The 230,686-nt window shown below is 36.0% G+C and carries 225 protein-coding genes, 2 tRNA genes, 12 pseudogenes and 4 other annotated features (2 of these 243 cut by a window edge); of the genes and pseudogenes, 51 read left to right on the forward strand and 188 right to left on the reverse strand.

Features of this window, described 5'->3' with window-relative positions; genetic code table 11:
• Positions 1-1,132: the 5' portion of an alkaline phosphatase gene (locus tag PSR14_RS22700; RefSeq protein ID WP_000714927.1), read on the reverse strand. It extends 254 nt beyond the left edge of the window; the window shows 1,132 of its 1,386 coding nt (coding positions 1-1,132); its start codon is at positions 1,130-1,132; the stop codon falls past the left edge of the window.
• A gap of 261 nt (positions 1,133-1,393) precedes the next feature.
• Here PSR14_RS22700 and PSR14_RS22705 point away from each other — a divergent pair, with 261 nt between their 5' ends.
• Entirely contained in the window at positions 1,394-2,227 is an 834-nt protein-coding gene (locus PSR14_RS22705; protein ID WP_061535608.1) for a GNAT family N-acetyltransferase, read from the forward strand.
• Positions 2,228-2,242: 15 nt separating this feature from the next.
• Positions 2,243-3,127 (forward strand): alpha/beta fold hydrolase, encoded by an 885-nt coding sequence (locus PSR14_RS22710; RefSeq protein WP_000819828.1) that lies wholly within the window; start codon positions 2,243-2,245, stop codon positions 3,125-3,127.
• Between the two features lie 36 nt (positions 3,128-3,163).
• Here PSR14_RS22710 and PSR14_RS22715 read toward each other — a convergent pair whose 3' ends face one another.
• From PSR14_RS22715 to PSR14_RS22725, 3 genes are all read right to left on the reverse strand, one after another.
• Positions 3,164-3,664: a DoxX family protein gene (locus PSR14_RS22715; RefSeq protein ID WP_098487088.1), complete on the reverse strand. Its 501-nt coding sequence runs from the start codon at positions 3,662-3,664 to the stop codon at positions 3,164-3,166.
• 264 nt (positions 3,665-3,928) lie between these two features.
• Positions 3,929-4,465 carry a hypothetical protein gene (locus PSR14_RS22720; protein ID WP_046197809.1) on the reverse strand — a complete coding sequence of 179 codons (537 nt, stop codon included), beginning with the start codon at positions 4,463-4,465 and terminating at the stop codon, positions 3,929-3,931.
• Positions 4,466-4,483: 18 nt separating this feature from the next.
• Positions 4,484-5,086, reverse strand: coding sequence for a histidine phosphatase family protein (locus PSR14_RS22725; RefSeq protein ID WP_000766621.1), 603 nt, complete (start codon positions 5,084-5,086; stop codon positions 4,484-4,486).
• 170 nt (positions 5,087-5,256) lie between these two features.
• On the opposite strand from PSR14_RS22725, the gene PSR14_RS22730 reads away from it, so the two are divergent.
• Positions 5,257-5,595 (forward strand): hypothetical protein, encoded by a 339-nt coding sequence (locus PSR14_RS22730; protein WP_000871756.1) that lies wholly within the window; start codon positions 5,257-5,259, stop codon positions 5,593-5,595.
• 75 nt (positions 5,596-5,670) lie between these two features.
• Positions 5,671-5,793 (forward strand): DUF4023 domain-containing protein, encoded by a 123-nt coding sequence (locus PSR14_RS22735; protein WP_000071861.1) that lies wholly within the window; start codon positions 5,671-5,673, stop codon positions 5,791-5,793.
• A gap of 47 nt (positions 5,794-5,840) precedes the next feature.
• Here the strand turns inward: PSR14_RS22735 and PSR14_RS22740 are convergent, their stop codons facing one another.
• Complete coding sequence (locus PSR14_RS22740; protein ID WP_000819451.1) at positions 5,841-7,073, reverse strand: eIF2A-related protein; 1,233 nt, start codon at positions 7,071-7,073, stop codon at positions 5,841-5,843.
• A 228-nt stretch (positions 7,074-7,301) separates the two neighbouring features.
• On the opposite strand from PSR14_RS22740, the gene PSR14_RS22745 reads away from it, so the two are divergent.
• The 3 genes from PSR14_RS22745 (at position 7,302) to PSR14_RS22755 (ending at position 12,295) form a co-directional block, all read left to right on the forward strand.
• Positions 7,302-10,055, forward strand: coding sequence for a S8 family serine peptidase (locus PSR14_RS22745; protein ID WP_406644064.1), 2,754 nt, complete (start codon positions 7,302-7,304; stop codon positions 10,053-10,055).
• 190 nt (positions 10,056-10,245) lie between these two features.
• Entirely contained in the window at positions 10,246-12,000 is a 1,755-nt protein-coding gene (locus PSR14_RS22750) for an aromatic amino acid hydroxylase (RefSeq protein ID WP_098487090.1), read from the forward strand.
• Positions 11,981-12,295, forward strand: coding sequence for a 4a-hydroxytetrahydrobiopterin dehydratase (locus PSR14_RS22755; protein WP_000979545.1), 315 nt, complete (start codon positions 11,981-11,983; stop codon positions 12,293-12,295). The genes PSR14_RS22750 and PSR14_RS22755 overlap by 20 nt, the downstream gene beginning before the upstream one ends.
• A 16-nt stretch (positions 12,296-12,311) precedes the next feature.
• Here PSR14_RS22755 and PSR14_RS22760 read toward each other — a convergent pair whose 3' ends face one another.
• Complete coding sequence (locus tag PSR14_RS22760) at positions 12,312-13,169, reverse strand: VOC family protein (protein ID WP_076856667.1); 858 nt, start codon at positions 13,167-13,169, stop codon at positions 12,312-12,314.
• A gap of 21 nt (positions 13,170-13,190) precedes the next feature.
• On the reverse strand, positions 13,191-13,595 hold the full coding sequence (locus PSR14_RS22765; protein ID WP_001071557.1) for a DoxX family protein: 405 nt from the start codon (positions 13,593-13,595) through the stop codon (positions 13,191-13,193).
• Between the two features lie 156 nt (positions 13,596-13,751).
• On the opposite strand from PSR14_RS22765, the gene PSR14_RS22770 reads away from it, so the two are divergent.
• On the forward strand, positions 13,752-14,297 hold the full coding sequence (locus tag PSR14_RS22770) for a helix-turn-helix domain-containing protein (RefSeq protein ID WP_001020702.1): 546 nt from the start codon (positions 13,752-13,754) through the stop codon (positions 14,295-14,297).
• A gap of 29 nt (positions 14,298-14,326) precedes the next feature.
• Here the strand turns inward: PSR14_RS22770 and PSR14_RS22775 are convergent, their stop codons facing one another.
• The 13 genes from PSR14_RS22775 to PSR14_RS22835 all read right to left on the reverse strand — a co-directional run bounded on the left by PSR14_RS22775 (position 14,327) and on the right by PSR14_RS22835 (position 26,159).
• Positions 14,327-14,704 (reverse strand): MaoC/PaaZ C-terminal domain-containing protein, encoded by a 378-nt coding sequence (locus PSR14_RS22775; RefSeq protein WP_000025011.1) that lies wholly within the window; start codon positions 14,702-14,704, stop codon positions 14,327-14,329.
• A 111-nt stretch (positions 14,705-14,815) separates the two neighbouring features.
• The gene (locus tag PSR14_RS22780) at positions 14,816-15,274 is read right to left on the reverse strand and encodes a GNAT family N-acetyltransferase (RefSeq protein WP_000276116.1); all 459 of its coding nucleotides are present in this window, start codon (positions 15,272-15,274) and stop codon (positions 14,816-14,818) included.
• Between the two features lie 56 nt (positions 15,275-15,330).
• A complete protein-coding gene (locus tag PSR14_RS22785; RefSeq protein WP_370647175.1) occupies positions 15,331-15,870 on the reverse strand; it encodes a GNAT family N-acetyltransferase in 540 nt (179 codons plus the stop codon).
• Positions 15,871-16,143: 273 nt separating this feature from the next.
• A complete protein-coding gene (locus PSR14_RS22790) occupies positions 16,144-16,542 on the reverse strand; it encodes an ankyrin repeat domain-containing protein (protein ID WP_001258470.1) in 399 nt (132 codons plus the stop codon).
• Complete coding sequence (locus PSR14_RS22795; protein WP_000626533.1) at positions 16,509-17,327, reverse strand: ABC transporter ATP-binding protein; 819 nt, start codon at positions 17,325-17,327, stop codon at positions 16,509-16,511. Before PSR14_RS22795 ends, PSR14_RS22790 begins: the two co-directional genes overlap by 34 nt.
• Complete coding sequence (locus PSR14_RS22800) at positions 17,314-18,342, reverse strand: iron ABC transporter permease (RefSeq protein WP_142328639.1); 1,029 nt, start codon at positions 18,340-18,342, stop codon at positions 17,314-17,316. The genes PSR14_RS22795 and PSR14_RS22800 overlap by 14 nt, the downstream gene beginning before the upstream one ends.
• A gap of 5 nt (positions 18,343-18,347) precedes the next feature.
• A complete protein-coding gene (locus tag PSR14_RS22805) occupies positions 18,348-19,295 on the reverse strand; it encodes an ABC transporter substrate-binding protein (protein ID WP_000748449.1) in 948 nt (315 codons plus the stop codon).
• A 157-nt stretch (positions 19,296-19,452) separates the two neighbouring features.
• A complete protein-coding gene (locus tag PSR14_RS22810) occupies positions 19,453-19,680 on the reverse strand; it encodes a YrhC family protein (RefSeq protein WP_000661441.1) in 228 nt (75 codons plus the stop codon).
• A 126-nt stretch (positions 19,681-19,806) separates the two neighbouring features.
• Positions 19,807-22,410: a bifunctional acetaldehyde-CoA/alcohol dehydrogenase gene (gene adhE / locus PSR14_RS22815; RefSeq protein ID WP_000260470.1), complete on the reverse strand. Its 2,604-nt coding sequence runs from the start codon at positions 22,408-22,410 to the stop codon at positions 19,807-19,809.
• Positions 22,411-22,667: 257 nt separating this feature from the next.
• A complete protein-coding gene (locus tag PSR14_RS22820) occupies positions 22,668-23,801 on the reverse strand; it encodes a bifunctional cystathionine gamma-lyase/homocysteine desulfhydrase (RefSeq protein WP_001201909.1) in 1,134 nt (377 codons plus the stop codon).
• Positions 23,802-23,804: 3 nt separating this feature from the next.
• Entirely contained in the window at positions 23,805-24,728 is a 924-nt protein-coding gene (locus PSR14_RS22825; RefSeq protein WP_001103856.1) for an O-acetylserine dependent cystathionine beta-synthase, read from the reverse strand.
• Between the two features lie 82 nt (positions 24,729-24,810).
• On the reverse strand, positions 24,811-25,506 hold the full coding sequence (mtnN, locus tag PSR14_RS22830; RefSeq protein WP_001217039.1) for a 5'-methylthioadenosine/S-adenosylhomocysteine nucleosidase: 696 nt from the start codon (positions 25,504-25,506) through the stop codon (positions 24,811-24,813).
• 14 nt (positions 25,507-25,520) lie between these two features.
• A complete protein-coding gene (locus PSR14_RS22835; protein ID WP_000536319.1) occupies positions 25,521-26,159 on the reverse strand; it encodes a class I SAM-dependent methyltransferase in 639 nt (212 codons plus the stop codon).
• A gap of 136 nt (positions 26,160-26,295) precedes the next feature.
• Here PSR14_RS22835 and PSR14_RS22840 point away from each other — a divergent pair, with 136 nt between their 5' ends.
• A complete protein-coding gene (locus tag PSR14_RS22840) occupies positions 26,296-26,511 on the forward strand; it encodes a YrzA family protein (RefSeq protein WP_098487092.1) in 216 nt (71 codons plus the stop codon).
• 35 nt (positions 26,512-26,546) lie between these two features.
• On the opposite strand, the gene PSR14_RS22845 is transcribed toward PSR14_RS22840, so the two are convergent.
• From PSR14_RS22845 to alaS, 12 genes are all read right to left on the reverse strand, one after another.
• On the reverse strand, positions 26,547-27,197 hold the full coding sequence (locus tag PSR14_RS22845) for a YrrS family protein (RefSeq protein WP_000897107.1): 651 nt from the start codon (positions 27,195-27,197) through the stop codon (positions 26,547-26,549).
• Between the two features lie 116 nt (positions 27,198-27,313).
• Complete coding sequence (locus PSR14_RS22850; protein ID WP_113732911.1) at positions 27,314-29,068, reverse strand: penicillin-binding protein 2; 1,755 nt, start codon at positions 29,066-29,068, stop codon at positions 27,314-27,316.
• Positions 29,069-29,160: 92 nt separating this feature from the next.
• Complete coding sequence (greA, locus tag PSR14_RS22855; RefSeq protein WP_000179963.1) at positions 29,161-29,637, reverse strand: transcription elongation factor GreA; 477 nt, start codon at positions 29,635-29,637, stop codon at positions 29,161-29,163.
• 278 nt (positions 29,638-29,915) lie between these two features.
• Positions 29,916-30,554 (reverse strand): uridine kinase, encoded by a 639-nt coding sequence (udk, locus tag PSR14_RS22860; protein WP_000537087.1) that lies wholly within the window; start codon positions 30,552-30,554, stop codon positions 29,916-29,918.
• Between the two features lie 17 nt (positions 30,555-30,571).
• On the reverse strand, positions 30,572-31,852 hold the full coding sequence (locus PSR14_RS22865; RefSeq protein WP_000217969.1) for a U32 family peptidase: 1,281 nt from the start codon (positions 31,850-31,852) through the stop codon (positions 30,572-30,574).
• Positions 31,853-31,870: 18 nt separating this feature from the next.
• Positions 31,871-32,800 carry a peptidase U32 family protein gene (locus PSR14_RS22870; RefSeq protein WP_000742781.1) on the reverse strand — a complete coding sequence of 310 codons (930 nt, stop codon included), beginning with the start codon at positions 32,798-32,800 and terminating at the stop codon, positions 31,871-31,873.
• A gap of 7 nt (positions 32,801-32,807) precedes the next feature.
• Positions 32,808-33,449 (reverse strand): O-methyltransferase, encoded by a 642-nt coding sequence (locus PSR14_RS22875; protein WP_000389089.1) that lies wholly within the window; start codon positions 33,447-33,449, stop codon positions 32,808-32,810.
• A 202-nt stretch (positions 33,450-33,651) separates the two neighbouring features.
• The gene (mltG, locus tag PSR14_RS22880; protein ID WP_061185422.1) at positions 33,652-34,722 is read right to left on the reverse strand and encodes an endolytic transglycosylase MltG; all 1,071 of its coding nucleotides are present in this window, start codon (positions 34,720-34,722) and stop codon (positions 33,652-33,654) included.
• A 216-nt stretch (positions 34,723-34,938) separates the two neighbouring features.
• The gene (locus tag PSR14_RS22885; RefSeq protein WP_000392247.1) at positions 34,939-35,217 is read right to left on the reverse strand and encodes a DUF1292 domain-containing protein; all 279 of its coding nucleotides are present in this window, start codon (positions 35,215-35,217) and stop codon (positions 34,939-34,941) included.
• 12 nt (positions 35,218-35,229) lie between these two features.
• On the reverse strand, positions 35,230-35,643 hold the full coding sequence (gene ruvX, locus PSR14_RS22890) for a Holliday junction resolvase RuvX (RefSeq protein WP_098487094.1): 414 nt from the start codon (positions 35,641-35,643) through the stop codon (positions 35,230-35,232).
• Positions 35,644-35,646: 3 nt separating this feature from the next.
• Positions 35,647-35,913, reverse strand: a complete 267-nt coding sequence (locus PSR14_RS22895) for an IreB family regulatory phosphoprotein (protein ID WP_000348590.1) — start codon at positions 35,911-35,913, stop codon at positions 35,647-35,649.
• A 76-nt stretch (positions 35,914-35,989) separates the two neighbouring features.
• Positions 35,990-38,632: an alanine--tRNA ligase gene (alaS, locus tag PSR14_RS22900; RefSeq protein ID WP_098487095.1), complete on the reverse strand. Its 2,643-nt coding sequence runs from the start codon at positions 38,630-38,632 to the stop codon at positions 35,990-35,992.
• A gap of 40 nt (positions 38,633-38,672) precedes the next feature.
• Positions 38,673-38,892: a binding site (T-box leader), on the reverse strand.
• A gap of 222 nt (positions 38,893-39,114) precedes the next feature.
• Here alaS and PSR14_RS22905 point away from each other — a divergent pair.
• Positions 39,115-39,459 carry a PH domain-containing protein gene (locus PSR14_RS22905; RefSeq protein ID WP_000209473.1) on the forward strand — a complete coding sequence of 115 codons (345 nt, stop codon included), beginning with the start codon at positions 39,115-39,117 and terminating at the stop codon, positions 39,457-39,459.
• Positions 39,460-39,497: 38 nt separating this feature from the next.
• Here PSR14_RS22905 and PSR14_RS22910 read toward each other — a convergent pair whose 3' ends face one another.
• Positions 39,498-40,565, reverse strand: coding sequence for an AI-2E family transporter (locus PSR14_RS22910; protein WP_000793118.1), 1,068 nt, complete (start codon positions 40,563-40,565; stop codon positions 39,498-39,500).
• Between the two features lie 176 nt (positions 40,566-40,741).
• Here PSR14_RS22910 and PSR14_RS22915 point away from each other — a divergent pair, with 176 nt between their 5' ends.
• Positions 40,742-40,954 carry a hypothetical protein gene (locus PSR14_RS22915; protein WP_000242543.1) on the forward strand — a complete coding sequence of 71 codons (213 nt, stop codon included), beginning with the start codon at positions 40,742-40,744 and terminating at the stop codon, positions 40,952-40,954.
• Between the two features lie 35 nt (positions 40,955-40,989).
• Here PSR14_RS22915 and PSR14_RS22920 read toward each other — a convergent pair whose 3' ends face one another.
• The 7 genes from PSR14_RS22920 to cymR form a co-directional block, all read right to left on the reverse strand.
• A complete protein-coding gene (locus PSR14_RS22920) occupies positions 40,990-41,118 on the reverse strand; it encodes a YrzQ family protein (RefSeq protein WP_001053553.1) in 129 nt (42 codons plus the stop codon).
• Between the two features lie 18 nt (positions 41,119-41,136).
• Positions 41,137-41,325: a hypothetical protein gene (locus PSR14_RS22925; RefSeq protein ID WP_000469281.1), complete on the reverse strand. Its 189-nt coding sequence runs from the start codon at positions 41,323-41,325 to the stop codon at positions 41,137-41,139.
• Positions 41,326-41,452: 127 nt separating this feature from the next.
• Positions 41,453-43,789, reverse strand: a complete 2,337-nt coding sequence (locus PSR14_RS22930; RefSeq protein ID WP_098487096.1) for an ATP-dependent RecD-like DNA helicase — start codon at positions 43,787-43,789, stop codon at positions 41,453-41,455.
• Positions 43,790-43,885: 96 nt separating this feature from the next.
• Positions 43,886-44,545, reverse strand: a complete 660-nt coding sequence (locus PSR14_RS22935) for a tetratricopeptide repeat protein (protein WP_000066390.1) — start codon at positions 44,543-44,545, stop codon at positions 43,886-43,888.
• 109 nt (positions 44,546-44,654) lie between these two features.
• Entirely contained in the window at positions 44,655-45,770 is a 1,116-nt protein-coding gene (gene mnmA / locus PSR14_RS22940; RefSeq protein WP_001038008.1) for a tRNA 2-thiouridine(34) synthase MnmA, read from the reverse strand.
• 16 nt (positions 45,771-45,786) lie between these two features.
• Entirely contained in the window at positions 45,787-46,932 is a 1,146-nt protein-coding gene (locus PSR14_RS22945; RefSeq protein WP_000439903.1) for a cysteine desulfurase family protein, read from the reverse strand.
• A 35-nt stretch (positions 46,933-46,967) separates the two neighbouring features.
• Positions 46,968-47,384: a cysteine metabolism transcriptional regulator CymR gene (cymR, locus tag PSR14_RS22950; RefSeq protein ID WP_000704116.1), complete on the reverse strand. Its 417-nt coding sequence runs from the start codon at positions 47,382-47,384 to the stop codon at positions 46,968-46,970.
• 292 nt (positions 47,385-47,676) lie between these two features.
• On the opposite strand from cymR, the gene PSR14_RS22955 reads away from it, so the two are divergent.
• Both PSR14_RS22955 and PSR14_RS22960 read left to right on the forward strand, forming a co-directional pair.
• Complete coding sequence (locus tag PSR14_RS22955) at positions 47,677-48,963, forward strand: replication-associated recombination protein A (protein ID WP_000812931.1); 1,287 nt, start codon at positions 47,677-47,679, stop codon at positions 48,961-48,963.
• A gap of 37 nt (positions 48,964-49,000) precedes the next feature.
• Positions 49,001-49,642, forward strand: a complete 642-nt coding sequence (locus tag PSR14_RS22960) for an RsfA family transcriptional regulator (protein ID WP_046197790.1) — start codon at positions 49,001-49,003, stop codon at positions 49,640-49,642.
• Positions 49,643-50,155: 513 nt separating this feature from the next.
• On the opposite strand, the gene PSR14_RS22965 is transcribed toward PSR14_RS22960, so the two are convergent.
• The 12 genes from PSR14_RS22965 to PSR14_RS23020 form a co-directional block, all read right to left on the reverse strand.
• Entirely contained in the window at positions 50,156-50,923 is a 768-nt protein-coding gene (locus PSR14_RS22965; RefSeq protein WP_000903177.1) for a ThiF family adenylyltransferase, read from the reverse strand.
• A 349-nt stretch (positions 50,924-51,272) separates the two neighbouring features.
• The gene (aspS, locus tag PSR14_RS22970) at positions 51,273-53,048 is read right to left on the reverse strand and encodes an aspartate--tRNA ligase (protein ID WP_406644065.1); all 1,776 of its coding nucleotides are present in this window, start codon (positions 53,046-53,048) and stop codon (positions 51,273-51,275) included.
• 12 nt (positions 53,049-53,060) lie between these two features.
• On the reverse strand, positions 53,061-54,332 hold the full coding sequence (hisS, locus tag PSR14_RS22975; protein ID WP_000027087.1) for a histidine--tRNA ligase: 1,272 nt from the start codon (positions 54,330-54,332) through the stop codon (positions 53,061-53,063).
• A gap of 69 nt (positions 54,333-54,401) precedes the next feature.
• Positions 54,402-54,632: a binding site (T-box leader), on the reverse strand.
• Positions 54,633-54,686: 54 nt separating this feature from the next.
• On the reverse strand, positions 54,687-54,863 hold the full coding sequence (locus PSR14_RS22980) for a hypothetical protein (protein ID WP_001242605.1): 177 nt from the start codon (positions 54,861-54,863) through the stop codon (positions 54,687-54,689).
• A 264-nt stretch (positions 54,864-55,127) separates the two neighbouring features.
• Positions 55,128-55,823, reverse strand: coding sequence for an alpha/beta fold hydrolase (locus tag PSR14_RS22985; protein WP_000447391.1), 696 nt, complete (start codon positions 55,821-55,823; stop codon positions 55,128-55,130).
• Positions 55,824-55,951: 128 nt separating this feature from the next.
• Complete coding sequence (locus PSR14_RS22990; RefSeq protein ID WP_001266956.1) at positions 55,952-56,392, reverse strand: D-tyrosyl-tRNA(Tyr) deacylase; 441 nt, start codon at positions 56,390-56,392, stop codon at positions 55,952-55,954.
• 17 nt (positions 56,393-56,409) lie between these two features.
• The gene (relA, locus tag PSR14_RS22995; protein ID WP_001262809.1) at positions 56,410-58,593 is read right to left on the reverse strand and encodes a GTP diphosphokinase; all 2,184 of its coding nucleotides are present in this window, start codon (positions 58,591-58,593) and stop codon (positions 56,410-56,412) included.
• Positions 58,594-58,803: 210 nt separating this feature from the next.
• On the reverse strand, positions 58,804-59,316 hold the full coding sequence (locus PSR14_RS23000) for an adenine phosphoribosyltransferase (RefSeq protein ID WP_000346214.1): 513 nt from the start codon (positions 59,314-59,316) through the stop codon (positions 58,804-58,806).
• Between the two features lie 47 nt (positions 59,317-59,363).
• Positions 59,364-61,703, reverse strand: a complete 2,340-nt coding sequence (gene recJ / locus PSR14_RS23005; RefSeq protein WP_048557572.1) for a single-stranded-DNA-specific exonuclease RecJ — start codon at positions 61,701-61,703, stop codon at positions 59,364-59,366.
• Between the two features lie 101 nt (positions 61,704-61,804).
• A complete protein-coding gene (locus PSR14_RS23010; RefSeq protein WP_033674155.1) occupies positions 61,805-62,698 on the reverse strand; it encodes a cation diffusion facilitator family transporter in 894 nt (297 codons plus the stop codon).
• A 153-nt stretch (positions 62,699-62,851) separates the two neighbouring features.
• A complete protein-coding gene (gene secDF, locus PSR14_RS23015; RefSeq protein ID WP_001119080.1) occupies positions 62,852-65,116 on the reverse strand; it encodes a protein translocase subunit SecDF in 2,265 nt (754 codons plus the stop codon).
• A 270-nt stretch (positions 65,117-65,386) separates the two neighbouring features.
• The gene (locus tag PSR14_RS23020) at positions 65,387-65,671 is read right to left on the reverse strand and encodes a post-transcriptional regulator (protein ID WP_000886980.1); all 285 of its coding nucleotides are present in this window, start codon (positions 65,669-65,671) and stop codon (positions 65,387-65,389) included.
• A 172-nt stretch (positions 65,672-65,843) separates the two neighbouring features.
• Between PSR14_RS23020 and spoVB the strand changes: the two genes are divergently transcribed.
• Complete coding sequence (spoVB, locus tag PSR14_RS23025) at positions 65,844-67,403, forward strand: stage V sporulation protein B (protein WP_000198283.1); 1,560 nt, start codon at positions 65,844-65,846, stop codon at positions 67,401-67,403.
• 29 nt (positions 67,404-67,432) lie between these two features.
• Here spoVB and PSR14_RS23030 read toward each other — a convergent pair whose 3' ends face one another.
• Complete coding sequence (locus PSR14_RS23030; RefSeq protein WP_000455393.1) at positions 67,433-68,080, reverse strand: DUF421 domain-containing protein; 648 nt, start codon at positions 68,078-68,080, stop codon at positions 67,433-67,435.
• A gap of 102 nt (positions 68,081-68,182) precedes the next feature.
• Here PSR14_RS23030 and PSR14_RS23035 point away from each other — a divergent pair, with 102 nt between their 5' ends.
• Positions 68,183-68,566: a TIGR04086 family membrane protein gene (locus PSR14_RS23035; RefSeq protein ID WP_000349147.1), complete on the forward strand. Its 384-nt coding sequence runs from the start codon at positions 68,183-68,185 to the stop codon at positions 68,564-68,566.
• A 37-nt stretch (positions 68,567-68,603) separates the two neighbouring features.
• Here PSR14_RS23035 and yajC read toward each other — a convergent pair whose 3' ends face one another.
• The 6 genes from yajC to ruvA are packed head-to-tail and all read right to left on the reverse strand — an operon-like array spanning position 68,604 to position 72,937.
• Positions 68,604-68,864: a preprotein translocase subunit YajC gene (yajC, locus tag PSR14_RS23040; protein WP_001068066.1), complete on the reverse strand. Its 261-nt coding sequence runs from the start codon at positions 68,862-68,864 to the stop codon at positions 68,604-68,606.
• Positions 68,865-68,891: 27 nt separating this feature from the next.
• Positions 68,892-70,031 (reverse strand): tRNA guanosine(34) transglycosylase Tgt, encoded by a 1,140-nt coding sequence (gene tgt, locus PSR14_RS23045; RefSeq protein WP_000125362.1) that lies wholly within the window; start codon positions 70,029-70,031, stop codon positions 68,892-68,894.
• Positions 70,032-70,043: 12 nt separating this feature from the next.
• Positions 70,044-71,096 carry a tRNA preQ1(34) S-adenosylmethionine ribosyltransferase-isomerase QueA gene (gene queA / locus PSR14_RS23050; RefSeq protein WP_000354032.1) on the reverse strand — a complete coding sequence of 351 codons (1,053 nt, stop codon included), beginning with the start codon at positions 71,094-71,096 and terminating at the stop codon, positions 70,044-70,046.
• 19 nt (positions 71,097-71,115) lie between these two features.
• On the reverse strand, positions 71,116-71,316 hold the full coding sequence (locus PSR14_RS23055) for a DUF2905 domain-containing protein (protein WP_000138162.1): 201 nt from the start codon (positions 71,314-71,316) through the stop codon (positions 71,116-71,118).
• Positions 71,313-72,314 (reverse strand): Holliday junction branch migration DNA helicase RuvB, encoded by a 1,002-nt coding sequence (ruvB, locus tag PSR14_RS23060; protein WP_000344452.1) that lies wholly within the window; start codon positions 72,312-72,314, stop codon positions 71,313-71,315. Before ruvB ends, PSR14_RS23055 begins: the two co-directional genes overlap by 4 nt.
• Before the next feature lie 5 nt (positions 72,315-72,319).
• Complete coding sequence (gene ruvA / locus PSR14_RS23065) at positions 72,320-72,937, reverse strand: Holliday junction DNA helicase RuvA (protein ID WP_000464511.1); 618 nt, start codon at positions 72,935-72,937, stop codon at positions 72,320-72,322.
• A 188-nt stretch (positions 72,938-73,125) separates the two neighbouring features.
• Here ruvA and PSR14_RS23070 point away from each other — a divergent pair, with 188 nt between their 5' ends.
• A complete protein-coding gene (locus tag PSR14_RS23070) occupies positions 73,126-74,070 on the forward strand; it encodes an iron-hydroxamate ABC transporter substrate-binding protein (RefSeq protein WP_000823601.1) in 945 nt (314 codons plus the stop codon).
• 13 nt (positions 74,071-74,083) lie between these two features.
• Here PSR14_RS23070 and PSR14_RS23075 read toward each other — a convergent pair whose 3' ends face one another.
• On the reverse strand, positions 74,084-74,614 hold the full coding sequence (locus PSR14_RS23075) for a BofC C-terminal domain-containing protein (protein ID WP_000871180.1): 531 nt from the start codon (positions 74,612-74,614) through the stop codon (positions 74,084-74,086).
• A 164-nt stretch (positions 74,615-74,778) separates the two neighbouring features.
• Here PSR14_RS23075 and PSR14_RS23080 point away from each other — a divergent pair, with 164 nt between their 5' ends.
• The gene (locus tag PSR14_RS23080; protein WP_098487850.1) at positions 74,779-76,212 is read left to right on the forward strand and encodes an IS4 family transposase; all 1,434 of its coding nucleotides are present in this window, start codon (positions 74,779-74,781) and stop codon (positions 76,210-76,212) included.
• A 23-nt stretch (positions 76,213-76,235) separates the two neighbouring features.
• Here the strand turns inward: PSR14_RS23080 and PSR14_RS23085 are convergent, their stop codons facing one another.
• Both PSR14_RS23085 and PSR14_RS23090 read right to left on the reverse strand, forming a co-directional pair.
• On the reverse strand, positions 76,236-76,445 hold the full coding sequence (locus PSR14_RS23085; protein WP_098487849.1) for a hypothetical protein: 210 nt from the start codon (positions 76,443-76,445) through the stop codon (positions 76,236-76,238).
• 75 nt (positions 76,446-76,520) lie between these two features.
• Positions 76,521-76,748, reverse strand: coding sequence for a helix-turn-helix domain-containing protein (locus tag PSR14_RS23090; RefSeq protein WP_078188141.1), 228 nt, complete (start codon positions 76,746-76,748; stop codon positions 76,521-76,523).
• A gap of 401 nt (positions 76,749-77,149) precedes the next feature.
• On the opposite strand from PSR14_RS23090, the gene PSR14_RS23095 reads away from it, so the two are divergent.
• The gene (locus PSR14_RS23095) at positions 77,150-77,479 is read left to right on the forward strand and encodes a hypothetical protein (RefSeq protein ID WP_065486456.1); all 330 of its coding nucleotides are present in this window, start codon (positions 77,150-77,152) and stop codon (positions 77,477-77,479) included.
• Positions 77,480-77,669: 190 nt separating this feature from the next.
• Here the strand turns inward: PSR14_RS23095 and PSR14_RS23100 are convergent, their stop codons facing one another.
• The 5 genes from PSR14_RS23100 to PSR14_RS23120 form a co-directional block, all read right to left on the reverse strand.
• Positions 77,670-78,212, reverse strand: a complete 543-nt coding sequence (locus tag PSR14_RS23100; protein WP_000136353.1) for a hypothetical protein — start codon at positions 78,210-78,212, stop codon at positions 77,670-77,672.
• 581 nt (positions 78,213-78,793) lie between these two features.
• The gene (locus tag PSR14_RS23105) at positions 78,794-79,831 is read right to left on the reverse strand and encodes a hypothetical protein (protein WP_134208077.1); all 1,038 of its coding nucleotides are present in this window, start codon (positions 79,829-79,831) and stop codon (positions 78,794-78,796) included.
• Positions 79,832-79,844: 13 nt separating this feature from the next.
• Positions 79,845-80,075, reverse strand: a complete 231-nt coding sequence (locus tag PSR14_RS23110) for a hypothetical protein (protein ID WP_065486461.1) — start codon at positions 80,073-80,075, stop codon at positions 79,845-79,847.
• A 229-nt stretch (positions 80,076-80,304) separates the two neighbouring features.
• Complete coding sequence (locus tag PSR14_RS23115; RefSeq protein ID WP_098487793.1) at positions 80,305-82,053, reverse strand: SulP family inorganic anion transporter; 1,749 nt, start codon at positions 82,051-82,053, stop codon at positions 80,305-80,307.
• 32 nt (positions 82,054-82,085) lie between these two features.
• Positions 82,086-82,667, reverse strand: a complete 582-nt coding sequence (locus PSR14_RS23120) for a carbonic anhydrase (protein ID WP_098487794.1) — start codon at positions 82,665-82,667, stop codon at positions 82,086-82,088.
• Between the two features lie 329 nt (positions 82,668-82,996).
• Between PSR14_RS23120 and PSR14_RS23125 the strand changes: the two genes are divergently transcribed.
• The gene (locus tag PSR14_RS23125; RefSeq protein ID WP_098487795.1) at positions 82,997-83,473 is read left to right on the forward strand and encodes a SpaA isopeptide-forming pilin-related protein; all 477 of its coding nucleotides are present in this window, start codon (positions 82,997-82,999) and stop codon (positions 83,471-83,473) included.
• A gap of 134 nt (positions 83,474-83,607) precedes the next feature.
• Positions 83,608-83,754: pseudogene (locus PSR14_RS23130) on the forward strand (IS6 family transposase); the annotation flags it as partial.
• 57 nt (positions 83,755-83,811) lie between these two features.
• Here the strand turns inward: PSR14_RS23130 and PSR14_RS23135 are convergent.
• From PSR14_RS23135 to PSR14_RS23145, 3 genes are all read right to left on the reverse strand, one after another.
• On the reverse strand, positions 83,812-84,084 hold the full coding sequence (locus PSR14_RS23135; protein WP_069356799.1) for a hypothetical protein: 273 nt from the start codon (positions 84,082-84,084) through the stop codon (positions 83,812-83,814).
• Between the two features lie 20 nt (positions 84,085-84,104).
• Positions 84,105-84,785, reverse strand: coding sequence for an autotransporter (locus PSR14_RS23140; RefSeq protein ID WP_098487796.1), 681 nt, complete (start codon positions 84,783-84,785; stop codon positions 84,105-84,107).
• A 133-nt stretch (positions 84,786-84,918) separates the two neighbouring features.
• Positions 84,919-86,730 (reverse strand): acyltransferase family protein, encoded by a 1,812-nt coding sequence (locus PSR14_RS23145; protein WP_098487797.1) that lies wholly within the window; start codon positions 86,728-86,730, stop codon positions 84,919-84,921.
• 624 nt (positions 86,731-87,354) lie between these two features.
• On the opposite strand from PSR14_RS23145, the gene PSR14_RS23150 reads away from it, so the two are divergent.
• Positions 87,355-87,540: a YqbF domain-containing protein gene (locus PSR14_RS23150; RefSeq protein ID WP_098487798.1), complete on the forward strand. Its 186-nt coding sequence runs from the start codon at positions 87,355-87,357 to the stop codon at positions 87,538-87,540.
• Between the two features lie 26 nt (positions 87,541-87,566).
• Here the strand turns inward: PSR14_RS23150 and PSR14_RS23155 are convergent.
• Both PSR14_RS23155 and PSR14_RS23160 read right to left on the reverse strand, forming a co-directional pair.
• Positions 87,567-88,017, reverse strand: a pseudogene (locus PSR14_RS23155) (DDE-type integrase/transposase/recombinase).
• A gap of 693 nt (positions 88,018-88,710) precedes the next feature.
• The gene (locus PSR14_RS23160; protein WP_069356796.1) at positions 88,711-89,526 is read right to left on the reverse strand and encodes a 5'-nucleotidase, lipoprotein e(P4) family; all 816 of its coding nucleotides are present in this window, start codon (positions 89,524-89,526) and stop codon (positions 88,711-88,713) included.
• A gap of 928 nt (positions 89,527-90,454) precedes the next feature.
• On the opposite strand from PSR14_RS23160, the gene PSR14_RS23165 reads away from it, so the two are divergent.
• On the forward strand, positions 90,455-91,531 hold the full coding sequence (locus PSR14_RS23165; RefSeq protein WP_098487799.1) for a Ger(x)C family spore germination protein: 1,077 nt from the start codon (positions 90,455-90,457) through the stop codon (positions 91,529-91,531).
• A gap of 686 nt (positions 91,532-92,217) precedes the next feature.
• On the opposite strand, the pseudogene PSR14_RS23170 reads toward PSR14_RS23165, so the two are convergent.
• Both PSR14_RS23170 and PSR14_RS23175 read right to left on the reverse strand, forming a co-directional pair.
• Positions 92,218-92,344, reverse strand: a pseudogene (locus PSR14_RS23170) (helix-turn-helix domain-containing protein); the annotation flags it as partial.
• Positions 92,345-92,754: 410 nt separating this feature from the next.
• Positions 92,755-93,237, reverse strand: a pseudogene (locus PSR14_RS23175) (recombinase family protein); the annotation flags it as partial.
• Between the two features lie 105 nt (positions 93,238-93,342).
• On the opposite strand from PSR14_RS23175, the gene PSR14_RS23180 reads away from it, so the two are divergent.
• Both PSR14_RS23180 and PSR14_RS23185 read left to right on the forward strand, forming a co-directional pair.
• A complete protein-coding gene (locus PSR14_RS23180) occupies positions 93,343-94,029 on the forward strand; it encodes an IS6 family transposase (RefSeq protein WP_098487801.1) in 687 nt (228 codons plus the stop codon).
• 202 nt (positions 94,030-94,231) lie between these two features.
• Complete coding sequence (locus tag PSR14_RS23185) at positions 94,232-94,579, forward strand: hypothetical protein (RefSeq protein ID WP_113732712.1); 348 nt, start codon at positions 94,232-94,234, stop codon at positions 94,577-94,579.
• A 510-nt stretch (positions 94,580-95,089) separates the two neighbouring features.
• Here the strand turns inward: PSR14_RS23185 and hfq are convergent.
• The 5 genes and pseudogenes from hfq to PSR14_RS23210 all read right to left on the reverse strand — a co-directional run bounded on the left by hfq (position 95,090) and on the right by PSR14_RS23210 (position 102,894).
• Positions 95,090-95,278 (reverse strand): RNA chaperone Hfq, encoded by a 189-nt coding sequence (hfq, locus tag PSR14_RS23190; RefSeq protein ID WP_078175272.1) that lies wholly within the window; start codon positions 95,276-95,278, stop codon positions 95,090-95,092.
• Positions 95,271-95,588 carry a transposase gene (locus PSR14_RS23195; RefSeq protein WP_098487803.1) on the reverse strand — a complete coding sequence of 106 codons (318 nt, stop codon included), beginning with the start codon at positions 95,586-95,588 and terminating at the stop codon, positions 95,271-95,273. Before PSR14_RS23195 ends, hfq begins: the two co-directional genes overlap by 8 nt.
• A 512-nt stretch (positions 95,589-96,100) precedes the next feature.
• Positions 96,101-99,037: pseudogene (locus PSR14_RS23200) on the reverse strand (Tn3 family transposase); the annotation flags it as partial.
• A gap of 94 nt (positions 99,038-99,131) precedes the next feature.
• Positions 99,132-102,176, reverse strand: coding sequence for a Tn3 family transposase (locus PSR14_RS23205; protein WP_098487804.1), 3,045 nt, complete (start codon positions 102,174-102,176; stop codon positions 99,132-99,134).
• Positions 102,177-102,333: 157 nt separating this feature from the next.
• On the reverse strand, positions 102,334-102,894 hold the full coding sequence (locus PSR14_RS23210) for a recombinase family protein (RefSeq protein WP_000668446.1): 561 nt from the start codon (positions 102,892-102,894) through the stop codon (positions 102,334-102,336).
• 533 nt (positions 102,895-103,427) lie between these two features.
• Here PSR14_RS23210 and PSR14_RS23215 point away from each other — a divergent pair.
• Positions 103,428-103,501: transfer RNA gene (locus tag PSR14_RS23215), tRNA-Ile, on the forward strand.
• Positions 103,502-103,981: 480 nt separating this feature from the next.
• On the opposite strand, the gene PSR14_RS23220 is transcribed toward PSR14_RS23215, so the two are convergent.
• Complete coding sequence (locus PSR14_RS23220; RefSeq protein WP_098487526.1) at positions 103,982-104,749, reverse strand: C39 family peptidase; 768 nt, start codon at positions 104,747-104,749, stop codon at positions 103,982-103,984.
• A gap of 309 nt (positions 104,750-105,058) precedes the next feature.
• Here PSR14_RS23220 and PSR14_RS23225 point away from each other — a divergent pair, with 309 nt between their 5' ends.
• The 8 genes from PSR14_RS23225 (at position 105,059) to PSR14_RS23260 (ending at position 111,432) form a co-directional block, all read left to right on the forward strand.
• A complete protein-coding gene (locus tag PSR14_RS23225) occupies positions 105,059-105,412 on the forward strand; it encodes a metalloregulator ArsR/SmtB family transcription factor (RefSeq protein ID WP_000526193.1) in 354 nt (117 codons plus the stop codon).
• A 1-nt stretch (position 105,413) separates the two neighbouring features.
• Positions 105,414-105,854, forward strand: coding sequence for a DNA mismatch repair protein (locus tag PSR14_RS23230; protein WP_098487527.1), 441 nt, complete (start codon positions 105,414-105,416; stop codon positions 105,852-105,854).
• Positions 105,855-105,954: 100 nt separating this feature from the next.
• Complete coding sequence (locus PSR14_RS23235; protein ID WP_262727235.1) at positions 105,955-107,718, forward strand: SulP family inorganic anion transporter; 1,764 nt, start codon at positions 105,955-105,957, stop codon at positions 107,716-107,718.
• 86 nt (positions 107,719-107,804) lie between these two features.
• Positions 107,805-108,329 carry a hypothetical protein gene (locus tag PSR14_RS23240; RefSeq protein WP_000426347.1) on the forward strand — a complete coding sequence of 175 codons (525 nt, stop codon included), beginning with the start codon at positions 107,805-107,807 and terminating at the stop codon, positions 108,327-108,329.
• Positions 108,330-108,370: 41 nt separating this feature from the next.
• The gene (dltC, locus tag PSR14_RS23245) at positions 108,371-108,610 is read left to right on the forward strand and encodes a D-alanine--poly(phosphoribitol) ligase subunit DltC (RefSeq protein WP_001288666.1); all 240 of its coding nucleotides are present in this window, start codon (positions 108,371-108,373) and stop codon (positions 108,608-108,610) included.
• A 137-nt stretch (positions 108,611-108,747) separates the two neighbouring features.
• Positions 108,748-109,089 (forward strand): zinc ribbon domain-containing protein YjdM, encoded by a 342-nt coding sequence (locus PSR14_RS23250; protein ID WP_000067662.1) that lies wholly within the window; start codon positions 108,748-108,750, stop codon positions 109,087-109,089.
• 304 nt (positions 109,090-109,393) lie between these two features.
• Positions 109,394-109,828: a hypothetical protein gene (locus PSR14_RS23255; protein ID WP_000169367.1), complete on the forward strand. Its 435-nt coding sequence runs from the start codon at positions 109,394-109,396 to the stop codon at positions 109,826-109,828.
• A 659-nt stretch (positions 109,829-110,487) separates the two neighbouring features.
• Complete coding sequence (locus PSR14_RS23260) at positions 110,488-111,432, forward strand: hypothetical protein (protein WP_098487736.1); 945 nt, start codon at positions 110,488-110,490, stop codon at positions 111,430-111,432.
• A gap of 188 nt (positions 111,433-111,620) precedes the next feature.
• On the opposite strand, the gene PSR14_RS23265 is transcribed toward PSR14_RS23260, so the two are convergent.
• Positions 111,621-111,986, reverse strand: coding sequence for a hypothetical protein (locus PSR14_RS23265; protein WP_098487737.1), 366 nt, complete (start codon positions 111,984-111,986; stop codon positions 111,621-111,623).
• Between the two features lie 105 nt (positions 111,987-112,091).
• Positions 112,092-113,072 (reverse strand): CPBP family intramembrane glutamic endopeptidase, encoded by a 981-nt coding sequence (locus tag PSR14_RS23270; RefSeq protein WP_098487738.1) that lies wholly within the window; start codon positions 113,070-113,072, stop codon positions 112,092-112,094.
• A 278-nt stretch (positions 113,073-113,350) separates the two neighbouring features.
• Here PSR14_RS23270 and PSR14_RS23275 point away from each other — a divergent pair, with 278 nt between their 5' ends.
• Complete coding sequence (locus tag PSR14_RS23275; RefSeq protein WP_169509536.1) at positions 113,351-113,524, forward strand: hypothetical protein; 174 nt, start codon at positions 113,351-113,353, stop codon at positions 113,522-113,524.
• Between the two features lie 296 nt (positions 113,525-113,820).
• Here PSR14_RS23275 and PSR14_RS23280 read toward each other — a convergent pair whose 3' ends face one another.
• Together PSR14_RS23280 and PSR14_RS23285 are read right to left on the reverse strand one after the other, a co-directional pair.
• Positions 113,821-114,705: an Rpn family recombination-promoting nuclease/putative transposase gene (locus PSR14_RS23280; protein WP_061658225.1), complete on the reverse strand. Its 885-nt coding sequence runs from the start codon at positions 114,703-114,705 to the stop codon at positions 113,821-113,823.
• Positions 114,706-115,271: 566 nt separating this feature from the next.
• Positions 115,272-116,708, reverse strand: a complete 1,437-nt coding sequence (locus tag PSR14_RS23285) for an IS4 family transposase (protein ID WP_098487661.1) — start codon at positions 116,706-116,708, stop codon at positions 115,272-115,274.
• Between the two features lie 189 nt (positions 116,709-116,897).
• On the opposite strand from PSR14_RS23285, the gene PSR14_RS23290 reads away from it, so the two are divergent.
• Positions 116,898-117,095, forward strand: a complete 198-nt coding sequence (locus PSR14_RS23290; RefSeq protein WP_098487660.1) for a helix-turn-helix transcriptional regulator — start codon at positions 116,898-116,900, stop codon at positions 117,093-117,095.
• Positions 117,096-117,099: 4 nt separating this feature from the next.
• Positions 117,100-117,438: a phosphoglycerate mutase gene (locus PSR14_RS23295; protein WP_098487659.1), complete on the forward strand. Its 339-nt coding sequence runs from the start codon at positions 117,100-117,102 to the stop codon at positions 117,436-117,438.
• 298 nt (positions 117,439-117,736) lie between these two features.
• Here the strand turns inward: PSR14_RS23295 and PSR14_RS23300 are convergent, their stop codons facing one another.
• Positions 117,737-118,666 carry a DMT family transporter gene (locus PSR14_RS23300; RefSeq protein WP_000723576.1) on the reverse strand — a complete coding sequence of 310 codons (930 nt, stop codon included), beginning with the start codon at positions 118,664-118,666 and terminating at the stop codon, positions 117,737-117,739.
• A gap of 67 nt (positions 118,667-118,733) precedes the next feature.
• Positions 118,734-119,054: a helix-turn-helix transcriptional regulator gene (locus PSR14_RS23305; RefSeq protein WP_000426918.1), complete on the reverse strand. Its 321-nt coding sequence runs from the start codon at positions 119,052-119,054 to the stop codon at positions 118,734-118,736.
• 444 nt (positions 119,055-119,498) lie between these two features.
• Here PSR14_RS23305 and PSR14_RS23310 point away from each other — a divergent pair, with 444 nt between their 5' ends.
• The gene (locus PSR14_RS23310; RefSeq protein ID WP_000721230.1) at positions 119,499-119,933 is read left to right on the forward strand and encodes a hypothetical protein; all 435 of its coding nucleotides are present in this window, start codon (positions 119,499-119,501) and stop codon (positions 119,931-119,933) included.
• A 32-nt stretch (positions 119,934-119,965) separates the two neighbouring features.
• On the opposite strand, the gene PSR14_RS23315 is transcribed toward PSR14_RS23310, so the two are convergent.
• From PSR14_RS23315 to nadB, 5 genes and pseudogenes are all read right to left on the reverse strand, one after another.
• On the reverse strand, positions 119,966-120,607 hold the full coding sequence (locus PSR14_RS23315; protein ID WP_001093544.1) for a YhcN/YlaJ family sporulation lipoprotein: 642 nt from the start codon (positions 120,605-120,607) through the stop codon (positions 119,966-119,968).
• 1,834 nt (positions 120,608-122,441) lie between these two features.
• A pseudogene (gene safA, locus PSR14_RS23320) lies at positions 122,442-122,598 on the reverse strand (SafA/ExsA family spore coat assembly protein); the annotation flags it as partial.
• 225 nt (positions 122,599-122,823) lie between these two features.
• Entirely contained in the window at positions 122,824-123,930 is a 1,107-nt protein-coding gene (gene nadA / locus PSR14_RS23325; RefSeq protein WP_000025314.1) for a quinolinate synthase NadA, read from the reverse strand.
• Positions 123,931-123,960: 30 nt separating this feature from the next.
• Complete coding sequence (gene nadC / locus PSR14_RS23330) at positions 123,961-124,794, reverse strand: carboxylating nicotinate-nucleotide diphosphorylase (protein ID WP_001092219.1); 834 nt, start codon at positions 124,792-124,794, stop codon at positions 123,961-123,963.
• A gap of 19 nt (positions 124,795-124,813) precedes the next feature.
• Complete coding sequence (gene nadB / locus PSR14_RS23335) at positions 124,814-126,343, reverse strand: L-aspartate oxidase (protein ID WP_001138560.1); 1,530 nt, start codon at positions 126,341-126,343, stop codon at positions 124,814-124,816.
• 153 nt (positions 126,344-126,496) lie between these two features.
• On the opposite strand from nadB, the gene PSR14_RS23340 reads away from it, so the two are divergent.
• The 3 genes from PSR14_RS23340 to PSR14_RS23350 all read left to right on the forward strand — a co-directional run bounded on the left by PSR14_RS23340 (position 126,497) and on the right by PSR14_RS23350 (position 128,908).
• Positions 126,497-127,639 (forward strand): IscS subfamily cysteine desulfurase, encoded by a 1,143-nt coding sequence (locus PSR14_RS23340; protein ID WP_000973747.1) that lies wholly within the window; start codon positions 126,497-126,499, stop codon positions 127,637-127,639.
• Positions 127,639-128,181, forward strand: a complete 543-nt coding sequence (locus PSR14_RS23345; protein WP_000812272.1) for a transcription repressor NadR — start codon at positions 127,639-127,641, stop codon at positions 128,179-128,181. Before PSR14_RS23340 ends, PSR14_RS23345 begins: the two co-directional genes overlap by 1 nt.
• Positions 128,182-128,260: 79 nt before the next feature.
• A complete protein-coding gene (locus tag PSR14_RS23350; RefSeq protein ID WP_061132110.1) occupies positions 128,261-128,908 on the forward strand; it encodes an MOSC domain-containing protein in 648 nt (215 codons plus the stop codon).
• A 63-nt stretch (positions 128,909-128,971) separates the two neighbouring features.
• Here PSR14_RS23350 and pheA read toward each other — a convergent pair whose 3' ends face one another.
• From pheA to radC (PSR14_RS23450), 20 genes and pseudogenes are all read right to left on the reverse strand, one after another.
• Entirely contained in the window at positions 128,972-129,823 is an 852-nt protein-coding gene (gene pheA, locus PSR14_RS23355; RefSeq protein WP_061132109.1) for a prephenate dehydratase, read from the reverse strand.
• A 96-nt stretch (positions 129,824-129,919) separates the two neighbouring features.
• A complete protein-coding gene (locus PSR14_RS23360) occupies positions 129,920-131,833 on the reverse strand; it encodes an ABC transporter permease (protein ID WP_095843161.1) in 1,914 nt (637 codons plus the stop codon).
• A gap of 49 nt (positions 131,834-131,882) precedes the next feature.
• Positions 131,883-133,805, reverse strand: coding sequence for an ABC transporter permease (locus PSR14_RS23365; RefSeq protein ID WP_001011383.1), 1,923 nt, complete (start codon positions 133,803-133,805; stop codon positions 131,883-131,885).
• Positions 133,780-134,556, reverse strand: coding sequence for an ABC transporter ATP-binding protein (locus PSR14_RS23370; RefSeq protein WP_000114533.1), 777 nt, complete (start codon positions 134,554-134,556; stop codon positions 133,780-133,782). The genes PSR14_RS23365 and PSR14_RS23370 overlap by 26 nt, the downstream gene beginning before the upstream one ends.
• Positions 134,557-134,649: 93 nt before the next feature.
• A complete protein-coding gene (locus PSR14_RS23375; protein ID WP_000864967.1) occupies positions 134,650-135,732 on the reverse strand; it encodes a HAMP domain-containing histidine kinase in 1,083 nt (360 codons plus the stop codon).
• Complete coding sequence (locus tag PSR14_RS23380) at positions 135,722-136,429, reverse strand: response regulator transcription factor (protein ID WP_000276718.1); 708 nt, start codon at positions 136,427-136,429, stop codon at positions 135,722-135,724. The genes PSR14_RS23375 and PSR14_RS23380 overlap by 11 nt, the downstream gene beginning before the upstream one ends.
• Before the next feature lie 139 nt (positions 136,430-136,568).
• Entirely contained in the window at positions 136,569-137,855 is a 1,287-nt protein-coding gene (gene obgE, locus PSR14_RS23385; RefSeq protein ID WP_098487351.1) for a GTPase ObgE, read from the reverse strand.
• Complete coding sequence (locus PSR14_RS23390; protein WP_001037006.1) at positions 137,855-138,403, reverse strand: sporulation initiation phosphotransferase B; 549 nt, start codon at positions 138,401-138,403, stop codon at positions 137,855-137,857. Before PSR14_RS23390 ends, obgE begins: the two co-directional genes overlap by 1 nt.
• 63 nt (positions 138,404-138,466) lie before the next feature.
• Positions 138,467-138,757: a 50S ribosomal protein L27 gene (rpmA, locus tag PSR14_RS23395; protein ID WP_000944958.1), complete on the reverse strand. Its 291-nt coding sequence runs from the start codon at positions 138,755-138,757 to the stop codon at positions 138,467-138,469.
• Positions 138,758-138,760: 3 nt separating this feature from the next.
• On the reverse strand, positions 138,761-139,105 hold the full coding sequence (locus tag PSR14_RS23400; RefSeq protein ID WP_001993153.1) for a ribosomal-processing cysteine protease Prp: 345 nt from the start codon (positions 139,103-139,105) through the stop codon (positions 138,761-138,763).
• 11 nt (positions 139,106-139,116) lie between these two features.
• On the reverse strand, positions 139,117-139,425 hold the full coding sequence (gene rplU / locus PSR14_RS23405; protein ID WP_000270908.1) for a 50S ribosomal protein L21: 309 nt from the start codon (positions 139,423-139,425) through the stop codon (positions 139,117-139,119).
• 14 nt (positions 139,426-139,439) lie between these two features.
• Positions 139,440-139,517 (reverse strand) — a sequence feature (ribosomal protein L21 leader region).
• A gap of 77 nt (positions 139,518-139,594) precedes the next feature.
• Positions 139,595-140,983, reverse strand: coding sequence for an Rne/Rng family ribonuclease (locus PSR14_RS23410; RefSeq protein ID WP_098487350.1), 1,389 nt, complete (start codon positions 140,981-140,983; stop codon positions 139,595-139,597).
• A 67-nt stretch (positions 140,984-141,050) separates the two neighbouring features.
• Positions 141,051-141,911 (reverse strand): stage IV sporulation intramembrane metalloprotease SpoIVFB, encoded by an 861-nt coding sequence (gene spoIVFB / locus PSR14_RS23415; protein ID WP_000599049.1) that lies wholly within the window; start codon positions 141,909-141,911, stop codon positions 141,051-141,053.
• Positions 141,904-142,650: a stage IV sporulation protein SpoIVFA gene (gene spoIVFA / locus PSR14_RS23420; RefSeq protein WP_098487349.1), complete on the reverse strand. Its 747-nt coding sequence runs from the start codon at positions 142,648-142,650 to the stop codon at positions 141,904-141,906. The genes spoIVFB and spoIVFA overlap by 8 nt, the downstream gene beginning before the upstream one ends.
• Positions 142,651-142,783: 133 nt before the next feature.
• The gene (gene minD / locus PSR14_RS23425) at positions 142,784-143,581 is read right to left on the reverse strand and encodes a septum site-determining protein MinD (RefSeq protein WP_000503311.1); all 798 of its coding nucleotides are present in this window, start codon (positions 143,579-143,581) and stop codon (positions 142,784-142,786) included.
• Positions 143,582-143,583: 2 nt separating this feature from the next.
• Complete coding sequence (gene minC, locus PSR14_RS23430) at positions 143,584-144,270, reverse strand: septum site-determining protein MinC (RefSeq protein ID WP_000391517.1); 687 nt, start codon at positions 144,268-144,270, stop codon at positions 143,584-143,586.
• 35 nt (positions 144,271-144,305) lie between these two features.
• Positions 144,306-144,851, reverse strand: coding sequence for a rod shape-determining protein MreD (gene mreD / locus PSR14_RS23435; RefSeq protein ID WP_098487348.1), 546 nt, complete (start codon positions 144,849-144,851; stop codon positions 144,306-144,308).
• Positions 144,852-144,865: 14 nt separating this feature from the next.
• A complete protein-coding gene (gene mreC / locus PSR14_RS23440) occupies positions 144,866-145,717 on the reverse strand; it encodes a rod shape-determining protein MreC (protein WP_001135483.1) in 852 nt (283 codons plus the stop codon).
• 41 nt (positions 145,718-145,758) lie between these two features.
• Positions 145,759-146,778 (reverse strand): cell shape-determining protein MreB, encoded by a 1,020-nt coding sequence (gene mreB, locus PSR14_RS23445; protein ID WP_000466737.1) that lies wholly within the window; start codon positions 146,776-146,778, stop codon positions 145,759-145,761.
• Between the two features lie 157 nt (positions 146,779-146,935).
• Positions 146,936-147,238, reverse strand: a pseudogene (radC, locus tag PSR14_RS23450) (DNA repair protein RadC); the annotation flags it as partial.
• A 208-nt stretch (positions 147,239-147,446) separates the two neighbouring features.
• Here radC (PSR14_RS23450) and PSR14_RS23455 point away from each other — a divergent pair.
• Together PSR14_RS23455 and PSR14_RS23460 are read left to right on the forward strand one after the other, a co-directional pair.
• On the forward strand, positions 147,447-148,280 hold the full coding sequence (locus PSR14_RS23455) for a cytosolic protein (RefSeq protein WP_098487347.1): 834 nt from the start codon (positions 147,447-147,449) through the stop codon (positions 148,278-148,280).
• Between the two features lie 466 nt (positions 148,281-148,746).
• Positions 148,747-148,905 (forward strand): hypothetical protein, encoded by a 159-nt coding sequence (locus PSR14_RS23460; protein WP_169509437.1) that lies wholly within the window; start codon positions 148,747-148,749, stop codon positions 148,903-148,905.
• A 414-nt stretch (positions 148,906-149,319) separates the two neighbouring features.
• Here the strand turns inward: PSR14_RS23460 and PSR14_RS23465 are convergent, their stop codons facing one another.
• Positions 149,320-150,924 carry an exosporium glycoprotein BclB-related protein gene (locus PSR14_RS23465; protein WP_406644066.1) on the reverse strand — a complete coding sequence of 535 codons (1,605 nt, stop codon included), beginning with the start codon at positions 150,922-150,924 and terminating at the stop codon, positions 149,320-149,322.
• A 227-nt stretch (positions 150,925-151,151) separates the two neighbouring features.
• Here PSR14_RS23465 and PSR14_RS23470 point away from each other — a divergent pair.
• Positions 151,152-151,981, forward strand: a pseudogene (locus PSR14_RS23470) (transposase).
• A 46-nt stretch (positions 151,982-152,027) separates the two neighbouring features.
• Here the strand turns inward: PSR14_RS23470 and PSR14_RS23475 are convergent.
• From PSR14_RS23475 to PSR14_RS23550, 16 genes and pseudogenes are all read right to left on the reverse strand, one after another.
• A complete protein-coding gene (locus PSR14_RS23475; protein WP_098214075.1) occupies positions 152,028-152,978 on the reverse strand; it encodes an N-acetylmuramoyl-L-alanine amidase in 951 nt (316 codons plus the stop codon).
• Positions 152,978-153,403, reverse strand: a complete 426-nt coding sequence (locus tag PSR14_RS23480) for a holin family protein (RefSeq protein ID WP_098214074.1) — start codon at positions 153,401-153,403, stop codon at positions 152,978-152,980. Before PSR14_RS23480 ends, PSR14_RS23475 begins: the two co-directional genes overlap by 1 nt.
• Positions 153,404-153,418: 15 nt before the next feature.
• Positions 153,419-154,378, reverse strand: coding sequence for a site-specific integrase (locus tag PSR14_RS23485; protein WP_142328653.1), 960 nt, complete (start codon positions 154,376-154,378; stop codon positions 153,419-153,421).
• A 101-nt stretch (positions 154,379-154,479) separates the two neighbouring features.
• The gene (locus PSR14_RS23490; RefSeq protein WP_086401646.1) at positions 154,480-154,851 is read right to left on the reverse strand and encodes a hypothetical protein; all 372 of its coding nucleotides are present in this window, start codon (positions 154,849-154,851) and stop codon (positions 154,480-154,482) included.
• Positions 154,852-154,866: 15 nt separating this feature from the next.
• The gene (locus PSR14_RS23495) at positions 154,867-159,846 is read right to left on the reverse strand and encodes a phage tail spike protein (protein ID WP_406644067.1); all 4,980 of its coding nucleotides are present in this window, start codon (positions 159,844-159,846) and stop codon (positions 154,867-154,869) included.
• Positions 159,843-161,306, reverse strand: a complete 1,464-nt coding sequence (locus PSR14_RS23500; RefSeq protein WP_098214500.1) for a distal tail protein Dit — start codon at positions 161,304-161,306, stop codon at positions 159,843-159,845. Before PSR14_RS23500 ends, PSR14_RS23495 begins: the two co-directional genes overlap by 4 nt.
• 41 nt (positions 161,307-161,347) lie before the next feature.
• Positions 161,348-163,759: pseudogene (locus PSR14_RS23505) on the reverse strand (DUF2207 domain-containing protein); the annotation flags it as partial.
• 260 nt (positions 163,760-164,019) lie between these two features.
• A pseudogene (locus PSR14_RS23510) lies at positions 164,020-165,228 on the reverse strand (DUF2207 domain-containing protein); the annotation flags it as partial.
• A 230-nt stretch (positions 165,229-165,458) separates the two neighbouring features.
• Positions 165,459-165,821: a hypothetical protein gene (locus tag PSR14_RS23515; protein ID WP_086401730.1), complete on the reverse strand. Its 363-nt coding sequence runs from the start codon at positions 165,819-165,821 to the stop codon at positions 165,459-165,461.
• 4 nt (positions 165,822-165,825) lie between these two features.
• Positions 165,826-166,413 carry a major tail protein gene (locus PSR14_RS23520; RefSeq protein ID WP_086401729.1) on the reverse strand — a complete coding sequence of 196 codons (588 nt, stop codon included), beginning with the start codon at positions 166,411-166,413 and terminating at the stop codon, positions 165,826-165,828.
• Positions 166,414-166,743, reverse strand: a complete 330-nt coding sequence (locus PSR14_RS23525) for a hypothetical protein (RefSeq protein WP_098487343.1) — start codon at positions 166,741-166,743, stop codon at positions 166,414-166,416.
• Positions 166,743-167,084 carry an HK97 gp10 family phage protein gene (locus PSR14_RS23530; RefSeq protein WP_061457258.1) on the reverse strand — a complete coding sequence of 114 codons (342 nt, stop codon included), beginning with the start codon at positions 167,082-167,084 and terminating at the stop codon, positions 166,743-166,745. Before PSR14_RS23530 ends, PSR14_RS23525 begins: the two co-directional genes overlap by 1 nt.
• Position 167,085: 1 nt before the next feature.
• A complete protein-coding gene (locus tag PSR14_RS23535) occupies positions 167,086-167,439 on the reverse strand; it encodes a phage head closure protein (RefSeq protein WP_061457257.1) in 354 nt (117 codons plus the stop codon).
• Between the two features lies 1 nt (position 167,440).
• Positions 167,441-167,734: a hypothetical protein gene (locus tag PSR14_RS23540; protein WP_086401727.1), complete on the reverse strand. Its 294-nt coding sequence runs from the start codon at positions 167,732-167,734 to the stop codon at positions 167,441-167,443.
• A 12-nt stretch (positions 167,735-167,746) separates the two neighbouring features.
• Entirely contained in the window at positions 167,747-168,910 is a 1,164-nt protein-coding gene (locus PSR14_RS23545; protein ID WP_086400966.1) for a phage major capsid protein, read from the reverse strand.
• Positions 168,911-168,929: 19 nt separating this feature from the next.
• Positions 168,930-169,706 carry a head maturation protease, ClpP-related gene (locus PSR14_RS23550; RefSeq protein ID WP_098487341.1) on the reverse strand — a complete coding sequence of 259 codons (777 nt, stop codon included), beginning with the start codon at positions 169,704-169,706 and terminating at the stop codon, positions 168,930-168,932.
• A 373-nt stretch (positions 169,707-170,079) separates the two neighbouring features.
• Between PSR14_RS23550 and PSR14_RS23555 the strand changes: the two genes are divergently transcribed.
• Positions 170,080-171,309 carry an IS110 family transposase gene (locus PSR14_RS23555; protein WP_098487274.1) on the forward strand — a complete coding sequence of 410 codons (1,230 nt, stop codon included), beginning with the start codon at positions 170,080-170,082 and terminating at the stop codon, positions 171,307-171,309.
• A 134-nt stretch (positions 171,310-171,443) separates the two neighbouring features.
• Here the strand turns inward: PSR14_RS23555 and PSR14_RS23560 are convergent, their stop codons facing one another.
• The 21 genes and pseudogenes from PSR14_RS23560 to PSR14_RS23660 all read right to left on the reverse strand — a co-directional run bounded on the left by PSR14_RS23560 (position 171,444) and on the right by PSR14_RS23660 (position 185,957).
• Positions 171,444-172,529, reverse strand: coding sequence for a phage portal protein (locus PSR14_RS23560; protein WP_098487657.1), 1,086 nt, complete (start codon positions 172,527-172,529; stop codon positions 171,444-171,446).
• Between the two features lie 65 nt (positions 172,530-172,594).
• Positions 172,595-174,253 carry a terminase TerL endonuclease subunit gene (locus PSR14_RS23565; RefSeq protein WP_000615714.1) on the reverse strand — a complete coding sequence of 553 codons (1,659 nt, stop codon included), beginning with the start codon at positions 174,251-174,253 and terminating at the stop codon, positions 172,595-172,597.
• Positions 174,250-174,585, reverse strand: coding sequence for a P27 family phage terminase small subunit (locus PSR14_RS23570; RefSeq protein ID WP_000124848.1), 336 nt, complete (start codon positions 174,583-174,585; stop codon positions 174,250-174,252). The genes PSR14_RS23565 and PSR14_RS23570 overlap by 4 nt, the downstream gene beginning before the upstream one ends.
• A gap of 151 nt (positions 174,586-174,736) precedes the next feature.
• Positions 174,737-175,072 (reverse strand): HNH endonuclease, encoded by a 336-nt coding sequence (locus PSR14_RS23575; protein WP_098213916.1) that lies wholly within the window; start codon positions 175,070-175,072, stop codon positions 174,737-174,739.
• 393 nt (positions 175,073-175,465) lie between these two features.
• On the reverse strand, positions 175,466-175,678 hold the full coding sequence (locus tag PSR14_RS23580) for a hypothetical protein (protein WP_098487656.1): 213 nt from the start codon (positions 175,676-175,678) through the stop codon (positions 175,466-175,468).
• A 50-nt stretch (positions 175,679-175,728) separates the two neighbouring features.
• A complete protein-coding gene (locus PSR14_RS23585) occupies positions 175,729-175,950 on the reverse strand; it encodes a hypothetical protein (protein WP_098213914.1) in 222 nt (73 codons plus the stop codon).
• A gap of 140 nt (positions 175,951-176,090) precedes the next feature.
• A complete protein-coding gene (locus PSR14_RS23590) occupies positions 176,091-176,447 on the reverse strand; it encodes a hypothetical protein (protein ID WP_098213913.1) in 357 nt (118 codons plus the stop codon).
• 969 nt (positions 176,448-177,416) lie between these two features.
• Positions 177,417-177,803 carry a hypothetical protein gene (locus PSR14_RS23595; protein ID WP_098213912.1) on the reverse strand — a complete coding sequence of 129 codons (387 nt, stop codon included), beginning with the start codon at positions 177,801-177,803 and terminating at the stop codon, positions 177,417-177,419.
• A 43-nt stretch (positions 177,804-177,846) separates the two neighbouring features.
• Positions 177,847-178,020, reverse strand: a complete 174-nt coding sequence (locus tag PSR14_RS23600) for a DUF6877 family protein (protein ID WP_169509428.1) — start codon at positions 178,018-178,020, stop codon at positions 177,847-177,849.
• A gap of 203 nt (positions 178,021-178,223) precedes the next feature.
• A pseudogene (locus tag PSR14_RS23605) lies at positions 178,224-178,562 on the reverse strand (hypothetical protein); the annotation flags it as partial.
• Positions 178,563-178,595: 33 nt separating this feature from the next.
• Positions 178,596-179,135 carry an ERCC4 domain-containing protein gene (locus PSR14_RS23610; protein WP_098213910.1) on the reverse strand — a complete coding sequence of 180 codons (540 nt, stop codon included), beginning with the start codon at positions 179,133-179,135 and terminating at the stop codon, positions 178,596-178,598.
• A 2-nt stretch (positions 179,136-179,137) separates the two neighbouring features.
• Positions 179,138-179,515, reverse strand: a complete 378-nt coding sequence (locus PSR14_RS23615; RefSeq protein WP_169509427.1) for a YopX family protein — start codon at positions 179,513-179,515, stop codon at positions 179,138-179,140.
• 2 nt (positions 179,516-179,517) lie between these two features.
• The gene (locus PSR14_RS23620; RefSeq protein ID WP_098213909.1) at positions 179,518-179,952 is read right to left on the reverse strand and encodes a hypothetical protein; all 435 of its coding nucleotides are present in this window, start codon (positions 179,950-179,952) and stop codon (positions 179,518-179,520) included.
• Between the two features lie 292 nt (positions 179,953-180,244).
• The gene (locus PSR14_RS23625; protein WP_098213908.1) at positions 180,245-182,632 is read right to left on the reverse strand and encodes a phage/plasmid primase, P4 family; all 2,388 of its coding nucleotides are present in this window, start codon (positions 182,630-182,632) and stop codon (positions 180,245-180,247) included.
• Positions 182,633-182,701: 69 nt separating this feature from the next.
• Positions 182,702-183,136 (reverse strand): DUF669 domain-containing protein, encoded by a 435-nt coding sequence (locus PSR14_RS23630; RefSeq protein ID WP_098213907.1) that lies wholly within the window; start codon positions 183,134-183,136, stop codon positions 182,702-182,704.
• Complete coding sequence (locus PSR14_RS23635; RefSeq protein WP_098213906.1) at positions 183,136-184,068, reverse strand: AAA family ATPase; 933 nt, start codon at positions 184,066-184,068, stop codon at positions 183,136-183,138. The genes PSR14_RS23630 and PSR14_RS23635 overlap by 1 nt, the downstream gene beginning before the upstream one ends.
• A gap of 22 nt (positions 184,069-184,090) precedes the next feature.
• On the reverse strand, positions 184,091-184,687 hold the full coding sequence (locus tag PSR14_RS23640) for a hypothetical protein (protein WP_098213905.1): 597 nt from the start codon (positions 184,685-184,687) through the stop codon (positions 184,091-184,093).
• Between the two features lie 5 nt (positions 184,688-184,692).
• A complete protein-coding gene (locus PSR14_RS23645) occupies positions 184,693-184,944 on the reverse strand; it encodes a hypothetical protein (protein ID WP_098213904.1) in 252 nt (83 codons plus the stop codon).
• A 2-nt stretch (positions 184,945-184,946) separates the two neighbouring features.
• Complete coding sequence (locus tag PSR14_RS23650) at positions 184,947-185,495, reverse strand: host-nuclease inhibitor Gam family protein (RefSeq protein ID WP_098213903.1); 549 nt, start codon at positions 185,493-185,495, stop codon at positions 184,947-184,949.
• Entirely contained in the window at positions 185,473-185,754 is a 282-nt protein-coding gene (locus tag PSR14_RS23655) for a hypothetical protein (RefSeq protein ID WP_098213902.1), read from the reverse strand. The genes PSR14_RS23650 and PSR14_RS23655 overlap by 23 nt, the downstream gene beginning before the upstream one ends.
• Positions 185,754-185,957: a hypothetical protein gene (locus PSR14_RS23660; RefSeq protein WP_016125194.1), complete on the reverse strand. Its 204-nt coding sequence runs from the start codon at positions 185,955-185,957 to the stop codon at positions 185,754-185,756. The genes PSR14_RS23655 and PSR14_RS23660 overlap by 1 nt, the downstream gene beginning before the upstream one ends.
• Before the next feature lie 634 nt (positions 185,958-186,591).
• Between PSR14_RS23660 and PSR14_RS23665 the strand changes: the two genes are divergently transcribed.
• Positions 186,592-187,821 (forward strand): IS110 family transposase, encoded by a 1,230-nt coding sequence (locus tag PSR14_RS23665; RefSeq protein WP_098487274.1) that lies wholly within the window; start codon positions 186,592-186,594, stop codon positions 187,819-187,821.
• A gap of 156 nt (positions 187,822-187,977) precedes the next feature.
• On the opposite strand, the gene PSR14_RS23670 is transcribed toward PSR14_RS23665, so the two are convergent.
• The 5 genes from PSR14_RS23670 to PSR14_RS23690 are packed head-to-tail and all read right to left on the reverse strand — an operon-like array spanning position 187,978 to position 189,347.
• Positions 187,978-188,577, reverse strand: a complete 600-nt coding sequence (locus PSR14_RS23670; protein WP_098213901.1) for an HNH endonuclease signature motif containing protein — start codon at positions 188,575-188,577, stop codon at positions 187,978-187,980.
• A 3-nt stretch (positions 188,578-188,580) separates the two neighbouring features.
• Positions 188,581-188,811, reverse strand: a complete 231-nt coding sequence (locus tag PSR14_RS23675; protein WP_098213900.1) for a hypothetical protein — start codon at positions 188,809-188,811, stop codon at positions 188,581-188,583.
• The gene (locus PSR14_RS23680; protein ID WP_179886020.1) at positions 188,812-188,979 is read right to left on the reverse strand and encodes a hypothetical protein; all 168 of its coding nucleotides are present in this window, start codon (positions 188,977-188,979) and stop codon (positions 188,812-188,814) included.
• Positions 188,954-189,100 carry a hypothetical protein gene (locus tag PSR14_RS23685; RefSeq protein ID WP_169509414.1) on the reverse strand — a complete coding sequence of 49 codons (147 nt, stop codon included), beginning with the start codon at positions 189,098-189,100 and terminating at the stop codon, positions 188,954-188,956. The genes PSR14_RS23680 and PSR14_RS23685 overlap by 26 nt, the downstream gene beginning before the upstream one ends.
• Positions 189,093-189,347: a helix-turn-helix transcriptional regulator gene (locus tag PSR14_RS23690; protein WP_061884635.1), complete on the reverse strand. Its 255-nt coding sequence runs from the start codon at positions 189,345-189,347 to the stop codon at positions 189,093-189,095. The genes PSR14_RS23685 and PSR14_RS23690 overlap by 8 nt, the downstream gene beginning before the upstream one ends.
• Before the next feature lie 170 nt (positions 189,348-189,517).
• On the opposite strand from PSR14_RS23690, the gene PSR14_RS23695 reads away from it, so the two are divergent.
• Both PSR14_RS23695 and PSR14_RS23700 read left to right on the forward strand, forming a co-directional pair.
• Positions 189,518-190,204, forward strand: coding sequence for an XRE family transcriptional regulator (locus tag PSR14_RS23695; protein WP_098213899.1), 687 nt, complete (start codon positions 189,518-189,520; stop codon positions 190,202-190,204).
• 84 nt (positions 190,205-190,288) lie between these two features.
• Complete coding sequence (locus PSR14_RS23700; RefSeq protein ID WP_098213898.1) at positions 190,289-191,680, forward strand: recombinase family protein; 1,392 nt, start codon at positions 190,289-190,291, stop codon at positions 191,678-191,680.
• Between the two features lie 15 nt (positions 191,681-191,695).
• Here PSR14_RS23700 and radC (PSR14_RS23705) read toward each other — a convergent pair.
• The 13 genes and pseudogenes from radC (PSR14_RS23705) to hemA all read right to left on the reverse strand — a co-directional run.
• A pseudogene (radC, locus tag PSR14_RS23705) lies at positions 191,696-192,082 on the reverse strand (DNA repair protein RadC); the annotation flags it as partial.
• A 46-nt stretch (positions 192,083-192,128) separates the two neighbouring features.
• Entirely contained in the window at positions 192,129-192,704 is a 576-nt protein-coding gene (locus PSR14_RS23710; RefSeq protein ID WP_000720489.1) for a nucleoside triphosphate pyrophosphatase, read from the reverse strand.
• 221 nt (positions 192,705-192,925) lie between these two features.
• On the reverse strand, positions 192,926-193,888 hold the full coding sequence (locus tag PSR14_RS23715; protein ID WP_086405201.1) for a stage II sporulation protein B: 963 nt from the start codon (positions 193,886-193,888) through the stop codon (positions 192,926-192,928).
• 165 nt (positions 193,889-194,053) lie between these two features.
• The gene (folC, locus tag PSR14_RS23720; RefSeq protein ID WP_000582084.1) at positions 194,054-195,355 is read right to left on the reverse strand and encodes a bifunctional tetrahydrofolate synthase/dihydrofolate synthase; all 1,302 of its coding nucleotides are present in this window, start codon (positions 195,353-195,355) and stop codon (positions 194,054-194,056) included.
• A 92-nt stretch (positions 195,356-195,447) separates the two neighbouring features.
• On the reverse strand, positions 195,448-198,093 hold the full coding sequence (locus PSR14_RS23725; RefSeq protein ID WP_000072229.1) for a valine--tRNA ligase: 2,646 nt from the start codon (positions 198,091-198,093) through the stop codon (positions 195,448-195,450).
• 38 nt (positions 198,094-198,131) lie between these two features.
• Positions 198,132-198,364: a binding site (T-box leader), on the reverse strand.
• A gap of 122 nt (positions 198,365-198,486) precedes the next feature.
• The gene (ysxE, locus tag PSR14_RS23730; protein WP_000367001.1) at positions 198,487-199,512 is read right to left on the reverse strand and encodes a spore coat protein YsxE; all 1,026 of its coding nucleotides are present in this window, start codon (positions 199,510-199,512) and stop codon (positions 198,487-198,489) included.
• A 62-nt stretch (positions 199,513-199,574) separates the two neighbouring features.
• Positions 199,575-200,558, reverse strand: coding sequence for a stage VI sporulation protein D (spoVID, locus tag PSR14_RS23735; protein WP_000179732.1), 984 nt, complete (start codon positions 200,556-200,558; stop codon positions 199,575-199,577).
• A 110-nt stretch (positions 200,559-200,668) separates the two neighbouring features.
• Entirely contained in the window at positions 200,669-201,958 is a 1,290-nt protein-coding gene (hemL, locus tag PSR14_RS23740; protein ID WP_048557562.1) for a glutamate-1-semialdehyde 2,1-aminomutase, read from the reverse strand.
• Positions 201,958-202,947: a porphobilinogen synthase gene (gene hemB, locus PSR14_RS23745; protein WP_098487260.1), complete on the reverse strand. Its 990-nt coding sequence runs from the start codon at positions 202,945-202,947 to the stop codon at positions 201,958-201,960. The genes hemL and hemB overlap by 1 nt, the downstream gene beginning before the upstream one ends.
• A 20-nt stretch (positions 202,948-202,967) precedes the next feature.
• Complete coding sequence (gene hemD, locus PSR14_RS23750; protein WP_098487261.1) at positions 202,968-203,720, reverse strand: uroporphyrinogen-III synthase; 753 nt, start codon at positions 203,718-203,720, stop codon at positions 202,968-202,970.
• Positions 203,721-203,722: 2 nt separating this feature from the next.
• Positions 203,723-204,652 carry a hydroxymethylbilane synthase gene (gene hemC, locus PSR14_RS23755; protein WP_074531883.1) on the reverse strand — a complete coding sequence of 310 codons (930 nt, stop codon included), beginning with the start codon at positions 204,650-204,652 and terminating at the stop codon, positions 203,723-203,725.
• Between the two features lie 15 nt (positions 204,653-204,667).
• Positions 204,668-205,501: an inner membrane protein YpjD gene (locus PSR14_RS23760; RefSeq protein WP_000008993.1), complete on the reverse strand. Its 834-nt coding sequence runs from the start codon at positions 205,499-205,501 to the stop codon at positions 204,668-204,670.
• Between the two features lie 17 nt (positions 205,502-205,518).
• The gene (gene hemA, locus PSR14_RS23765; protein WP_000547851.1) at positions 205,519-206,853 is read right to left on the reverse strand and encodes a glutamyl-tRNA reductase; all 1,335 of its coding nucleotides are present in this window, start codon (positions 206,851-206,853) and stop codon (positions 205,519-205,521) included.
• A 416-nt stretch (positions 206,854-207,269) separates the two neighbouring features.
• On the opposite strand from hemA, the gene PSR14_RS23770 reads away from it, so the two are divergent.
• Both PSR14_RS23770 and PSR14_RS23775 read left to right on the forward strand, forming a co-directional pair.
• Positions 207,270-207,722, forward strand: a complete 453-nt coding sequence (locus PSR14_RS23770; protein WP_000133920.1) for a MarR family winged helix-turn-helix transcriptional regulator — start codon at positions 207,270-207,272, stop codon at positions 207,720-207,722.
• A gap of 2 nt (positions 207,723-207,724) precedes the next feature.
• The gene (locus tag PSR14_RS23775) at positions 207,725-208,141 is read left to right on the forward strand and encodes an organic hydroperoxide resistance protein (protein WP_000359781.1); all 417 of its coding nucleotides are present in this window, start codon (positions 207,725-207,727) and stop codon (positions 208,139-208,141) included.
• Positions 208,142-208,173: 32 nt separating this feature from the next.
• On the opposite strand, the gene ysxC is transcribed toward PSR14_RS23775, so the two are convergent.
• The 8 genes from ysxC to PSR14_RS23815 form a co-directional block, all read right to left on the reverse strand.
• On the reverse strand, positions 208,174-208,770 hold the full coding sequence (gene ysxC / locus PSR14_RS23780) for a ribosome biogenesis GTP-binding protein YsxC (protein WP_000869113.1): 597 nt from the start codon (positions 208,768-208,770) through the stop codon (positions 208,174-208,176).
• Positions 208,767-211,097, reverse strand: a complete 2,331-nt coding sequence (gene lon / locus PSR14_RS23785; RefSeq protein ID WP_071741879.1) for an endopeptidase La — start codon at positions 211,095-211,097, stop codon at positions 208,767-208,769. Before lon ends, ysxC begins: the two co-directional genes overlap by 4 nt.
• A gap of 182 nt (positions 211,098-211,279) precedes the next feature.
• Positions 211,280-212,950, reverse strand: a complete 1,671-nt coding sequence (lonB, locus tag PSR14_RS23790) for an ATP-dependent protease LonB (protein ID WP_025991615.1) — start codon at positions 212,948-212,950, stop codon at positions 211,280-211,282.
• A gap of 106 nt (positions 212,951-213,056) precedes the next feature.
• Positions 213,057-214,316, reverse strand: coding sequence for an ATP-dependent protease ATP-binding subunit ClpX (gene clpX, locus PSR14_RS23795; protein ID WP_000472282.1), 1,260 nt, complete (start codon positions 214,314-214,316; stop codon positions 213,057-213,059).
• Between the two features lie 264 nt (positions 214,317-214,580).
• Positions 214,581-215,858: a trigger factor gene (gene tig, locus PSR14_RS23800; RefSeq protein ID WP_000729258.1), complete on the reverse strand. Its 1,278-nt coding sequence runs from the start codon at positions 215,856-215,858 to the stop codon at positions 214,581-214,583.
• 309 nt (positions 215,859-216,167) lie between these two features.
• The gene (locus PSR14_RS23805) at positions 216,168-217,166 is read right to left on the reverse strand and encodes a hypothetical protein (RefSeq protein ID WP_000358268.1); all 999 of its coding nucleotides are present in this window, start codon (positions 217,164-217,166) and stop codon (positions 216,168-216,170) included.
• A 197-nt stretch (positions 217,167-217,363) separates the two neighbouring features.
• Positions 217,364-217,612 (reverse strand): hypothetical protein, encoded by a 249-nt coding sequence (locus tag PSR14_RS23810; protein WP_001983650.1) that lies wholly within the window; start codon positions 217,610-217,612, stop codon positions 217,364-217,366.
• A 286-nt stretch (positions 217,613-217,898) separates the two neighbouring features.
• On the reverse strand, positions 217,899-218,312 hold the full coding sequence (locus tag PSR14_RS23815; RefSeq protein ID WP_000274735.1) for a group I intron-associated PD-(D/E)XK endonuclease: 414 nt from the start codon (positions 218,310-218,312) through the stop codon (positions 217,899-217,901).
• 155 nt (positions 218,313-218,467) lie between these two features.
• Here PSR14_RS23815 and PSR14_RS23820 point away from each other — a divergent pair, with 155 nt between their 5' ends.
• A complete protein-coding gene (locus PSR14_RS23820; RefSeq protein WP_000475206.1) occupies positions 218,468-219,082 on the forward strand; it encodes a PH domain-containing protein in 615 nt (204 codons plus the stop codon).
• Positions 219,083-219,167: 85 nt separating this feature from the next.
• On the opposite strand, the gene PSR14_RS23825 is transcribed toward PSR14_RS23820, so the two are convergent.
• The 8 genes from PSR14_RS23825 to PSR14_RS23860 all read right to left on the reverse strand — a co-directional run bounded on the left by PSR14_RS23825 (position 219,168) and on the right by PSR14_RS23860 (position 225,855).
• Positions 219,168-219,368, reverse strand: a complete 201-nt coding sequence (locus tag PSR14_RS23825) for a hypothetical protein (protein ID WP_000124456.1) — start codon at positions 219,366-219,368, stop codon at positions 219,168-219,170.
• 773 nt (positions 219,369-220,141) lie between these two features.
• Positions 220,142-220,215: transfer RNA gene (locus PSR14_RS23830), tRNA-Gly, on the reverse strand.
• 109 nt (positions 220,216-220,324) lie between these two features.
• The gene (locus PSR14_RS23835; protein WP_000645498.1) at positions 220,325-220,828 is read right to left on the reverse strand and encodes a metallophosphoesterase; all 504 of its coding nucleotides are present in this window, start codon (positions 220,826-220,828) and stop codon (positions 220,325-220,327) included.
• A 13-nt stretch (positions 220,829-220,841) separates the two neighbouring features.
• The gene (locus tag PSR14_RS23840) at positions 220,842-221,450 is read right to left on the reverse strand and encodes an XTP/dITP diphosphatase (RefSeq protein WP_076540494.1); all 609 of its coding nucleotides are present in this window, start codon (positions 221,448-221,450) and stop codon (positions 220,842-220,844) included.
• Positions 221,451-221,461: 11 nt separating this feature from the next.
• Positions 221,462-222,199 carry a ribonuclease PH gene (rph, locus tag PSR14_RS23845; protein WP_001261765.1) on the reverse strand — a complete coding sequence of 246 codons (738 nt, stop codon included), beginning with the start codon at positions 222,197-222,199 and terminating at the stop codon, positions 221,462-221,464.
• A 128-nt stretch (positions 222,200-222,327) separates the two neighbouring features.
• On the reverse strand, positions 222,328-223,377 hold the full coding sequence (gene gerM / locus PSR14_RS23850; protein WP_001126762.1) for a spore germination protein GerM: 1,050 nt from the start codon (positions 223,375-223,377) through the stop codon (positions 222,328-222,330).
• Positions 223,378-223,508: 131 nt separating this feature from the next.
• Positions 223,509-224,318, reverse strand: coding sequence for a glutamate racemase (racE, locus tag PSR14_RS23855; RefSeq protein ID WP_000773996.1), 810 nt, complete (start codon positions 224,316-224,318; stop codon positions 223,509-223,511).
• A 211-nt stretch (positions 224,319-224,529) separates the two neighbouring features.
• Positions 224,530-225,855: an MFS transporter gene (locus tag PSR14_RS23860; RefSeq protein WP_000503385.1), complete on the reverse strand. Its 1,326-nt coding sequence runs from the start codon at positions 225,853-225,855 to the stop codon at positions 224,530-224,532.
• A 361-nt stretch (positions 225,856-226,216) separates the two neighbouring features.
• Between PSR14_RS23860 and PSR14_RS23865 the strand changes: the two genes are divergently transcribed.
• Positions 226,217-226,906, forward strand: a complete 690-nt coding sequence (locus PSR14_RS23865; RefSeq protein WP_000728501.1) for a type 1 glutamine amidotransferase domain-containing protein — start codon at positions 226,217-226,219, stop codon at positions 226,904-226,906.
• A 43-nt stretch (positions 226,907-226,949) separates the two neighbouring features.
• Here the strand turns inward: PSR14_RS23865 and PSR14_RS23870 are convergent, their stop codons facing one another.
• From PSR14_RS23870 to PSR14_RS23890, 5 genes are all read right to left on the reverse strand, one after another.
• Positions 226,950-227,588: a TetR/AcrR family transcriptional regulator gene (locus PSR14_RS23870; protein ID WP_001233025.1), complete on the reverse strand. Its 639-nt coding sequence runs from the start codon at positions 227,586-227,588 to the stop codon at positions 226,950-226,952.
• Positions 227,589-227,744: 156 nt separating this feature from the next.
• The gene (locus PSR14_RS23875; RefSeq protein WP_000919613.1) at positions 227,745-228,407 is read right to left on the reverse strand and encodes a type 1 glutamine amidotransferase domain-containing protein; all 663 of its coding nucleotides are present in this window, start codon (positions 228,405-228,407) and stop codon (positions 227,745-227,747) included.
• A 101-nt stretch (positions 228,408-228,508) separates the two neighbouring features.
• On the reverse strand, positions 228,509-228,661 hold the full coding sequence (locus tag PSR14_RS23880) for a hypothetical protein (protein ID WP_406644068.1): 153 nt from the start codon (positions 228,659-228,661) through the stop codon (positions 228,509-228,511).
• Positions 228,662-228,670: 9 nt separating this feature from the next.
• Positions 228,671-230,125 (reverse strand): recombinase family protein, encoded by a 1,455-nt coding sequence (locus tag PSR14_RS23885; RefSeq protein ID WP_169509424.1) that lies wholly within the window; start codon positions 230,123-230,125, stop codon positions 228,671-228,673.
• A gap of 97 nt (positions 230,126-230,222) precedes the next feature.
• Positions 230,223-230,686, reverse strand: partial view of a helix-turn-helix domain-containing protein gene (locus tag PSR14_RS23890; protein WP_169509423.1) — the 3' portion only. 400 nt of this gene lie beyond the right edge of the window; 464 of the gene's 864 nt are visible here — the last part of the coding sequence; its start codon lies off the right edge, out of view; its stop codon occupies positions 230,223-230,225.

Here is a 230,686-nt window from a genome sequence, read left to right on the forward strand (position 1 = left end):
GTGTTAATTGTAAATCAATATATTTTTTCAATGTTTCTTCTACATTTGCACCGTTTGCAATCTCATTTGCCATAAAGTCTGGTGTGCGTTTTGCAGCTTTAATTGGATCTACTTTAAAGTTATACTCACCATTTGCACCTAAAGATAATCCACCAGTAGCGTGGTCTGCCGTTGCAATAACTAACGTATTTTTATCTTTTTTCGCAAACTCAATCGCAGCTTTAAATGCTTTTTCAAAGTCTTCCATTTCACTCATTGCACCAACGATATCATTATCGTGTCCTGCCCAGTCAATTTGACTTCCTTCAACCATTAAGAAGAAACCTTTTTTATTTTTGTTCAAACGCTCAATTGCTGCATTTGTCATTTCTTCTAATGAAGGTGTCTTCTCATTGCGGTCAATCATTTTATCTAAACCGCCTGGTGCAAATAAACCAAGAATTTGATCATTTTTATCATTTAACAATTGATCTCGATCTGTTACGTAACTATAACCAGATTTCTTAAATTCTTCTGTAAGATTGCGATCTTTTCTAACAAAGTTTTTTACGCCGCCGCCAAGCATAACATCTACTTTATGCTTCCCTTTAATTTTCTCATCAAAATAATCATTTGCAATTGCGTCCATATTTTTACGACTAATGTCATGCGCACCGAAAGCAGCTGGTGTTGCATGTGTAATTTCAGAAGTAGCAACTAGTCCTGTTGATTTCCCCTTTTCTTTCGCTTGTTCAAGAACAGTTTTCACTTCTGCTTTATCATTATCAACTGCAATTGCCGCATTATATGTTTTAATTCCTGCTGACATAGCTGTTGCTGCAGATGCAGAGTCTGTGATATTTTCATGTTCATCTTCTGGATATGTCTTTTGTGTTCCTACAAGATGTTTATCAAACTCTGTAGATTCCATCTCAAAAGTTTTTGGATTATCTTTCATATAACGGTGAGCTGTCATATATGAAGGGCCCATACCATCCCCAATTAATACAATGACATTTTTAATCTTTGCATTGCTTCCGTTCTCATCTGCACTCACTTCACTAGAACGTGTAAAATTCCATGTTGCTACCGAAGTAACTGCTAATGATGCCACAACTGCAAATGGCCATGCTTTTTTCACAAACTTTTTCACTGTCTTGTCCCCCTAATTAGGTTATTCATTTCCCACTATCAAATTTAATAGAAGACTATTAAGAGAAAATTAGTTATATGTAAATTTTTTGTTAACTTATGTAAATATCAGTTATAATTTGTATAAGTTTGTCTTTTCATATCAACCATCTTCACCTTTACAATCAAAATATAAACAATTTGGATTTCATTTAACGTAAATCTCTTATTTAACATTTTCCATCTACTTTTATGAAAATTAATAGAAATGTGGTGAGCATGTATGAAAATAATAAAGCTTGATGAATCTTTTATTTTTGATTTACTCGACCTTTGTAAAGCTATTGGATGGTTACAAAATAAAGCATTTATGAAAAAACAATTCGAAATGTACCTTTCTCTCGGTACACTTGTCGGTTATATGCATGAAAATAAACTGATTGCAGCTGGAGGCGTATTTCCTTTTAAAGATAGGTTTTCTACTATTGGCATGTTAATCGTCCATCCTCATTTTCAAAGACGAGGTATCGGGCGTATTTTGCTTAATCACTGCTTAGAACACACTCTTACAAAACAACCAATTGCACTTATTGCAACAAAAGCTGGCGAGCCTCTGTATACATCATGCGGATTTCAAACAGTAACGACGATTCATCGTTTTGAAAAACAAACTACTAAGACACATATCACTCATACAAAACAAATAAAAGAAAAAGATCTTATATCGCTTATTTCCCTCGATCAAATTACAACTGGTGCCGATCGTTCTTTACTTTATTCATTACTATTACCAAGAACGAGCCACTCTTTTAAAATTGAGAGACATAACTGTATAGAAGCTTTTTCCTTATGCATACAAAAAGATAGTATATTATGTATCAATCCACTTATCGCCAAAAGAGAAGAAGATGCTATTCAATTACTACAAAACATATGTGAATGTTGGAATGGCACAGTAAGAATTGATGTCCCACATTCACAATTTTCATTTCGCAAATTTCTTCAAATAGAAAATTTCCAAGAAACGCTCCTTTCACCTCTTATGATAAAAAATGGTAGCGAACTTCCTGGAAATCGTAATATGCTATTTGCTATGATAGATACAGCGTTATGTTAGAAAGGGGACACCTAATTGAAGCGATTTAGCTATTTTATGGTAGGTTGTCTTACTCTTACACTATTAGTAGGATGTAGTGCAGCAGAAAAGCCAGTAGAACAAGTAAAACAAGTTAAAAATACACTTACAGCAAAACTAGCTACCGAGGAAAAAATGGTAGAAATAGATGGTCAAACCATTTACTTCAAAAAGATTGGCAATGAAAAACCACCTTTACTTATGATCCATGGATTTGGAGGATCGTCAGATGGTTTTCAAAAGATTTACTCAGACTTAGCAAAAGATCATACAATTATTTCTGTAGATGCTTTAGGATTCGGGCGCTCATCTAAGCCGATGGATTTTTATTATTCTTTCCCAACCCATGCAAATTTGTATTATAAATTAATGAAAAAACTAGGTTACGATTCGTTTGCAATATTGGGCCACTCAATGGGCGGAGAAATTTCTCTTAATTTAACATATTTATATCCAGAATCCGTTACCCACCTTATTTTAACTGATGCTACGGGCGGTCCTCATACACTCGTTAATAAACAAGGATCACCAAGACCACAGTTGTCGACTGATTTAAATACCGTTTCTGCCATTGCAGATTATGATGAGAGCAAAGTGAAATTTAAACGTAATGATGAAGAGCATTACAATAAAATGAAATTATGGCCTAGACGTCTTCAAATCAACGCAAATGAAATAAAACAACCGACCTTAATTATATGGGGAAGAAATGATAGTAGCGTTTCTTGGAAAGAGGGCGAAACGTATCATCAATTTTTAAAAAATAGTACTTTCCATATTATCGAGAAAGGCTATCACGCACCATTTCGTCAGGAACCACAGGAGTTTGTAGGGTATGTGAAAGATTTCTTTGGCAAAAACCCTATAATAACTGAAAAATAAACGGGTATCTCATTTTGAGATACCCGTTTTCATATATTAAGCAGCTTGCTTTTGGCGTTTTTGAGTTTTTGAACCTAATACTTTCGGAATAACGAAACCATCTATTCCAAATTTACCAGCATTCATACCAGAAACTAGAACGAACATTGATAGAATAACCATTTCAGGATTCACACCAATTGACCCACTAAACATATAGGAAAAGTTCATTACAAGACCGAAAAAGACCGCTGTTTTTGTTAAACAGCCTACAATTAAACCAATTCCGACTAAAATTTCTCCCCACGTTACAAGTGTATTAAATAGATCAACGTTTGGAATTGCGAAATCTTGTAAAAATGATGCCCACCAAGATTGAACAGCCGGTTGTGCTCCTTTAGATTTTTCAATTGCATCTTGTAAATAACCCGTTGCATCGAATCCTTTTCCTTGTAGTTTACCAATTCCAGCCATTAACCATGTGTAACCAAGATACACTCGAATTACCGCTAACACAAAAGAAACTGCTTTGTTTTCTCTTAAAAATTGAATAACCATATATTCCTCCTAAATTTGTAATTAAGTTAGTTACAAGTTATAAAATAACATTAGTTACTTATTTTTAAAATGTTAATTATGAATAATTCATGACATGTGTATGAAACATTAAAAACTAACGTTTATATAGTAACTTTTATTACCTGTAAAAACTTGAACATATCATACCATAAGTGATAATGGTTTTCATTGAAGAAAATGTAAAAAAAATGTGAGTTAAATGTGAAACACGTTTATTCGAATATAGAATAAACGTGTTTCACACTACTTATATAATCGAAATGTATGTGTCTCTTTATCAATTAACCGTGCTTCTTCAAAAACCTCTCCTAACGTTTTTTCATGGTTAATAAGCCCGTAAAATAAGCGTATTGTAAACATAAGTGCTGCATTTCCATCTACATAATCTATCGATCCAATATACGATTTCGCACCACTACGTAAGAAAGATTCTGCTAGTTTTTGTTCCCCTAACGTACACCCACTATTTACAATATTTGCATTATGCAATTTTGCATATTTATAAATTTCTTCTGCACCAAAGTATCCTCTCGGTTCATCTTGTTCATATATATCTTCACCTAACTCTTCCATGACAAACTTTCCTTCCTCACCATGAAAGCAAAAGACGACATAATTAATATCGTTATATAAACTCTTTCCAGAAAGAATGTCGATGAATTCTTTCGGTCTACCAATCCAGTACGTTATAACTTTCGCCCCAAAGTATTCAAGTGATGCTCGGATTGATTGTGCCTCTAAATCAGAATTAAAGCCAACTACTAGTGCAACATTCCACATACACCCACCATCCTATAATTAGATCTCCTCTATCAAAATTTTAAGGGATACATCCATTTCATATATACCCGTTTCTTGCAAAAAATCAGCTCTAGTTAAAACGACTTTTTGTAAATATTGCCGATACGCAGTAATTGTCCCGTCGTGAGATACAATGCAAATTCTTTCAGCGCCTAGCTGACAACACCAAAGAAGAAATTCATCTACGATTTGCTGAAAACGATTCTCTGGAATAGTATTTATACCTTCCGTCCATAGCTGTTTATTTGTACTTTTCTCTATCAAAAAATGTGGAAATAAATTTGTTATTACCCCCTGATCTACTATGTGATCACATGGTAATGTTGTCGCTCCTTCTCGATAAGGAAAAATACGTGGGGATACATATGGGTGGACAATTTTTTGACAAGCTACTTTCGCACTCCATATTGTTGCCGTTTGTAAAGTTCTAATTGTAGGACTAGCAATTAATATATCCGTTTCTTGCAAGGGTACATTGCATTGAAGTAATTTAGCCTGATTCCTTCCCTCATCCGTTAACGGTGGATGAGGCACTTGTAAACTTGATGGCGAATCTTTTGTATGTTCTCCTTCACCGTGCCGAACAAAGATGAGTTTCATCCCCATCCTCCTCTCACTATAAAATCCTCTTACATATTTCTTCCCTATTCCATCCTTTATTCCTGCTATATGAAACATCGATATGTAAAAAATATTTGACACAACAAATTGGAAAACATTACAATTATATGTGTAAAATACTTTTTACAAGAGAGAGGAGAAACATGCATATGAAATGGCTAACCATCTTAATTGGCATGATTATATGGGGGTATATAAACGGATTTTTTAGCAGTGATAAAACTGCTAACCCTTGGATTACAGATGATGAACGCGAAACAAAAATTAAGCAAAAGGCAATCATTGCAAGCTGGTCCGGTGTTTTTATGTTTTGTACCATTAATCTCTTAAACAAATGGTTAGGTATAGAAACGAGTAATACATCACCATACTTACCAACTTCTGTCGCAACTATTTTAAAAGAAAATGTAGAGTTACAAATTTTATTTATGCTATTTATTACGTATGGCATATTTTACGTATACTATCGAAGAAAATTAAGCGCTTAACTTTTTATCTCATGATTATCCTCCTAAATGGTTATAGTAATTAGGACAAGATGAAAGGAAAGGAGCGATAGAAAAATGAGTAACTCGAATGACTTTTTAGATACACTGCATGAAAAACAAGCAAAAGATGAACAAAATAGAAAACGTCAAGGGAACGGAAACCCAGCGAAAAAAAAGCCAAATAAAACACATAAATAATAATAAAAAATCTGCTTAAAATTATCTTTTAGGCAGATTTTTTATTGTTATTTCACCGATATAACATTTCCCCAATTCCATTTCTCATAATACCACTCTGGTACATCTATATTTTCAATCCACTTCATTTCATGCTTTCCATCTCTATGAGCAAGCCATACATCTGCTTTCTTACGGTCTGAACGTATCCATATTAATTGATTGCTCTTCTTCATAAAGATTGGATGATAATCACCCTGCTTATGAGGTGGCTTTGTGATTCGATGCTGTACATTGCTTGTACTATCAACCTCATATAAAGATGGTAGTGGCCTTTTTTCTGGCAATGTTTCAAATCCTCCCTCTTTTGCTCGAGAGACGATAATTACGTTATCGTTCTTCCATGTAAAATCCCAATCGACATATCCTTTCGGTGTAAATGTGTTCTGCTGAAGTGCTGGCAATTCTTTTACTTTCAAATGTTTATTCTCTAATGCAACTCTCCCGCTTCCTTCAATATAGGCCAATATATTGTTGGCTGGCGCCCATTTGAACCATTGTGTGTTTAATAACATTTGATCTACCTTTTCAAAACGACTACCATCTGCACGAACTAAGCAAAGCGTATTGCTATCAGCTGACCATGAAGCTGTCGGTACTGCTAAAAATGAAATCCACTTTTGATCTGGCGACCACTGAAAGCCACTTGCAACTAACGCTAGGAAATCATCATGTTCATTTGGCAATGCATACAAATGCTTCATTTTGTGAGGATTCATATGTGCATCTTTTTGTACTTCATATAGCTGAGCTCCTGTCCATCCAGTTGGAAGTAAGTGTGCTTCAGAAGATACAAGAAACTTCTTTCCATTCGGGTACCATGCATAATCACCTACACCAGCCGATACATTTTCAAAATCTGCATTCTTTTTTTCTACCTCGAAGGTATGTAATGTACCTGTAAATATAAATGCAATTATATTTTCTGTTGGTGACCATTGATAATTTGATACTTCTGAGTGAAACGGCGTAACTTTCTTTCCATCTTTTAGCCGATATAACTCAAGATTACTTTGTTTCTTTCCTTTTACATATGCCAGCCACTCTCCATCATGAGACCACTTTGGCCCTGTTATATACTCTCCTTTTGTAAGTTGTTTTTCTTTTCCATCAACTTTAATCCAGAGGTCATGATGACGAATAAAAGCAATTTTAAATTCATTATTTTCTGCGCTACTATTAATGGTTGAACATAAAAATACGACTAACATTGTACCAACGCTTACTATGAACCGTTTCATAACACCCCTCCATTTCCCTCATAGCATTCCTCAATGTCCACCTACAATATGTAAAAAATACCTATTCGACATAATCAGAAAAAATTTCCCAAGAAATTTTAAATTCATAGAGGATTGGTATGAATTATGTCGAAAATATAGTTTAGCTAACATCCGATTATGTAATTCGAGATCAATTTGTAAGATGTTTTTTCGGAATACTAGCACTTTTTATTAGGGGGAGTTTCAATGAAAAAAACTACATCTACACTATTAAGTATGGCGCTCGTCTTTTCCAGTTTTGGAGCTTTAAGCGCACATGCTGAATCGCTACAAAAGGAGAAGCAATTTAGTCCACAGTTAAAAGCGAACATTGAACAATGGGGAGAAAACAAAATTGCGCAAAATGTTGAAACAAAAACATCAAAAGAAATTTCTGTCATTGTAGAATTGCAACATGCTCCACTCGCTTCACAAAGTAACATTCAGCATGCTCCAGATTTACAAAATAATCATGCACAGTCTTATCATACCGAGCTTAAAAAAGCACAAGAAGATACAACTAAGAAAATAAAAGAAAAAGCACCTGGTGCAAAAATTAAAGAAGTGTATAATACGTTATTTTCTGGATTCTCTATTTCAGTTCCTGGAGATCAAATTACCGCTCTTGCTTCTTTACCTGAAGTAAAAGCAGTCTATCCGAACTTAACATATAAATTACATGAAACATCAAAAAGTACTACTAGTGAAGAAGCACCAAATATCGGCGGACCAACAATTGGTGCAATTGAAGCATGGAATTTAAAAGACCCATCTGGCAAACCGCTTGATGGAAAAGGTATGAAAGTAGCGATTATCGACTCTGGTGTAGACTATACACATCCTGACTTAAAAGCAAATTATATCGGTGGATATGACACAGTTGATGAAGATAATGATCCAATGGATGGTAACGTACATGGTACTCATGTAGCTGGAATTATTGCTGGTAACGGAAAAATTAAAGGCGTTGCTCCGAATGCTTCTATTTTAGCTTATCGTGTCATGAATGACGGTGGTACTGGTACAACAGATGATATTATTCAAGGTATTGAACGAGCAATTCAAGATGGTGCTGATGTGTTAAATCTATCCCTTGGACAAGATTTAAATGTACCTGATCAGCCTGTAACTTTAACGTTAGAACGTGCAGCAAAGCTTGGGGTTACTGCAGTCGTTTCCAATGGAAATGATGGTCCAAAACCTTGGTCTGTTGATGCACCTGGAAATGCAAGTAGCGTGATATCAGTTGGAGCATCTACAGTTTCTATTCCGTTTCCAACATTCCAAGTAGCTGGTTCCAGCAAAACATACCAAGGATTACCGTTATCAAAATCAGATTTCCCAATAGGAAATGATTCTCCACTTGTATATGTTGGCTATGGTAATCCAAGCGATTATGCAAAACAAGATGTGAAAGGGAAATTTGCACTTGTTTTACAAGGTACTTCTAGTACGTTAGTAAAAGCAGAACAAGCGAAACAAGCTGGTGCAGTTGGTGTACTATTCATTTCTACAGAAAAAGAAATCAATATTATGCCAGAATATTTTATGCGTGAAAATCTTGCCCTTCCAGTTATGCAATTATCAAATGTAAACGGTGAAGAGTTGAAAAACTTAATTACAAAACGTAAGAAAAATATAAAAATTGGCCAGCCAAATCCAACCGAATTGATTGCTAACTTCAGTTCCAGAGGTCCGTCACAAGGTAGTTGGCTTATAAAACCAGATATAATTGCACCTGGCGTACAAATTACGAGCACAGTGCCGAGAGGCGGCTATGAATCTCATAATGGTACAAGTATGGCTGCTCCACAAGTAGCTGGAGCGGTTGCCCTCTTGCGTCAAATGCATCCTGATTGGACGACAGAGCAATTAAAAGCATCCCTTGCCAATACCGCAAAAACTTTAAAAGATGTGAATAAAAATACATATCCTATTATGACACAAGGGTCTGGTTTAATTAACATCCCGAAAGCAGCTCAAACAGATGTATTAGTCAAACCTAACAATGTGAGCTTCGGTCTTATTAAGCCAAACAGTGGTAAAGTAAAACTGACGCAAAATATTACATTACAAAATCTATCTAGTAAAAAGAAAAGTTTTTCAACTCGTGTGGAATTGCTAGATACAAACACAAAAACAAAAGTAAAAACTTCTGTACCTTCATCGATTAGCATACAGCCGAATAGTAGTACCGAAAAACCATTTACTATCACTGTCGATAGTTCGCTACCCCAAGGTGTCTATACTGGAAATGTGTATATAAAAGAACAAGGTAAGAAGGAAGAAACTCGCATTCCATTTACATTTAGTATCGATCCTAAAGATTACAAACGTATAGATGGACTCGAAATTATTAATTCTACATTTAGTCCAAATGGTGACCAAATATTAGACGATAATCTCATCAACTACTATTTAGTTGCACCTGTGGATGATGTAACATTGCACGCAAATTTAGTTACAAAAGAACGTGTAACGTACCAAGGGATTATCCATCAAGCTAAAAATGAAACAGCTGGATACAAACCTTTCAAATGGAATGGTACAAAAGCAGATGGTACTCCGTTAGCTGACGGTCTATACCAAATCGAAGCAGTTGCCTCTAATTCTGGTGGGGAAACAAAACAAACAGCTGCTGTATTTCTGGATCGAACTGCACCTAAGTTAACATACGAAATTGACCAAGAAAACCTTGTAATCACAGGAAAAGTGGATGATATCTTACTAGATTGGATGACAGAATCTGGTTGGGTAGCACCTGGAATTCCAGTGAGACTACAGTATGAAATCAACGGAAATGGTGTATGGGAAAGTGCATTCCTAAATCCTTGGGAGAAAAATTACGGCATTTATTTAGATCGTACTCAATTACAAGAAGGTAAAAATACAATTTACATTGTAGCAACAGATGCAGCTGGAAATACATCTAATTTAAATGTTGATTTAGATGTGAAATAAGGTAGTAACCCGATTCTTTCGCCCCTATCGGATTTTCCGATAGGGGCTTTTTCTATTTCTCACAGAAACAAATGTTAAATAATTCCGAATCTTATGATAAAATTTTATAAGCGCTTACAATTTTGAAAGGGGGTGATACAATCTATACGAAACCGATACTTAATTTTTTTTAAAAAAGGAGGATGTCTAAATGACAAAGAAAACAGAAATTCCATCGCATTTAAAACCATTCGTATCCACACAGCATTATGATCAATACACACCGGTGAACCACGCTGTATGGCGTTACATTATGAGACAAAATCATAGCTTCTTAAAAGACGTTGCTCATCCAGCCTATGTGAACGGACTACAATCATCTGGTATTAATATAGATGCAATTCCAAAGGTAGAAGAAATGAATGAATGTTTGGCGCCAAGCGGCTGGGGCGCTGTAACGATTGACGGACTTATTCCTGGCGTCGCATTTTTCGATTTTCAAGGGCATGGATTGCTACCAATCGCAACAGATATTCGCAAGGTAGAGAATATCGAGTATACACCAGCTCCAGATATTGTACACGAAGCTGCAGGACACGCACCTATTTTACTTGATCCTACATATGCAAAATATGTGAAACGATTTGGACAAATTGGTGCAAAAGCTTTCTCAACAAAAGAAGAACATGATGCATTCGAAGCTGTTCGTACATTAACAATTGTAAAAGAAAGCCCTACTTCTACTCCTGATGAAGTTACAGCTGCTGAAAATAATGTAATTGAAAAACAAAACTTAGTTTCTGGCTTATCAGAAGCGGAACAAATTTCACGTCTTTTCTGGTGGACAGTAGAATATGGATTAATTGGAAATATAGATGCTCCAAAAATATATGGTGCTGGTCTCCTTTCTTCTGTTGGCGAAAGCAAATATTGCTTAACAGACGCTGTAGAAAAGGTTCCATTCTCTATAGAGGCATGTACAAGTACAACTTATGACGTAACAAAAATGCAACCACAACTATTTGTTTGTGAATCATTTGAAGAATTAACAGAAGCACTTGAGAAATTCTCTGAAACGATGGCCTTTAAAACAGGTGGTAAAGAAGGATTAGAAAAAGCAATTCGCTCTGAAAATCATGCAACTGCTGAATTAAATAGCGGCTTACAAATTACAGGTACATTTACCGAGACAATTGAAAACGATGAAGGTGAATTGATTTACATGCGAACGAGCTCGCCAACAGCATTAGCAATTCACAATAAACAGCTAGCGAATCATTCTACATCTGTACACAGTGACGGGTTTGGAACACCAATTGGATTACTCACTGAAAATATTACATTAGAAAATTGTACAGATGAACAATTACAATCATTAGGAATTACAATTGGAAATGTTGCCGAGTTTACTTTTGCAAGTGGTATTCATGTAAAAGGAACAGTAACAGATATTGTAAAAAACGATAAAAAAATTGCGCTTATTTCCTTTATCAATTGCACAGTTACTTATAACGACCGCGTTTTATTTGATGCTTCATGGGGCTCATTTGATATGGCTGTTGGTTCAACAATTACTTCGGTATTCCCAGGTGCCGCAGATGCTGCAGCATTTTTCCCAATGGATGAAGAAATCCAAGAAATTCCTGCTCCACTTGTACTGAATGAACTTGAACGTATGTATCAAACAGTTCGCGATATCCGAAATGAAGGTATTTTACACGACGCGCATATCGAGCAATTAGTAACAATTCAAGAAGTATTAAATAAATTGTATCCGAAAGAATGGTTACTTCGCCTTGAAATATTAGAATTGCTTTTAGAGCATAACAAAGGGCATGAAACATCAGCAGCATTATTACGACAACTTTCTACTTTCACAACGGATGAAGCTGTAACACGTCTTATTAACAATGGTCTTACGCTACTTCCAGTAAAGGATGTGAAAAATGATGCTACGATTAACTGAAGAGGAAGTTCAAGAAGAATTATTGAGGTTAGATAAATGGGTAGTAAAAGATGAAAAATGGATTGAAAGAAAATATATGTTTTCCGACTACTTAAAAGGAGTCGAATTTGTCTCTGAAGCCGCCAAACTATCAGAAGAACATAATCACCACCCATTTATCCTTATCCAGTATAAAGCAGTCATTATTACTTTGTCATCTTGGAATGCAAAAGGTTTAACGAAACTCGATTTTGAGCTTGCGAAGCAATTTGATGAACTATTTGTCCAAAATGAAAAAGCCATTATAAGAAAGTAAAAAAGAGAAGCCTTTATTAGGCTTCTCCTTTTATTTTGAAATGGATACAATGTCCAAATGGATCCTCTACTTGTAATATTCCATCTTTGTACGTAGCAATCTTGCCAATATTTTTTAAGCTTTCACATACTTGCTCTTTTTGTTTTTCATCTGCTAGTACAATTGTGAAATATTTCAAGCCAACAGAATTTGGCATTTGCGGTAGTATTCCTTCACCTTGCCACGTATTTAAACCGATATGGTGATGGTAGCCGCCTGCCGATACAAAGAGCGCCCCATTACGGGCTGGGATCGTTACTTCAAAGCCAAGACCATCCACATAGAAACGTTTCGCTTCTTCCAAATCAGCTACATGGAAATGAATATGTCCCATCACAGTACCAGCTGGAAACCCACTCCATGTACTTCCTTGCTGTAATAATTCTTCACCAGCTAACGGGTTACTAACAAATGGTAGCTCTCCATTCTCATCACGCCAAACTTCTTTTTGGCGATCATGATAAATTTCAATCCCGTTTCCATCTGGATCAGCTAAATAAAGGGCCTCACTAAAGTAATGGTCAGCTCCACCGTGCAGTGGATAAACCATTTCTACAAGATGACGAAGGATATTCGCTAAATCCTGTCTGCTCGGTAATAAAATTGCGTAATGATATAAACCCGTTCTCCCTCTTTGCTTTGGTAAGGCTTCCTTCTTTTCTTCAATGATAAGGAGTGGTTCGTTATTTTCATTCCCAAATGTAACGACCATTTCATCTTCTTTTAGTACTTTCATACGTAGTACTTCTGTATAAAACTCTAGTGATTTCTTTATATTTGATACATATAAATGAACAACATCAAGCGTTGTATCGGGATGAAGTTGAAAACTCATCTTGTTAGCCTCCCATTTAAATTAGTTCTTCTTTGACATTTTCTCTTTTAAGAAATTATCTACAAAACCATCCGCTTTCGCAACAAATAAGTACGCACCCATTGCTAGTAATGCAAGCTCTAATTCGAAGCCAGGATTTTTTCCATCTCCTAATAAACCAGCTGACCATTTTACTTTTACAATTGCTCCAACCATAACTAGTGCAAATAATAATCCAATATATCTTACACCTAAACCTAGAATTAATAATAGACCGCCAACTAATTCAACTGTTGCTACACCGTATGCAAGTCCTCCTGGTAAACCAATGCTTGTGAACCACCCTGCAATATTGTCAATTCCCGATTGGAATTTTGTTAAACCGTGCATAAAGAACGTTACCCCTAACACGATACGAATAATTAAGTTACCAATATGTTGATTCATTTCCTTCTCTCCTTTATAGTTTTCTTATACAAAACTTTTATTTACATTACAAAACATACACTAATTTTTTTTATTCGTCAATTCATTTTCACTGGGAAAATATATATTTTTTTTGCTATGATACAAATAGTTGTTTATAAAAAGGAGCTTGATTTTATGAATATTGGTTCTGCAATACGTGAAATTCGTCAACGTAGAGGCATAACAATTGCACAAATTTGTGAGGGAACAGGTCTTTCTAAAGGGTTTATGAGTCAGGTTGAAAATAATAAAACATCACCATCTATCTCAACTTTAGAAACAATCTCCAATTTTTTAAACGTTCCTCTTCCCTATTTATTGTTAGAACAAAAAGATCGATTGAAAGTTGTCAAAAAGGTAGAGCGTAAATATAGTGTATACGGAAAAGATGAACAAAGAATTGAACATGTTGCAGAGCAAGGTGGCCTTCGCCTCAATCTCGTAGAAATTCCTGCTGGGTTTCCGAAAGAAAACACACCAAATGCCCATGAAGGAGAAGAATGTCACCTTGTATTACGCGGAAAACTAGAAGTTCAACATGGAGAAGATGTTGCAATTGTAGAAGAAGGAGATTCTTTCTCCTGGAATGCATGTGTTCCTCATATCGTTCGTAATATAGGAGAAGAAACTGCATTATTACTCATCTCTAGTCATGCAGAAAATCGAAAACGTGTTTATTAAAAAAAGAAGCCTGTAAATCAGGCTTCTTTTTATCCTCTTATAACTCCATAGCTTGTCCCAACTAGTACAGTCTTTTCGTGTTGATTACGATAAACTGACTCGATTGAAACCTTTTTGTATCCTTCCATCTGTTCAACATTCGTTAAAGTTAATTCACAAGTGATCGTATCTCCTGTAAAAACTGGTCTAATAAACTCACTTACTAATTCTCTTGCTATGTAATGTAATTCTTCGCCTACTTTCGTTCCAATACTAGCAGTCAATAAACCATGAACCATTAAACGTCCATTTTCATCATATTCCATATGATGCCTACCTTTATCCCCTGTAATATTTGCAAATTCAAAAACCTCTTCCTCAGTAAATCTTCTTTCGTATTTAAATACATCCCCAACTTTTATACTCATTTTTATCCCCCTAATAATAAACAGAATTTTCTTTCATTTTATCATAAAATGAATCTTAGTTCAGTTTATATTATTAAAATAGTAAGCCTTTTTCTGTTCTACTTTTTCTCCTTATCGGTGCCCCTCTTTTTTGGCTATTTGATATCCATAGTACGCACATGTTCCATTTCTCGATAACTCTCTCACCTCAAAACCACAACTTCTATAAAAATCAAAATTACTCGCAGAAGTATGCGCAAACCAGTCACCATGTGGCAATTTTTGCAAACAAAGAGCAACAAGTTTCTTACCTAATCCCTTCCCTCTATATTCACATTTCACAACTAAATTTACTATGTTGGCTACCATGATTCCATCAGAAATGACTCTAACCATCGCAATCATCTCTTCTTCATCCCAAATTGTGAATGCCCATGTTGAATTTTCAAATGCTATCGTGAATTTTTCAATTTGCCAAGAAGGGATATTATCATTGCTCCAACCGGCATCTTCGAATAAAGTTTTAATTGCATATGCAGGTACACCATTCGTTCCCTCACGAATAATAAGTCCATTATGATAAATGTACATGTAATCCCCCCTTTATTTTTATATACCATTCTTCAAAAGATGCAATTCACCTTTTTTCATCCAATGCGCCTAATGGAATAAACGAGAACATCCATCCCATGAAATGAAGTTGTTTTCTCATAACTAAGCCCCGTTTTTCTAGCAACAAAGATTGAGGCGGGGTGATCCGGATTAATAAGAGAGATTAATTTATTCATTCGTAACGCTTGGAAGCCATAATCTCGAAATGCTGCCGCTGCTTCTTTCGCATACCCTTTTCCCCAATACTGAGGTAATAACCAATAACCAATTTCAATTTCCTCTTTTCCATCTATTTGCTGCTTTACTAATCCTGCATGACCAATTCGTATTCCCGTTTCCTTTTCAATCAATACAAATAAACCGAGACCGTTTTTATAGCTAGGAATCACCCACTCCTCCAAACTTTTTTTACACTGCATATATGTTTTTAACGTCCCATTTCCAATATAGCGCATTACCTTCTCATTTCCCCATAGTGAAGCGTAGAACTGTAAATCATCCATTGTATATTTGCGAATTTGTAAACGATCTGTATGAAACATTTCTGCACTCCTTCCCACGAATTTGTACTTCATTACACGCTCACGTCTTGTATCCATACTAAATGTTACTATCTATTATAAATGAACTAACATTAAAATACAGAATATTCAATCTCAAAAGAATTTAAAAAAGGCAGTAGACAAATATTGTCTACTGCATCCATATCATAACTAGCATAAAGAAAACTACAATTGAGGGGGGTGTAGGATTTTCAAATACACTAGATACTTATCCCGTTCTAACGGGCGGTAAACTTTCCAATTATATAAAAGTGAAAAGTTTACCGCACATAAGAACTTTGGCGGTCAGTAAGAAAGCACCGTTAAGTAGTCAAATACACGCTGTGCTTTTTCTCCACCCATTCGTGCATGTTGAAGAAGAGAAATACCATGTGGACCAGATGCACGTAATGCTTCTGGTTGTGCTACTAAAATAGCTTGTACAACTTCTAATTCCCCCAGCATAGCGGCCGCGAAAATATCCATTCGAGCACCCTTTTCTAATAAGTAAAGAGCAATATCTTTACGCCCTACATGTGCCGCTGCTCCTAACGCACTTTCCCAATCTGATCCACCCCAATTGTAAGAAGCATGAAGTAAACTTGGCGATTCAGCCAACAGTTCTTGTACTTTTTCTAAATCTCCGTGAGCTGCCATAACAAATTCCCTTACTAACTCAGTGGTAACACGTTCTTCTGTTCGCATTTTGCTCCTCCTTTTTTAGAAATTCGTTTCGGTGTAAAAAATGGCTTATCGCTTCCTTGAAAAATATCTACCTCTATGCCAAATACATGTTGAAACATTTCATGACATAACACTTCTTCTGGTATACCATCATACTGAAGCTTCCCTCGCTTTAATACGAGTAAACGATCACTATATTGAGCCGCTTGGTTAATATCATGTAAAACCATTATAATTGTCATGCCAAATTCCTCGTTTAGTCGTTTCACAAGTTCCATTACTTCCAACTGATGAACGATATCTAAAAAAGTTGTTGGCTCATCCAATAATAAGACATTCGTACGTTGTGCTAGCGTCATTGCAATCCAAGCGCGTTGTCTTTCCCCTCCTGATAAAGATTGTAAAAGACGATATTCATACCCTTCAAGATTTGTAACAGACAATGCCCAATCAACAATTTCTTCATCTTCTTTATTTAAGCGACCTCTCCATAACTTATGAGGGCCTCTTCCAAATTCGATTAATTCTTTCACTGTTAAATCTAATTGATGATCATGCATTTGTGGTAACATCGCTAATTGCTTCGCTACATCGGCACTTTTCATCGTATGAATACTTTTTCCATCTAAAACGATATCCCCTTCGCTTTGTTTAAGTAGTCTTGCTATTAAACGAAGCAAAGTAGATTTCCCAGATCCATTCGGTCCAATCAAACTAACGACTTCTCCAGCTTTAATATGTACATTCATATTTTGCATTTGAAATCTTTCAGAATGTGCGTAAAACACTTTATTAACGGAAATCACGCTGTTTTCCCCCTCTATGAATTAAATATAAGAAGAACGGACCGCCTAAGAAGGATAATAAAATACCGACAGGCAATTCAATTGGATCAAACCAACTTCGAGCTATCGCATCCGCGAAAACAAGTAATATCCCTCCGCCAAGGCATGATAATGGCAGTAAATATTTATAGTCATTTCCAACTAATAAACGTAACATATGTGGTACGACAAGGCCGACAAATCCAATAAGACCAGAAACACTAACTGCTATTCCAGCTAATAATGTGCTTACTACTATTAAATAAAAACGACTTCTCTCCACGTTATGACCTAATAATTTCGCCATTTCATCTCCAAGCATTAATACTCGAATATGCTTGATACCGAAGAAGGCCAGTATAATAGCGAATATTGCATAATAAATAATCATGTTTAAATGTGCCCAACTTACACCGCCAATACCACCCGCTAACCACGGTAACACGGATTGTACTTTGTCACTATGTAATAACATTAATGCTGACGTCGCTGCACCTATTAATGCATTAATTGACACACCTACTAAGACAATTCTTGAAGGTGGCGCCCCTTTTTGCCATGATAAAGCATAAATGATCATCGCCGTTATGAAAGCTCCTAAAAACGCACCGAGTGGTAAAAACGCCATATGCTGAGGGAATAAAATCATAATTACAATTGCAACAAGGCCTGCTCCAGATGACACCCCGATAATACCAGGGTCTGCAAGAGGATTTCTCATCACCCCTTGCAGCATTGCGCCAGATGCAGCTAAACATGTTCCTACTATAAATCCAACGAGCACTCTTGGTATACGAAGGTCCCATACAATTCGATGAACTGTCGAACCTTCATCTTGTATCCCTGTTACAATATCTCGTAAAGAAAAGGATAGGCTTCCTGCGAAAAGACCGTAAAAAAGACATAAAACCGTTAATACAACTAAGGTAACTGCTATGATCCATCTTTTTTTCGCAAAAGGATGTTCCTTTTCCCTTACTACTTCAATACTTTCCATACTTATCATTTCCTTACATCTTGTATACTTTTATACATAAAGTCCATCGCTTCTGTAACTTTTGTTCCAGGATTTGATCCAAATAAGTCTGGTGGCAAAATAACTACGCGATTTTGTTTTACTGCATCTAAATTTTTCCACGCTTCATTTTTCATCATTTCACCTTCAAATGCTTTTTTAACGCTATTTGGATCTCCATGTGTAATTAAGTAAATCACATCAGGATTCGCCTCAATAATGCGTTCTACACTTAGCTGTGCATATTGCGGATATTCCTTCATTTCTGGAAAATCAGCGGCAATATTTTTCCCACCTGTTTTCTCTAAAATATCACCTGATAAAGAAGTTGGTAATGCTGCTAAATAAGTACCAGGTGCTCCATACACTAGCAATGCTTTCACATCACTCTTTTTCTCATATGTCTTCATTTGATTCGTAATTTTTTGGTTAAGTTCTTTTGCTTTATCTTCTTTTTTCATTATCGTTCCGTATAGTTCAATATTCTTTAGAATATCTTGTACAGAATTCGTAGAAGAAATCATTACTTTCGTTCCTTGCCCTTCAACCGTTGGAACATTCTTTTGGAACCCATTATTAGCAATAAGTACATCGGGCTTTAAGCTGGCAATTTGCTCAAAATTTGGCTGATGTGCATTCCCGATTACTTGTACTTTCTTTATATCTTCTGGAAGAGTTATTTTTGCATCCGGACGACCCACTATTTTTCCGCCTAAAGCATGAATAATATTCATGTCTCCCATACTTAATGTTGCAAAACTCTCTGGCACTTTATCGAATATTACCTTTCTTCCTGACAGGTCGGTAACTTCTATTTTCTCTTTTCCTTTTTCTGTTTTTGTTGCCGCTGCTTTTTCGTCTCCCTTTGCACTGCAACCTATTAATAAGAAAAAAATAGATAAAATCGCTGTAAATAGCGTAATAGATTTTTTCATTCTCCCACCTCTAATTGATAATGATAATCATTAACTACTATTCCACTTTAATTGATAAGGATTATCATTGTCAATATGAAACACATACATTTTCTAGAAAAAAACAAAAAGCGTTACAAAAAGATTCCTTCTTTTTGTAACGCACTATTTATCAATATTATTCACATTCGTTTCCCTCTAACTTGTCTCGCATCACTTTCACACGCTGAAAGAAAAAGAAAGATAAACTTAAAAATATAACGATGCTCCCCATCATAACAAAAAATTGTATCGTTTCTTTTGCTCCATTTGGAATCAATAAGCCAACCATTAACAATGTACTTACAGCGAGAAGAATTTGTCCGAACCGAGTATAATCTTCTATTTTCTCTTGTAATTCTTTCATTATATTCTCACTCCTCCATTTCACTGTATCATATTCTACTAAACTTAAAGACAAGTAAATACAGCCATTCTGGGAGATGTTTTCCAAAAGAAAAAGAGCCGCTTTATTGCGACTCTTTCATAACCATTACTCACCTTTATATGCTTTCATATAAATTTCTTTCAGCTCTGAAATGAGAGGTAATTTCGGATTAGCTGTTGTACATTGATCTTCAAAAGCTCTTTCTGCTAATAATCCAACAACCTCTTCAAATTGGTCTTTAGCAACTCCTTGTCCCGCAATACTCATATTTATATTTAAACTTTTTCCGAGATCAATAATTGCTTTGACGAGTGATTCTACACCTTCTGCCACCGAACTTGCTGGTAGCCCGAGCATTCTCGCAATATGTGCATAGCGTTCATCAGCTACAAAATGCTCATATTTTGGGAACAATGCGTGTTTTCTTGGCTTAATAGCATTATAGCGAACTACGTGCGGCATAAGAATTGCATTCGCACGCCCATGCGGAATATGAAATTCTGGTCCAATTTTATGTGCTAAACTGTGATTAATACCTAGGAAAGCATTTGCAAATGCCATCCCTGCAATTGCAGAAGCATTATGCATTTTTTCTCGTGCTTCTTCATCATGTCCATCTTTAAATGCTCTTGGTAAATATTTAAATACGAGATCAATAGCCTTTAATGCTAATCCATCTGTATAGTCATTTGCTAAAACAGACACATACGCCTCGATTGCATGCGTTAATACGTCCATCCCAGTGTCTGCTGTTACATGTGGTGGTACTGTCATTACAAATTGTGGATCAACAATTGCTACATCTGGCGTTAATTCATAATCGGCGAGTGGATACTTTATATTATTTTTCTTATCTGTAATAACCGCAAATGGTGTCACTTCTGATCCTGTTCCAGATGTTGTTGGAATAGCAACAAACTGCGCCTTACTTCCTAATTCCGGATATTTACATGTACGTTTTCTTATATCTAAAAACTTCTGTTTAATTCCATAGAATGTTGTTTCTGGGTGCTCATAGAAAAGCCACATCCCTTTCGCTGCATCCATCGCTGAACCACCACCAAGTGCGATAATGACATCAGGCTGAAAACTTCTCATCATTTCCGCACCTTTAAACACAGTTTCATCTGACGGATCTGGCTCGACCTCAAAGAAAACTTCAACTTTCACATCATTTGCATGTTTACGTAAATAATGCGTAACCGTATCTACATATCCGTGCTCAACCATTCCTGGATCCGTTACAATAAACGCACGTGAAATGTTAGGCATATTTGCTAAATATGATGTCGCATGTTTTTCAAAATAAATTTTTGGTGGTAATTTGAACCACTGCATATTCTTTTTTCTATTTGCCAACCTTTTTATATTTAATAAGTGCGTCGCTGTTACGTTTTGAGAAACCGAGTTTTTCCCGTAGGAACCGCAGCCAAGCGTAAGTGATGGAATAAATCCATTATATATGTCACCGATTCCACCTTGTGATGAAGGGGCATTTATAATAAGGCGGCAAGCTTTCATACGTAATCCAAATTGCTTTTGCACTTCTTTATTTACAGAATGGATAACTGCTGAATGTCCTAAACCACCGAGGTTTAACATTTCTTCACAATATGTAAACCCTTCTTCTAATGAATTTGCTTTTACACAAGCTAATACTGGACTTAACTTCTCACGAGATAGTGGATATGCAGCTCCGATGCCTTGTATTTCAGCTACAAGCATTTTTGTATTTTTAGGTACAGTAATTCCAACTAATTCGGCAATATACTGTGCGGATTTCCCTACAATATCACTATTTACTGCACATGTATTTTCATTAATAACAAGCTTTTCTAATTTACTTCTCTCTTCCTCGGTTACAAAATAACAATCATTTGCAATCATTTCTGTTTTCACATTATCATAAATTTCCTTGTCTACAATAATTGCTTGTTCTGATGCACAAATCATACCATTATCAAATGTTTTAGATAAAATCAAATCATTAACCGCTCGTTTTATATGCGCTGATTTCTCTATATAACATGGTACATTACCAGGACCTACACCTAGCGCTGGTTTTCCAGTAGAATAAGCTGATTTCACCATACCAGCCCCTCCAGTTGCCAAAACAAGAGCAACACCTTCATGGTTCATTAATTGTTTCGTTGCTTCGACAGAAGGTTTTTCAATCCACTGTATACAATGTTTTGGTGCCCCCGCCTTCACCGCTGCATCATATACTGTTTTTGCCGCTGCAATGGAACAGTTTTGTGCTGAAGGATGAAATGCGAAAATAATTGGATTTCTCGTTTTTATCGCGATTAATGCTTTAAACATTGTTGTCGATGTTGGATTCGTTACTGGTGTTACCCCAGCTACTACACCGACGGGCTCCGCAATTTCTATTATTTCTTCATGAGGATCTTCGTGAATAATCCCTACTGTTTTATCTTTCTTTATGCTATGCCAAATATATTCAGTAGCAAAAATATTTTTAATACATTTATCTTCGTATACACCACGACCTGTTTCTTCAACAGCCAACTTCGCAAGCGGCATATGTTGATCAACACCTGCTAATGCCATTTCATGAACAATGTTGTCAATTTGCTCTTGTGTAAAACTTTCTAATGCTTGTAAAGCTCTCTGACCGTTATTCACTAACGTATCAATCATCTCTTTTACTTCCTGCATTTCATTTACAACTTTCTCTTTGACTACCATGTAAATTCCTCCTATTCTGCTATCTTGGACTAAATAAGACCCTACAGGTCATAATTAGTCCTGATTAGCGCAAAAAAATAGAATTGCTTTCCTACATGAACCTCATTGTTTGTGAAATATTTCACAAGTTTGTTCGTGGGTAACACTTCATGAACTTAATATACATGAATTTATTTTATTTGTGTTTGTCTAATTTGTGAAATATTTCACAATTAATATAGTAAAAATGCACTGCCTATACTAGCAGTGCATTTTTACTATGCTAACGCTTGTGCTAAATCTTCAATTAAATCTTCTCCGTCTTCAATACCGACAGAAATTCGAATTAATGTATCTGTAATTCCTAATTCTTTACGACGATCTGCTGGAATTGATGCATGCGTCATTTGAGAGGGAATAGAAATTAAACTTTCTACTGCTCCTAAACTTTCAGCCAGCGTAAAGTATTGTAATCTCTCAAGTACTTTATTTAATGTTTCTTCGCTATCTACATCAAATGAGATAATAGCACCAAATCCATTTGCCTGTTCTGTTGCCAGTTCATGGTTTTGATGTGACTCAAGGCCTGGATAATATACTTTATTCACTTTTGGATGATTATTTAAAAACTCAGCAATTGCGCGTGAATTCGTTTCATGCTCTTCCATTCGAATTCCTAATGTTTTTAAACCACGAAGTAGTAAGAAACTATCTTGCGGGCCAAGAATGCCTCCTGTTGAGTTTTGTACAAAGTGAAGGTCTTCTGCTAATTGCGGACTATTTACAACTACTAAACCTGCAACTACGTCACTATGACCTCCTAAATATTTCGTTGCACTATGAAGTACAATGTCTGCTCCTAAAGAAATCGGCGACTGCCAATATGGCGTCATGAATGTGTTATCAATAATTGTTAATAAATCTTTCTCTTTAGCAAGAGTAGATATTTTTTTAATATCAGTAATTTTTAGTAACGGATTCGTTGGTGTTTCTACATAAATCGCTTTCGTATTTGGACGAATCGCTTCTTCAACTTCCTCTAAGTTTGTTGTATCTACAAATGTATGCTCAATACCGAAGCGGTTTAACACTTTCGTAATCACGCGGTACGTTCCGCCATACACATCATCTGTTAAAATAACGTGGTCACCTTTTGAAAACAACATAATTGTAGCTGTAATAGCCGCCATTCCTGAACCAAATGCGAAACCAGCATGGCCGTTTTCTAATACCGCAATCATTTCTTCTAAAGCTGCACGTGTTGGGTTTCCTGTACGTGAATATTCATATCCTTGATGCTTACCAACTGCTTCTTGTTTGTACGTACTCGTTTGATAAATCGGTACATTTACAGATCCAGTTGAAGGTTCTCCTATGCGAATACCATGAATTAACTTTGTCTTTGCTCTCATTTTTTATTCCCATCCTTTGTATATGTCTTTACTTAAATAGCGCTCACTACTATCAGGAAAAATCGTTACAATATTTGTACCTGGCGCCGCTTTCTCTGCTTCAAGTAAACTTGCATGAAATGCTGCTCCTGAAGAGCTCCCAACAAGAAGTCCTTCTTTTTGCGCTAATTCTTTCACTCGTAAAAATGCATTTTGATCAGAAATCGTATGAATTTCATCAAAATAAGATGTTTTCAAAAATGGCGGGATGAATTCAAGGCCAATCCCTTCTGTTTCATGTGAGCCAGCTTTACCACCATTTAAAATAGATCCTTCTGGTTCCACAATAACCGTTTTTATATCTACATTTTTTTCTTTTAAATAAGATGCAGTCCCCATAAACGTACCGCCAGTTCCTGCTCCAGCAACAAATATGTTAATCTCTCCATTAAGTGCCGACCAAAGTTCAGGTCCTAATGTTTTAAAATATGCACGAGGATTTGCCTCATTTGCGAACTGACTTGGAGAGTATGAATTCGGTATCTCATTTACTAACTCTTTTGCTTTTGCAATTGCACCGGTCATTCCTTGCTCAGTCGGCGTATGCACGACCGTTGCGCCTAGTGCTTTCATTAATTCTTGTTTTTCAATGCTAAATTTCTCTGGTACACAAACGATAACGTGTAAATCATGTTGTAACGCTGCGAGTGCCAGTCCAATACCAGTATTTCCAGCTGTCGGTTCAATAATTGTTCCGCCCTCTGTAACAAGCCCTTTTTCTAGCGCATCTTCGATTAATTCTCTTCCTAATCGGTCCTTAACGCTTCCGCCTGGGTTATAAAATTCAAGCTTTGCAAATAAACGGACCCCTTCTGGAAGTGAAAAACGAGTAATTTCCACAATTGGTGTATGACCAATTAACTCATGAACTCCACGATATACATTCATCGTGTTCTCCCCCTTATTTGCCAATAAAGAAAAGGCAACTGTATGTATTTTCTTTATATGAGACAGTTGCCTTTTTGTTACATTACTTTAACTCTTCTAATACTTTTACGATAAAGTTTGTAGAATGAAGAGCTGCTTGATCTAAAAATTGATCAAATGAAACATTTGATTCTTTACCAGCAATATCAGAAAGTGCACGAATGATAACAAACGGAACTTCATATTGGTGGCATACTTGTGCAACAGCTGCTGCTTCCATTTCTACTGCATAAAGGTTTTCAAATTTATCACGAATGGCTGCAACTCGGTTCGGATCACTCATAAATGAATCACCTGTTGCAATCATACCTTTTACAACTTGAATATTTTCTTCTGCCTGCATACATTTTTCAGCTAATGCAACTAATGCTTCATCAGCTTTAAATCCAGGCGGCATTCCTGGTACTTGACCATACTCATAGTTAAATGCTGTTACATCTACGTCATGGTGACGAACTTCTGTTGAAATAACGACATCCCCAACATTTAGAGAATGATGGAATCCACCAGCTGAACCAGTATTAATGACTTTTTCAGGCTTATATCTTTCTAATAAAATTGTCGTTGACATCGCTGCATTTACTTTACCAATACCAGACTTTAACAAGATTACTTCATGTCCTGCTAATTGCCCTTTCGTAAATTCACAACCCGCAACCGTTTCTGTTTCTGCTTGTTCTAATTTATCACGTAAAATACGTACTTCTTCTTCCATTGCTCCAATTACAGCAATTCTCAATCTAATCCCTCTTTCTATTGCTTAGTTGCCTCCATTACCCACACGAAATGATTTAATCTCGTAAACGTTACATGGAAGCCATTGTTTTCAAAAATAGTCTGCATAACTGGAATACGTGTATAGTATTCCGTTTGCAAATCGTTTGCTAACTGATGAAAACCTCTTTGTTTTGCTGCTTCAACAGTTTTATCATATGCATCTTGATCTGCAAATATCGTATCAGCAAACACTATTTTACCACCTTTGTTTAGCAATTGACTATACTTCGCAATCGCTACATTTTTTTCATCATCTGTTAAATGATGAAATGCATAGGTGCTTACTATGGTATCAATGGAATTCGGGACTTCAAACGAAAGAAAATCACCTTCTGTAATGGAAAACTCTTTTGGCAATTTCTCTTTTGCAATCATGCGCATTTCACGTGACGGTTCTATACCGTAAACTGTGCGGCCAGCAAGTAATAATTTATTTGTTAAATTACCTGTACCGACACCAAATTCTAATACGTTACCAAATGACTTGTTAACTACATCCTCTAGAATGTCCTCATAATGGGCGAAAACTTCTTTATATTGTATATCTTCGCCTTGTACAAATGAGTCGTACGTATGAGCCCACTCATCAAATAAACCATTAAATTCTGTACCCACAAAAATTCCCCTTTTTCTTATCGGTTTTATCAGTATGATATTCCCTCTTTCTAAAAATGTCAATTGAAATGTACATGGTATTTCCTTCTTTTCTTTGTTACACTATAGTTGATTACATAGGAGAGGGGCCGTCTTCATGTCATTTACCTTTGAAATGTTAGAAGATAAAGTAGAATTTTTTGAAGCGGGAGACTTAGCTTCTTTAGAACGTAAAATCAGTGAACAAATCGATAATAATAAAGCACTTATGCTTGAAGTTCATCACATCTCGCATCAAATAGTTATGGATCCTGAAAGTAAAAGACCATATTATAGCGCGGTTGTTCATTTTAAATTAAAGAAATTACGCTAACTAAAAAAGAGAAGCTCCTAAGGAGCTTCTCTTTTTTAGTTTAGAGTTTGAACAAGTACTGGTTTCCAGCCTTCATTGTCTACCCAATCAATATTTACATAATATCTTTTACCTGTTTGTTTATCTTGTACGTTACCGTAAGCTTTATTCTTACCGTTATTTCCGATTCGATGAATAATTAATTGCTCTACTGGAACGTCAATTGCAGCTGAAATCGCTTGATTCATCTCATTCCAATCTGCTGTACCTTTTTTAAACGTCATCGCAGGTGTTGCACCTTGCTCTGTGCCTACTGGCTTCCAAGAAGGTTTCGTATAAGCGTCAGTTGCCTTTGGCTGTGTTTTTTCAGCTGGTACTTTCTCGTTAGCTTTTGCTTCTTCTTCAGCTTTTTTCTGTTCTTCTTCAGCCTTTAGCTTCTCTTCTTCTTCTTTCTTCTTAGCCTCTGTTTTCTCTTGTTCATTCTTCTTCGTCTCTTCTTTGCCTTTAGCTTTCTCAGACTTATTCTCTTTCGTTGTTTGCTGAGCTACCTTTTTATCGCTAGAAGACGCTTGCTCTTTCGTGTCAGGAACAAACAATTGATATGCTACAATAGCTACTGCTACTAGTACAATAGCTATTGCAATATTTAAAACACCGTTTTGACGACGTTTTTGTTGTTTCTGTTGGAATCTAGATCCTCCTGCCATTCTTCAAACCTCCATGCAGTTTTTCATACTTGCTATTGTAACATTAAATCTAGAAAGGTTGAACATTTACAATAATATTTTCATGAAATGAAAACATTTTACTATGAATTGCAAGATTACTTTTCATTCTCTAATCGATAGATTGATTCTACAATAGATTTGAAAATAGGTGTAACTGCATTTACATCGCTATTCGTTTCTATATCCACGACAACTAAAGCATACCTTGGATTTTCATATGGAAAATAACCTGCAAACCATCGATTCTCTTTCCTTCCTTTTCCTGTTTGTGCTGTCCCAGATTTTCCAGCGACACTTAGTGGTAACGACTTGAATGCTGCTCCTGTGCCTTTCTCCGTTGTTACAACGCTCCTTAATAACTGTTGTAATGTTTTCACTGTTTCATATGAAAGCTGTTTCCCACCTAATGTATGGTCTTCAAATGTATAAAAATCCGTTCCATTTTTGTACATTATTTTTTCAACAGCTTTCACTTCCATCTTTTCTCCCCCTCTAGCAATCGTCGCCATCATATTTGCAATCGCTAGAGGTGACATACGTACATCTTTCTGTCCAATTGCTGTTTGCGCTACCGCTTTTTTACTATACTTATTTCCTTCACTCCCCCAAATCGTAACACTTTTCTCCTCTGGCATTTGCTCAAAATGAGTTGTATGAAATACAGAGCCTCTCCATCCAACCTTCTCAGCGCCTCCTAAAGCCTCTACATAAGTTTCTAACACCATCTTATCCTTTTGTATTAGCTCATTTCCTAACTCTGAAAATGTCCTGTTACAGCTTCTAGCAAAGCTCTCTTTAAAACTAAGTGTCCCCATCCTAACTTGTGGGTGATCTTCACCATATAAATCTTTATTACAATTAAATGCGCGATTAAAAACATTTTTATTTTGATCAATCACTGCCGCTGCAACTATTGTTTTAAAAACAGAACCGGGAAAATGTGGTGTTAACATTTGATTTTCAAGTGTAGTTTTATATAGACTCTCATCTTTCACCTGTACAGATGGTTTGCTAACCATTGCTAAAATTTCATTTTTCTTTACATCAAGTAGCACTACTCCTCCCTTCTTAATTTCACTTGCTTCAACTACTTCTTCTGCTTTTTTCTGTAACTCGTTATGTAAAGTAGTTTGAATCGTCACTGGATAAAACGGATTTCCAGGCGATGTATATTTCGCTTGTTTTCCAAAAATCGGTTCTCCTTGCCGGTCCACTTGATACAATACTTTTGCCTCTCCATCGGTCAAAAGAAATTCATCAAATGATTGCTGCAATCCTGAAATGCCAATCGGTGTTTGTTTTGAAATTTTTCTAACTTCTCCGTATCGTTTTTGAAATTCTCGTTCATTCTCACCCACATCACCAATTAAATGATTCACCACGCTAGTTTGCCGCAAACGAACTTCAGCTGCTACAATGCCTAATACATTTAATTGATTCACCTTCTCCATCTGCTCTCGTTCCAAGCGAAGTGGTTCATTTCCTCTTTGCAGGATAAATGCACTTTTCTTATGTTTCATTTGACTTTCAATCTCTTGTCTCGACATACCAATGATATGCGCAATTTTCTCCAACATGTTATTTTTTAATTGTAGAAATGGAAAAACAATTAAAACAGGATACTTTTTCTCACCTATCTCCTTACCATTACGATCTATAAAATGGCCGCGTCCATCATCTACCGTAATGGATTGCGTCCGTTGTGTAACACTTTTTTCAATTAAGTTAATCTTACGATCCGTAAATGATTCCGTATCGATAATTTGTATTTGAATTAAACGACAAAGTAACATAAACATGACACATATAAAACAAATTAAAACAATTGTAATTCTCCGTTTTATTTCCATAAAAAAACACCTCGTCTAGTATAGTTTGGACGGAGTGTTTCATCTTTTATACAAATAAAAAAATCACTCGCTTTTACACGAGTGATTTTTAATTATTTTACAGAGATAATCTCTACTTGCATTTCTCCACCTGGAGTTTGGATTGCTACCTTCTCGCCAATTTGCTTACCTAATAAGCTTTTTGCGATTGGAGAATCGTTAGAAATTCTTCCTTCAAATGGATCTGCTTCTGCGCTACCTACGATTGTGTAAGCTTCTTCATCTCCATCTGGTAGTTCTTTAAATGTTACTGTTTTACCTAATGTAACAACTGTAGATTCTTCACCGTTATCTGTGATGATAACTGCGTTACGAATCATGTTTTCTAATTGTGTAATACGTCCTTCTACGAACGCTTGCTCATCTTTCGCTGCATCATACTCAGAGTTCTCAGAAAGATCTCCGAAGCTACGTGCAATCTTAATGCGCTCTACAACTTCTTTACGTTTTACCGTTTTTAAATCCTCAAGTTCATTCTCTAGCTTTTGCTTACCCTCTTGCGTCATAGGGTATGTTTTTTCTGTTGCCATATTTTCCACTCCTTTTATATACCAATCCCCCGAAAAAAAGAGGAGTTCCATATGAAAACTCCCCCGCTTATATGTAAAGCGGAGGTTTCTAGCACGCCTGTACTAGCGGAGTTGTCACATACAACCCCGTATTCCCAATTCTTCTTTATATAAAGAAGATATGTATGGAAAGTTGATATAAATATGCCCTCACCTATATATAGATGAGGTTGCATGTTTCATTGTATTCGATAGGAAGGGAAAAAATCCCTTCCTACCGTATATCTTTTACTATGCTATTACAAATTTACTTTTTGTTCAAGAATTGTTGCAATTTTTGTAACCATAATATCAATTGCAACGTGGTTTTGTCCACCTTCAGGGATAATAATATCCGCAAATTTCTTAGAAGGCTCAATAAATTGATTGTGCATTGGACGTACAACATTTACATATTGATCAATAACTGAATCCATCGTACGACCACGTTCTTTAATATCACGCTGCATGCGGCGCAGGATACGAAGGTCAGCATCTGTATCAACGAATAACTTAATGTCCATTAACTCACAAAGACGTGGGTCTTCTAAAATAAGAATTCCTTCTAAAATGATTACATCTTTCGGCTCAACTGGAATAATTTCATCTGAACGCGTATGCAATGTATAGTCATATACAGGTTTCTCTACTTGTTTATATGCAAGCAACTGCTGCAAATGTTCAATTAACAAATCATTATCAAACGCTAATGGATGATCATAATTTGTTTTTAAACGTTCTTCCATTGGTAAATGGCTTTGATCTTTGTAATAATAATCTTGCTCTAAGATTAAAATGGAATGACCTTTAAAATGGTCAAAAATCGCTTTCGTTACACTTGTCTTACCTGACCCTGAACCACCAGCAATTCCAATTACAACAGGCTTATTCGTCCCCATTCGACTATCACTCTTTCTTATTGAAGTATGCTTTTGCGCATCATATTATTCACATACACTGGTTGATCCACTTTGAATTTCACGATCTGCAACGGATGTCTCGCTGCATCTAATTCGTTTCCATCCTCATCCCAAATTTTCTCCACCGTCTGCGTAAAGTTTTCTATTTCTGGTCCAAAGAACTCCACTTCATGTCCTGGTTTGAAATGATTACGTTGCTCAATCGTTACGATGCCCGTTTCTTCATTATAATCTAACACTAAACCAGCGAAATCATACGTTGTTTTCTTACTATGATTTCCAAACATTTGCTCTTGATGTCCTGGAACCCCTTCAAAGAATGCAGGAGCTGTATCACGATTTGCACATTTATCAAGCTCATCTAACCATTCTTGTTTAAACTCAAAGTTATCAGGATCCGCACAATATGCATCAATTACTTTACGATATACTGTCGCTACAGTAGCTACGTAATGGATTGATTTCATACGTCCTTCAACTTTTAAGCTATCAATTCCAATTTCAATCATTTTCGGAATTGATAAAATTAAATTTAAGTCTTTTGGACTCATTGCAAAGTGAGCATCTTCTTCTTGGAATAGAGGAAGCTCTTTTGCATCTTTATGTTGTGATACTGTTTGAACTAAATCATAGTCCCAGCGACAAGATTGACAACAACCACCACGGTTAGAGTCACGCGCTGTCATATGGTTACTTAGCGTACATCTTCCTGAATATGCGATACACATTGCACCATGGACGAATGCTTCAATTTCAATATCCACTTTTTCTTTAATCTCTTTCATTTCTTCATAGCTTGCTTCACGAGCTAATACAAGACGATGTAAACCTTCTTCTTTCCAATACTGTGCTGCTTTCCAGTTGGATAGTGATTGCTGTGTGCTTAAATGCACCTCAACAGAAGGCGCTACACGTTTACAAGTCTCAATGATAAGCGGATCAGCAACGATAATTCCCGTTACGCCAGCTTTTTCAATCCCTTTTAAATATTCCTCTAGCCCGTCCATATTTTCATTATGTGCAAAGATATTTGTTGTTACATATATTTTTGCTCCATATTTCTTTGCAAATTCCACACCTTCTGCCATTTCTTCCAGTGTAAAGTTACCTGCATTCGAACGAAGACCAAATTCTTGTCCACCTAAATATACAGCATCTGCCCCGTAATGGATAGCTACTTTTAATTTTTCTAAGTTACCCGCAGGGATTAACAGTTCAGGTTTCTTCACAATAACGCGTTTGCCATCGATCACTCGTGAAATTTCTTGTACAGTCATTTCCTACACCCTCCTCGTTTAGTAAACCGTCTCTTTAAAGAAGAATCCTGTATCTAACGGACGATTCACCGGTTGCATTTCTTCTATCTCTTTATATAAGTCGTCTTTCACGTCGTAATACGCATCACGATCTTCTACACATAAATCAATTGCTTTACGATATTTCTTCGTTACCTCAATAATGTATGCAGAGCTTTTTAGTACACCATCAACTTTTAAGCTATCAATTTCAGCATCAATTAGCTCTTCTAACTCATCGATGAAACAAATATCATTTGGACTCATAATGTGAGTACCATTTTCATCTTCATAAATTGGATATTTATTGTTACGCTCTGGGTCATATAAGAACATATTCTCTTCATATTTTTTCTTTTCAATGTCAAGATGACGTCCTTGATACTCAAAGTAGTTTCCTACTAACGAACGCTTCGACTGGAACATACAAGTCATACCGTGAATTTGCACTTCAAGTTCCACTTCAGCATTTTCTTTTAATTCAACAATTTCATCTAAGCTAAGCTCGCGAGCTAATACAGCACGTTTTGCTCCTCTTTGTCCCCAGTAGTTACAAGTAAACCAGTTTGTTGCTGTTGTTTCTGTATTCCAGTGCAATTGCATATTTGGCGCTACTTCGCGAACCGCCATTAATACTGCTGGATCTCCGAAAACAATTGCATCTACATGTACTTCGTTTAAAAATGCAACATAGTCTGTTAATTCTTCTACTTTATCGTTGTGGAACATAGCGTTCATTGCTACGTATACTTTTACACCATTTTCATGTGCAATCTTCACAGCTTGTTTCACATCTTCACGTGAAAATTCCCCTGCTAAACGTAAACCAAACTTTTGCTCACCGATCATTACCGCATCTGCTCCTGCTTTCGCAAGAGGTTCGATATCCGCCACTGCTTTTGGTGTTACTAACAATTCTGGTTTCTTCATACCTTGGTCACCCTTTCTTTTTACTAACAGCTACTCCATCACCAATTGGGAAAATCGTTGTATCATATCCTTCATGGTTCATAAGCCATTCATTGTACGTCTTAATACGACGGATTAAACCACGTGTACGTCTGTTTTCAATTTTCTCTTTCGTCGTTACAAGGCCATGGTACATAACATTATCTGAAATAATTACGCCACCAGGATTTAATAACGGTTCATATAAGTCAAAAAAGCGACGATATTGTCCTTTTGCTGCGTCAATAAAAATAACGTCAAATGTTCCATGTTCTTCTACTTGCTCGCCTGTTTCTAACGCATCACCGTAAATAACTGAAATACGTTCTTTAACTGGTGAACGTTCTATATATTCAAGTGCTTTTTCATATCGATCGCGATTGCGCTCAACTGTCACAATGCGAGAATTTGGAATAGCTTGCATCATACGAATACTAGAATAGCCAATTGCTGTACCTAGCTCTAAAATGCTCTTCGGTCCAATTAAACGTAAAAATTGCAACATAAATTCCATTCCAAGTCGATCCATAATTGGCACATGATTTTCTTTCGCATAGTCTTCCATTTCAAGAATTAATTTATCTTTCGGATCAATAAATGATAATAGGTACTCGTTAACTGCATCCTCCATAATGGTCCTCCTTATTTACATGGAGAAGTGCCTCTATGACGTCTTTTCACACATAGAATGCAATAAAAATACAAGCCAGCTTTATCCTTAGCTTGTACGTCCCGTTTTGATATTAAAAACGATTCTTCTGCCAGTTTTTAACCCGATATATTTTACCACAAAAAAGAGGGATGTGCGACCTTTTTCGCTATCCCTCCCCATTTCACTGCTTTTTCGTAATATATTTTTGCTTTAGTGCATTATGCTCTTCCAATGTTTTCGCATAGTACACTTCACCAGTTGGTGCAGCTAAGAAATAATAATAATCTGTTTGCGCAGGCTCTAGCGCTGCTTCCACTGAATGTTTACCAGAGTTTGCAATCGGGCCCACCGGCAATCCTTTCACAACGTACGTATTGTACGGTGAGTTTATCTTTAAATCTTCGTATAATACACGTTGTTTATGCTTTCCAAGTGCATATAATACCGTTGGATCCGTTTGAAGCGGCATACCTTTTGCTAAACGATTATAAAAGACACTAGAGATCTTTTGACGATCTGTAAAGCCTGTTGCCTCTTCTTCAATAAGTGAAGACAATGTTAAAAGCTGATGCACATCCCAGTTTTTCGCTTTCATTTTTGCTTCGTTTTGAACAATGATTGCATTCGTTTTCTCAAGCATTTGGATAACAATTTCTTCCAAAGTTATATCTTTTTTATAGAAAGAGTACGTCGCAGGATATAAATAACCTTCTAATGGATATTTAATATTGCTATCAAAGATTTTATCCGTTAACAGCTTGGGATACTTTTGCTGCATTTTTTGAATAAATGCTTTATCGTTTAATTGACGTACAACATCATCTTTATTCCACTTTAATTCGTTTGCAACCGTTTCTGCAATTTCAGTTACTTGTGCACCTTCTTTTACCGTCACTTTATAAAGAGTTGGACGATGTACATTACCAGATGACATTTGCTCAATAACATCTTTTGCACTCATTGAAGGATTTAATAAATATGTACCCGCTTGTAAATTTTTAGATTTAGCCTTTGTATAAAAACTAAAAACTGTACCGTTTTTCACAGCACCTTTTTCTTCTAAAATCTCACCAATTTTACTAGTAGATGATCCCTTTGGAATTTCTACTTCAATCTCTTTTTTATTCCCGCTATCAACCGGTCCTAATGCGGATGAAATATACGCATAGACTGAACCACAAACTAAAAGCAGTGCAATTATCGAGAATAAAAAAATGCGTCTACGCTTCTTTTTCACTTGATTCTCTACCAAAACTCTTCCTCCTTATTCAATTGTAGGCCATATGTACATCTTTCTATACAAAACGATGAAAAATCACAATAAACTTACCTATCATTTTGACAGATACTTTATTTTTCTACAATCCGTCTCATTATACTACAAAGGATTACGCAGTTTCGACAAAAAATCTTTCATTTTACATATAAAAAAAGGTGGACTATATATCGTCCACCTTTTCAGTACTTATTATTCAGCTTCTTGCTCATCAGCTAGAGTGTTGAACATTTCTTGTACCATTTCCCACTCTTCTTCAGATTCGATTGGAAGTAAAGTTCCGCCCTCTTCTTCATTTTGCTCATAAGCCATTGCATCGTAAATTTGGTCTCCATCTTCGTCTACTTCACCGATTGGAGAGAAGACTACGTATGATTTTTTGCCAAATTTTTCAGCGTCAAAAGTGAAAATAATTTCACATAAATGTTCGTTACCTTTTTCGTCTACAATTGTAATTTGATTTTCTTCCATTTTGGTCACCTCTTATTTACTATCTAAAAATCCTTGTAAGATTACGACTGCAGCCATCTTATCAATTACTTGCTTTCGCTTCTTACGGCTTACATCGGCTGAAATGAGTAGACGTTCCGCTGCCATCGTTGACAAACGCTCGTCCCACATTACAACGTCTAATTGTAACAGCTCTCGTAGGTTTTCTACAAATTGTTGGCACGCTTCACCACGCGGGCCAATTGTACCATTCATATTTTTAGGTAAACCTACTACTATCTTGTCCACATCATACTGCTTTACTAACTCAGAAATACGATCAAAACCAAAGTGACCTCGTTCTTCGTTAATCTTAATTGTTTCTAACCCTTGTGCTGTCCAGCCCATTTCGTCGCTAATTGCAACTCCGACTGTTTTTGTACCTACATCTAAACCTAATATCCGCATAAACTACTCCTCACGATGATGTTTCAAGTAAGACTTCACAAGCTCTTCAATTAATTCATCACGTTCAAGCTTACGAATGATGCTACGTGCATCTTTATGGCGAGGTATGTATGCTGGATCTCCACTTAATAAATAACCGACGATTTGGTTAATCGGATTATAGCCTTTTTCTTGAAGTGCATCATACACAGTTAAAAGTACATCATTTACATGGACACTCTGTTTTTCATCTTGAATGCTAAACTTCATTGTTTTATCAAAACCGTCCATTTCAAGCACCTCACTTATATAGTAAGTATAGGGAGAAGAACTTCTCCTCTCCCTACCATTGTACACTACTATCTCTTTATTTTGAAACAGATTTAACGTACTCTTGTACAAATGCTAAAGCTTCCTCAACTTGCGCTGGGTTTTTACCGCCCGCTTGTGCCATATCAGGACGGCCACCACCGCCACCGCCACAACGAGAAGCTACTTCTTTCACAAGTTTACCAGCATGGTAACCTTGGCTAATTAAATCTTTCGTTACGCCAGCTAAGATGTTTACTTTGTCATCATTTACAGACGCTAATACGACAACCGCAGATTCTAATTTATTTTTCAGATCATCCATCATCGTACGTAAGTTATTCATATCTGCAACATTTACTTTCGCTGCTAATACGTTCACGCCATCAACTGTCATTACAGAATCAGTTAAGTTTCCAGCTTCGATATTGCTTAATTTCGCAGCAAGAGATTCATTTTCTTTTTGCAATTGTTTCACTTCAGCAAATAGACCATCAACTCTTGTTAAAATGTCTTTTGGATTTGTTTTCATTTTTCCAGCTGCTTCTTTTAATAAACCTACTTGATCGTTCATTAATTCATAAGCAGACTTACCAGTTACTGCTTCAATACGACGAGTTCCTGCACCGATACCAGACTCAGCAACGATTTTGAAAATACCGATAGAAGCTGTGTTATCAACGTGACAACCACCGCAAAGCTCTAAGCTATAGTCGCCAACTTGTACAACGCGTACAACATCTCCGTATTTTTCACCGAATAATGCCATTGCGCCCATTTCTTTCGCTTCTTCGATTGCTTTTTGAGAAATCTCAACATCAATACTTTCCCAAATTTTCTCGTTTACCATACGCTCAATTTTTTCTAATTCGTCAGTTTGTACTTGACCGAAGTGAGAGAAGTCAAAGCGTAGACGTTCAGAAGTTACAAGAGAACCTGCTTGGTTAACATGTGTTCCAAGTACGTCTTTTAATGCTTGGTGTAGTAAGTGAGTTGCTGTATGGTTCTTCACAACGCTACTACGGTTTTTCGTATCGATAATAGCTTTTACAGCCGCATCTTTCGTTAATGTACCTTCTTCAACTACAACTTTGTGCAAGTTTTGGCCGTTTGGTGCTTTTTGTACGTCTTTTACAAGAACTTTCACGCCATCAGCAAGAAGATAACCACAGTCTGCAATTTGTCCACCGCTCTCAGCATAGAATGGTGTTACATCAAGCATTAATTGTCCTTCTTCACCAACTTGTAAGCTGTCTGTGTATTCACCGTTTTTCACAAGTGCAACAACATTACTTTCTGTTGCAACTGTACCGTAACCAACGAACTCGCTCGCTACTTTCACTTCTCCAAGGACACCGCCTTGAACTTGCATAGAATCAACATCTTGACGAGCAGCACGTGCGCGCTCACGTTGTTTTTCCATTTCATTTTCAAAACCTTCATGATCAACAGTCATACCAGCTTCTTCGGCATATTCTTCTGTTAATTCAATTGGGAAACCGTATGTGTCATATAGACGGAACGCATCTACTCCAGAAATAACCGTTGTTTTTTCTTCTTTAGCTTTTGCGATAACTTCAGCTAAAATTGCTTCACCATCATGAAGTGTTTCGTGGAAACGCTCTTCTTCATTTTTCACAACTTTTGCAATGAAATCTTTCTTTTCAAGTACTTCTGGATAGAAGTCTTTCATTACTTCTCCAACAACCGGTACTAATTCAAACATGAATGGACGGTTGATGTTTAATTTCTTCGAATAACGAACCGCACGACGTAATAAACGACGTAATACATAACCACGGCCTTCGTTAGATGGAAGAGCACCGTCACCAACAGCGAATGTTACTGTACGGATATGGTCAGCGATTACTTTAAACGCCATATCTTTTTCTAAGTCACCATTACGATATTTCTCACCAGAGATTGTTTCTGTTGCACCAATCATCGGCATGAATAAGTCTGTGTCAAAGTTTGTAGGCACATCTTGAACGATAGATGTCATACGCTCTAGACCCATCCCTGTATCGATGTTTTTCTTAGGAAGTGGTGTATATGAACCGTCTGGATTATGGTTAAATTGAGAGAATACAAGGTTCCATACTTCTAAGTAACGCTCATTTTCTCCACCTGGATATAATTCCGGGTCACTAAAGTCATTACCGTACGCTTCTCCGCGGTCATAGAAAATCTCTGTATTCGGTCCACTTGGTCCTTCACCGATATCCCAGAAGTTCTCTTCTAAGCGGATGATGCGCTCTTTTGGAACACCCATTTTCTCATTCCAAATTGTGAATGCTTCTTCATCTTCTGGATGAATTGTAACGGATAGTAATTCTTTATCGAATCCGATCCATTTGTCGCTCGTTAAAAATTCCCAAGCCCATGTAATTGCTTCTTCTTTGAAGTAATCACCGATTGAGAAGTTTCCTAACATTTCAAAGAATGTATGGTGACGAGCTGTTTTCCCTACGTTTTCAATATCGTTTGTACGAATTGATTTTTGAGCATTTGTAATACGTGGATTTTGCGGGATTACACGTCCATCAAAATATTTTTTTAATGTTGCTACACCACTGTTAATCCATAGAAGAGATGGATCTTCATGTGGAACTAGTGATGCACTAGGTTCTACTGCATGTCCTTTTTCTTGGAAAAAGTCTAAAAACATTTGACGAATTTGTGCGCCTGTTAGTTGTTTCATTGTATTTTCCTCCTTAAATATAAAAAACTCCCGCCCCTATAAAAGGGACGAGAGTTAACTCGCGATACCACCCTAATTATGAATTGATTGCTATACGAATCAATTCATCACCTCATGGTGCCGTAACGTGGCAAGACGGCAGTGATTAGCTGCTCTCAGGATTAGCTTTCTGTTACCCTTCATTTAAAGCTTCTTTCAGCCATATGGAAGCTTCTCTCTATAAATGGACTGTAACGTACTTGTTCCGTCATTGATTTAATGTATTATATGACTAAATATAATAGAATTCTCTTAAGTTTGTCAATGTAGATAATCATTTATATTATATCAATTACTTATTAATCATAGCTATTCTACTATTCATTCTTAACAGCCTTTTCATATATTATGCATGTATTAACAAATTGTACTACTCCCACGCACTTTTCTGAATATTTTATTTTTGTTATAATTAAATTATTAATAATAAAGGAGCGATTATAATGACAACCTTATTGAACAAAGCTAAAAATATGTTAACGACTGATGAAACAATATTGTTTTACGTAGCCTGTTCACTAGACATATTTATTTATCGTTCCGTCGCAAGGCCAGGATTGCTAATTTTAACAGACAAACGGCTCTTCTTTTATGGACCAGATGTAAGTAAGAACCCTTTATTTGAAGAGTACGCTTTCGCAAAAATTTCAAATTTAAAAGAACAAAAGCGGCTTTTCAGCAATCAAATTGTATTTATGTATGATAATGAATGGAAAAAAATAAAACATATTCAAACAAATGATGTAAGCTCTCTCGTTCAAAAAATAAACGAGCAACTCTCTAAATAATGATAGCCCTCTACTTTTATAAGTAGAGGGCCTTCCTATTACACATCTTCTTTTTTCCAAAGGGGCCTTACATGAACGATCACTGTGCGAATGACCGCTAAAACAGGAACTGATATTAATAACCCTACAATTCCTGCCACTTCTCCCCCAACTAGTAGTGCAAGCATAATAATGACAGGATGCATGCGAAGCGACTTACCAACGATGTAAGGGGATAAAATGTTACTTTCTACGAATTGCAAAATAGCAATCGTAATCCCCGCTTTAATGAGTAAACTTGTTGATACCGTTGCTGCAATCATCAACGCTGGAATCGCTCCTAAAATAGGGCCAAAGTATGGGATTATATCTGTTATCCCGATGATGATGCCAAGTAATAATGGATATTTCATACCGATAAACCAAAAAGAAAGAACCGATACTCCTCCTAATACTAAACAAACGAATAACTGTCCGCGAATATAACTTCCAAGTGACTTATCAATTTCTTTCGCCAACATTTGCCCCGTACTACGCCACTTACTCGGGACTAGTTTCCAAAAGATATGATAAAACTCGCCGTAATCTTTTAATATGTAAAATACAATGAACGGAATTAAGAAAATAATGAGTAACGAATCTAGTACACCACGAGCTGTGCTCATCACTTTATTTAAAAGTGCTTGTATCTTCGTCTCTACTCCGACAAAAATTTGTTTCACCTTTTCATGAATAAATGACGGGAAATTCGCTGTTTGTTCTGTAACACCATCCATCCAAGAATCATACATTTTTGTAAACTGCGGGAATTGTTCATTGATTTCTTGTAATTGCTTAATCACAACCGGCGTTCCTTTATAAATTCCATAACCAATCCCGCCAAAGAAAAGGATGTAAATAAGCAAAATAGCGAGTGTACGCGGCATCCCTTCCTTATGAATTTTTTCAATTAAAGGATGCAATAAATACGCAATGAAACATGCAATAAGAAACGGTGTAATGGCCACTTTACATACAAAAATAATCGGTGCCCATAGCGGCTTAATTTTTAAAAAGACGAGCAAACAAAGAAAAACAAGTAACAATAACCCTAAACGATATATCCAAATGATTTTAAGATTCTTCACACGAAAAACCTCCTCCACCTTTATTTTGAAAATAAATAGGGTAGGTTATGTGCAAAAGTTTTAAAATCTTTTCGTGCAGACCATACTGTTTTGTAACGACGTACATATACATAACATAACAAGGACAACCACCCCTGAGAATGCAGCGTAAAACAATTTAATCAGGAGGGCTCATAATGGTTTTATTTATGCTCATATTATCTGCACTTTTTATGATTCTTGAATGGATTTGTATCGGGTTTGGTATTTGGAAAGGCTTCTTTATTCGTTCCTCACGAAAGGAAAAAGCGAAGCAATTATTTCATTACGGAATGCTTGGCGTTGGATGTTACGGCCTATCTTATCTCTTCTCTGAAATTGGACTTTTATATTTGCATACAAGTGCATAAAAAAACTCCCTTATCATGAAGGGAGTTTTTTACGCTTATAAATAAGATTTAATCATCTTACGTGCTTTTTTCATATTACGTTTTGAAAATACATCTTGTTTGCGAGCATATTGATATGCTGCCGCTCCAACACCTAATGCGATTAATGAATTGCGTAGATTCAAAGTAAATCCCCCTTTTCGTTATCCGATCGTTCTTTCATTCTCATCAAATAAATCATCAAGAGAACTTAACGAACCATCTTCTTCTACTTGATGCGTATGGATTTTCCCCTTTGAAACCGATAATTCGATATAACAATTCCAGCAATAAAATTGGTTGACACCTATTTTTCCAATGTCTTTCCCTTTGCAATTTGGACAAATAAACATATGGCGTTCATCTCCTTACAGTCTCCCGGATTCTATTCGCCATTATGTCCAAACTGCATTCATTTATACATTGCTGGAGCCTTTCAACGTTATACGTTTGAAAGTTTCACTATATAATTTTACCTTTTTACATGAAATCATACGGTGAAATGTTTTCCACGTCCATTTCTTCGCCATTAACCGTTACCATCTGTACTTCTCCTTGTGATTCTTGCAATCGGCTAGCTAAAGTCGTTTGACGCATTGCATCATCAAGGCGATTTACACCAGACTGAAAAGCAGCTTCCTCCCCGCAAATAATAAGGAACTTCTTACTTCTTGTAATACCAGTATAAATTAAATTACGACGTAACATACGATTATAACTTTTTACTATCGGCATAATTACAATCGGAAACTCACTACCTTGCGATTTATGAATGGAACAACAATACGCATGTGTAATTTGATTTAAATCTGGTTTTGTATATGTTACCTCAATTCCATCAAATGAAACGATAATCATATCTTGTTGCTCAACGTTTTCTTTCGCATAAAACACCGAAACAATTTCTCCGATATCACCATTAAAAACTTGACTCTCCGGCTGATTAACGAGTTGCAAGACTTTATCGCCTCTTCGGTATACAACATCACCGTAAGCAATTTCTTTACTCTTTTCCCTTTTCGGATTAAACACTTCTTGCAACGCTTCGTTTAGTACATTAATACCCGCCGGTCCACGATACATCGGGGCCAATACTTGTACATCTCTTGCGCTAAACCCTTTTGTCTTCGCATTCTCACAAACCTTCTTAACAACCTCAACAATTTGAGCTCCTGTACAACCGATAAATGAACGATCTTTTTGGTTTTGCGCTAAATCTGGTGGGAGCATTCCATTTTTTATCGCATGGGCAAGTTGAATTACTGATGAACCTTCCGCTTGACGATAAATCTCAGTAAGCTTTACTGTTGGAACTGCACCTGCATTCAATAAATCTTTTAATACTTGTCCAGGTCCTACAGATGGTAATTGATCTTCATCGCCTACAACGATAACTTGAATGTTAGTCGGCAATGACTTAAACAGCTGATTTGCAAGCCAAATATCAACCATTGAAAATTCATCAATAATGAGTAATTTCCCTTGTACCGGATCTGTTTCATTCCGTTGGAAAGACCCTTCGGGCGTCCAGCCAAGTAAACGGTGAATTGTACAAGCTGGAAGCCCTGTTGATTCACTCATTCGCTTCGCTGCCCTTCCTGTTGGAGCCGTTAATAATATCGGAAATGGATTATCATCACTATATTCATTCGGATTTAACGATAGCCCGTGAAGTGACGCATACATTTCAACAATTCCTTTAATAACTGTTGTTTTCCCTGTTCCTGGTCCACCTGTCAATAACATCATCGGTTTATGAAGTGCCGTTTGAATTGCTTCTTGCTGAAACGGTGCATATTGTACGTTCAGTTGTTCTTCAATTTCACCTAATGTTTTTAACACTTCTGCCTCTGGAAATGAAGGTGTTTCTTCTTGATTCATAAGCCTGCGAATGGACTTTACAACACCTTTTTCAGAGTAGAATAACGTTGCTAAATACACTCGCTCTTCTTCTATGATGACTTTCCCTTCACTTTGCATCGTTTCAATACAGCCTACAATATCTTCCTCAGTCACTCTTCCTTCTTGATTGTTTAAAAGTGACATCGTTTCTCTTACAAGTTGGTCTTTCCTCATATAGACGTGACCAAGTTGTAATGAGACATTCTCTAACGTGTAAAAACATCCTGCGCGTACACGGTCGTCGTGATTACCCGATATCCCTAACGCACGCCCTATATCATCCGCTCTTCCAAAACCAATTCCGTCCACTTCTTCAATAAGTTGGTACGGGTTATTACGAATTACTTCTAATGTCATCTCTTTATATTGCTGATAAATCTTAATAGAAAGCTTCGTTCCAAAACCGTAGCCATTTAAAAAGCTCATTACTTTCTCTAGCCCTTGATGTTCAACAATTGTCTCATAAATTTCTTGTGCTTTTTGCTTGTTGACAACACCATTTAAAGCCTCAGGATCATCCATAATTTTAGAAATAGCATGTTCTCCGAGATGATCTACAATTTTTTCAGCTGTACGCTTTCCTATCCCTTTAAATAAATCACTCGCTAAATATTGCACCATACCGGCTTTCGTTTGCGGCAATTCTTTCTTAAACGTTTCAACTAAATATTGTTTCCCATACTTCGGATGGTCTTTAAAATGACCTGTCAACGTAAACACTTCATCTTCATGCATGCGGGGAAAATGACCGTTTATCATCACTTTTTTTTCGTCGTACGTTTCATTCGTTTCAATGACTTTCATACTGACAACGGAATAGAGGTTTTCTTCGTTGTGGAAAATGGTATGAAGAACTTGCGCTTTTATAAACTTTTTCTCTTCCTCAAACAAATCCATTGCATGTTGATTTCCCATCTTTCCTCTCCTTTCCGGTTTCGTTTCACTTTAATGAGCAGTACATCCCCCACCTATTTAGATGAGGGATAACTACTCATTAACTATATTTTCATCTTATTCAGCTTCTTGCTCTAATAAACGAACACCATTACCCGCTAAAAAGTGATCTGGCTGAATTTCAGTTGCTTTCTTAAATAAAGCAAGAGCTTTCTCGTTATTATCTTCAAATACGTATGCAACACCTAAATTATAATACGCATCTGCATGCTCTTCATCCATTTCTAATACCTTTTCAAAATAAGGTTTCGCCTCTTGAATATGTTCTAGTCGTGCAAAGCAAAGTCCGCACTGGAACAAAGCTTCTACATCGTTTTCATCTAATTCTGTTGCTCTTTGTAAAAACGGCAGTGCAAGACGATCATTTCCAAGTTGCACATGTGTAATACCTAACATAAACGTTACATCAGCTGATTGTAATCCAGCTTGCATCGCTTGTTCAAATACAGCTTTCGCCTCTGCAAATTGCTCTTGACCGTAATATACGTTTCCTAATCCATAATAAGCAGCCGCAGATTTATCATCTAACTCCAATGCACGTTTATAAAATAAAATTGCTCTCTCACTGTCACCTAGTACATCTAATAAGTTTGCAAAATTAATATATCCAAGCGCATCTTTCGGATTTTCTTCGATTGCTTCTGTGAAATTTTTAGCAGCTTCTTCCCAGTTTCCTTCTTGCATATATTGAATACCTGTTTCAAGTTTGTTTGACATGTCCTTCACCTCTACAACAAATTATAACAAAGAATGTATTTTCCAAGCGAACGAAAATTCGCCTTATGTAAAAGAAACCTCTAACCGCGAATCGGTAGAGGCTTCTCTTTTATCCTAAATAATCCAATTTCTTACCGCTACGGTACACTTCATCAATTGTAGCACCGCCTAAACACTCATCTCCATCATAGAAAACAACTGCTTGTCCTGGTGTAATTGCACGAATTGGCTCGTCACAAAGAATACGAACTGTATTTTCATCAACGATTTGAACCGTTACTTTATTGTCTTCTTGACGATAACGGAATTTCGCTGTGCACTTAAATTCTTTCTCTTTCGCTTTATTACTTACCCAGCCAACATTTGTAGCAATAACTTCGTCGCCATATAGAAGTTCGTTATGGAATCCTTGATCAACATATAAAATGTTTTCTTTCAAGTTTTTCCCAACAGCAAACCACGGATCACCGTTACCACCAATACCAAGGCCATGACGTTGTCCAATTGTGTAGTACATTAAACCGTCATGCTTTCCTTTCACTTCGCCAGATAACGTTTGCATCACACCTGGTTGTGCTGGTAAATAGTTACTTAAGAAATCTTTAAAGTTACGCTCACCAATGAAGCAAATACCAGTACTATCTTTCTTCGCCGCTGTCGCTAAACCAGCTTCTTTCGCCATTTCACGAATTTGTGGTTTCTTCAGTTCACCAAGCGGGAACATTGTTTTTGATAATTGCTCTTGGCTTAATTGATTTAAGAAATACGTTTGGTCTTTATTGTCATCAACGCCGCGAAGCATTTTATATTCGCCGTCCATATAAGCAACGCGTGCATAATGACCTGTCGCTACATAATCAGCACCGAGCGCAATGGCATGCTCTAAAAATGCTTTAAATTTAATTTCTTTATTACACATTACATCTGGGTTTGGTGTACGACCAGCTCGGTATTCATCTAAGAAGTACGTAAATACTTTATCCCAGTATTGTTTTTCAAAGTTTACTGCATAATACGGAATACCAATTTGGTTACACACTTCAATTACATCATTGTAATCTTCTGTTGCTGTGCAGACACCATTCTCATCTGTATCATCCCAGTTTTTCATAAAAATTCCGATTACATCATAACCTTGCTCTTTTAATAAAAGAGCCGCTACAGATGAATCGACGCCACCGGACATCCCGATGACAACGCGTGTTTCGTGAGGTAGTTTGTTCATCATGTCACCTCCCATGCTAATTTTGTGTTAATCGCTTCACGATTTTCACTGTTTCGTACGCCGCTTTCTCAACTTGCTCTTTCGTATTTCCAAGTCCGAAACTAAAACGTACGGATGAACGTATTTGATCGGAGTCTTTTCCGAACATCGCCACTAATACATGTGATGGATCAATCGAACCAGCTGTACAAGCCGAACCACTTGATACTGCAATGCCAGCTAAGTCTAAGTTCACAAGGAACGGTTCAATGTTCATTCCTGTAAAACTAATATTAAGCACATGTGGTAATCGATATTCTAAGTTTCCGTTTACCTCGAAAGTAATGTCTTCATTTTTGAAGACAGATACCATTATATCTTTAAACTCTTCATATTGGGCATTTTTTTGCTCACGAGTTTTTTCAGCTAGCAAAATTGCATGTTGCAACCCAACGATGCTCGGCACATTTTCCGTACCAGCACGGCGTTTTCTTTCTTGCTCCCCGCCTATTAATAACGGTTCAAATTTCACATTTGCACCAGCGTATAAGAACCCGACACCTTTTGGCCCGTTAATTTTATGAGCCGAAATTGATAATAAATCAATACAAAACTCTTTCACATCAATTTCTACTAAACCGTAAGCTTGTACCGCATCTGTATGGAAATAAGCTTGATGCTCTTTTAGCAGCTTACCTATTTCCGCAATTGGTTGCATCGTCCCAACTTCATTATTCCCAAACATAATAGATACAAGAATTGTCTCTTCTGTTAATGCCTTTTGTATGTCAGAAACTTGAACGCGTCCTGTTTCATCAACAGGTAAATATGTCACTTCAAATCCTTCACGCTCTAACAATTCACACGTATGCAAAATTGCATGATGTTCAATTTGTGTCGTTATAATATGGTTACCTTTATGACGGTTCGCACGCGCTACACCGATAAGCGCTAAATTATCAGCTTCCGTACCACCGCTCGTAAATATAATTTCATTCGGATTCGCATGAATGCTACGTGCACATGCGCGTCTCGCCTCATCTACTGCATGGCGCGTTTGACGTCCATAAAAGTGAATACTAGACGGGTTTCCGAATGTTTCTGTCATATATGGAATCATCTTTTCGACCACTTCTGGGTGAGTCGGAGATGTCGCAGCATGATCTAAGTAAATGCGTTCCATTAAATCTCCTTCTTTCCAAATCGTTTCACAAGGAATTAAATGTAAAACATATAGCCCCCGTGATTTTCTTCCTCATAACGTACTAAATCTTCTAATGTTGTACTATCTAACACTTCTTGCACCGCATCACGAACACGCATCCATAATTGGCGTTGTGCTGGTTCTTCTTCTTCTATCATTTCTACAACACTAATCGGACCCTCTAATACACGGATTACATCCCCAGCTGTAATATTAGCCGGCTGATCTGATAATACATATCCGCCATATGCCCCGCGTGTACTCTTTACTAGACGCGCGTTACGAAGTGGTGAAATTAATTGCTCTAAGTAATGCTCAGATAAGTCATGTGCCTGCGCAATTGATTTTAATGAAATCGGACCTTCACCAAACTTTTTTGCAAGATCGATCATAATTGTTAAGCCGTAGCGGCCTTTCGTTGAAATCTTCATCTATTTTGCACCTCTTTTCAAATTTTCACTTCTATTGGTTATATCTTATTTGTAAAAGAACACAATTTAAAATCCTATGAAATTATAGCATAATATAGTATTATAAGAAATTTCAACTTGTGTATCAAAATGATAACATAAAATCACATTGAAAAACTCGGAAATTATTACAATTGAAAGAAAAATGAAAATATTCATATTCATTTTTCCCACAAAACAGCATCCTATTTCAAATTCCACTAAAAAAAATGATACGATAGAAAGAGATTATACATTAAGGGAGACGGTAAAAATGAAACAACCACTCGCACATCGAATGCGCCCTACAAATATTCAAGAAATTATCGGACAACAACATTTAGTTGGTGAAGGAAAAATTTTATGGCGAATGGTCCAAGCAAATCATTTTCAATCTATGATTTTATATGGCCCTCCAGGCACTGGAAAAACATCCATCGCGAGCGCAATTGCAGGAAGTACCGGAACCCCTTTTCGCCTATTAAACGCTGTTACTCATAATAAAAAAGATATGGAAGTTGTCGTACAAGAGGCAAAGATGCATCGACACCTCGTTTTAATTTTAGATGAAGTACACCGTCTAGATAAAGCAAAACAGGATTTTTTATTACCCCATTTAGAAAGTGGACTCCTTACTTTAATTGGTGCAACGACGAGTAATCCGTTCCATGCTATTAATTCTGCTATTCGAAGTCGTTGTCAAATCTTTGAATTACACGCATTAACAGAAGATGATCTTTTAATTGGATTAAAACGAGCACTTGAAGATAAAGAAAAAGGTCTTGGAGAATATGATGTAACTGTTACACCTGAGGCATTACATCACTTTGCAAATGCATCAGGCGGAGATATGCGTTCCGCTTATAATGCACTGGAACTAGCTGTTTTATCTAGCTTTACAACTGATGACAAAGCTGCGGAAATTACGCTAGAAATCGCCGAAGAATGCTTACAAAAAAAGAGCTTCGTTCATGACAAAGGCGGAGATGCTCATTATGACGTATTATCGGCATTTCAAAAATCGGTGCGCGGAAGCGATGTAAATGCAGCACTTCATTATTTAGCACGTCTTATTGAAGCTGGCGACTTGCAAAGCATCGGCAGACGTCTTCTTATTATGGCATATGAGGATATTGGACTTGCTAGCCCGCAAGCTGGACCGCGTACGCTAGCAGCTATAGAATCAGCGGAACGAGTTGGATTCCCAGAAGCACGCATACCACTTGCAAATGCCGTTATTGAGCTTTGCCTATCACCAAAATCAAACTCAGCTTATAAAGCACTTGACGCTGCCTTACACGATTTACGGAACGGTCAAACAGGCGATATTCCAAGTCATTTAAAAGATAGTCATTACAAAGGCGCAGAGGCACTTGGAAGAGGCATTGGATACTTATATCCACACGACCATCCAAATGGTTGGGTACCGCAACAATACTTACCTGATAAAATAAAAAACAAACAATATTATAAACCGAAAACGACAGGGAAATTTGAGCAAGCACTTTCTACTGTATATGAAAGATTACAAAGTTCGAATAAAACGAAAAATAAAGGGTAACATAAGCGAAAACGTCACCATTATGGAGGCTTCGCTTATGAAAACACGTCAAGATGCATGGACAAAAGAAGACGATCTCCTTTTAGCAGAAACTGTTTTACGACATATTCGCAGCGGCAGTACACAAATAAAAGCATTCGATGAAGTCGGCGATGCTTTAAACCGCACTTCCGCAGCTTGCGGTTTTAGATGGAATGCTGAAGTAAGACCGAATTATGAAGATGCGGTGCAGCTTGCGAAAAAACAACGTAAAGAATTAAAGCGTTCTGAAGCTAAAATAGAAAAAAATCAGTTCACAAAAACGAAACAACTCGTAATCGACGCTGAGTTTTCAGAAGATATTGTACCAAGTAAACAAGAACTTACAATGCAAAATGTCATCTCGTTTTTGCAAAACTTGGAGCACAATAATCCTTCACTCGCAAAGTTACAAACTGAAAATGAAGTATTACAAACTCAGCTCACTTCCTTGCAAAAAACGAATGATGAGCTTGAAACTAAATTAGCCGCACTCACAAAAAAACAACAAGCAATCGAAGAAGATTACGCAATGCTCGTTAGAATTATGGATCGTGCTCGAAAACTCGTTTCAGTTGAAGAACAAGAAGAGCAGATCGCTCCCATTTTCAAGACAGATCAAAATGGAAATTTAGATATTATTTATTCTGCAGAGAATTAAAAAAGATGTCACCTAGCCCTATTTTCCGGCTAAGTGACATCCTTTTTTTGTCTCTTCGATGGATAGTATATTGGTAAATGAAATTATATCGGCGATTTTTCGAATATATCTATCGTAACTTACAATATATCAACGATTTTTTAATTATATCGACTATTCGACAAGGAATATCGATTTACCGACAAATATTTACAAAATAAGTAAACCTGCTATACAAAGGACCCCCTGAATCAACTGGATATTTTTTACTTAAATATTACTATAAACATATACGATTGAAAGGAGCTGATTGCCATTTCATTAGTAGCCTTCAAAATAACACTCGGTATTCTCGTTCTAACGTTAGGCCTTTTTACCATTCACAGTTTAAAAAAGACCTCAGGTTATAAATCAGACAAATATGATTATTACTTACTGGCCTTGCTTGCATTTGAACTAGTAGCAATGCAAATACCCCTATTTCTTTAGCACATCTAAAAAAGCATATATCCGAAATGGATATATGCTTTCATTTTATTCTTGCCCTACACGTTTCACTTCTACATTTTTAATGCGTTCACGTACAACGTGACTTGCCATAATTAAGCCTGCCACAGATGGTACGAATGCATTTGATGAAGGCGGTAATTTCGCTTTACGAATTTTTGCATTTTCGTCTGGTACGATTTCTTTACGTACTTCTTCACGAATTACGATTGGGTTTTCGTCAGAGAAGACAACTTTTACACCTTTTTTAATACCCTCTTTACGAAGCTTCGTACGAATGACTTTCGCAATTGGATCTGTATGTGTTTTAGAGATGTCCGCAATACGGAAACGAGTTGGGTCCATTTTATTTGCTGCACCCATACTTGAGATAATTTTAATTTTACGACGTAAACATTGTTTAATTAAATGAATTTTGAACGTAATTGTATCAGATGCATCCACTACGAAGTCTAAACCGTGCTTAAAGAACTCTTCATATGTTTCATCTGTATAAAACATCTCTAGTCCAATTACTTCACACTCTGGGTTAATGTCTGCAATACGCTCTTTCATTAATTCTACTTTTGAACGTCCTACAGTAGATACTAAAGCGTGAATTTGACGGTTTACGTTTGTAATATCTACAACATCTTTATCAACTAATACGAGACGCCCAACTCCAGAACGTGCTAATGCTTCAGCTGCAAAAGAACCTACGCCGCCAATCCCTAAAATACCGACTGTACTATTTTTTAATATTTCAAGTCCTTCTTTACCGAAGGCTAATTCATTACGTGAAAATTGATGTAACATTCAGCTCTACACTCCTATTACAAAAATGGTCTACCATGTATTCTAGCGTTTTTCCGACTATTTGTATAGAAAAAGTTATAGAATTCCTAAAAATACATATTTCAAAAATAAAAACATAGTGTAAACCGGACTTTTTAAACTTCCTTCCAATACACGTTTAAAAAGGAGGATTCAGATAACCGAGCAGATCGAGGCACGTATGCTAGGAGGAGCGCAGTGTAGCTTTACTACTCGAGCACCAGACTAGCATACGTAACGACGAGATGCGACAGTTATCTGAACCGGACTTTTTAAACAACCTCTCAAAAAAAGCCTAGATGGTATTAGTATAACCATCTAGACCCCATTCTTACTTCTCTTCTTTTAAGCTTAATTTTAAGTTTAACTCTTCAAGCTGTGCTTCTGCAACTGGGCTTGGAGCTTCTGTTAATAAGCAGCTTGCGCTTGCTGTTTTCGGGAATGCAATTGTATCACGAAGGTTCGTACGACCTGCAAGTAACATAACAAGACGGTCTAAACCTAATGCAATACCACCGTGTGGTGGAGTACCGTATTCGAATGCTTCTAATAAGAATCCGAATTGCTCTTGCGCTTCTTCTTGTGAGAATCCAAGTGCTTTGAACATTTTTTCTTGTACGTCACGCTCGTAAATACGAAGTGATCCACCACCAAGCTCATAACCGTTTAATACAAGGTCATATGCTTGCGCACGTGCTTTTTCTGGTTCTGTTTCTAATAGCTCAACATCTTCACGGAATGGCATTGTGAATGGGTGGTGAGCTGCGAAGTAACGATCTGCATCTTCATCGTACTCAAGAAGCGGCCAATCCGTTACCCATAGGAAGTTAAATTTACTTTCGTCAATTAACTCAAGCTCTTTACCTAGACGTAAACGAAGTGCACCTAAGCTATCTGCAACAACGCTCTTCTTATCTGCTACGAATAGTAATAAGTCACCAGCAGTAGCTTCTAATGTGCTCATTAACACATTTGCATCTTCTTCACCGAAGAATTTCGCAATCGGTCCTTTTAAGCCGTCTTCTTCCACTTTAAGCCAAGCTAAACCTTTTGCACCGTATACTTTTACGAATTCAGTTAATGCATCGATGTCTTTACGAGAGTATTTGCTCGCAGCACCTTTTGCATTAATTGCTTTTACTTGTCCGCCGCTTTCTACAGCACTTGTAAATACTTTAAATCCACAACCTGCTGCAAACTCAGATAAGTCTGTTAGTTCCATTTCAAAGCGTGTATCTGGCTTATCAGAACCGTAACGAGCCATTGTATCAGCGTAAGTCATACGAGGGAATGGTGCACTAATCTCTACACCTTTCGCATCCTTCATAACTTTCGTCATCATGCGCTCCATCATATCTAAAATTTCTTCTTGTGTTAAGAATGAAGCTTCAATATCGATTTGCGTAAATTCTGGTTGACGGTCTGCACGTAAATCTTCATCACGGAAACAGCGTGCTACTTGATAGTAACGCTCAAATCCGCCGACCATAAGAAGCTGTTTAAATAGCTGTGGAGATTGTGGTAATGCATAGAATTCACCATCATGTACACGACTTGGTACTAAATAATCACGAGCTCCTTCTGGCGTGCTCTTCGTTAAAATTGGTGTTTCCACTTCTAAGAACTCTTCTGTGTCTAAGAAGTTACGAATTGTTTTTGTTACGTCATGACGCATTTTGAATGTGTTGAACATTACAGGACGACGTAAGTCTAAATAACGATATTTTAAACGCACATCTTCTGATGCATCTGTATCATCAGCAATAATGATTGGCGTTGTTTTCGCTGCATTTAATACATTTACTTTCGTTGCTTGTACTTCAATACGACCAGTTGCCATATTGTCATTAATTGCGCCTTCACCACGCTCAACAACTGTACCTTCTACGTGTAGTACGTATTCGCTACGAATTGTTTCTGCTACTTCTAGCGCTTCTTTTGATGTTTCTGGGTTAAATACAACTTGTACGATACCTGTACGGTCACGTAAGTCGATAAAGATTAATCCACCTAAATCACGGCGTTTTTGTACCCAACCTTTTAATTGAACTGTTTGTCCAACTGCTTCTACTGTTACTTTTCCACATGCATGCGTTCTTTCAGCCACTGTAAGTTCCCCCTATATTAATTTCTCTGCTACGTATGAAGCAAATACATCTAATGCTACTTCTTCTTGTTCGCCTGTTGCCATATCTTTTAAGTTAATGATGCCTTTATCTAGCTCATCTTCCCCTAATACAGCTACAAATTTCGCTTTTAGACGATCTGCTGATTTAAATTGTGCCTTCATTTTGCGATCTAAATAATCTTTTTCAACTGATAATCCAGCTTTACGAAGATCAAATGCAACTTTTGCAGCATGGTCTTTTGCTTTTTCACCAAGCGCTACAACGTAACAATCAATGCTATGTTCGATTGGCAATTCAATGTTTTCAGCTTTTAGTGCCATAATTAAACGTTCAATACTCATCGCAAAACCGATACCTGGCATTTCTGGTCCACCGATTTCTTGTACAAGTCCGTTGTAACGTCCACCACCGCTTAATGTAGTAATAGCACCGAAACCTTCTGCCTCACTCATAATTTCAAATACAGTGTGTTGGTAGTAGTCTAAACCACGTACTAAGTTCGGATCTTTTTCAAATGGAACATCCATCATCGTTAATAGTTCTTGAACTTTTTCGTAGTATACTGCTGAATCTTCGTTTAAGTATTCTGTAATAGATGGTGCTGTTCCCATTAATTCATGGTTACGGTCCTTCTTACAATCTAAAATACGAAGAGGGTTCTTTTCTAAACGAGATTGACAGTCAGAACAGAATTCGCCGATACGTGGCTCGAAGTGTGCGATTAATGCATCACGGTGTGCTTGACGGCTTGCTGCATCACCTAAGCTGTTTAATACAACTTTAATATTTTTTAAGCCCATGCCGCGGTAAAACTCTACAGCAAGTGCAATTACTTCTGCATCAATTGCAGGATCGTTACTGCCGATTGCTTCAATACCAAATTGTACGAATTGACGATAGCGACCTGCTTGTGGTCTTTCGTAACGGAACATTTGACCGATATAATATAATTTCGTCGGTTGTGTTGCGTCACCGAACATTTTATTTTCAACGTAAGAACGTACAACAGGTGCAGTACCTTCTGGACGTAATGTTAAACTACGCTCTCCACGATCTTGGAATGAGTACATTTCTTTTTGTACGATATCTGTCGTATCACCAACACCACGTAAAAATAGCTCAGTGTGTTCAAAAATTGGTGTACGAATTTCTTTGTAATTGTAACGACGGCAAATTTCGCGTGCTTGCCCTTCGATATACTGCCATAACTCAACAGTACCTGGAAGAATATCTTGCGTTCCGCGTGGGATTTGAATAGACATATTCAGTTCCTCCTCAAATTGTTTTAATCTTAATAAAAATAAAAAAACTCCCGCCTCTACTGTTTGAACAGTAGGGACGAGAGTATTATACCCGTGGTGCCACCCTAATTGAAGCACGTATGCTTCCACTTTTTTAATAACGCTTAAATGTGCGTTCATCCCTACTAAGCGTATACGCCGTTCAAGTTGAAACCTCTAGAGTGTCATTCAATCAGTCATCATGTAGAAATGTTTTCAGCCTAAGACATTTCTTCTCTTTCCATGTGTGTCTCATTTACTCTTCTCTATCAAAGGTTATATTCATATGTAAATATAAAATTACTATACGTTTGTTCAGTAGGATTGTCAAGTGCTCTAAGAGCGTTCAATCTGCTTCTTTAGACGCTTTACATCTTGAAGAGAAATGCCAAACTCAGAAGCAAGCTCCATTGAAGTATTGTTTTGCTCTTTTGAAATAAAATCATGAAAATTCACGTTAAACAGTTGATTTGCACCATTTGTAACAGAATGCCCTTTTTCATTCATACGCATACGTATATCCCTCACATTCAATATGGATGTTTTACTTTTTATTGTTCCATATTGATTAGAGAGTTATACATAAACGAAAAAGCTATTGACTCAAAATAAACATTAGTATTGGATTTATAACAATGAGCTAGTCCACTTGCTAGCATATGATGCTTCAAATAATATAACGATACGATACAATACCTACCCCAATTACGAGAATTTCTAACATTACATGTAATACAAATTGCGCGGCCATTTCTTCTATAGGAAGTAAAGCATACATTAAATTACTTCTACACTCTGATTCAATATACGGACCAATGCCTCTGGATTAGTTTCCATTACCCAATGCCCACCAACTTCAATAGAAAAAACCTCCCATTTTCTATCTCTTGCTTTTTTTGCTGATTCTAAAAAGATAGACGTCATTGGCCAATGTTCTGGATTATCCTTTACTTCTACGTATATATGCGGTATACATTGTGCTTTAGAGTTTTTTATTTCAACCGATTGTGTAAAAGCCAACAATGGCATCGCTGATTTTCTCTCATCTATTGTATTTCTAGGAAGAACACGCCATCCCTCCCCGTATACTTTTACTTCTTCTATAAAATGCGCGGCCATTTCCGGTCCAGAAATATCCATAACAGAATCACCATCTTCCGGAAGCATTGCATCCACGTATACTAGCTCCTTAATGAACTCGGGAATTACTTCTGCCACCCCTGTAATTACCATACCAGAATAACTATGTCCTACCAAAATTACATCTTTTAGACCCTGATATTTAATAGTATTAACAATGTCTTGAATAAATGTCTTCAACCCTATATTAGGTTGCATAAGATGTGTTCGTTCCCCAAGTCCAGTTAATGTAGGAGTATATACACTATGACCCTCTTCCCTTAAAAGTTCAGCTAGTTTTTTCCAAACATAACCGCCATCCCATGCTCCATGAACGAGTACAAATGTTTCCATAAGTTTTACCTCCCATAATCCCCCGATTATATCGTTTATTTTCTTAACTATCATAACAATAATTAACAAAATATACCATTAAAAACCATAAAAGAAGAGAGGGGCTCATCCCCTCTCTTCTTGCAACACTATTTACTTTCCACAATTAAGGTAACCGGACCATCATTGATTAAAGAAACATCCATCATTGCTCCGAACTTCCCTGTTTCTACATGCAACCCTTGCTTACGTACTTCTTCATTAAAGAAATCATATAAACGCTCTGCATAGTCAGGTTTAGCTGCATCCATAAAGTTTGGACGTCTTCCCTTGCGGCAATCTCCGTATAATGTGAATTGCGAAATGGATAGAACTTGTCCTTCTACATCAAGTACAGAATGGTTCATCTTTCCGCTCTCATCTTCAAAAATACGTAAGTTCGCAATTTTTTCTGCAATGTAAGTTGCATCTTTTTCTGTATCTTCATGCGTAATGCCAACTAGTAATGTTAAACCGAACGGAATTTGTCCTACGATCTCACCGTCTACTGTGACAGACGCTTCTTTTGATCGTTGTAAAACAACTCTCATCTTTTCTACACTCCCTATTAATGCATCATGCGTCGTACTGCATAAATTTCTGGAACACGTTTAATGCGTTCTACTACTTTTTTCAAGTGCTGTAAGTTACGAATAGAGATTGACATATTAATTGTTGCCATCTTATTACGGTCACTTCTACCAGAAACTGCTGAAATGTACGTTTTCGTCTCTGTAACAGCTTGTAATACTTCGTTTAATAAACCACGGCGATCGTAACCTGAAATTTCAATATCAACGTTATACTCAATTTCTTTTTCAGGGCTACCTTCCCACTCTACTTCTAATAAACGTTCTATAGCTTCTTCTGTATGAACATTTACACAGTCACGGCGGTGAATCGATACGCCTCGGCCTTTCGTAATATACCCAACGATATCATCACCAGGTACTGGGTTACAGCATTTTGATAAACGAATTAATAAATTATCTGCACCACTTACTTTAACGCCAGAATCCCATTTTCGAATTTTCATCGGTTTACGAACTTCTTTAACTTCAACAATCTCTTCTTCTTCACGTTGCTTACGGAACTTGTCCGTTAGTCGCGTAACAATTTGCGATGCAGTGATACCATTATATCCAACTGCCGCAAACATATCTTCTTCATTTGCAAAGTTGAATTTTTCAGCAACTCGTTTTAAATTGTCAGGCGCTAACACTTCTTTCATCTCATACTCTAGGCTACGCACTTCTTTCTCAACAAGTTCACGGCCTTTTTCAATATTTTCATCTCTACGTTGTTTCTTAAAGAACTGACGTATTTTGTTTTTTGCATGAGATGTTTGAGCAAGTTTCACCCAATCTTGACTTGGTCCATACGAATGTTTCGATGTTAAAATCTCAATGATGTCACCTGTTTTTAATTTATAGTCAAGTGTCACCATTTTCCCGTTTACTTTTGCACCAATTGTTTTATTCCCAATCTCTGAATGCACACGATATGCAAAGTCAATTGGAACAGATCCAAGTGGTAATTCCATTACATCGCCTTTCGGTGTAAAGACGAATACCATGTCAGAGAATAAATCAATTTTTAACGACTCCATAAACTCTTCTGCATTAGAAGCTTCATTTTGCCATTCTAATATTTGACGGAACCATGTAAGTTTCTTCTCTAATGTACCTGTTGTTTCTGCTGTTTTTCCTTCTTTATACGCCCAGTGTGCCGCGATCCCGAATTCTGCAATCTCATGCATTTCTTTCGTACGAATTTGCACTTCAAGCGGATCACCTTTCGGTCCAATTACAGTCGTATGAAGAGATTGATATAGATTTGCTTTCGGCATTGCAATATAATCTTTAAAACGACCTGGCATCGGCTTCCAGCACGTATGAATAATTCCAAGTACTGCATAACAATCTTTAATACTATTTACAACGACACGTACAGCTAATAAATCGTAAATTTCATTGAATTGTTTATTTTGCAGTGCCATTTTACGATAAATACTGTAAATATGTTTTGGTCTTCCAGAAATTTCAGGTTGAATTGCAACTTCGTCTAATTTCTCACGAATACCAGTCATTACTTCGTCTAAATACTCTTCACGTTCTGCACGTTTACGCTTCATTAAATTTACAATACGATAATATTGCTGTGGATTTAAGTAGCGAAGTGACGTATCCTCTAGCTCCCATTTAATAGTACTAATTCCGAGTCTATGTGCTAAAGGCGCAAAGATTTCTAACGTTTCATTCGCAATGCGACGCTGCTTCTCTTGAGGCAAATGTTTCAATGTACGCATGTTATGAAGACGATCAGCTAGTTTAATTAAAATAACTCGAATATCTTGAGCCATTGCAATAAACATTTTGCGATGGTTTTCTGCTTGTTGTTGCTCATGAGATTTATATTTAATCTTTCCAAGCTTTGTCACACCATCAACAAGCATAGCAATTTCTTTATTAAATTCCCGTTCAATATCTTCTAATGTAATCTCTGTATCTTCTACTACATCATGTAAGAAACCTGCTGATACTGTAGCTGGATCCATGTGTAAATCAACTAAAATACCTGCAACTTGAATTGGATGAATAATGTATGGTTCACCCGATTTTCTGTATTGTTCGCTATGCGCATCGCGTGCATATTCATAGGCACGTGCTACTAGCTCAATATCTTCATCCACTAAATATTGACTTGCTTTCTCGAGTACCTGTTCAGCTGTTAGTACCTGCTCATTTGCCATCGAATCACCTTTTATTGAAAATTGACTTTATCTTTATTAAATAGAATAAATTATATTCTATCATTATAACCCAATGATTGTGAATTGTGAAAAGGAAAAGATTTTACTGACATTTCACCATAATTTTTTGTTCAATTATACAAAAGTACCCGCTCCTCTCCAAGAGATTCACGGGTACTTCTTATCACCGTAGTTTTACCTATATAGCGATTAGTATTTTTCTAATACTAATACATCGTAACCATCTAACATTTTACGACCATCTAAGTAAGTAAGTTCTACTAAGAATGCAATTCCTGCTACAACTCCGCCTAGCTCTTCAACTAGCTTAATTGTCGCTTCGATTGTTCCACCTGTAGCTAATAGATCATCTGTAATTAATACGCGTTGGCCTGGCTTAATTGCATCTTTATGGATTGTTAAAACATCTTTACCATATTCTTTACCGTAGTCAACTGTAATTACTTCACGTGGTAATTTTCCTAATTTACGAACTGGCGCAAATCCTACTTCTAATGCGTAAGAAACTGGGCAACCAATAATAAAGCCACGAGCTTCTGGACCTACTACAAGGTCGATGTCTCTCTCTTTTGCATACTCAACGATTGCATCTGTTGCTGCTTTGTATGCTTTACCGTCGTTCATTAACGGTGTAATGTCTTTAAACACAATACCTTCTTTTGGATAGTCCGGTACAATTGCGATATGTTGCTTGAAATCCATATTTCTGAATCCTCCTCAGATCTAAAAGGTTTGTAAATACAAATCCTTTACCCTAACTGTTCTACTTCTTTATGATTACGAATCGTTTCAAACCATGTATATAGTTGCTGATATGTGCTATAAACCAATTCTTTTTCTAATTGTAAGTGGTTCATTTTCTCACGATATGTGTTCGATTCAATTAAATCACGCTTTTGTTTTTTGTCTGCCATAAAAATGACGCCATCTTTTATTGTAACAAATTCTAACTCAAAAAACACCTGTGTCATGAAATTTACTGTATCTTTTGACCAACCTTTATGTTGACATAGTTGTTCTCCATATTGTCTTAAAGAAAATGGTGATTTTTGGCTCAAGAATGAATAGTACCATTTAAAGTGATCCCTCGTTGGAACAGTACTAAATAAATGATTATTCTCTTGATAAAATAGCGTATAAATTCGCGACGGGAACCCAACTTTAAATAGATCTCGTAATTCATCTGTTCCTTTTGGTAAATCAAGTAACACGATGTATTGCTCATCTAACTCGGTTACTTCTGATGCATGCATCATATGCTCTTTATAGTCTTCTAAAGAAAATTTATGCAATACCTCTTTAGAAAAATACACCATCGTTATTTTTTCTTTCGGAAGTTCTGCTAAATTTGCTTCTACGTTACGCATACTACGCCAATCAAATAATTGCCATGCCTCTACAGCAATATCTTGCACCATTAATTGCGGCTTCTTAAAATTATTCCATTCATTGATAGACGCTTCTCCTATTACAGATACTTTTGCAACTGGAGAAATTTCTTTCGCGTACGCACCAAAACCGAATCCAATTGTATCCAATGTTGCTTGTCCATCACGAAGAGACATCTTTAAATGAGAACCGTCTGATCCGATTGCACGAATACTTTCTAACTCCGCATCTTTCACTGCAATACGTGGCTTTGGATTTCCAACACCAAATGGCGCTAACTTTTGCATATCTTCAATTGCTGCAAGTGTTACGTCCTCCACTTTGCAAAAAGCATCGACAGCTGTAATTGGAATAAAATCTTCTTCCGTTAAAATTGTATCTGCCTGTTCATTTAAACGGCGGCGTAATTCATCTACATCATTCATATGTAGCGTCATTCCCGCTGCCATCGGATGTCCTCCGAAGTGTGGCAATAACTCTCTACAATCTGACAAATTTGCAAACAAATCAAATCCTGCAATACTACGCGCTGAACCTTTTGCAGTTTCTTTTACAGGATCAATGCATAATACAATCGTTGGACGATAAAAACGTTCAACTAATTTAGAAGCGACAATTCCAATTACACCTGGATTCCATCCTTCTTTTGCAAGCACTAATACTTTATTATCTTCAGGAGGGAAATTCGTTTCCACTTCAGCGATAGCTTCTTCTGTAATTTGCTTTACAATATCTTTTCGCAGTTTGTTCAGCTCATCAATTTCTTCAGCCAGCTCTTTCGCTTCTTCGGGATCCTCTGATAATAAAAGATGTACAGCCGGCGTAGCATCTTCTAAACGTCCAACTGCATTAATACGAGGTGCGATTGAGAAGCCAATACTCTCTTCTGTAATTTCACTTTGCGAAACGTTAGCAACTTTAAATAGCGCCTTTAGTCCAATATTTTTCGTCATGCGCATATGTTTTAAACCGCGCTTCACTAGCAATCTATTCTCACCGTGAAGTGATACTAAATCGGCTACCGTACCAATTACTGCAATTTCTAATAAATGTTCTGGTACACGGCCTAGTAGTGCATGTGCAACTTTAAACGCAACACCAACGCCCGCTAAATAGTGAAACGGATACACACCGCCATCTAATTTCGGATGAATAATCGCAAGTGCTTCTGGCAATTCTGGTGGTGGCTCATGGTGATCTGTAATAATTAGATCTATCCCAAGTTCCTTCGCCACTTTTGCTTCATGTACAGCTGCGATACCAGTATCGACAGTAATAATTAATGAGAATCCTGCGCTATGCGCCCAACGAAATGCTTCTTCGTTTGGTCCATAACCTTCTGTAAAACGGTTTGGGATATAAAATTCTACGTCTGCACCTAATTCTTGCAAGGCAAGATATAACACAGTCGTACTACTTACTCCGTCCGCATCGTAGTCACCAAATATTAATATTTGCTCTCCATTTTGAATCGCCTTATTTACACGTTCTACCGTTCTATCCATTCCTTCTAATAAAAATGGATCATGAAATTCTTGATTTTCTGTATTTAAAAAATCTAAAATCTTATCTTCTGTATCTAATCCTCTACCGAGGAATAACGAAACGACAAGTGGTGATAATTGTAATTTACTTGCTAATTCACTCACTCGCTCGCCATTATATTCTTTTTCTTTCCAACGCGTCTTCGGTTGTAACACGAAATCACCCCTTAACCTGTTCATTATACAAGACAGATTAAGGGGTGACAATATCATGCAAACTACGATGCAATATCTATATACTAAAATGTTAATAATGTTTAATTTGGAGAATACGGATTTATATGTACAAACACATTTTGTACGTTATCTTGTTTCATAAGCGTTTCTTTCACATGCTTTCCAATGCGATGCCCTTCTTCTACAGTAATGTATGGATCTACAGAAACTTTAATATCAACAATAACATAATGACCATGTTCCCTTGCGTATAAAGAACCAATTTTTTTTACACCATCTATTTGAAGTACTGCTTCTCTAAGCGGAATAACATCTTCCTCATGAAGAACATGATCAAGCGTTGCATGAATTGCTTCTGCCCCAATACTCCATGCCATTTTTGCAACGAGAAGTGAAACAAATAATCCTGCAATTGGATCGGCATACACAAGCCAATCTAACCCGAACTTACCACCAATAATCGCTGCACAAATACCGATTAAAGCTGCAATTGAAGAAAACACATCTGAACGATGCTCATATGCATTTGCAATAATTGCATCACTATTTACCCTTTTCCCTAATCGGAATTTATATTGAAACATTCCTTCTTTCACGATAATTGAAAGAACGACAGCAAAAATTGTAATCCCTTTCGGCGGTTCTAGTTCCTGTGAAAAAGCTTTTATGGACGAAATCGCTATCTCGATTCCCACAATAAATAATAATACTGCAACAATAATCGCTGAAATCGATTCCGCTTTACCATGACCATACGGATGATCTTCATCGGGCGGCTGCTTTGCTGCTCGTAACCCAAACAGTACAGCTAGCGAACCAATTACATCTGATGCAGAATGCACCGCATCTGCTAATAGCGCTTTACTGTTCCCAATATAACCAATTACCGCCTTTATAATCGCTAATATAATATTACCAACGATCCCGACAATAGCACCAAACTCGGCCTGTTTAAAACGTTCATCTTTTTCCATCATTAAAATCCCTTCTTTTCTTAACCTATCTTTTTATTGTAACAAAAACAGCGATAACATCACCACTTTCTTCCATTTCATCATTTCAAAGTAACTATCTTATTGTATCCACAAACGAAAAAAGAGATGCCTCATAAAGAGACATCATCTTTTTTATACTTGCGGTTCAGATTCTACTTTCTCAACCTTTTTCTTGTTTTTGCCCTTTTTCAAACGACGGTTTTCAAGCATTAACCAAATTTGAGAAGCAACGAAAACAGAAGAATACGTACCTACAACTAGTCCAACAAGTAACGCAAACGAGAAGTTACGTAGTGACTCACTACCGAAGATAAGCAGTGCAATTACTGGGAATAACACTGTTAATACGGTGTTAATCGAACGACCAAGCGTTTGGCGAATACTTGCATTTACGATTTCTTCTAAGTCTTTTATATCGCGAACTCGTTTTTTCTGTTTGTATAATTCACGGTTTCTATCAAACGTAACAATTGAGTCATTAATAGAATAACCGATGATTGTTAACACGGCAGCGATAAACGTTAAGTCTACCTCCAATTGGAAAATACTAAATATAACAATCATAACGAATGCATCATGTAATAATGCAAGCACTGCAGATAATGCGTACGTAAATCGGAATCGAATACTTACGTATAAAATGATAACTGCAGAAGCAATTAATACTGCGATAAATGCATTTCTTGCAATTTCTTTACCAATTGTCGGCGAAACTGTACTTACGTTTGGATCTGTACCATATTTATCGTGGAAGAATGTTTTTGTTTTCGCAATTTCATCTTTTGATAGAACACCTAATGTACGAACTGCGAATCCCTTATTGTCATCTCCAGTCGGTACAATGTTTTCTTCCTTCACGTCAATGTTCAATTCTTTAAAATCTTTATGAACATCAGACACAGTAACTGATTGTTTTGATTGCAGGTCGATACGTGTACCACTCGCAAAGTCAATACCAAGATTCATTTTGAAAATTGGTAAAATAATTGCACCTGCAATTACAACTACAATCGAGAAGATAAGGAATTTATGACCGACATTTACAAAGTTAATACGATCAAATTTCGTTGGTGGATGTACTACACCTTTTGTTAACGGAATAATATCCTTTTGTTTCACACCAAAGTATCCTGGTTTTTTATCGAAGTAACGGCTCTTTACAAGTAAACTTAGTAAGAAACGAGTACCGAATACGTTCGTAATAAAACCAACTAAAATACTTACAATTAAACTTGTTGCGAATCCTTTTACAGAGCTATTACCGTAAACGAATAATACACCAGCTGCTGCAAGTGTTGTAATGTTCGCATCTAAAATTGTTGCTAATGAACGATGGTTACCAGCACGGAATGCTGACATCATTGACTTACCAATTTTCAGTTCTTCTTTTAGTCTCTCGTACGTAATAATATTCGCATCAACTGCGATACCTACCCCGAGCACTAACGCCGCAATACCTGGCAACGTAAGAACTGCATGCATCCAGTTAAAGACAAGTAATGTAACGAAAATGTATAGACCTAACATAATAACCGCTACAAGTCCTGGTAAACGGTAGAATACAAGCATAAATAAGAAAATAAGAGCGATACCAATCGCACTAGCGAAAATTGTTTGCTCTAACGCTTGTTGACCAAATTTCGCTCCAACAGATGTTGAATACATTTCTTTTAAATCAACCGGAAGTGCACCTGCGTTTAATAAAGATGAAAGTTGTTTTGCACTTTCAACTGTGAAGTTTCCACCTACGATAGATACTTCAGCTTGGTTAAATACTTGACTTACTGTTGCTGCTGATAAGAATTTCGGATTCGGTTTTGCAGATTCTGCTTTATACGAATCTTTTCCTTCTTCAAAATCAAGCCAAATTACCATTAAATTCGTTGGTGGTGGCATTTTTGAAATTTTCTCAGTTACTTCACGGAATTTTTCAGCGCTTTTTAGTGTAAGACCTACACTCGCACGGCCTTGCTCATCAAATGTTTGCTTCGCTCCGCCACCTTTTAAATCCGTTCCATCCATAAGAAGATTGTCGTCTACATCACGAAATGTTAATTTCGCTTGTGTTGATAACATTTCACGTGCTTTTTGCTGATCTTGTACACCAGCAAGCTGTACACGAATTCGATCTTGCCCTTCGATTTGAATGTTCGGCTCACTTACACCGAGAACATTGACACGATTTTCAAGAGCACCTACTGTACTTACAAGTACATCTCGATCGATTTTATCACCTTTTTTGGCTGGTTTTACTTCATACAGAATTTCAAAACCACCGCGAAGGTCTAGTCCTAGACTAATTCCTTTTGCTATGTCTTTTCCTGCCGCACCAATTACTCCACCGATTAATAAAACGATGAGGAAAAAGGCGGCAATTCTTGTACCACGCTTTGCCATATGTACCCTCTTTCCGCTACTAACACTTCAAATAAATCTTTTACGATTCACTTTTACACGTGTGCATACGCCTAGTTAGTAGACTTCCTTTCTATAATTTTGCTAGTTCCTCACCAGCTGTGTCGGTAAGTTTTTCACATTACCTACACTTTCATTATTTGTTTTCTCTCTTCACTACCTCCTTTATATATGATCTTAGACATAATTATTTCCTCATTATCAATACCTATCATTATACTGCAAAAGGAAGAACAAACCAATTGCAGTCGGTTATTTATTTTCATATTCATCAAATGACCAAAGCGGGGCTTGATATGCTTCAACAGTTAAATACGTCATATATTCATTAGCTGTTACTGTTAATACGTCATTAACTAATTCATACAATCTAACGTCACTGTCTATCTTCTTCCACTTTTTCACTTTAAGAAACTTCCAAATGTCATCATCTGTTACTCGGTCGTAGCCGAACATTTGGAACTCTTCTACTTTACTTTCTAAAACGACTTGTAACTGTCCGCGGTATGATTCTACCAAAGCCTCTCTATCTAACATATATAACATCTCCTTCTTATTTCAGCACGAAAAGTCGCTTTTAATCCCGCTCTAATGGACAGCAATAACTACTTTCAAGAGTACTCTCTTAAATGCTTGTCATTCTTGTCTCGTACGTGCATATAAATTATTGTAAATCATTCCACTGATTTTGAGAAGGTAGGAGAAGACCATGACGAGACAAAGCTTTTTAAAAGGCGCATTTATTTTAATGATAGCCGGCTTTATTACCAAAATTCTAGGATTTATTAATCGTATTGTAATGGCACGTATTTTAGGAGAAGAAGGCGTTGGCCTTTATATGATGGCCGTCCCTACATTTATTCTAGCAATTACATTAACACAAATCGGTCTTCCTGTCGCAATCGCAAAATTTGTAGCAGAAGCAGAAGCTGTGAATGATAAACAAAAAGTTAAAAAAATATTAACAGTATCATTAGCTGTTACATCTGTTATTAGTATCATTTTAACAATTGGAATTATGCTCCTCACACCTATTTTAGCAAAAACATTATTAACTGATGAACGAACGTACTATCCATTAATGGCCATTTTGCCTGTCGTTCCTGTTATTGCTGTTTCTTCTGTTTTACGTGGCTATTTCCAAGGGAAACAAAATATGAAACCTAGCGCTTACGCCCAAGTGATAGAACAAATTGTCCGCATTACCATTATCGCTATATGTATTCAATTATTTTTACCTTACGGCGTAGAATATGCTGCAGCTGGCGCTATGTTATCAGCCGTTCTCGGTGAAGTGGCATCGTTATTATTTTTACTTACTTTATTCCAGCGCGAAAAACATTTATCTATACGCTCTGGATTTTTCACTACTGTAAAGGAGAGCAAAGGAACATTTTATTCTCTTATGGATATTGCACTTCCAACTACAGGAAGTCGTTTAATCGGTTCCGTTTCCTATTTTTTTGAACCTATCGTCGTTATGCAAAGCTTAGCGATTGCCGGCGTTGCTGCCTCCGTCGCAACTCAGCAATACGGTATATTAAACGGGTATGCATTCCCGCTTCTTTCACTACCAGCCTTTATTACATACGCTCTTTCGACAGCACTCGTTCCATCAATTAGCGAGGCAATGGCAAAAAGACAACATAAATTAGTAGAACACCGCTTACAACAAGCTCTTCGAATCTCACTCATTACTGGCGGGTGGTCAGTCGTTATATTATACGTATTTGCTTCTCCTGTTTTAACTCTTATGTATGGATCGGATAGTGCAACAGCGTTCATCCAGCTTCTTGCACCTTGCTTTTTATTTCATTATTTTCAAAGTCCACTTACCTCTGTCTTACAAGCTTTAAACTTAGCACGTGCGGCCATGATGAATACGTTTATTGGTGCAATCGTGAAATTAATTGTTATTTTCGTACTAGCCTCAAGGCCAGAGTTTCAAATGATGGGGGTTGCCCTTGCTATTGCAGCAAATATCGTAACAGTAACATTTCTTCATTATGCTACTGTTTTAAAGAAAATTACATTTACCATTTACGCAAAAGACTATATTTTTGGCGGACTTGCCATCGGTATCGCAGGCTCCTTCGGTTTTTACCTTCATAAGTATATGGTTTTCTCTCATTCACTTGGCATACAAACATTATGGGAAATCACTTTAACAACACTCGTTTATATTGTGCTCCTCTTCATTTTCAAGCTCATTCGAAAAGAAGAGTTAAGTCGTCTCCCTATCATTCGAAAACTTTCATTTTTGAAGTAAATAGGCTTACTATTCCATATAGTAAGCCTCTAGTTTTCTTTCAAATCAACAAAAAATTTCCCATTTTGAAAACTACAGTATAAAATTTGTGTTACATCGTTATAGCCTAAGTTTTTTAATTTTTCAACAAGCCACTCGTCTGTATGTTCAATCATTTGTAAATGATTCGATTGAATTTCGCCATCGATAATAAGAGGAAGAGTAAACTGCAATGCATCCTGCCCGCCTTTTTGTTTTTGAAAGACAGATAACTTCCCAGATGGTTCTAAAATAGCGTATTCTACATCCCTAATATCTCCGACTCCCTGCTCTCTTAATTGCATCATTAAATCATCTATATTATATCGCTGGTTTCTCATCTTTTTTCCATCAATTTTTCCAGCATTAATAATGATTGCTGGTTCTCCTTCTATTAAATGCCGAAATCGTTGAAACTTTAAAGAAATGACAGACAAAATGATCTGTATACACATAAGAAAGACCATCGGAACTAATTGATGCCAAAGTGATTTATCCGTATTTTCAATTGCGACTACAGCCATTTCACCAAGCATAATGAATACGACTAAATCTAATACACTTAATTCTCCTATCTCACGTTTACCCATAAGACGAAAAATAATTAAGATGATAATATACAACAGCATCGTCCGGCCAATTACTGATACCCATTCCATTTTTACATCTCCTTTTTACGTATAGACTCCCCTATAAAAAAGAAAATAGTCTAACTTAGGCAAAAGGAAAATATGCTTGTATTAAAAAGGGGGAATGTATAAATGGATGGAACGAAAAAATTATCAACTGCAATCGGCTTCGGTATCGTTATCCTATTAATTCTCGCAACAGTTACTAGCATGATTATGGCTCTTTTATTAAAATTTACAGATATGAATGAAGGAACATTAGCTGTTACTATTTTTATACTAGCACTTTTATCTATGCTTATATCTGGGTTTACTGCCGGCAAAAAAGCACAAGGGAAAGGTTGGCTAGTAGGCTTCTCAACAGGACTTACATTCACTATACTTGTTTTTCTAGTTAACTATTTAGGCTTCTCTCAAACTTTATCGAACTCGCAGTTACTTTACCAATTAGCATTAATGGGCGCGAGTACACTTGGTGGCATTTTCGGTGTAAATATGTCCAAACAAAATAACTAAAAAAAGGCCCTGCACATTTCATGCAGGGCCTTCCTCATTAGTTTTTCACAACTTCACGAATCGCATTACGATCGAAAGTTAAGTGTGAACCACCAGATTTAATAACGATTTTCGTCTCATCTACTGATTCAATTGTACCGTGTAAACCACCGATTGTTACGATAGCATCACCTTTTTTTAACTCACTTTGCATTTGAGCAACTGCTTTTTGACGTTTTTGTTGCGGGCGAATTAATAAGAAATAGAAAATCGCAAACATCGCAACGATCATAACGATATTCATCATACCTGGATTCATCTTTTGTTCCTCCTTTTAAATTATGTATTAGAAGTTTTTAGCATTCGGTTTATTAAAGCCATACTGTTCAAAGAATTCTTCGCGGAAATCGCCAAGACGGTCTTCACGAATAGCTTGTCTCACCTGCTCCATTAAGTTTAACAGAAAATGAAGGTTGTGATAAGACGTTAAACGAATTCCGAACGTTTCATCACATTTCATTAAGTGACGAATGTACGCACGAGAGTAATTTTTACATGTATAGCAATCACAGTTTGGATCAAGCGGACCGAAATCTCTTGCGAATTTCGCATTTTTGACAACAAGGCGGCCTTCACTTGTCATACATGTACCATTTCGAGCGATACGAGTTGGAAGTACGCAGTCAAACATATCAATACCACGAATTGCACCATCGATTAACGAGTCAGGGGAACCTACTCCCATTAAGTAACGTGGCTTATTATCTGGAAGAAGCGGCGTTGTAAACTCAAGTACACGGTTCATAATATCTTTCGGCTCACCTACAGATAAACCACCTACCGCGTAACCAGGGAAGTCCATTGAAACAAGGTCTTTTGCACTTTGGCGACGAAGTTCTTCGAACTCCCCTCCCTGTACAATACCGAATAAACCTTGATCTTGTGGACGTTCATGTGCTTTTAAGCAACGCTCTGCCCAGCGGCTTGTACGCTCTACAGATTTCTTCATATATTCAAAAGTAGCTGGGAATGGTGGACACTCATCAAATGCCATCATAATATCTGAACCTAATGCATTTTGAATTTCCATCGCTTTTTCTGGTGATAAGAATAATTTATCTCCATTTAAGTGGTTACGGAAATGAACGCCTTCCTCTTCAATGCGACGGAAGTCACTTAAACTGAATACTTGGAAACCACCAGAGTCCGTTAAGATTGCACGATCCCAGTTCATAAATTTATGCAAACCGCCTGCTTCACGAATGATTTCGTGACCTGGACGTAGCCATAAATGATACGTATTACTTAAAATAATGCCAGAATCCATTGCTTTTAATTCTTCTGGTGACATTGTCTTAACTGTTGCAAGCGTACCAACTGGCATAAATGTTGGTGTATCAAATGAACCGTGTGGCGTATGTACACGTCCTAAACGGGCACCTGTTTGTTTACAAGTTTTAATAAATTCATAACGAATTGCTGTCATAATTTACTCCTTTTATTTGTTTCCCATTTTAGCGTGAGAGGCAACGAACATTGCATCACCAAAGCTAAAGAAACGATATTTTTCTTTTACTGCTTCATTATAAGCATGAAGTACATTATCTCTGTTTGCAAATGCACTTACAAGCATAATTAATGTTGACTTCGGTAAATGGAAGTTTGTAATTAAACCATCAATTGCTTTAAATTCGTAACCTGGGTACATAAAAATGTCTGTCCAGCCAGAAGCAGCACAAAGCTTGCCGTCATGATCTGTCGCAATTGTTTCTAACGTACGAGTTGAAGTCGTACCTACCGTAATGATACGTCCACCATTCTCTTTTACACGGTTTAATAATGCCGCCGTCTCTTCAGACATATAGTAATATTCTGCGTGCATATGGTGTTCTTCAATCGTATCAGCAGAAACGGGTCTAAATGTTCCAAGCCCTACGTGAAGTGTAATAAATGCTAACTCAACGCCTTTTTGTTTTAACTTCTCCAGTAACTCTTCTGTAAAATGAAGTCCTGCAGTCGGCGCTGCTGCTGAACCGATTTCTTTCGCATATACTGTTTGATAGCGATCGCGATCTTCTAGCGTCTCTTTAATATATGGAGGAAGTGGCATTTCTCCAAGTTCATCTAAAATTTCATAGAAGATGCCGTCATATGAAAATTCAAGCTGACGTCCACCTTGATCTGCAGTTCCTGTGCAAGTTGCTTTTAATTTTCCTTCGCCAAAAGAGATAACAGTTCCTTCTTTTACACGTTTCGCTGGCTTAACAAGCGTCTCCCACTTATCGCCTTCTTCTTGTTTTAAAAGAAGTACTTCAATGTGTGCGCCTGTATCTTCTTTCACACCATGCAGACGAGCAGGCATTACTTTCGTTTCATTTAAAACTAAGCAATCCCCCTCATGTAAGTAAGAAAGAATGTCTGTAAAATGTTTATGCTCAATATCGCCTGTTTCACGGTCTAACACCATTAATCTTGATGTTTCACGCTCTTCTAATGGGACTTGTGCAATAAGTTCTTCTGGTAAATGAAAATCAAACAGATTAATATCCATAACTATATCCACCTATTTCTTATTTGAATCGATTTATTATATACATAATAAAAGATAATACAATACTTAACACAATACATGTAATGATAGGAAAATAAAAGGTAACGTTTCCTTTTTTCACAAAAATATCGCCTGGAAGTCTTCCAATGAACTTCCAAGCTAAGCCAACAACGATAAGTAAGATCCCTGCTGTAATAAGCAATTTTGGCATCTCCGTCATACTTTTGGCATCTCCATTCCGAAATGCTCATATGCAAGTGGCGTTACAATTCGCCCCCTTGGCGTTCGTTGTAAAAAGCCAATTTGTAATAAATACGGCTCATACACATCTTCAATCGTATGAGATTCTTCTCCAATCGTTGCCGAAACCGTTTCTAATCCAACTGGACCACCACGGAACTTCTCAATAATACCAAGCAATAATTTATGGTCAATATGATCTAGACCTAATTTATCTACTTGCAGTAGTTCTAACGCCATTTGTGTAATTTCCATCGTAACCGTTCCGTTACCCCGAACTTGTGCGAAATCTCGTACACGTCGTAATAAACGATTCGCAATACGAGGTGTACCACGAGCACGTCTTGCAATTTCTAGTGCGGCTAACGAGTCAATTTCAACTTCAAATACTTCTCCTGTACGTTCCACAATCGCAGAAAGCTGATCTACTGTGTAATACTCTAATCTTGAAAGTACACCGAAACGGTCACGTAATGGCGCTGATAATGCACCTGCACGCGTCGTTGCTCCAACTAATGTAAATGGCGGTAAATCTAAACGTACAGACCTTGCTGACGGTCCTTTTCCAATTACAATATCAAGGCAAAAATCTTCCATTGCAGGATATAGTACTTCTTCAATTGATCTATGCAAACGATGAATTTCATCAATAAATAATACATCCCCTGGCTGAAGTGCTGTTAAAACAGCCGCTAAATCACCTGGCCTTTCAATTGCCGGTCCTGAAGTTGTTCTAACATTTACGCCCATTTCATTGGCAATAATATTCGCAAGCGTCGTTTTACCAAGACCTGGTGGTCCATATAAAAGCACGTGATCTAGCGTCTCTTCACGCATTTTCGCCGCTTCAATAAACACCTCTAAATTATGTTTCGCTTTATCTTGGCCAATATACTGACGGAGCGTCTGTGGCCGTAATGAATATTCTAAATCCGCATCTTCATATGCTGATTCCCCTGAAAGGAGACGTTCGTCCATTATACTCACCTCTTACCATTTAGTAAAAGACTAAGTGCCTTTTTAATATACTGATCCGTCGTTAATGATTCTTTTAATAACTCTGGTACAACGCGAGAAACTTCTCGTTCCGCGTATCCAAGTGCGCGCAGAGCTTCCAACGCCTCATCAAGCTCAGCTGAAGAACCTTTCTTCTCATCAAAACGTTCTGTATCTGAGAATAAATCAACAAATGCATCTGGTACAACATCTGCTAGTTTTCCTTTTAAATCTAAAATCATTTGGCGCGCTGTTTTCTTCCCTACGCCCGGGAACTTCACTAAAAACTTCTCATCCTCATGTTCAATCGCTTGAACGACCTGTCCTGTTTGACCAGAAGCTAAAATTGCAAGAGCGCCTTTTGGTCCAATACCAGACACGCCTAACAACTTTGTAAATAATAAACGCTCTTCACGTGTTTTAAACCCGTAAAGCGCCATAATATCTTCTCTCACATAATGATATGTATAGACACGGATTTCTTGCTTACTTCTTTGAAATACATACGGATTCGGTGTGAAAATTTGATAACCAATTCCATTATGATCAATTACGACATATTCCGGTCCTACATACTCCACGTAACCTGTAACATATTCAAACAAAATACGATCTCTCCCTCTTAAATCATGTATTCCATTTTAACATATTTAATGATAGAAAAGCGAGACTACCCCAACAAATGTTCTCTATTTGAAACTTCTGTTATTTTCCATTGACAGAAAGCATGAAGCACATTAATATACAGAAGTCGATAATGATTATCAATACTAATTAAAGGGGTTACATCAGGATGAAACGTAAGCTATTTATTTTATTTACTATTATGCTAGTTGTTCTTTCTATCGTTGGCTGTTCTTCTCAAAAAGAAGAATCAAAAGCAAAAGAACAACCGAAAACAAAAGTTGTAAAACACGCTAAAGGGGAAGCTACAATTCCAGTAAATCCAAAGAGAATTGTTGATTTATCTGGTTCAACAGAAGAATTATTACTTCTTGGACACAAACCTGTTGGTACAGCAAATACATATAAAGATAAAATCCAAAAGCATTTGACAGAAAAGCTAGACGGAGTAAAAGCAGTAGGTTGGTATTGGGCACCTAAAGTTGATTTAGAAGCTGTTACTGCTTTAAAACCAGACTTAATTATTTTGAACAATCGTCAATTAAAAATTTATGATCAACTAGAAAAAGTAGCACCGACAGTTGTTCTAGAAACAAACTTAGAAGACTGGCGCGGTAAGTTTAAAGAAGTAGGTAAACTATTTGACGAAGAAAAGAAAGCCGACAAATGGATTGCAGACTACGATAAAAAAGCCGACTCTTTATCTAAAAAGATTAAGGAGAAAACAAAAGATGAGAGCTTTATGTTCATCGCAGTTACACCACAAAACTTCCGCGTATACGGTAGCTTCGGGTACGGTGACATCATCTTTAACGACTTAAAACTTCCAGCAACAAAAGGCACAGATTTAAAACAAACGATGGCGCAAGTATCGCTAGAAGGTCTTGTTGCATTCCAACCTGACCAAATGTTTATTGTAAACTTTGGCGGTGAAGCTGATAAAGTTTACGAAGACTACAAAAACAGTGCCGTTTGGAAAGACAATAGAGCTGTAAAAAACAATCACGTATATGAAGTATCAAACGAAATCTTCAATACGAAAGCTTTCAATCCAATCGGAAAAGATATGCTAATCGATGAAATCGCAAAACAAATTTTAGATAAAAATAAATAAGAAAAAAAGCAGCTCACCATGAGCTGCTTTTTTTCTTATTTTGCACTGCATATTGTTTCATTTTTTCAATCGTCTTCACAAAACCTTCTTTTGATTTAATACGAATACCACGTTTCAATTTCGCACGCTCATAACTCTCAAGCTTTTTCATATCAATTTGAAAGAAGGAATGAATCGCATTATCGCTTTTCGGTACACCTTTGAAAATTTGTAATATCCCTTCCTCTGACACTCCAAAATAACCGCTCGTTTTTAATAACGGAGAAATATCGTCAACTTTCTTTTGTAATACGATTTGTACATCATCACGATCAACGAGCTGCCATTCTTTATATTGCTGTAAAAACTTTTCTAAGTCTGCTACTTTTTCTGTAAAGATTTCCTCACTTACTTCTCCATCAACATACATTCGCTCTAATAAAATTGTAACTTGAGGGTCTTTCTCTGTTACTTCTGGTACTGGCCCTTCCGCCTTCGCATTCGTTCCATAAACGAAACAAAACATCATAACGAAAGCTTGCATCGCAATCAGTATCCATTTCATTTCCGTTCACCTCTTTTAGGCAAGATCATACTTTCATTAGTAGTTTTTCCGGAAATGGGGGTTTTATCCCATGCCCATCAACTTAAGGCTTTTTACTACCCCCAAGTACAAAAAAACGTTATTCTTTCTTACATAATATAAATGAGAAAGGGTGACGTTTTTTTATGAATCTCGCGATTCAAGATGAATTACAACCATTTGCGGAAGAATTACAGCGCTATATCACACCTGAATTTTTGGAAGAACTAGCAAGAGAGATGAAGTTTGTAAAGAGAAAACGCAAATTTTCGGGATCAGATTTAGCTACCATTTGTATTTGGATTAGTCAAAGGGTGGCCAGTGATCCTTTAGTACGATTATGTAGTAGACTTCACGCAGTTACAGGTACTGTACTTAGCCCGGAGGGCTTAAATAAACGATTTAATGAAAAATCAGTGTTATTTTTAAAACATATCTTTTCTTTGTTGTTACAACAAAAAATCTGTGAACAAACACACATTTCTAGCCAACTTTTTGCGCATTTTAAACGTATTCGCATCATGGATGCCACTATGTTTCAAGTACCCCATACTTTGGAACATATATATCCTGGTTCAGGTGGCTGTGCGCAAACCGCTGGGATCAAAATTCAATTAGAATATGATTTGCATAGTGGACAATTTCTTAATTTTCAAGTGGAACCTGGAAAAAATAATGATAAAACATTCGGAACAGAATGTTTAGATACGTTACGGCCAGGCGATTTATGTATTCGTGATTTAGGGTATTTTTCATTAGAGGATTTAGATCAAATGGATCAACGGGGTACGTATTATATTTCGCGGTTAAAGTTAAATACAAACGTATATGTAAAAAATCCAGATCCGGAGTATTTTAAAAATGGTTCCATTAAAAAACAATCAGAATACATACAAATCAATGTCATACAGATTTTGAATCAACTCCAACCAGGGGAAACGATAGAATATCAGCAAGCTTATATTGGAGATAAACAGCAGTTATTTTCACGTCTCGTTTTTCATCGTTTAACAGCGGCACAATTACAAAAACGCCTAGAGAAAATTACAGAAAAAGAAAAGTCAAAACACAGAACCTATTCAGAGAAAAGTAAATTAGTAGCGGGATTAAATGTATATGTGACAAATGCACCTTGGGAATGGGTTCCGATGGAACAAGTACATGAATTGTATACATTACGCTGGCAGATAGAAATTGTTTTTAAAACGTGGAAATCATTATTTGATATAGATCATTGTCGCACTGTCAAACAAGAAAGAATAGAGTGCCATTTATACGGAAAACTGATCGCTATTTTCTTATGTTCTTCTACCATGTTTAAAATGCGTCAACTTTTATTACAGAAGAAGCAAAAAGAATTAAGTGAATATAAAGCAATTGGAATGATTCAAGACCATCTATTTCTCCTCTATCAATCCATACAAAACACCCAAGAGATAACAAATCTTCTAACCCGCCTGTTCCACCTTCTACAACAAAACGGACGGAAATCTCATCGATATGAGAAGAAAACTGTCTTTGATATCATGGGTGTTATCTATGAGTATAGTGGATGCAGCAAGCAAAAGAAAGCTGCATAAGAAAAAATGAAACCCGTTAGGGTTTATTTTGCGTGCTTATTTTTAATAAATCCCTCCATTTGGGGAGATTTTAGTTCAAATGAACAAAATTTTGTTTTGTATCCATCCTTAAGTTGATGGGCATGTATGGTGACCCCAAGTAGCTTATTTTTTGGCGTCTGAGGTGTCTGTTGTGGTCTTTCAGAATGTGATACAATAGCTTCATCATTTTTAATTTGTAAAGCGTTTGACATATTTGTCATCCTTTCTGAATGGAAATGATATTGTGGAAAGTCCTCGCAGTCTTGGTGGGTGCTGAGGGCTTTCTATTACCTTCTTTTTTCTTTACCATAAAGACGTTCCATCGCTTCAACAGTGAATAAATATTCTCCACGTTTGTTTCCGGGTTTCAGGAAATACTTAATTAATCCTTGTGTTTTTAACTCGTCGATTATAGGACTATTTTTAATCCGCATTCGTAAGGTGGATTCGTTAATATTCCATCGATAGCTTGCTTCGTTAGTGGTCATAACATCTTGTAGTTTCATGTCATTCATATGCATCTCCTATATGTTGTAAAGGTCTAATGTCCTCTTTTTCCTATATTATAGGTCTATTGTAATGACTTATAAGTCAATTGTAAATTGATATTTTCAAAAAATTATATTTTTAATTGAACGAACTTGAATATCGAGATAAAATAATGCAATGTGACAAAATGTTCAGACAGAAATGGAGAGAGGCATCGCATGTATCCCAAATGGATTGACAAAATGGCATTTTCAAAAGCACATCAAGAGTTATTAATTCAGTTGTATAGAAAGCAAATCACACGAAGAGAATATGATTCTTTGGTGAATGAGCTATATGTTTTAGAAACAAAGGGGATCTCAAAATAAAACATAAAAAAATTATTTTGAGAGGTTTTTGATATGGAAATAGAATGGAGTGAACTGTAATGAGGGGCAATAAAAAAGAAGAGCAAATACAGAAATTCATACTTATGCAAGAAGAAATCCGGCTATGGATTCAATATGTATTTCAGCAATGGGAGAGCAAGAAACAAGAACAGCACAATTCATTTCCGAAATTAGCATATATAGAGACAGTAGCATTTGAAAGCTCAGAATCATATCAAGAAATAAAAAGACTTTCTGTAGGAATGGTGCGGGAGATGAAAACATATAAAAGAGAAAAATTATTGCTACAAATAACGGAATTGCATCAACATATGCAAAGCATTGTGTCAGCTGTCCTAGAAACGATACAAAAATATTCTGCATCCTAATTAATATATATGGTGATATCCCATTTGAAAAAGTATTGTAAGTGAACAGTAAGTAATAAAAAAAGAGTAGCTAATAATGGCTACTCAAAATGGAATACATATTATGGATGATTAACAGTTTTCTCATACAAGCTGTACTTTATACAAAAGGTTAAGAAAATTATAGGTGGTTTGTATCCTTTGTCTGTTTTTATTTTAAGCATGTTGTTTCAATTTGGATCGAGAACTGGTATTGCTCGTGTGATTCTTCTTCTAACAAAGTAGCGAGCGCTTGTAATTGGTGAATGACTTTCTGTTTTGATTTACGGCCTGTATAGTGGATATGAAAGGATTCTGGAATAGAAGGCTCTATCGGTGCTGACGGAATTGTTGTCGGTTTAGTTTCTGAAATCACGGGTACATCTTGCATTGGGATGGTTGATGGGAGTGTTTGCGTTTGAGCTGGTTCGGTGGAATGAGTATATTCTAGAGTGTTAGGTGTATCTTCTTTGGGAGTAGTTTTTTCTTTTCCTTTTCGTTTTGCCTGCATGTGCCCTTGGGTCGTAATTTCATGTTTTTTATACAAATCATAGAGTTTATTTTTATAGGTTCCTAATCCTTCTAAGATTTCTTTGATTGAAAAGTGCTCTTTCCAATATTGTAGTCGCATCTTTTGTTCTTCCACAGGTAGTGCTTCTAAAGAAGCCAAAGGCAAGAATGTGTTGAGTTCCTCAATTTTTACGATTTCTGTCAATGAAAATCACTCCTCTAAACAGGGTATGGTGTATAGATTCGATAAAAAGACGAAATTCCCTTTGAACAAAGAATGAGAGTGGTAGTGCGAAACTGTTTTTTGTGAAAGTAATGGAAGGAAAAATATAATTTCTGAAAAGTTAAAAAACTATTGCATCTATATCCATTAAACGTTATAATGAGAAAAATTCTTTATTAGGGAAGGGGATTTATACATATGGCCATCACAATCGCTGTGTTAACATTTTTAGGAGCCGTTATTCCAGCAGCTATAGAATTATTAAAAGTACTAGGTACATAGTCTAATCCCATCTTTTTTATCTTGTCATATATAAGTAGGATAGATTATTATCTTGTTCCGGAGTAATTAGCATATGAGTACCTGTTCCGTAAACATGTGCTTGCTCATCATCCTGATTGGTACGCCTTGGTTTTGATACCAAGGCGTAATTTTTGTTTGAAATCCTTGTAAAGGCCTTGAAAAAGATTACATGGTGTTCGTTTTTTCATTTGTTTTAGAAAAAGAATTATATAACATATAGCGATTAGATGTTGAATAGGTCTCGTATGGGTAGAACAGGTTTATAATATGTTTTCTGCCACTTCGATGCCAAGTAACGATCGTACATGTTCTATATGATTGGCGATTGTAACTGAGGTTGAACCAGCAAATAACAAGCCAATGGCAACACCATCATTTGTCGTGATTAAAGAGCCAGAGTCTCCGCCCGAAGAAAGGTTGGTTGTGACAATTTGATCTCGAAACCGTGCAACCCTACCACTTCCGTAATTTACATCGACGGTTGCGTTTACTGCAGTGATGACGCCATGTGTATGATTTGTGGTCCGTCCCGTTTTCATGACGCGTGTACCGACGGTAACATTTTGTTTTCGTCGCCAGCCTTGCACAGAACCAATCCAATGAATTGAACGATCTATCTGATGAAAAGGTGCTTCTGCAATCGCGGCATCAACGAGATTGTTTTGATTTTCAAGTGGTACTTGTGAAGAAAAGGTAATTGGGATAAATCTTGATAAGGTCGCAATCCGATCCGCTGGATCGCTCCCTCCATCAATCGGGCCAGGTTGTAAAATAGGATCACCTATGTTCGCGTTATTACTATTCGCTAAGACATGATTGTTACTTAGTATATAGTATCGATTTGGGATACCATATCCATGTGCTGGCGGATTGGTAGAACCATTCGGTAATATATCATATACGCAAGTCGCAATCGTACCTGCCGTCACATTTCGATGAGCAACGCTATACCCTCCTTTTGCTGGGCGAACTCGAGTGGAAAGGGCTTGTGTATCAACTTGTAATGTTTGTTGAGTCCCAGCAAATAGATATCCTGTTTGAATGACGTCGGTTTTGATTCCATTTACTTCTTTTGGAATGACTTGATTCGTTTCCAATGTTTCAACAGGTAGTTTTTGATCTACAAATACAAGTAAAGAGGGTGTGCCTGTCATAATCCCATTTACCTGTTGAATACCGGCTCCAATACCTGTTACATTCCGAAACTGTAAGAAATCATCCTCTACACTTTGCTGCACTTTTTGAATGTCTTGTTGTTCCTGAACAGTCAACACCTTTATATTTGAATGTTTCCCCATAACACTCTCCTCCTTATCCCGTGTAATGATTTGTAATGGTCCCCACTTCTATAATGTTCGTTGGGTATGTTTCTAATTGTGTAGGTATTTGTTCCGCTGCTTTTAATTGAGAACGTGGTACTTTTTTCGAAACAAATACTTGAATCACTTCTTTTTCTTGTACAAATCCCATTCCTACTCCTACAACATAAGGTAAACGTAATAAATCTGTTTCATATTTGCGCACAACTTGTTCTAATTCCATCGGACCGCTCCCTCCTCATTTAGATGATATATTCGGTTTGTCTTCGATGGTTTTAAAAAAATGGTGTATGGCACCACTATAAGTATTTAACTATACTCCTGCATTTTCCTTCTTGAAGCATACAGAAGAAAGAAAAAAGAGGACCTTTTATAGAAATGTCCTCTAAAACATAGGTCTTTTGTGAACAAACGAACATACAGCCGATATACTTATCACGTTACTTCATGATTTACATGTTGATTTCCAAGGGAGAACGTTTCTTATCTGATTCTGCAGATTGTCCAGAAAGTGTTGTACATTCTTGAAACGCAAATTGTTTACAGCCTTTACATTTAGATATCTCCAATTCTTGTAGTGCAAAATGCAATGCTACTCCTGTACGTGTGAAAAAGTGTGGTTCGCCAATTCTTTCGTATAACCCTGTTTGATAGAATATGTCTTTCGGTTGATGCTGGATACCGGAAACCAAAAGGGTTCCTTGTTTTTCTAGCATCTTTTTTCGAATGTGTTCTACTGCAGACTCTGCCGAAGTATCCATAAAAGAAACATCCCCCATACGTAGGAGAAGAATGTGAGCGTTAGACTGTAAGGCTGCTTCTATAGATGTTTCGAATTCTTTTATAGTGCCGAAGAATAAAGGGCCCTCTACGGTAAAGATACTGATTTGCGGACAATTTTTCCCACTTGTGACGATGTCTGACTTGACATAGGAATCTACTGGATCTGGCAATACTTTTTGAACGTGTAAAGATTTGCTCATTTTTCCAATAAACAGAAGAAACGCAAGGAGTAACCCCACGCTTACTCCGGTTGTAAGATCTGTGAAAATGGTTAAGAAAAAAGTCCAAACAAGTACCAGGGTGTCCCCTGTTCTTGTTTTCAGAATATGAATAAATTCATGCTTCTCACTCATATTCCAAGCAACGACCATTAAAATAGGTGCCATACTAGCTAGTGGAATATGAAAAGCAAGCGGAGACAGGAATAATAATACTAGTAATACTACTATTCCGTGTATCATACCTGATACGGGAGAAGTCGCCCCATTTTTAATATTCGTTGCGGTTCTAGCGATGGCACCCGTCGCAGGAATACCGCCAAATAACGGTGCCACCATATTTGCAATTCCTTGTCCCACCAGTTCTTTATTACTATTATGTTTGCTGTTTGCCATGTTATCTGCCACCATGGCAGACAACAATGATTCAATCCCACCTAATGCCGCAATGATACAGGCTGCTGGAAGTAATATAAGGACAGTATCCCATGTAAATTCAGGCATTTGGAAGTCCGGTAGTTGATGCGGGATATCGCCGTATGTAGTCCCAATCGTTTCGATTTGATTCGGAAATAACAGGGTTGCGATCACACTTGAAATGACCAATCCCAATAATGCGCCTGGAATTCGAGGTAACCATTTTGTAGCTGCAATCACAATTCCTAAGCATAGAAAAGCGGTAAGGATACTATACGGATTTAGTTCTGCGATATTTGTCCCTATTTCTTTCATGTTATAAAAAAAGGTTTCTTGCTTTTCCAGGTGATGAAGCCCTAAAAAATTTGCAATCTGTCCAGAAAAAATAATAACCGCAATCCCCGTTGTAAAACCAATCATGACAGGGCGCGGAATAAAGGTGATAAACCTTCCTAGTTTGCAGACGCCCATGATAACAAGTAAAATTCCTGCCATAAAACCTGCAATCAATAGGTTTTCATAGCCATATTGCATCACAACGCCGAGTAAGATTGGTACAAATGCGCCTGTTGGTCCTGCAATCTGATATTTTGATCCACCAAATACGGATACGAGAGTCCCTGCGATAATCGTCGTATAAATACCATATTCGGGTCGTACGCCACAAGCAATAGCAAATGCCATGGCAAGTGGAATCGCTACGATTCCTACAACCAATCCTGCTAACATATCTTTTTGTAAGTTCGCGAAGTTATATCCTGTGTATCTGCCTGAAAATCTCATCTTTATGCCTCCTCTTCCTGCAGTCATTTCATTTAAGGACTTGTTGTATGTGCGTAGGAATATCCCTCTACAACGACTTCTAAATTTCCTGTTTTGGGGTGAATGACAAGTCCATGCACAGGTACAGAAGACGGTAATAAAGGATGCTGGCGTATCATTTCTACACTATGTTGAACACTTTCCTGTACGTTTCGGAAACCGGTTAACCATGTAGATAGATCGATTCCTGCATGTTGTAAGGTACGAATGCAGGTGGAATCAATGCCTTGCTGTTTTACCTTTTCTAATAGCGGCTCAGCTTGCAAACCCGCCATGCCACAATCTTCATGACCAATTACACAAATTTCCTCCACTTGTAATTCATAAATGCCCAGTATGATACTTCGCATCATACTACCAAAAGGATGGGAAATCACAGCACCTGCGTTCTTTATGACTTTAGCATCTCCATTTTGTAAGCCCAATGCCTGTGGTAACAATGTTAGCAGTCTGGTATCCATACACGTTACAATCAATAACTTTTTATTTGGAAATTTGGTCGTAGAAAAAGGTTTGTACTCTTGTTTTTGTACAAACGTTTCATTATGCGTCAATATATTTTCTAGCAATGTCACTTGATAACGCCTCCCTTATTAAGTACGATCACATGAATAGGCTGAAATAAAAAAAACTTGCCAATTTTTAAGATTGGTAAGCTTTTGATACGAATTCGGACGTGATCTTATGTTTAGTCTAGAGAGGATAAAATTTGGTGTCAATAACCTAAAACATGAGAATTACCTATATATAATTGATTCATGGTGAAATAGAAAAGAATGAAAGCTGAATCTATCATCATGATAGCTGTTTTATGTAAAACTTGGAATTGTTACGAGGGAGACAAATTGAGAAAAATGGATGTTTATTAGGAACAATCCATTTCATATATGAAGGAGGAAATAGAATGAACAAAACTGTAAAATATGCAATTCGATTTCTAGCTGTACCCTTTGTAACAGGTGCAGTTCTGTTTAGTGCAGCGGCAACGCAAAATGTACAAGCAGCTAGTGAACCATCACTACAAACACAAAAAAGTGAAGTGGGAACATTAGAAATTACATTGACAGCTATGGAATGGAAATATGATCATAGTGAGCCCGGGGGATTTAAATATTATCCTGGAAACAACTTAGCAAATGTAGAGTTTACAATCTATAATAAAAAGGACAATACAGAGTATGCAAAGAAACGAACGGATAAAAATGGAAAAGTTTCGTTTCAACTCCCTTTGAATCTTTCTTTTTCCTGTAAACAAACATCCGCATATCCAGAAACAAATGGGGGAAGATATGTCCCTGAGACAAGAACGTTTTCTGGATCTTTTAAAACAAATGGAGAAATCTATCAGCATAATGTGTACAATATGTTCACATTATATTAAAAAACAAAACCCTTTGAAAAACGATTTCAGTTTTTCAAAGGGTTTTAACGTACTAGAGATTATGTAAATATTTTAGTATGAGTTCCAAATTTGCGGAACCCATTCAGGGTAATCAATAAGTGGATTTTGATTCCTTTCAAAATCTTCGCCATGCTTCACGTACATTAAAAGGAATCGAAACGATTCATGCTATATATAGGCAAAAGAGAAGTCACATTCTTGATTTCTCTTTTGCGGCGTGCAAGGAATTACAGGAGTTATTCAGGGTACTTAAAATCTAACCAGATTTTGTGAATTATCGTATACTTTTTCGAGCTTTGCAACAGAACCTAATAATGTTATAAATTTTGATAGTAGTTACAATAAAATGTATTAAGCTTTAAAACGGCTTGCAATACTTTTCTTGGATCATCTTTTTCAAGCATTTGTGTGATGGATAAATAATATAACCTGTCATTTAATTGATTTGATTTTATAGTCATTCTTAAACCTTTAAGTTCGTTTAACATTAAATGATATCTTTTAGCATCTTCAGGATTACTAGGAATATTTTGTTTTATAATACGCTCACAATCTAGAGCTAAACTTATAAATTCATGATGATTTGTCACGGTATCCTCCTAATCATTTTTTATTGTAACCAGTTGTTATCTACCTTATTAATCCAGTATTGCATAGCCCCACCTTCCCTATATTCTTGAACTATACTTGTACTTTCAAGGTATTGAGTTTGAGAAGCTGTAATTCCTTTAAGTATTCTGCTCCCTTCAGGTACCGTGATTTTATATTGTATATTGAGCGGATTCCCCCAAGCCTCTAATACGGCTAACTCATTTCTAGTTTCTTCAATATTTCTTTCTTTATCTCCCCACCAATAACCAAGACCACGTTTAGATTCTGGTTCACCAGCCTTGCTTCTTCTATATAATGTAAGTACCTGATCAATCTCTATAATTTCTATTTTTAATTCCTTAAATGCTAATACGTCTGCATTTGTTCCTTTAAAATCGAAATTAGAAAATCCTGAAGAACGTATGACCTCGCTTTTTAAACTTGCTCGTTCCATTATACTCAGATTTAAATTATCTAATTTATCTAGGACCTGATTCATTTCTTGAACTGGCCAATCATTCAAATCATTATTTCTAATATAGCTGATTTTTTCTCCTAGATTAGTATTATCGTTAAAAACGCTAATCATTTTCTCAATATTACTTAAATGGCTGTTGTTTTCCTGTGCATATGTAACGGATACAGGAAGATAAACCATGAATAAAATCAACATAGTCATACTAAAAAAATATTTTCTCATACTTAATTCTGTTCCCCTTATATGAATCTATTTTTAACTATTTCAATTTTAAAGCGTTTCACTTTTTGCACCAGAACCTGTTAGCTTAATAGCGATGTGGTGGAACCAAAAATTAATAAAACATATTTCATTATTACTTCACTGCTTTGGCTACAAGTGCTGCGTAAGCTTCTGCACCTACTTTGGTTAAATGCACACCGTCAGGTGCAAAGTAGTCTTTCTTTCCAGCACTTGCTGCATACCAATCAACTAGAGTTATATTCGGGTATTCAGATGCCGTAGCTTTCAGTCTCTCATTCACGATTGATTCCCATGGACGTGGTACTCTCGTATTAATAAATATGATTTTACGTTCGTTTCCAATTACTTTTATTAATGAGACAAGTTGCTCAGTAGTAAAGGCTCCATTTGTACCTAATCCAATAATGACATAGTTTCCTAAATTCCCTTCATATTTTAACTGTTCAACTACCGGAATCGCTTTTGACAGCTGGCGACCAATTTGCGCATCAATCCTAATATCAGGAAAAGTATTTTTTAAATACGGAGTAATATCAATCATAACGGAATCGCCTATCGCAGTAACTGTCAGTGAATTTTTAGGTTGCGCAGAATTTACTTCTCTTGATTCCCCTTGTTTTTGAGACGTCACTTGATTTGGATTTTCCCAAACTGCAACTGGATGTGGCGCCGGTTGTGTTTGTGCTGTTTCCACCTTATCTTGTTGAGAATTCTCCTTAGCCTTACTAGCTTTTGATAACCCTACGACTGCTATTGACGAAACGAATAATGTACAAATTAAAGCTAACTTAACACCTAAAGTGACATTTTGAATTCTTAAATTCTTAAACTGAATGTTCCGGAGCGCTCCTTGTCGGATTGGTTTTTCAATAAACTTCCATGAAATTTGTGCAATCAATATAATCAAAAGAAATTGAAGGATTGCTCTTATTAATGAAAAATCCTCAGCGTTTACCTTTGGAGTCGTCAATGTAAGAATTGGATAATGCCAGAGGTATATGCCATACGATCTTATCCCTATCCAGCGTAAAGGTCTAAATCGTAAAAATTGAGCAATACGACTAGCTGGATGAGCTAGATTTGCCACTAACAATGCTGTTGCAATTGATAAAAGAACCATTCCTCCCTTGTATAGAAATGGATCATATTGATTGGTCTTCCAAAACATAATCAAAATAATAATAAGGGCAATGCCCCCCACTACATCAAGAATGAAACGCGCCTTTGGGATAATTTTATTTGCTAGCCTATTGCTTGGCCAAACTAAGGCAAGTACCGCTCCGATAAGTAAGGAAAAGGCCCTCGTATCTGTACCATAATATATTCTGCTCGGATCAGCTCCAGGTTCATACAAAATTGCCATCGCTAAAGCGGAAGCAACGGCTCCCAGACAAATTAATAAAATCATACGGGATTGTTTTTTTATGTAGTAAAGCCCTAAACTAATGATAAACGGCCAAACAACGTAGAATTGTTCCTCAACTGCTAACGACCAAAAATGATTCAATGGTGAAAGCTGGTTAAAATTATCAAAGTACGATAATTTATGATAAATATACCACCAGTTACTAACATAAAATAATGCCGCTAATGAATCTCCGCGCATTTTTTCAAGTAAAGAGCTATGAAAAATCGTAATCCATGCCAACGTTATAACGAGCATAACAAGCATTCCCGGAAGTAATCTCCTTGCCCTACTAAGCCAGAATTTTTTTAAATCAATTCTCTTATTTCTCTTCCACTCTATCGCTAGAATATCTGTAATCAAATAACCTGAAAGTACAAAAAATACAGTAACTCCTAAAAAACCTCCAGGCATCCAATTAAAATTAATATGATACAAAATAACACCTAGTATAGCTAGGCCCCTTAGACTGTCCAACCCAACCATATAACGACTATTTTTTTTAAAAGGTTTAGCCACCCTACATTCACCTCTATTTCTTGGAAATTAGGTTAATAATAACAGCATAAAATGCTATTAATCTCCTAAAATCGTATCAGTTAAACTATTACCAATAGCATTTCGTAAGACTTTTTTAATTGCATGCACAGCAATTATTCAGGCTCCCTTAAACGTTAACTATATTTTGTAAATGAGTTTATGTTTTTTCAAACTTTGCAACAGAATCCTCCTGGACGTATGTTTTGTATGGTATGCGCTTACCTTACAGGAGTTATACCGAAAATACAATCCTCTTTTTATTAGAACAACCCATATGTTGAACAGTTTGTAGCTGCTTTGAGGAGAATTTTATTTTATTTTATTTGTTCTCTTAAGTTGATGGACATGTATGGTGAGGCCTAGTATTTCGTAGCCAAAAGGTTCTCTTATCCCAGAATCCCTTTTTTGTCTATCCTATAAAAAAGCAGTTAAAGGCATGTATAAAAACATTGTCTTGCGTTCTATACGAAATTGGTATAAAAAACCAAACGATCAGTTATCCTAATAGAAAGAGGGTAGGCTGTACAATCTATCTTTACAGTGGAAAGGAGACAATACATTTGTTTCCTTTTCGTATGCTTTTATGAAAAGGACTGTTGATCTATGTATTACGCAACTTTGGTAAAGGGTGCATCTTATTATGCATTTGGTCATCGTTTTCTATTACACAAAGAATGTAAGATTACAAAACGGGAATATCAATATTTACGAAAAAGCGATTGGTTTCAGGTACGTGAAGAAAACACCATTCCTCCTTTCGGTTCTATTGCAAAGTTTGAAAAAAACTAATCCCATTTATACACTATGGTTATTGTTTAAGAAATTTTGAATAATTGCTGTAATTCTTTGTACGTCGAAAAAGAGAAATCAGGAATGTGACTTCTCTTTTGCTTATATATAGCATGAATCGTTTTGATTCCTTTTAATGTACGTGAAGCATGGCGGAGATTTTGAAATCCTGCGGATTTAACAAAACGTCACTTGATATGTCTATGATCTTGTTCGATAAAATTATTGAAATGCTTAACAGTACAATGTTTCGTATGCACATAAAGTCCATTATATTTCAGTTTTGTGAGTGCACAAAGTAGAGCAGGAGCCTTATCTGTTGTGAGAACAACGCATGATAGTTTTCGGATGAACAGATATGCCGCGTTCTCTCAAAAGTTCAGATACATCGCGATAACTTAAAGAAAAACGGCAGTAGTAGCCGACCGCTACCAAAATAATATCTTTCTTGAATTGATTCCCTTTAAAATCTTCCATTTTCGATGCTCCTCACTCTATTTTGCAAAAGTTTCGCTTACTTTTAAAAACTTTGCAACAGAACCTTTATTTGTCACTTATCCTTAGGAGACAAGTAAAAAAATGCTGGTATGTTATTGTACATCCACACTCATATGATGTTTAGCAGTGTACTACATATAAGAATGAGATACAGAAACAATCCCATGAGAAGTATATATTTCATATAAGTTGTATCATAGAAATCACTAAAAAGAATGATACCTATAATTGTAATCAACATAATAGATAATAAAACGACGGGATGCAAATTGAGCGGGTTTTTGGTTACATAGATGACGTAACAAGAAAAAGAGATCATGAATAGTAAGAAAGCAACGAAATTAGATTTATACATACGAAGGTCCCTTTCTTAAAAAATATATAAAAACATTGACGAATTACAACGAATCCGTAGGAGGTTCGTACGAGGACACCGAATCAAACGTTTGTTTAAAACATAAAGATTGGGATAGAAGCCTTCTATAGTTGATACATTAACGATTTACCGTCAAGGCAATCCCCTTGATAGATATTGTGTATTCGTCATATGTTGCAATCTAATCATGGGATCGTAAAAAATAGGAAAAAAGATTGAGCGAATGCGCTCAACCTTCCAAATGACAGCTTACCACAGCTTATAAAATAAATAGTAAACATCCCTCTATTTGACCGCTATTTCACATCTTCAAATACACGCAATGCATCTTTACGGAGTTTATCTTTTTCAGCATCTGACTTTTTAAAATCATATTGATATAAAGCGGATTCCCAATCCCCATACATCGGATTCGGGAACACAATAAATTTTTCTCCAAATGCTTCGTGCATCGCTTCTACCGCTTGATTTCTATCTTGTACAGATTTTTCATCAAATCCAGTAAAATCAGATAAATTATCTCCAAAGAATAGAACAATATCGTTTTCTGTCGCCACTTTCTTTCTTCGCTCTTCTTTCCCTTTTTCCCCTGGTCCTTGCAATAAGACATGCTCTTTATCAGCTTGCGGAATATTCAACTTCTGTAAATTCTGTAAAGTGGCATCTAATTGATTTTGTTTGCGATTGGAAATGTAATAGATTGCTACACCTTTTTCATTTGCATATTGTAAAAAGGAAACTGCGCCAGGGAGAGCTTCTGCCTTCGCTTGTTGAATCCATTCCTCCCATTTATAAGGGAACCCTTTTTTCTCTTTTACTGTCATAGCTTGATACGGACTATTATCCACAACTGTTTCATCTAAGTCTAAAACGATGGCAGGCTTTTTCTCGTTACCTTTGGTAAGTGCCGCATCTAATTTCATTTTTCCGATATTATACCCTTGATGATAGAGCGCTTTGACTTCTCCAGCCGTTTGATACCAAGCATCTGCCATAACTTGTTGTTCGGTTAATGGAGATGGTTGTTTCGGCTGTGTTTGTGGTGACTGACATCCCATGAGAGAAAGAGAGAACAGCATTAAAGCTATACTGGTTTTTAAAATAGGTTTCATTGTGTATCACCCTCCTGGACGTATGTTTTGTATGGTATGCGCTTACCTTACAGGAGTTATACTAAAAATACAATCCTCTTTTATTAGAAATCCCCCTTTCTTTTATTTTTTTTAAGAACGAAAAGGTGTTTTTTTGCATTTTTATGATACGGAAATTACCTAAAAACATTTTAAGGGCGTTTATAGCATCGTGGCTTTATATTAAATCGCTAGGGTTATTTTTGTATTGAATATAAAATAAAGTCGATTGCAGGAGAATCTGAATGGTGTATTTAAGGTGGAAAGGGATGTATTTGGTGAAAAAAACCATCATTGTGTTCAATATTGGTTATATAAGCACAAAAAGACTACGATAGGCAAAAATGTATATTTAAATCCTGCTTATTGTTTGAATGAACAAGCGAAGACAGTCATATAAAAATTTTATTTCACAAGAAATACTACCTGTATTGTGAGATTAAACAAGAAGGATACACCTTTGATATTCAACTTTGTAAAACAAGGGCTCTCATCAAGCCATATTCCAAACATCTCTTGTTCGACGTACTAGGAATAACAGCAAGTATTCAGAATTTCTTAAACGATAACCATATTTTGTACAAGATATTCGTTTTTTAAAATTTTGCAACAAACCTCAAAATTAAAATATTTAAGTATACCAAAAGAAGAGTTTGAATATTTCTCCTTTGGTACATGATAAAAACACGGATGGATTTTTTCCTTATAAAAATAGATGTGTATGGATGTGGCAGTAAGATGAATATGTCATTTTTATTTTTTAGCATTGGTTCTGTAACCCAAATAAATTTGTATACAATTCTATTTTAGGTGTTACCATACTACCAACCCAAAAGGGGATATAAAAGTCTAGGTGTCTTTTGTATGTACAAAAAAGTAACGTTTTAAAATGATAGACAGGTGAAATCAAATGAAATTATTATATGTAAAAAGAATGTTAATTGGATGCATCGTATTCTTTTTAGGCAGTGGATGTCTCCCTAAAACAATCATTGATGATGTAAATCTTGTGCAAGCGGTCATATTTGAAGCATATAAAAAACAAATACGGATGACGTTTATTGCTCCTCAACGTACAAAAGGAAATAAAGTACAAATATTTCAAAGTACTGCGCATTCCATGAAAGGAGCAAAACAACTTGCAAATATACAAGCGGGACGTCCACTGGTGAGTGGCCAACTACGCGTTGCATTATTTTCTCAATCATTAGCGGAGCAAGGATTGTCTGCGTCTATTGATGTATTAACGAGGGAAGCTTCTATTGGACATGCTTTACAAATTGCCATTATAGAAGGAGATGTAAAAAAATTCGTCACCTACCCGTATCAAACAACGGAAAATGTTTCGCTTTATTTGTATCGATTGTTAAATCATAATATGGATCAAGGAGTATTGCCTCATATGAATTTACATGCCAGTAGCTTTAAATTTTATCAAGAAGGAAGTGACACATTTTTCCCCATTGTGAGGCATACAAATGGAAAAATACATATTACTGGAGTCGCTTTATTTAAAAGGGAAAAGATGGTTGGAGAGGTAAAAGCGAAGGACTTATTTATTTTCAAAGGTTTGTTAGAAAAGCACGCTTTTGATATGCATACCTTTTCTTACGGTTCGAATTCTATTGTCATACAAAATATTGTATCTCAACCAAAGTACACACTAAAAACATATAAAGGAACACCCGCTTTCTTCATTGATGTTCATATAAAAGGGCGTATACAAGAAATCACAGGTAATGAAAATTTGCAGCAACGGCATGTTGTCAAACGTATAGAACAAGCAATAGAACAAGATTTAAAACGAAAAAGTCAATATTTGATTCAGCAATTCCAAGTATTGCATACAGATCCGTTAGGATTAGGAAAGAAGTGGAAAGAAATAAATCGATCGTTTCAAGAAAAAGAATGGGAAGAACAGTATCCGAATTTCTCTATTCATACATCTTATCATGTCACACTTACAAATTCTGGTGTTATAGAATAAGAACAAGTAATACATCTTCCTTCATTTTATGTAAATCATTTTGCTATGATAAGTGAGGAAAGAGGACAAATATCTGTAATCAGGTATACGCTCGTCTTGCGCCTTTGTGTAAATACGTGATGCTTTCTTAACTCTTAAATATGTAATTATGCATATTTTTCATTTTGAGACTATTTTTTATTGAGAAAAAATCCAAGTATACTTATACTAAAAAATATCCTTTTAGAAGGAAAGGGGGCATATATATGACGCTTACACTTACTCTATTCACACTTTGGGGAATTGCTCTTCCTCTTTTAAAAGCCGTGATGTCATAAGTGATGTTGCAACATATCATTAACGTTTAAGGGATTCTGGATAATTGCTGTCATTCCTTGTACGTCACAAAAGAGAAGTTGGAATGTGACTTCTCTTTTGTTTGTATATAGCATAAATGTTTTCTCTTCCTTTTCTTGTACGAGAAGCCTAACAAAGAGTTTGATATGGACAATGGTCCCAAAAACTATCAAGGGAATCCCCTTAACACGTGTTGTGGATTCGTCAAATTTCGCAAGGATGATTCAAAATACAAGGTATGCACTAAAGCGCCTCGTGCAATCCTTATATAAATAGAAAGAAACTCGATTACCATCTTTCTACATGTCATCTTCATTTTTAGCTATATGTTTCGTTTTCTCTTGTGCTTCCTATGCTTTTATTATTTTATAAAAAGAAGAACGTTTTATATCGTATTTTCTCATTGCTCCGACAGCTGTAACTTTTCCGGATTGCTATTCTTGATATTGCCTCAATAAATTGATTTGTAATTTGTAGGTTGGTTTTATAGAGATATTCAAAACAGTAATATGCAAAAATGCATATTTCAAAACGTGTTGTTACGTATATGGTAAAGAGAAAAAAAAGAGGATTCAAATAAGGAGATAAATTAGGATGATAATTGCATTCACAGTAGTAAAGCTCATCGTATCGGAAAATTTTTTCTCTTTTTTATATAAAATAAACACCACAAGTGGGGCTTGCGGTGTTTAGGAGAAAGTTATAAAAAGTTAGTATAAGTGTTAGCACATTTATTTTACATGAAATTATATATATATTGGTATTGAGAAAGTTACTCTCTACATTCGAGATAACAAACTATACATGCAATGATTATCCCGACGAGGAGATAACCCAATAGAATATCTATGCCAAGTACAAACTGGATATTTCTTCTCACCTATCAATTATTTTGTTAGTTGAGCTTCATATTTTTGAACTAGGCGATAAAATGTAGTTTTTGGTACATTCGCTTTCTCTATTGCTTCCACTGCTGTAATTTCTCCAGTTTTCCATATATCATATGCAGTGATAAATGCAGGTGTAATTTCTGCTTTGGGTCTACCAAGGTGCTTTCCTTGTTTTTTAGCTAAATCAATTCCTTCTCTTTGACGTGTTTTGATTTTGATACGCTCTTCCTCTGCTAACCAAGAAAGAATTTGAAGGACAAGATCGGTAATCAGATTGCCCAAATTATCTTTATATTTGGTTGTGTCTAATAAAGGCATATCTGTAATGACAATATGTGCTTTTATATTTTTGGTGATATCTTTCCATTCATTTAAAATTGCTTCTTTATTCCTACCAAAACGATCAAGTGATTGTACATATAAAATATCTCCTTCTCGCAACATCATTTTAACAAGTTGATAGTTTCTACGAAAAAAATCGGTTCTGTTGCAAAGTTTGAAAAAGTTTAAACGGGTAGAGGGTTCTGTTGCAAAGTTTTTGAAAGTAAGCTAAACTTTTGCAAAACAGAGTGAGGAGCATCCAAAATGAGATATTTTAAAGGGAAACAGTTCAAGAAAGACATTATTTTAGTAGCCGTCGGCTATTACTGTCGTTTTTCTTTAAGCTATCGGGATGTATCTGAAATCTTGAAAGAACGTGGTGTATCAGTTCATCCTACAACCATCATGCGTTGGGTGCATGAATATGGAAATCTCATCTATCAAATGTGGAAGAAGAAAAACAAATCAGCACACCATGCTTGGCATTTGGATGAGACGTATATCAAAGTCAAAGGAGAATGGTGTTATTTATATCGCGCCATTGATAGTGAGGGACATACACTAGACTTTCAACTCCGAAAAACACGTAATCATCAAGCAGCTTATGCCTTCATGAAAAGACTAGTCAAACAGTTTGGAGAACCATCGGTTCTTACGACAGACAAGGCTCCTGCTTTACTTTGTGCATTAAAAAAATTACAGAAAGACGATTATTACACACATACCAGGCACTGTACGATTAAACATCGTAATAATCTCATTGAACAGGATCATCGTTATGTCAAACGACGTTTTGTTAAATCCGCAGGATTTCAAAATCTTCGTCATGCTTCTCGTACCATCAAAGGAATCGAAACGATTCAGGCTATCTATAAACAGAGGCGAAATTTTCAAACAAATTTCGCCTTTTCGGTATACAATGAATTACAAAAATTAGTAGCTACTGCATAAATATTTCCTCTCATTTCTCTACCCGTTTAAACTTTTTCAAACTTTGCAACAGAACCAGTTTGTATACGAAGAAAATGTCCCTTTAAAACGGACAAATATCTAATAGTTTTTAATATTAATATAAGGTAAATTTAATATTGGCGATAAGTAAGATTATCACGCTTCATAGTAACGATAATATTTTAGTAAAGGAGATTAATACATGCAAAAAATAATGAAGCAAATTAAAGAAAAAAGCATTCCAATGTTAATAGTAGGCGGTATGTTATTGTCTAATGGGGCAATTGCTTCCCACCAGGCTTTTGCAGATACCCTAAATGATTCGAAGATAAATTTATCAGATTATCAGGATGTTTCTAGTAAACCTATGCTAGATTTCCTGATTAAATTATCTAATAGTGGTGCTTTAGATGAGTTAGAATATGATAATAATGAAAAAATCATTGGTCTTAAACATGATTTTGCTACTATTCAATCTATGTACCATTTTACAGATGAGGAAATAGTATATTTTAAGAAGTTTTTCAAATTACTTACAACGTTTGACTGATGTTTTGCAGTCCTACTTCATTTTTCAGCCATATATGGAATACATATAATATTGAATTTGCTATTCATATAGGGGCACCATATCCATATTATTTTGGAGAAATTATATGCTAACGACTACAAACCATTATCATTACAGTATTTTTTAGGATGAATACGCCTTCAGAAAGATCAAAATCTAAGTTTAATTGATCATTGAATTGTTTACACACTTAGGGGTGCTGTGACAGAAGTTTGTAAACATACAGAATTCCCGAAATAATATGGTGCCCCCTGATAGGCCTCACCGTATCAAAAAAAGAAAATTGTACGTTTAGACATAATTTGGACGCAATTCAAGGTGTTTACTGTACGCTAAGCTTATTATCCTATTAAATATGGTCTATTCGGTGTTGGAAAGTCGATATTTACTAAAATGTTAAGTGATATTTTTCCTTCAGCAATAAGGACATTTGTTCACTCTCCTTTTTGGTGGGTTTTTGCCCATCCCCCCAAAAAGGAGGAAAAAGAATTACTTAATAATTGTGGAGATTGCTTGTTTGTAGACAAGTTGTTGCTTACCATGAACTATCATAAGCACAGTAAATTTATCTGTTGCAAGGATTTGCCCACGTATTGGAACCCCACTCTTTAAAAAGATAGTAATGTCCCCTTTTTTCTCTTTTAATTGTTCATACATATCTTCTTGTAAGTTATACATGGAATACACCTCCACTTTGTATTTCCCATTCACTTTCTATTTTTCTAAACCATTTTCCTATTTTGCTTACATAGTATTTTTTCACTTCATTATACGGAATCCAAATCTCACGTTCCTGTATTTGATTCATCACTTCATGAAGAATTTCATCATGCTCGTACTTTCTAGGTTTTCTGTGATGTGTTCTTACAAACTGTGTATATTCCCTATGTAACCAATTAGAAATATTTTCTTTTTGTTTTTGCCGGAGATGTGACCACTTTTTATTTGTTTGAAGGAGCTTTCCATTTACTTTTATATGGTTTTTCACCAAACTTCATCCCCTTTTTCCATCTGAATGCATATATAACTATCGTATCACATTTAACTTAAAATACTGCTCTAGTTACATATTTAGCAAAAAATCTATTCAAAATATAAAAAATGTCCATTTTACATGAAGTAGTATCCAAACTAAACAATACATGATCCATTTAGCAGATTAATTGGGCATGGAAATTAAATGTAGACTATTAATTTGGTACTTTGTTTTTTATTAAACATTTCGGTACGTGAAATTTTAATCTTATTTGTTAAAAAAGCCCCCACAGATCTTACACCTATGAGAGCTACCTAAGGGTGTTTCGACTCCATTTTATTGTAACAGGCTTTCACCATACATGAGAAACATAATGAACCAAAAACTAACGAACATAACAAGAAATTCTTTAAACCTTTGCTGTAAGGAATGATGTGCGTTTTCCATTTATATATCTCCCTTCTTTTCAAATTCGGGTGTTTTTGCCCATCCCCCCGAAAAGGGGGAATAAGGACAGCGATACTTTATTCTTCCAAGGAGTCTTCTCGTGTTAAGCTGGTTAGAATATCATCTTTATTGATACTCTCAAGAATTTCCTCTATATTTACTACCGTTGGGGATTTACTAAATTCATAACGACCATAAAAATTGATATGTTGCCATGCAATTGGTGAAATATACTGTAATATTTTCATCTCAATACCTGTATCTTTGGATTTTATTAATAAATTAGATAATACACTCGCATTGTAATAAACAATACAGTTGCTGAGCAACCTACTACATTCATTCCAAATGTGCTGATCTTGTTCAGTCTTGAAACGGAGTTTCCCAAAGTTTGCATATGATACTGATCGACGTAATTTATGATAGCTTTCTCCACGATTTAGTGATTTTTGAACATTTTGACGTAACGATAATGAATCAATATATTCTAAAAAATATAGGCTTTTAATGATGTTATCATACTCCCATAGTGCCCGCTTGGTTTGATTTTTCCGTGCATAAGAACTTAATTTTCGAACAATAACATTTTGAGTCGTCGTCTTTAAAGCAAGAGATACCATAATTCGTTTTATATTGTCCCATTCTTTTACAATGAGATCTGTATTAATTTTACGCACAGGTTTAATCAGTAATTCTTCATAATGGCTTGGGTGTTGAAAACCATATAAATTTCGAGATATCGTTGCTTGAATATCTTTATATCTAGGTGCAAATTGGTAACCAAACAAATCTAAAATAGCAAAATTAACTTCATTCGTTCCATGTGTATCTGTAGAATGGATAGTAGGCTTTATATTGGTTGTATTATTGTATAAAATATCAAATACATAATGGCTTTCATGCTCATTTGCACCAATAATTCTTGCTTGAATTGGAATGTGGTTAGCCACCATTGTATAAGAAGTGATTCCTTTATTCATTCCAAAATATTTAGAAGAGTGACGGGACTGTAGTGTATGAATCTGTGTTTCGTATTTTTGGCCATCGCTACTTGAATGGATGAAATCATCAATATTAAAATATGGAAAAATAGGAAGCTGACTTGTGGCATTATTGATACAATCATTTGCATCTTTTAATGTTTCTAATCGAATAAAATTAGCTGATGTAGTAGCTAATTTTGAAAAATCTATATCAGAGACTTCTCCCATTCTATATAACCCCATATTTGTTCCCCAAGCTATTAAACATGGAATGAGAGTATAATCCTTTGCTTTTTGATTGGCATAGCGTCCCAGAATATGTTCAAAGTTATCTAGAAAATTGCATTGCTGATTTACAAAATACAGGATACTTCTCATATCAACTTGTGGTAATACATCGAAAAAAGAATGATTAATAAGAGCTGAAGCTCGAGTATATGGAAGTGTCCAAGAATGCTGATTTTTATGTTTTTTCACTTGAACATGTTTGTTTTTTCCAGAAGTAATCCTTTTATGAATAGAGATGATACGAGCTTCCAATTTGTTTTCAAGTTCTTTTAAATGTTGTTCGATGGGTTGTTGTAGCTTATTTAAATTGAAATCTTGAATCATACTCTCTTTATGTACCCACGTATCTTCATCGACTAAATCATCTTCAAAACTTCTATACTGTATGCTATCTCTACAAAAGATATCTCCTGATTGTAAGCGATGCCATAAAGAATGATAAATTAAAAATTCATATCGATCTATTAGTAAGCGTTTTGAATGCGCATCATCTTTCGTGTAAAGGTAACGTTTGGTCCCATTTTGTATAAAGGTTTGTGGAATATCTTTGATATCATATTTAAGTAAAGTTTTTCGTTTCATAAGAACTTCTTTTAAAAAATGTATTGCATCCATAAGAGAATCTTCAATATCTGTTGTAACAAAATCAATCGTCATAAAAATAGGACGAATTTGTCTCTTGAATTGTAAAGCTAATGCATCGATACGTTCCCAACGGAACGCTTTTTCATCTATCTTCGAAGTATTCAGGATTTGATTTGCTAGCTCAGTTAATTTAGGGCGGTCTAGGATAGAAAATACACGTCTTTGTATGTCTTTAAATACTGTATGTTCTGAAATGTTTTCATCCATTATAACTTGTAAAACATTTCCGACTTTCTTGAAATCCTCCTGGTTTTCTGTGTAATAGTTATATACTTGGTCTTTCGCAAAGGATAAGATATCATCGTTGTATTTTCTCATTTTATAAATAAAACTATTGATCAAATTATCATTCATTCTTTGGTATCGATGAAAAATAAAGCACAATAAATAAAGATTTATAAGGGATTCATTAAACCTTTTTAATTTATATATGGAATAATATTCTACTAAAGAAGCGTAATATTTAATACTTTCATTAGAAATTTTTAGTTGTGGCAAAATTGAATTGGCCAATTGAAAAAGAGGATACATTTCTTTCCCATATTCAATTTCCTGTTTAATTTCATTCATACTAAAGTCTTTAGGTTCATGTTTGATTCGAGTAATCTTATATAAACCAGAAGGATTGTATAATAATCCTTTTAAATGCTGTTTATCCGCCTCGGATAGCTGTTTTTGTATAATCCTTATAAGGCGTTTTTGTTCATATGTAATAGCATTTCCTATAACCTCTTGTATAAAGCTATAACCAGGAATAATAATCCGTTTAGTAGTTAAATAATTTATAAGTTCGCGAAAAATAAAAATCGGTTTCCCACTTACAGCTGCAGCTCTACGAGCTTGTTCTTTTAAATCTAGTCGAGATTGTGGATCACAAAGACAATAATTAAATCGCTTGAGAATAAGTTGTTGTTGATTTAGCCTAGTTTTTTTATCAATAGATTCAAAATTTGAGAAGTCAGCATCATTGAAATGGACTTTAAGAATATATTGAATATCTTCTTTCACTTCACATAGGTTAAATTGAAAAAATAAATGCTTTGACTTAAAGTATCCAAGTTGAAGAATAAAATAAATCTTAGATTTTATTGAACGTAAAGGGGGTACGGCAACGATTCCTTCTTTTTGGAGCCACTCACAAATGTCAAGCAAGAGAGAAGATTATATAAATTGTACCTCTCTCTTGCTTAGATTAACCAGCTACTTCAATTGGAATCGGTGATACAGGTATATCAAATTCAATATCTGGAGGACGTCGATTAGAATCTAGTCGGTATTTTCCAAATCGGTTTACATGAAATGTTAAATACGGACTCAGATCAGATAATACTTCCGCATCAATTTTATTCCCCTCTTGTATATATTCATGAAGAATCCGTGTAAGCTGAAATACATTGTAAAAAATTAAGCAATTAGCGATTAGATGGTTGTATTTAATAATTTTTCTTTGACGCTCTCGATTATTTTCTGCAATAATTCCTTCTCCACCAAAGAATAACCATTTTGCAAATCCATTAAAAGATTCACTTTTATTTGTGGCTGCTTGAATTGTACTTCTCAATTTTTCATCAGATAGATACTTTAATAAAAATAAAGTGCGAATGGCACTACCTAACTCTCGAAAAGCTTGATATAACTTGTTCTTTTTACTATATGTATTTAACTTATTTAAAATCGTAGAAGGATGAATTCGTCCCATTTTAATCGACATTACTACACGTAACATATCTTTATAATGATTTTCGATTAAATTCCAATCAATTGAGTGTGAGAACAATCCATCAATATGTTGATAGGTAGACTCTTTACTTGGTCGCAAGAACTTTAAATCTTTCCAATTACGAATACGTGGCATAAGTTGAATACCTAGTAAATAAGCTAATCCAAAAACAGGTGCATTTTGCCCTTGGGTATCAGCATGAAGAGTATCAGGTTGAATATCAGATTTATTTTTCATGAGAAGATCTAAAATATAAACACCTTCCCAGACACCACAAGGTATGAAATGACTGAATAAAGCAATATAAGTGTCAGAGACATGATAATAACCAATTCCACCATATCCCCCATATCGAATATGATTTTCTGATAGTAAATTTTTTTCATATAGATCCCACATTGTACCATCAGCTGAAGCACTAGTTCCATTTCCCCAATACTTAGGTAGCTTAAATCGATTATAAGCATTAATAATCCATTCAATGGCTTTTTGAATGTTCTCTTCTGTAATATGTCTTTCGTTTATCCAAGATATATGTTTGCGATCTATACTTCCTAGAGAACGCGCTGTTTGAGTAGGGCCTAAATTACATCCATAGCAAAAAGCTGTTGTTAAATAGCGCTCAGATGGCTTTTCTAACTTTGCATCATGACCAGAAATCGGACCGAAAAAACGTGTCCAATTTAACCAATATTCTGTGTCTCCTAATAAATCTAATACATTAATTGGAACCATTTTTTCATCAATACGTTTTCGTACAGCTTTTAATAAAGGAGATACTTTTTTCTTTTTAGGTTTTGTGATAACTGGCTCACCATTACGTAGTGTAACAGCTTTATTTTTTGGAAAAAAGACATCTACACTCCTAGCCATTTTTTCTAGTTTGTTGTAAACTTGCACTTTAAAATCTTGAGCAGTTGTAGGAAGTCCTGCTTGATCGCAAAAAGTAGCGACATTTTCTTGATATTCATCCCAAGAAATTAATTGTTTTCGATAATCTGCATATTTATCGCTTCCTTCTATATATAAGTCTCCAGACTTTAATTCCAACCAAACCTGAGAAAAAACACATGCTTCAAAATGGCGCCGATGAATCTTTTCAGGAGGAGCGTTCCTTCTCTGATGTGGACGAATCCACCGCCACCATTTTTCAGGTATCCAGGAAAGATCAATCGCAGGCGTTACATGTAAATTACCTTCATTATCTCTTTGATTAGTTAAGTCAATAATGGGAATCCATTCGGATTTCTTCATTTTATTTTTTATTAAAAATAAAATGGATTGTTCTAATCCGTTATTTTGGTTTGTTGATTTAAATTCTAACGTTTCTAATATTTTCATTAACTCTGCTCTACTGCTTTTTAAATGCTTCCATACAAACGAGAAGTAATTATTTCCGGCATAAGCTAAATGATTTTCACAATCACCTAATACACATTGACCAGAGTTTCCACCAATTAAATTTTCTAATTCTTGTAACTTTTCCTCTGTCGATCCTTCGGATTGAAACGCAAGCACTGTATTATGTAGAATCGTAATTAAACTATCAGTTTGTTTTTCTTTCTTTTTTTTCAACTCCTGAAGGGAACCTTCAGACTTTTTGTGCGAACTAGCTATACGTTTTATATACATTTCTCCAATATCATCAATGGTACTTGCAAATTGAACAGATAGTAATGAGACAGTCAATGTGTATCTTTTATGTGCTTCCAATTCTTTCATTCGAGATGCATCTAATGTTTTAGCCTCAGCTGCTAATCTTTCAATTTTTGCAGGCGGAATATGGAGACGTTGAAAAAAATCAGATTCTACATACCGTTCGTTGAGCCAGTTTTTTCGATATATCCAGCGTCTTAATTGATATAAGGTGGGACGTCCAGGATCTTGTTTTACTACATTCCAATCAGAATAAGTAGAACCTTCCTTACTCTGAAACAATTGATCTATCTTTTGTTTTTCGTCAATCGTTAAAGCATCTGAAATGCGTTGATATAAAACACGATACGCTTCAGCATGTACGTGATCTACAGCTTTTGTAAGTGTACTAAAAGCAGGAAGCTCATAGCTGTGCTTGACTAGTTCATCAATCGCAATATTAATAATATCGCTTTTTTCGTCTTTTTCTAATACAGATAGCTTCATGATATTCAACATAATTTGACGAGCTTGGTCATTAAATATTTTAGCTTGACGATATTCACGAATCATAGCAATCTGACGAATTCCTGTACCAGAACGATGATAAGAACTCCATTCTTCTCGCTCTGGTAGATCAAGCTTTGCTTTTCTCCCAATATGTTCAATTATAATTGGTGGAGTATCTCTGATTGGAAGAAAATAATTTAGACATTGGAATGTTTTTAACATTGTTAATAAACCTAACTGCGAAAAAGAGTTACGTGCTTTCTGTTTTGCCCACGAAATTTCACTTGATGTGGGTGAGAAAAGTTTTTCTAATTCTGTAGAAGATGGACAACTTTTTAATCTGGGATAAGCTGTTTCTTGCATACTAACCATAACGTGTCTCCTTTTTGTTAACTAAATGAAATCTTACAGGCTTAGTAAGATGATTCCTGCTCTAGTCAGTTATGAAGTTTCCTATAAAAGTAAAAATGAAACAGTGGGAAAACTAGACCGTGAAGAATACGCAAGTAATTCTTTGCTCCGTTAATTTTTAGTTAACTTCATTATCTCTTTGCATCTTGCGATATAAGGTCATTCTAGAAATACCGGCTTTCTCGGCAGCATCCGTACGATTCATTCCTTGTTCTATAAGATATAAGGCATAATTTACTTTTTCTTCATCGGTTTTTGGTCTTCCAGGGTATTTCCCACGTTTTTTTGCTGCCAGAATTCCTTCTTTTGTTCGTTCTGAGGTTAAATCTCTTTCGAATTGAGCAATACCTGCAAAAACAGTAAAGAGCATTTTCCCGTGTGCTGTTGTTGTATCGAGCCAGGACTCTTTTAAGCTTTTCAAGTTCGCTCCTTTTTGAGAAATTAGTTCGGTAATCTCAATTAAATCCTTTGTAGAACGTGAAAGGCGAGTTAAGTCTGTTACTACAACCGTATCGTCGTTGCGTAGAAATTCTAACATACGATTTAACTCAGGTCGGTCTCGTTTGACTCCGGTTACTTTTTCAAAAAAGATTCGTTCACAACCAGCATCTTTTAGTTGCTGTTCTTGTCGATCTAAATTTTGATCAATTGTAGATACTCGCATATATCCAAATTTCATATAATTCCTCCTTTTTCAGTTTTATTGTATCAAAAACGTTATGAAATAGATATTGTTACAAAATAATTTTGTTACATATTTTTGTTACGTCAAGATTGCTAGTTTACGTGATGTCATGTCTTGATACTAATCCCTGTAACAAAAACGATCGTTTTTGTTACAGGGAAAACGGTGTGATGGTAATAGATTTGTAAATTCTAACTCGTTTTTCATTACTTTGTTCTCTTCAGAAAAAACAAAAACGAATCCACTATATTTGTGGATTCGTTTTGACAATTTAAAAAAGAATCTTTTTAATGGCGAAGAATTGCAATTTATTTTCATATGACCCCCTATTTTTCTTTTGGTTTCCATATCCCATGTAGTAAAATATAATTGGATGGGAGTCCAATACATTTTGTAAAAATTGAAGTGGGTATCAAGTCGGAGAAAGGCATTCGTTAGGGTGTCTTTTCTTTCTATTCAAAATAATATATACTTATCTCGGTATACTTCATTATCGCGATTAGCTTGGAAAACTAATCGCTTACCATGGACCTTTAGCTCAGCTGGTTAGAGCAGACGGCTCATAACCGTCCGGTCGTAGGTTCAAGTCCTACAAGGTCCACTTATTATCAATTCTTATTTTCTCAAAAACTAATAAATAGATATATGACATAATTAATTCGAAGCTGTTGTATTTGTCATGGTTAGCTTGGAAAACTAACAACTTATCGAATTTCATCAATAAAGAAAAGGTGCTCATTTGAGTACCTTTTCTTTATACCAGGGATCAGGAGCAAACCGTTTAGTTGGATAATTAACTTCATAGTAATACATTCATCCCCCCACTAGCAAAACAGGAAAAGCTTATTCTCCCCCCTAATAAAGGTAGAAAAAAATCTCCATCCACTTAAAATTTTATAGCGCCCTTAGAACGAAATTTTGTGCTAACTTGCAACAAAAAAGCACATTTTTTCGTTTTAGGGTTGATTTGTTTTCCTAACTTAATAAAAAAATCCACTTTTTCATGAGGGCAATCACTTAGCGTACAAAATTCATGTTCTTTACTTTGAACTCTTATAGATATTAAACGAATTTGAATTCGTTAACGATACGATAAGGCTTGTTTTCCCAATGCATCCCAAGATTGAATGAAAGGTTCTTGTTTTACCTTATGCGCTTTTTTTCCGCTTAAAGGATCATTAATATAAATGTACCCATCCTCAAAACCTATAAGTACAACAGCGTGTAAATCCAGAGGAGCTGTGATTTGTTTGTTCCCATGTTTCCAAGACTCCCATCTATCCGGAACTTTGTAATCTCCGGTCGTCCAAACCACTACAGGTTTATCCATTTTGATTTGAGCTAGCACATCATTGAAAGCTTTTCCTGTTAAGTTCACTGTGCGATTTGGAAGATAACGTTCCATCAATTCTTGTAACGGTTGGACGTAGACAGCATATCCCTTAGTTTTACCCGTTATATCTCCAACGAATCCTTCTTTAGGATCCCCCCATTGAATGATGTCTCTGTTTTTATTCATAGACAGCGGGGTAGTATCCTTTTTGATACTGTTAGCTAACTGCATTTTATTCACTTTAATACCAGCGTACTGTAATACCATCGCTAAGCTCGTAACTTCGCATCCGTATTTCAATTCAGGTTTTTGAGATATTAATGGCACGTCTAAAATGACCTTTTCTTGTACTGAAGGAGCTGGGGATTGAAGTGGTTCGTTTTGGGATGTAGGATTTTTTGTTAATTCAATATCTTCATGTCCAACGTTAGACTCATGCTTTTCAACTGGAGATTGTTTTGTAGAACAGCCCGCTAAAATTGAAAACAGGACATACAAAATTAGAAGTCTTTTCACGTCATTCACCTTCTTTATGTATTTCGATACATGTCATAATATCTCATTAAATATCATTTTTTATGAATTGTGTGCTTTAATTTCTCATAAAAATATTCAATACTAATGTAACTGATATTAGGGTATAACCGAAATACGTGTAAAAACGAGGCGTAGTATTACAATATGTACCTAATAATAATTGACCCATATGGGTTCAAATGTTTTTATTGAAAATTGTAAGTTCTAGAAGTATCATATACATATTCAAACATTTGAAGATGTATATGATACTTTTGGGTCTTTAATTAAAAATAAGTAGGTGTTTTAATGGGAAATGAAATGCAACAATTTAAAGCTGATTTTTTTAAAGCCTTATCACATCCTTTGCGAATAGGTATTCTAGAACTATTGTCAGAGGGTGAAAGAAGTGTAAATGAAATTCAAACCATCCTTAACAAGGAAGGTTCAGCTGTTTCTCAACAGTTAAGTGTACTACGTTCAAAAAACATTGTTGTTGGTACGAAAGATGGAAAACGAGTTTTATATTCTCTACGAGACCCTATGATTGTGGATTTACTGGTAGTTGCACGGAAAATTTTTAACAACCATTTAATCGATACGATTTCAATGTTAGAAGAACTAGATGAAACAGAACTTGAAACGATAGGTAAGGAGGATTAGGTTGAGCATTGAAGTTAAGAAAGAAGATATCATCCAACATGGGATTGAAATTTTCCACTCAATAGGAGCTCATCATGTTTGTAAAGTTTGTATTAAAAGTGGGAATTCTTGTTGTTTTTCATGCCAGCATTTACAAGATGGCGTTGGATGTCAAAAAAGAAATACAGCTTGTACAGCTTGGCTATGTGGGATTCAAGGTTTTTTATTCGATCAAATCGGATTATTAGATGAATGGAATCGTTTTTGGAGTGAAATCCCAGGACAGATGTTTCGTAGAGATATTACTCCAGATAAGGTAAGGATTACATCATTTATTGATACGAAGAAGCTAGATAGTCGAGCCGGAGAACTTCTAGCGGAAAGGTTGAAATCCTACGTACAACAAGGTGGAGATGTAGGTAAATTAGATCGTCATTTAAGAAAAACGTATAGTAAATATTAGGATAATGTTTTCTCTTGTGAAAATGAAAATCTCCTCTATAAAGGAACGAGAAATACATTTGTAATCCAGATTTATTATAAATAGAAAAGAAGGGTTTGTAATGAGAGGGTTATTTACAGGAAGGTTTGAAGGATATTCATTGGGACATTTTCAAAAGGATCTTCTGTCAGGAATGATTGTCGGAGTTGTTGCGATACCGCTTGCTATGTCTTTTGCAATAGCCTCTGGTGTTAAACCAGAGTATGGAATTTATACAACATGTATTGCCGGAATACTCATTTCGCTATTTGGTGGTTCAAAGTATCAAATTGGGGGACCTACAGGTGCTTTTGTTCCAATTCTTTTAGGCATTGTCATTACCTATGGATATGAAAGTTTACTACTTGCTGGTTTGTTAGCCGGAATTATCTTATGTCTTATGGGAATTTTTAAACTGGGATCTTTAATTAAATTTATCCCACGTCCTGTAACAATTGGTTTTACGTCAGGTATTGCCGTCATTATCTTTACGGGACAAATTGCTAGTTTTTTAGGGCTAACAGGTATAAAAAAGCATGAAGAATTTATAGCAAACCTGCAGGAAATCTTCACTCATATCGGTACTACCAATTTTTACAGTGTTATAACTGCTTTGATTTGCTTTTTTGTTATACTCATAACACCAAAAATTTCACCTAAAGTACCTGGTTCATTAGTAGGTGTTGTAATTTCAACTATCATTGCAACTGTATTTTTCTCAGGTCATGTGCCTACTATTGGTACAGCATATGGCACGATTCCAAATACACTTCCTCAGTTTGATATACCAGAAATCACATTAGAGCGTATCAAACAGTTGATTGGCCCTGCATTTGTTATTGCAATGTTGGGTGGTATTGAATCTCTTTTATCCGCTGTCGTGGCAGATGGTATGACAAATAGTAAGCACAACAGTAACAAAGAGCTGATTGGTCAGGGCATTGCCAATATTGTTACCCCGTTATTTGGAGGGATTCCAGCAACTGGAGCGATTGCCCGCACAGCAACCAATATTAAGAGTGGAGCTACATCTTCGATGTCAGGAATTATTCACGGGGTATTTGTGTTATTCACACTTCTACTATTAGCTCCATACGCTTCGCATATTCCACTTGCTAGTATGGCTCCCATTTTAATGGTGGTAGCTTGGAACATGAGTGAGCAAAAACATTTTATTCACATACTTAAAATGAAGACAGGGGATTCTCTTGTATTACTTGTAACATTTCTACTGACTGTATTTACAAGTTTGACAACAGCTGTGGAAATTGGACTTATTTTAGCTGTTATTTTATTTACAAAACGTATGAGCAACATGCTTGTCATATCTAAAGTGCTTCCTGATCATACAAGGAAGCATGAAAAATTGTTACCACATGTGGTAAATAAAGCTCATGATTGTCCACAAATAAGCATTTACACAATAGAAGGGCCATTATTCTTTGGGGCTGCTCAAACATTTGAACAAAACATTTTAGCGACCATTCATTATAAACCCAAAGTTTTAATTTTGCGTATGGGAAAAGTTCCTTTTATTGATACAACAGGAGAGTCTTACTTTCGGAATATTGTTCAGCATTTTAAAAACCAAGGTGGCGTACTTCTCATTTCAGGAATTCAATCAGAGCTAAAAGCAACACTAGATAAGAATAGATTGTACGCTGAGATTGGAGAAGAAAACTTTTTTGATCATACTGGAGAAGCCATCAACTATGCTTTAGGACATTTGAATACAAAAAAATGTATAGGGTGTAAGCATTTCGCTTTTCATGAATGTATCGAGCTTTCTCAGCAATCTCAGGAAGCAAATACAATAAAGAATAAAGTGAATGCATTAGATTTATAAAAAATTCACTTCACATACAAAGTTTGTTTGATTTGATCTACTCTTTTAATTATTTTATTGAAAAATAGAGAAGGAGAAAGTTTACTTTGGAGAATGCGGAGAAGATTTTTACAAGGTGTGAACAAGAAGGTTTTTCATACATCCAACAAATGATCATCAAACAGCAAGAAGAGAATATCTTCCTTACATTTCAATGTAAAACAGATTGTACGAGTAGTGTTCTTTCCAAAGATGATAAAGAGAATTATGAAGAAAGCGTGTCATTTTTTTCTTGTGTTTCTGGTGGTGTAATTGTATGGGGAATAGATTCAAGTAAAAACACAGATGGTGTGAACAGGGCTGAGAAAATACAACCTATCTCTAATGGAAAGACGTTTTTAACGAAATTAAATGGTTTGTTTTCGAAAGACATTCCAGCTATACAGCCAGATGTTAAAAATATTTACATTCCATTCCCTAAAGAAAAGAACAAAGGGTTTGTAATCACATATGTTCCAGGGAACGATTATTTGTTAAACCTGGATAACTATTACACAAAAACTAGGGGTAGCTTTGTAATGATGATGGGACAGATTCTTTTAAATGATGTGTTAAAAAATAGAAAACTATGAAAAAATTAATGATAAATCATGGATATAGAGGAGCATAAATAATGTCTGAATTTAAAAATCAAGTATTAACTGTTTTAGAAGAAGTATGTGAAAATGATATCGTAAAAGATAACCCAGATGTGCAATTATTTGAAGAAGGGATTCTAGATTCTTTTGCTACAGTATCTTTATTAGTAGAATTTCAAGAGCGTTTAAATATTGGAGTGTCTATTTCTGACTTTGACCGTGATGAATGGGCAACACCGAACATGATCATTAAGAAACTGAAAGATATGCGATAAAAATAGGTTCTTGAAACATAGATAAGGGTAGCTTCTTAAATTTCAACTTCAGAATTGCTATTCTTATGAAATTATAAAAGGAAAGTTTTAAAAAGCTATATATAGAATGAATGATAAAAAGTGGAGGAAATAAAAATATGTCTAATTTACCTAATTGCCCAAAATGTAATTCAGAGTACACTTACGAAGATGGAAATCTTTTTGTTTGCCCAGAATGTGCCCATGAGTGGACTTTAGAATCAGAAACTGAAAATAGTGAAGATACAAAGGTAATTAAAGATGCAAACGGAAATATCTTAAATGATGGTGATTCTGTAACAGTAATCAAAGATCTTAAAGTAAAAGGAACTTCATCGGTTGTGAAAATCGGTACAAAAGTAAAAAGTATCCGTTTAGTGGATGGAGACCATGATATTGATTGTAAAATTGATGGTTTTGGAGCTATGAAATTAAAATCTGAATTTGTTAAAAAGGTTTAAATGTGGGTTTAATGCAACAGAGTTAATTTGAAAGCCAGTGAATGTACAGCATTTTTAAGGTGGAAATTAAACAACGTTTTAATAGAAAGACCTCATTCATGATAAGTATTCTTGAATGAGGTCTTTCTATCTTTTTGAACTTATCTCAACCATACCCGTGTATTTTGGGGAAATATATGGTCTATATAGTAATAACATATACAGCGCTTTAGAGAAATGTTTGTGGCGATTATATTCCTGAATTTTCCGACTAAAAATAGTATGATGAAATTAATCTAACATAAAAAGGAGTATAAAGATAATTATGACAAAGACACCTGAACCAAATTGGCAACCAATTAGTGCCCTGTCGATGATTGCGAATATGATTGATAACCAACTAGAGGATACAAATGAACAATACACACAGTTATTAGAAGTGAATCAACAACCATGTGTATTAGATGACTACACAGTATGTCGTATTATTCAATTGCATACCGATCAACTCGAATTTATACCAATATATAAAAAGCAACTTGAAAAATGGCAAATAGAAGTACACCTTACACTTACTCAGCAAAATGAAATTACACGACTTCAAAAACAAGTAGAGCAATGGGAAAATGTTTCAACTGATATCTTACATTTAGCAAGTATACTAAAAGAGAAAACCATCGAAAAAATACTATCAAAAAGTGACTTAGAACTAGGTATACACAGTCTTCAAAAGTATTATAATTCAAAACGTTATTATTAAATTGATTAGGTTTTTTTCTCAAGTTGAGATTAATCGTAAATCTAAAAAATAAACTTGAAGGTTGGTGAATCTATGTACGCTCCTGGTCACATTTCTCGTGAAGATGAAGTCGAATTTCTTAGAGGGCAATCAGAATTACTTCATAGGATTCATGATGAATCCTATGAAGTAATTAGGTAGCCATCAAAAGGTGGAAATTTTTGAGGACGGAAGCATTCATATTATACATTAAGCCAGTGATTTTTATCTCTGGCTTAAATCTATGCGAAATTCATATTGGGTACTTTTTGTAAGCTATGTTCGTATTCTTTGACTCGTCTATAAAATGTAGTATTTTTCATTCCTACTTTATATAGAGACTATTAGCAAAAATGCTTTTTATAAGTATCTCTTCTCTCTTTGAACGTACAGACGTACGTTCAAAGAGAGATATTCAAGGTTTGGAATATTATTGTCGTTTTTGTTCCTTTACTACGCAAACTCCAATTTATACAAGACTCTATTCAGTATCTAATTGGTATATTTTGTCTTATTCCCCTTTTTCGGGGGATGGGCAAAAACACCCTTCACGTGAAACGTTACTTGTATAATTATGTATCATAGAAAATATCCTTTTTTGTACAGATTATACCATAGATTCTAAACAGGTTCTTAGAGATATGAGAAATCATGCGAGTGCAGCACATCCTAATCATAATGATCTTGACGGTTTACAAATATCAAGCTATTTACAGACTTGTATTAAAGAGGTTTTAGCGAAAGAACCAGAAGGTCCAGTTTTAGAAATTAAAAGATTATTACATAATATAAGAACAGAGGTTTTAAATGAGACAGATGTTCCTCCTATATTATCTAATATTACAAAGCTACCAGTAGATTTAGTTGACTCACTTGTAAGAGCAATTTTTGGAATGTATTTAGATTCGGAAATTGAAGTGACAGTAAGAAATAATATAAAATTATTAGTACATTGTATTTGGAATAATTCTTCTAAACAGGCCAAACAAGATATTGGATTGAAATACGCTGTTTTTTCAGTAAATGCAGATTTAGAAAGAAAAAAATTATCTCACGAATTTTTATCATTAGTGGATGGTTTATCTTATTTGTCTGAGGATCAGATAGCTGTTGAGATTGATAGTTTATTAGACTCTTTACATACTGCACATTATGGTTGGGATAACTTTTACAATGAGCCAAAGCATATTAGAATGATTTCAAAGTATGTTCCTCAATCTGGTGATATTCCTATTTCAGTTTTAGATAAATATGTTAAAACTATAATTACTTGTAGATTAGGAAATAGTTATGGGGTTTCTAGGGATGCTGTAGGGTATTATGATGAACTTATACAAAAATTCCAGGAGAAACACTTTAAAGTTTTTGTTGGCTTGCTTCAAGATACTGATATTATTTCTAAATTAGAAATTACTTCATGTGCTAATTTGTATAAAAAATTGGCTGGAGATTTTTCTATGAAACCTATACAGAACAAGGAATTAGAAAAATTCTTAGAACGATTATCAAGTGCTACTGTAAAATTGCTACCTAAAATTCATCGTGATGAAAGAGTTCCAAAAATTATTAATGCTATTAATCAATAATAAAAATCATTAAATGTTATATGTTATTTCTATAAAAAGTAAGAGTAAGTTTACCCCTTTTTATAATTTGTAAAACACACTGTTAAATGTCTAAATAATAACCCATTGATATCGTGCATACATACCGATATCAATGGGTTTTATGAGTTTAACATTTTGTGTATTTTGTAAAACTAATTTTCAATTTATTACATATCAACTAAAAAGTAATCTTTAACCATTCTAGGCTCTACTATCATCGCTTGTGATTCATCAAATAAGATAATACATAATTTCATATTTCCAAACTGTTCGCCTGTTTCAGATAAATCAACCAAAAATTGTAAATGACTTTGTGAAACTCCTCTTACAACCCCACCCAATCTTTGGCTAGCATCTATGGCCATCTTTTTTGAAATATACAAAGGGATAACATTATTCGAAACAGAAACATATGAGCCATTGATTCCTTTTTCAGATGCTGAATCCCTCTCCATTAATGTCCAAAACGGTTGCCCAATCACTGAATCATCTGGTAAAATCTCCATTAATTTTTCATACATATTAGTACTCATTTTAAGTTCTCCTTTCATTCTCACTACTTATATTAATTAGATGGTATATCTATCCATTCGACAAATTGTTCAACTAACCCTTTGTATATAAGGAAAATGAGATCATTAGATGTTAACATTGTTCTGCACGTTCCCCCTAAATTTCGCATACAGTTGATAAATCAATAACAATAAAATTGGGATTATTAAAAAGAAAAGTAATGATATCTCCCTTACTGCATATACAGCAAACAATATGAATGCAATTAAAAAGAGGACAGGAAAAATAATATCTTTTAACTGCAAAGGTACATATGTATAAGAAACATAGTTTTTTCCCATACGGTATAATAAGTAGATACCTATTACAGTACAAGGAATGACGAAATACCATACGTCTAATTTAAAATTGGGTAGATAATTAGGGAGGGCAAATGCTAAAAAATTATTTAAAATATGTGCAAAGATAGATGCCATTAAGTTTTGAGTATAAAAAGCTAATAAGGTAAATGCGATAGAGGAGGGTATTGTATACAAGACTTGATAAGAGTTAAAATGGAACACGCTAAAACTCATTACTGTCACTATTATAGAAACAACTGGATGGATGTGTTGAAAAGAATTTAAAATATATCCCCTAAAAACTAATTCCTCTGCTATTGGTCCGCAAATTACACCCCAAAAAAGCACCATAATAAAAGGATTCTCAAGTGAAATTTTGTCAAAACCTAAATTCACACTATTATCAAAAAAAATCTTCCCTACATTTCCTAATAAGTTGACGAGAGGGAAAAATAAAATAACTGTACTAACAATTATAAAGAATTCTTGTACTTTTAAAGGTTTAATTTTTATTACTTGATTGAAGTTTAAAGCCGTTCTTGTTGGGAAAGAAATTAATTTTACTACTATCCCTATACCTATTATAGCGCCAAGGACATTGCTCAAACCTTCAAATATTAATTTATATGGTGAATTAAAAGAATAAGATTCTATAATAACTCTTATAGAACCCCATATTAGCAGTAAACACATAAAGCTGAAAAATAAGGCAAACGTTTCTTTTAAATCGCTAATAACTTCACTATCTTTATTAACTATTCTCATAAGTATCCCCCTTTTAATTTACAATCTTATATTAATAAATTATAACGAATAAAAAGCATATTGCATTTTGGATTTCTTTGCCGATCCCCCGAAAAAACACCCAAATTAGGATCAGCAACAAAGTAAATCCAATTAAAGCTCAAGATTTGAAGCCAAATATCATTGAATAGATATATAATTATTATTGAAGAGCAATCTGTAGGTCTCACAGGTACATATCAAAAGAAGAAATCACTTACTTAAAGTGTTTTCTTCTTTATCATAATGGAGGTCTCACAATGAAAGAACATAACACACAAAAATCATATTATATAAGAGAATACACATTACGAGATAAAAGTACAAAATCCATTAGGGTTGAACCCTGGCGCTCATTTAAAGAGGAAATGAAAGTGCTTGGTATTACGGATAATGACATTTTTCAAATTCAACTGATAAAAAAACATATATAATTATTTTAATTTACACTATTCTGCCTGCTTACTGAAATATATTTTCTAAACACAATTATAACTTCTTTTTTATGTCCTATCGCTTTTTTGGTTTGTATGTTATAAAATTAAAATACAAAAAATTCAGAAAGTTTTGTCGGAATTGAATTTTAATTGTGTTAATAAACATACAGGCAACTATCCGCATGATCCTGGGACGGGTATTTATATCTCTTCGAACATTAATTATACTCCTGGTGGCGGCGGCCACTAAAAAAATAACACCTACAGTATTTGTAGGTGTTATTTTTAATCATTTAGGCTTGTAAAATGTTTCGTATTTCTTCTATATCTAAACTTGTAAACTTTGCAATATCTTCTATTGGCATTCCATTTTTGTGCATACCACGAATAAGCTGTATTTTCCCTTTTTCAATCCCTTTTTCAATGCCCTTTTGTTCTGCATAAGCAAACTTTGCAGCTTCATCCATCAAAGCTTTCTCCCTTGCTTCATATGCTTGTCGGAAAGAAGAATCTTGACTCATACGTTCCCATTTATTCATGGCTTTTTGTAAAATCGGGTCTTGGTTCATCGCAATATCCTCCAATGTTTGGGTTAAATGTTCATCTTCATTCGCTGGAAGTAGTAATAACCAGCGAACAAACGAATCTTCCCAGGGATTTACTTGTTCATTCCGCCACTGTTGCATGAGCTTTGGAATCTCCACAATATGAACTTCAATATCATCACTTAACTTCTTTTGCTGTTGCTGATTCCATAAGATTCCTGTTGTATGAAATGCTTCATATTCTGGAAACATCACAAAGTTTAATAAGTTAATCGTAATGGTTTTGTGAAGAGAACTATATGGCATTCCTTTTTGTAGTTGGGATGTATATAACCTTCCCCAGTAATACAAACTTCTCTTAATCATGTCATGATTGTTATTCAGCTGTATTTCGACATTTACCTTTGTTCCTGTATCTAATGTAGCGGAAATATCTAAAATCGATAATTTATCCTCTTCATGTTCGCGGTGCAAGTGTGGATCTTCTAGTTGTAACGAAACAATGGGTGATTCTAAAGAATCTTGTAACATTGCATTTAAAAAAGCAATGAGAATATCTTCATTTCCACTTGTGCCAAATAATTGTTTAAAAGCAAAATCAATGCGTAAATTCACTAATTGTTGGTTGGACATGGGTTTTCCTCTCCCCATCTCATATGATGTTTTTCTTTCATTGTACATAAAAAAGTGATACACATGCAAATAAGCCATTATGTCAACATACATGAAAGAATAATAAGGTTGCTATCCTAGACCGCAAAGTAAGTTCCAAATAAAAAAGAAAACATTATGATTGTTGGTGCGGGATCATTCGGTATCGGGAAATCTACATTTATTACAATAATTACTGGTTTAATTGAATTACCAGTAGGATAAAAAAGTGCACGGTACACTTTTGGAAAATGTTTGTGGTAATCATTTTGGTAATGATTTTTGGTAACATCTTATCCTATTTAAACCAAGCACCTTAATAAAGATTGAACAAGTTACAAAAATTATGGTTTTTGGTAACTAATCTTAGTGCTTTATTCATTTACTTTGCGGTTCATAGCAAGAACCCTATCACTACCCCATGCCCATCAACTTTAGAAGAGAAATCAAAGGAACTTTCGTTCATATGAATTAAAAAACGCTTAAAATATTTTATACCCTTGAAAATACGCATGCCAAATAAGCCTCAATAGGTTTACTTTCAAAAATTATGCAGCTCTCTTTTGCTTTCTCAATCCATTATACTCATAGACAACACCCAAAATATCAAAGACTGTTTTCTTCTCATATCGATGAGATTTCCGTGCATTCTTCTGTAGGAAGTTGAACAAGCGGATTAGGATCTTTGTTATTTCTTGGGTGTTTTGCTGTATGGATTGATATAAAATGTGTAAATGGTCTTGAATCATTCCAATTGCTTTATATTCACTTAATTCTTGTTTCTTCTTTAGCAAAATTAATTGTCGCATCTTAAACATAGTAGAAGAACATAGAAAAATAACAATAAGCTTTCCATAAACATGACATTCTAATCGCTCTTGTTTGATATTTTTCCAATGATGAATTTGAAATAGAGATTTCCAAGTTTTAAAGATAATTTCTATTTGCCAGCGGAGAGAGTAAAAATCATGTATTTGTTCCATCGGAACAATCTCCCATGGTGTATTGGTAACATACAGGTTCATGCCAGTTAATCGTTTGCTTTTTTCTGAATAAGTTATTCCCTTTTTACTTTCTGTATACACTTGTTTTTTCATGCGTTCACGAAGTTGTTTTCTTGTTAATCGATACATAATCACCCTAGTAAATAGTTTTTTATCATTTCCAATATAAGCATCTTTTATTTCATAGACTTGCCCTGGCTTTAAAGTATTCATAATGTGTTCTAAATCAACTTTGATATACTGAGACTGTTTTTTTACTGTCCCATTTCGAAAGTATTCAGGAAATTCATTTTTTATATATACCCTATTGTTTAATTTGAGCCGTGATATATAATACACGCCACGTTGGTCCATTTGATCTAAATCATCCAGTGAATAATAGCCTAAATCCCGAATACATAGATCACCAGGACGTAATGTTGCTAAACATTCTGTTCCAAAGGTTTTATCATTATTCTTCCCTGGTTCCACTTGGAAATTTAAAAACTGGCCACTATGTAAATCGTATTCTAGCTGGATTTTTATACCCGCTGTTTGAGCACAACCACCTGATCCAGGATACACACTAGCTAAATGCTTTGGCACCTGGAAAATCGTTGCATCTAAAATACGAATTCGTTGAAAATAAGCGATGGAAGAGCTTGGAATCGCTGTTGTTTCACAAATTTTACTTTTTAGTAATGTAGAGAAAATGTGTTTTAAAAAGCAAACAGCTTTTTTATTGAAACGTTTATTGAGTCCTTCTGGACTCATGATTGTTCCTGTAACAGCATGAAGTTGACTACATAGTCGTACTAGAGAATCACTCGCTACCCGTTGACTAATCCAAACACAGATAGTAGCTAAATCATGCCCTGAAAACTTACGTTTTCGTTGTACAACACCTAGTTCTCTAGCAAGCTTTTCTAAAAATGAAGGAGTAAGATGTTCATATAATTCTTCAGCAAATAATTGTAGTTCATCTTGAATCGATAGATTCATACAAAAACACCATCCTTTTTGTAAATTTCTACAAAAAGAATAACGCTTTCTATGAATTATGGGTATAAATTCATCTTAAGTTAATAGTAATGTATCATGTCAAAAGTATTTGACAATCCGATTAAGATTTTTTACAATTAGTATGTAAAAAACTTTTGACATTTTGATTATAAAAGATGGAGAAGTGATATGAAAAATATTATAAAGGATTTGAGAGAGAAAAAAGGGTTGTCGCAAGAACATTTGGCTAATAAATGTGGGGTTAGTAGACAAACAATCAATGCAATTGAAAATAATAAGTACGATCCCACATTAAAATTAGCTTTTAGTCTTTCAGAAGTATTGAATACAACAGTAGATGAACTTTTTTTAAAGAAAGGAGTATAGAATTATGAATTATTTAGTATATTTTGTGGGGGCTATATTGTGGGCTTATATTAATAGATTTTTTACAAGTGATAAAGGATCAGCTCCTTGGATTAAAGATGATGAAAGAGATAAAGACATTAAACATAAAGCAATTATAGCAAGTTGGTCAGGTGTCTTTTTCTTTTGTATAATTGGTATTTTCAATAAAGCATTAGGTCTAGGCGGTGCTCAAAAATCACCTTATCTTCCAGAGCCAATAGCTACTATTTTACAAGAAAATGTTGAAATACAAGTTTTACTTATTCTTCTACTAATGTATGGAATTTTTTATGTTTATTATAGAAGGAAAATGAGTGCTTAGTTGTTATTTAGATAATTTATCAAGATTTTAATTTGTTTGAACTTGAACGATCTTTGTTCTAAACGTTTTATTTATGTATAGATAGACAAATCACTATTCAAATTCTTTTGTCATTAATCTTTATTTTAAATCAACAAAAAAACGGTTGTTCTTTCTGATTTTTCTCGTTTATTTTAGAAAGAATAACCATTTTTTTGTACTTTGGGGTACTAAAATGTCTTAAGTTGATGGGCATGGGGTTTTATCCCTAATTCATAGATTACTCTCATTAAGACTTATAGAGTCCAATGATTTCTACCTATTTCGAAACATATTGATTACTTGAAAGCTTTTTTATATCTTTATTGGATTGTACCGTCGCTATATAGACTCCAATTAATACGATTGCCATTCCAACTATCTGTTGCCACGTAACAGCTGCTCCATATAGGACAACTGATATACAAGTAGCTACAATAGGAGTTAGATTTAAATACATACTCGCTTTGCTTGCACCTAACTCTTCTACTCCTTTATTAAACACGATATATCCAATTAACGTCCCGCATATGACCATATACAACATTTCTATCCATCCCTGTAAAGAAAACGTCCCAACCTTTCCCCATCCATCTTCATATAAAGAAAGGCCTGCTAAAAACCCAGTACCCAATACCGTCATACTCATTGTAGTTAATAAAGGGGAGACACCACTCATAACTTTTTTTCCTGTTAAGCTATATAACACCCCACAGATTAAAGCAGCTATAAATAAAAGATCGCCCTTATTAAATGACAAAGACATAAGTGTATTTATTGAACCGCTCGTAATAACAACTATTACACCGATAAGAGACAACATTAAACTTATTCCGACTTTTATACTCCAAGACTCTTTAAAAAATAATATTGCTCCTAAGGTTACAAAAACGGGCATTGTAGCAATAATAAGCGAGCCATTCAAAGTGGAAGTATAGTTAAGTCCCATAAAGAAAAAAACATTGTAGCCAAAAATACCTGTTAATGATACAAATAACAGCCCTTTCCAATTCTTTAATAACAAACTTGTATTCCACTCAGATTTCATAAAAACTATGCCTATTAAAATACAACCCGCTAAACCAAAACGAATTGTTGCCGCTGTAATCGGTGGAATTTCAGTAATAACATGCTCTGCTGTTGCAAAAGAGCCACCCCAAAATAAAGGAACAAGTAACATAATGACATACATACGATTTATTTTTTTCATTTTTATTACCCCTTTCAAGTAAACAAGTTCAAAAGTTTAAACTTGTTTACTTATTAGTTAAAAAAAATTAATAATTCGATTCTATTGCTTGAAGTAAATCCTTCACCTGTTTTAAAAATTCTCCGGCTATTATAGAATAAAAAATTTCTTTTCCATGTCGATCCGCTACAATTAGTTCTGCTTGTTTTAAAATTTTTAAATGGTGTGAAACAGCTGGTCTAGAAATCCCCATTTTATCTGTTATTTGCGTTACATTCATCTGTTTGTTTTCTAACAATAGCATAATAATTTGCTGACGATTCTCATCCCCCAACGCCTGAAATATAGGTGTTACGACCTGAAATTTCTCTAATACAACTTCTGTATTTCTACATTCAAAATTCTCCATATCCTATTCATCCCAACCTTTTATATATAAAAAACATGTAATATATTACCATTAAATAGTAACTCTTTCATTCGCAGTTGTAAATAACTTTATTTTCAGACTCTTTTTCGATAAAAAAAGGAAGATTGGATTTCTCCATTCTTCCCTTTACATTCATACAAAATGAAAGACGCCTGCAAAGCAGGCGTCTTGATGCGTTTACGGCGAGAGACCAGGCGACCACATTCGCGTGTTTAGCACTTAAGCATATCTCTCGTCTTACGTAAATTAGCTCATCGCTTTGCTAATATAACATTAATAAAGTATAAGTGCAACATGTTTATAAAAATATTTTATTTCCTCTTTCATCCAAACAAATTATACGTAAATTATAAATTGATAAATGTAATATATATGTTACAATTAATATAACAGCGAAATCATCATAAACAGGAGATGGATATTGTGAAAAAAATAAAAGATGAACGTCTCATTCTGCAAACATTAAAAAATATACGTATTGCCTTTCTTTTTCAATCACTTGGTATAATTGGAATTTTAGGATATATCGGATTCACTGAAGGACTAGATCAAATTACAAAATCTCCATTATGGCTATTATTTATTCTTACGAGTATTGTGCTTAGTTATTTACAGTTAAGCGTTTCAATTGATGTAGAAGAAAGCAAAAAGGACATCCAATTAACTCCTTACTATAAACTTGTCTTTCGCTCCCTTATCGTTGGAATTATTATGGCTATTATTTATATTATTTTCAGTCCAGAAAGACCTCTCTTTGAAGCTATTTTAACAGGCAGCATTCTCTTCATATGCTTTTTAGTATCTTACTCCGTTAGTTATTTTATAAAAAAGCGTCGTTTACAAGACAACGATGAATAAAGAGGAAGGGCTACCCTTCCTCTTTTATTTTGCTATCGCACTGTACCAGTTAAACCGTAACGAATGTCTCGGAACATATTCACTATGTCACGATTAAAATCGTTTGTAACTGTACCGTTACGCAAGCGTGTACTCATTGCATCGACACGAGTAAACATGTCATTTCTTACAGATACATATACGTTTCTGTTTCCAACTTCATTTGAAACCGCTTGACGAATTTCGTTCGCCATTGCCGTTTCATTTGTTACTGTGTTACGTGGTTTTACCGCAATCGCCACATCGTTTCCATATACAACTGTAGATACGCGGTCTACGTTATTCATACGTTTCACACGATTTGTAATTCTTTCTGCAGTTTTACCATCATTGTTAATGTATGAATTGTTCATTGTAATATTACGTGTTGGATGCGGATTAGCAATTTGACCGTTATAATTTACATCACGGTAATAGTTGTATCCTGTATCGTTACGACCATTTCTATATGTTACATAGTCTGTATAACGATCGTTACGCGTCACATTATCACGATACTGATGTGTATCATTATAAGATGTACGCTCATAATTGTAGTTACGTCCATCCATTGCATTGTTTTTTGGTGTACCACATGCAGCTAATGCACTAGTAACTAACAAAGAAGCAGCAATCACTTTTACTTTCGTATTCAATACAAAAACCCCCTCTGTTAGAATGAACTTCTCTTCTGAAAAGCTCCCTCTTATGATGAGTAACAGAGAAGGTTTTTACACTGTTAATATTTCACTGGGGATTTTCTAACATTTGGTGTAAATCTTCCGTTTCCAGAACGAATCTACATACAAAAAAGGTGGGAATCATCCCACCTTTTTTAAACTTCTTCTTCATCCTCTTCTTCTGAAACTGGCTCCCCAAATACATTTGGTGGATCTGGTTGATAATACATCGTTCCTGGCTGTGGTGCATATGCGGATTGAGTTGGTTGATAATATAAAGGATTCGCGTATTGTGGCCCTCCAGGTTGCGGACTATATAGCCTACTCTCTCCTCCGCATCCACAATCTTCCTCTCCTTGCACGAGCGGCGGCATATTATTATCTATCGGCATCATATTTGGATTTGGCATAGACGTATATTGCGGTCCAAACGGTGCTCCTTGCTGATATGGCATTTGATATGGATTTTGTTGTTGATAATACGGATTCGGCGGCATCATAGGCTGTTGGTACGGCATTTGATATGGCATCATATTCGGTGGTTGATTGTTATCCATGATTGGCATCATATTTGGCATTTGATTGTTATCCATAATTGGCATCATATTCGGCATTTGGTTGTTATCCATTATCGGCATCATATTTGGCATTTGATTATTATCCATAATTGGCATTATATTTGGCGGTTGATTGTTATCCATAATTGGCATTATATTTGGCGGTTGATTGTTATCCATGATTGGCATGATGTTTGGTGGTTGATTGTTATCCATGATCGGCATCATGTTTGGTGGTTGATTGTTATCCATGATCGGCATCATGTTTGGTGGCTGATTATTATCCATGATTGGCATGATGTTTGGTGGCTGATTGTTATCCATAATTGGCATTATATTTGGCACTTGAATATTTGGTGGTATTACTTGTGGAATCACTACATTTTCTTTCGATACATTTGGCGACACTATGTTTCCTACATTTTCTTTCTTTACTTGCGGTGATACTATGTTTCCTACGTTTTCTTTTTTTACTTGCGGTGATACTATATTTCCTACGTTTTCTTTCTTCACTTGCGGTGATACTATATTTCCTACGTTTTCTTTCTTCACTTGCGGTGATACTATATTTCCTACGTTTCCTTTCTTCACTTGTGGTGATACGATATTCCCTACGTTTTCTTTCTTCACTTGTGGTGATACGATATTCCCTACATTTTCTTTCTTTACTTGCGGTGATATTATATTGTCTTTTTTCGTTTGCGGAGAAATGATGTTATTAGGTTTCATTTTAGTAATTTGAGGAGCAATTAACTCGCTTCCTTTTTTAATTACATCTGAAATTTTATATTCTTTTTTCGTTTTTATTGGTGGTTGCGGCGGCTGCGGTAACACATTTACCGAAAACTTCGTATTTTCTTTTTCCGCTGGTTTTTGTTTTTCTATAACAGGTGGTTTTTGAATCACTGACGGTTTTTCAACTGGTTTTTCTTTTTGAATTGGCTGTTCTTTTTGCACCTCTTTTTGCGGTTTCACCTGTATTTCCTTTTGTGGCTTCACTTGTATTTCCTTCTGTGGTTTTACCTGTACTTCTTTTTGTGGTTTCACTTGCATTTCCTTCTGTGGTTTTACTTGCACTTCTTTTTGTGTTTGTTGCATGGCAGGCTCTTGTGTAATTGGTGCTGATTGATACGTAACTTCTTCCTCGTCTTCTATTCCAAGCGGCGTTGGCGTTGCTGCAAATTCTTTTTGTTGCACTTCTTTTACATATTGTTTTGGAGGTGCTGAACCTGCTCCAGCATGCTGTTTTACGTGTACACTGTTTGATGGTACTTTAATTTTCATACCTGGCATAATTAAATCTGGATTGCTAAGTTGTCTATTTGTTTTTTTCAACGTATCAAAATCCACTCCGTACTTTTTCGCAATTTTCCAAAGGGTATCCCCTTTTTGCACGATATGAATTTTCAAATTTTCCCCCTCCTGTATAACTTATCTATAAGTAACAAATCTCATGAAGTAACCCTTTCTAAATAACGTTAACCTCTTTTCACTTGTATCACTTCTTCGATTTTCGATATCATTAGAAGCGGAATAAGTATAAGATAATCGCAATGATTTCTTCAAAACAATGTATGCCCATTTTGTTCTCGTTATGATTATATGTACGAAAAAAAGCAACGGGAATCCGCTGCTTTACACACGCTCTAACATACGATTTAATGCAAGAACCGCTTCTTCAGTTACTTGTTTATCTACGCTAATGACGTTAATTTCTTCTCCTTTTTCTATCGTTTCAAGTGCCCATAATAAGTGCGGCAAATCAATTCGGTTCATCGTTAAACACGGACACATAAAGGGGTTAAGTGAAACAATTTCTTTATCTGGATGTTGTTGAATAATTCGGTTCACTAAATTCATTTCTGTACCAATCGCCCATTTACTTCCGGATGGAGCCGCTTCAATCATATCAATAATGTATTTCGTTGAACCTGCATAATCCGAAGCAGCTACAACTTCGTAGCAACATTCCGGATGTACAATAATATTCATGTCCGGATGATTTTTCCGTACGTTCTCAATGTTTTTCACTGTAAAGTTTTGATGAACAGAACAATGTCCTTTCCATAAAATCACTTGGATTTCTTCTATATCTCCATCGTACTCTAATGAATCAGTATGTGGATCCCATACTGCCATTTTATCTAACGGGATACCTAAATCGTACGCTGTATTTCTTCCTAAATGTTGATCCGGTAAAAAAACGAGACGCTCTTTTTGCGTAAAAGCCCATGATACCATTTGTTTTGCATTAGAAGAAGTTACTGTTGCTCCGCCATTACGACCACAAAACGCTTTAATTGCAGCCGTAGAGTTTACATACGTTAACGGAATCATCGTATCTCCAAATAATTTTGTGAGCTCTTTCCACGCTCTTTCTGTTTGTTCAATATCTGCCATATCTGCCATCGAACACCCTGCACGCATATCTGGCAAAATAACAATTTGATCATCTGTCGTTAACATATCTGCTGTTTCTGCCATAAAGTGTACACCGCAAAATACAATATATTTCGCCTCTTTATTGCTCGCTGCAACTTGCGCAAGCTGAAGTGAATCTCCTGCTGCATCAGAAAATTGTACCACTTCATCTTTTTGGTAATGATGTCCTGGAATAAATAGCGTTTCCCCCATTTTTTCTTTAATTTCACGAACCCGCTTTTCCATATTTTCTGTTGACATCGTGTAATAACGCTCTGGTAACATCGTTTCAATCGGTTGTACTTTTTCTAAAATACTCATATTTCTTTCTCCCCCTCTAAGCCACTTTCCTTACGCCTCAATATTGAAACTAATATCAAGTGCTTTCACTGAATGTGTTAACGCTCCAAGTGAAATATAATCTACCCCTGTTTTTCCGTATTTCGATAAATCTTCAATGGTAATACCTCCTGAAGCTTCTGTAACAATGGCACTTGGTACAATCTTTGAAAACTCTCGAATCTCATCTGGCGTACGGTTATCAAACATAATAATATCCGCACCAGCAGCTACAGCCTCTCTCACTTGTTCCTCAGTTTCTGTTTCTACTTCTACTTTCACCATATGTCCTAATTTTTCTTTCACCGATGTAACAGCTTTCGTAATAGAACCAGCAAAAGCAATATGATTGTCTTTGATCATGACACCGTCATATAAGCCGAAACGGTGATTAAATCCGCCTCCGCATACAACTGCATACTTATCAAACATACGTAGCCCTGGCATCGTTTTTCGCGTATCACAAATGCGTGTATGGCTGCTATCTAAGGCACGAACAGCCTCGTATGTCATTGTCGCTATCCCACTCATACGCTGGATAACGTTTAATATAACGCGCTCTGCCGTTAATAACGATGCGATTGGTCCTTGGACAGTTGCAATTATTTCGCCTTTTTCTACAAGATCTCCATCTTTTTTATGAAGCTCCACTTTAATTCTCTCATCAATTAATTTAAACCCTTCTTCAATGACTAAACGTCCCGCAAAGACTCCTGTATCCTTTGCAAGAAACGTTCCTTTTGAAAGTAAATTATCTGGAAAAATAAGCTGAGATGTTACATCTCTTTCTCCTATATCTTCTAGAAAAAATCGATTTAATGCTTCTTTAACCTTTATCGTATTCATAAAGCCCCTCTTCCCCTCATTACACAAGTTGTAGTTTTCTTTTCACTCGAACGATTTCTTTGTTTACGCTATTTCTATGTGGGTAATCACTTCGATAATGGCCACCAATGCTTTCTTCTCTTTGCAAAGCTGATACGACGATAAGCTCACAAACTGTTAACATATTCATAAGCGTTATCTCTTCATTTGTAAGAACATCATGTTGTAATATCATATTTCGAACACCGTACTTACTAAGCCATCTCTTTGCATAAGATAAACTTTGCTCTGTTCGCACAATCCCAACATATTTCATCATGCATTCTTGTATTTCTTCTTTCGTCGGCAAATGATTCAGAACGATAAACTTCTTTTCCTTCTCAGCAAAGTTGTTCAATCTGTCTTTTGTCGCTTTCGTTAAAAGATGCTGTCCTATTCTTTTTCCAAACACAAGACCTTCTAATAATGAATTACTCGCTAATCTATTTGCTCCATGAACCCCATTACAAGCTACTTCACCGACTGCATATAAATTTGGAATAGACGTCTCCCCATCAATGTTTGTTTTCACGCCACCCATATGAAAATGAGCACCGGGTACGACTGGAATGCGTTTTTTAGTAATATCAACACCATTCTTTTTACACAATGCTGATACAGTTGGAAAACGTTCTTCGAAATTTTGAATAGACTCGATATTCAAATATACTTTTTCACCCGACAAAAGCTGTTCATGAATCGCTCTTGCCACTACATCACGCGGTGCGAGATCATGATCTGGATGTATATCCATCATAAAACGCTGCCCTTTTCCGTTTATAAGGACAGCTCCTTCACCGCGGACTGCTTCAGAGACGAGACCGCAGCATCGCCCGCCCGCATATAACATCGTTGGATGGAATTGTACAAATTCTAAATCTACAAGCTCCCCACCCGCGCGGTACACCATCGCAAGTCCATCACCCGTAATTGTTTTGTCATTAGAAGTAAAAGCATACAAACCACCAATCCCGCCTGAGGCTAACACCGTATAATCTGCATCATAACGCTTCAACTTCCCTTCACTATCTCGCGTTAAAACTCCAGCACATTTTTCGTTTTCTATAATAAAATCAAGCACCATTTCCTGTTCCACTACCGTAACATGCGGAACTACTTCTTGAATGAAATGCTCTAATAAATTCTTTCCTGTTGCATCGCCACCTGCATGTAAAATACGCCGCTTCCGATGTGCACCTTCTTTTCCAAGGTGAGGGCCCGTTTCATCTCCATCAAATTTCATTCCATTTTCAATGAGATAATTCATTTCTTTCGGCCCTTCTTCAACTAAATAACGAACCGCATCTTCATTGTTATAATGACATCCTGCTACTAACGTATCTTCAAAATGATCATTTGGATTGTCATATGTAGCTACGGCTGCGGCAATTCCACCTTGCGCTAAATATGTATTATTATTACGATTCGTTTTCTTTGTGATAATAATCACATTCTTTTCGTGACAAATCTCTTTTGCAACACGAAGTGCCGCAACGCCACTTCCAATAATTAAGACATCTGCACTTGGCATAATTGTTGCCTCCTACTTTACACTTTTCAACTGTCTTGACACCTATATTTACATAGTTTTAAAATAATGACAAGAGTTTTTTTATAATTCTTATTTTCACTACCATTTAAAAAAATAAAAGAAATGTAACTCTTACTAGAGAGAGGAACTTACATGATGATATATCTTGATTATGCAGCTACTACACCTATGAGCGCGGAAGCATTACAAACATATACGAAAGCAGCATCGCAATACTTCGGAAATGAACAAAGTTTACACGATATTGGAGGAACGGCCTCTTCTTTACTACAAGTTTGTAGAAAAACATTTGCCGAAATGATTGGCGGAAAGGAACAAGGGATATTCTTCACGAGCGGTGGGTCAGAATCGAACTACCTTGCGATTCAGTCCCTTCTCAATGCCCAAAATAAGAAGCATATTATTACGACACCTATGGAACATGCATCCATTCGAAGTTATTTTCAATCCTTACAATCAAAAGGGTATACAATTACTGAAATTCCTGTTGATAAAAATGGACTCATTCGTTTAATAGATTTAGAAGAAGCTATTACAGAAGATACTGTTCTAGCAAGTATACAGCACGGAAACTCTGAAATCGGAACCGTTCAAAATATCGCAGAGATTGGGGCACTTTTAAAAAAATATAACGTTTTATTTCATTCAGATTGTGTACAAACCTTTGGTAAACTTCCTATCCATGTTTTTGAGATGGGGATTGATAGTCTTTCTGTTTCAGCACATAAGATATACGGACCGAAGGGTGTTGGCGCTTGCTATATCAATCCGCAAGTTCGCTGGACACAAATATTTCCGGGGACTTCTCACGAAAAAGGATTTCGTCCAGGTACAGTGAACGTTCCTGGCATCGCAGCTTTTTTAACAGCTGCTGAGAATATATTAAAAAATCAACAAGAAGAAAGTTTACGTTTTAAAGGGTTACGATCTTACTTTTTAGAGCAAATACGAACACTTCCACTAAAAATTGAAGTAGAAGGTCATTCTACTTCTTGTTTACCACATATTATTGGGGTTACAATAAAAGGAATAGAAGGCCAATATACAATGCTAGAATGTAATCGCCGCGGTATTGCCATTTCTACCGGAAGTGCTTGCCAAGTTGGTAAACAAGAACCTTCGAAAACAATGCTTGCAATTGGAAAAACGTATGAAGAGGCAAAACAATATGTCCGCTTCTCTTTCGGACAACAAACAACGAAAGATCAAATTGATACTACTATTCATGCACTACACACAATTGGAAATCAATTTTATAGAGGTGTTAAATCATAATGAAACAAAATGAACAAAAAAAGATTTTAGGTGAAGAAAGACGACAGCTTATCCTTCAGTGGCTTCTCGCTGCAAATGAACCGTTATCCGGAAATGAGCTATCGAAAAAGACAAACGTAAGTAGACAAGTTATCGTGCAAGATATTTCCTTGCTTAAAGCACGAAACGAACCGATCATTGCGACTGCTCAAGGCTATTTATATTTAAAACCACAAGAAAAACAACAAGCTTTCGAACGCGTAATTGTATGCCAACATAAGCCAGCAGAAGTACGTCAAGAACTTACAATGCTTGTTGACCACGGCGTTACAATTAAAGATGTAAAAGTTGAGCATCCTGTATACGGTGACTTAACAGCATCTATCATGGTAAGCAATCGCTTTGATGTAGAGCAATATTTACAAAAAATCGAAAACACAAATGCTTCCTATCTATCGCAATTAACAGACGGTATTCACTTACATACTATTGAGGCAGATTCAAAAGAAAAATTAGATGCTGCTTGCGAGGCTTTAGATAAAGCAGGATTTCTCGTTTATTAATGTAAAGCACAGAGTTTTTATAATTCTCTGTGCTTTTTTAATGCTATAATATTGTAATCAATTGTAAAGGAGATCAAATATGAGAATTGAACTCGTTCACTTTAGCATTGGCAAACCGAAACAAATGAAATATGGCGAAGATAAAGAAATGATAACAGGTATATGTAAAGATTCTACGGAAGAAGCTTTTCTCTCAAAAGATGGCTTCCTTGGTGATGATGTAGCTGATTTAAAACACCATGGTGGACCTGATCGCGCTGTTTGCGTGTATCCACACGAGCATTACGCACTATGGGAAGAAGAATTCCAAACAACACTCCCCGCTTCTGCATTTGGCGAAAACATTACCGTAACAAATATGTTAGAGCGTGATGTTTGCATCGGAGATACATACAAATTAGGTGAAGCAATCATTCAGGTGACACAAGCAAGAGTACCTTGTAGCACGATTTCAAAACGTCTTGGCATCCCTGGCATACTGCCGCGCATTGTAGCAACTGGATTTACTGGCTATCTATGCCGCGTTCTTCAAGAAGGTACTGTACGTAAAGATTCAAAAATCACATTACTAAAACGTCAACCGATCAATGTTTCTGTCTTGTTCTCTAACGAAATTTATTTTCATAATAGAAAAGATAGAGATGGCATCGAAAAGATTCTTGCTGTTCCAGAACTAGCTGACGTTTGGCGTGGTCAATTAGAAGAGCGTCTTGCGAAGTTAAAATAAAGAATCCCACCATTTATAGGTGGGATTTTATTGATCTATCACACGGTATAACCTAACTCCCCCTTATAACCAATAAGAAGAATAACTCCCCAGCACCGTAACAGAAAAACCGAGTGCTTCAAGTTCCATCGTTACGCCTGGCAATAATACATCATCATATGCTTTATCGACATCAATCAAGAAAAAGTAATTTCCAAGACCCGTTTTCATCGGGCGCGATTCGATTTTGGATAAGTTTAATTTTCTCCATGCGAAAGCTGATAACACTTGATATAGTGCCCCTGCATAATCAGCAGGTAACGTTATCATAAGCGTCGTTTTCTCTCCGCGGTTTTCTCCATTATTTGAGAGTATTGCTTTCTTTTTCTTATGGAGTACTAGGAAACGTGTATGATTATTTTTATGTGTATGAATGCTTCGCCTTACAATCGTTAATCCGTATTTCTCTGCAGCTGCTTCATTTGCAATGGCAGCAATTTTTTCTTCAGGATGTTCTTTCACATATTGCGCAGCAGCACTTGTTGATGTCATATCTCGAGCAGTTATCCCTTTTAATTCTTCATTTAAAAACTTATGACATTGTGCAATAGCGTGTGGATGAGAATGCACTGCATATACTTCTTCCCACACTTCTGCATACTGCGGATGTACAAGTAAATGTTGCTGAATGGGCACTGTAATTTCTCCTACAATAGAAAGTGGTTGCTCATGTACAAGATAATCAACCGTTATATTCACTGAACCTTCTATAGCGTTTTCTAGTGGTACCACTGCATAATCTACATTTCCATTTGCAGTTGCATCCATACAATCTGGAATCGTTCGATACGGTACATGCTCTGCTTCCGGAAAAAAACGACTCACCGCCATATTTGTAAATGTTGCTTCTGGTCCTAAATATCCTACTCGAATCATCGTCTTTTCCCCTCTTTTTCGTTTTCTTACTGTTATACCATACTTTTTTATATTCTTCTATGTAATTTTCGAATATTAAAAAAAGACTAGCATTTGCTAGTCTAAATGTTTCCTATATTCTCTTTGAGCAAAAAAGAAATAAACGATGCATGCAACAATATAAAATAGAATAAACAAGCCTACTTTTCGTAATGAACCATCCATAAAGATTGTATTATGAAATGTATATAACGCAACCGCACTATGCATACTTCCTACTATAATTGGCGCAAAAAATAGCATACATAATTGCCAGCGAGAAATCTTCCACACTTCTTCTTTCGTCATTCCAAGCTTAGAAAGCGCCCCGTACTGCTTTCGATCCGATGCAATATTATGAAACCATTTAAAGTATACGATACTACACGATGTAAGGAAAAATAATATACTAATGAATGAGCCTACAAATAGAGTAATATCGCCGCCCTTTTTCATAGTTACATAAAATTCCATATTACTTCGAAATGCATGATCTTTATCTTGTTTCATATGTTTCCGTAAATCTTCATTTAATTCTTTCGTATTTTCGATACTTGGTAATGTATAGCCTCTATATATCATTTTTTCAGAATCAGGAACCTGATTTGCTATACTGTCAAAGTCTTTATCATTCATGACGAAGAACAGACCGTTAATGTGCGAAGGATGATAGTTAAATTGAACCCCTTCCTTTTGACCGTTAAATACGAAGGAATAAGTTTGATTCATTACTTGTAGTTGAATCTCTTTTTGATCATATACATTCGGATGATTGTATTTATTATAATAAACAAGTGTGACTGTTCCTTTTTTAGGATGATACGTTTTCTGTTTTTGTTTTCTTGCCTCCTGATTGTATTCACTTTCTTTAATGAGTGGCGCTACTTCTGTTTCTCCCTTATTGGTCTGAAAAGATGCATACACTCCAATAAAACTCATAAATTGAAAATCATCATATCCATATTGATGCAGTAATTGTTCAACCGTACCTTCCTCAAAGACTTCATGGGTAGAAACACCTTTTTCTATGTATGAAAATGAGTGTGCGCCCCCATCTCGCCACATATCTTGCATGCTAGAAAAATATAAGAACACCGTACCTGTTGCTGTAACTACAAATGTCGTTGCCATAGAAAGCATAAAGAAAAAGCGACCATTTTCCTTCATTCGATGTGACAATTGATTCACTATAAATAAATACGGATATGTATACATAATCTTTTTATTTCGTTTTATTATTTCTAATATTTGAGCAGTGCCGTGTGTAAAAGAAAAATACGTTCCGAAAGAGACAAGTATAGACACAGGGGAAAAATAGACCGCTATCGTTAGTATGGTCGCTTGTAACGCTAACGCATATCCTATACCTAAACAAATAAATCCGAATATACAAAGCCACATTGATGTTTTCTTCTCTTTTTTATCTGCTCGAAATTCTTTCAATAACCGAATGATTTTTATATTCCATATACGTAAAGCACTTATAAATGATAAGACAACAAATACGACCATATACGCAATAAATGTTCCCCCAATTGCTCTCAAGTCAAATATGACAGGGAGTTCTTTCGGAAGCCCCAGTAACATACTAAACACCATAAAGAAGAGCTTTAAAAAAATCATGCCAAGCCCAATACCAAAAATATTAGCAAATACCCCGATCAACATTTGCTCGGTCATAATTACGCCAATTACGTTAGATTTCGTTGCTCCCATTAACATATATAATCCTAATTCTTTCTTACGTGCCTCTATGAAAATAGAAGTAGAATACAAAATAAATATGACGAAAAAAGAAATGATAATAACATTACATATGATCAGTCCCCAGCGTACGTTTTGATACCACATCGTCTCTTGCATATACGGATGTACAATGACGGACATGTATGCAAAAGACGCAAATATCGCAAAACAACTACTTAAGAAAAATACTTTATAATTACGCCAATTTCCTTTTATATTTTGCAGCGCTAGTTGCCGAATGTTCATCTATCGTCCTCCTGTAACTTACTACATAGGCAAAAAGCTAGAGGTTCCCCTAGCTTTTTACGTGTTTTAAATATCCTCTTTGCGCGATCATAAAGTAAATCGCAGAAGCTAAAATGTATGCTCCAATTACAAGCGCACCTGATTTCCATAAATCGAGATAAAGCATTTTTCCTAACGTATGAAGAGCAAATCCACTATGAATAGCGCCGATGACAATTGGGATAAAGAAGATAACGCCCATTTGTCGAATTGCAATTTTACGAATTTCTTTATCTGTCATACCGATTCTCTTTAACGATTTAAATTGAATACGATCTTGTTCTTTATCGTTAAACCATTTAAAGTATGTCATACTACAAGCGAAGAAGAAGAATAGTACAGCTACAAAGAAACCGATGAACATTGTAATTGCACCACCTTCTCTTATAGCCTTATACGCAAACACTGAATTTCTCAATTCCCCTTGCTTTTCTGGTGCAATTTCCTTTTTCAAATCTAGCACAAGATCTTCGGTACTTTTCCAATCTTCAATATAATAACCATAATATTTCGTCTTTTCTTCATCTGGTACAAGCTTTGCATATTTCTCAAAGTCTTGATCATTCACAATAAGATATTCGCTATCGTTAAAAACAGAATATGACGTTGGCTCGTTTAATTGAACAGACTGCTTTTGTCCGTTAATCTTAAATTCATACGGTTTCGTACGATCTATTTTCATAAGTTCATTTGCTGCATCAACCATAACCATCGTCGCGCTACCTGGTGCATTATGAACCTCTGTAATTTGCTCTTTCTTTTGTTTACGCACTTCCGCGTTATATTCTTTTTCTGAAATAATCGCCATTGGTACTTCACGTTCACTGTTAAACAACATTATTTTCTGTGTTGCAGGTAGTTTTACATAGGTTACTTTTCGTGCATCTTCAAACCCATTTCTTTTTACAATCTCTTGTACTTTTTCTTCATTAATAAGGCTATGCGTATTTAATCCCTTTTCCTCATATGAAATAGCATGTGGCGTAAGCTCTATCGTTTTCGCACTCATATTTTCAAAATATACGTACAGTGTACCTACTGCTGAAGATACTACCGCCGTAATGATAGAAATTACAAATAAAAAACGAGCATTATCCTTCATTTTATAAATAAGATTGCTAAGTACGAACATATTTGGGTATGTATAAAAAGATTGTTTTCGTTTTTGCAATGCTTTTAATACAACTGTACTTCCTTGTGTAAATAGTAAATACGTTCCGCCAATGGTCAATCCTACAATTGGTAAGAAATATATAATAAAATTCATAATGGTTACTTGGAAACAAAGAACATATGCAGCAATAATACATCCTATACCAACTATGCATAACCATGTAAATGCAAAAGGCTCTACTTTTTGTTTTCTTGCTTCTCTTAATAAATCAATAATTTGCAAGCGCCCTACTGTCCAAACACTAAACAATGATAGGATTAAAAAGAGAATAAAGTACACACCAGCTGTAATAAGAACTGCTTTACTATTCCATACGAGCGGTAGTGTTTTATCAATTTTTAGTAATACACTCAGTGCTTGGAAAAATAGTTTTGAGCAAAGCATTCCGACCCCAATACCAACTACAATTGCAATACTACCTAACATCAGTTGCTCTAATATAATCATTCGGCCGAGCTGCGATTTCGTTCCGCCTATTAATGTTAGTAGACCAAACTCTTTTTTTCTTGCTCGTAAAAACGTTGAATTTGCATATAAAATAAAGAGTGCCGAGAAGATGACGACAATATAATTCATCGATTCTAACCCTTTTGAAATCATCTCCCTCATACTAATATTACCGCCTACAACATCTGGATGATAAATGAAGGAAGCATACATGAAAAATACGACTATCGATAAACAACTACTTATAAGAAACGCTTTATAATTACGCCAATTTCCTTTTACATTATTAAGCGCGAGCTGGCGAAAGTTCATGATATTCCCCTCCTAGCATCGCAAGTACGTCCAGAATTTCTTGGAAAAAGGCTTGTTTCGTTCTTCCCTTATGTATTTCTGAGAAAATCTCTCCATCACGTATGAAAAGAATACGTTCGCAATAACTCGCCGCTACTGGATCATGCGTTACCATTGCAATTGTCACTTTCTTTTGTTCATGTAAGTCTTGCAACGCGCTCATTAATGATTTTGCCGACTTAGAATCTAAATTTCCTGTTGGCTCATCTGCTAAAATTAGCGTCGGTTCATGAATGATCGCTCTCGCAGCTGCTGCACGTTGTTGTTGGCCACCTGATACTTCATATACCTTTTTATTTAAAATGCCCTCGATATTTAAAAACTTTGCAATCTCAAGCACTTTTGCATCGATTTCATTTACAGATTTCTTCGCCATTACAAGTGGTAAAATGATATTTTCTTTAATCGATAACGTATCAAGTAAGTTAAAATCTTGGAAAATGAATCCCAAATGTGTACGGCGAAACTCCGCTAATTTTGCAGCACGCATTTGATTAATTTCTTCCCCATTTACAAGCACATGACCTGAAGTTTGCTTATCAATTGTTGCTAATAAATTTAAAAGCGTTGTTTTTCCGCTCCCTGAAGGACCCATAATCCCTACAAATTCGCCTTCTTCTATTTTAAAATTTATATCATTTAAAGCAGTCGTTGCTACTGAACCTTTCGATTGGTACACCTTCGTTAATCCTTTTACTTCAAGAACACTCATTTCTAATCCCCCTATGTGTTTTCTTCTTACATTTACTATAAGAAAAATAAGAAAAAGAAACGAGTGATTTCCCTTACAAAACGTTTTGTTATCTTACAGTTTTGTCATTTTTCTCATTAATGTATGATATTCTTCATCTTTTGCAAATTGGAACGTGAATGTTGTCCCTTCCCCTTCAGCCGATTGCACATACATACCGTGATGTAAATTATCACAAATTTCCTTCGTAATATATAAACCCATTCCAGTCGCTTCTCTCGTTTTCCGGCCATTTACCCCTGTAAAGAATGGATCAAATATACGCTTTACATCTTGCTCTGGAATACCGATTCCATTGTCCTTAATATGTAATAACACCTTTTGATCTTTCTCTTCAATTTGAAATTGAATTTCCTTTTTCTCTGCTTCCGAAATTTTTGTATACTTAATTGCATTTACAACAATTTGTCCTATAGCAATACTGAGCCATTTTCTATCAGAGGCAACCATACAAGTATCTTCCTCAAACATCACTTTCGGAAATACAGACGATTGAATGAAGGACTTTCTATTTTCATTAATAATACCTCTAATAATATCTATCACATTTACTACTTCTACTTTATAATCTTTCGCAAACTGCTCTAACCTTGCCATATGTAACGCTAAATCTAAACCATTTAGTATGCGATTATTTTCTTCACGAATACTTTCAACTGTTGCCCTTGCTTCACGATGCTCTTTACCAAACTTCTGTAATAGTAACTCAATAACAGATACCGGTGTTTTCATTTGATGAATCCATTGGTTCATAAATATCATTTGCTGTTGTTCTTTTGCATGTTGTTTATGAACTTCATTCATATATTGCTGTCTTAATAGCGTAAACGATTCAACGACCATCTCTTGCTCTGCCGTATAAGAAGTATCAATAAGTAAGGAATCATGTAATGTATTTCCGCCAGTAACATACTTTTCAATCCTCTTTAAAAACACACTCCGTTTTCGGTAATCGTAAATGAGATATACAGTAAAAACAACTGTCCCTAATAAAAGTCCGTATAACCACGTATTCCAATCAATAGATCGCTTTTCTAAAAGACTTTGCAACTGCAAAACGAGCCCAAATAAACAGAGGCTAACAATGTAAGAAAGAATTAAAGAAAAGCGGTCCATGAGGTAATCTTTAACCTTCATGGCCTTCTCCCCACTCTGTAAGAAGCGCATAACCGTATCCACGTTTCGTTACAATTGCATTTTTAATGCCTAGCTCCTCTAGTTTCTTTCTTACACGTTTTACATTTACGGTTAATGTATTATCATCAACAAAAGCTACCTCATCCCAGAGGGCTTCTAACAATTCTTCGCGCGTTACATATTGATCTGCTTGTTTCATTAAACACTCTAATAAGTAAAATTCATTTTTTGTCAGTTCTGTTTGTTGCCCTTGCCACTCAACAACGTGCTGAGATGGGAATAACAACAGTCCATTTACACCTAAACAATCGCTTTCTGCCGTGGAAGCATATTCACCATACCCACGACGAAGTGCACTTTTTACCTTAGCCATTACAATGTCTAAATGGAATGGCTTCGTAATGTAATCATCTCCGCCATTTTCAATTGCCATTACTTGATCCATTTCCCCCGTTCTTGCAGAAACAAAAATAATTGGTGCATTCGATACAGTGCGGATTTGACGACACCAATAGAAACCATCAAAATACGGTAAATTAATATCAAGTAACACGAGATGTGGATTTACTTTTACAAACTCATCTTTTATATGTCGTAAATCACTTGCTCGAAATGACTGATAGCCATACCTTTCTAAATGCTCCTCTAATATCCCCGCGATTTTTTCATCGTCTTCTACAATTAATATTTTATACATGTTCACTTTCTCCCCATAAAAAGTTCTTATAAAACCACTTCTTTTTCTATTATAAATTGAAAATTTAATTAGTGGGGATTTTTTCCTGTATAAATCAGACTTTTACGATATAAAAAAAGACTGCCATATTTCGGCAGTCTTAGTCGATAAATTCAAATTCATATTCAAGAATTTTTACAATATCTCCGTCTTTTGCACCACGTGCACGAAGCGCTTCATCAATACCCATTCCGCGCATTTGGCGAGCGAAACGACGTACAGATTCATCACGTGAGAAGTCTGTCATCTTGAATGTTTTCTCGATATCGTAACCAGAGATAACAAACGTGCCATCACTTTCACGTGTAATGTCAAATTTAACACCTTCAGTCTCAAGTTTGTACATTACACTTGTATCAGACTCATCCGCAACTTCATGTATTGGGAATTCAGGTGTTGTTTCTAATAAGTTCGCTACTTCAAATAGTAAATCACGAACACCTTGTTTCGTTACAGCTGAGATTGGGAAGATTTTTACTTCGTCTCCCACTTTCTCTTTAAATGCTTGTAAGTTTTCTTCTGCATCTGGCATATCCATTTTGTTTGCAACAACAACTTGTGGACGCTCCGTTAAGCGAAGATTGTATTCTTTTAATTCATTATTAATCGTTACGTAATCTTCATATGGATCACGGCCTTCTAAATCAGACATATCAATTACATGCACGATTACACGTGTACGCTCAATATGACGCAGGAATTGATGACCAAGTCCAACGCCGGCATGTGCGCCTTCAATTAGTCCAGGAAGGTCAGCCATAACGAAGCTGCGGTTATCACCTGTTTCAACAACACCAAGGTTTGGAACGATTGTTGTAAAGTGATACTCTGCAATTTTCGGACGTGCTGATGATACAACAGATAATAATGTAGATTTACCTACACTTGGGAATCCAACAAGTCCAACGTCTGCTAGTACTTTAAGTTCTAGAATGACATCACGTTCTTGACCTGGTTCCCCATTCTCAGCAATTTCTGGCGCTGGGTTCGTAGCTGTTGCGAAACGTGAGTTACCACGGCCACCGCGGCCACCTTTTGCAATTACAGCTGTTTGTCCATGTGTTACTAAATCCGCAAGAATTTGACCTGTTTTTTCATCTTTTACTACCGTTCCTGGCGGAACTTTAACGATTAAATCTTCAGCTTTACGACCGTGCTGCCCTTTACTCATTCCGTGCTGACCACGATCAGCTTTGAAATGACGTTGGTAGCGGAAGTCCATTAATGTACGTAAGCCTTCTTCAACAACGAAAACAACATCTGCACCTTTACCACCGTCGCCACCTGCTGGACCACCTTTTGGAACATACTTCTCACGACGATACGCAACCATTCCGTTACCACCGTCGCCGCCTTTTACATATATCTTGACCTGATCTACAAACATTATTTCACCACACTTTTTTCAATTGGTTGTAATATAACTGAGACTTCTTCGTCTCTTACTGTATAAGAAATGGAATACCATTTATTGTTTTGGTTCGCAAGCCAATTCTGTAGTTCTTCTACACTCGTTAGCTTACCACGAAAATCAAAAAAGAAACGAGCATTCTCCGCGTCACATTCAATTGTGATACAAACATAATTTTCAACATATACGTCTAAACTATGCTGAAGCATTGAGAAAAATTGATTCGTCCATGTACATACAGTCTCATCTAAGTGAGATAAGTTATGTAAATTCCCTAATACTTCGTACTCCAATAAGCACGGCTGCTGTTTCCAATTATATGTTAAAATCCACTCTGAAAATAAAGGCATTGATAGCCCCATCAGATTGGATTCTTGTCTCGCTTCTTGGACAAAACGATCGATGAGACTATGAATTTCTTCCACTTTTCCAAGGGAAAGGTTTCCTTTCACCATCTGCATACGATTGAGCCAATCATGTCTTGAATGGCGCAATGCATCTATAATTGTCCATTTTTTATTCATTTAGATACTCCTTAATATAGAAAAACTCTAACCTGCACTCAGGTTAGAGTTTTCCGTGAGTTCTTATGCTTCTTGAGCAACAGGATATACGCTCACTTGTTTGCGGTCACGGCCAAGACGCTCGAAGCGTACTACGCCGTCAACTTTCGCGTATAAAGTGTCATCGCCACCACGACCAACGTTAACACCTGGATAAATTTTTGTACCGCGTTGACGGTAAAGAATTGAACCACCTGTAACCGTTTGACCATCTGCGCGTTTAGCACCAAGACGTTTTGACTGAGAGTCACGACCGTTCTTTGTACTACCTACACCTTTCTTAGATGCGAAAAACTGAAGATCTAATCTTAACATACGTTACACCTCCTGCACTTTTTCTATTAAACGGATATACTTTCCGTAATCAAGTTCGATCGTCTTAAGCGAAACAACCAATCCTTCTAAAAGTATCTGTGCTTTTTCTGCTGTATGAACGTCTAAATCATTAGGCAATTCATACGTTAAGAATCCACCATCACTTCCGAGTTCAATAGTTGCCTGCACATTACAAAGTTCTTCCACAGCATTTATGGAACCAAACACAACCGCTGTAGTTCCAGCACAGACAAGATCTTGTCCATGTGGCGCATAATCGGCATGTCCAGTCATTTTAAATGATTGGATACTTCCTAATTTCGTGCGACTTATCGTAATTTTAATCATGTTAACCAGAATTAAGCGTTGATAGCTTCAACAACTAGCTTAGTGTAAGGTTGACGATGACCTTGTTTCTTACGATTGTTCTTTTTCGCTTTGTATTTGAAAACGATGATTTTCTTAGCGCGACCGTGTTTTTCAACTTTCGCAGTAACTGTTGCACCTTCTACAACTGGGCTACCAACTTTCACGTTTTCGCCACCAACGAAAAGAACTTTGTCAAAAGTAACAGTTTCACCAGCTTCAACATCTAATTTTTCAATGTAGATTTCTTGACCAGCTTCAACTTTGATTTGTTTTCCACCTGTTTCGATAATTGCGTACATACTTGCACCTCCTCTTAATTACTAAGACTCGCCAAAAACGAGGTAGACATAAATGCCTTTAAGGAACCTGTCTTGTGCGGTTGTAGCATATAGCCGTTTAGGTGCTATAAACTATAACATAAAGATGTTATCATGAATCATAGACTATTGTCAATGAAAGTTCTAATAACTATTTTTTCCGTTCTATAATTTCTTTTTTACTTCCAAAACGGATAATAGCGTACTTTTCGATCATATCATCTTTGAAATAAATTTCAAATGGAATATTTTTTTGTAATTCTTTTTGCAAAAATTTTTTTTGCAGTTCTTTAGGTGCAGAGATTAATACCGCCTCATCTTCTATATTTCCATATGTAATTAGCTCTCTCTCTAGCTCATACGCAATCGTTTCATATGACATCACATACCCTGTCGCTTTACACGGTGCACACTCTTCAAGTAATACGTCACGTAAAGAATGTTTTTTACGTTTACGCGTCATCTCTAAAATCCCTAACTCTGTAAACCCAAGCACCCTTGTATATGTACGATCATGTTGCATAGCAGCGATGAGACATTCTCTTATTTTTTCTTTATCTTCTCTTCTTTTCATATTAATAAAGTCAATTAATATCATACCACCGATATCACGCAGTCTTAATTGACGCGCTATCTCTTCAGCTGCCACTTCATTTGTACGAAGGACTGTATCTTGTAAATTCTGTTTTCCAGTAAACTTACCCGTATTCACATCAATTACAGTCATCGTCTCCATTTGCTCCACAATTAAATAAGCGCCATTCGGGAGCCACACAATTTTTTGAAGTGCTTTCTCAATTTCACGCTCTATTCCAAAATGGTTAAACATTGAAGATTTTTCATTATAAAAGGACACTTTCTCTTTACCAACTTTTTCTTCTAACTCTTTTACTATACTTCTTGTATCTACAATTACTTTTTCAATCGTTTCAATCGGATTCTCTTGAAATACACGATCTAAAAAAGTCGCCGGTCGATGAAGTAGTAACGGTGCCTTTCCTTGGCCCTCTTTTCTTTTTAACTCTTCATATAACTGCTGTAACCTTTGCATTTCAGCTTGTATTTCTTCAATTTCTCCTTTTTCAGAAGCAGAGCGGAAAATATAACCTCCTGTCCCTTCCACTTCAATTTGGAGTAGTTGTTGCCTTCTTTTATTGTTTTTTATTTTCCGAGAAACCGCGCGCATTTCATCATATGGCATATAAACGACATATTTCCCGGTAAATTCTATGTTCGCTGTCAATTTTGGCCCTTTCGTATCAATTGCCTCTTTCACAACTTGTACGAGTACCGCTTGTCCTTCATGTATTCGATAAGAAGATGGTACATCATCGTACGAAAGATACGCATGTTTTTCTAAACCGATATTTACAAAAGCTGCGTTCATTCCAGCAATCGTTCTTACGATACGTCCAACATAAATATGCCCAACAATCTCTTGTTCTTCATTTCGTTTCCATAAAAACTCAACAATTTTCTTATTCTCTTCAATTGCAACGCGTTTTTCCGATCCAGCGTAGTTCATATATAACGTTTTCAAAATACTTTCCTCACTTTATAATCTTCTTTGCTTTTACAATAATAAAAGGTTAGTGCTAACGTCAACACTAACCGATTAATTCTTCAACAGATGAAGTTGTTCGTTTTTCAGTAAAATACGCATAAAGCAATTCATTTTCATCCAATGTGTAATGTTCTTTATATTTTCCGCGGACGATAATAGAATGCTTATAGCCTCTACGAAATTTTGTGAATATCTTATATAAATGATCTTCTGATTGCACCTCAATCGGTGCAATCTTTTCAATTCCTCTTTTGTTCCCATAATAACGTTCTAATAAAAAACGCATAAAGGCATACCGTCTTTGCTTCCATTCTTGATATAACGACACCGCTAAAAATATGAGTAGTACCCACATCATAATATTGTTACTATTCCAAAGTAACTGCCATCCTAGTATGACACTAAAAAAAACACATGATAATTTCATCATCTTTTCATGTGCTTGTAAATAAGGAAAACGATATGATAGTACGTTAAACAATACTTTTCCACCATCAAGAGGCCAAATAGGTAGTAAATTAAACGCTAAAATAATTATATTATTCCACATAAAGAAATAATATAATTCCGCATGAAGCCAACCAGCTTCAAACAACATATAGCCTACCGCCATCATCCAAATATGTTGAATAGGTCCTGCAATTACAACAACTAGTTCCTCTTTCAATGATTTATTCCCATGTTCCTCAAGCTCAGCCACACCACCAAACGGCAAAAGTTGAATCTTCTTAATACGCCAATTATAGTGTGCCGCTGCAAAAGCATGCCCAAGTTCATGGATGAGAACGATACAAAATAACAGTAGTAACTCTTTAAAACGTGCCGTGAAAATACCAATGACAATAATAACCCAAAACAACGGATGTACTGAAATCTTCGTTAAAACATCTCTATATTTAATCAAATGAAATCACCTGAATCGGATCAATAAATTTTTCGTCCTTTTTTATTGCGAAATAAAACTTACCATTTTTATTATTCGCATCATTATTCACTGTTCCAATTTTTTGTTTCTTTGAAACATAATCATATAATTTCACTGACATATCATTTAAATTTGCATACCATGACTCCGTACCATCTGCATGCTGAATTTGAACTGTATTACCAAGTTCCTCTTTTTTGCCCGCAAAAACAACTAGCCCCTCATTCACTGACTCAACAGTTGCATTTGTAGCTGTTTGAACAAATACACCTTGGCCATTTTTTTGAAACCCTTGCATCACCTTTCCGGAAGCAGGAATGGTATAATCTTTTTGCTGAATGGTCCCTTCTTTTTTCTCATTAGGCGAATAGAACACGAGAGGTTTTCCAAACTGTTTTTCGTACCATTTCGCTACAGTAGCAAATTGAAATTCTTCTTTCATCACTTTTTCTGTAACAGCTTTAGCACCGTCGAAAGAAGCTGGTGCATTCTTATATAAAATAGCGACAGAAAGAACTAATATTGCTGATAACAATACTTTGAAGAAAAACACTTCTTTTCGAAATAAAGGATGAATTTCCTTTTCTCCATCTTCAATAAATACTGTTTCACTATCAAAATTCCCTCCAGCAAAATACTGCTCTTCCTCCATCCTTTCTTGCTCTGCCTTCCTCTTCGCAATCCGTTTTTTAATTTCTTCTACACGTCTATTCTTCATACTGTCTCCTTTCTCTCGTTAAGCTAATGTACATAGAAACAGTTGTATACAGTTTGTACATATGTATGAGCTAGGTATGGAAGATATTCGTGTGAAGAAAAAAGAAAGCACTCCGCAAATATGCGAAGTGCTTTTAACGGATTCCAAAGAAGTTTTTCACCTTTGTAAATACCGATACCTTTTCTTGTTCAAATGCTTGTAATGGGACATTCTCACCCAACAAACGTCTTGCAATATTACGATAAGCTAACGCTGCTTTTCCGCTCGGTTGCAACGCTACAGGCTCACCTGTATTTGTAGCACGAATAACTTCATCATCATCTTCGACAACACCAAGAAGCTCGATTGACAATGTACGTACGATTTCATCAACATCTAACATATCCTGTTCATGAAGCATATGACTACGCACACGATTAATAACAAGTTTCGGTGGTTCAATATCCTCTTTTTCTAAAAGCCCGATAATACGATCCGCATCGCGCATTGAGGATACTTCTGGCGTCGTAACAACAATTGCTTTATCCGCACCAGCTACCGCGTTTTTAAATCCCTGCTCAATCCCCGCAGGACAATCAATTAATATGTAATCATAATCTTGACGTAATACTTGTATTAATTCATCCATTTGTTCAGGTGTTACCGCTGATTTATCACTCGTTTGTGCTGCAGGTAATAAATAAAGATCATCAAAACGTTTATCTTTAATAAGAGCCTGAGGTAAACGGCAACGCCCTTCAACGACATCAACAAGATCAAATACAATACGATTTTCCAGCCCCATTACTACGTCTAAGTTTCGAAGACCGATATCTGTGTCAATTAAGCACACTTTCTTTCCAGATAACGCTAGGGCTGTCCCAATGTTCGCAGACGTTGTAGTTTTACCTACACCGCCTTTTCCAGATGTAATTACTATTGCCTCTCCCACAGCTATACAATTCCCCTTTCTAACTTTGTTAAATTAGGTCTAAGATGAGTGAGAAGTTGCAGTCGATCGACAACAATGTGATTGTTCTCATTAATATACGCACATTCTGCCGCCTCCGCTCCGTCTTCTTTCTCTTCCGGAGCCCGCATTGCCACATCACTAATTCGAAGTTGCATCGGGTTCATAACAGATGCAGCGATTACAGCATCTGAATCCCCATAATAGCCCGCATGTGCAATTCCTCTTAATGATCCTACGACAAAAATATTCCCCCCAGCGATAACCGTTCCGCCTGGATTAACATCACCAATTAACAATAAATTTCCTTTTACATGTAAAACTTGTCCAGAGCGAACAATTTTGGAAATAGGGACGATTTCTGTTTCTTCTTTCCAAGCTATTGCTTCCTCTTTCGTTATAACATCACTTTCAATCGAATCCACAACGAGATTCTTTTTATTACGAATTAACGTACGAATCTCTTCTTGTTGGACTTCTGTTAAATAACGGTTTCCTACTTTCACATGCACTTCAATTAAAGAGCGTCCATCACCATCATAGTAATGTGTAGAAAGCTTTTCATCCAATTCCTTCAATAATTCAGAGAATGAACAACAATCATCTAAATGAAGGGTTATTCCGTCTTTTGTCCCTTTTATTGTTACATTTTGTTGCTTTTTTTCTTCCACTAAAGTTCACCCCACCGATTCAATTCGACATAAAATTAGAAAATCCTTTTTTCTTTTTCTTCCATCGCTTTTGAAAGACGCACTAAATATCGTCTCAGTGGGAAACAAACTATCAATAAGAAAATTGCATTTAGCAATAAAGTAGACAGGAGACGATCTGTGAAAAAGACATACGTCGACATATGAGTACGTCCTAACAAAGTTAAAAATCCATACACATAATACTCTAATGCTACTATGCTAGCTAGTACGATAGAAGTAACAATAAATAAATTCAATTGTAGTACCTTCATCACACTATAAACTAAATAAACTAAAATCGGATACGCAAAAATATATATACCAACAAGTTCCGTGTATACGGTATCAAATAAGAAACCAAATAATAGTCCGTAATAAATCCCTTGGACCGGACTATAGTACACAGTAATAAAACATAACACAATGATAAAGAAATGAGGTGATGCTATACTGTCTTTCCAAAAAACCTCTGTTGGAACAATAGTAGCAAACATATTTTCAAATAAAAAAGCAAAAAGGAGCAAAAGAGGAAGAGCTGCTCTTTTTAAAATCTTCATCATCTCTTCTCCCCCTCCTATTCTAATGGCGCTGAAGGCGTTTCACGTTTCGCAACTACAACATGCTCTACGTCATTTAAATCAGCGGCTGGCTTTACATAAGCTGTTTTTGTTAAACCGTATGGATCCTGCTGAACTTCAACGATTTTTCCAATTACAAGACCTTTCGGGAAAATATCACCGAGCCCAGATGTTACAACTAGTTGATCCTTATCTACCGGTGCATCAGAACCAATCTTTGTGAAAAGAAGTAAGTGCTTTTCTTTATCGTAACCTTCAATCAATCCAAAGATTTTCTCATTCCCTTGTACGATAGCAGAAACACGATTTGTTCGGCTCATAGAACTTAACAATTCTACTGATGATGTAAACTGAGATACACTTTTCACTCGTCCCACTAAACCTTGTGGAGTTAATACAGCCATATCTTTTTTTATTCCTTGCTGTGCCCCTTTATCAAGTCCAACTAAATCGTACCATTTATCTGGATTACGAGAAACAACAGTCGCTGGAATTTCAGTATAACCGCTATTTAACTTATCTTTACCCGTTAACTCTTGTAACTTCTTGTTATCATCTTCTAATTGTTTTACTTTCCCTGATAGACCTGCATAATTGTCTAATTTTGCTTTTAATTCTTTATTCTCTTCATACGTGCGCTTTACATCCTCTACATTTTCGAAGAATCCAGCTACGTATTTCGCTGGCTTTTGGAATACACGTTCTACAACACCGACAGTGTCTTTAACAAACTGCTCTGGCCATGTTAAACTGTTCCGTTCTTTCAATGAGATTCCAATCAATGCCACGAGAAGAATAATACTAACTAACAAAACAATTAATCTTTTGTTTAAGAAAAACTGTGGCACGTTCACACCCTCTTAATTTCATTGATTTTTATTTTGCAATATTATCGAGCAGCAGTTTTGAAAAGATCGATATTGTCTAATGCTTTACCCGTTCCAATTGCTACGCAATCTAATGGGTCTTCTGCAACAAGAACTGGCATATTTGTTTCTTCACTAATTACTTTATCTAAGTTACGTAGTAATGCTCCGCCACCTGTTAATACGATACCACGGTCCATAATGTCTGCCGCTAATTCAGGTGGAGTTTTCTCTAACGTATTTTTAACAGATTCTACAATGGCATCTACTGTATCTTTTAATGCATCTGCAATTTCTTCTGGCTGAATTAGTACTGTTTTTGGTAAACCACTTACTAAATCACGACCGCGAATTTCCATAGGCTCGATACCTTCTGGCTCGCCTGCAGAACCGATTTCTAATTTTAATGCTTCAGCTGTTCTTTCACCGATCATTAAGTTGTAGCTTTTCTTAATGTACTGAATGATTGAATCATCCATATCATCACCAGCAACACGAACTGATTGACTTGTTACAATACCACCTAAAGAAATGATTGCAACTTCTGTTGTACCGCCACCAATATCAACAACCATGCTACCAGTTGGTTCCCAAACAGGTAAGTTTGCACCAATTGCTGCTGCAAATGGTTCTTCGATAGGATAAGCATCACGAGCACCAGCTTGACGAGTCGCATCGATTACTGCACGTCTTTCTACAGCTGTAATACCAGATGGTACACATACCATTACATAAGGCTTACGTGAGAAGAATCCATTTGATTTTTGAGCTTGTTGAATGTAATATTTCATCATTGTTGCTGTTGTTTCGTAATCAGCAATTACACCGTCTTTCATCGGGCGAAGTGCCACAACGTTTCCTGGTGTACGACCAATCATTTGTTTTGCATCGCTACCTACAGCAACGATTTGTTTCGTATCAGTTTGTAACGCTACTACTGAAGGTTCACGTAACACTACACCTTTTCCCTTTACATATACAAGCGTGTTCGCAGTTCCTAAGTCTATTCCAAGATCGCGAGTAAAGCCACCAAATCCAAACATATTATTTATCTTCCTTTCTTGTTTTCACGGACTCATTTTTTCTTACTTTATATTATAAAAACAGTACGTTTTTTATATCTTTATCCTTTTTGTAGATAATTTTCTACAAAAAACTCATAAATCACATTATAAAACAAAATAAGTAAAAAGCATAGTCTTAAATATGACCTTTTTCCTTTAAACTCACGAATTTATGGTCACCTATTATAATATGATCGAGCACTTCAATTCCGATAATCTGGCCGCATTCTACTAAGCGTTTTGTTACTTCAATATCTTCTCGGCTCGGCGCAGGGTCTCCTGAGGGATGGTTATGAAGACATATGATAGAGGCTGCTGCACGGCGAAATGCTTCTTTAAAAACTTCCCTGGGATGTACAATTGAAGAGTTTAAACTTCCAATAAAAATCGTTTGCCTATGTATAACTTGATTCTTTGTGTTCAAATAGAGACATATAAAGTTCACGTATATACAAAAAATCGACAAAACAAAAGAGCACAGCGTGTATAAGCAGTGTTGGTAGCACTCTTATACCGTTCACCTGATTGAGCCAGGTAAACACTTGCCATACTCTCATGAGTCATTGTACATCATGCAGAGTCTCTTAAGCAACGTTTACTTAATTGGTGACGTTGCTTTTTTGTTTCCATAAAGGGAGACATATAATATGGAAAAGAGATGCATAGATGTAATAGCAAGCGAAGAAGCATTTCGTAACCTATCACCATTTATAGAATTGGAAGAACTAAACAAAACTATACGTACATACAGAGATAATATCCGTATGTCTATTAAGCGTACGGATGTACAATCTAAACTCATTACATTACTTGAAATTTTAAAACGCCACAGCTGCAAATATGTAGGCGTTAGTTTCCTATGCAAAAATTCAATTGCTAACATAATGGAAGTTTCATATAAAACTGTACAACGTTTAATGAAGAAACTTGTGGATCTAAAGATGATTAAACAAGTAGCAATGAAACGTAAAAAAGATATGCTTCAAACTTCTAATGCTATTATCATTCAACCAATTGTGGAAGAAGTGTCCAACAAGTTAGATACAAAAAGTCCTACAAAGTGTCCTACCATTAAAACAAAACCTGTTTCCTTAAAACAAAATATAAAAGATATAAACAAACGTAATAGTAATGAGAATAGCAATACTCCAGAAGAGAATATTGAACAAGCTGATTTCGTTGCTCACTGGGTACCAGAACGTTTTGTTTCTTTAGCTAGCTCTTTTTACAGTGAATCTAAAACTATTCAAGAACTGTGGAAGGTCGTAAGACAGTGCAATAAAATCGTTAACCACACAACAGGTAATAAAGCATTTGATAATGACCAGGAACTTACTATCGGCTTAAAAGCTATTAAAGAGTTTGTTATGAAAATTAAATCCGGAGTAAAAATGAAGAAAGGAAAATTCGCTTATTTCCACGGGATTGTGAACAACTTAATGGACAAGTTCTACTTCGATAAAGAATTCATGGCCATATAAAAAACACCTAGCTAAATTAACTAGGCGTTTCGATTTTTAAAATATCCCTGAATAGAATTTTATGTATTGCATGTGGTCCATCACCTATTAAAGTTCTACCCATTTGTTGGTCAAGTTTAACAATTCTCCTTTTACTAATATCTAGTTCTTTATATTTTCTATACCCAGTAAACACTAATGTGAAAAATCCGAATACCCTTTATTTTTACCTACTGGAACACACTTCTGCAGTTCCCTTTTATACCATATCACACATATATATTAGTGCACTACTATCATCCTTAATGCACAACAAAAAAATGACACTTACGTCATGATACAGATGTCGTTTCTTTTTTATTTCTCCAAAATCCCAAACCAATTTTAAAGAAAAAACAAGCCCGATATAGAATGAAGTGTACAATGACCGCTTAGTCTACCAAAGACTATACATAGCAAACACGCAATGAGAGGGGACATAAAATGTATGAAGAAGCACCAAATCATTTATATACTTATTTCACCTGACGGCAACTGTTATACAATCAATCCCATTGTAATGTATGCAACTACTGCAATCATCCTTACACAACGTTTGAATAAAGAACTTCATCGAAAAATAAGAAACATTTACCAACAGGAGTAGAAGTTCAACAAGTAGAAGATGAATAACTCATTTTATTCTAAATAATTTAACAAGATACACACGAATGTACAAAATAATTATTCGCGTAAAAAGCTTGATTTATATACCCCAATACACTGTGACAAATCCAGCGCACGTCAACATTCCCATGATATGATTAGCTGAGTCTTACTAATTCATAATGGTAAAATAAATAGGATCTACCAAGAAATTTATTATAATATAGGGCATGCGTAAACTGTATATATTAGTAGTACAACTAAAGAACTCCCATAAAAAATACACCTTCAATTAGAGAAGGTGTACTTTTTAATTTTATGTTCCTCGCGCGCACATATCCTTAAAGCATGCTTAAAGATTTATCATAAGGGACAGCGAAATTTCATTGACCACTATACAACCTATAAACACATGCTAACTAATCCGTATTCCCCCACTTGCATATCCCGTTATTGTGTTAAGAAGCGAGAGACCTGCAGCTGTTGCAGAGAAAACTAATAACAGTCTTGTTTCTGCTGTTACTGGTATACTCAGCCCTGTTGTTATTCCACTAGCTATAGCTCCTAAGGCCACTACCCCTGTTAACGCAGGTGCTAAAGTTACTACTGCTCCTGGAATTGGAGTGAAAATATTATCTGGAGTAGTGGATGAATATAATTGAGCTGTTATTGTCACTGTAGATCCCACTAAAGTTAATGCCACATTATTACTAAAATAGGCTGAAATGGATGTAATAACCCCATCATCCGGCATTGAAAATGAAAAATTCAGAATAGGTCCTAGAGCCGTTCCTGTCAAATCTATAATCCCACCAACAGGTGTTATACCTGTTGCAGAGCTCCCAAATCCAACCAAACTAGTTGTTCCCACAAGCCCACCTGCAATAGTGGTAATAATAATGGGTCCTCCGGAAGCAAATGGTATAATAGCTCCACTTCCTGTCGGCCCTGTCGCTCCCATTTCTCCAGTAGCTCCTGTTGGACCCGGTAGTCCTGTCGCTCCCATTTCTCCAGTAGCTCCTGTTGGGCCCGGTAGTCCTGTCGCTCCCATTTCTCCAGTAGCTCCTGTTGGGCCCGGTAGTCCTGTCGCTCCCATTTCTCCAGTAGCTCCTGTTGGGCCTATTCCACCTGCAGATCCTACTACACCAATTCCATAAGGTTGAATACCTGTTGGAAAAGTTGCAATGATAGTGTTCATATTTTGATTAATTGCAGATATAGTATTACTTCCTTCATTAACCACATATATAATGTGTCCACCTGTAGAATTAGATATTCCAATCGGTGATGTTTCCACAGTAATAGAATCTGTTACTGTATGCGTTGTTGTACTAATAACCTCTACAATACTCGTATTATATCCAGTCACATAAACATACGCTCCATTTGATGTAATTGTAACTGCATAAGGCTTCACACTAACTGGAATTGTCGCGCTTACCGTGTTTGTTGCTATATTAATGACAGACAATTTTTGTCCACTATAATTTGTGACATAGGCAAATAAACCATCTTCTGCAATTGCTATACCAATCGGTTTAGCTCCCACGATAACTGTGTTAATAATAGCTTTAGTGTTCGTATCAATTACAGAAACACGATTACTATTAGAATTTACAACGTAAACAAATGCCCCATTCGGTGTGACAGCAATACCTCTTGGCATACTTCCAACCGGAATGGTAGTTAACACAGCGTTACTTAAGGTATCGATGACGGATACTGTATTACTTCTAAAATTTGTTACATATACAGACTGTCCATTTGGTGTAATTGCTATATCTGTAGGGTTTACCCCTACATTAATTGATGTCAATACCGTATTCGTTTCTGTAAGAATGACAGATATCGTATTACTCCCGAAATTCGCCACATAGGCATATTGACCGTCTGGAGTGATTGCTATTCCACGTGGTGAGATTCCTACTGGAATTTTGGAAACAACTTCATTACTTGCTACATCCATTACTTCAACAGTATTATCCTTTTGACTCGTTACATACATAAATGTTAGCGACAAATTAATCTCCTCATTTCTAAACATAATGAAATGTTATATAACGTTCTATATATAATATGTGACTAGTAAATTTTGGTTCCTATAGCACAAAAATGCGTTGTAAAACTCATAAATATCTAAAAATAGATGACTAAGGAAATGTGTTTTCCTGGAAGAATGATAGTAACTCAAACTATCTCCAAAAAGGACGGATTTACTAGTATAATAGCCAATTTTGATTAGTATCAATCCATTTTACAAATCCCCCCCCCGCAGACAGTTTAACCATTGGGGGGATTCCGCCTATTACAAGCCATCCACCTATCTGTAGAAAAGCTTTCCTCCAATGTTTTTTTGTAAAAACGGTATTCTAAATCAATTCATTACGCACGTTAACCCGTTTTTTGCATCAATACCCTTCATTTTGTATATCTTGTGATCTTTCCTTCTTTCCTCAGATATCCACTTTTTCACGTATAGGTACTTGGTTTCGTAATAAAGGTATTTCGATGATTCATAAAGACACTCTTCAAGAAATGAATTTAGGATTAATTCCATGTGTTTTAATTGATAGCACCGCCTTACGAAATAGTTTATATGATTCTCAAGCAAAACGTGGGAAATCTACTCTTTATAATCGGTATGAGGGATATAAAGCTCATGTCTGTTCTACACCAGAAGGTATTGTATTGTGTCATATGCATTTACAACAACGAACGTATATAATAACAAAATGGCTCCTGTATTGCTTCGAGATATACAAAACCGAAATGTGTTCTTTTCCGTTGCAGATGCTGCTTATGATAGTCAACACATCTATAAAATTGCAGGAACATGTGATATTTTCGTGGTGAAAACAATTCCCCCACGTAATGGCCAACAAATCAAAAGTACACATCGTCGTGTATTATCTTATTTTGCACAAACCATCTTTGACAAACAGTTAACGAAAGAGCGTGGAAAAATTGAACAACAGTTTAGTAATATCAAAGATAAAGAGCTAAAACAGCCACATTGGTATGGTCAAAATCGCTACCAACTGCATGTTCAGCTAGTTTTTCTGATTCAAAACTCGTAAAAACAAGAAAAAGATTCCATTAATAAAAGGCGGCAAGTCATCATTGTTACTCCACGTACACATAGGCCTCATTAGCAGTGACATAATACGTTTTCCCTTTACTATTGTGGACTTTATATTGCGGTGAACCATTTACATTTACTTTCGCATCAATTGTAAATCCTAATCCCGCATCTACAGAACCGGCCACATCTTTATCCTGCCAAGATGGAGCATCATAGAAACGTAGATTGTTAACTTTTGAAATAACACGCTTTCCAACAATAGAAGAATCTACTGTGCTTTTCTTATTAAACTTCACATAAGATGGATCGTTCTTAATCCACTGATTGCCACCAAGGTTTAACCATCCATTTGATTGTCCCCATACTTCGTAGGACTCACCTTTACCTAATTGACGAATACCCCCGTATCCAGTACCTGGACCTTTACGAAGGTTGATGCCATTCCCCTCAATATACGCAATACCTGTCCCGTTATTTGACGGTGGAATACGCGTAGGAGTTACTTTACCATCTCCATTGTATGCATTTTGGACTCCTTCAATAAAGTTATTCCAACGTCCTTCTGCCAACATACGATGAGGACAGTACTTCCCACTCCATGATTGATGTGTACGGACTTTATTAATTGGAATATTGTACTGTTTCATTAGTTGAGCTACAACGATAGCTGCATTGTCTTCCGCTTTATAGTATCTATCTCCACCGCTTAAAGAGTAGCAAATTTCAACCCCAATAGATTTACGATTACCATTCCCGTTACCGTCGCCAGTATGCCAGGCGTTACGCTCTAAAGGAATTCCTTGTACAGCTTCTTTATCATCTACGGCAATATGAAACGATACTTGGTTATCATTACGAATCATATAAGATACTTCATTTTCTGCTGTAGCATCGTTGTACGTATTGTGGACTGTAATGAATTCTGGATTCATTGTATACGGACACTTTGTACCATATTTACTTGGGTCAACTAATTTTTTTCTGATTTCCATTATTGAACATCTCCCTTTTTCTCTTCTTGTTTTTGTTTTCCACCTAAAATTTCAACTGCATTTGTTAATGCTGAAGGTAAGGGGATTCCCATACGTCCAGCGTTTTCTAAAAGTGAAAGCAACTCATTCCCCATGAAGAAGAAAATAGTCGCTTCACGAATTGCACTGTTACTTCCCAGTACCGAGTCTAGTTGAGCGGCCGCTCCGACCAAAAGAAAAAGCACCACCTTTTTGGCGATGCCTTTAAAACCAACTTTACTTTTTAATTCTCCGTTATATCCTGCTGCAATCATGCCAGTTAAATAATCAATAACTGCCATCGTCACTAAGATTTTCAATGTTGCATCCCATCCTCCCAAGAAATACCCACAAAAGCCACCAAATGTAGCTATAAATGCTTTCAGTAATACATCAATGCGATCCATCTTTTCCTCTCCTTTTTAAGCTGCAAAACAACTTGGATCCATTCCAAATATTTCTGCAATATCTTCCTCGCTTCTGTCTTTCAAATAAGATTCAGTTGTGGAGATATCAGAATGATTGGCAAGTGATTTTAATTTTTCAAGCGATACTCCTTGAACTTTTAAATTATCTAATCTGCTGTGACGAAAACAGTGAGGATTAATTTTAAATTCCTTCCCTTCTTTTTCGTTTAGCATTTTAGCAAATATGTCGCACCAATAATTAAATGCACTCTTGTTCAATCTTTTTCTCTCACCATTCTTATAAACACGCACAAACAAATCTGGAATAGCATCCTGACCTCGCTGATTTATATATAAACGAATGCATTTCTGCACCCGGTGATTGTAATATAATCTAAACTTCTTACCGCATTTTCCTCGTACCACATTTGTATAATAGTGTTCTGTTAACCCTTCTTTCTGAACCTGGTAAACCTCATTCTTTCTAGCTGCGCTGTAATAAGAAAGCGCCAAATACGTTGCTAACATATACTTTTCTTGATCAAGTAATTCATCAATCAACCAATTAATCTGATCCTCAGTTATAAATGTGATATCCCGAATTGGATTCTTAGGTAAACCACGCACTCGTGAACCTACATTAAATTCATAATCATAGTCGTCATCATCCGCACAAAATTCTAATGCGGATCTTAACGCACTCATTAATCCATTTACACGAGCATGAGACATTTCCATCTCTTGAAAAATAATAGATAAATTTCGAATGTCTTTACGTGTTAAATCAATAAGATTTTTATTTTCGAAGTGTTGATGTATTAGAAACAAAATAATCCGTAAATCCCAATTGTATTGCTGTAAAGTGCTTGCCGCTTTCCCTTGTGCTTTCTTTTCAATAAGAAAATCTTTGACTAGGCTTTTGTTTTCCTGGCTAACATGCTTTTCATAAATTGCTTGGTCTACTATTCGTTTCACAATGATCATCTCCTCAAAATAAAAAGAGAAGCGAAATCACTTCTCTTGATCTATGAATTGAATTTATTCAAAGCCGTATTTTATGCAAAATAAAGAACAGCTTATAGCTGCTCTATTTGCGTTGTATTTTCAGTTGTTAATGGTTCTTGTGGAGGATGCACACCAGTAAGTTTAAAATAATCATTTGCACAGATACGCCGTTTAGCAACTCCTAAATCTAATTCATACAGTTTGGCACCACGACCACATAACTCACATTTTGTTAACACTCTAAAACAAATAGTTCCTCCATCATCCATTTGCCTCCATACCTCGACTTTACTAGTGTCATTAGCAATCCCAGCATTGTCTAACATGTCAGCGGGTATTTGAACAGAAACTCCATTTTCTGTTCGTTTTATGTCTACTATTCTTCCCATATAAGGAAGAGTTGCTCCTTCTTGAAAAGGCATCATATAGTTAATATCGTCCATTTATATCTTTCCTTTCTATCCAAGTGCGTTAAATTTCCAACCATTTGGAGTACTTACATAAAAACCTGGTCCAAGATTACCATCTGTAAAACGGATATGCCCCCAGCCTTGGAACTGATTGCCTCCCATATTTACACCTTGGACTGCTCGTATATTGGTAAAAAATTTAAATTCTTTGTTGGTAGTGAAATCCACTGTGTATCCATCATCAGATATACCTATATTCGTATTGGCATCACCTAACGCAATCCTACGAAACGGCTGAATACCGTCTGCTCTTTCCGCTGCCGTACGATCCCAGTTATACATGCAAGCGTAGTTACCACTAACCAATGTTATCCCTGAAACACAAACTGCTCTACCCGCAGAAACTTGTGCATTTGCAGCTGTAACTTTAACTACAATCATATGTTCTTGTGGATTGTAATTGTTAGGAACGGTAAACGTGAAATTATACCTTCTAATTTCACCATAAAATGTAGATGGTTCTGGAAAATCTTTATATGTTTCGTGCCAAATTTTATAACTCACTTCATCTAATGGCGTAACAAAACATACCTGCAATCGTGGTTTTGCTGTTACACGTACACCGTTAATCTGTGCGGTTCTATAATGCGCTGACAATGTATAAGAGTTTCCTGGATGAATCCCGTTTTGAACTTTTGTTTCTGGGTAATTATACGTATCGACACGGACTGCATTTACCATTTGTTCATAGTTAAATGTAAAAGTGTTATTTTCTATAACTACACCGTTTCCTTGTACTTTCCAAGGTAGACCATATCCAGCACCAAACCCCTGATAATTGGGGTTACCTATGTTCAATTTTGGAACACTAGAAAAATCGTGATCTGCTATTAAATTTCGTTTTGGCATAACGGTTGTTTTCGTTCCCCATTCATCTTCAAAAAGGAAGTCTAACATTTTAACAGTAACGCCGTTTTTATCGATGGTAATTTTATCGCCATTAACTTTGATAAGATTCGTATCAATACCCTTTGCGGTTAACCATTGCACCATTGTGTCTGCGTTAATATCTAGTTTTGCAGCATTAATTGTAATTTTGCCAGGGGACATATTGATGGCAGTGACAATGCCGTCCTTTAAAATCTGCGCTATAATTCCTTCGTCTAACACTTCTAACCTTGATTCCGTTTTCTTTACATAGGCATTATAAGTCTCATTTATAAATGTTTCTTGTTTTTCAGAGATGATTGAAACGCCTTTTTCATTAGCACTAATACCTCTTTCTAATTCTGTAACTTTTTTAGTGTAATCTTCAGTTGCTATCTTATCGGTCAATTCTTCCATGATTTTATCTTTATCTACAATATCAACAGGGTTCTCCATAAATGAAGAAGGTTTATCACCAATTTGTAGCATGGGTTGTGCCATCCATAGACGACCATTTTTACGAACCCAAAACAGCACTTTAACTTTTTTTCTGCCTTCGATTAATAGCCCTACCACATGTGTACGAATCCATGTGCCTTGTGAAATAGTTATTTCTTGCAAGTAACTTTTAATCATTTTATTGTTTACATCGTAACATTGGAGCTCGATAGCAGCTCCAGCATCTATACTAGCTTTGTTATCTGTATAAAAGTAAGCAGAGAAAACATAATTCCATCCAGGACCAGCGTTTATATAATCGTGCGATGCTCCTTTATACAAATTGCTCGCATTACCTGTAGTAATTACACTAAGTGAATTGCATCCCTTATAAGTAACTTGTGTATCTCTTGCTGCGTTTGAAGTTAATTGCCAATATTTCGTGTCGTTCTTCCACAAGACATTGCGTAAAACCGTTTGGTTACCAATTCCACCAACGTAATCTTCAACATCTTTCATTTTTAATTGCAATTCCAATGCTTTACTATGTTGTTCTATCTTTGAAGTAGCCTCACTAAGCGTCTTCCCTTGCTGAGTTTGTATTTCTTGTACTTTACCGACGCTTTGTGAAATACTATCTGCGTTTTTCTCTACTGTTGTTACTCGTTTATCAAATCCCGTTTGATTTTGTTCAACCTTAGTTATATTTTCTTTTATACCATCCACACTTTTTTCAATTTCGGTTGTTCTCTTGGTGAATTCATCGGTTGTTACTTGATCTTCAGGCGCTGGTGTCCATCCAGTAGCTTTATTTCCTTTTTCAAGTTTAAAATTTTGAATAATGATTTTTGTTGTTTTAGCATCTATTCCCCAAAATTCCAGTCTCGCTTGTCCTGTGTTATTAAGCTGTTCTGTAATTTTTGTAGTGTACGTAACTCGTTGGAATTGGTCCGTAATTCCTGTGAATATTTGTCTAACGAATGTATATTTAGGCGAACCGTTTTCGCCATAAAACTGAACGCGACCTGCCGTTTTATCCGTTGTTATAATTTTTACATCGAAGCTAAAAGTTACGGTTTTGTCTACTAATTCACTAAAGATTTGATTTAAGTTATTCTTAAATACTCCATAAGCTGAATTTGAAGATAATTGCGTCGTTTCCCAATATTTCGTATCTGATATTAAATTACGTACTCCAATTTCTTGTTCATTGAAGTTCTTTTCTACACTTGTTAACTTCTCGCTAATTTTACCTGCTTGCGCCTTTATTTCAGTTGTGACTTTGATAAAATCGTTACTGTCTGCCTGATCTTCAGGCGCAGGTCTCCACGGATAAACTTTTTTAGTTAGGGATAGCATAGGTGAAGTTTGTTGGTATAAAGCACCTTTAGGTATTGATTCAGCTTCAAATCTATATACAATATTGGGATCAGTGGCATCAGATCCGACTAGAATTGTTACTGAAACCCTTTTCCATTCTCCATTAACTGTTGTTTTACCAGCACTGTTAGGAAAGAATACTTGTGTCGATTCCCCGCCTATCATTCTAGCTGTTACAGAAAATGTTACAGTGTCGCCAATTTTTATTTTCCCACGCTTAATTAATTCACTGGGTTTTACGGCGATACCTTGCCATTCTGTATCTGTTTGCGCGATAGCATTCCCATTGTACGTGTCCTTAATAACAGATAAGTGAGCACCTTTTAAAGATAATTCTTCGTTAGCTGTTAACGTCTTAGTTCCTCTTACAAGGTTAATAACATCACCATCAAGGTTATTCACATTATTTTCGATTCGTTCGATGGTTTGCTTTGTTCCATTTGCATCTTGTTCCACTTGATTTAACTTTTGGATTGTTTGCGATGACGTTTTGTTGATTTGCTCGATTGAACTGGATATACCGTTAATATTTTGTTCTGTCTTTACTACACGATCGGTAATTCCGCTTTGATCTTTTTTGATATCAGATACAGTATTTTTTAATCCTTCGACACCTTTTGAAGTTTCAACAATCGTTCGGCTCATACTTTCTTGAGTACCTTGTAAACTTTTGATTGTCTCTTTTGTTCCCTTGTCACTTTCTTCAAGCGTCTTAGTTACCTGACTGACTCTTTCTTGTTCCCCTTTAACAGCATCGAAGTCTTTTTGTAAATTATCCGCTTTCGTTTCAGCTTCTTTAACCCTAGCATCTAGCTTTTCTGCACTAGCATTAATCTCTTTTGTCACATGCTCCAACGTATCGTTCTTAATTGCTTCCACATCAGGAATAAGGAGCTCCCAATCTTTACCGTTCCACACTTTTAAAATACCAGGTTTACCATTGCTAATATCTCGCCATAATGTTTTACCTACTATAAGATTATCGGTCGGTGGATTTTTAGCTTCAATGATATTTACCGTATTATTTTTTAGATTTTCCTGGACCTTTTCAGCAAGTTTCTTGGCTGTTTGAGATTCTTTTTGAGCTTGTTCGGCTGTCCCTTTTGCTTCCTCTGCTAATTTTTCTAGTTGTTCCAATAATTCTTTATTGGCTTTATTACCCAAAGAAGCAAGTACTCTATTGTAGAGTTTTCGCATTTCTTCATTCGGATCAGTCATTTCACGATAATCACCAAATACATATTTATCTTGTGAAGAGTCTGTAAATGACTCATCGCCAGCGATTGCACGAGCTTCTAGATATAGTTCAGGAGTAAAACCTGTATCTTTAATTCGGATTGTGTCCCCTTCATTAATCAGCTCGTGAGCTAATCCGAATACACGACCTATACTTTGTGCTTGAACATCGTAAGAAATAGAGGAATTTATCCGTTTGGCTAATTCTGTTTTCATAAGAGTCATTAAACGTTTCGGTGTTATATCGCCTTCTGTTTCTGGTGTATAAAAGCCAAATTTATGTTGACCACGTTCGTTCCATCGTTGGAAAGCATCACTGTCCACAAGATAAGGAATACCGTCATTTATGTCGGTGATTGTAATAAACCCTTCCCCTTCTTTTTTGGAGAAACCAAGCAATGCTGTACAAATGTTTTGTGAGTTCTCAACACGTTTAATTCCCACTAAATCTTTGCCAAGTGTTACTTCTTTCCTTGTTTCTTGACCGCGTTTCTTTACCATGTCCACATAGCGACTGACAATTTGAGAACCAACTACTTCAGCACGGTATTGGATTTCTAACTCGAACAAAGAAGCGATACCTTTTAAAAATTTCAGTGGATCTATGAATTCATCAATCGTCATTGTATGGAAACCAGCGTATTCTGTTCTACCTCTTTTCCACTTCGTACCTGCAAGAGCCATATCAATAAACTCATTTACTGTTTTACCTTCCACCTTCTGCGGAGTAATAATGCCAGCTTTCGCAAGTTGAATCCATTCACCAGATGCATAAGCAATGACTGATCTATCATTAGAATCCTTTTCGGTTTCAGTAATAACATACGGAACGATACGCCCGTCACGCACTTCTTTTAATACTAAATTTTGCTGCATGAGTGTAGCTGCATGTTCCGTATTATCAAACACTTTAAATTCTAATGTATCTATATTGTTCTTAATTTCCCAATGTCGTTTATCATCCCAATAATCTTTTGTTTGTATATTAGAAACGATTTGACTCGTTTTAAAATCAACAACATGTAATGTTCCGCTTGGTGTTCTCATCTAAATCGCTCCCTATACGTTATTTTGGCTATTCCCACATCGGAAGGCATAATTTCAAGCTTGTTTAATCCTTTGTTAATAACTGGATAATCACTGAATATATCTTTTAGATTAATCGCCTTTTTACCATTGATTGATACAAGGCTTCGCTCGGTATCAATAACTACTTTATCTCCAACATCAAAAATATAAGGCGGATTATCTTGGGTATTCATATTGACTTTCCAAATTTTTAAGTCATCGATGCTCATGTCTGTACAAAACATGTTATCCGAAAATTGACTGATGCTTATTTGAACTTGTGCTACTTTGTCCATATTCATATTGTTTTCATCTTCCCACACGACAAAGCGCTCTGAATCATCCTTTTCGGTATTCCATAAAAACTTAGAAATATAAGCTTCCCACCTATTGCCGGTACGTGCTAACCATAATCGACCACGATATTGATTCCATGTAGTAGGATGATCTCCAGGTTCATTTATAAGCACTCGCTCGCCGTTTGGTTTCTTTTTGTTACCAAGCTTAGCGAACCCTGTATTCTGTTCTGCTTGCCAATGAACATCATTCATAGAAATACGAGCTACATAGTCGCTATTTTCATCTAATAAACCTATTTCAACACGCCCCATTTGATCGGGGTGAGAGCTTCTTAACCCAACATACGCCTGCATAATAAAATCTTGTAGTGGGCCTTGTGGGATGTTCTTTTTAGCTATGCAACCATGCCATCCTTTTATATTTGTTTCACCTAAATAAACCGGAACTAGGCGTGAGCCTGCATCCACTTTAAAAGCCCCGCCCCCTACCATATCTTCTGCATTCGGAACATCCGTCCATCCTATAGTGGTAGACATTTCATCCCACATTACCCGCTGATTTCTTTCGACAGGTATCTGATTTACGCTAAGCGGCCATCCGATACGAAAATAATTGTCTCCATTCCATACATCAAGAAATGTGGAAGGATTCGTTACTTCAACTTCTATAATTGGATTGGATTCTACACTGCCTTTGTTTTGAACATTTGCTATTAACCCGCTTGCACCTGTTTGAAAATCTACTGTTCGAGTAGGGCCTAATTTATATGGCATTGGACAAATGAACTTAATTGTCCCTATTCCAAGTGTTACAAATTCATCTGGATCAAAGCTATCTTCCACAACTGCTAAATATGTTCTATTTGGTTCTATATCAAAAATAAGTTCTGCTGGTTGGCCTGTGATTAACCATTCTGCAATTTCTTCTTTCATAGTTTCCAAATCTGAACCCTCAGGAACTATAATTCCTACAGGAATAGATAAAACACGCATTTCCGTTTGGGTGTTTAATAGTCTTGCTCCTGTATATCCTGGGACACTTAGAAAATTCCTTTTCACCGGTGCCCACGCTGGTCTTTTCCATCCCTTTTCTATTTGAATAAAATCCTTACGTATATTGTTAAATGTAAAAGAACTCATACTGTCACCCCATTTCTTTATAAAATAAAGGAAACCCAAACCTAAAAGTCTGAGTTTCTTTTTGTTTCTCTTTCTTGATACTCGGTTGTATAACGATAAGTACCGCGCGCCACGTCTCTTCCTTCTAAACTAACAGGAACTTCCACAACTAAATCACCACCAAGCATTGGAATGACTCCACCACCTGACGAACCAAAAGAGTTATTAATGACTTGATTTGATACACTGTTTGTCATGGCTTGTCTGCTGTTTGACATATTCCCATACACACCACTCATAACCGTTTTTAATCCTGCTAATTGGTTTGCGGAACTAGCCATCATACGGCTCATATCGTCCATTAATTGATTTATTTCTCCTGATATAGCAAATTGTTGTCTTGGCATGGCTGCTATGATTCCTGCGCCAATATCTCCGAGTGTCTTTTTATTCAATGGTAAAACCGCTTCTTTTCCGGCTTCTCCTGCACCTTGTAAGTTTCCGCCATTCATTCCGAAAATAGTTGGTTTAGTGAAGATACCACCTTTTGCACGCCAATCTATATTAAGTCCAGAAGGGAATGTAATATCCTTCCCTAAAATATTTTTCGTACTAGTTTGTAAGCTAAAGTGTGGAAGAGGTGGCATTTCAGGTTTAGGAATTTTTAACTTCAAGTCACTAAAGAAGCTCTTGATCTTCCCAATAAATTTTTCTACACTGTCAACTGCATCTTTAATTGGATCAATAATAAAACGTTTAGCTGCTTCAAATTTTTCTTGAGCTGCACTCTTTACAGAATCGAATTTTTCTCTAGCTGAATTATATAAATCAGTAAATTTTTGCTTTGCCTGATTATAAGCGTCTGTTACTGGCTGAATAACATATTGCTTCACTAAATTCCAAGCTGTAAGTGTATAAGATTTTATAGATTCCCAATTGCTTAATATCCAATTTGCTAATTCACCAAGTTTTTGCTTGGTTGTATTCCACAAGTCTTGAACAGGTTGAATTACATACTGTTTAACCAAATTCCAAGCCATAAGAGTATACGATTTAGCAAGTTCCCACTGTGAGCTTAACCAAGAAATCAAATCACTGAATTTTTCTTTTGTTGTACTCCAAGCTTCCTGGACTGGCTGAATAATATATTGCTTAAGTAATCCCCATGCAACTTGGGCCACAGCTTTTGCAATTTCCCATTGTGTACCAAGCCATGTAACCAATTCACCAATTTGTTTACTCACCCAATTGTAAGCTTCTTGGATTGGTTGAATAATATACTGGCTTATAGCTGCCCATGCAATTTGCACTCCTGCTTGAATAAGTAGCCATCCTGCTTCTAAAACAGTTGCTATGAATGAAATGATTGGATCTAAAACGGTAACAATGGTATTCCAAGTGTCTTGCCAAGCTTGTACGAGTGTTCCCCACAGTTCAGAAGCTGTTGTAACTAAAGAGGTCCACCAAGAAGATGCCGTTTCCACAATACCTGACCACAAAGTACTAAAGAATTCCCCTATAGGATCAAAGAAACTATGCATCATTTCAGTGAATGAGGCCCAAGCTCCTGAAAAGAATTCAACAATAGAATTCCATGTACTACTACATATTTCACCTATCCCTGTCCATAAATCGCTAAAAAATTGCCCTATTGGATCAAAGAATGAATGCATTGCTTCTAAGAAAGAACTCCAAGCTTCACTAGAAGATTGAACTATACCATCCCAAAGCTCTATTAGATATTCCTTAATAGAATTCCATGTATCTATTGTCCATTGTCTTATAGAATCCCAATTTTGATAAATAGCAATTCCTAGAGCCACTATAGCTGCGATAATAATAGGGACCATAGCAACTATGCCTAGTGCGGCGGCGGCTCCGATTTCAAATACACCCATGACAGCTACAACTATTGGTGCAATTGCCATAAGTGCCCCTGAAATTACCCCAATAGCCGTTGCAACTGCTGCTAATGTTGCTGCTAATTCTGGATTATTAGAAATCCAATCAGCAATACTAGCAACAACATCTGCTATTACTCCAAGTATAGGTTCAAGAGCCATTTGTAAATCTCCCATTGCTTTTTGGAACTTTACAACTGGGTTTGCATCTAATTTTTTAACAGATTCATTTAGGTTATCTTGATTCTTCTGTAAGTCTACAGTTTTTTCTGAAGCTCTTATTAAAGTGTTAGTTAGATTTTGCCCTTGGTCTTCAAACATAGTGGCTAGAACTTTAACCCCAACTTGATTTTTTTTAACCGGGTCTTCTATTCCATCAATAGCTTTAGCTACTTCTACCATCGCTGCGGCGCCATCTCTTCCGCCTTTAGCAACAGATGCTCCCCATTTTTCTATTTGTTCAGTTGCAATACCAGAACCGTCAAGCGCTTCTTTTAAAGCCTTATCAGCTCCTTGGGCGAATTCAGTTAATTGAATCCTACCTTCTTTAAGCCCATCTAAGAGATTATCGATCATTTATATTCAACGTGATTCGCAACGTCACGCCCGTTCTTTTATGAACTGCTATACGTCACCGTATAGATTAGACTATATCTTCAACTACTTGAGTTGCTCCCCGTTTCGGATGTCATTTGCTTACACCCTACGTCTTTCGACTAGTCGTTGCACGTTCCTTAATTAAAAGGCTTCGCTCAGTATTGTCTCATTTGAGAGTTTCACTGAATTAAAGGAGTTTTTCATTGTACGTCACCATACAAGGGAACTATAATCTAATTCCAGCTACCTGTTTCAACACCTGCTTCCATAATTGCTTGGACTTCCTCAGCTTTAAAGCCTGCACGAGTTAGCTGACTACCATATTCAGCAATGATATCTAGCTGTTCTGGTGGAAATCCCATTTTTAACAACGCATCAACCATACCAAGAGCACTATCTTGTGTTATTCCCAATTCATTTCCTATTTCATATGTTTCTTGAATTAATTCTGTAAAATCTATACCTTCATAAGAAGCTGAAATTGCTGCCGCTCCCCTAACGATTGCTGCATTCGCTTCATCACTTATATCTTTATTTAAAGCCCATTGCCTACGGACTCCTTCTAAAGACGCTTCTGCATCAACACCATAAGCGGTAACACCTCTAATAGCTTCCTCTACTGATTTTTTAGAGGACTCCGGAACATCAAATGTGATATCGATCTTTGTTTTTAATTTTGACATATCCATCGCTTTTTCAATAGCTGTTGCAATTCCACCACCAGCTGCTAATCCACCAATAACGTTTTCTAATCCTACTTGTAGTCCTTCAAACTTCTTCTCGGTTCTACCAGCTTCTTGTTGTAATTCTCTTAACTCATTTTGTACTTGCCGTATGGAATTTCCAGCATCCACAGATCGAAGGGCTCTTTGTAATTTTTCAATATCAGCTTCTGTACCTAATGCCTCACGACCAATAATTCCAATCGCTTGCTCTAACTGACGACTTGTAGCTGTTCCATTTCGAATTGCATTCACAAGACGATTCCCTAATGCTCCTGCAAAATCATCAACGCTTTTTCCTGTAGCTCTAAACAATGTTTCTAATTGCCTTGTGGAACTTGCTACATTCTCTTGCTCAGCTTTCATGTTTCCTAGTTTATTTTTTAGACCATTAAGTGACCCTTCTGTAAATTCAATCTCACGTCTAAATGCACGATATTGTTCTTCAGAAATTTTACCGTTTTGGAATTGAGCTTGTACTTGTTGTTCTGCTGCCTTTAACTTATCTAATTTTTGCGTTGTGTTTTCAATCTGTTGTGTAAGTAACTGTTGTTTTTGCGCTAATGCTTCCAAATTACCAGGATCAAACTTTAACAAACGCTCGACATCTTTTAATTCCTTAGCCAAAGCATCACTTTGTTTATTTACATCTTTTAAAGCATTTTGTAGCGGCTGAGTATTACCACCAATTTCAATCGTAATCCCTTTAATTCTTCCTGCCATTTTCTCACCCCTTTCTTAGAATGAATCGAAGTCTTTTTGATTTGCTTTTCTAACTTTTTCTTTATCTGGATTCTCTAGCTCAGCAAATTCAGCAATGTAATCAAAGCAATCACCGATTGTCATATCTTCTAAATCCCAGCTTGTTAATTTCGATTTATAACAAAGAGCAAGGAATAATTCAGTGGTAAATTCTTCATCACTGAATGTCCCTTGCTCTCCATTGTTTTTCTTTATTTTTTTTTTGCTCCCATAGTGACCTGAACTAATTCCATAACTTCAGGCATAATTTCTTCAATTGGGAATTCTTCAAATCCATCTAGCCATGTCATAGGATCAGGAATATTTGGATCAGCCGTTTTAGCATATAACCAAGTTAGGTCATAAATAAGTTCAAAATCTACATTACTTAAATCAACATTAGACATATCAAGAGGTTGTTGTGAGCCATCTGGTGAAGTTAATGTACTAATTGCCCCTAAACCCATCAAATCTGCAAATAAATTACGTCTGAATTGTGCTTTATATCGTTTAACTGTTGCTGCTGTAGCTTTTAATCTAACTTGTTTTCCATCTATTGTAATTGTCTTTTCCATTCACTTACGCCCCTTTTGCTAATGCAGGTACTTTTGTATACACTTTTTTGTACCAATTATCATAGATTTCTTGTTTTGATTTTGTTGTAGTTTTCGTTTTAACCATACGTTTTCCATTAATATCAATAGGGCTTGATACAAATTTAAGCTCATTTGTATTTGGCTCCGCTGAATTAGTTTTCGTCTTAGATGCAATCGTTGGACGACTTGCTGAACAGTTAAACATAACATGTCGAGTCGCTCGTACATCGCCATCAAATTCAAACAATAAAGCAAATGGTTTTCCTTTTGCGTCAGCTAATTCATTTAATACACCGTCTTCTGCGTCTAATTCCTCTCCTAATGCATCAACTGCAAATTGCTCTGGAATAGTCGCAATAGATAACGTCCCATCATAACCTTGGTTATTACTTGCTGCGTAGTAAAGCATGTCATCTGCATAGAACTCAATTAAATCCCCTCGTGGATCAAATGTTAATTCAACCGCACCTGGTAATCGTATCGGTGTACTAAATGTAACTACACCATCTTTAATGTCATAGAGTGCATAGTGGACATTTTTCAGACCGAAAGCTACTTTATTTTCATTCATTTATATCAACCTCGTTTCATATATTTTTTGATACATTTTTTCAGATTCAATAAATGTCCCATACGAGTCATAAGGTATCTCATGATCGTCCAGGGCCTTTTCAAGTTTTGCTTCTGTGACTACATCTTTTTTAGTTGTATAAAGCTCTATATTTAAATCATTTATTTTGTGATACACCTTGTTATCAGCCATTAAATTTGCTGATCCATCCACAAGGAAACATATATATGGTGGCGCTGGAACTGGGTTACCTGGTGTTGCTGTGAAATGCGAATAAGCCACAGGATATCCTGTAGCTTCAAGAATTTTTATTAATTCACCTAATGTCATTATTCAAGCGCCCTTTCAATCCGTCTTGGTAATTCATTAATTACATACTCTTCAACTGGACGAATATGCACTTGAGCCGGAACACGTCCACCGCCAACTTTCGCATGTCCCTTTTCTAAAAGATGTGTTAATTGTCCTTGAGTATTATGAATAACAACACCATTATCTTCTTTTTTCTTACGCCACCCTTTACGGTAAGCACCTGTTTTTTTAGGACTATTTTGCTTTAATTTATTCACAGCAACATCAGCAACTTCTTCCTGCGCTGTCAGTAATTCTTCTTCCACAACATTTGCATATCTTTGCAATTCTCTAGCAAGTTCGCTCGCAAAATCATTCATATTAAACATGCTCCTTTGCGATAATAGTCAATGTTTGATACAATTCATCATCATTCATTGGCGGTTCGATAATGTCAAAGATACGATCCTTCATTTTAATTCGCATTAATTCTGTAATTCCTGTTGTATAGGGAATTACAAACCGATAAATTCGTGTAGACTGTGAAGCCGAAGCTTCAATGTACTCTGAACCTTTTACCGTTTTTATCATTGCCCATGCTTTTTTTACTTCTTGCCAATTACCTGTTTCAACTTCTTGATTCAAATCATCTTTTATTACTTCAGGTTGCTCAATGATAATTCGATTTCTACAATCACCTGTATTCAGTGGTTTTTTGTACTGAAAAGGACGCATATTAATCACCGTCCAATTTAATTTCTTCTAATGCTTTATCGATACCTAAACTATTAATCTGACTTAAAAAATTCTTGTCAAAATACTCTAATGCATCGTTATAAACATAACGAGAACGTTCAAAGACTAATTCTTTGAACTCCTCGTCTTTATTTACATCATAATTCCCACAAACCCTAATTAATGCCTTGTTAGACGTAGAAAGGATGCGCTTTAGGTTACCATCTTCCTCATCCCCTAAGTGCATCCTATCTTTAAATTCCTGTAATATTTCATTTGAAATTACTGTTTCCATTTACATCATTCCTTATTTAGTTGCTGGTGGAGTTGGTGGTGTAAATGAAATTTCTAAATCGTAAACAAGAGCCGCTTTATTATCTTTCGGTTTCCCATTAGCAAATTGTTTAATTGTATAAAGAGTAGCATCTTCGAAAGCTAATGTTTGATCAAATTCTTTTAGCTTGTATCCACCTGCGATTGCAGCAATATATTGTCCTTTTACAAAGAATAATGCTTTACCAACAGGAACTTCCTCACACTCTACAGGTTTAATGTTATAAGGCAATGCCATTACCCATTGACCTGTTGCGGTCTGGATTGTATTACGTGCTTGTACGCCAATCGCATCAATCGGGTTAACTACCATTACAATTTTATTTAATACTTTTCTGGATTTCCCTTTCGCATCAACAGATAAAGCTTTTACTACTTCATAAAGTTCGCCTGCTACAATTTCCCCTTTATCAGACGGAGTAAATGTTAATTTGCCAGAAGATTTTTTATCAGTAACAGCGCCTGTTTCTGGATTTACATCTTTCATTAAACCAACTGGTTGATGTGCTACAGATCCGCCACCATTAATAAAACCAAATTCTAGACCAACAGAATATGTTTCTACTAAAACAGTTCGAACATAGCGTTCAATCCATTCCGGCCCAAGTTCCTTCATATCATTCGGAATAGCTGCGAATGCAGTTAATTTAAGTTGACCAATTTTTTCTTGTTTGAAGATAGCATCAATTTGTCCACGGATTTCCCCGAATAATTCGCCCCATACATACGCCTTCGTTGCATCAGAGTAAATAAACTTCGTAACTGCTCCTAAGTCTTGCAAACCAATTTCAGCTAATAAGGGATGTTCTGTAACTAAATCTTCAAACACACGCTCTTGCGTCGTTACAGGAAGGATTGAGCCATCTGTAAATCCACCTTCTTTAACAACTGCATTAAAGAATGTTGTTTCTGATGAAGTTAAAACATTTTGACCACGTTGCTGTAAAATGGAACGATCAAGCATATCGTTATTTACTTGTTCACGAACTGTATTTGCTACATCTGTTTGTAGTGCATCAAAGAAACCTTCAAACGCTGACGTCTGTTCTTGTTCTGTGCTTTCCGCGTTAGTTAAAGTATCCGTCAATTTTGCTTTTGCCTTATTAAATGCTTCAGATTTATTAAATTTAATAACCATTATGTGTTTCCTCCGTTTTTTATAATTTTAAAAGGAGCCCTTTAATCCCACTGTTTTTTACAGGTTTAGGATTCGGCTCCTTTGGTTGTTCTTCTATATTGTTTTGTAAATCATTCAGGATTTCATTTTTCAATCCTGATAATGCTGCATTTAAATCTTCTTTTGTAATTCCTTGGCCTTTGTTCATGGTTCCATTTCTAAAGCCATCGATTACTTTCTGCGGAAGCATGGCAGCAGTAGCCGTTGAAGCCGTCATTTTAACTGGATTCTCCATAAACATGATTTCATCCGCGAAATTGTTTTCTAATGCTTGTTGCGGACCCATCCAAGTTTCTTCAGCCATCATGTTAAGTAGTTCTTCCTCAGATTTACCACTTTTAATGACATAGGCATTTACAATTGCTCGATCTGTTATTTTTAACATCTCGGCTGCCTTTTCCATGTCACGATGATCTCCACCATGCCACTTAGCAGCGTTGTGAATCATGATTTTTGCTGTTGGAGAAATTCGAACTTTATCACCAGCCATCGCAATTACAGAAGCTGCACTTGCTGCCAAACCAACAATTTGAACTTCTACATGACCAGGATAATTTTTTAATGCTGTGTAAATTTCCGAACCCTCATCTACATAACCGCCAGGACTATTGATCGATACAATTAAATCCTCACTATTTGCATTATCCAGTTGTTTTGTAATCTTACCTGGGCTTGTCGCATCCATTTCAAACCAATCATAAATCCAAGCTTCATCATTCGAAATGATTGGCCCTTTAATGTCAATTTTCACCGTCATTTGTATTCTCACCTCCTCGTATATTAATATTTAAGCCCTATTACAGGCTTAGATTTTCTTCTTAATAAGAGCCCTATAAATAAAAATACTTGGACGTCCCAAGATATTTCTAGATAATGATTTTAGGATCATTTGGGACAATTCTTTCACCTCCTGTGGATTTACCACATTTGAAGAGTGTTTCTCAGTGAACGTGCGGGACTCCCTACTCGCAGGCTGAGCAGCCTGACCCTCGAACCTAGATGATAGTAGCTCTAGGGCGGCTTTCGATTCAGGACTAGCTCTCATACACGAGGTTGTTGGTCGGCGTACACACTAGAGATATCTCGAGACGTCCAAGAAATGATTCTAATATAGAAGGGAGGTCTCTTACATGAGATTATTTGTTGGTTTAGATGTAAGTTCGTTTGATATGAAAGTTTGCTTTTTAAATGGTGATGGAGAAAAACTGGATTCTTTTTCGGTCAGTAATGACCTACCGGGAGCTACTACACTCAAAGAAAAATTATTACAGTGTGTTGCAGGTAAAGAGGTCGACATCCTTAAGATTGGTCTAGAATCCACCTCTGTTTACAGCTTTCATCCTTCTATGTTTCTTCACCATGATATAGATTTACAGCGTTTTGGAGCAAAAGTATTTCTCCTAAACCCAAAGCAAGTCGCAAATTTTAAGAAAAGTTATTCTGACATGAATAAAACCGATGAGATTGATGCCTTTGTCATTGCTGATTACTTACGATTTGGCCGTAATCAAATGTCTATCGTAAAAGAAAGCCAGTACGTGGCACTGCAGCAATTAACTCGATCACGATACCAACTTGTCAAAATGTTAACGAAAGAAAAACAACACTTTCTTCAACACCTAAGTTTTAAATGTAATACATTTTCACAAGAGGTGGATACTTCCGTATTCGGTAGCGCCATGACAGAACTATTTCTTGAAAAATTCAGCTTAGAGGAACTCGCTAATATGCCTTTAGAAGAACTCGCTGAGTTCCTACAGAAAAAAAGTCGAAACCGTTTTGGTGATCCAAAATGCGTAGCAGCATCCATTCACAAAGCTGTGAAAGTTTCTTATCGCTTGGATAAGGTTGTAGAAGATTCAATAGATGTCATCTTAGGTACATCCATCGCAGTCATTCGTACGTTTCAACAGCAAATCAAGGAATTAGAAAAGTCTATTAAAAAAATCATGGCTGGTTTGACCCAAACACTTGAATCTATTCCTGGAGTAGGCCCTGTTTTCGCTGCCGGTATCATTGCTGAAATTGGCCAAATCGAAAGATTTGACGATGAAACAAAAATAGCCAAATACGCTGGATTATACTGGCGAAAGCACCAATCCGGTCGTTTTACAGCCGAAGATACTTCATTATCCCGTACAGGTAATCATTACTTGCGTTATTACTTAGTTGAAGCCGCCAATTCAGTAAGAAAGCATGTATCAGATTATCAAGAGTATTACGTGAAAAAATATAATGAAGTACCAAAACATCAACACAAACGTGCACTCGTTCTAACCGCAAGAAAATTTGTGCGATTGGTGGATGCGCTACTACGTAGCCACCAACTTTTTACGCCTGGAAGGTGTGTGAAAGAATGACATAAAATTTTGTCATCGCTACCTTTCATTATTTTCCAGTAAATTACATTCGTTACTGGTTTAGTTTTGTGATGCCTTTTTTAAACAAATTGACCTTTGACAACTTTAAACTTTGTTATTTCTAAGTTGACATACTACCGCAGGTCTTCAGATTCAGTTAGTTTCGTATAGTTTTTCGTAATATGATGTGTATTTAAGTTAGGATCATCAGAAACTTCATATCCTACTTCTAATCGAATCTCATTCCCTGTAAATGCACTTGAAGAAATGAGTTTATCGATGCTTGTCGCAAGATCAAATATGCTTTGATAAGAAACAGCTTTAACTTCAATTTTTTGTCCTGAAAGATACTCTTCTTCTTCAAAAAATTTAACGTTTGCTTCATCAGAAAGCTTTTTTAATAGAGGTTTCACTGTGAAAAGCATATAATTTTTCGTTTGCTTCTCCACATCAGCCATTTCGCCATATATCAAAGCAGTTGGAATACCAAAAGCCATTGCTACTTGATTTAAGAAGCCATTTGTTACTTTATTAATTTCCTCCACACTCTGCCCAGAACTCGCTCCACCTGACGTTTCAGCATACTTAAAACCTGGTTGTTGTGGAATGATAGCGACATCTTTTTCTCCAATCGCTTTGTACATGTTATCAATAAACTCTTGCAGTTTTGATTGGTGTTCTTTGCTCTTTGCAGCGAGCATGTCCATATCAACTGTTCCGCGAATTTGATTCTTACGTTTTTGAGAACTTAATATTCTACCGAATAAATCACCATAATCAGTAAACAAACCATCGATAAGAGGTGATAACTTATCATTCCTGTATCTTAAATGAATAACTTCACTTTGTTTAAAACTTCTCTTAAACTGATAATCTTTTACAGTGACATTTGTAAAAGTATCTTCAAACACAGCATATTCATTATGTTCAAAGTCATCAGCAATAAGTAAATCGCCATCATCCGCTTGTATAATCAAAGCTTCATTATCATAAATAAGTTTGTAAATGAAACTCTCCCAAAAGGTACTTGCTGTCATATTCTTATTCGGTCTGACATTTAATCGATAGTAAAGCTCATCCTTTTCAAATTCTTCACCATTTTTCACTCTAAATTCTGACTGACTAATTGTTCTCCCTAAAAAGGATATACAGGTATCAATCGCCAGTCGCTTCATGTGTACTCTATTGGCTTTCTCAATAAACATTTCCACATCAAACATAAATCCTACTTCACTATTTCTTTTAAATACTGCATCTAGCCATCCAATGATTATCACCCCCTTTATTAGAATTTAATACCATCTAACATAAAGTCGAATTCATCCACAAGAATGTTATCCGCTTGCCATAGCGCATGAATAAAAGCTTGAAATCCATCTGTTTTACGCTTAAATTCATCTTTTTTCAGATACTCTTTGTTGCCGTCTTTTTTGATGTGGACGTAGACGTTGTTAGTGTACCAACGCATCAATGGATTATCTCCAAAAATAATGCGATTGTTTGCAAACAACGTTTCAACTCTTGGTGCTAAAAGAGAATGTATTGCCTTTGGATTACGGATATACAACAATATAAATCCTTCAGCTTCAAGTGCCGTTTTGACAAGATCAAGGCGGAATGTATCGGCTACAATCGTATTAACACCGTATAACTCACGCATTTTTACAAACCAATCTACAATGTGAGAGATATTAATAACTGGTTCATCCACAATAGTTAGTAAGCCATTTTCAGCCCATTCATATATAGGTGCTTTTAATTTCACCTTGTCCAAAAATCCTTTACGTACAAATGAATGACCTTTCCATATATAATCTTCACCATGTTTAAAGAGTAGACCAACCGCAGCAAAGTCTTTAATGCTGGCGAAGTCGAGTCCGCCTACAGCTACTTTATGTTTTAAATCTGGAACCTCTCTGAGCGTTTCCCCATCTTCTTCAAAACCAGTACGCATGATTTCTTCCCATGAAGCTACAGACTTTGTTAAATCTGTTTCAGGATAATTCATACGTTTTGTTATGAATTCTTCACGGTTTGAAGGATTATTTTCTAATTGTTTATATTGAGTTAATACCTTTTTAAATAATTGTTTAGCATAAGAACTTCTCGGCTCGCTAAACATCGGATTCGCTTTTTCCCATACATCAGGATTATCAATTTCTTCTGGATTATCTATCTTGCAAATGAAAGGGAATAATGGATCTTCTAAATCTTTCCCCTTTAGAATATTCATCGCCCGCTCTTTTGTTTTGTCCAGGAATCCATCGCGGACAAAGCCATCTGTACCAATAAAAAATTCTCTAGCATTTGGCACTTTTCCAAGTCCACTAGAGAATACATTTACTACATCAAAGTTTTCATATCGATGTATTTCATCGTAAATAACACAACCGTCACGAAGTCCATCCTTAGAACCAGCATTAGATGTATGATATTGAATAATGCTTTGCGTATCGTTACTCAGTATCTCTACCTTGGTTCGATAAAACATATCTTCTAGTATTTCTTTTCCTTTAATAGCATCATAGACTTCACGAAAAGAAACTTTGGCCTGTTTCTCGTTGTTCGCCACAATTGAAACATTGTATCGATCTATTCCGTGCAGCGGACTAATAAAGAAATGGCATAATGATGAAATTAAACCGTTTTTACCACCACCACGAGCCATCATAATTAAAAATTGCTCGTAAAAAACAGAATCATCTTCTTTATAGAAAAGAAAAACGAATGCTGTTAGGAACTTTTGAAATGCTTGCAATTCAAAGTACCATTTCTCAGTGAATTTTATATAGTCCTCATGCATTTCATTATCGAAATACAAATCATCGCGTATTAAAATGTATTTCTCCAGGTACTCAATTAGCATTATGCGCTCTTTATTCAGCTTAATTTTCCCTGCGCGATACATCTCAATATATTCAGTGACATAATTATTTTGAATCATGTTAAATCTTTAACTGAGCGCACAGGTTTTGAAGGAACTTTCTTTTCTTCTGCCGATGCTTCTAATCCAAGTGCATCTAAAATCTTTATCATTCGATCATTTGTTTTATGTAAATCATTAATAGAAGGATTGGATTTCGGACCATGCATGCCAGATACTTTTATTCCTGTTTCTTCAATATCATCAACAAGAACACACTTTAAATCCCACAACGATAAATAGTCTTGAATTAAGTCAGTATAATGATTACCTACAATCTTTTTTTCTTTTAATTGATTTGTTAGATCCTTTTCAATCCTTTTTCTCATTGTTTCACGCTTCACTCTAGCCACAATATCCCTCCCTTCTGATTTACATCGTTTTCCAATTTGATATAACGCGCGAATTTGGTTCTAAATTTGAAAAATCAACCCCCTCCTCCGGTGCCCCTTAGAGCAATTTTTGATGAAATATTTTAAGGGGGGTATTATTACCGAATCATTTTTACCACTTTTCATCATGTTCCCATTTATTCAGTTTCTTTTTGAATGTTCTTCCGTGTTCTGTATTATGGCAATCCACACAGACTGTTTCGAGATTGTCTATTTCTAATGCAAGTTCTGGATGATGTTCTAGTTCTTTTATATGATGGACAACAAGCTGAATCTTCTTACGCTTTGCACTCTCACTGTATTCATTGGTGTCCACACGAACACTACCATTGCGCTTACACTCTTGGCATTCATAGTTGTCATGCTTCTTTACTTGTTCACGTAATCGCTTCCACTCACCACTGTCATAAAATTTACGCTTCTGTTGTTTGGTTTTATATTCTTTCATCGCTTCTTTCCCTTTCCTTTTACATTTGCAAAAGGTCATCTTTATAATTCTATGTTTGTATACTTCTTGTTATAGTAAAAGTACCCTAACATTCCGAACACCTATTATGGTTATAACGGATTTTTTCTTACCCTTTCTTTGCACAGCTACTTGTCTCCACAGATGATGTAGCTGTGTATTTTTTCGTCTATACTGACTTATCATTTTTTACTCTTGGAAAAGGTCATTTTTAACATTCTCTGTATCTTTATTTCCTATTATAGTAAACATGAGTTAAACCTCTCTTGCTGTCAAGGCTAAAACATAGTTGGCTTTATCCTTTATGTATCCCCACCCTTAGCACAGTTGCTTATCGTCCACAGATGATGGTGCAGCTGTGCTTTTCATTTCTTTCTATTCCTTTAAAAATTCATCCATGGTTTTATCTAACAAACTAACCATCGCTTCTCTTCTTTGCTTTGGTGTTGTATTATCTTCCAACTCATTAAAGATTGGAATTGCATGTTCTAATTTCTGTTTATCGATGCGCTCATTCACAAGGTCCTGTCCTAACATTGAAATGAATGTGCCGATGATCACGGCTTGTTCTTGTTTTGTTTGTTTCATCTATTCATTCCTCCACAAAAAAAACACCCAAATGGATGTTAATTTAAAAATTACTCTATTATTCGACTTGGTCTGCGAGTCCGAACAGAAGACACTTGTTGCACAGAAACAATCTGTTCTGGATTAATTAAAATATCATTAAAACGTATCAAACCTTCCCTAAAACATCCATCTGGAGCAACTACTTTATCTAAAAATTTTTCCAAATTCATTTGAAAAATATGTACTTTTCCATTCACAAGCCCAACATGAGTCGTAACTATTTTATCCATTCCACTCTCTCCTCACGTTACATGACTTCCCTAAAAAAGCCATTATGTTTTTCAGTACCCGTTCACTCCTACACAGCCAGATTATGTATCATACAATAGTTTGGCTATGCTTTTTCATGCGAATAAGAAAAAACGGTCTATCACTTTTTGTTCTTTAAATGTTTCTGGCTCCACTCTGCTAATCCACCTAACGACTTCACCTTTCCCCTCCATATCCATACACCCATCTTTCTTTTTAAACGATAAAAAAAAGAAGGCCTACATTGTATGTATTTTTCTTTATCTCTTTTCAACAACTCTTCCATGGTTGAACGCATAACATATTCTTTTGAATAGGGCACAAAACATTGCCCATACATTTTATAATACTCAAAACGCTCTGTATAAATCCCTAATTCCTCATAAGCTTTTAGATGCTCTTGATACACACGATCATCCACAAAACATAACTGTAACCTGTCGATTTTCTTTTGTAAATCAGTATTTGTAGTATCCATCTTTTCACACCTTCCTCGCTGTTTTCCACTAGGAGAACACTCTAATAGATATTTATACCACATTTATATGCTCAATTTTGGTACATAAAACCATTTTTAATCATATTGGTATAAAAAAAGAAAGCACATGACCAATGTGCTCTCCAGAGATGACATATTTTCCTGCCCACACTGTACTCTATTCACTTACAAATAAAAGTGTGAAGAATCTTCCATTTCTTTTTGGTTGTAAAAACCATTTTTTCTGCACATACTACAAATGGTTGGAAAACAAACCCTCCAAACGGTTTATTTCAGGCCCTCAACTTGGTAAACAATTACACTTATATCTAAACTGTTTTTCCTCCAACATTTCTTTCAGAAGGTTGAAGAATGTCCAGAATCCCTTACATCTCATCTACTATAGCCTACCCACATTTGTATATTCTGGCATTCTTCATTCCTTCACCCTAAAAACATACGCCTCCATTATGTATATAGCGCCTCTTTCAAACGCCAAGTATATATGTAACTTGCCCACATTACACATACCTATCTCCATCTTGGCGCCTGAAAGAAGAGCAACCGCTCTCCCGTTACTACCATAATCATTCAATTGACGACTATGGTTGCCCGCGAAAGCCTGTAGACATATTATAGTAGGAAACAGTTTCCGCTATTTCTTATCTTCTCTAAGGTATCATATAGCCTCCTCATCATCCTACATTTTTTGTCCTTTGACAAATGTCATTTTCTACACCCACTAAGATGCCTAGCATGTTAAAATGCATGTATCCTAATTAAATTTCTGCGAAGGCATAACTTCCTTGCCTTCCAACCCATTCTTACAGCCATATGACTTTTACATAAGTCATGTGGCTCTTTTTTATAGAACCTTTATGCAAGATAGTCGCTCTTCAAAATCTTATGTTATTACTATAATTCATTTTTTCAAGGGTTTGTATAATGATTACTTACCTTAAGTAAATGTTAAATTTTACTTGAGTACTCAACCTTTTCTCTCATGGCAGCATGTTTGTTGTAAATGTACTGTGAACTGTAGTTAAGCTCTGCAGCAATCTTTTCTAATGTCATGCCTTCCACATATTTAAGATATGCAATTTTATGTTCCAACCCTTTGAAGGTATTAATTAATTTTTTCAGTTTATACATGTCATTCATCTTATGTGCTAATTCGTATTCAATTGCTTCAATACGTTCTTCTACCTTTGCACCTTCTGATTCAGCAGTTAAACGTACATCTTGCAAATCACCACTGACCCAGCGTTTTAATTCAGCTTTTGTTTTATCTAAGTTGTAATCTAGATAAGCAACTTCTTGTTCTAATTCTTGATATACCTTTAGCCAGTTAAACAAATGATGATTCACCTACTTTCTTTGGATCTTCCACAATTCTTTTCTACTCACCATATACATTCAAATAGTTTTGAGCAAATCGTAATTGTTGGCCAATATATTCATCATTTTCTTCTCCACCACTTGCAATCCAATCTCTTATACGATTATTGATATCTTGTAATACTGGTAAAGGTAATTTAGATGCTATTTCATTAATCTGTTGTAAATAAATCACTTAATCGCCTCCATTTCTACTACGAAACTTCAAATCTCATAAAACACGTTTATCTTCCTTTATTAGACGTCTTAAGACTTATACACCTATTTGTATTAAAAAAGAAAAACAACTTCAGATTACTATGATTCTGACGGTCATTTTTATGTCGAAACACGTCGACAAGATTAATATCCTGAGCCGAAGCCCAGGACTTATATTTACTCTTCGTAAAATTCATCAATAGACATTTGAGAAGGCTCAAGAGTAATAGAAACATTTTCACCAGCAAATGGATAAAGCTTATTAATCTTATCTTTCGTATCACCTTTTACATTGAATTTAAGAACTGTTTTCTTGCTATCACGTTGAATAGAAACAAATTCAGCACCGATTGGTTCAACTTCACTTTTCTCCACAGTTAGATGAACAATAGTACCTGGCATTTTTAATAATTCGTCAGCATGTGGTAATTCATCACTTAATACTTGAAACATTAAAACTTCCTTTTTATCATCCTTTTGCATTTTCTTGAATAAAACGTTCAATTGAATTTTAATCATGATTTATTTCTCCTTTAATTATTTTGTTTTTCATCATATGACGCCTTTCTTTAGATACTCACGAGCCATGTATAAGAAATGATGATATATGTAATTACCGGTTGTAGCAGGCTCAATAAATACTGTTGAAAAGCCATATCGCACTTCAAATGTTTTTAAACTACCAAGTAACGCTTCTGGTTTGTATTGACTTATATACTCACCTTTTAATATTTTGTGATAGCCTTGTAGATCTTCCACAAGTAGAACAAATGGATGTTTAGCAGCACGAATCAATTCATTTTCAAATCTTGTACGATCTTTAATTGATTGAACCAATTCGTCTACACCGTTTTTACGTTCTACCCCAGCGCTAAAATAAATATCTCGTGTAATGCCCATTTCAGGTTTTTTAGGAATTACCGCTGAATAATCGGCTGTATCAATTTTTCTAAGTCTGAATTTAACATCCTTTTTACGAAAATAATCAAGTACATGTTGATTTTTCTGTTCCCTTGTATCCACCATGATTTCTAATGTATCTAGGATTTCCTTTAACTCTTTTTCTGAGTATCGATAATGTATAGCACTCATATTTATCGCTCCAATAACTTTGGGTTTTCGTAGATGTTTCCAATTACCTCATAAACAATATGAGTATTCCATGCCATAGGTTCTATCTCTCTTTGTCTCAAGCGAATTGTATTTGCGTTATACCATTTCCGACAGAATGAAGGAGCTTCATAAATAACTTCACATCGAAGGACACTATCGTCACCTAAAGATAAATCAAGAACATCCCCTTCATAAATCTCCTTACCATTCTTGTCTTTTAACCCTGTGTATTGCATAACATTAAATGCGCGTTGTTCAGGTGTTCCGGGGAAAATCTCCCATGCTGGTAAATCAAAGATTTCTCCCCAACCCAGCATCTTTTTACTCATTACATTCCAGACCCTGAATTGATATCTCATTTTCATGCTCCTTTCTTAAAGTGCGACATTGCACGATTGAATATTTCTTGTGAAAGCTCATCTGTTAATTTATTTTCATAGTTGGCCACAGATTCTTTTACATATAACCAACCATTAAGTGAAAAGTTTAATGTTAATTCCATAACCAATCTTGCTGCAGCTTCATCATGATTAAACCAATCATTAATTTTTGGATTCATGTCTTGCTCAACACCGATAAAAAAATTAATAATTTTATCTATCGTTTGTTTTACTGCATGATCTTGGTCCGAATAATTCCCTTGCAAATATTTAATAATACGTAGCTTGTATTCTTTAATAACTGATTCAATTTCAGGAGCAACCTTTTCATGGTTCTCAATGTATAAATCATTTCCATCAAGAACAAGCTTCACTCCCATCGATTGAACATCAACACATATCTGTTTTGGATGCATATTACACCTCTTTTTTTAAAGGGTTATCGAGGGTTACTAAGTTTTTTATTCAGTAACCCACTACAAAACCAGTCATATCAAGGGTTCAAAGCTAATTTGAGTTGTCAGGGTTACTGAGGTTACCTGTTTTTCTATTAAAGGCTATATATTATATATTTTTTTATTTATTTTCTTATAGGCTGTTATAGGAAACTCAGTAACCTTAATAACCCATAAGCTATAAACCATTGATATAACAACATTTATATGGGTTATTAAAAAATAAGTTCAGTAACCCTTTAGTAACCCAACATCAAATCTTTTTCTTATTTATAGGAGTTATGTTACTTTTCTCCTCTTTATCATCCGTTGAAAACAAACTCGCACTAGCATAATTATTTAGTGTCATACCAATAATGAATGTTTTGTTTTTCGCACCTTTTTCTTTTTTAAACCCACGTATTTCTAATTGACGATAAAAGGCACGGTTCTTTAAATCTAATTCATTATTTTGATAACACCATTTTGTATAATTTTCATATAGTAGCTTTGCTTCAATTTTCTCTGTAGGATGTACTGTACAATTTTCATCAATAAAAGGTGCCAATATGTCCATGTCCTCACGATATTCTGCAGTCGCTGCCTTCACAGCTTCAGGAGCACGCAACCCTTCGACCTGCCACTTCATGCAGCCCTCAACAGCCCACCGCAAAACACCAGGCATTTCTTTTGCTAATTTATCTGGTAGATCATAATCAATCTTGTCTTTTGGGATTGTTACGGTAAATGGAATAAGCATAATCCTTCTCCATATACCTTCATCCGAACCTTTTACAATCGGTTTATGGTTGGTAGTGAAGAATACTTTAAATTCAGGTGTAAACTCGAAATATTCCTGGCGTAAGAAACGAGCTGACATTTTCTCACCACCGGTGATTTGTTTCACCAGGGCTTCAGATAATTGTTGTCCTTCTTCACTCTCAACAGCCGATACAAAACGAGCTCCATCTAATCTGGCCACATCGTTATTGATTCCTGAATCATTTCTCTTTTTTAAGAAGGTGTCACTGTTTGTCTGTCTTCCATAATCACCGAGTAGATCCTGAATGATATTAATAAAAGTAGACTTACCATTACGGCCATTACCAAATAAGAAAAACATTACTTGCTCTTTTGTTACACCGGTTAATGAATAACCAATAGCTTTCTGCAGGTAGTTAATTAATTCATGATCCGCTTGACCTGTAGGTGTTTTAAAAATACTTTCCAAGAAAGCTTTCCAGTTGGGACACTCAGCATTTTTGTCATACTTGATTGGAGAAATCTTTGTTAATAACAAGTCACGGTCATGTGGTAATAATTCACCAGTCTTTAAATCGATAACTCCGTTATCACAGTTAAATAAGAAGTTATGAGCATCTAATTCTTTCTTTTTCACTGATACCATCGGCCTTACATCCAATATGCTATTTATCCTAATTGACCGTCTTTCACACTTCTTAGCCCAATCATGCAGTAACTTTGATTGATATTTATCTTCTGTAGCCTTTGCTTCTCCATATATAGCTCTCAACGTTTTGGCCGTGATAGCTTCAATTTGTCTCTTACTATCCTCATGCCAATGCTTACCGTTCCATATAAGCCATTCCAACTCGTTACAATACCGAACATTTTCGCCATGATAATATGCGATACGTTCAGCATTTCCTAACTCAGTTAAATGAAACTTTGGCGCTTCATCGATAATTTCCTCAGTATCTTCAATTGAGTTATCAGAAATGTAAACTTCATACTTTTTCTCTTCAGGCGGTTCATAATCAGCTATTGTGGAAGGAGTTGAAAGAATTGCTGTATCAATTGTCATTTGGCCATATGTACGACCATCACTTGAATGTGGTTTATCCCACTTCTCACGAAGTAAGGAAGACTCTCTAAACATTGAATCCATCTTTGCAGCATCTTTATCCGTCCAAAACGCTAAATGATTGCATAAAGCCATATCAGTTGAAGAATGATCTCCGTTAATCAACATGCCCTGGAATAAATCTTTAATGGCTGCACCGCTTTTACTATCAAACATTCGCTCCCATAATTCTACATTCGATAAACTAGTAATATCTTCTCGTTCAAATGAAGTAGTACTTTGTTTCTTTTCAGGCTTTGGCTTTTCTTTCAAATACTTCTCAAATAAAACTTTTAATTCATCCGTTCTATCCTCCACAGGTACTTGATCCAGGCAATCACCGGTGAAAGTAAAATACCTTCCATGCCTGTATACTTCTAATCCGATATCAACATTTTTCCGTCCTGTACCCGGTCCTTTTAATGGCAGCTTACCTTTTGCAATGATGTGGATACCATCACCACTTGGTGAGTATTCCGTGTAACTATTTACGATTTCAATAACATCCTCAGCTAAACTTGTAAGAGCACCTTCCTGAATACAATGGTCGATATCTATTCCAATGAATGGAGCATCCTTTGAAAACATAAATCCAATTCCGTCATAATCTCCTTGTTCATAGAATTTTATGATCGTCGGGAACGTTGACCAGCTCCGTTTATTATTTGATTGAGCCATCTCCCCATTGATTTGATAAGGAACTTTTGTTTTCTTACCGTTTCTTACTTCTGACCGCCATAAGATCCAATGAGGAGTGTTTTTAAGCTCTGCCGGTATTTGATTAAATTTATATCTCATTTGATCTTCTCCCTTTGGAAAAGGGAGCCGTTAGTAGCTCCCTCCTATTTGAATCTTGTTAATTAACTTTTAGAACGGGACATCCTCATCCGTAATTGTAAATGCAGTATTTGGAGCCGATGCTTCTGATTCTTTAAATCCATTTACTTGCGGATATTTTTTACCGTTATATTCACGCTCACCCACTACTACACGAAGATGTTTATTTAAAAGTGTATCTGCCCATTCTTTATAAGAAGCAAATTTCATTCCTGTTGGAAAAGCTGCAGCTTTAGAAATCGCTTGTAATCTCCACAGTGATTTTTCAGTTACAACAAAATTATCGAATAAGAGCTTTTGTCCTTGGAATTCTTGGTCTACATCACTACGAATTTCATAATCCACAACAATCATGTTGTTTCCAGATTCAGCTTTTTTTAATTCATAATTAACAACTGTTACCTCATATTCTCCTGGCTTAACTTGTTCAAATCCTTTAGCTTGTTCATGATCTACTGTAAACATTATTTTTCCTCCTTGTTGTTAAAAACTTGTAATCTATCTAAAGCAGCATTTAAATATTTAAGATTGAAATCTTGGAGTTTTTGTTTTGTTTTAAACTCAATTTCATCTAGCATCTTCGCTGCTTCATCACTGGATTCAACAATTTCTATAATTTTTGCAATAAGAGCATTTCTTTCATTCTCTTGCTCCGCTCTTACATCCACACCAAGTTCTAACCATTTATAAATGATTGCACCATGCTCTGGCTTAATTAATTCACCATTTTCATTTATTAAATTAGAATTATCCTTAGTTGGTGTAGCTGTATGATTTTGCTCCATACGTAGAACAATCATGAATTCGTACTCCAAATCATCTTTTTGAATTGGTTTTAATCCTAACTTACGAATTTGAAGCTTATCATTATCATCACGCTCAGCTTGATATTCTTGTTTAGTACGTAACGTAGCGATAATATGAACATCATTTTCTGTAAGTAATTTAATGAACTCTTTAATAACCGGCTTCATTGTTTTCCAATCTTGAAAACGCCCACCTAAATCTTGTTGCTGGTCCAGTATTCCTCCGATACCTTCCCAAGCATGTGAAAGGCTATCTGCAATAACAACCTCACAACCATTTTTCTTTAACAATTCAATTGCTTGTTGGTATCGCACTGTAGAGTACGGAGCATCAAGTTCTACATATTTAAAGCTACCAATCTTGTAACCTTTGATTGTATTGTTTGCATAAAGAAGTGAGCGTTTGTGCTCCGTATCGATAACACCAATCTTCTTCCACAATTCTTCTTCTGGTAAATCAGGATAAGCTTCTTTCATCATTCCATATGCCAGAATTAAAGAAGTTAATGTTTTGCCTCCGCCACTTGCGCCGAATAAGGCTATACAAGCTTTCAGCTTTTCACGTTGTGCATCTGTTACTTTTAACGACATGTTTTACACTCCTTTTCCCAACTTATTCTTTAACATCTAATTCTGTAGCTTTATTTTGCAGACCCTCTAGCATTTGTGGGATATTAAGCCTTTGAATAATATCAACGGATAACTGTTCTTTTAGATTGTTTTCAAGCGCCTTAACTATTGTTTCCTCTGCATCTTTTCTTGCAGTTTGAATCATCGTGCTAACTTTAGAAGTAAGCTCCTTAGCAAGATAGTTTTGAATAAAATACTCGCTTATGGATAACTTTCTATCACCTGAGTACTTAGCTTCTCGGCCATTTTCATCAAGTGTTTTTTCAGTCAGATATCGTTCATACCTCATACCAATAAACTCACTAATTGGTATTAATTCCACTTCAGATCCCCAACCGTTTTTCTTATATGGTATTTTTAATTCATCGATTTTCTTTTCTAAGGCTCCATGAATAAAAGTATCTACAACCTCATTTGCTTTTTCCTCAGCTTCACGTTCAATTTTCGCTAAAACCTTTTGTTCTGCTTTTTGAATTAATCTGTCTTGCAAACCAGTGATAACTTGACTTTTGATTAAATCATCAAGATTTTCACCCTCTTCTAACCAATCTACATCTAATTCAATTTTTACTTTAGCCATTTTTATTAAACCTCCATTGAACGTCTTTTTATACCAATAATTGACCCTGTATACCCAGCAAGCTCCAACTGTCTTTGAGCTTTCCTAAATACATAATCAATATTTTCATTTTCTTTTATGGAACCGTCAGGATTTAAATGATTATTAGGAATCCATACGTTTTGATTTGTACCACCTAATGTAAATCGTTTTGCTGCATAATTTTTGTAATTACGCTTAATAAGCTTTAACTTTATTCCTTTATAAAACTGAATCATTTCTAAACTTCCACACTATAAGAAATAGATTCAGGCTTAACCGTAACCCCTGGGACAATTTGTCCATCCCCATCTACAATTACCTTTTCACCGCTGATTTCTTCAATCTTGAATTTCTTCTTCAAATCACCCCATTTAACTTCTGTTTTTAAGCAATCATCAAGATGGTTTTCAATAGCGTATTGAAGTAATTTTTCTTTATCCTGCTGTTCCGGTGCCTCACCACTCTTACGTGTTTTAGATTTACCGTATGGTGTAGAAATGGTTTTCTGTTTTGGATCTGCAGCAAGTTGTTCCGCATGGTAACGTTGAATGTGAGTTTCAAAGAAGCTAATACTATCGTGGATAGGTTTTAATTCTTTTTGCTCCCATTGTGCAATACGTTCACGTTCAACATTTGCCAACGTTGTAATTTTCTTTTCTTCAGCTTTAAGTGCAGTCAATTTACGAAATGCCCAATTAAGGCCTTCCAAATCACTAATTTCAAATTGCCTCTCCGCATCCTGTAATTCATCAACTTCCGCTAATTCAATTTCTTGTAATGAGTTCATCGATATTATCTCCAAATATATTTTTAATTTCTTCTTCAGTGTGAAGGGAAAGATACGTTAAACCGTTTTTGGTGAAAGTAGCTTCAAATGGATATTCCGAACAATCACGTTTCACTACTTCAAGATTTCCTTGCTCATTTATGAGTTCTTCAAACAATTGATATCTGACATGTATTCGGTCATTATAGACACCCAAAATGCCACTTTTCTGCGCTAAACGTACAGCTTGTACATATTCTTCAATCGCTTTAATATCCATTAGGATTCCACCGCCCTGGCATATTCCACTGTTTTACGGATAACTTCTCCCCCAACATTGTTGGCTACTTGTTTTGATATTTCATATTCGAATTCCATTGCATCTTTTGGTAACTTCGTTACTACCAATGGACCTGGATTGCTAATAAATAAATTACCTACCCTTACTAGATATGCAGTTTTAGGCATTAATTGCTTATCCATCCTTTTACACTCCTTTACACAAAGTCAATTCATGCTATAATGACCAAGAAATATGTTTTTATTAGACCGTCAGCCCCAACTGGCGGTTTCTCTTTAATCCAAATCAACATCTTCTAAATCCATGTTGTATTCTTCACCCATGTTGTCACTTACACGAACAGAAACTCCAGTTGGATATTCCTGCGCATCAATAATAGTTAAATTCCTTGTAACAGATCCTGTTAAACCGATTAAATCAGTTCTTTTTTAACCTCATTTTCCAATTAACTCACCTCCCTCGTATATTAATATTTAAGCCCTATTACAGGCTTAGATTTTCTTCTTAATAAGAGCCCTATAAATAAAAATACTTGGACGTCCCAAGATATTTCTAGATAATGATTTTAGGATCATTTGGGACAATTCTTTCACCTCCTGTGGATTTACCACATTTGAAGAGTGTTTCTCAGTGAACGTGCGGGACTCCCTACTCGCAGGCTGAGCAGCCTGACCCTCGAACCTAGATGATAGTAGCTCTAGGGCGGCTTTCGATTCAGGACTAGCTCTCATACACGAGGTTGTTGGTCGGCGTACACACTAGAGATATCTCGAGACGTCCAAGAAATGATTCTAATATAGAAGGGAGGTCTCTTACATGAGATTATTTGTTGGTTTAGATGTAAGTTCGTTTGATATGAAAGTTTGCTTTTTAAATGGTGATGGAGAAAAACTGGATTCTTTTTCGGTCAGTAATGACCTACCGGGAGCTACTACACTCAAAGAAAAATTATTACAGTGTGTTGCAGGTAAAGAGGTCGACATCCTTAAGATTGGTCTAGAATCCACCTCTGTTTACAGCTTTCATCCTTCTATGTTTCTTCACCATGATATAGATTTACAGCGTTTTGGAGCAAAAGTATTTCTCCTAAACCCAAAGCAAGTCGCAAATTTTAAGAAAAGTTATTCTGACATGAATAAAACCGATGAGATTGATGCCTTTGTCATTGCTGATTACTTACGATTTGGCCGTAATCAAATGTCTATCGTAAAAGAAAGCCAGTACGTGGCACTGCAGCAATTAACTCGATCACGATACCAACTTGTCAAAATGTTAACGAAAGAAAAACAACACTTTCTTCAACACCTAAGTTTTAAATGTAATACATTTTCACAAGAGGTGGATACTTCCGTATTCGGTAGCGCCATGACAGAACTATTTCTTGAAAAATTCAGCTTAGAGGAACTCGCTAATATGCCTTTAGAAGAACTCGCTGAGTTCCTACAGAAAAAAAGTCGAAACCGTTTTGGTGATCCAAAATGCGTAGCAGCATCCATTCACAAAGCTGTGAAAGTTTCTTATCGCTTGGATAAGGTTGTAGAAGATTCAATAGATGTCATCTTAGGTACATCCATCGCAGTCATTCGTACGTTTCAACAGCAAATCAAGGAATTAGAAAAGTCTATTAAAAAAATCATGGCTGGTTTGACCCAAACACTTGAATCTATTCCTGGAGTAGGCCCTGTTTTCGCTGCCGGTATCATTGCTGAAATTGGCCAAATCGAAAGATTTGACGATGAAACAAAAATAGCCAAATACGCTGGATTATACTGGCGAAAGCACCAATCCGGTCGTTTTACAGCCGAAGATACTTCATTATCCCGTACAGGTAATCATTACTTGCGTTATTACTTAGTTGAAGCCGCCAATTCAGTAAGAAAGCATGTATCAGATTATCAAGAGTATTACGTGAAAAAATATAATGAAGTACCAAAACATCAACACAAACGTGCACTCGTTCTAACCGCAAGAAAATTTGTGCGATTGGTGGATGCGCTACTACGTAGCCACCAACTTTTTACGCCTGGAAGGTGTGTGAAAGAATGACATAAAATTTTGTCATCGCTACCTTTCATTATTTTCCAGTAAATTACATTCGTTACTGGTTTAGTTTTGTGATGCCTTTTTTAAACAAATTGACCTTTGACAACTTTAAACTTTGTTATTTCTAAGTTGACATACTACCGCAGGTCTTCACATGTATCATTTAGGCTGCTTACGTTCCCCCATCTTGCTGTAAATCTCAGCAATGATTAAACCTGTTTTAGTTAGTTCAGCATCGTTTGATATTAAATGATTTTGATTCATTCGAGTCAGTTGTGCCCTAGTAATTAATTGCAAGTTATCCAATACAATATTTTGTTTATTGCTGTCTAAAAAAATAAGGCAATGTTCTTTTAGTATGGGACCATGTTCTTTTTCCCACAAGACTCTGTGTTTGTGCCTCCACCGTTTGTGCCAAGGCCCTTTATCCGAAACCTTGACTAGTACGTAACCATCACGATCGATTCGTTCACTACCGACTGGTTTATAATTTGTTGCTTGTTGCCCTTTTTTTAATTGCGTCTCAATTCCACCCCTCGTGAGGCCTTTTTTACCCTTATTAAAGGGAACGTGACCTTTTTCAAAGTGACCAGTTAAACCGCTGGAAATTTTATTGTTTTTCTTAAATGTTTTTATTTGTTTTATTGAAACACTCAAACCAAATTCCTTATTTATTAAGTTTGTTAAGGCCTGATTAGACAATCCTTTTGCATTTTCTCGAATAAAAGCCACTTGTTCATCGTTAAAAAGTTTTGCCACCCGTTACCCCTCCAACATTTTTGGTTTGGTAAGATCCTTTGATTTGTATTCTGTATGAAACTTTTGAGCGTTCAACACTAAAGTTCCATTCGAAATGATTTGATTGGCTACGCTTGTTATAGAACGAGCCCTTTCTATTTCCTCGACTAATTTATCTCCCACTAAGTCCTCATCACTTAAGCGCTCGAGCTGAGCAAATAAATGATTGTTTAAATCACCTAACGTATTTCTCACTTAACTCACCTCACTTCGAGATGAAACCTTACGGTTCATTTCCCTTAACTGACACTTTGCTTCTAATTCAGTAATAAGTAATAAGGCGGGACTATGTCTCATTTCAGCGCATCTTTTTACAACTTCTGATGCTTTCATTAATTTACTTGCGGATAATACTCCGTTCATCATTGGTCACCTCTTTTTTCTTTTTTTCAGCCTGACGAGCTGCTAAAATACGAGGAACTGAAGTTTTCATAAAAAACTCAGCCATTTTCAACGCCGTTTCCTCACTTGGCGGATTATCCAATATAGTTCGTCCCATCTATCTCACCATCCACCTCATAAACTTCATGTTTCATGAAGTTAGTTGGCAAAAAAATTTCCTCAATTCCTTTACCGAATCTCTGAGCAATTAAAAACATCTCATTAGCTTTAAATTGAGTAACTCCATATTCTTTATTAACATAAGTTCTCTTATCCACACCTATTAAATCCGCCATATCCTGCTGAGTTAACCTGTTATACATACGTAAAGACACCAGTTTGTCTTGCAAAATCATTCACCTCACTTCCGACAACTTCATATTACATGAAGTTACGGAATAATTCAATAATTATTTTCATGTTTTATGAAATTTAATATTATTTTTCTTGTTTCATGAAATTTTTAGTTTGAAACTTCATGAAATATGATATAATAGATTAGGAAAGGAGGTGAAACTTCATGAAACAAGATGTTTCTAAATATGTAGGTCAACAAATTAAAAACTTTAGGAAACTAAAGAAAATGACCCAAAAAGAATTAGGATTACGAATAGGAAAAAAACATAATACAATTTCATCTTATGAAAATGGGACAAACGAACCTGAACAAGATGTATTATTTGCAATAGCACAAGCATTGGATATATCAATTAATGATTTGTTCCCACCAACAAATGAAGTGTATAAACCAAATACTCCAACTATTTCTTTAGTACGTGAATCTTCATATACTTATGTTCCAACTGCAATTTCAGCTGGTTTACCTCTAGAAATTGATGGAATGACAGAAATGGATTTGGAAACTATACATATTCCTGATTCATTAATGGGGAAATGGGCAGGTAGAGAAGATATTTTTATGACTCGTGTTAATGGTGACTCGATGAATAAAGTTATACCACATACCTCTTTAATTGCCGTAAAAGAAGTTGCTTTAGAGGAACTTTACGATAATGACATAGTTGTTTTTAGTAACGGCTGCGATTATTCTGTAAAACGTTTCTTTAATGATAAACAAAATAAACGATTAATATTCCGACCGGATTCATACGACAATCGTTTCTTTGATTACACAGTTCCTTATGAAGATGCTGCGAATATAAAAATACACGGTAAAGTAGTAATGTACGTAGCTACATTAAACTAATACCTATATCAATTAAATCTTTAGCGCTAGGAATTTAATGGACAGCCCGTACAGCTGTCCTCTTTTTAAAAGGAGAGATAAATAGTGACTGTCGGAATTTATATAAGAGTAAGCACTGAAGAACAGGTACGAGATGGTTTCTCTATTTCAGCTCAACGTGAAAAGCTAAAAGCATATTGCGTGGCACAAGACTGGGATAATTTTAAATTTTATGTAGATGAAGGTGTATCAGCAAAGGATACGAATCGCCCACAATTAAGCATAATGTTAGACCATATCAAAAAAGGATTAATTAATACTGTTTTAGTTTATCGTCTAGATCGTCTAACACGTTCTGTTATGGACCTATACAAACTACTAGATACATTCGATAAATACAATTGTGCTTTTAAATCAGCAACAGAAGTTTATGATACTTCCACAGCTATGGGAAGAATGTTTATTACAATTGTAGCTGCATTAGCTCAATGGGAAAGAGAAAATTTAGGTGAACGTGTAAGAATGGGACAATTAGAAAAGGCTCGCCAAGGAGAATATTCAGCAAAGGCCCCATTTGGATTTGATAAAAATGAGTATAGCAAACTAATTATAAATCTAGAAGAAAGCAAAGTAGTTTTAGATATGGTAAGAAAAATTGAAGAAGGTTACTCTATCAGACAACTCGCCGATCATTTAGACGGCTATATTAAGCCCATAAGAGGTTACAAATGGCATATACGCACCATATTAGATATTCTTTCTAATCACGCCATGTACGGAGCGATAAGGTGGTCTAATGAGATAATAGAGAATGCGCACCAAGGAATCATTACGAAAGATAGATTTATGAAGGTTCAACAACTACTATCTAGTCGCCAAAATTTTAAAAAACGTAAAACCACTTCTATCTTCATTTTTCAAATGAAATTACTTTGCCCCAATTGCGGAAATCATTTAACTTGTGAAAGAGTAATGTATCATAGAAAAAAAGATAATCAAGATATTGAACATAATCGATATCGTTGTCAGGCTTGTGTTCTAAATAAGAAAAAGGCTTTTTCCTCCAGTGAGAAAAACATAGAGGTAGCCTTTTTAGATTACATTGAAAAATACAGATTCAAACAGGTACCGAAATTCCAAACAGAAGACAATGAAATTGATATCTTAAAGAAACAATTATCTAAAGTAGAACGACAAAGAGAAAAGTTTCAAAAAGCATGGTCAAACGATCTAATGACAGATGAAGAGTTTGCCAATCAAATGAAAGAAACGAAACAAGCGCTAGAATCGATAAAAGAAAAGTTGAAATCTTTAAGTTCCAATGAAAACGAAAATATAGATGATAATGCTATAAAAGAAATTATAAATAATATTAAAAGCAATTGGTCATATTTATCATCTAATGAGAAAAAACAATTTATGAATATGTTCATAGAGAATATCAAAATTGATAAAAAAGACGGAGTTACAGAAGTATTAGATATAGAATTTTATTAGTGTTTATGTTACATTTACACATACAAAATGCTCCTGTTGCAAGAAGCGCATTTCTTCCATCATATATCTGGCGCAATCTTCTGGGCTTCGAATGCTGTATCTATTTTGATATTCTAAACGCACCATTCTTCTACCGAGTTCAAAAGCAGCGATGAGCTGTGATGCCTTCGCAACTCCAACACCATGTATACTCACTAACTCTTCTAGCGTTGCGTCTTTCAACATACGTAAACCATCAAAATGATGCAAAATTTTATCCGATAACTTTAAAACTGTTTCTTCTTTAGAACCTGTTCTGAGTAACACTGCAAGAAGCTCCCGATTGGATAAACTTCCAGCCCCTTCTAACAATAAACGCTCCCGTGGCTGTTCTTCTTTGACAACATCACGAATACCGTTCATTTCTCCACCCCTTTATTTGTTCTCTCAAAGAAAATCCCATGCAGTTTTACGCATGGGTTACATCAATATTAAATTGTTTTAATTCCCGAACAAGACGTGAAATTGGTAACCCAACTACACTATAGTAGTCCCCTTGAATATGTTGAACAAAAATAGATCCTTTACCTTGAATCCCATAACTTCCTGCTTTATCCAAAGGCTCTTTTGATGCAATGTATGTGTCAATTTCCTCTTCTGTTAATTCCCAAAACGTAACTTCTGTACGCTCGTAAAAAGTGACTGTTTTGTCCTTTGCTATAATTGCAACACCTGTATACACCTCATGTGTTTTCCCTGATAATAATTGCAACATTTCTTTCGCCTCAGCCTCACTAGATGGCTTTCCAAGAATACGCGACTCATATGTAACAATTGTGTCTGCACCTAACACAATATAATCACTGTTATTTTCTGCTACCGCAGATGCTTTTTGCAGGGCAAGGGACATAACAATATCAGAAGGCGATGAATACGCACCAATCGTTTCTTCTACTTCACTTACAACAATTTCAAATGGTACACCCGCTAACTCAAGCAATTCCTTCCTGCGAGGTGATCCTGAAGCTAAAATAATTTTTTTCATATTTTCTCCTTCCTTTCTCACATGAAGCAGAATCATTTATATCAATCGTATCAAAGGAATAGTTTGTCCACAAATAAAAGAAATATTATTTTCTCTAAACAAAATAACACTTCCTTACCAAAACACGATTATATTCCTGTCATAGAGAAAGCACTTTACTCTAAATTCAAAAGAAAAGAAAGAAGCCTCTACACTTCTTCCTTCGTCATTTCATTATCCTATTATTTCACCTTTTGTGAAACAATTTTTTCGTATGAAAGTATACCATCAATGATAACTTGATTTAATTTCGCTAAAGATTCCTTATCATCTTTTCCGTCCTTCACTGTTTGCACAGCTACCGACGTATACATATACAATTTCTTCGCTTCTTCCTGCTTCATACTTTTCCCTTCTTTTTCAATCGCTTTCCACTCTTTTTCGATTGTACTTATATCTTTTGCATTACTTTTTTCACTAGCTTGTACGCTAGAAGCATATTTTGCTAAATGAGTATATAATGGCTGTACTTTTGTTAAAAACGCCCCGATTTCTTTATCATCTTTAAGTAACGCTTTATCTGTTATATCCCAGCCCTTTTTCAATACGGAGACATTATCTTTTTTATACTGCGTCATTAATTGGTTTATGCCTTGTTCATCGCTAGCAATACCAACAACTAATGCATACTTATCACCGCTCGGTTTTAAGGCTGCTACACCTCCATTACCTTTCCACTCTTCAAGAGCGGCCTGTCCCTTTTCTTCAGAAGAATAGATTCCTCCTTGAACAAAAAATAATTTCATTGGATCTAATGACGTTCCTGTCTGTGCTTTTGTTTTTTCCTCTTTTGGTGCTGGTGTTTGTTCTGCCGTTCCACCCACCTTTGATTCTTCCTTTCGCATCTGCTTCGAAGCTGTTACTTCGCTTCCTCCTGTCGCACCTTGTCCTTTCAGTAACTGTAGCATCCCCATCCCAAACGCCGTACCAATAATAATTGCAGTTGCAACGATTGCAATTAACGTATTGCTCCACTTCTTTCGATTTTTTTCCATAGACGCTACTTTCGATTTTTGAAACGGAACAACGTTTTTTGGCCTTTCACTTTCTACTACCATCCAGTCAAATTCATCTTTCTTCTTCTCCTCATACTTCGCTTCTGTTCCATTCACTTTCACTGAGATCGTTCGTGATTGCTTGTCCATACACTCACACCTCACCTCTTATCGTTGTCCGCATCATATCATATTCATTTCACAAAAAAACGAGATATTTGTCAGAGGAATTCGCCAAATAACCCTATATATTTATCTTATATGTATGCATTTGACTTCATTTGTAGAACAAAAAAACTAGATAGCAAAGACTATCTAGTTTTTTTCGCGAATATATTTTCGAACTTCCGAAATGAAATAAAGAGAACCTGTTATGATAAAAACATCATTTTCTCCAAGCATTTCAACCTTCGTATCAATTGCCTCTTTCCAATTTTCAAAAACTAATTTTGACTCTTCCTTTGCATACGATGCAAGCTCGCCTGCTGAAATAGCACGATCAAAGGCGAATGTTGTAAAAATAATTTCATCGGCGATGCTTTCTAATTGACCTACCATATTGTGCAATTGTTTATCACCAAGGGCAGTAAATAAAACTATTACATTTTTATCTTTGTAATGTGATTCTACCGTTTTCACAAGACTTTCAATACCTTCTGGGTTATGAGCACCATCTATAATAATATCCGGATTACTTTGCAGTTTTTCAAAGCGCCCCACCCAATACGCTTCCTGTAATCCCGTTCTTATTTCTTCTTCCTCAATTAAAAATGATAAGTATGTTTTTACATACATGACTGCCATAAGTGCAAGTGCTGCGTTTCCTACTTGATGGCTGCCTTTCATTGTGATTCGCACATCTTCAAAAGAGGCGAAAGGACAAGTGAAATCGAACTGTTCTCCATCTTCGCTAGACTGTTTATGTAACGCTGTAAAATGGTTGCCCATCTCGTATAAGTTTGCCTGATTTTCCTTTGCAACTTTTTGAATGACTTGCAACGCTTCCTCATCTTGCACACCAGTAATAACCGGAACACCAGACTTAATAATTCCCGCCTTTTCATATGCAATTTCTCCTAATGTATTACCTAAAATATGCATATGATCGTGACCGATATTCGTAATAATCGTGAGAACTGGATGAATCACATTCGTAGAATCAAAGCGCCCTCCAAGCCCTGTTTCAAATAAAACAACATCACAGAAATTAACTTTACCGAAGTAACAAATTGCCATAACAGTAATAATTTCAAACTCAGTCGCTTCCCCTAAATCCGTTTCATCTAGTTTTTCAACGACTGGCTTTACCATCTTTACAAGTTCAGTAATCTCTTCATCTGCAATTGGTGTTCCATTCACACTAATACGCTCGTTAAATGTTTCAATATAAGGGGAGGTAAATGTTCCTACCTTATATTTTGCATTTTCTAACATGTAGCGCATATATGTTAACGTTGAACCTTTTCCATTTGTACCAGCAAGGTGAACACATTTTATGTGACGCTCCGGATTTCCGAGCTCTTCTAGCATCCATCTCATTCTTTCTAATCCCGGTTTAATACCAAACTTCAATCGGCTATGAATCCACCCTATCGCTTCTTCGTATGTATGTATCACGTATGCTTTCCCCTTTCAAAAAACAACCTTCATAACCCTATTATACGCAAAGAAAAGAGACTCACCAATATAGTGAGTCTCTAAAAAGCATTTTATTTCTCAAGATCTGCTAGACGTTGGCGAACTGCTTCGCGTTTTTCTAGGTAATCTTGCTCTTTCGCACGCTCTCCTTCAATAACTGCTGCAGGAGCTTTCGCTACGAAACCTTGGTTTGAAAGTTTCTTCTGTACACGTTCTACTTCTTTGTCGAACTTCTCAAGCTCTTTCTCAAGACGCGCTCTCTCTTCATCAAGATTGATAAGATCAGCTAACGGTAAGAATAACTCTGCACCTGTTACGATTGCAGTCATTGCTTTTTCTGGCGCTTGTAAGTCCGTTTGAATTGTTAATTCGCTTGGGTTACAGAAACGCTCAATGTAAGAGCTGTTTTTCGTAAGTTGAGCAAGTACAGCCTCGTCTTTTGCTTTAATTTGCATTTGAACTTTTTTGCTCATTGGCGTATTAACTTCTGCACGGATATTACGAACAGAACGAATGATATCAACTAGAAGGTGCATTTCTGCTGCAGCTTCTGCATCTTGTAAATCTTCGCGTACTGTTGGCCACGCTGCTACTGTAATAGATTCGCCTTCGTGCGGTAAATGTTGCCAAATCTTCTCTGTTACGAATGGCATGAATGGGTGTAATAGACGCATTGTTTGGTCTAATACGTAAGCTAAAATAGAACGAGTTGTTTTCTTAGCTGCTTCATCTTCACCGTATAGAGGAAGTTTCGCCATTTCAATGTACCAGTCACAGAAATCATCCCAAATAAAGTTGTATAATGAGCGACCAGCTTCACCGAACTCATATTTATCCATGTTACGTGTTACGCTTTCGATTGTTTCATTTAAGCGAGTTAAAATCCACTTATCTGCAACTGATTTTTCACCAGTTAAATCGATTTCTTCATATTTCATGTCATCCATGTTCATTAATACGAAACGTGATGCATTCCAAATTTTATTAATGAAGTTCCAAGTAGATTCTACTTTCTCCATGCTGAAGCGTAAATCTTGACCTGGTGCACTTCCCGTTGATAAGAAGAAACGCATTGCATCTGCACCGTACTTCTCGATAACTTCCATTGGGTCAATACCGTTACCAAGAGATTTACTCATTTTACGTCCTTGCTCATCACGAACTAAACCGTGAATTAATACATCTTTAAATGGACGCTCGCCTGTAAACTCTAAACCTTGGAAAATCATACGAGATACCCAGAAGAAGATGATGTCATAACCAGTTACTAGTGCATCTGTTGAATAGTAACGCTTGAAGTCTGCTGCATCTTCATTTGGCCAACCAAGTGTTGAGAATGGCCATAGTGCTGAACTGAACCATGTATCAAGTACGTCGTTATCTTGATTCCAGTTTTCAATATCTGCTGGTGCTTCTGTACCTACGTATACTTCACCAGTTTCTTTATGATACCAAGCTGGAATGCGGTGTCCCCACCATAATTGACGAGAAATACACCAGTCGTGAATATTTTCCATCCAACGTAAATATGTGTTTTCGAAACGCTCTGGTACGAACGTTACTTTCTCTTCTTCTTTTTGCTGAAGCGCTACTGCCTTCTCAGCAAGTGGAGCCATTTTTACGAACCATTGTGTTGATAAGTAAGGCTCAACAACTGCACCACTACGCTCACTATGACCTACTGAATGCATATGAGGCTCGATTTCTACTAATACGCCCGCTTCTTGTAAATCTTTTACTAACGCTTTACGGCACTCGAAACGATCCATACCGTTATACTTACCAGCTTTTTCGTTCATCGTTCCATCTTCGTTCATTACTAAGATACGTGGTAAGTCATGACGGTTACCTACTTCAAAGTCATTCGGGTCATGAGCTGGCGTAATTTTTACAACACCTGTTCCGAAATCTTTTTCTACATACTCATCAGCAATAATCGGAATCTCACGGCCTACGATTGGAAGTGTAACTGTTTTTCCGATTAAATGCTTGTAACGATCGTCTTCTGGATGAACCGCTACCGCTGTATCACCAAGCATCGTTTCTGGACGAGTTGTTGCAAGACGAATGTGGCCAGATCCATCTGTTAACGGATAGTTCATATGGTAGAATGCACCTTGAACTTCTTTATGAATTACTTCAATATCAGAAAGAGCTGTGCGTGTTGCCGGGTCCCAGTTGATAATATATTCACCGCGGTAAATTAAGCCTTTTTCGTATAATTGAACGAATACTTTATTAACCGCATCAGATAAACCTTCGTCTAATGTGAAACGTTCGCGAGAATAGTCTAGTCCTAAACCAACTTTCCCCCATTGTTGACGAATGTGAGAAGCGTATTCTTCTTTCCATTCCCAAGCCTTTTCAAGGAATTTCTCACGGCCAAGATCGTAACGTGAAATACCTTCTTCACGAAGTTTCCCTTCTACTTTCGCTTGTGTTGCGATACCCGCATGGTCCATTCCTGGAAGCCACAATACATCGTAACCTTGCATACGCTTCGTACGAGTTAAAATATCTTGAAGAGTTGTATCCCAAGCATGACCTAAGTGTAACTTACCAGTTACGTTCGGAGGTGGAATTACAATTGTATACGGTTGTTTCTTCTCGTCTCCTGTTGCTTCAAAATATTTGCCTTCTAACCACCACTGATAAAGGCCTTCTTCAACGGACATATGATCATATTTAGTTGGTAAATTCTTTTCCGTGTTTGACATTATTTTCCCTCCTTAAAATAAAAAATGCCCCTCATCCAAAAAAGGACGAGGGACATCGCGGTACCACCTTTATTTACAAACAAATTCAGAAATTTGCTTATACTCTTAATTTGATAACGGACAAATCCGTCTTTTCCTAATGAGAACTATTCCGTTCAGAAAAGATGCTCCAGGGCTACCTTCTAACATAACTATCTAGAGAATCTCCCAGCTAATGATTCTCCTCTCTGAAGACGTTTCTTGTTATACTCTTCCCCTTCAAGGCATTTATATGATTGTTAATTATTATATACAATAGTGTAAAAAACGAAACCTTATTCGTCAAGATAAATTTAATACTACAGCTTTTTGAGTAAAAAAAAGAAGATAAGTAACATCCTCTACTTATCTTCTTTATCCGTTCCCTTGCTGGGCAGCTTGTAATTGCGAAAGAAAATATTCTATATTACTAACGAGCCAATGCGCTTGTTGCAAACTCTTTACTCCGAGAAGTTCATTTTCCTCATTACGCCGCTCTCTTCTTTTCTTATAAGACTGGATTTGCCGAATAAATTGCGATGGATACGTCATATACGCAAACATGAGTAGTTGCTCTTCTTTCGTAAAAGGGAAATTTTTTTGATACATTTGATACCATTCAAACCGATCACTTCGCGCAATTGGATATGTGTTTAAAGACCGAGAATAAAAGCCTACAATATCTTGCACAGGTGTTGCAAACTTCGATTTTTCTAAACTAATAAAATAGCCATTCCGTTCATAATCAAATAAAAAATGATTAAGCGATACGTTACCATGTACAAAAGTAATGCGCGTTGTTTCTTTTTCTTTCATTGCATCGTTCCACTCATTTAATTGCTTCGTCGCAAACTCACGCGCCCTCATTACATGATGATAGTACGTACAATATTGCAATTCAAACGGAGACATATACCACTTCGCTTCAGATTCTACAAGAAACTCTTCTAACATCTCTCCATCACTTTCCCAGCGATCGGATATATTTGTATAATGTTTTTCTAAATCCTCTTCTGTATACGTTTCTTCTTTTACCGTTTTTTGATGCAACGTTCCGAGAGTCTGAAACATTTTATGGTATTGATCATTATCCTCGCCGTTCCCTTCCGCACGCTCTAACCAAGGCATTAAATAATAATTATACGTACCGTCACTTAAAATATAATTTCCATCCGTCGCATGGTATATAGGTACATAATTTGAAAAACCTTTCTCCTTTAAATATTGAATATGGTGCAAAAAGTTATTCCGCTCTAACTTCCTGCCTTCTATTTTCTTGAGCGCATATGGACCTTGATTCGTATAAATTTTCGTCACGCTTCCGTGTTCTTCCATATGCTGCGTATCCAATCTATATTGCCTTACAATGGGTTCATAGCGATTTCGTAATTCCATATCCATACGAATAACCCTTTCTATTCAAAACATAGCCTTTAGAAAAATAAGTGAGTGAAAACACTCACTTATTTCGCTTTTGCTCTTGAAACAGGAATATAAATAATTTGTCCTGTAGTTAAATATATATCTTCTGTTTGATTGACACGGTATAAGTTTTGTACAGATGTTTCATAACGTTCTGCAACAGATTCAATCGTATCTCCTTCTTGCACGAAATACATTCTTAACTTTGTAAATTCTTCTTCCGGTTCTTTCGTAAATAATTTCGTTAAATAAAGCGCATTTTCATCTCGCTGTGAATACGTTTCTTCTTCTTGCTCTTCTTGTTTTTTCGCTTTTTCTTTCTTGAAATCTTTTCGTCCGAACAATTCAAATTGCGGCGTTGTTTCTTTCTCCTCTTCACGCTCTACAAATTCATGTTCTTCTATTTCCTCTTCTTCTACTTCCTGCTCTTTTCTTTCTTCTAGTTGGAACGGTTCAAACGCGTAATCTTCCCACTCATCTGATTCCTTATAAGCTGGTTCTTCTACTTGCGGCGTCGGTCTATTTTCATCCTCTTGCGCTGAATCAACTTCCAACTCAGCATACGCCGTTTCTTTCTCTTCCTCTTCATCCTCGATGCGTTCTTCATCACATAATCCTGTAATAGATATATCCGCTAATAATTGTAAGCAACCATTTTCCTTTAATTCATAATCAAATTCCTCGATGGATACATATAGTTCTTCAATTACTTTCACACGGTTTCTTGGGATCGATATTTCAAGCGGAAAGGAATGAACAAGTTCATTAACCCCATCTTCTCTCGTTTCTACATAATCAATTGACTTCGCTGGCGATAAATCTCTTAATGAATAAGCTGAATCATCTTGCCTTGCAACATACTCTCCCGTTAAATCTAATTGCCCTCTCACAATAACCTCATGATCAAGCTCTTCTATCTCAACGTCTGGATCTAACGAAATTGACAAAAGTTCTTCGACTTCCTGTCCTTTTTGGAACCAAACAGATTCTTTTAATGAAAAACGTAATGAATGATCTGTTGCCACTTCTTTTCCCCCTCCCAAACTATATGTCATTACAGATTTATGTACGGAAAGCTGACTTTATGAATAAAAAAAAATCGCTCCCCTTACGGAGAGCGATTTTCTTTATTCAATTAAGCTTTTAATTTTGACATTGCAATTTCAGCCGCTGCAATCGTCGCTTCAATATCAGCATCACTATGTGCTGTCGATAAGAATAAACCTTCGAATTGAGATGGCGGTAAAAATACCCCTTGTTCTACCATTTCACGATAGTAAGCCGCAAAGAACTCTAAGTTTGAAGATTTTGCTGCATCGTAATTAATAACTGGTTCATCTGTAAAGAAGATACCAATCATAGAACCCGCACGATTGATATGATGTGGAATGCCATGTTTTTCAGCCGCTTTACGTAAGCCAGCTTCTAACATTTCAGCTTTACGCTCAAATTCTACATACGATTCTGGCGTTAACTGTACTAACGTTTCATAACCTGCTGCCATTGCTAGTGGGTTACCTGATAAAGTACCTGCTTGATAAATCGGTCCGCTCGGTGCAACTTGGCGCATAATTTCTGCTTTACCACCGTATGCTCCTACCGGTAATCCACCACCGATTACTTTACCTAAACAAGTTAAATCAGGTGTTACACCGTAATAACCTTGTCCACAATTATAAGCAACACGGAATCCTGTCATTACTTCATCAAAAATAAGCAATGCGCCATTTTGCTCTGTTACTTCACGAAGACCTTCTAAAAATCCTGGTTGCGGAGGAACAACACCCATATTCCCTGCTACTGGTTCTACAATGACACAAGCAATATCATCACCGAATTGTTCGAAAGCGTATTTCACACTTTCTAAATCGTTATACGCTACTGTAATCGTATTTTTCGCTACACCTTCTGGTACACCAGGGCTATCTGGTAAACCTAGCGTCGCTACCCCAGAACCCGCTTTAATTAATAACGAGTCACCATGACCGTGATAACAACCGATAAATTTCAAAATTTTGTTACGCCCTGTATAACCACGAGCTAAACGTAGCGCACTCATTGTCGCTTCTGTTCCAGAGTTAACCATACGCACAATCTCAATTGATGGAACACGCTCAATAACAAGTTTCGCTAATTTATTTTCAATTTCCGTTGGAGCACCGAAGCTCGTACCTTTTTCAGCAACAGCTTTTAAAGCCTCAACAACACAATCATTTGCATGACCATGAATTAATGGACCCCATGATAATACGTAATCGATGTATTCATTTCCATCGATATCATATACTTTAGAGCCTTTTCCACGCTCCATAAACAACGGATTCATACCGACAGACTTAAAAGCACGAACTGGGCTATTTACGCCACCAGGCATTAAATCTTGAGCCTCTTCAAACGCTGCAATCGACTTATCAAACTTTTTCATTATTTAGCGCCTCCTTCTTGTAACCATCTTGCTGCATCTTTCGCATGATACGTAATAATTAAATCTGCTCCTGCGCGTTTCATACTAATTAATTTTTCAAGTACAACTTCTTTTTCATTAATCCAGCCATTTTGCGCTGCCGCTTTAATCATTGAATATTCACCGCTTACGTTATAAGCAACGACTGGTAAATTAAAGTTATTTTTCACATCACGAACGATATCTAAGTAAGAAAGAGCTGGCTTTACAATTAAGAAATCTGCCCCTTCCATTACATCTGATTCTGCTTCACGGAATGCTTCCATGCGGTTCGCTGGGTCCATTTGATATGTTTTACGATCACCAAATTGCGGTGCACCATGCGCCGCATCACGGAATGGTCCGTAAAATGCTGATGAATATTTAACAGCGTACGACATAACTGGTACATGTCCAAAACCATTTTCATCTAATGCGTGGCGAATTGCTGTTACGAATCCGTCCATCATGTTTGATGGCGCAATAATGTCCGCTCCTGCTTTCGCTTGGCTTACAGCTGTTTTTGTAAGAACTGCAAGAGACTCGTCATTTAAAATAATACCATCTTCAATTACACCGCAATGACCATGGCTTGTGAATTGGCATAAACATGTATCCGCAACTACTACTAGATCAGGGAATTCACCTTTAATTTGCTGAATCGCACGTTGCACAATTCCATGATCACAATATGCTGATGATCCAACTTCATCTTTTTCAGCAGGTAAACCAAATACAATAACAGAACGAATACCTAAATCAACAACTTCTTGCATTTCAGCTTGCAATAAATCTAAAGATATTTGATATACGCCTGGCATAGAAGGCACTTCATTACGAACATTCTCTCCTTCTAATACAAAAATAGGGTAAATAAAATCTTCCGTATGTAAAAACGTTTCACGCACAAGCGCACGCATGCCTCCACTTTGTCTTAAGCGACGATGACGATTAAATTGTAAAGAGTTCATAGATTTCTATCCCCATTCTTTTATTTTATAGATTCACAAACACATTGTAGTAATGCTTCTACAGTGTACTCTTTCGGCATAATAATATGCGGAAAATAAAGGCTCGCCTCTTTTTCCGTAATAGGCCCTATACAAGCAATTGTACATTTTTTTGTCCATTCTCTCCAGTTTGTATCCTCAAGTAAACGAACAAAACTCGTAACAGTGGAAGGGCTCGTAAATGTAATAATGTCTACTTTCCCTAACTTCAATGCTTCTATAAGCTCTTGCTTTTTCTCTACATTTTCTTTCGTACCATATACGATAAGTTCATCTAGAGAAACACCCATTTCACGAAGCGCAACTGGAATTACGTCTCTTGCTAAATTCCCTTTCGGAAATAAAATACGTTCGTTTCCACTTAATCTTTTTACAAACTCTTCTGCAAATACTTCTGCAACAAATGAAGTTGGAACAAAATCCACTCGATAGCCTCGCTTTTCTAACTCTAACTTTGTTTTCACACCTACTGCAGCAATTTTAGTCGTTACAGGTAGCTTCTGTCTCAAACGATCTAGAAAAAAAGCTACCCCATTTTTACTCGTAAAAATAACCCAGTCATACGAATGTAACTGCCCTGCTATATGTTGAATTTGCCTATGAGACATACCTTCCATACGCAAAAGCGGAATTTCCAATGGAATTCCGCTCTTTTCTTTCACCGCTACACTCATTTGTTTTGCTTGATGCTGGGCACGTGTAATCAATACCGTTTTGCCAGCGAGAGCGTTCATGCTTATTGTTGCTCCTTATTTGCAGCAAGAATGAGTTCTTTTGCGCCTTGGTTAATTAAACGGTCCGCAGCCTCTAATCCTACTTTCTCTGGATCAGTTCCTACTACTGTCTCTTTCAATAAAACAGAACCGTCCATAGACCCGACAAGAGCTGTTAATTCGATTGCATCGTTTTCCGTAAGAGTTGCATATCCAGCGATCGGAACTTGGCATCCCCCTTCAAGTTTATGAAGAAATACGCGTTCTGCTGCCACTGTTTTTTCTGTTACTCCATCATTCATATGAGCTAACAACTGCAGTAAATCTTTATCATCCTCACGACACTCAATCGCTAATGCACCTTGTCCTACAGCAGGTACACATAACGTCTCATCTAAATGTTCTGTAATAACTTCATTATCCCAGCCCATTCTTTGTAATCCCGCTGTCGCTAAAATAATTGCATCGTAATCTTCTTCTTTTAATTTGCGTAAACGTGTATCGATATTTCCGCGAATCCACTTCACTTGTAAGTCTGGTCTCGCAGCGAGTAGCTGTGCACTACGTCTTAAACTACTCGTACCTAAAATAGCGCCTTCTGCTAACTCTTTAAACGACGCTCCGTTTTTTGAGATAAAAGCATCACGAGGGTCAACACGCTTTGGTGTACAACCAATCATTAATCCTTCTGGAAGTACGGCCGGCATATCTTTCATACTATGTACAGCCATATCAATTTCTTTCGTAAGTAGCGCATGTTCAATCTCCTTCACAAACAAGCCTTTGCCACCTACTTTTGAAAGAGTAACATCTAAAATTACATCGCCTTTTGTGACGATTTCTTTCACTTCAAATTCATATGGTAAACCTAGCGCTTTTAACTGATCAATAAACCAATTTGTTTGCGTTAATGCTAATTTACTCTTTCGTGACCCTACAATAATTTTGCGCATAATTTTCTCTCCTCATTATAAATACCAAAAGTGGAAGTTGGATAAACTGCTTAATAGAAAAATATTAATTAGCATTACGAGAAATGCTCCGATGTTCCACTGCACGATTTTCTTCCCTTGCAACACATCTGCCGCTCGTAAATATAGGCCAGCACAATATACAAATAGAACGACAAAGGACCCGATTACTTTCGTATCATACCAATGGAAATTGTCCAATTTTGTATATCCCCATATGCATCCTAATAAAATAGCTAGTAAGAAAAATGGAACAGAAAATAAATTTAATCCGTAAGACATCGATTCTAGCTTCGGTAAATTCCCTAACCTTCTTAATCTGGCATTCCATTTTTTCTTTTTTAATAGGCGATATTGCAATAAATACATAATAGAAAAAATGAACGATACAGTAAAAGTTGCATAAGAAATAATAGCCATACCGACATGTACATATACAAGCTCCGAAACTAATTGCTCTGCAAGTATCGGCGACATCTTTCCAAGCGGCGTAAAAATAGAAAAAGCGCTTACGCCAAATGCAACAACATTTGTAAAAAAGACTAAAAAATCGATTCTCATAAATCGATTAATGACTAACGACATCGTAATCAATAGCCAAACATAAAAATAAATACCTGATAATAAGGTTAAAAGGGGGTTCGTTTCTGAATCTGTAGCTCTAAGCAACATAAAAATAGAATGCAGAACCCATACAATCGAAAGTAACCAAAAAGCAAATCGGTTCGCCTTTCGGTTACTTTGGAAATAATCTATAAAATATAAACTAATGCTACAAGCATATAAAATAATTGCAATATGATAAATAATACTGTTATTTAAAAAACTCATCCGATCATCCTTCCAAATTATAAAGATGGAACGGATGGTGTCCACGCTCTTTTATGTTCTACTTCTTCCGCACGACTCTCTACGTCTTCCATTTCTAAATCGAAAATCTTTGCAAATAACGCTAATTTTTCGTCTGCTCCCTCTTCAGCAGCTATTTCTTTCGCTACTAAAATTGGGTCTTTTAATAATTGATTAATAATACTTTTCGTATGCTTACTAATTACTTTTCTCTCACGATCACTAAGATTCGGTATTTTTCGTTCCAGACTTTCCATCGTTTCACTTTGGATAGCAAGTGCCTTATCACGAAGGGCTGATATTAACGGAACGACACCAAGTGTACTTAACCACGTTTTAAATACAACAATTTCCTCTTCAATCATAAATTGAATTTTCTCTGCTTCTTTCAAACGCTCAGCACGGTTCGCTTCCACTACTCCTTGCAAATCATCAATGTCATACAAGAAAGAACCTTCTAGCTCATCAATTGCTGGATCAATATCACGCGGCACTGCAATATCAACCATAAATAATGGACGACCAGAGCGCATTTTCTCTACCTTTGTCATCATCTCTTTCGTAATGACATAATCCGATGCACCAGTTGAACTAATTAAAATATCAGCTTCTAATAATGCACATTGTAATTCACTTAAAGGTTTTGCGTGTCCCATATATTTCTCAGCCATTATTTCTGCTTTTGAAAGCGTTCTATTCATGACTGTTACTTTACGAGCACCACTTCCATATAAGTTTTGTAGTGCAAGTTCACCCATTTTACCAGCACCAAGAATAAGTACGTGACAATCTGTTAACTCGCCAAATATTTTCTTCCCAAGCTCAACAGCAGCATAACTAACAGACATCGCGCTTTCACCAATTGTCGTTTCTGAGTGAGCACGTTTCGCCAATGTAATAACTTGCTTAAACAATTCATTAAAAATTGTCCCTGTTGCTTTTACTTGTTGCGCTTCTAAAAAGCTATCTTTTATTTGACCTAAAATTTGCGTCTCTCCAACTACCATAGAATCTAAACCGCACGTTACGCGGAATAAATGATCGATTGCACCATCTTGTTCAAAAATAGTTAAATATGGTGCGACTTCTTCTATTTCAAGCTGAAACCAATCAGCTAAAAACTTCTTAATATAATACCGTCCCGTGTGTAATTGATCGACAACAGCATAAACCTCAGTGCGATTACAAGTTGATACAATGACATTCTCTAACACGCTCTTTTGATTTTGTAATGTAGTCATTGCTTGCTCTAGCTCTGCTGCCTGAAATGTGAGTTTCTCACGAAATTCTACAGGGGCTGTTCGATAATTTACACTAACAACAAGAATATGCACGCAGCATGTCCCCCTTCACCCGTTTTATCACTTTATCTACTATCATAATACAACTTTCCTCTTATGAATCTGACAATCGTGTGAACAACCGATTATTTTTTTATTTATTCTCCATATGTAAGAAAGGAGATTCAGTAAAATGAATAAAATTTTTCTACTTTATAATGATTATAAATTAATAACTCTATTTGTACGTTACCAAAAAAAGCCCTCATAATCAAGTGATGGAAACTATTCCATATAAATTATAACATCATCTTTCCTATCTTCTTTCATCATGAAGGAAAATATGTATGATTGTTCCAAATTGTAGCACAAACTTTCTCAATAAAATGTATTTGACATTGTATTTCTTTTTCGTTATATTGATTTTACAAAATTAAATTGTGCACAACTTAATTAGAAAGGAGTCATTCATGACAGAAGATTCTTTGCATCTAGATAATCAACTTTGTTTTTCTATTTACGCTTGTTCTAGAGAGGTTACACGCTTTTACCGACCATATTTAGAAGAAATGGGCATTACGTATCCACAGTACATTACTTTACTCGTACTATGGGAGCAAGATGGATTAACAGTAAAAGAAATTGGAGAACGTCTATTTTTAGATTCCGGTACGTTAACACCTATGTTAAAACGAATGGAATCATTAAACCTTGTAAAACGCGTTCGTTCCAAAGAAGATGAGCGAAAAGTGTGTATTGAATTAACAGAACAAGGAAAAGATTTACAAGATAAGGCTTGTTCATTGCCGACAACGATGGCAACAAATTTAGGAATTACAGAACAAGAATATCGTTCTTTATTAATTCAATTAAATAAACTAATTGAAACAATGAAAACAATTAATGATAGAAAAGGGGAATAAACATGGATAAATTATATACTGCTTCAGTAACTGCTACAGGTGGAAGAAATGGAAAAGTAGTATCAGATGATGGCATATTAAATCTTGATGTGAAAATGCCGAAAGCACTAGGTGGTGCAGGCGGAGAGGCAACAAATCCAGAACAACTATTTGCTGCTGGTTACGCTGCTTGTTTTGATAGTGCATTACAACTTGTCATTCGTACGAAACGTGTGAAAGTAGAAAGTACAGAAGTAACTGCTCACGTTTCTATCGGAAAAGATACAGATGGTGGTTTCGGCCTATCTGCTGTACTTGATGTACATGTCGCTGGCGTTTCACATAGCGAAGCACAAGAACTTGTAGAAGCCGCTCACGGTGTATGTCCTTACTCTAAAGCAACACGAGGAAATATTGAGGTTACATTAAACGTACGCTAAAAGTGTATAAAGAAAAAAACGCGCGACATTCGTCACGCGTTTTTTGTTTTTGTAAATTTATGAATTGCTTTCCATGCTTCTTCTTTCCCAAGTCCTGTTTCAGAAGAGAATAGAACGACTTCATCGCCACTTTCAATATCAAGCGTTTCTTTTACAACTTTTAAATGCTTTTGCCATTTCCCTTTCGGAATTTTATCGGCTTTCGTTGCAATAATAATGGTTGGAATGTCATAATGCTTTAAGAAATCATACATCATTACATCATCATTTGTTGGTTTGTGACGTAAATCAACTACTAATACAGCTGCATCTAATTGCTCACGTGTTGTAAAATACGTTTCAATCATTTTACCCCAAGCCGCGCGCTCTGTTTTAGATACTTTCGCATATCCGTAACCTGGAACGTCCACAAAGTGCATCATCTCATTAATTAAGAAGAAGTTTAATGTTTGTGTTTTTCCTGGTTTAGAAGAAATACGTACTAACTTTTTACGATTTAAAATTTTATTAATAAAGGAAGACTTCCCGACATTTGAACGACCTGCTAATGCAATTTCTGGTAAGTCACCGTCTGGATATTGTTCTGGTTTAACAGCACTAATTACAATGTCTGCTTTTGTTACTTTCATTGTTTCACTCCTACTAATGCGTGCTCCAATACTTCATCTAAATGAGATGCAAGCACAAACGTAAGGTTTTCTTTTACGCTCTCTGGAATATCATCTAAATCTTTCTCATTTTCCGCTGGTAAAATAATCTTTGTTAAACCTGCGCGGTGAGCACTTAATGTTTTTTCTTTTAAACCACCAATCGGTAATACACGACCACGAAGTGTAATTTCACCTGTCATCCCCACTTCTTTACTTACAGGAATACCTGTTAGCGCAGAAATAAGTGCCGTTGCCATCGTAATACCTGCTGACGGTCCATCCTTTGGAACTGCTCCTTCTGGAACATGAATATGAATATCATTTTTCTCATGGAAATCAGGATCAATCTGAAGCTCTTCTGCACGAGAACGAATATAGCTAAACGCTGCTTGTGCGGATTCTTTCATAACATCCCCAAGTTTCCCTGTTAAAATTAATTTCCCTTTACCTGGCGCTACGGACACTTCGATCGCCAGTGTATCGCCACCTGCTGCCGTATACGCTAAACCTGTCGCCATACCAACTTGGTCTGTTTTTTCAGCTTGCCCATAACGGAATATGTGCTTACCAAGTAAATCAACAACGTTTTTCTCTGTTACTACAATACGCTTACGTTCTGCTGTAACGATAATCTTTGCTGCTTTACGACAAACCTTTGCAATTTGGCGCTCTAATGTACGAACACCAGCCTCACGTGTATAATAGCGGATAATTTCAAGAAGCGCTTCATCACGTACTTGTAAATTACCTTTTCGTAAGCCATGCTCTTTTAATTGTTTCGGCAATAAATGTTCACGAGCAATGTGAACCTTTTCAAGCTCTGTATAGCCAGCAATCGAAATAATTTCCATACGGTCAAGTAACGGACCTGGAATACTGGAAAGTGTATTCGCAGTTGCTACAAACATAACTTTCGATAGATCATATGGTTCTTCAATATAATGATCACTGAAGTTATGGTTTTGTTCTGGGTCTAACACTTCAAGTAATGCTGCTGAAGGATCTCCACGGAAATCGTTAGACATTTTATCAATTTCATCTAATAAGAAGACTGGATTAACTGATTTCACCTTTTTCATACCTTGAATAATACGTCCTGGCATTGCTCCAACGTACGTACGACGGTGACCACGAATTTCAGATTCATCACGCACACCACCAAGGGATACACGGACAAAATTACGATTTAATGATGTTGCAATAGAACGCGCTAACGAAGTTTTTCCGACCCCAGGTGGTCCTACTAAACAAAGGATAGGCCCTTTTAATGAATTCGTTAACTTCTGTACCGCTAAATATTCAAGTACGCGCTCTTTCACTTTCTCAAGACCGTAATGATCTTTGTTTAAAATCTCTTCAGAATGAGCAAGATCAATCATATCTTCTGTTGCCTCTGTCCACGGAAGTGCTAATAACCAATCGATATAATTGCGAATAACACCGCTCTCCGCAGAACTTGCTGGTAACTTTTCATAACGATCTAATTCTTTCAGTGCGGCCTTCATTGTTTCTTCAGGCATTCCTGACTGTTCAATTTTCTCACGAAGTTCTTCAACTTCCCCGCCCTTACCTTCTTTATCGCCAAGTTCAGTTTGAATCGCCTTCATTTGCTCACGTAAAAAATATTCTTTTTGCGTGCGCTCCATTGAACGTTTCACTTTTTGTCCAATTTTCTTTTCTAAACTAAGTAATTCTTGTTCATCTTGAATAATTGAAATAAGTGTATGTAATCGTTCTTTCACAGATATGATTTCTAAAATCTCTTGTTTCTGCTTCGTTTTAATTGGCAAGTGAGAAGCAATTAAATCCGCTAATCTTCCTGGCTCTTCTACATCAGCTACCGTTGCAAATGTTTCATTTGAAACTTTTTTCGAAACTTTAATATATTGTTCGAAATGCTCCAGTAATGTGCGCATAAGAGCTTTCTCTTCTAAATCAGCTTCCACTTCTTCCGTTATCGTTTTAATAGAAACTTGCACTACATTTTCTTCTTCGATAAACTCTACTACTTCTGCTCTATGTAAACCTTCTACAAGGACACGAAGCGTACCGTTCGGCAATTTTAACATTTGCTTCACTTTCGCCACTGTACCTACACTATATATGTCATCTTCTTTCGGATCATCGATATTCATTTCTTTTTGCATTGCTAAAAAGATGATATTTTCATCCATTGCCGCCTGCTCTAGTGCTTGTATCGATTTATCACGTCCTACATCAAGATGCAGAACCATCGTTGGATATACGAGAACGCCTCTTAATGGTAGGAGGGGCACGATTCTTTCATTCGTATTCATACTAGACATAGCACCTCCATAATAAATTAAACTCCTGTTCAACTATTTTATATTACAATACATCTAGATGCAATTGCAGAGATTCTCCGCAACTGTAAATCCCTCGTTTTTTCTCCCTTATAAAAGAAAAAAGACTCCGCTTAAGCATACAAACTTAAACGAAGTCTGGCAAATACTATTATCGTTCATTCTCACATTGATTGTGCATCTGTTTCGTCTATCGTAGTATGTACATCGAGCTCTCGATGTATATTTTCCTGTATAAACGTTAGCTCAAATACTTCCTTCAACTTCCGAACAGGAATAATTTCAATTCCTTTTATTGTATACAAAAATGGTTGCATGTTTTCAGCAGGAATGATAACTTTCTTAGCTCCTGCCTTTTTCGCAGCTTTTATTTTTGCGTACACACCACCGATAGGTTTCACTTCCCCGTGTATACTTATCTCACCAGTCATCGCTACTTCATTATTCACATACGTATGATGCACTGCTGAATACACACCTGTTGCCATAGCAATTCCCGCCGAAGGCCCATCAATCGGGATACCACCTGGAAAATTAATATGTATATCGTACCCTTCTGGCAATACATCTAGAGATCGAAGCACTGTTAATACATTATCTACAGAACCTTTCGCCATACTTTTACGACGAATGGATTTCGTTTGACTACCAATACTTTCCTCTTCAACAATTCCAGTAACATTTACCGATCCTTTATCTTTCGCCTTGATTGCTGTTACTTCAATTTCTAATAACGCGCCTGTATTTGGTCCGTATACAGCAAGTCCATTTACAAGACCGATTCTCGGAATAGGGTAAATGCGTTTTTCATACTTCGGTGTAAGTTGACTAGAGTGAACAACCCACTCTATATCTTCATCTTTAATGAAAGGACGTTCTTCATTTATTGCCATTCCAGCAGAAATTTGTACAAGATTAATCGCTTCTCGCCCATTTCTTGCATACATCCCGATCATTTCAATACCATTTTCACCGATTTGCATTTCCACTTTGTCAGCCGCATTCTTCGCTACTTTTTGAATTTCTTCTGTATCTAACTCACGGAAGAACACCTCTAAACAGCGCGACCGAATAGCAGGAGGAATCTCCTCTGGCGAACGTGTCGTCGCCCCAACTAAGCGAAAATCGGCTGGTAAACCTTTTTGAAAAATGTCATGTATATACGTTGGAATCATCGTATTCTCTTCACTGTAGTATGCACTTTCCAAAAACACTTTCCGATCTTCTAGCACCTTTAACATTTTGTTCATTTGAATCGGATGTAATTCACCTATCTCATCAATAAACAAAATACCACCGTGAGCATCTGTTACCGCACCTTTTTTTGGTTGCGGAATACCTGCTTGCCCCATCGCACCAGCACCTTGATAAATTGGATCATGCACCGAACCAATTAAAGGGTCTGCAATACCACGTTCATCAAACCGAGCTGTCGTCGCATCCAGTTCAATAAATGTTGCATTTGTGCGAAATGGAGATTTTGGATTTCGTTTCGCTTCTTCTAATACGAGACGTGCTGCCGCTGTCTTTCCGACACCTGGCGGACCATATATAATCACATGTTGCGGGTTCGGACCACAAAGAGCCGCTTTTAACGACTTAATCCCGTCCTCTTGCCCTACAATATCTAAAAAGGATGTAGGACGCACCTTTTCCGCAAGCGGCTCTGTTAAAGAAATCTCGCGCATTTTACGAAGCTGTTCTAATTCTTTTTTCGATTCTCGATCAATTGAAACTTTTTGTGTTCGCTGATTTCGAAGTAAATGCCAAAAATACAATCCGACAATTACACCAAAAACAAGTTGAACAAGTAAAAATATATTTGTCCAGCTCATCATTTATTTCCTCCCGCAATGTTTTATCTCTTAGTATTTCCGCGGAGGAACATAGCTAAACATAAAGAAAAACAGCAATTATAAAAATTGCTGTTTCTCCTTCGCATTATGCAGATGTTTTTGTATCAAGTACAGTACCGTCTTGTAACACCAATTTTGGTGCTGCATTATCAGCTACTGTTTCTTTTGTAAGAATACACTTCTCGATATCTTTGCGAGATGGTAGCTCGAACATTACCTCAAGCATTAAGCCTTCAATAATAGAACGAAGTCCACGAGCACCTGTTTTACGTTCAATTGCTTTTTTCGCAATCTCAATTAGTGCGCCTTCTTCAAACTCTAACTCAACATCGTCAAGCTCCAATAGTTTTTGGAATTGCTTAACAAGTGCATTTTTCGGTTTCGTTAAAATATCAACAAGAGCATCTTCATCAAGCGGCTCTAGGTTCGCAATAACTGGAAGACGACCGATAAACTCTGGAATTAAACCAAATCTTAAAAGGTCCTCTGGTAATACGTGAGATAAAACATGCTTCTCATTTACATCAGCATTTTTCTTCTCAGAACCAAATCCAATTACTTTTTCACCAAGACGACGTTTAATAATTGGCTCGATGCCATCAAACGCTCCACCACAGATGAATAAGATATTCGTTGTATCAATTTGAATAAACTCTTGATGCGGATGCTTACGGCCACCTTGAGGTGGAACGCTTGCTACAGTACCTTCTAAAATTTTCAGAAGTGCCTGCTGCACACCTTCACCAGATACATCACGTGTAATTGATGGATTTTCGGACTTACGTGCCACTTTATCAATCTCATCAATATAAATGATTCCTTTTTCCGCTTTCTCTACATCATAATCAGCTGCTTGGATTAATTTAAGTAAGATGTTTTCTACATCTTCCCCAACGTACCCAGCTTCAGTTAAAGATGTTGCGTCCGCGATTGCAAATGGAACATTTAAAATACGCGCTAACGTTTGTGCCAGTAATGTTTTACCACTACCTGTTGGCCCGATAAGTGCGATATTACTCTTCGCTAATTCTACATCATCAATTTTGCTGTTAGAATTAATGCGTTTGTAATGGTTATATACCGCTACCGCTAGTGCTTTTTTCGCGTTATCTTGTCCGATGACATACTCATCTAAAATTTCACGAATTTCTACCGGTTTCGGTACATCTTTGAATTCTACTTCTTCGTCTTTCGCAAGCTCCTCTTGTACAATTTCAGTACAAAGTTCGATACACTCGTCACAAATGTAAACACCTGGACCTGCAACTAACTTTCGGACTTGCGTTTGTGTTTTACCACAGAAAGAACATTTTAATTGCCCTTTTTCATCATTAAATTTAAACATATTTTCACACCCCTTACAAAGTGCTAACCTCTTGCCTTCGTATGTACACGATAAATGTATCGTATGTAAATACATATTATGTCACTACGTGGCGAGAAATACAAATAATATGACTAGTTATGTACAAATAAAAAGTTTTTAAAACTTTTGAAATATGTATATTCGACTTATTAAGGAAGTTTTCCTTCTTCATCGAAAAGTTTTATAAATATATTTCTATATTTATAAAACAAGGCACGATTAAAATCGCGCCTTGTTATTTTATTATGCAGCGTTTTCTACTAAGAAGTCTACAGCTTTACGAACTTTAAGATCTTCAGCTAAAGCGTCTACGCTTCCAAGAGCTTGCTTGATAGCGTCTACTGGCATACCGTACATTTCAGCCATTTTTTCAACTTCTGCAGTTACTTCTTCTTCAGTAACTTCGATGTTTTCAGCTTCAATGATAGCTTCAAGAACAAGGTTGATTCTTACGCGTTTTTGAGCGTCTTCTTTCATTTGCTCTTTTAACTTGTCAGCATCAGTACCTGTGAATTGGTAGTAAAGCTCAAGGTTCATACCTTGTTGGCTTAAACGTTGCTCGAATTCACGAACCATACGATCTAACTCAGTGTCGATCATAGCTTCTGGAATGTCGATTTCAGCGTTAGCAGCAGCTAATTCTACTACTTCGTCACGTACTTTGTGCTCAGCTTCGTGCTTTTTGCCTTCTTCTAAGTTTGTGCGAAGTTTTGCTTTTAATTCATCAAGAGTTGCAACCGCTTCGTCAGCTTCTTTAGCGAACTCGTCGTTTAACTCAGGAAGTTCTTTTGTTTTGATTTCGTGAACTGTTACTTTGAATGTTGCTGGTTTGCCAGCTAATTCAGCAGCATGGTACTCTTCTGGGAATGATACTTCAACGTCTTTAGACTCACCAGATTTAAGACCAATTAATTGCTCTTCGAAACCTGGGATGAATGTACCAGAACCGATTGCTAGAGAGTAGTTTTCGCCTTTTCCGCCTTCAAATGCTTCGCCATCAACGAAACCTTCGAAGTCGATTACAGCTGTATCACCGTTTTCAACAGTTCCTTCTTCTTTAACAACTAGCTCAGCTTGACGCTCTTGTAAAGATTTTAATTCGTTCTCTACATCTTCGTCAGTTACAGTTGTTTCAACTTTTTCTACTGCTAAACCTTTGTACTCACCTAATTTAACTTCAGGTTTCACTGTAACTTTTGCAGTGAAGATAAGGTTAGCATTTTTTTCGAACTTCTCAATGTCGATTTCAGGATGAGCAACTGGGAAGATACCAGCTTCATCGATTGCTTCACCGTATGCTTTTGGTAAGATGATATCTAAAGCATCTTGGTATAAAGATTCAACACCAAAGCGTTGTTCGAATAACGGACGAGGCATTTTTCCTTTACGGAAACCTGGTACGTTGATTGTTTTTACTACTTTTTTGAACGCAGCGTCGATAGAGTTGTTTACTTCTTTAGCATCAACTTCGATTGTTAAAACGCCTACGTTACCTTCTAATTTTTCCCATTTTGCAGCCATTTATTCTTTCCCTCCAACTATAATAATGTATGCACATACCTCTATAGATTAAGATCTTCATTATCTCTTTTTTGAAATAACAAAAGTACAAATAATCCTCTAGCAAAAGCTTTCAGATATAATGTTCCAATCTACTAATTGCCTAAAAGACAACTACGGTATATTTTGTTCGAGAATAATATGAAACATATTAAGTAAGAGAATTACACTTCTCTTCTCTTACAAACAGGCAGATTTCTGCCTTTTGCAACCCTTACATTATAACATAGAATATGCTCGTTTCAAGAACCGAACGATTCTTTTTCATAATTATACGGGCAAATATCCTTCTCTTTCGACACGTAATAACCATTGATAGGCAATATGAAACTCTTCTAATTCAATATTATACGCTGTCATAAGCTCTTCTTCATCAATAGTCAACCCGAAACGCTTTCTACCAATTCTCTCTAAAACAGCAGCCCAAATCTCCACTTTATCCATTAATAGAGCGAATGGGAAAATGCTAATTTGCAATTCTTTCCAATATGTAACCATCGCATCAAATATATCAGGATAATTTTGCTCTAATCGACTTGATAATCTATGTATAATGTTATCGGATTGCTCCTCATTATGACCTGTAAATGCCGGAATTACCTTGATCGTATTCCCAAACTTTTCCACCTCTATCTCTTCTTCTATTTGATTTTCTATCATTTTATATAAAATAGAAGTTTTCAAATAAGGGTGCTGTTTTTCGTCTATTAAAAATTTCTTTAAAATAGGTAATGCAAGATCCAAGTCTTTTAACGAAAGTTGCTGAATCGCTCTTAGCTTTTGCCCAAAGTTTTCTCCAAATATTTCATTAGTAAATTCATCTAACTCAAAATTCGAATCAACTCGTGATGTATCTACTTCATGTAACATACCTTCTGCAAATAAAGCGAGCTGTGCTAATTTTTCCTTTTGCTCAGGCATTACATCTTTCGTTTGCAAAACTTTTTCAACAGTTTCAATAACGCCTTCATAATCATTTGTTTGAACTAAAATTGTCACATACGTTTCAAGAATATCACCAAATAAGACCGCTCCTGTTTCCAGTAACTGTTCACATTTCTCTTTCGCTTCTTCCATATGTTTTAATTCTAACAAACAAATAACCGAAGCTAGTTCCGTTTGTTCCGTTTCTGCATTATACTGACGTAATATTTCAAAGCAGCGCAATGCATCTTCGAATTTCCGCTCTTTCAGCGCTAAAAAACCTTCATCAATATAGCGCTCTGATAGTTGCGGAAACAATACGACCGTATTTTCTTTTTTATCCATACGTCCGCCTCTTTTTCTAGATTTTAATTATCTTTAAAGTAAATATATCAAATGAGTAATGAGAACACAACATCCCGAAACCCTTTGTTTGAAATATAGAAATATTTAATTTTTATATTTCAATACAAGTGAATTCCTACTCAAAATTAAAAATATGCAAATAAAAACCCTCAGCAATTCAAGCAGAGGATTCATCATTAATGGAAAGCTTTTATAATAGTGGGGTATATAACAAGGGTAATAATTTGGAGAACAATAATTGCCATAACAATCATGCTAAAGTAGAAGATTGGTTTACTTCGCTTCATTAAAAACATAATGATAAGCATCGTACAAGCAAACAAACTTAAGAAGAACAAACTCGTTGTCGAACTAAGTATACCACTCGGGACAAAGAACAATAACACTACACTACAAGTACCTATAATTCCAAATAACCATTCCATTCATTCACTCATTCCCTTTCCCTCTCATGGTAGTTTCCTCTAAGCGATTAAATGTTTTACAACATCAACTACATACGTTAATTTCTCATACGCTACAAATCCAAAAGCAACTGTTAAACCCGTTACGATTAATCCCTTCATTATTTCTTCCTCCTCGTTTTATCGTTGTTACCTTCATTATAGAGGATTAGCAATTTGTTACCATCGAACTACCTTACAGTTACCTTACAGAATTGTAAGATTTCAAAGAGAGATTGAAAAACACCCCATATCGCTTGAGGTGCTTTCACGGAATTTCTCTATAATCACTTGCAAAATTAACTTTTTTCTCTTGTTTATTTTTCGGAGAATCCACTCTTAAACTAATAGATTTACTAAATAATTTCGGATTGAAATAATAACAACAATCCGTTTGAGGACAATATACACAATACACGTCTATTTCTTCTTTATTCACTTCTTTTGTAGCGACTCCGCTTGCTGTAGAATAACTAGATCGGAATCTTACTTCCAGTATCCCTCTTGCATTCAACTCTCTATATTTCACTTGCACCCTTTTAAATACCCCGCCCTTATATACTACAAGATCAAAGGGCGAATGCTCTGTTTGTGGTATTAAAATCATATATCCTTTTTCATACAAATCAACTTGTGCCTTTAAAACAGCTAAATCTCCTTTTGTTTTTGTATGATGGTACACTTTTTCTCAGCACCTTTTTACATATTTTCAAAATAATATTCGTTCCTTTTCTTAACTTACCTCCCAACATTTTCTCATTAAAAGAAAACTCTTTGTTAAAACCATGTTAATATATTTTTGTATAATTAAGAATTTAATTTACAAGGGGATTATATATGTTCAAAAAAGTAGCTGCTGATGTTTTAGGGTTAAGTGATGTAGGTTCTGTAATTACACCGAAAGATTATGACAAGGTCGATGCTGATGATTACGTAATGCATGAAGATGGAGAGAAAATTTATTTTCTAATTAAATCGAAATCAGATGAATATTGCTTCACAAACAAAGGATTACTTCACCTAGATGGTACAAGTGCGACAAGCAAAAAACGTACACTACGCCGCTTTAGCTATAGTAAATATCAAATTAAAAACGTAGCGCTTGAAACTGCGGGAACGATTGATTTAGATGTAGAAATTAAATTTCAAATGGGAGATGAACATTATTCAATTGATGTTCATAAAAAACATATCGAGGAATTAAAAGATTTATATAAAGCTTTACTTAAAATCGAAGAAATTTCATACGACAACGACATTACATTGCAGTATGCACATAAAAGTTTAGATATGGCATCTAACGCTTTTAGCCGTATTTCAAACGCACAAGTAAATTTAGCAGAGCAGTTTAAAGAAATGAATGAGATTGCCTTTAACTGGCTTGTTGATACGAAGAAACAATATAATGTGAAAGATTATGGTTTTGTATTTGAGAAGTTTATTAATAACTAAACAAGAAACCCTTGTTATCAAAAGATAACAAGGGTTTTTCAGCGTCCTAGAAGATGTTCAAACTCTCGGCCTGCTCATTTCCGTACTATTTTATATATTTTGATCGCAGTCTTAATATATCTTCCTCTTCTCGAATACCTGCCGATCCTTTCCTCACATTTTTTACGATAGTCCAATCCGGGTTGGTTTCATCACCGATGTTCTGTACTGTAAAGTTGCCATCACCATATTTTCGGTGACCTTCTGCCAATTTCTCCGTTAAATCGTTCTCATTTGATCTCGCCATCTTTGCGCCATCTCCCTTTTTTATACAACCTTCTTAAACTGTCTAACCAATCACAGGTCTAGTCAATTGGAGATTCTCGTTTTCCGCTTCTATTCATTGTAACACACTAACGGGGATAAGTTTCGATAACGGTTGCTCAATCGTACGAGGGCGGTAAAAAGTTTTATAATATTGTAAGTGAACAGTTAGGAGAATCTGGATATGGATTTGAGTTCCATCATAAACCTATTGATTCTTGAAATGAAATAAGAGGAATAGGGCGCATAAATGGCGCTCTTTTCTTCATGCACTTTAATCCGTTACACATAATAATTACCATATATTACGTCATATTTTTTACACCTTTTGCACATACATCAATTTGTAGACAAACAAAAACCTTGTTATCAAAAGATAACAAGTTTTTTTTAGCGTCCCAGGAGAGATTCGAACTCCCGACCGACGGCTTAGCTTACCACCATAGCTTTCGCTACCAGCAATTACTGTTTGTAGTCTGGACTATATCTTCACCATTTCAGGTGCGACACGTGTAGTCTCTACGGAACCTCACGATGATTTTCATCATACTTCAGAGTCTTTACCATTAAGTTTTACTTAATCATTCAAAACTCCTTAATCTTTTTCAAGATCGTAAGTTTCCTCGGTATTACCATCAGCCGAACTGTTAAGGCTTCACCGATATAGTGTCGTCCACTTTATAGGTTCTTGTTTCCCTATAAAGGCTCCTATTTTTCTTGAAGGCCGTTGCTCTATCCTGCTGAGCTACTGGGACATGGAGCGGGTGAAGAGAATCGAACTCTCGACCAGAGCTTGGAAGGCTCTTGTTTTACCACTAAACTACACCCGCATATGTTGTTTTATTTTCAATCGTTAGCGCCGTTGCCCTATCGACAATATTTATTATATGTATAACCATACATAAAGTCAACACCTTTTTTAAAAGAGGATAATTTTTCTTATCCTCTTTTAAAAACTGCCTGTTCAACTAGCTGTCCGTCTAGTGTTTCAAAACGAACTTCCATTTGATTTTCATCCATTTCTAATAAAGCAAATGTTTTTTCTACACGCTGACGCGGTAATAAAATACTGCCTGGATTAATAAATAAAACGCCGTCGATTAATTCCGCACCTAATACGTGAGAGTGTCCGAAGCATGCAACTTGCGCCCCTACCTCTTCAGCATGGTACGCTAATGTTTGTAACGTCATTTTCACGTTATGACGATGTCCGTGCACAACTATGAAACGAACACCATCTACATCAGTTACAATTTCGTCTTGAAAGTTAGCATAATCACAATTCCCTTTTACAACATGGAAACCTTGCAACTCTTCATGAGCAGGCGTTAGCTCTGAATCACCGCAATGAATCATGATATCTACTTTCCCTTCATACTTCTCTTTTAACTGCTGTAATTCCTTCACAGAGCTATGACTATCGCTTACGATTAAAGCTTTCATCAATCTCTCTCCCTTATTCTCCTAAAAACCATTCAGGGATTTTTTCTTCTAGCTTACGTAGAGCACGTCCGCGGTGACTAATAGCATTTTTCTCATCTGAACTTAGTTCCGCCATCGCTTTTTTATATTCTTCCACATAAAAAATCGGATCATATCCAAAACCGTTTTCCCCGCGGCGCTGTTCTAAAATATACCCTTCGCACGTCCCATTTACAATGACAGGCTTTTTATCCCCTTCAGGGAAAGCCACTGCTAATGCACAGTAGAAACGAGCTTTACGCTTTTCAAACGCTACGTCATTTAATTCTTGTAAAACTTTATCAATATTTGCTTGATCATCTTTCGGCTCTCCAGCAAAACGTGCTGAATACACGCCTGGTTTCCCGTTTAAAGCATCTACAATAAGACCTGAATCATCCGCAATTACAATTGCATTCAATTGTCTACTCAAACTGTCCGCTTTTAAGATTGCATTTTCTTCAAATGTTTCACCAGTTTCTTCGACTTCTTCAATATGAGGAAAATCGTGTAATGATTTCACTTCTAAATCAAATCGCTCAAATAACTCAGCAAATTCACGTACTTTCCCCATATTTTTTGTCGCTACAACAACTTGTTTCATTTTTTCCACCTCTACTCTATATGAGATACGATGTCACCTAACGCTTCTTTTTGCATATCGATCAGTTGGAAAATGCCTTGTTCTGCAGCATCAAGTAATTCATTTAACTGCGCTCTACTAAACGTCGCTTCTTCTCCAGTTCCTTGCACTTCAACGAACTGACCTTTTCCAGTCATAATTACGTTCATATCAACGTCTGCTTTAGAATCTTCTGCATAGTTCAAATCTAAAACAACACCTTGCTCTTCAACAATCCCTACTGACGTTGCTGCTAAATAATCTTTTACTGGAATTTTAGATACTTTTTCTGCTTGTAATAACTTCTCAAACGCTAATACCATCGCTACGTATGCACCTGTAATAGAAGCAGTTCGCGTTCCACCATCCGCTTGAATAACATCACAATCAATCCAAACCGTTCTCTCACCAAGCGCTTCTAAGTCAACTACCGCACGTAATGCTCGTCCAATTAAGCGCTGGATTTCCATTGTACGTCCTGTTACTTTCCCTTTACTTGACTCCCTAATTGTACGTTGTTCTGTCGCACGTGGAATCATCGCATATTCAGCTGTTACCCAGCCCTTTCCTTCTCCACGCATAAATGGCGGGACGCGCTCTTCAATTGTCGCTGAGCAAATTACCTTTGTATCCCCAACCTCAATTAACACTGATCCTTCTGGATGTTTTAAATAATTCGTATGAATATGTATATGGCGTAATTCTGTTTTTTCTCTACCATCTACTCGCATAAAAATAACCTCCTCATAACTACTTGTTAGTATAGCCAAATTTAAATGTATGATATGTATACAATAAAAGAAGAGGAACCCAAAAAGCAATTCCCCTTTCTTACTTAAGTATATCAAATTATTGGCGATTAAAAACTACCTGTATTCACGTTTTCTGGACGATCTACAGGTTTTATTAACTTTCCGCCCTTTTCATCTATAAGATTTGCTTTACCATTTACTTCAATAGAAACGCTTTTCACGCCTTTCTTTTCTGTTAAAGATAAAACTAATGACTTCAATACGTAATTTGAAATCATATTTTTATCTGGGTTTATAAATATATTTTCATTAAAGTTTAATGTAAGATTTCCATCTTGTAATTTCGGATTCGTAATGAGCTTAACTCCTGGATTGAAATCGTTCAGAAGAGATTGATGAATCGGCCCTTTTACAAGTTCATCTACAATTGCTGCATAATCATTTTCTTTTCCTTCTACAACGCGGCGTGTTACTGGTACGTAGTATTGCTGTTTATTATTATTTTGTGCCATAAAATAAAGTGTTACTGGTTTTGTATTTGTTACATCCGCTACTTGCTCATCATCGAAGTTAATACCGTTCGCACGGCTCACCCCTTCACCAAGCGGTGTACCACCAACAGGCATCTTCGCTAATTTTTCACCATTTATTTGGAACTGCACTTGTTTTATTTCTTTAAATTGCGTCAACGTCCATGCAATAGATTCAACGATTTGACGTTCTTCCTCTTTTGCATAGTTTTTCATTTCTTTAGAAAAATCAATGACTGCCGTCCCATCTTTTTTCAAGTTTAGGGTCATCGATGTATTCGCCGGAATGACTGCACGGAACCCATTCGGTAACAAATTCGTTACCGGTCCATCTTTCACAAGGTACTCTAACGTTTGCTGAATAACCTCATTTGCTTTCGGAGTAGGTATAGCTAACGTTTGCGGTACAACATAGCCATTTTTATCAACAAGGTATAGTTCTCTATTCACCGTTTGTCCTTGCTTATCTTTCTTAGATACTTCTTTCTTTCCACCCTCTGTATACGTAACTTGTTTTGGCGGATCAATTTGCTCCGTTGCTTTCTCTTGATTTATAAAGCCACACCCTGTTAGTAAAACAGCGCTCACAGTAGCACCAACAACCCATTTAAAAGTGGATTTAGGCATGCCATTCCCCCCTAAAATCTAAGTTTGTACTATTATGTATACGAGCTGTTTCATGTTTTAGAACAAGCTGTGCTCCCTATAAACAAAAAAACTCCTGATTTCTCAGGAGTTCACTTATATGAATTCTATTATTATTCTTTTTCTAAATAAATATGTTTTACATTTTCAATCGGTTGACCGAACCATTTTGATGCAATTTCTTTAAATAGGCCTATTTTTCCTGTTGTTAAGAAGAGATGATCACTTTGTTCCTCTCCCTCATTCAACATTTTACTATGGTATAAAATGGTACTTACTTCACGTGCCGTTTCATCACCAGAACTAATGAGTTGCACTTTATCTCCCATTACTTGTTTAATAACAGGACCTAAAATTGGATAATGTGTACAGCCTAAAATAAGCGTATCAATATCAGTGTTTTTCAGCGGTTGCAACGTTTCTCTTACAACTTCATACGCCATTTCACTTTCGAAATTACCGCTCTCTACAAGCTCAACAAAAGGTGGACACGCTAAACTTTCTACCATAACACGATTATTAATAGACTTTAACGCTTCTTCGTATGCACCACTTTTCACCGTTCCAATCGTTCCAATAATCCCAACATGATACGTGTTTGTCATTTTTAAAGCTGTACGTGATCCTGGGTGAATAACTCCTACCACTGGAATTGGTAATTGTTTCTGCATCTCTTCTAATACAACTGCAGTTGCTGTATTACATGCAATAACTAACATTTTGATATTTAAATCTAGTAAATGCTCCGTCATTTCCCACGTAAATTGACGCACTTCTTCTCGAGAACGTGGACCATAAGGGCAACGTGCTGTATCCCCTAAATATATAATGCGCTCTTTCGGCAACTGACGAATTAATTCCTTCGCCACTGTTAAACCGCCAACTCCTGAATCGATAACACCGATTGCTCTATTCAACTTCATCACCCGTTTTCTCATTCATCATCTTATTTTATCATTATATTTTTCACACTTTAAGTTCGCTCACTTAAACTGCTTCTATATGAAAATTTTCATTTGTACCTGTATAGACTAGGACCTTTTTTATTTTGCTCCTTTTTTTCATAATTTGCAAGACAGAAAAACAACCGACCTTCTATATGAAAGTCGGTTTCTTCTATAATAAAGTACATCTTTAATGCTCCATCTTTTTTTGGAAAGAAGACATTCCTATTAATAAGAAGAAATGAGCAGAAATTAACATGACGATTAAAATAAAATTGAAACGATAACTATTTGTAGATTCCATAATTTTGCTCGCAACAGCTGGTCCAAATGCCATACCGAAAAAGTTAATTAAATTATATAAGCCAAGACCGACTCCAACTTTAGCTGCATGTAATGTTTTCGGTATAAATGTGTTCAATGATACTTGAATGGCAGAATAACTCATAAATGTCAAAATAATCGCCAATACAATAACGACTATACTTCCATTCGGAATAAACCCTAAAATTAAAAAGCCAACAATCATAATGACAGACGCTACATAAATCATATTCACATTTCCAAACGAAGGGACAATCTTTCCAGTAATAAAACTAGACACAATACCAAAGAGTGATGCAACAAATAATACAATTCCGATAACAAATGGAGACAATCCGTGCTCTCTTCCTAACAGTAATGGCAACAATAATAAATTAGCACATAACGCCACATTAATTATAAATCCGACTGTTATTAAACGAAGAAATGCTTTGTTCGAAAACAACTCAATATCGATAAATGGATGCTCCGCTTTCTTCATACGAACCGTGAATAAAAATAAAGAAATTATCGATAACACAAATAGCCAACGATTCATATTGATACCTAGTAAAACAGTCGTAATGAATGCAAATAGTAACGCCGCTCCAATATAATCAAAATGAAACGTTTCATCCGTATGCTGCATTTCTTCTGGCATAAATTTTATAAGCAAGAAAATCCCCACTACTGAAATAACCATAAATAAAAATAAATATGGCCACCCTAGTGTATTTGTAATAGCCCCGCCAACTAAAGGGCCAATACCTACTGCTAATGCAATAGAAGAACTAATCATCGCTAACGCACCAGGCTTCTTATGAGGAATAACTAATTTGGCCACTGCAATCATACTAAGCGCAATAAACGCTGCACCCCCGCTCGCTTGCACTAATCTTGCAAGAATGGTAATCACATAAGATTGATTCATAAATCCAATAATAGAACCCACTACAAATATGATAATCGAAATAATTAATAGTTTTTTTACACTGTAACGATCAGCAAGCTTCCCATATATCATTGAACCAATACCGACAACTAAAGAATAACCTACTACAACCCAACTTACTTTCGATTGACTAATAGATAAATCATGAGCAATATCCTCTAACGCAACATTAAATAAAACCGCATTCATCGGTCCTAATAAAACGATAAAACATAATGTGAAAACAAACCATTTTGAATGATTGTTTATATCTTCCCCCATGTGTAACACCTCTCCTGATTGTAGTAATTGAAAACGAAAAATGAAGTTGTTTAGCTCTTCTATTATCACTAGACAACTTCATCAAATGTATACATTTATCGCGCGACAAATTGAATTCGAAACGAAACATGTACGTTGTTCGATATTCATGGAACTATCATAGTTTCAGCATTACAGTTTGTCAACGAAAAATATACAAAGTAAACTATTTTAGTGTTTTTAGTTTACTTTGTTCAAAAATTGTTATACACTAATTTCGAATCCGATATAAGGAGGACTAACACGGTTATTCAAATTTGCAATTTCTAACTTAATAAAATAATGAACTTGTATACGGAAGAAACATTACAGGAGGATTATGATGAAGAAAAAAATGTTAGTTGTATTAACGAGCGTTGAAAAATATCCAAATTTAAATCGAGCTACTGGCCTTTGGCTTGGTGAAGCTGTTCATTTCGTTAAAAAAGTTGAAGAAGCTGGTTACGAAGTAGATTATGTTAGCCCACAAGGTGGTTATACACCGATTGATCCGCATAGTTTAGCAATGGCGGAGAGCATCGATTGGGAATGGTATCAAAAGAAAGAATTTATGAATCGCCTCGGTTCTACAATAAAACCGAGTGAGGTGAATCCAGAAGACTATGCTGTTATTTATTACGCAGGTGGTCACGGTGTGATTTGGGACTTCCCTGAAAATAAAGAACTCCAAATGATTAGCCGTAGCATTTATGAAAATGGCGGAATTGTTTCCTCTGTTTGTCACGGAGCTGCTGGTTTATTTCATATTACATTAAGTAATGGGGAACGTTTAATTAGCGGTAAAAAAGTAACAGGTTTCTCAAATGAAGAGGAAAAACTAGCTGAATTAGATCAATTCGTTCCATTTTTAACAGAAGATGAACTTATTAAAAATGGAGGAATTTACGAAAAAGCAGCGCAGCCTTGGGAAGCTTTCGCTGTAGAAGATAGTCGTGTTATCACTGGTCAAAACCCAGCTTCAGGTGGTCCAGTAGCTGAATTAGTATTACAACACTTAAAAAAGAACATGTAATAAAAAAAGCAGATTTTCCATTCATATAGGAAAATCTGCTTTTTTACGAAATCATTTGCAAAATAGCCATAACTTCTTTTTCAATTTCAGAATCATCAATCGCTTCTATATAATCCGGTTTAAACAGTTGATACTTCTTTAGTTGATAAAAATCAAGTATCGCTTTCTTTAACGTAATATCGTACTGAATACAAAAAGAATGATCTATAATACGCCTTAACATCACATCATCTTGCACCATAAATAATTGTGCGTTCATTTTATTAAAGTAACCTTGTTCCATACCAGCTTCAAAAAACATTTGCAAATTATGATTACGATTTTGTTGTGCAGCGACTAACCGATCAGATAAGTGCGGATATGCCTCTTTCAAATCTTGTAAAAAGACATCTGAAATGTATGTCACACATTTTAAAGAGTGAATAAACGTCTTTTGGAAACGTTCTGCAAAAGACATACTTTCATCTTGATTATCCGCATCCCCTTCAAGAAGATAGTTCATAAAATCTTCTACCACAGCTTCAATAATCTCATCTTTTGAAGAAAAACGTTTATATAAAGTAGCTTTACTAATATCCATATACTTCGCAATTTCATCTATTTTCAATTGACTAAAACTCGTTTTTCTAATAACGGGCTTTATTTTATTAATATAAGTATTTGCACACGCAACTTTTCTCATTAAAAGAGCCTCCCCTTTTGTCCATACAAAATAGTATAGCAAATTCACGATTAATTATAAATGAAGTCACTATACTCAATACATCTTTTTAGTTTAAGGGGTCATTTATCCTATAGAAAAAGTGCCCGCTACCTTTATGAGTAACGAGCACTTTTTCTATACTTTATTTACAGCTCTTCTTATAGCTTTCCCTATTTCCATACTAGACTGCGGATTTTGCCCTGTAATTAAACGCCCATCTACTACGACGTGCGGCGTAAAATTTGGAGCAACATAAAACAAAGCCCCTTCTTCTTTCAATTTATTTTCTAACAAAAACGGCACTCGCTTTTCTAAATGTACAGCTTTTTCCTCATCATTTGTATAACCTGTTATATGCTTACCCGCACTAAAAAACGAGCCGTCCTTATTTTTCACACCGACTAAAGAACTTACTCCGTGACAAACAGCCGCTACAATTCGGTTGTTGTTGTACATATTCACAATTAAATTTGCAACATATGGATTACCTGGAAAATCTACAATCGCCCCGTGTCCACCACCAAATAAAACCGCATCATAATCCGAAAAATGAACATTTGAGATTGGTTTCGTATTTTGCAATAAAGAAGCGACATGCTTAAATTCACGAGGTATCCCGTTCGGAATAGAAACTCTATCAATCGGCACTCTACCGCCCTGTATCGACACAATATCAACATCAAACTTAGCCTTTTTAAACAAGTTATAAGGAGCTGCGAGCTCTTCCAGCCACAAACCAGTCGGGTGTCCATTCATATCATGAGCGCTTGTTGAAACTAACAATATCCTTTTCAACATATCCCCTCCTTACTACTTATTTATGTATGGAGTGTTCTTATCATTCATATAACGCATGAAACAAAAAAATAGCCGACTCTTTATATAAGTCGGCTTTCTTTTTATAACTCGAGCTCTCCCATACGAAGAAGCTCAACAACTGCTTGTGAACGTCCTTTAACCCCTAGCTTTTGCATTGCGTTTGAGATGTATAATTGTAAATAGTTAATTTCGCTATAAAAAAATATCTCCACACACCATTTGCCATAAATCAATAACTTTCATTAAGCATCTAATACATAAGTTATTCTTACGTCACCATTTTGAAAAATATCTATACGTTTTATAATTTTTCTGAATGCATCGTACAAATTTTTCTCCTGCTTTAATAAAGAGAAAGCTTCTTGGTATTTCTTTTGAACTTCATTCGTTAATTTAACATCTTCCATAGAAAGCAAATGTAATTCTTGTTCTTTTATTTTTTGTTCTAACTCAGCACGACGTTCACTAAATTCATCTTTCTCTATAAGATTATCCATGTATAAATCCACAAGATTTTCTTTTCTTTCTTTTACTTTTCTAATATTCCTTTTAATTTTATCTATTTTTTCTTTGTGAATAGTAGGCTCTTGTGATTCAACTTTTGCTTTTACCTCTTTTTCTTCTTGCTCTAGTTCTTCAAGAATAAAGTTCCTAAACTGATTATATTGAATCGGAACATGACACACACATTCATCTCTTCCATATCGCTTATATCTGGAACATTTTAAATATCGCCACTCTTCCTTAGTTCCATCTTTCTTTTTCTTAGCACTATATACAACTTGCATTGCTGATCCGCAATGCGCGCAAAACATTATCCCTCGAAATTCATTCCAAAGTGCAGGCCTTCTCTTTTTAGCAGACCGTGGCCTATTTACTAATTCCCACTGTTCTTCAGATACAATGGCAGGATGATGGTTTTTAAATATTGTCCATTTTTCTTCAGGATTTTTTATTTGTTTCTTACGACCTGAAATCTTTACTGTAGTGTACTGATTTAATATATAGTCACCTTTATAAATTGGATTCTTAATAATTCTTTGCACGGAAGACATTTGCCATTTACCACCAGTTTTTGATGGAACGCCTCTTTCATTTAATATTTTTGCAATTCCTATATACCCGATTCCTTTCGAATACATATCATAGATTTCTCTAACAATCTCGGCTTCTTCCTCGTTAATTACATACTTCTTATCACGATCAGAGTAACCAAAAGGTAAACGCCCACCTGTATGCTCACCTCTCCTAACTTTAGCTGATAAAGCTGCCGATATAGATACAGATAAAGTTTTTGGATATTGCGATGCGAACATAGCAAACATTTCAAACTTCATGTCGTTTTTTCCTTCGTAATGGCTATCGTATCCCTCTTCGATTGTTACTAATCGAATCCCATTAGCAATAAGTATTTCTTTAATCTCTAGAGCATCTTTTAAATCACGTGCTAAACGATGGATTGATTTGAATAATACCATCTGTAATTCACGTTTTTTCGCTTTCTCTAGTATAAGCTGCATTGCATGTCGTTCCAATAAAACCGTTCCTGTAATACCATCATCAAAATATATTGAGTTTTCATCCCAATCATACCCATGCCGTTCTAACCAATATCGACATACATCAATTTGATTTTCTACAGATGAGACTTGTTCGTCCCTGTCTGTAGATACCCGAACATAAACTGCATACTTCACTCAAATCACCATCTTCACTAGTTATAATTACTCATATCAATAAGATGTGAATGATTAAAGTATACAAACAAAATCTTATCCCTACAATCCTTTTTACTTATTCTGTAAGCCAATCATATAAGGTGTCCCTACATTCTTTTCTTCGTTCTACTACAAATTTACTTTCAACGATTCTATAAAAATAACCTTCAAAAGTACTTCTAATTCTATTTGCTTTTTCTGCGAAAACAGTTTCTTTGAACGCTTGAATAGCTTGATTTATCACTTGTTCAATAGGCTTGTCTATTTTTGAACGCTTATAAGCCATTAATACACGATGATACAGCTTGTAAATTTTATCTGCCGATTTGAAGAACGGGGCTACCACATCTCTGAATTGGCTTGGTACATTTTCTGGTGTAAAAGTTTCATCTAAATCTTTTAATTTAATTTCTTTAGATTCCCTTGCTGACGTTTGTTTTACGTTTAATTCGTTTTTTAATTCTTCTAGAGGGTGTGATTCAAAAAGTTTAGTTTCCTTGTCCGATTTTGCATCGGAAACCTTTGATTCTGTAAGTTTTT

It is taken from the genome of Bacillus sp. A01H (genome assembly GCF_045277205.1).
Classification (GTDB): Bacteria; Bacillota; Bacilli; order Bacillales; family Bacillaceae_G; genus Bacillus_A; species Bacillus_A paranthracis.

Bases quoted from the DNA above. Each gene is read 5' to 3' on its own strand.
- PSR14_RS23275 (WP_169509536.1), top strand. From the start codon at position 113,351: ATGAAAGAACATAACACACAAAAATCATATTATATAAGAGAATACACA.
- PSR14_RS23560 (WP_098487657.1), bottom strand. From the start codon at position 172,529: ATGTTTGATGTGGAAATGTTTATTGAGAAAGCCAATAGAGTACACATG.
- nadA (WP_000025314.1), bottom strand. From the start codon at position 123,930: ATGAGTATTTTAGAAAAAGTACAACCGATTGAAACGATGTTACCAGAG.
- clpX (WP_000472282.1), bottom strand. From the start codon at position 214,316: ATGTTTAAATTTAATGATGAAAAAGGGCAATTAAAATGTTCTTTCTGT.
- PSR14_RS22945 (WP_000439903.1), bottom strand. From the start codon at position 46,932: ATGGAACGCATTTACTTAGATCATGCTGCGACATCTCCGACTCACCCA.
- rph (WP_001261765.1), bottom strand. From the start codon at position 222,199: ATGCGAGTAGATGGTAGAGAAAAAACAGAATTACGCCATATACATATT.
- PSR14_RS23455 (WP_098487347.1), top strand. From the start codon at position 147,447: ATGGAAAAGAGATGCATAGATGTAATAGCAAGCGAAGAAGCATTTCGT.
- PSR14_RS22790 (WP_001258470.1), bottom strand. From the start codon at position 16,542: ATGCGAACAGAAGAACGTGTTACCACTGAGTTAGTAAGGGAATTTGTT.
- hemC (WP_074531883.1), bottom strand. From the start codon at position 204,652: ATGCGCAAAATTATTGTAGGGTCACGAAAGAGTAAATTAGCATTAACG.
- mreD (WP_098487348.1), bottom strand. From the start codon at position 144,851: ATGATGAAGATTTTAAAAAGAGCAGCTCTTCCTCTTTTGCTCCTTTTT.
- PSR14_RS23535 (WP_061457257.1), bottom strand. From the start codon at position 167,439: ATGCGTCCTTTTCAGTACAAAAAACCACTGAATACAGGTGATTGTAGA.
- PSR14_RS23620 (WP_098213909.1), bottom strand. From the start codon at position 179,952: ATGCATCCAAAACAGATATGTGTTGATGTTCAATCGATGGGAGTGAAG.
- PSR14_RS23080 (WP_098487850.1), top strand. From the start codon at position 74,779: ATGAATCTCGCGATTCAAGATGAATTACAACCATTTGCGGAAGAATTA.
- PSR14_RS23715 (WP_086405201.1), bottom strand. From the start codon at position 193,888: ATGGACAAGCAATCACGAACGATCTCAGTGAAAGTGAATGGAACAGAA.
- secDF (WP_001119080.1), bottom strand. From the start codon at position 65,116: ATGGCAAAGCGTGGTACAAGAATTGCCGCCTTTTTCCTCATCGTTTTA.
- PSR14_RS22810 (WP_000661441.1), bottom strand. From the start codon at position 19,680: ATGAAAGAATTACAAGAGAAAATAGAAGATTATACTCGGTTCGGACAA.
- PSR14_RS22845 (WP_000897107.1), bottom strand. From the start codon at position 27,197: ATGGCAGGAGGATCTAGATTCCAACAGAAACAACAAAAACGTCGTCAA.
- PSR14_RS23655 (WP_098213902.1), bottom strand. From the start codon at position 185,754: ATGGATATTAAAGCGATTGAAGAATATGTACAAGCTGTACGTTTAGCG.
- PSR14_RS23575 (WP_098213916.1), bottom strand. From the start codon at position 175,072: ATGAAAGAATATAAAACCAAACAACAGAAGCGTAAATTTTATGACAGT.
- PSR14_RS23710 (WP_000720489.1), bottom strand. From the start codon at position 192,704: ATGAAAAAAATTATTTTAGCTTCAGGATCACCTCGCAGGAAGGAATTG.
- PSR14_RS23165 (WP_098487799.1), top strand. From the start codon at position 90,455: ATGAAATTATTATATGTAAAAAGAATGTTAATTGGATGCATCGTATTC.
- PSR14_RS22715 (WP_098487088.1), bottom strand. From the start codon at position 3,664: ATGGTTATTCAATTTTTAAGAGAAAACAAAGCAGTTTCTTTTGTGTTA.
- PSR14_RS22935 (WP_000066390.1), bottom strand. From the start codon at position 44,545: ATGTCAAACAAACTTGAAACAGGTATTCAATATATGCAAGAAGGAAAC.
- PSR14_RS23250 (WP_000067662.1), top strand. From the start codon at position 108,748: ATGTCTAATTTACCTAATTGCCCAAAATGTAATTCAGAGTACACTTAC.
- PSR14_RS23030 (WP_000455393.1), bottom strand. From the start codon at position 68,080: ATGGAATGGGTATCAGTAATTGGCCGGACGATGCTGTTGTATATTATC.
- PSR14_RS23095 (WP_065486456.1), top strand. From the start codon at position 77,150: ATGAGGGGCAATAAAAAAGAAGAGCAAATACAGAAATTCATACTTATG.
- PSR14_RS23820 (WP_000475206.1), top strand. From the start codon at position 218,468: ATGTTCAAAAAAGTAGCTGCTGATGTTTTAGGGTTAAGTGATGTAGGT.
- PSR14_RS22800 (WP_142328639.1), bottom strand. From the start codon at position 18,342: ATGGAAAGTATTGAAGTAGTAAGGGAAAAGGAACATCCTTTTGCGAAA.
- hisS (WP_000027087.1), bottom strand. From the start codon at position 54,332: ATGTCTATTCAAATCCCACGCGGAACGCAAGATATTCTTCCAGGTACT.
- PSR14_RS23825 (WP_000124456.1), bottom strand. From the start codon at position 219,368: ATGGCGAGATCAAATGAGAACGATTTAACGGAGAAATTGGCAGAAGGT.
- ysxE (WP_000367001.1), bottom strand. From the start codon at position 199,512: ATGGATATGGAATTACGAAATCGCTATGAACCCATTGTAAGGCAATAT.
- hfq (WP_078175272.1), bottom strand. From the start codon at position 95,278: ATGTATAACTTACAAGAAGATATGTATGAACAATTAAAAGAGAAAAAA.
- PSR14_RS23105 (WP_134208077.1), bottom strand. From the start codon at position 79,831: ATGGGGAAACATTCAAATATAAAGGTGTTGACTGTTCAGGAACAACAA.
- PSR14_RS23260 (WP_098487736.1), top strand. From the start codon at position 110,488: ATGAGAAATCATGCGAGTGCAGCACATCCTAATCATAATGATCTTGAC.
- PSR14_RS22770 (WP_001020702.1), top strand. From the start codon at position 13,752: ATGAATATTGGTTCTGCAATACGTGAAATTCGTCAACGTAGAGGCATA.
- mreB (WP_000466737.1), bottom strand. From the start codon at position 146,778: ATGTTTGGATTTGGTGGCTTTACTCGCGATCTTGGAATAGACTTAGGA.
- PSR14_RS23370 (WP_000114533.1), bottom strand. From the start codon at position 134,556: ATGAGTGTTCTTGAAGTAAAAGGATTAACGAAGGTGTACCAATCGAAA.
- cymR (WP_000704116.1), bottom strand. From the start codon at position 47,384: ATGAAGATTTCAACGAAAGGCCGCTACGGCTTAACAATTATGATCGAT.
- PSR14_RS22865 (WP_000217969.1), bottom strand. From the start codon at position 31,852: ATGACTGTACAAGAAATTTCACGAGTGATCGATGGCAAACGCGTTATT.
- PSR14_RS23875 (WP_000919613.1), bottom strand. From the start codon at position 228,407: ATGTTGAAAAGGATATTGTTAGTTTCAACAAGCGCTCATGATATGAAT.
- PSR14_RS22785 (WP_370647175.1), bottom strand. From the start codon at position 15,870: ATGAAGTACAAATTCGTGGGAAGGAGTGCAGAAATGTTTCATACAGAT.
- PSR14_RS22990 (WP_001266956.1), bottom strand. From the start codon at position 56,392: ATGAGAGTTGTTTTACAACGATCAAAAGAAGCGTCTGTCACAGTAGAC.
- PSR14_RS22735 (WP_000071861.1), top strand. From the start codon at position 5,671: ATGAGTAACTCGAATGACTTTTTAGATACACTGCATGAAAAACAAGCA.
- PSR14_RS23300 (WP_000723576.1), bottom strand. From the start codon at position 118,666: ATGAAAAAAATAAATCGTATGTATGTCATTATGTTACTTGTTCCTTTA.
- PSR14_RS23555 (WP_098487274.1), top strand. From the start codon at position 170,080: ATGAGATTATTTGTTGGTTTAGATGTAAGTTCGTTTGATATGAAAGTT.
- PSR14_RS23110 (WP_065486461.1), bottom strand. From the start codon at position 80,075: ATGGAATTAGAACAAGTTGTGCGCAAATATGAAACAGATTTATTACGT.
- mnmA (WP_001038008.1), bottom strand. From the start codon at position 45,770: ATGAACAAACTACCTCACGAAACACGCGTTGTCATCGGGATGTCCGGT.
- PSR14_RS23660 (WP_016125194.1), bottom strand. From the start codon at position 185,957: ATGGATAAGCAATTAATGCCTAAAACTGCATATCTAGTAAGGGTAGGT.
- PSR14_RS22905 (WP_000209473.1), top strand. From the start codon at position 39,115: ATGACAACCTTATTGAACAAAGCTAAAAATATGTTAACGACTGATGAA.
- PSR14_RS23580 (WP_098487656.1), bottom strand. From the start codon at position 175,678: ATGAAACAAACAAAACAAGAACAAGCCGTGATCATCGGCACATTCATT.
- PSR14_RS23775 (WP_000359781.1), top strand. From the start codon at position 207,725: ATGGATAAATTATATACTGCTTCAGTAACTGCTACAGGTGGAAGAAAT.
- PSR14_RS23630 (WP_098213907.1), bottom strand. From the start codon at position 183,136: ATGTTTACAGTAGATCATGAACAAGCTAAAGGATTTGAACAAGTTAAG.
- tgt (WP_000125362.1), bottom strand. From the start codon at position 70,031: ATGACAGCAATTCGTTATGAATTTATTAAAACTTGTAAACAAACAGGT.
- PSR14_RS23235 (WP_262727235.1), top strand. From the start codon at position 105,955: ATGAGAGGGTTATTTACAGGAAGGTTTGAAGGATATTCATTGGGACAT.
- PSR14_RS22725 (WP_000766621.1), bottom strand. From the start codon at position 5,086: ATGAAACTCATCTTTGTTCGGCACGGTGAAGGAGAACATACAAAAGAT.
- PSR14_RS23140 (WP_098487796.1), bottom strand. From the start codon at position 84,785: ATGAGAAAATATTTTTTTAGTATGACTATGTTGATTTTATTCATGGTT.
- greA (WP_000179963.1), bottom strand. From the start codon at position 29,637: ATGGCAACAGAAAAAACATACCCTATGACGCAAGAGGGTAAGCAAAAG.
- PSR14_RS23590 (WP_098213913.1), bottom strand. From the start codon at position 176,447: ATGGATACTACAAATACTGATTTACAAAAGAAAATCGACAGGTTACAG.
- spoVB (WP_000198283.1), top strand. From the start codon at position 65,844: ATGACGAGACAAAGCTTTTTAAAAGGCGCATTTATTTTAATGATAGCC.
- PSR14_RS22870 (WP_000742781.1), bottom strand. From the start codon at position 32,800: ATGAAGAAACCAGAATTGTTAGTAACACCAAAAGCAGTGGCGGATATC.
- hemD (WP_098487261.1), bottom strand. From the start codon at position 203,720: ATGAACGCTCTCGCTGGCAAAACGGTATTGATTACACGTGCCCAGCAT.
- spoIVFA (WP_098487349.1), bottom strand. From the start codon at position 142,650: ATGAAGAATAGACGTGTAGAAGAAATTAAAAAACGGATTGCGAAGAGG.
- PSR14_RS23295 (WP_098487659.1), top strand. From the start codon at position 117,100: ATGAATTATTTAGTATATTTTGTGGGGGCTATATTGTGGGCTTATATT.
- PSR14_RS23380 (WP_000276718.1), bottom strand. From the start codon at position 136,429: ATGTATAAAATATTAATTGTAGAAGACGATGAAAAAATCGCGGGGATA.
- PSR14_RS22780 (WP_000276116.1), bottom strand. From the start codon at position 15,274: ATGTACATTTATCATAATGGACTTATTATTCGTGAGGGAACGAATGGT.
- PSR14_RS23345 (WP_000812272.1), top strand. From the start codon at position 127,639: ATGAAACAAAATGAACAAAAAAAGATTTTAGGTGAAGAAAGACGACAG.
- pheA (WP_061132109.1), bottom strand. From the start codon at position 129,823: ATGATTCGAGTAGGATATTTAGGACCAGAAGCAACATTTACAAATATG.
- PSR14_RS22775 (WP_000025011.1), bottom strand. From the start codon at position 14,704: ATGAGTATAAAAGTTGGGGATGTATTTAAATACGAAAGAAGATTTACT.
- PSR14_RS23020 (WP_000886980.1), bottom strand. From the start codon at position 65,671: ATGTTAGATAGAGAGGCTTTGGTAGAATCATACCGCGGACAGTTACAA.
- PSR14_RS23695 (WP_098213899.1), top strand. From the start codon at position 189,518: ATGAAACAAGATGTTTCTAAATATGTAGGTCAACAAATTAAAAACTTT.
- PSR14_RS23000 (WP_000346214.1), bottom strand. From the start codon at position 59,316: ATGGATTTCAAGCAACATATCGCAATTGTACCGGACTATCCAAAAGAA.
- ruvX (WP_098487094.1), bottom strand. From the start codon at position 35,643: ATGCGGATATTAGGTTTAGATGTAGGTACAAAAACAGTCGGAGTTGCA.
- PSR14_RS23870 (WP_001233025.1), bottom strand. From the start codon at position 227,588: ATGAGAAAAGTTGCGTGTGCAAATACTTATATTAATAAAATAAAGCCC.
- PSR14_RS23360 (WP_095843161.1), bottom strand. From the start codon at position 131,833: ATGAACATTCGGCAACTAGCGCTGCAAAATATAAAAGGAAATTGGCGT.
- PSR14_RS23115 (WP_098487793.1), bottom strand. From the start codon at position 82,053: ATGAGATTTTCAGGCAGATACACAGGATATAACTTCGCGAACTTACAA.
- PSR14_RS23760 (WP_000008993.1), bottom strand. From the start codon at position 205,501: ATGAGTTTTTTAAATAACAGTATTATTTATCATATTGCAATTATTTTA.
- PSR14_RS22875 (WP_000389089.1), bottom strand. From the start codon at position 33,449: ATGGAGGATGCAGTTAACGAGTACCTATTATCATTTATTGATCCGAAA.
- PSR14_RS23865 (WP_000728501.1), top strand. From the start codon at position 226,217: ATGAAGAAAAAAATGTTAGTTGTATTAACGAGCGTTGAAAAATATCCA.
- PSR14_RS23475 (WP_098214075.1), bottom strand. From the start codon at position 152,978: ATGGAAATCAGAAAAAAATTAGTTGACCCAAGTAAATATGGTACAAAG.
- yajC (WP_001068066.1), bottom strand. From the start codon at position 68,864: ATGAATCCAGGTATGATGAATATCGTTATGATCGTTGCGATGTTTGCG.
- PSR14_RS23070 (WP_000823601.1), top strand. From the start codon at position 73,126: ATGAAACGTAAGCTATTTATTTTATTTACTATTATGCTAGTTGTTCTT.
- PSR14_RS22980 (WP_001242605.1), bottom strand. From the start codon at position 54,863: ATGCGTATGAATGAAAAAGGGCATTCTGTTACAAATGGTGCAAATCAA.
- PSR14_RS23460 (WP_169509437.1), top strand. From the start codon at position 148,747: ATGAAGAAGCACCAAATCATTTATATACTTATTTCACCTGACGGCAAC.
- PSR14_RS23680 (WP_179886020.1), bottom strand. From the start codon at position 188,979: ATGAACGGAGTATTATCCGCAAGTAAATTAATGAAAGCATCAGAAGTT.
- PSR14_RS23225 (WP_000526193.1), top strand. From the start codon at position 105,059: ATGGGAAATGAAATGCAACAATTTAAAGCTGATTTTTTTAAAGCCTTA.
- PSR14_RS22825 (WP_001103856.1), bottom strand. From the start codon at position 24,728: ATGAATGTATATCGTGGAGTTCATGAGTTAATTGGTCATACACCAATT.
- PSR14_RS22805 (WP_000748449.1), bottom strand. From the start codon at position 19,295: ATGAAAAAATCTATTACGCTATTTACAGCGATTTTATCTATTTTTTTC.
- PSR14_RS23610 (WP_098213910.1), bottom strand. From the start codon at position 179,135: ATGAGTGCTATACATTATCGATACTCAGAAAAAGAGTTAAAGGAAATC.
- lon (WP_071741879.1), bottom strand. From the start codon at position 211,097: ATGTCTAGTATGAATACGAATGAAAGAATCGTGCCCCTCCTACCATTA.
- PSR14_RS23725 (WP_000072229.1), bottom strand. From the start codon at position 198,093: ATGTCAAACACGGAAAAGAATTTACCAACTAAATATGATCATATGTCC.
- PSR14_RS22820 (WP_001201909.1), bottom strand. From the start codon at position 23,801: ATGAGAGCAAAGACAAAGTTAATTCATGGTATTCGCATAGGAGAACCT.
- PSR14_RS23085 (WP_098487849.1), bottom strand. From the start codon at position 76,445: ATGTCAAACGCTTTACAAATTAAAAATGATGAAGCTATTGTATCACAT.
- hemL (WP_048557562.1), bottom strand. From the start codon at position 201,958: ATGAAAAAGTTTGATAAGTCGATTGCAGCGTTTGAAGAGGCTCAAGAT.
- PSR14_RS22760 (WP_076856667.1), bottom strand. From the start codon at position 13,169: ATGAGTTTTCAACTTCATCCCGATACAACGCTTGATGTTGTTCATTTA.
- PSR14_RS23390 (WP_001037006.1), bottom strand. From the start codon at position 138,403: ATGAATAAAAAATGGACAATTATAGATGCATTGCGCCATTCAAGACAT.
- PSR14_RS23270 (WP_098487738.1), bottom strand. From the start codon at position 113,072: ATGAGAATAGTTAATAAAGATAGTGAAGTTATTAGCGATTTAAAAGAA.
- PSR14_RS22925 (WP_000469281.1), bottom strand. From the start codon at position 41,325: ATGTTTATTTGTCCAAATTGCAAAGGGAAAGACATTGGAAAAATAGGT.
- PSR14_RS23645 (WP_098213904.1), bottom strand. From the start codon at position 184,944: ATGATTCAGTTTTATAAAGGAATAAAGTTAAAGCTTATTAAGCGTAAT.
- PSR14_RS22930 (WP_098487096.1), bottom strand. From the start codon at position 43,789: ATGGGAAATCAACATGCAATGGATTTGTTTGAGGAAGAGAAAAAGTTT.
- rplU (WP_000270908.1), bottom strand. From the start codon at position 139,425: ATGTACGCAATTATCGAAACAGGTGGAAAACAAATCAAAGTTGAAGCT.
- udk (WP_000537087.1), bottom strand. From the start codon at position 30,554: ATGGGGACGAATAAGCCTGTTGTAATTGGAATTGCTGGTGGTTCAGGG.
- PSR14_RS22960 (WP_046197790.1), top strand. From the start codon at position 49,001: ATGAAAACACGTCAAGATGCATGGACAAAAGAAGACGATCTCCTTTTA.
- PSR14_RS23400 (WP_001993153.1), bottom strand. From the start codon at position 139,105: ATGATTAAAATTACGATAAGTCGCACGAAATTAGGAAGTATCCAATCA.
- PSR14_RS22840 (WP_098487092.1), top strand. From the start codon at position 26,296: ATGTCATTTACCTTTGAAATGTTAGAAGATAAAGTAGAATTTTTTGAA.
- rpmA (WP_000944958.1), bottom strand. From the start codon at position 138,757: ATGTTAAGATTAGATCTTCAGTTTTTCGCATCTAAGAAAGGTGTAGGT.
- PSR14_RS22755 (WP_000979545.1), top strand. From the start codon at position 11,981: ATGATGCTACGATTAACTGAAGAGGAAGTTCAAGAAGAATTATTGAGG.
- PSR14_RS23540 (WP_086401727.1), bottom strand. From the start codon at position 167,734: ATGGAAACAGTAATTTCAAATGAAATATTACAGGAATTTAAAGATAGG.
- PSR14_RS23515 (WP_086401730.1), bottom strand. From the start codon at position 165,821: ATGGAAAAGACAATTACAATAGATGGAAAACAAGTTAGATTAAAAGCT.
- PSR14_RS22965 (WP_000903177.1), bottom strand. From the start codon at position 50,923: ATGTTACATCAATTTTCACGTAATGAATTAGCCTTCGGTAAAGAAGGA.
- PSR14_RS23055 (WP_000138162.1), bottom strand. From the start codon at position 71,316: ATGACGGAGATGCCAAAATTGCTTATTACAGCAGGGATCTTACTTATC.
- PSR14_RS23625 (WP_098213908.1), bottom strand. From the start codon at position 182,632: ATGAGATATAAATTTAATCAAATACCGGCAGAGCTTAAAAACACTCCT.
- PSR14_RS23585 (WP_098213914.1), bottom strand. From the start codon at position 175,950: ATGGATAAAATAGTTACGACTCATGTTGGGCTTGTGAATGGAAAAGTA.
- queA (WP_000354032.1), bottom strand. From the start codon at position 71,096: ATGGATATTAATCTGTTTGATTTTCATTTACCAGAAGAACTTATTGCA.
- hemB (WP_098487260.1), bottom strand. From the start codon at position 202,947: ATGAACTCTTTACAATTTAATCGTCATCGTCGCTTAAGACAAAGTGGA.
- PSR14_RS22895 (WP_000348590.1), bottom strand. From the start codon at position 35,913: ATGGACGGTTTTGATAAAACAATGAAGTTTAGCATTCAAGATGAAAAA.
- nadC (WP_001092219.1), bottom strand. From the start codon at position 124,794: ATGAATACGATAAAGGTTAAAGAAGCATTAAATCGATTTTTTCTAGAA.
- PSR14_RS22955 (WP_000812931.1), top strand. From the start codon at position 47,677: ATGAAACAACCACTCGCACATCGAATGCGCCCTACAAATATTCAAGAA.
- PSR14_RS23615 (WP_169509427.1), bottom strand. From the start codon at position 179,515: ATGAGATATCAATTCAGGGTCTGGAATGTAATGAGTAAAAAGATGCTG.
- adhE (WP_000260470.1), bottom strand. From the start codon at position 22,410: ATGGTAGTCAAAGAGAAAGTTGTAAATGAAATGCAGGAAGTAAAAGAG.
- PSR14_RS23125 (WP_098487795.1), top strand. From the start codon at position 82,997: ATGAACAAAACTGTAAAATATGCAATTCGATTTCTAGCTGTACCCTTT.
- lonB (WP_025991615.1), bottom strand. From the start codon at position 212,950: ATGAGCTGGACAAATATATTTTTACTTGTTCAACTTGTTTTTGGTGTA.
- PSR14_RS23035 (WP_000349147.1), top strand. From the start codon at position 68,183: ATGGATGGAACGAAAAAATTATCAACTGCAATCGGCTTCGGTATCGTT.
- PSR14_RS22750 (WP_098487090.1), top strand. From the start codon at position 10,246: ATGACAAAGAAAACAGAAATTCCATCGCATTTAAAACCATTCGTATCC.
- PSR14_RS23490 (WP_086401646.1), bottom strand. From the start codon at position 154,851: ATGGACGATATTAACTATATGATGCCTTTTCAAGAAGGAGCAACTCTT.
- PSR14_RS22885 (WP_000392247.1), bottom strand. From the start codon at position 35,217: ATGGAAGAAAATCAAATTACAATTGTAGACGAAAAAGGTAACGAACAT.
- PSR14_RS23650 (WP_098213903.1), bottom strand. From the start codon at position 185,495: ATGAACTCATTACAAGAAATTGAATTAGCGGAAGTTGATGAATTACAG.
- PSR14_RS23210 (WP_000668446.1), bottom strand. From the start codon at position 102,894: ATGAAATTTGGATATATGCGAGTATCTACAATTGATCAAAATTTAGAT.
- tig (WP_000729258.1), bottom strand. From the start codon at position 215,858: ATGGCTGCAAAATGGGAAAAATTAGAAGGTAACGTAGGCGTTTTAACA.
- PSR14_RS23480 (WP_098214074.1), bottom strand. From the start codon at position 153,403: ATGGATCGCATTGATGTATTACTGAAAGCATTTATAGCTACATTTGGT.
- PSR14_RS23090 (WP_078188141.1), bottom strand. From the start codon at position 76,748: ATGAATGACATGAAACTACAAGATGTTATGACCACTAACGAAGCAAGC.
- relA (WP_001262809.1), bottom strand. From the start codon at position 58,593: ATGGCAAATGAGCAGGTACTAACAGCTGAACAGGTACTCGAGAAAGCA.
- PSR14_RS23840 (WP_076540494.1), bottom strand. From the start codon at position 221,450: ATGAAACAAGTTGTTGTAGCGACAAAAAATATGGGGAAAGTACGTGAA.
- PSR14_RS23365 (WP_001011383.1), bottom strand. From the start codon at position 133,805: ATGAACTTTCGCCAGCTCGCGCTTAATAATGTAAAAGGAAATTGGCGT.
- obgE (WP_098487351.1), bottom strand. From the start codon at position 137,855: ATGTTTGTAGATCAGGTCAAGATATATGTAAAAGGCGGCGACGGTGGT.
- dltC (WP_001288666.1), top strand. From the start codon at position 108,371: ATGTCTGAATTTAAAAATCAAGTATTAACTGTTTTAGAAGAAGTATGT.
- PSR14_RS23525 (WP_098487343.1), bottom strand. From the start codon at position 166,743: ATGACATTAGGTGAATTAATAAAAATTCTTGAAGCTACAGGATATCCT.
- PSR14_RS23350 (WP_061132110.1), top strand. From the start codon at position 128,261: ATGAGAATTGAACTCGTTCACTTTAGCATTGGCAAACCGAAACAAATG.
- PSR14_RS23545 (WP_086400966.1), bottom strand. From the start codon at position 168,910: ATGGTTATTAAATTTAATAAATCTGAAGCATTTAATAAGGCAAAAGCA.
- PSR14_RS22985 (WP_000447391.1), bottom strand. From the start codon at position 55,823: ATGGAAACATTTGTACTCGTTCATGGAGCATGGGATGGCGGTTATGTT.
- PSR14_RS22705 (WP_061535608.1), top strand. From the start codon at position 1,394: ATGAAAATAATAAAGCTTGATGAATCTTTTATTTTTGATTTACTCGAC.
- PSR14_RS22730 (WP_000871756.1), top strand. From the start codon at position 5,257: ATGAAATGGCTAACCATCTTAATTGGCATGATTATATGGGGGTATATA.
- PSR14_RS23255 (WP_000169367.1), top strand. From the start codon at position 109,394: ATGACAAAGACACCTGAACCAAATTGGCAACCAATTAGTGCCCTGTCG.
- PSR14_RS23180 (WP_098487801.1), top strand. From the start codon at position 93,343: ATGAGATATTTTAAAGGGAAACAGTTCAAGAAAGACATTATTTTAGTA.
- PSR14_RS22720 (WP_046197809.1), bottom strand. From the start codon at position 4,465: ATGTGGAATGTTGCACTAGTAGTTGGCTTTAATTCTGATTTAGAGGCA.
- PSR14_RS23150 (WP_098487798.1), top strand. From the start codon at position 87,355: ATGTATTACGCAACTTTGGTAAAGGGTGCATCTTATTATGCATTTGGT.
- PSR14_RS22745 (WP_406644064.1), top strand. From the start codon at position 7,302: ATGAAAAAAACTACATCTACACTATTAAGTATGGCGCTCGTCTTTTCC.
- PSR14_RS23530 (WP_061457258.1), bottom strand. From the start codon at position 167,084: ATGAATGATTTTGCGAGCGAACTTGCTAGAGAATTGCAAAGATATGCA.
- PSR14_RS23810 (WP_001983650.1), bottom strand. From the start codon at position 217,612: ATGGAATGGTTATTTGGAATTATAGGTACTTGTAGTGTAGTGTTATTG.
- PSR14_RS23500 (WP_098214500.1), bottom strand. From the start codon at position 161,306: ATGAGTTCTTTTACATTTAACAATATACGTAAGGATTTTATTCAAATA.
- PSR14_RS23835 (WP_000645498.1), bottom strand. From the start codon at position 220,828: ATGAAAGCTTTAATCGTAAGCGATAGTCATAGCTCTGTGAAGGAATTA.
- gerM (WP_001126762.1), bottom strand. From the start codon at position 223,377: ATGCCTAAATCCACTTTTAAATGGGTTGTTGGTGCTACTGTGAGCGCT.
- PSR14_RS23290 (WP_098487660.1), top strand. From the start codon at position 116,898: ATGAAAAATATTATAAAGGATTTGAGAGAGAAAAAAGGGTTGTCGCAA.
- nadB (WP_001138560.1), bottom strand. From the start codon at position 126,343: ATGCCAAGTGCAGATGTCTTAATTATTGGAAGTGGCGTTGCGGCACTT.
- PSR14_RS23375 (WP_000864967.1), bottom strand. From the start codon at position 135,732: ATGAAGGTTAAAGATTACCTCATGGACCGCTTTTCTTTAATTCTTTCT.
- PSR14_RS23640 (WP_098213905.1), bottom strand. From the start codon at position 184,687: ATGGCTAAAGTAAAAATTGAATTAGATGTAGATTGGTTAGAAGAGGGT.
- PSR14_RS22915 (WP_000242543.1), top strand. From the start codon at position 40,742: ATGGTTTTATTTATGCTCATATTATCTGCACTTTTTATGATTCTTGAA.
- PSR14_RS23285 (WP_098487661.1), bottom strand. From the start codon at position 116,708: ATGAATCTATCGATTCAAGATGAACTACAATTATTTGCTGAAGAATTA.
- ruvB (WP_000344452.1), bottom strand. From the start codon at position 72,314: ATGGACGAACGTCTCCTTTCAGGGGAATCAGCATATGAAGATGCGGAT.
- PSR14_RS23265 (WP_098487737.1), bottom strand. From the start codon at position 111,986: ATGAGTACTAATATGTATGAAAAATTAATGGAGATTTTACCAGATGAT.
- PSR14_RS23010 (WP_033674155.1), bottom strand. From the start codon at position 62,698: ATGGAAAAAGATGAACGTTTTAAACAGGCCGAGTTTGGTGCTATTGTC.
- PSR14_RS23520 (WP_086401729.1), bottom strand. From the start codon at position 166,413: ATGAATGAAAATAAAGTAGCTTTCGGTCTGAAAAATGTCCACTATGCA.
- PSR14_RS22765 (WP_001071557.1), bottom strand. From the start codon at position 13,595: ATGAATCAACATATTGGTAACTTAATTATTCGTATCGTGTTAGGGGTA.
- PSR14_RS23340 (WP_000973747.1), top strand. From the start codon at position 126,497: ATGATGATATATCTTGATTATGCAGCTACTACACCTATGAGCGCGGAA.
- ysxC (WP_000869113.1), bottom strand. From the start codon at position 208,770: ATGAAAGTAACAAAAGCAGACATTGTAATTAGTGCTGTTAAACCAGAA.
- PSR14_RS23565 (WP_000615714.1), bottom strand. From the start codon at position 174,253: ATGATTCAAAATAATTATGTCACTGAATATATTGAGATGTATCGCGCA.
- PSR14_RS22740 (WP_000819451.1), bottom strand. From the start codon at position 7,073: ATGAAACGGTTCATAGTAAGCGTTGGTACAATGTTAGTCGTATTTTTA.
- PSR14_RS23665 (WP_098487274.1), top strand. From the start codon at position 186,592: ATGAGATTATTTGTTGGTTTAGATGTAAGTTCGTTTGATATGAAAGTT.
- PSR14_RS23805 (WP_000358268.1), bottom strand. From the start codon at position 217,166: ATGGATAAAAAAGAAAATACGGTCGTATTGTTTCCGCAACTATCAGAG.
- PSR14_RS23860 (WP_000503385.1), bottom strand. From the start codon at position 225,855: ATGGGGGAAGATATAAACAATCATTCAAAATGGTTTGTTTTCACATTA.
- PSR14_RS23160 (WP_069356796.1), bottom strand. From the start codon at position 89,526: ATGAAACCTATTTTAAAAACCAGTATAGCTTTAATGCTGTTCTCTCTT.
- PSR14_RS23550 (WP_098487341.1), bottom strand. From the start codon at position 169,706: ATGACGGTGAAAATTGACATTAAAGGGCCAATCATTTCGAATGATGAA.
- alaS (WP_098487095.1), bottom strand. From the start codon at position 38,632: ATGAAACAACTAACAGGCGCACAAATTCGTCAAATGTTTTTAGACTTT.
- PSR14_RS23770 (WP_000133920.1), top strand. From the start codon at position 207,270: ATGACAGAAGATTCTTTGCATCTAGATAATCAACTTTGTTTTTCTATT.
- PSR14_RS23205 (WP_098487804.1), bottom strand. From the start codon at position 102,176: ATGGTTAGTATGCAAGAAACAGCTTATCCCAGATTAAAAAGTTGTCCA.
- racE (WP_000773996.1), bottom strand. From the start codon at position 224,318: ATGAAGTTGAATAGAGCAATCGGTGTTATCGATTCAGGAGTTGGCGGT.
- PSR14_RS23305 (WP_000426918.1), bottom strand. From the start codon at position 119,054: ATGGAGAATTTTGAATGTAGAAATACAGAAGTTGTATTAGAGAAATTT.
- PSR14_RS23185 (WP_113732712.1), top strand. From the start codon at position 94,232: ATGCAAAAAATAATGAAGCAAATTAAAGAAAAAAGCATTCCAATGTTA.
- PSR14_RS23280 (WP_061658225.1), bottom strand. From the start codon at position 114,705: ATGTCCAACCAACAATTAGTGAATTTACGCATTGATTTTGCTTTTAAA.
- PSR14_RS23075 (WP_000871180.1), bottom strand. From the start codon at position 74,614: ATGAAATGGATACTGATTGCGATGCAAGCTTTCGTTATGATGTTTTGT.
- PSR14_RS23495 (WP_406644067.1), bottom strand. From the start codon at position 159,846: ATGAGAACACCAAGCGGAACATTACATGTTGTTGATTTTAAAACGAGT.
- PSR14_RS23635 (WP_098213906.1), bottom strand. From the start codon at position 184,068: ATGTCGTTAAAAGTAACAGATGCACAACGTGAAAAGCTGAAAGCTTGT.
- PSR14_RS22850 (WP_113732911.1), bottom strand. From the start codon at position 29,068: ATGGAAATAAAACGGAGAATTACAATTGTTTTAATTTGTTTTATATGT.